Source organism: Roseateles sp. T103 (assembly GCF_057219915.1).
Map to the genome: position 1 here is coordinate 1 of NZ_JBXVVS010000001.1, position 227,831 is coordinate 227,831.

Annotated in this window: 189 protein-coding genes, 2 tRNA genes and 1 pseudogene (1 of these 192 running past the window's edge); 117 read left to right on the plus strand and 75 right to left on the minus strand. The window is 68.0% G+C overall.

What is annotated here, in order from left to right; translation table 11 throughout:
- The first annotated feature begins 192 nt into the window (after positions 1 to 192).
- The 8 genes from AC2EBS_RS00005 to AC2EBS_RS00040 all read left to right on the plus strand — a co-directional run bounded on the left by AC2EBS_RS00005 (position 193) and on the right by AC2EBS_RS00040 (position 8,963).
- A complete protein-coding gene (locus AC2EBS_RS00005; protein ID WP_484726333.1) occupies positions 193 to 453 on the plus strand; it encodes a hypothetical protein in 261 nt (86 codons plus the stop codon).
- A complete protein-coding gene (locus tag AC2EBS_RS00010; RefSeq protein WP_484726334.1) occupies positions 450 to 1,457 on the plus strand; it encodes a GIY-YIG nuclease family protein in 1,008 nt (335 codons plus the stop codon). The genes AC2EBS_RS00005 and AC2EBS_RS00010 overlap by 4 nt, the downstream gene beginning before the upstream one ends.
- A gap of 137 nt (positions 1,458 to 1,594) precedes the next feature.
- On the plus strand, positions 1,595 to 2,146 hold the full coding sequence (locus AC2EBS_RS00015; RefSeq protein WP_484726335.1) for a hypothetical protein: 552 nt from the start codon (positions 1,595 to 1,597) through the stop codon (positions 2,144 to 2,146).
- Entirely contained in the window at positions 2,133 to 2,816 is a 684-nt protein-coding gene (locus AC2EBS_RS00020) for a hypothetical protein (RefSeq protein ID WP_484726336.1), read from the plus strand. The genes AC2EBS_RS00015 and AC2EBS_RS00020 overlap by 14 nt, the downstream gene beginning before the upstream one ends.
- A gap of 53 nt (positions 2,817 to 2,869) precedes the next feature.
- Entirely contained in the window at positions 2,870 to 5,986 is a 3,117-nt protein-coding gene (locus AC2EBS_RS00025; protein WP_484726337.1) for a type I restriction endonuclease subunit R, read from the plus strand.
- A 210-nt stretch (positions 5,987 to 6,196) separates the two neighbouring features.
- On the plus strand, positions 6,197 to 6,364 hold the full coding sequence (locus AC2EBS_RS00030; RefSeq protein WP_484726338.1) for a hypothetical protein: 168 nt from the start codon (positions 6,197 to 6,199) through the stop codon (positions 6,362 to 6,364).
- A 194-nt stretch (positions 6,365 to 6,558) separates the two neighbouring features.
- Positions 6,559 to 7,656: a hypothetical protein gene (locus tag AC2EBS_RS00035; protein WP_484726339.1), complete on the plus strand. Its 1,098-nt coding sequence runs from the start codon at positions 6,559 to 6,561 to the stop codon at positions 7,654 to 7,656.
- Positions 7,657 to 8,270: 614 nt separating this feature from the next.
- The gene (locus tag AC2EBS_RS00040; protein WP_484726340.1) at positions 8,271 to 8,963 is read left to right on the plus strand and encodes a hypothetical protein; all 693 of its coding nucleotides are present in this window, start codon (positions 8,271 to 8,273) and stop codon (positions 8,961 to 8,963) included.
- Between the two features lie 792 nt (positions 8,964 to 9,755).
- Here AC2EBS_RS00040 and AC2EBS_RS00045 read toward each other — a convergent pair.
- Positions 9,756 to 11,258, minus strand: coding sequence for a tyrosine-type recombinase/integrase (locus AC2EBS_RS00045; RefSeq protein ID WP_484726341.1), 1,503 nt, complete (start codon positions 11,256 to 11,258; stop codon positions 9,756 to 9,758).
- Positions 11,259 to 11,799: 541 nt separating this feature from the next.
- Here AC2EBS_RS00045 and AC2EBS_RS00050 point away from each other — a divergent pair.
- The 6 genes from AC2EBS_RS00050 (at position 11,800) to AC2EBS_RS00075 (ending at position 18,579) form a co-directional block, all read left to right on the plus strand.
- On the plus strand, positions 11,800 to 12,675 hold the full coding sequence (locus AC2EBS_RS00050) for a branched-chain amino acid ABC transporter permease (RefSeq protein WP_484726342.1): 876 nt from the start codon (positions 11,800 to 11,802) through the stop codon (positions 12,673 to 12,675).
- A gap of 20 nt (positions 12,676 to 12,695) precedes the next feature.
- Positions 12,696 to 13,772, plus strand: coding sequence for a branched-chain amino acid ABC transporter permease (locus AC2EBS_RS00055; protein ID WP_484726343.1), 1,077 nt, complete (start codon positions 12,696 to 12,698; stop codon positions 13,770 to 13,772).
- A gap of 12 nt (positions 13,773 to 13,784) precedes the next feature.
- A complete protein-coding gene (locus AC2EBS_RS00060) occupies positions 13,785 to 14,615 on the plus strand; it encodes an ABC transporter ATP-binding protein (protein ID WP_484726344.1) in 831 nt (276 codons plus the stop codon).
- The gene (locus AC2EBS_RS00065; protein ID WP_484726345.1) at positions 14,612 to 15,421 is read left to right on the plus strand and encodes an ABC transporter ATP-binding protein; all 810 of its coding nucleotides are present in this window, start codon (positions 14,612 to 14,614) and stop codon (positions 15,419 to 15,421) included. The genes AC2EBS_RS00060 and AC2EBS_RS00065 overlap by 4 nt, the downstream gene beginning before the upstream one ends.
- Before the next feature lie 7 nt (positions 15,422 to 15,428).
- The gene (locus tag AC2EBS_RS00070) at positions 15,429 to 17,285 is read left to right on the plus strand and encodes an AMP-dependent synthetase/ligase (protein ID WP_484726346.1); all 1,857 of its coding nucleotides are present in this window, start codon (positions 15,429 to 15,431) and stop codon (positions 17,283 to 17,285) included.
- A 121-nt stretch (positions 17,286 to 17,406) separates the two neighbouring features.
- A complete protein-coding gene (locus AC2EBS_RS00075; protein WP_484726347.1) occupies positions 17,407 to 18,579 on the plus strand; it encodes an ABC transporter substrate-binding protein in 1,173 nt (390 codons plus the stop codon).
- A 106-nt stretch (positions 18,580 to 18,685) separates the two neighbouring features.
- On the opposite strand, the gene AC2EBS_RS00080 is transcribed toward AC2EBS_RS00075, so the two are convergent.
- The gene (locus tag AC2EBS_RS00080) at positions 18,686 to 18,919 is read right to left on the minus strand and encodes a DUF3820 family protein (RefSeq protein WP_484726348.1); all 234 of its coding nucleotides are present in this window, start codon (positions 18,917 to 18,919) and stop codon (positions 18,686 to 18,688) included.
- Positions 18,920 to 19,309: 390 nt separating this feature from the next.
- Here AC2EBS_RS00080 and AC2EBS_RS00085 point away from each other — a divergent pair, with 390 nt between their 5' ends.
- Positions 19,310 to 20,554, plus strand: a complete 1,245-nt coding sequence (locus AC2EBS_RS00085; RefSeq protein WP_484726349.1) for a DUF4062 domain-containing protein — start codon at positions 19,310 to 19,312, stop codon at positions 20,552 to 20,554.
- Positions 20,555 to 21,163: 609 nt separating this feature from the next.
- The gene (locus AC2EBS_RS00090) at positions 21,164 to 21,637 is read left to right on the plus strand and encodes an excalibur calcium-binding domain-containing protein (protein ID WP_484726350.1); all 474 of its coding nucleotides are present in this window, start codon (positions 21,164 to 21,166) and stop codon (positions 21,635 to 21,637) included.
- 20 nt (positions 21,638 to 21,657) lie between these two features.
- Here the strand turns inward: AC2EBS_RS00090 and AC2EBS_RS00095 are convergent, their stop codons facing one another.
- The 4 genes from AC2EBS_RS00095 to AC2EBS_RS00110 all read right to left on the minus strand — a co-directional run bounded on the left by AC2EBS_RS00095 (position 21,658) and on the right by AC2EBS_RS00110 (position 24,893).
- The gene (locus AC2EBS_RS00095; RefSeq protein ID WP_484726351.1) at positions 21,658 to 21,789 is read right to left on the minus strand and encodes a helix-turn-helix domain-containing protein; all 132 of its coding nucleotides are present in this window, start codon (positions 21,787 to 21,789) and stop codon (positions 21,658 to 21,660) included.
- A gap of 27 nt (positions 21,790 to 21,816) precedes the next feature.
- Positions 21,817 to 22,224 (minus strand): hypothetical protein, encoded by a 408-nt coding sequence (locus tag AC2EBS_RS00100; RefSeq protein ID WP_484726352.1) that lies wholly within the window; start codon positions 22,222 to 22,224, stop codon positions 21,817 to 21,819.
- Between the two features lie 191 nt (positions 22,225 to 22,415).
- Positions 22,416 to 23,603, minus strand: a complete 1,188-nt coding sequence (locus AC2EBS_RS00105) for a hypothetical protein (RefSeq protein ID WP_484726353.1) — start codon at positions 23,601 to 23,603, stop codon at positions 22,416 to 22,418.
- A gap of 255 nt (positions 23,604 to 23,858) precedes the next feature.
- Entirely contained in the window at positions 23,859 to 24,893 is a 1,035-nt protein-coding gene (locus AC2EBS_RS00110) for an AraC family transcriptional regulator (protein WP_484726354.1), read from the minus strand.
- Between the two features lie 144 nt (positions 24,894 to 25,037).
- Between AC2EBS_RS00110 and AC2EBS_RS00115 the strand changes: the two genes are divergently transcribed.
- The 4 genes from AC2EBS_RS00115 (at position 25,038) to AC2EBS_RS00130 (ending at position 30,028) form a co-directional block, all read left to right on the plus strand.
- Positions 25,038 to 26,675 (plus strand): FAD-binding protein, encoded by a 1,638-nt coding sequence (locus tag AC2EBS_RS00115; protein WP_484726355.1) that lies wholly within the window; start codon positions 25,038 to 25,040, stop codon positions 26,673 to 26,675.
- A 42-nt stretch (positions 26,676 to 26,717) separates the two neighbouring features.
- A complete protein-coding gene (locus AC2EBS_RS00120) occupies positions 26,718 to 27,590 on the plus strand; it encodes a bile acid:sodium symporter family protein (RefSeq protein ID WP_484726356.1) in 873 nt (290 codons plus the stop codon).
- Between the two features lie 34 nt (positions 27,591 to 27,624).
- Positions 27,625 to 29,283, plus strand: a complete 1,659-nt coding sequence (locus tag AC2EBS_RS00125; RefSeq protein WP_484726357.1) for an acetolactate synthase large subunit — start codon at positions 27,625 to 27,627, stop codon at positions 29,281 to 29,283.
- 124 nt (positions 29,284 to 29,407) lie between these two features.
- The gene (locus AC2EBS_RS00130) at positions 29,408 to 30,028 is read left to right on the plus strand and encodes an exopolysaccharide biosynthesis protein (protein ID WP_484726358.1); all 621 of its coding nucleotides are present in this window, start codon (positions 29,408 to 29,410) and stop codon (positions 30,026 to 30,028) included.
- Between the two features lie 31 nt (positions 30,029 to 30,059).
- On the opposite strand, the gene AC2EBS_RS00135 is transcribed toward AC2EBS_RS00130, so the two are convergent.
- The 8 genes from AC2EBS_RS00135 to AC2EBS_RS00170 all read right to left on the minus strand — a co-directional run bounded on the left by AC2EBS_RS00135 (position 30,060) and on the right by AC2EBS_RS00170 (position 38,953).
- On the minus strand, positions 30,060 to 31,454 hold the full coding sequence (locus AC2EBS_RS00135; protein WP_484726359.1) for a sigma-54-dependent transcriptional regulator: 1,395 nt from the start codon (positions 31,452 to 31,454) through the stop codon (positions 30,060 to 30,062).
- The gene (locus tag AC2EBS_RS00140; RefSeq protein WP_484726360.1) at positions 31,451 to 33,409 is read right to left on the minus strand and encodes an ATP-binding protein; all 1,959 of its coding nucleotides are present in this window, start codon (positions 33,407 to 33,409) and stop codon (positions 31,451 to 31,453) included. Before AC2EBS_RS00140 ends, AC2EBS_RS00135 begins: the two co-directional genes overlap by 4 nt.
- Before the next feature lie 4 nt (positions 33,410 to 33,413).
- Positions 33,414 to 34,148 carry an amino acid ABC transporter ATP-binding protein gene (locus AC2EBS_RS00145; protein WP_484726361.1) on the minus strand — a complete coding sequence of 245 codons (735 nt, stop codon included), beginning with the start codon at positions 34,146 to 34,148 and terminating at the stop codon, positions 33,414 to 33,416.
- 10 nt (positions 34,149 to 34,158) lie between these two features.
- Positions 34,159 to 34,830 carry an amino acid ABC transporter permease gene (locus tag AC2EBS_RS00150; protein ID WP_484726362.1) on the minus strand — a complete coding sequence of 224 codons (672 nt, stop codon included), beginning with the start codon at positions 34,828 to 34,830 and terminating at the stop codon, positions 34,159 to 34,161.
- 1 nt (position 34,831) lies between these two features.
- Positions 34,832 to 35,572 (minus strand): amino acid ABC transporter permease, encoded by a 741-nt coding sequence (locus tag AC2EBS_RS00155; protein ID WP_484726363.1) that lies wholly within the window; start codon positions 35,570 to 35,572, stop codon positions 34,832 to 34,834.
- 111 nt (positions 35,573 to 35,683) lie between these two features.
- Positions 35,684 to 36,613, minus strand: a complete 930-nt coding sequence (locus tag AC2EBS_RS00160; RefSeq protein WP_484726364.1) for a transporter substrate-binding domain-containing protein — start codon at positions 36,611 to 36,613, stop codon at positions 35,684 to 35,686.
- Between the two features lie 63 nt (positions 36,614 to 36,676).
- On the minus strand, positions 36,677 to 37,663 hold the full coding sequence (locus AC2EBS_RS00165) for a transporter substrate-binding domain-containing protein (protein ID WP_484726365.1): 987 nt from the start codon (positions 37,661 to 37,663) through the stop codon (positions 36,677 to 36,679).
- A 174-nt stretch (positions 37,664 to 37,837) separates the two neighbouring features.
- Positions 37,838 to 38,953 carry an Acg family FMN-binding oxidoreductase gene (locus AC2EBS_RS00170; protein ID WP_484726366.1) on the minus strand — a complete coding sequence of 372 codons (1,116 nt, stop codon included), beginning with the start codon at positions 38,951 to 38,953 and terminating at the stop codon, positions 37,838 to 37,840.
- A 217-nt stretch (positions 38,954 to 39,170) separates the two neighbouring features.
- Here AC2EBS_RS00170 and AC2EBS_RS00175 point away from each other — a divergent pair, with 217 nt between their 5' ends.
- The 5 genes from AC2EBS_RS00175 to AC2EBS_RS00195 all read left to right on the plus strand — a co-directional run bounded on the left by AC2EBS_RS00175 (position 39,171) and on the right by AC2EBS_RS00195 (position 45,043).
- A complete protein-coding gene (locus AC2EBS_RS00175) occupies positions 39,171 to 39,623 on the plus strand; it encodes a cache domain-containing protein (RefSeq protein ID WP_484726367.1) in 453 nt (150 codons plus the stop codon).
- A 148-nt stretch (positions 39,624 to 39,771) separates the two neighbouring features.
- On the plus strand, positions 39,772 to 41,331 hold the full coding sequence (locus AC2EBS_RS00180; protein WP_484726368.1) for a methyl-accepting chemotaxis protein: 1,560 nt from the start codon (positions 39,772 to 39,774) through the stop codon (positions 41,329 to 41,331).
- Between the two features lie 101 nt (positions 41,332 to 41,432).
- Positions 41,433 to 41,951, plus strand: a complete 519-nt coding sequence (locus AC2EBS_RS00185; protein WP_484726369.1) for a MarR family winged helix-turn-helix transcriptional regulator — start codon at positions 41,433 to 41,435, stop codon at positions 41,949 to 41,951.
- A 111-nt stretch (positions 41,952 to 42,062) separates the two neighbouring features.
- Positions 42,063 to 43,499: a chloride channel protein gene (locus tag AC2EBS_RS00190; RefSeq protein ID WP_484726370.1), complete on the plus strand. Its 1,437-nt coding sequence runs from the start codon at positions 42,063 to 42,065 to the stop codon at positions 43,497 to 43,499.
- Positions 43,496 to 45,043, plus strand: coding sequence for a glycosyltransferase (locus AC2EBS_RS00195; RefSeq protein WP_484726371.1), 1,548 nt, complete (start codon positions 43,496 to 43,498; stop codon positions 45,041 to 45,043). The genes AC2EBS_RS00190 and AC2EBS_RS00195 overlap by 4 nt, the downstream gene beginning before the upstream one ends.
- A gap of 37 nt (positions 45,044 to 45,080) precedes the next feature.
- Here AC2EBS_RS00195 and AC2EBS_RS00200 read toward each other — a convergent pair whose 3' ends face one another.
- The 7 genes from AC2EBS_RS00200 to AC2EBS_RS00230 all read right to left on the minus strand — a co-directional run bounded on the left by AC2EBS_RS00200 (position 45,081) and on the right by AC2EBS_RS00230 (position 53,141).
- Entirely contained in the window at positions 45,081 to 45,767 is a 687-nt protein-coding gene (locus AC2EBS_RS00200; RefSeq protein WP_484726372.1) for a response regulator, read from the minus strand.
- A gap of 10 nt (positions 45,768 to 45,777) precedes the next feature.
- A complete protein-coding gene (locus AC2EBS_RS00205) occupies positions 45,778 to 47,694 on the minus strand; it encodes a type IV pili methyl-accepting chemotaxis transducer N-terminal domain-containing protein (RefSeq protein ID WP_484726373.1) in 1,917 nt (638 codons plus the stop codon).
- A 62-nt stretch (positions 47,695 to 47,756) separates the two neighbouring features.
- Positions 47,757 to 48,257 carry a hypothetical protein gene (locus AC2EBS_RS00210; RefSeq protein ID WP_484726374.1) on the minus strand — a complete coding sequence of 167 codons (501 nt, stop codon included), beginning with the start codon at positions 48,255 to 48,257 and terminating at the stop codon, positions 47,757 to 47,759.
- A 10-nt stretch (positions 48,258 to 48,267) separates the two neighbouring features.
- Positions 48,268 to 49,527, minus strand: coding sequence for a hypothetical protein (locus tag AC2EBS_RS00215; protein WP_484726375.1), 1,260 nt, complete (start codon positions 49,525 to 49,527; stop codon positions 48,268 to 48,270).
- Between the two features lie 2 nt (positions 49,528 to 49,529).
- Positions 49,530 to 51,890, minus strand: coding sequence for a TonB-dependent receptor (locus AC2EBS_RS00220; RefSeq protein WP_484726376.1), 2,361 nt, complete (start codon positions 51,888 to 51,890; stop codon positions 49,530 to 49,532).
- 223 nt (positions 51,891 to 52,113) lie between these two features.
- Positions 52,114 to 52,620 (minus strand): copper chaperone PCu(A)C, encoded by a 507-nt coding sequence (locus tag AC2EBS_RS00225; protein ID WP_484726377.1) that lies wholly within the window; start codon positions 52,618 to 52,620, stop codon positions 52,114 to 52,116.
- A 140-nt stretch (positions 52,621 to 52,760) separates the two neighbouring features.
- Positions 52,761 to 53,141, minus strand: a complete 381-nt coding sequence (locus AC2EBS_RS00230; RefSeq protein ID WP_484726378.1) for a DUF2946 domain-containing protein — start codon at positions 53,139 to 53,141, stop codon at positions 52,761 to 52,763.
- Between the two features lie 262 nt (positions 53,142 to 53,403).
- Between AC2EBS_RS00230 and AC2EBS_RS00235 the strand changes: the two genes are divergently transcribed.
- Positions 53,404 to 55,062, plus strand: coding sequence for a methyl-accepting chemotaxis protein (locus AC2EBS_RS00235; RefSeq protein WP_484726379.1), 1,659 nt, complete (start codon positions 53,404 to 53,406; stop codon positions 55,060 to 55,062).
- Between the two features lie 50 nt (positions 55,063 to 55,112).
- On the opposite strand, the gene AC2EBS_RS00240 is transcribed toward AC2EBS_RS00235, so the two are convergent.
- From AC2EBS_RS00240 to AC2EBS_RS00265, 6 genes are all read right to left on the minus strand, one after another.
- Positions 55,113 to 55,910, minus strand: coding sequence for a formate/nitrite transporter family protein (locus tag AC2EBS_RS00240; RefSeq protein WP_484726380.1), 798 nt, complete (start codon positions 55,908 to 55,910; stop codon positions 55,113 to 55,115).
- A 12-nt stretch (positions 55,911 to 55,922) separates the two neighbouring features.
- Positions 55,923 to 57,662 (minus strand): ABC transporter ATP-binding protein/permease, encoded by a 1,740-nt coding sequence (locus tag AC2EBS_RS00245; protein ID WP_484726381.1) that lies wholly within the window; start codon positions 57,660 to 57,662, stop codon positions 55,923 to 55,925.
- Between the two features lie 30 nt (positions 57,663 to 57,692).
- Positions 57,693 to 59,819, minus strand: coding sequence for a dipeptidyl-peptidase 5 (locus AC2EBS_RS00250; RefSeq protein ID WP_484726382.1), 2,127 nt, complete (start codon positions 59,817 to 59,819; stop codon positions 57,693 to 57,695).
- A gap of 24 nt (positions 59,820 to 59,843) precedes the next feature.
- On the minus strand, positions 59,844 to 60,179 hold the full coding sequence (locus tag AC2EBS_RS00255; RefSeq protein ID WP_484726383.1) for a hypothetical protein: 336 nt from the start codon (positions 60,177 to 60,179) through the stop codon (positions 59,844 to 59,846).
- Positions 60,180 to 60,246: 67 nt separating this feature from the next.
- On the minus strand, positions 60,247 to 60,525 hold the full coding sequence (locus tag AC2EBS_RS00260; protein ID WP_484726384.1) for a hypothetical protein: 279 nt from the start codon (positions 60,523 to 60,525) through the stop codon (positions 60,247 to 60,249).
- 353 nt (positions 60,526 to 60,878) lie between these two features.
- Complete coding sequence (locus AC2EBS_RS00265; RefSeq protein ID WP_484726385.1) at positions 60,879 to 61,472, minus strand: YdeI/OmpD-associated family protein; 594 nt, start codon at positions 61,470 to 61,472, stop codon at positions 60,879 to 60,881.
- Positions 61,473 to 61,593: 121 nt separating this feature from the next.
- On the opposite strand from AC2EBS_RS00265, the gene AC2EBS_RS00270 reads away from it, so the two are divergent.
- Complete coding sequence (locus tag AC2EBS_RS00270) at positions 61,594 to 62,076, plus strand: rhodanese-like domain-containing protein (protein WP_484726386.1); 483 nt, start codon at positions 61,594 to 61,596, stop codon at positions 62,074 to 62,076.
- A 226-nt stretch (positions 62,077 to 62,302) separates the two neighbouring features.
- Here the strand turns inward: AC2EBS_RS00270 and AC2EBS_RS00275 are convergent, their stop codons facing one another.
- The 7 genes from AC2EBS_RS00275 to AC2EBS_RS00305 form a co-directional block, all read right to left on the minus strand.
- Positions 62,303 to 62,764 carry a hypothetical protein gene (locus tag AC2EBS_RS00275; protein ID WP_484726387.1) on the minus strand — a complete coding sequence of 154 codons (462 nt, stop codon included), beginning with the start codon at positions 62,762 to 62,764 and terminating at the stop codon, positions 62,303 to 62,305.
- A 241-nt stretch (positions 62,765 to 63,005) separates the two neighbouring features.
- Positions 63,006 to 66,356 carry an error-prone DNA polymerase gene (locus tag AC2EBS_RS00280; protein ID WP_484726388.1) on the minus strand — a complete coding sequence of 1,117 codons (3,351 nt, stop codon included), beginning with the start codon at positions 66,354 to 66,356 and terminating at the stop codon, positions 63,006 to 63,008.
- A 7-nt stretch (positions 66,357 to 66,363) separates the two neighbouring features.
- Positions 66,364 to 67,764, minus strand: a complete 1,401-nt coding sequence (locus AC2EBS_RS00285) for a Y-family DNA polymerase (protein WP_484726389.1) — start codon at positions 67,762 to 67,764, stop codon at positions 66,364 to 66,366.
- Positions 67,761 to 68,759, minus strand: coding sequence for a translesion DNA synthesis-associated protein ImuA (locus AC2EBS_RS00290; RefSeq protein WP_484726390.1), 999 nt, complete (start codon positions 68,757 to 68,759; stop codon positions 67,761 to 67,763). Before AC2EBS_RS00290 ends, AC2EBS_RS00285 begins: the two co-directional genes overlap by 4 nt.
- A 213-nt stretch (positions 68,760 to 68,972) precedes the next feature.
- Positions 68,973 to 69,419, minus strand: a complete 447-nt coding sequence (locus AC2EBS_RS00295; RefSeq protein ID WP_484726391.1) for an SRPBCC family protein — start codon at positions 69,417 to 69,419, stop codon at positions 68,973 to 68,975.
- A 112-nt stretch (positions 69,420 to 69,531) separates the two neighbouring features.
- Positions 69,532 to 70,680, minus strand: a complete 1,149-nt coding sequence (locus AC2EBS_RS00300; RefSeq protein WP_484726392.1) for a serine hydrolase domain-containing protein — start codon at positions 70,678 to 70,680, stop codon at positions 69,532 to 69,534.
- On the minus strand, positions 70,677 to 73,409 hold the full coding sequence (locus AC2EBS_RS00305) for a TonB-dependent receptor (RefSeq protein ID WP_484726393.1): 2,733 nt from the start codon (positions 73,407 to 73,409) through the stop codon (positions 70,677 to 70,679). The genes AC2EBS_RS00300 and AC2EBS_RS00305 overlap by 4 nt, the downstream gene beginning before the upstream one ends.
- A 378-nt stretch (positions 73,410 to 73,787) precedes the next feature.
- Here AC2EBS_RS00305 and AC2EBS_RS00310 point away from each other — a divergent pair, with 378 nt between their 5' ends.
- The 6 genes from AC2EBS_RS00310 to AC2EBS_RS00335 all read left to right on the plus strand — a co-directional run bounded on the left by AC2EBS_RS00310 (position 73,788) and on the right by AC2EBS_RS00335 (position 81,003).
- Complete coding sequence (locus AC2EBS_RS00310; RefSeq protein ID WP_484726394.1) at positions 73,788 to 75,281, plus strand: cyanophycinase; 1,494 nt, start codon at positions 73,788 to 73,790, stop codon at positions 75,279 to 75,281.
- A gap of 16 nt (positions 75,282 to 75,297) precedes the next feature.
- Positions 75,298 to 76,416, plus strand: coding sequence for a succinylglutamate desuccinylase/aspartoacylase family protein (locus AC2EBS_RS00315; RefSeq protein WP_484726395.1), 1,119 nt, complete (start codon positions 75,298 to 75,300; stop codon positions 76,414 to 76,416).
- An 86-nt stretch (positions 76,417 to 76,502) separates the two neighbouring features.
- Positions 76,503 to 77,534 (plus strand): GlxA family transcriptional regulator, encoded by a 1,032-nt coding sequence (locus tag AC2EBS_RS00320; RefSeq protein ID WP_484726396.1) that lies wholly within the window; start codon positions 76,503 to 76,505, stop codon positions 77,532 to 77,534.
- Positions 77,524 to 78,600 carry an arginine N-succinyltransferase gene (locus AC2EBS_RS00325; RefSeq protein ID WP_484726397.1) on the plus strand — a complete coding sequence of 359 codons (1,077 nt, stop codon included), beginning with the start codon at positions 77,524 to 77,526 and terminating at the stop codon, positions 78,598 to 78,600. Before AC2EBS_RS00320 ends, AC2EBS_RS00325 begins: the two co-directional genes overlap by 11 nt.
- Positions 78,597 to 79,355 (plus strand): arginine N-succinyltransferase, encoded by a 759-nt coding sequence (locus AC2EBS_RS00330; protein WP_484726398.1) that lies wholly within the window; start codon positions 78,597 to 78,599, stop codon positions 79,353 to 79,355. Before AC2EBS_RS00325 ends, AC2EBS_RS00330 begins: the two co-directional genes overlap by 4 nt.
- Before the next feature lie 133 nt (positions 79,356 to 79,488).
- Positions 79,489 to 81,003 (plus strand): S10 family peptidase, encoded by a 1,515-nt coding sequence (locus tag AC2EBS_RS00335; RefSeq protein ID WP_484726399.1) that lies wholly within the window; start codon positions 79,489 to 79,491, stop codon positions 81,001 to 81,003.
- A 19-nt stretch (positions 81,004 to 81,022) separates the two neighbouring features.
- On the opposite strand, the gene AC2EBS_RS00340 is transcribed toward AC2EBS_RS00335, so the two are convergent.
- On the minus strand, positions 81,023 to 81,760 hold the full coding sequence (locus tag AC2EBS_RS00340) for a Crp/Fnr family transcriptional regulator (RefSeq protein WP_484726400.1): 738 nt from the start codon (positions 81,758 to 81,760) through the stop codon (positions 81,023 to 81,025).
- Between the two features lie 223 nt (positions 81,761 to 81,983).
- Here AC2EBS_RS00340 and AC2EBS_RS00345 point away from each other — a divergent pair, with 223 nt between their 5' ends.
- The 8 genes from AC2EBS_RS00345 to AC2EBS_RS00380 all read left to right on the plus strand — a co-directional run bounded on the left by AC2EBS_RS00345 (position 81,984) and on the right by AC2EBS_RS00380 (position 90,980).
- Entirely contained in the window at positions 81,984 to 83,930 is a 1,947-nt protein-coding gene (locus AC2EBS_RS00345) for an AMP-dependent synthetase/ligase (protein ID WP_484726401.1), read from the plus strand.
- An 89-nt stretch (positions 83,931 to 84,019) separates the two neighbouring features.
- Positions 84,020 to 84,805, plus strand: coding sequence for an ABC transporter ATP-binding protein (locus AC2EBS_RS00350; RefSeq protein ID WP_484726402.1), 786 nt, complete (start codon positions 84,020 to 84,022; stop codon positions 84,803 to 84,805).
- A 10-nt stretch (positions 84,806 to 84,815) separates the two neighbouring features.
- Entirely contained in the window at positions 84,816 to 85,745 is a 930-nt protein-coding gene (locus AC2EBS_RS00355) for a branched-chain amino acid ABC transporter permease (protein WP_484726403.1), read from the plus strand.
- 94 nt (positions 85,746 to 85,839) lie between these two features.
- On the plus strand, positions 85,840 to 86,916 hold the full coding sequence (locus AC2EBS_RS00360) for a branched-chain amino acid ABC transporter permease (RefSeq protein WP_484726404.1): 1,077 nt from the start codon (positions 85,840 to 85,842) through the stop codon (positions 86,914 to 86,916).
- Between the two features lie 64 nt (positions 86,917 to 86,980).
- Complete coding sequence (locus AC2EBS_RS00365; protein ID WP_484726405.1) at positions 86,981 to 88,315, plus strand: ABC transporter substrate-binding protein; 1,335 nt, start codon at positions 86,981 to 86,983, stop codon at positions 88,313 to 88,315.
- 184 nt (positions 88,316 to 88,499) lie between these two features.
- Complete coding sequence (locus AC2EBS_RS00370) at positions 88,500 to 89,315, plus strand: ABC transporter ATP-binding protein (RefSeq protein WP_484726406.1); 816 nt, start codon at positions 88,500 to 88,502, stop codon at positions 89,313 to 89,315.
- Between the two features lie 110 nt (positions 89,316 to 89,425).
- On the plus strand, positions 89,426 to 89,731 hold the full coding sequence (locus tag AC2EBS_RS00375; RefSeq protein WP_484726407.1) for a hypothetical protein: 306 nt from the start codon (positions 89,426 to 89,428) through the stop codon (positions 89,729 to 89,731).
- Positions 89,732 to 89,735: 4 nt separating this feature from the next.
- Complete coding sequence (locus tag AC2EBS_RS00380) at positions 89,736 to 90,980, plus strand: phenylacetate--CoA ligase family protein (protein WP_484726408.1); 1,245 nt, start codon at positions 89,736 to 89,738, stop codon at positions 90,978 to 90,980.
- A gap of 153 nt (positions 90,981 to 91,133) precedes the next feature.
- Here the strand turns inward: AC2EBS_RS00380 and AC2EBS_RS00385 are convergent, their stop codons facing one another.
- Positions 91,134 to 92,711 carry a methyl-accepting chemotaxis protein gene (locus tag AC2EBS_RS00385; RefSeq protein ID WP_484726409.1) on the minus strand — a complete coding sequence of 526 codons (1,578 nt, stop codon included), beginning with the start codon at positions 92,709 to 92,711 and terminating at the stop codon, positions 91,134 to 91,136.
- A gap of 226 nt (positions 92,712 to 92,937) precedes the next feature.
- On the opposite strand from AC2EBS_RS00385, the gene AC2EBS_RS00390 reads away from it, so the two are divergent.
- Positions 92,938 to 93,903: a tripartite tricarboxylate transporter substrate-binding protein gene (locus tag AC2EBS_RS00390; RefSeq protein ID WP_484727530.1), complete on the plus strand. Its 966-nt coding sequence runs from the start codon at positions 92,938 to 92,940 to the stop codon at positions 93,901 to 93,903.
- A 91-nt stretch (positions 93,904 to 93,994) separates the two neighbouring features.
- Here the strand turns inward: AC2EBS_RS00390 and AC2EBS_RS00395 are convergent, their stop codons facing one another.
- The 4 genes from AC2EBS_RS00395 to AC2EBS_RS00410 form a co-directional block, all read right to left on the minus strand.
- A complete protein-coding gene (locus tag AC2EBS_RS00395; protein ID WP_484726410.1) occupies positions 93,995 to 94,366 on the minus strand; it encodes a cupin domain-containing protein in 372 nt (123 codons plus the stop codon).
- 3 nt (positions 94,367 to 94,369) lie between these two features.
- Positions 94,370 to 94,765, minus strand: a complete 396-nt coding sequence (locus AC2EBS_RS00400; RefSeq protein WP_484726411.1) for a VOC family protein — start codon at positions 94,763 to 94,765, stop codon at positions 94,370 to 94,372.
- Positions 94,766 to 94,782: 17 nt separating this feature from the next.
- Positions 94,783 to 95,223: a D-aminoacyl-tRNA deacylase gene (gene dtd / locus AC2EBS_RS00405; RefSeq protein ID WP_484726412.1), complete on the minus strand. Its 441-nt coding sequence runs from the start codon at positions 95,221 to 95,223 to the stop codon at positions 94,783 to 94,785.
- Positions 95,224 to 95,335: 112 nt separating this feature from the next.
- Positions 95,336 to 96,226 (minus strand): cation diffusion facilitator family transporter, encoded by an 891-nt coding sequence (locus AC2EBS_RS00410; RefSeq protein WP_484726413.1) that lies wholly within the window; start codon positions 96,224 to 96,226, stop codon positions 95,336 to 95,338.
- A 97-nt stretch (positions 96,227 to 96,323) separates the two neighbouring features.
- Here AC2EBS_RS00410 and argB point away from each other — a divergent pair, with 97 nt between their 5' ends.
- From argB to tatC, 13 genes are all read left to right on the plus strand, one after another.
- The gene (argB, locus tag AC2EBS_RS00415) at positions 96,324 to 97,250 is read left to right on the plus strand and encodes an acetylglutamate kinase (RefSeq protein ID WP_484726414.1); all 927 of its coding nucleotides are present in this window, start codon (positions 96,324 to 96,326) and stop codon (positions 97,248 to 97,250) included.
- An 11-nt stretch (positions 97,251 to 97,261) separates the two neighbouring features.
- Positions 97,262 to 97,963 carry an HAD-IA family hydrolase gene (locus AC2EBS_RS00420; protein ID WP_484726415.1) on the plus strand — a complete coding sequence of 234 codons (702 nt, stop codon included), beginning with the start codon at positions 97,262 to 97,264 and terminating at the stop codon, positions 97,961 to 97,963.
- A gap of 135 nt (positions 97,964 to 98,098) precedes the next feature.
- Entirely contained in the window at positions 98,099 to 98,776 is a 678-nt protein-coding gene (locus AC2EBS_RS00425) for a response regulator (RefSeq protein WP_484726416.1), read from the plus strand.
- 83 nt (positions 98,777 to 98,859) lie between these two features.
- Positions 98,860 to 99,531, plus strand: coding sequence for a nucleoid occlusion factor SlmA (gene slmA / locus AC2EBS_RS00430; protein ID WP_484726417.1), 672 nt, complete (start codon positions 98,860 to 98,862; stop codon positions 99,529 to 99,531).
- 28 nt (positions 99,532 to 99,559) lie between these two features.
- Positions 99,560 to 100,483: an ATP-binding protein gene (locus tag AC2EBS_RS00435; protein WP_484726418.1), complete on the plus strand. Its 924-nt coding sequence runs from the start codon at positions 99,560 to 99,562 to the stop codon at positions 100,481 to 100,483.
- Entirely contained in the window at positions 100,476 to 100,928 is a 453-nt protein-coding gene (locus tag AC2EBS_RS00440) for an NUDIX domain-containing protein (RefSeq protein WP_484726419.1), read from the plus strand. Before AC2EBS_RS00435 ends, AC2EBS_RS00440 begins: the two co-directional genes overlap by 8 nt.
- Before the next feature lie 22 nt (positions 100,929 to 100,950).
- On the plus strand, positions 100,951 to 101,340 hold the full coding sequence (gene hisI, locus AC2EBS_RS00445; protein ID WP_484726420.1) for a phosphoribosyl-AMP cyclohydrolase: 390 nt from the start codon (positions 100,951 to 100,953) through the stop codon (positions 101,338 to 101,340).
- Complete coding sequence (locus tag AC2EBS_RS00450; RefSeq protein ID WP_484726421.1) at positions 101,337 to 101,696, plus strand: phosphoribosyl-ATP diphosphatase; 360 nt, start codon at positions 101,337 to 101,339, stop codon at positions 101,694 to 101,696. Before hisI ends, AC2EBS_RS00450 begins: the two co-directional genes overlap by 4 nt.
- A 52-nt stretch (positions 101,697 to 101,748) precedes the next feature.
- Positions 101,749 to 102,114: a DUF4870 family protein gene (locus tag AC2EBS_RS00455; protein WP_484727531.1), complete on the plus strand. Its 366-nt coding sequence runs from the start codon at positions 101,749 to 101,751 to the stop codon at positions 102,112 to 102,114.
- A 25-nt stretch (positions 102,115 to 102,139) separates the two neighbouring features.
- On the plus strand, positions 102,140 to 102,487 hold the full coding sequence (locus tag AC2EBS_RS00460; protein WP_484726422.1) for a histidine triad nucleotide-binding protein: 348 nt from the start codon (positions 102,140 to 102,142) through the stop codon (positions 102,485 to 102,487).
- Positions 102,488 to 102,623: 136 nt separating this feature from the next.
- Complete coding sequence (gene tatA, locus AC2EBS_RS00465; RefSeq protein WP_484726423.1) at positions 102,624 to 102,857, plus strand: Sec-independent protein translocase subunit TatA; 234 nt, start codon at positions 102,624 to 102,626, stop codon at positions 102,855 to 102,857.
- Between the two features lie 70 nt (positions 102,858 to 102,927).
- The gene (tatB, locus tag AC2EBS_RS00470; RefSeq protein ID WP_484726424.1) at positions 102,928 to 103,422 is read left to right on the plus strand and encodes a Sec-independent protein translocase protein TatB; all 495 of its coding nucleotides are present in this window, start codon (positions 102,928 to 102,930) and stop codon (positions 103,420 to 103,422) included.
- Complete coding sequence (gene tatC / locus AC2EBS_RS00475) at positions 103,419 to 104,216, plus strand: twin-arginine translocase subunit TatC (RefSeq protein WP_484726425.1); 798 nt, start codon at positions 103,419 to 103,421, stop codon at positions 104,214 to 104,216. Before tatB ends, tatC begins: the two co-directional genes overlap by 4 nt.
- An 11-nt stretch (positions 104,217 to 104,227) precedes the next feature.
- On the opposite strand, the gene AC2EBS_RS00480 is transcribed toward tatC, so the two are convergent.
- Positions 104,228 to 105,418, minus strand: coding sequence for a S1C family serine protease (locus tag AC2EBS_RS00480; protein ID WP_484726426.1), 1,191 nt, complete (start codon positions 105,416 to 105,418; stop codon positions 104,228 to 104,230).
- Positions 105,419 to 105,436: 18 nt separating this feature from the next.
- On the opposite strand from AC2EBS_RS00480, the gene AC2EBS_RS00485 reads away from it, so the two are divergent.
- Together AC2EBS_RS00485 and pdxA are read left to right on the plus strand one after the other, a co-directional pair.
- Positions 105,437 to 106,186 carry a Nif3-like dinuclear metal center hexameric protein gene (locus AC2EBS_RS00485; RefSeq protein WP_484726427.1) on the plus strand — a complete coding sequence of 250 codons (750 nt, stop codon included), beginning with the start codon at positions 105,437 to 105,439 and terminating at the stop codon, positions 106,184 to 106,186.
- Positions 106,183 to 107,208, plus strand: a complete 1,026-nt coding sequence (gene pdxA / locus AC2EBS_RS00490; RefSeq protein WP_484726428.1) for a 4-hydroxythreonine-4-phosphate dehydrogenase PdxA — start codon at positions 106,183 to 106,185, stop codon at positions 107,206 to 107,208. Before AC2EBS_RS00485 ends, pdxA begins: the two co-directional genes overlap by 4 nt.
- 6 nt (positions 107,209 to 107,214) lie before the next feature.
- Here pdxA and AC2EBS_RS00495 read toward each other — a convergent pair whose 3' ends face one another.
- Positions 107,215 to 109,644, minus strand: coding sequence for a DUF1631 family protein (locus AC2EBS_RS00495; protein ID WP_484726429.1), 2,430 nt, complete (start codon positions 109,642 to 109,644; stop codon positions 107,215 to 107,217).
- A 163-nt stretch (positions 109,645 to 109,807) separates the two neighbouring features.
- A complete protein-coding gene (gene mscL / locus AC2EBS_RS00500; protein ID WP_484726430.1) occupies positions 109,808 to 110,263 on the minus strand; it encodes a large conductance mechanosensitive channel protein MscL in 456 nt (151 codons plus the stop codon).
- A gap of 192 nt (positions 110,264 to 110,455) precedes the next feature.
- On the opposite strand from mscL, the gene petA reads away from it, so the two are divergent.
- The 6 genes from petA (at position 110,456) to AC2EBS_RS00530 (ending at position 114,812) form a co-directional block, all read left to right on the plus strand.
- Positions 110,456 to 111,052 (plus strand): ubiquinol-cytochrome c reductase iron-sulfur subunit, encoded by a 597-nt coding sequence (gene petA / locus AC2EBS_RS00505; protein ID WP_484726431.1) that lies wholly within the window; start codon positions 110,456 to 110,458, stop codon positions 111,050 to 111,052.
- A 19-nt stretch (positions 111,053 to 111,071) separates the two neighbouring features.
- Positions 111,072 to 112,487: a cytochrome b gene (locus AC2EBS_RS00510; RefSeq protein WP_484726432.1), complete on the plus strand. Its 1,416-nt coding sequence runs from the start codon at positions 111,072 to 111,074 to the stop codon at positions 112,485 to 112,487.
- A 17-nt stretch (positions 112,488 to 112,504) separates the two neighbouring features.
- Positions 112,505 to 113,287 carry a cytochrome c1 gene (locus AC2EBS_RS00515; protein WP_484726433.1) on the plus strand — a complete coding sequence of 261 codons (783 nt, stop codon included), beginning with the start codon at positions 112,505 to 112,507 and terminating at the stop codon, positions 113,285 to 113,287.
- Positions 113,288 to 113,412: 125 nt separating this feature from the next.
- Positions 113,413 to 114,030, plus strand: coding sequence for a glutathione S-transferase N-terminal domain-containing protein (locus tag AC2EBS_RS00520; protein ID WP_484726434.1), 618 nt, complete (start codon positions 113,413 to 113,415; stop codon positions 114,028 to 114,030).
- A gap of 35 nt (positions 114,031 to 114,065) precedes the next feature.
- Positions 114,066 to 114,635, plus strand: coding sequence for a ClpXP protease specificity-enhancing factor (locus AC2EBS_RS00525; protein WP_484726435.1), 570 nt, complete (start codon positions 114,066 to 114,068; stop codon positions 114,633 to 114,635).
- 101 nt (positions 114,636 to 114,736) lie between these two features.
- Positions 114,737 to 114,812, plus strand: a tRNA-Thr gene (locus tag AC2EBS_RS00530).
- Between the two features lie 37 nt (positions 114,813 to 114,849).
- Here the strand turns inward: AC2EBS_RS00530 and AC2EBS_RS00535 are convergent.
- Positions 114,850 to 115,188 carry a hypothetical protein gene (locus AC2EBS_RS00535; RefSeq protein WP_484726436.1) on the minus strand — a complete coding sequence of 113 codons (339 nt, stop codon included), beginning with the start codon at positions 115,186 to 115,188 and terminating at the stop codon, positions 114,850 to 114,852.
- Between the two features lie 343 nt (positions 115,189 to 115,531).
- On the opposite strand from AC2EBS_RS00535, the gene secA reads away from it, so the two are divergent.
- From secA to argJ, 4 genes are all read left to right on the plus strand, one after another.
- Positions 115,532 to 118,288: a preprotein translocase subunit SecA gene (secA, locus tag AC2EBS_RS00540; RefSeq protein WP_484726437.1), complete on the plus strand. Its 2,757-nt coding sequence runs from the start codon at positions 115,532 to 115,534 to the stop codon at positions 118,286 to 118,288.
- A 222-nt stretch (positions 118,289 to 118,510) separates the two neighbouring features.
- Positions 118,511 to 119,044 (plus strand): FxDxF family PEP-CTERM protein, encoded by a 534-nt coding sequence (locus AC2EBS_RS00545; protein ID WP_484726438.1) that lies wholly within the window; start codon positions 118,511 to 118,513, stop codon positions 119,042 to 119,044.
- A 44-nt stretch (positions 119,045 to 119,088) separates the two neighbouring features.
- The gene (locus tag AC2EBS_RS00550) at positions 119,089 to 119,685 is read left to right on the plus strand and encodes an FxDxF family PEP-CTERM protein (protein ID WP_484726439.1); all 597 of its coding nucleotides are present in this window, start codon (positions 119,089 to 119,091) and stop codon (positions 119,683 to 119,685) included.
- A 166-nt stretch (positions 119,686 to 119,851) separates the two neighbouring features.
- Positions 119,852 to 121,081 carry a bifunctional glutamate N-acetyltransferase/amino-acid acetyltransferase ArgJ gene (gene argJ / locus AC2EBS_RS00555; protein WP_484726440.1) on the plus strand — a complete coding sequence of 410 codons (1,230 nt, stop codon included), beginning with the start codon at positions 119,852 to 119,854 and terminating at the stop codon, positions 121,079 to 121,081.
- Here the strand turns inward: argJ and AC2EBS_RS00560 are convergent, their stop codons facing one another.
- From AC2EBS_RS00560 to AC2EBS_RS00575, 4 genes are all read right to left on the minus strand, one after another.
- Complete coding sequence (locus AC2EBS_RS00560; RefSeq protein ID WP_484726441.1) at positions 121,082 to 122,599, minus strand: hypothetical protein; 1,518 nt, start codon at positions 122,597 to 122,599, stop codon at positions 121,082 to 121,084.
- Positions 122,600 to 122,731: 132 nt separating this feature from the next.
- Positions 122,732 to 124,030: a hypothetical protein gene (locus tag AC2EBS_RS00565; RefSeq protein WP_484726442.1), complete on the minus strand. Its 1,299-nt coding sequence runs from the start codon at positions 124,028 to 124,030 to the stop codon at positions 122,732 to 122,734.
- Positions 124,031 to 124,121: 91 nt separating this feature from the next.
- Positions 124,122 to 125,798, minus strand: a complete 1,677-nt coding sequence (locus AC2EBS_RS00570; RefSeq protein ID WP_484726443.1) for an NAD(P)/FAD-dependent oxidoreductase — start codon at positions 125,796 to 125,798, stop codon at positions 124,122 to 124,124.
- Between the two features lie 97 nt (positions 125,799 to 125,895).
- Entirely contained in the window at positions 125,896 to 126,051 is a 156-nt protein-coding gene (locus AC2EBS_RS00575; protein WP_484726444.1) for a hypothetical protein, read from the minus strand.
- A gap of 148 nt (positions 126,052 to 126,199) precedes the next feature.
- Between AC2EBS_RS00575 and AC2EBS_RS00580 the strand changes: the two genes are divergently transcribed.
- From AC2EBS_RS00580 to AC2EBS_RS00650, 15 genes are all read left to right on the plus strand, one after another.
- Positions 126,200 to 126,862: a histidine phosphatase family protein gene (locus tag AC2EBS_RS00580; protein ID WP_484726445.1), complete on the plus strand. Its 663-nt coding sequence runs from the start codon at positions 126,200 to 126,202 to the stop codon at positions 126,860 to 126,862.
- A 72-nt stretch (positions 126,863 to 126,934) separates the two neighbouring features.
- Positions 126,935 to 128,206 carry a class I SAM-dependent methyltransferase gene (locus AC2EBS_RS00585; protein WP_484726446.1) on the plus strand — a complete coding sequence of 424 codons (1,272 nt, stop codon included), beginning with the start codon at positions 126,935 to 126,937 and terminating at the stop codon, positions 128,204 to 128,206.
- 257 nt (positions 128,207 to 128,463) lie between these two features.
- The gene (locus tag AC2EBS_RS00590; RefSeq protein ID WP_484726447.1) at positions 128,464 to 129,444 is read left to right on the plus strand and encodes an EpsD family peptidyl-prolyl cis-trans isomerase; all 981 of its coding nucleotides are present in this window, start codon (positions 128,464 to 128,466) and stop codon (positions 129,442 to 129,444) included.
- Positions 129,441 to 130,325: a polysaccharide export protein EpsE gene (epsE, locus tag AC2EBS_RS00595; RefSeq protein ID WP_484726448.1), complete on the plus strand. Its 885-nt coding sequence runs from the start codon at positions 129,441 to 129,443 to the stop codon at positions 130,323 to 130,325. The genes AC2EBS_RS00590 and epsE overlap by 4 nt, the downstream gene beginning before the upstream one ends.
- Positions 130,326 to 130,346: 21 nt before the next feature.
- Positions 130,347 to 131,780: a chain length determinant protein EpsF gene (epsF, locus tag AC2EBS_RS00600; protein ID WP_484726449.1), complete on the plus strand. Its 1,434-nt coding sequence runs from the start codon at positions 130,347 to 130,349 to the stop codon at positions 131,778 to 131,780.
- Positions 131,781 to 131,789: 9 nt separating this feature from the next.
- Positions 131,790 to 132,695, plus strand: coding sequence for a polysaccharide biosynthesis tyrosine autokinase (locus AC2EBS_RS00605; protein WP_484726450.1), 906 nt, complete (start codon positions 131,790 to 131,792; stop codon positions 132,693 to 132,695).
- A 15-nt stretch (positions 132,696 to 132,710) separates the two neighbouring features.
- Positions 132,711 to 133,589: an exosortase B gene (gene xrtB / locus AC2EBS_RS00610; RefSeq protein WP_484726451.1), complete on the plus strand. Its 879-nt coding sequence runs from the start codon at positions 132,711 to 132,713 to the stop codon at positions 133,587 to 133,589.
- The gene (gene epsI, locus AC2EBS_RS00615) at positions 133,586 to 134,281 is read left to right on the plus strand and encodes an exosortase-associated protein EpsI, B-type (protein ID WP_484726452.1); all 696 of its coding nucleotides are present in this window, start codon (positions 133,586 to 133,588) and stop codon (positions 134,279 to 134,281) included. The genes xrtB and epsI overlap by 4 nt, the downstream gene beginning before the upstream one ends.
- A 53-nt stretch (positions 134,282 to 134,334) precedes the next feature.
- On the plus strand, positions 134,335 to 135,561 hold the full coding sequence (locus AC2EBS_RS00620; RefSeq protein ID WP_484726453.1) for a glycosyltransferase family 4 protein: 1,227 nt from the start codon (positions 134,335 to 134,337) through the stop codon (positions 135,559 to 135,561).
- Entirely contained in the window at positions 135,558 to 136,802 is a 1,245-nt protein-coding gene (locus tag AC2EBS_RS00625) for a hypothetical protein (protein WP_484726454.1), read from the plus strand. The genes AC2EBS_RS00620 and AC2EBS_RS00625 overlap by 4 nt, the downstream gene beginning before the upstream one ends.
- 5 nt (positions 136,803 to 136,807) lie before the next feature.
- Positions 136,808 to 138,034, plus strand: coding sequence for a glycosyltransferase (locus AC2EBS_RS00630; RefSeq protein WP_484726455.1), 1,227 nt, complete (start codon positions 136,808 to 136,810; stop codon positions 138,032 to 138,034).
- A 7-nt stretch (positions 138,035 to 138,041) separates the two neighbouring features.
- The gene (locus AC2EBS_RS00635; RefSeq protein ID WP_484726456.1) at positions 138,042 to 139,187 is read left to right on the plus strand and encodes a DUF1972 domain-containing protein; all 1,146 of its coding nucleotides are present in this window, start codon (positions 138,042 to 138,044) and stop codon (positions 139,185 to 139,187) included.
- 16 nt (positions 139,188 to 139,203) lie between these two features.
- Positions 139,204 to 140,481, plus strand: coding sequence for a lipopolysaccharide biosynthesis protein (locus tag AC2EBS_RS00640; RefSeq protein ID WP_484726457.1), 1,278 nt, complete (start codon positions 139,204 to 139,206; stop codon positions 140,479 to 140,481).
- 3 nt (positions 140,482 to 140,484) lie between these two features.
- Positions 140,485 to 141,759, plus strand: coding sequence for a polysaccharide pyruvyl transferase family protein (locus tag AC2EBS_RS00645; protein ID WP_484726458.1), 1,275 nt, complete (start codon positions 140,485 to 140,487; stop codon positions 141,757 to 141,759).
- Positions 141,756 to 142,601 (plus strand): hypothetical protein, encoded by an 846-nt coding sequence (locus AC2EBS_RS00650; RefSeq protein ID WP_484726459.1) that lies wholly within the window; start codon positions 141,756 to 141,758, stop codon positions 142,599 to 142,601. The genes AC2EBS_RS00645 and AC2EBS_RS00650 overlap by 4 nt, the downstream gene beginning before the upstream one ends.
- Here the strand turns inward: AC2EBS_RS00650 and AC2EBS_RS00655 are convergent.
- A complete protein-coding gene (locus AC2EBS_RS00655; RefSeq protein ID WP_484726460.1) occupies positions 142,583 to 143,401 on the minus strand; it encodes a hypothetical protein in 819 nt (272 codons plus the stop codon). The genes AC2EBS_RS00650 and AC2EBS_RS00655 overlap by 19 nt on opposite strands.
- Before the next feature lie 224 nt (positions 143,402 to 143,625).
- On the opposite strand from AC2EBS_RS00655, the gene AC2EBS_RS00660 reads away from it, so the two are divergent.
- The 3 genes from AC2EBS_RS00660 (at position 143,626) to AC2EBS_RS00670 (ending at position 147,789) form a co-directional block, all read left to right on the plus strand.
- Positions 143,626 to 144,633 carry an NAD-dependent epimerase gene (locus tag AC2EBS_RS00660; protein ID WP_484726461.1) on the plus strand — a complete coding sequence of 336 codons (1,008 nt, stop codon included), beginning with the start codon at positions 143,626 to 143,628 and terminating at the stop codon, positions 144,631 to 144,633.
- Positions 144,634 to 144,738: 105 nt separating this feature from the next.
- Complete coding sequence (locus AC2EBS_RS00665; RefSeq protein ID WP_484726462.1) at positions 144,739 to 146,970, plus strand: C1 family peptidase; 2,232 nt, start codon at positions 144,739 to 144,741, stop codon at positions 146,968 to 146,970.
- A 24-nt stretch (positions 146,971 to 146,994) separates the two neighbouring features.
- Positions 146,995 to 147,789, plus strand: a complete 795-nt coding sequence (locus tag AC2EBS_RS00670) for a CHAP domain-containing protein (protein WP_484726463.1) — start codon at positions 146,995 to 146,997, stop codon at positions 147,787 to 147,789.
- Positions 147,790 to 147,865: 76 nt separating this feature from the next.
- Here AC2EBS_RS00670 and rfbC read toward each other — a convergent pair whose 3' ends face one another.
- From rfbC to AC2EBS_RS00710, 8 genes are all read right to left on the minus strand, one after another.
- Positions 147,866 to 148,417, minus strand: coding sequence for a dTDP-4-dehydrorhamnose 3,5-epimerase (rfbC, locus tag AC2EBS_RS00675; RefSeq protein WP_484727532.1), 552 nt, complete (start codon positions 148,415 to 148,417; stop codon positions 147,866 to 147,868).
- 41 nt (positions 148,418 to 148,458) lie between these two features.
- Positions 148,459 to 149,355 carry a glucose-1-phosphate thymidylyltransferase RfbA gene (rfbA, locus tag AC2EBS_RS00680; protein ID WP_484726464.1) on the minus strand — a complete coding sequence of 299 codons (897 nt, stop codon included), beginning with the start codon at positions 149,353 to 149,355 and terminating at the stop codon, positions 148,459 to 148,461.
- A 19-nt stretch (positions 149,356 to 149,374) separates the two neighbouring features.
- Complete coding sequence (gene rfbD / locus AC2EBS_RS00685) at positions 149,375 to 150,262, minus strand: dTDP-4-dehydrorhamnose reductase (protein WP_484726465.1); 888 nt, start codon at positions 150,260 to 150,262, stop codon at positions 149,375 to 149,377.
- Positions 150,263 to 150,270: 8 nt separating this feature from the next.
- Positions 150,271 to 151,338, minus strand: a complete 1,068-nt coding sequence (gene rfbB, locus AC2EBS_RS00690; RefSeq protein WP_484726466.1) for a dTDP-glucose 4,6-dehydratase — start codon at positions 151,336 to 151,338, stop codon at positions 150,271 to 150,273.
- A gap of 1,206 nt (positions 151,339 to 152,544) precedes the next feature.
- Positions 152,545 to 154,008 carry a mannose-1-phosphate guanylyltransferase/mannose-6-phosphate isomerase gene (locus tag AC2EBS_RS00695; RefSeq protein ID WP_484726467.1) on the minus strand — a complete coding sequence of 488 codons (1,464 nt, stop codon included), beginning with the start codon at positions 154,006 to 154,008 and terminating at the stop codon, positions 152,545 to 152,547.
- A gap of 16 nt (positions 154,009 to 154,024) precedes the next feature.
- The gene (galE, locus tag AC2EBS_RS00700) at positions 154,025 to 155,056 is read right to left on the minus strand and encodes a UDP-glucose 4-epimerase GalE (RefSeq protein WP_484726468.1); all 1,032 of its coding nucleotides are present in this window, start codon (positions 155,054 to 155,056) and stop codon (positions 154,025 to 154,027) included.
- The gene (locus AC2EBS_RS00705) at positions 155,053 to 156,261 is read right to left on the minus strand and encodes a hypothetical protein (protein ID WP_484726469.1); all 1,209 of its coding nucleotides are present in this window, start codon (positions 156,259 to 156,261) and stop codon (positions 155,053 to 155,055) included. Before AC2EBS_RS00705 ends, galE begins: the two co-directional genes overlap by 4 nt.
- Positions 156,262 to 156,301: 40 nt before the next feature.
- A complete protein-coding gene (locus AC2EBS_RS00710) occupies positions 156,302 to 157,696 on the minus strand; it encodes an undecaprenyl-phosphate glucose phosphotransferase (protein WP_484726470.1) in 1,395 nt (464 codons plus the stop codon).
- A 169-nt stretch (positions 157,697 to 157,865) separates the two neighbouring features.
- On the opposite strand from AC2EBS_RS00710, the gene AC2EBS_RS00715 reads away from it, so the two are divergent.
- The 15 genes and pseudogenes from AC2EBS_RS00715 to AC2EBS_RS00785 form a co-directional block, all read left to right on the plus strand.
- The gene (locus tag AC2EBS_RS00715; protein WP_484726471.1) at positions 157,866 to 158,399 is read left to right on the plus strand and encodes a hypothetical protein; all 534 of its coding nucleotides are present in this window, start codon (positions 157,866 to 157,868) and stop codon (positions 158,397 to 158,399) included.
- Positions 158,396 to 159,958 carry a ubiquinone biosynthesis regulatory protein kinase UbiB gene (gene ubiB, locus AC2EBS_RS00720; protein ID WP_484726472.1) on the plus strand — a complete coding sequence of 521 codons (1,563 nt, stop codon included), beginning with the start codon at positions 158,396 to 158,398 and terminating at the stop codon, positions 159,956 to 159,958. The genes AC2EBS_RS00715 and ubiB overlap by 4 nt, the downstream gene beginning before the upstream one ends.
- A 123-nt stretch (positions 159,959 to 160,081) precedes the next feature.
- Positions 160,082 to 161,557 carry a high affinity choline transporter 1 gene (locus AC2EBS_RS00725; RefSeq protein WP_484726473.1) on the plus strand — a complete coding sequence of 492 codons (1,476 nt, stop codon included), beginning with the start codon at positions 160,082 to 160,084 and terminating at the stop codon, positions 161,555 to 161,557.
- A gap of 49 nt (positions 161,558 to 161,606) precedes the next feature.
- On the plus strand, positions 161,607 to 161,918 hold the full coding sequence (locus tag AC2EBS_RS00730) for an FmdB family zinc ribbon protein (RefSeq protein ID WP_484726474.1): 312 nt from the start codon (positions 161,607 to 161,609) through the stop codon (positions 161,916 to 161,918).
- A 33-nt stretch (positions 161,919 to 161,951) separates the two neighbouring features.
- Entirely contained in the window at positions 161,952 to 162,599 is a 648-nt protein-coding gene (locus AC2EBS_RS00735; RefSeq protein WP_484726475.1) for a DUF502 domain-containing protein, read from the plus strand.
- A 122-nt stretch (positions 162,600 to 162,721) separates the two neighbouring features.
- The gene (gene aspS, locus AC2EBS_RS00740) at positions 162,722 to 164,518 is read left to right on the plus strand and encodes an aspartate--tRNA ligase (protein ID WP_484726476.1); all 1,797 of its coding nucleotides are present in this window, start codon (positions 162,722 to 162,724) and stop codon (positions 164,516 to 164,518) included.
- A 123-nt stretch (positions 164,519 to 164,641) separates the two neighbouring features.
- Complete coding sequence (gene nudB, locus AC2EBS_RS00745; protein ID WP_484726477.1) at positions 164,642 to 165,163, plus strand: dihydroneopterin triphosphate diphosphatase; 522 nt, start codon at positions 164,642 to 164,644, stop codon at positions 165,161 to 165,163.
- A 14-nt stretch (positions 165,164 to 165,177) separates the two neighbouring features.
- Positions 165,178 to 165,984 carry an endonuclease/exonuclease/phosphatase family protein gene (locus AC2EBS_RS00750; protein ID WP_484727533.1) on the plus strand — a complete coding sequence of 269 codons (807 nt, stop codon included), beginning with the start codon at positions 165,178 to 165,180 and terminating at the stop codon, positions 165,982 to 165,984.
- A 70-nt stretch (positions 165,985 to 166,054) separates the two neighbouring features.
- Positions 166,055 to 167,356, plus strand: coding sequence for a cardiolipin synthase ClsB (clsB, locus tag AC2EBS_RS00755; RefSeq protein ID WP_484726478.1), 1,302 nt, complete (start codon positions 166,055 to 166,057; stop codon positions 167,354 to 167,356).
- Between the two features lie 68 nt (positions 167,357 to 167,424).
- Positions 167,425 to 168,150, plus strand: coding sequence for an ABC transporter ATP-binding protein (locus AC2EBS_RS00760; protein WP_484726479.1), 726 nt, complete (start codon positions 167,425 to 167,427; stop codon positions 168,148 to 168,150).
- Between the two features lie 58 nt (positions 168,151 to 168,208).
- Complete coding sequence (locus AC2EBS_RS00765; RefSeq protein WP_484726480.1) at positions 168,209 to 170,602, plus strand: ABC transporter permease; 2,394 nt, start codon at positions 168,209 to 168,211, stop codon at positions 170,600 to 170,602.
- 29 nt (positions 170,603 to 170,631) lie between these two features.
- Positions 170,632 to 171,834 (plus strand): efflux RND transporter periplasmic adaptor subunit, encoded by a 1,203-nt coding sequence (locus tag AC2EBS_RS00770; RefSeq protein ID WP_484726481.1) that lies wholly within the window; start codon positions 170,632 to 170,634, stop codon positions 171,832 to 171,834.
- Positions 171,835 to 172,102: 268 nt separating this feature from the next.
- Positions 172,103 to 173,683 carry a methyl-accepting chemotaxis protein gene (locus tag AC2EBS_RS00775; RefSeq protein WP_484726482.1) on the plus strand — a complete coding sequence of 527 codons (1,581 nt, stop codon included), beginning with the start codon at positions 172,103 to 172,105 and terminating at the stop codon, positions 173,681 to 173,683.
- 23 nt (positions 173,684 to 173,706) lie between these two features.
- Positions 173,707 to 174,408: an adenylyl-sulfate kinase gene (gene cysC / locus AC2EBS_RS00780; RefSeq protein WP_484726483.1), complete on the plus strand. Its 702-nt coding sequence runs from the start codon at positions 173,707 to 173,709 to the stop codon at positions 174,406 to 174,408.
- A gap of 87 nt (positions 174,409 to 174,495) precedes the next feature.
- Positions 174,496 to 175,530, plus strand: a pseudogene (locus AC2EBS_RS00785) (sulfotransferase); the annotation flags it as partial.
- Between the two features lie 18 nt (positions 175,531 to 175,548).
- On the opposite strand, the gene AC2EBS_RS00790 reads toward AC2EBS_RS00785, so the two are convergent.
- The 3 genes from AC2EBS_RS00790 to hutU all read right to left on the minus strand — a co-directional run bounded on the left by AC2EBS_RS00790 (position 175,549) and on the right by hutU (position 179,959).
- Positions 175,549 to 176,658 carry an ABC transporter substrate-binding protein gene (locus AC2EBS_RS00790; protein ID WP_484726484.1) on the minus strand — a complete coding sequence of 370 codons (1,110 nt, stop codon included), beginning with the start codon at positions 176,656 to 176,658 and terminating at the stop codon, positions 175,549 to 175,551.
- A gap of 66 nt (positions 176,659 to 176,724) precedes the next feature.
- On the minus strand, positions 176,725 to 178,272 hold the full coding sequence (gene hutH / locus AC2EBS_RS00795) for a histidine ammonia-lyase (RefSeq protein ID WP_484726485.1): 1,548 nt from the start codon (positions 178,270 to 178,272) through the stop codon (positions 176,725 to 176,727).
- Positions 178,273 to 178,276: 4 nt separating this feature from the next.
- The gene (gene hutU / locus AC2EBS_RS00800; RefSeq protein ID WP_484726486.1) at positions 178,277 to 179,959 is read right to left on the minus strand and encodes a urocanate hydratase; all 1,683 of its coding nucleotides are present in this window, start codon (positions 179,957 to 179,959) and stop codon (positions 178,277 to 178,279) included.
- A 77-nt stretch (positions 179,960 to 180,036) separates the two neighbouring features.
- Between hutU and hutC the strand changes: the two genes are divergently transcribed.
- The 7 genes from hutC (at position 180,037) to AC2EBS_RS00835 (ending at position 188,328) form a co-directional block, all read left to right on the plus strand.
- Positions 180,037 to 180,795 (plus strand): histidine utilization repressor, encoded by a 759-nt coding sequence (gene hutC / locus AC2EBS_RS00805; RefSeq protein ID WP_484726487.1) that lies wholly within the window; start codon positions 180,037 to 180,039, stop codon positions 180,793 to 180,795.
- Complete coding sequence (locus AC2EBS_RS00810; RefSeq protein ID WP_484726488.1) at positions 180,792 to 181,349, plus strand: HutD/Ves family protein; 558 nt, start codon at positions 180,792 to 180,794, stop codon at positions 181,347 to 181,349. Before hutC ends, AC2EBS_RS00810 begins: the two co-directional genes overlap by 4 nt.
- Before the next feature lie 5 nt (positions 181,350 to 181,354).
- Positions 181,355 to 182,605 (plus strand): imidazolonepropionase, encoded by a 1,251-nt coding sequence (hutI, locus tag AC2EBS_RS00815; protein WP_484727534.1) that lies wholly within the window; start codon positions 181,355 to 181,357, stop codon positions 182,603 to 182,605.
- Complete coding sequence (gene hutG / locus AC2EBS_RS00820) at positions 182,602 to 183,411, plus strand: N-formylglutamate deformylase (RefSeq protein WP_484726489.1); 810 nt, start codon at positions 182,602 to 182,604, stop codon at positions 183,409 to 183,411. The genes hutI and hutG overlap by 4 nt, the downstream gene beginning before the upstream one ends.
- The gene (locus AC2EBS_RS00825) at positions 183,408 to 184,787 is read left to right on the plus strand and encodes a formimidoylglutamate deiminase (protein WP_484726490.1); all 1,380 of its coding nucleotides are present in this window, start codon (positions 183,408 to 183,410) and stop codon (positions 184,785 to 184,787) included. The genes hutG and AC2EBS_RS00825 overlap by 4 nt, the downstream gene beginning before the upstream one ends.
- A gap of 105 nt (positions 184,788 to 184,892) precedes the next feature.
- Positions 184,893 to 186,449 carry a methyl-accepting chemotaxis protein gene (locus tag AC2EBS_RS00830; protein WP_484726491.1) on the plus strand — a complete coding sequence of 519 codons (1,557 nt, stop codon included), beginning with the start codon at positions 184,893 to 184,895 and terminating at the stop codon, positions 186,447 to 186,449.
- Positions 186,450 to 186,771: 322 nt separating this feature from the next.
- A complete protein-coding gene (locus AC2EBS_RS00835) occupies positions 186,772 to 188,328 on the plus strand; it encodes a methyl-accepting chemotaxis protein (protein WP_484726492.1) in 1,557 nt (518 codons plus the stop codon).
- Between the two features lie 15 nt (positions 188,329 to 188,343).
- Here AC2EBS_RS00835 and AC2EBS_RS00840 read toward each other — a convergent pair whose 3' ends face one another.
- Positions 188,344 to 190,035, minus strand: a complete 1,692-nt coding sequence (locus AC2EBS_RS00840; RefSeq protein WP_484726493.1) for a GGDEF domain-containing protein — start codon at positions 190,033 to 190,035, stop codon at positions 188,344 to 188,346.
- Between the two features lie 92 nt (positions 190,036 to 190,127).
- On the opposite strand from AC2EBS_RS00840, the gene AC2EBS_RS00845 reads away from it, so the two are divergent.
- Complete coding sequence (locus AC2EBS_RS00845) at positions 190,128 to 190,982, plus strand: DUF429 domain-containing protein (RefSeq protein WP_484726494.1); 855 nt, start codon at positions 190,128 to 190,130, stop codon at positions 190,980 to 190,982.
- Positions 190,983 to 191,055: 73 nt separating this feature from the next.
- Here the strand turns inward: AC2EBS_RS00845 and AC2EBS_RS00850 are convergent, their stop codons facing one another.
- The gene (locus AC2EBS_RS00850) at positions 191,056 to 193,698 is read right to left on the minus strand and encodes a S8 family serine peptidase (RefSeq protein WP_484726495.1); all 2,643 of its coding nucleotides are present in this window, start codon (positions 193,696 to 193,698) and stop codon (positions 191,056 to 191,058) included.
- A gap of 411 nt (positions 193,699 to 194,109) precedes the next feature.
- Here AC2EBS_RS00850 and AC2EBS_RS00855 point away from each other — a divergent pair, with 411 nt between their 5' ends.
- A complete protein-coding gene (locus tag AC2EBS_RS00855) occupies positions 194,110 to 194,685 on the plus strand; it encodes a PEP-CTERM sorting domain-containing protein (protein WP_484726496.1) in 576 nt (191 codons plus the stop codon).
- 146 nt (positions 194,686 to 194,831) lie between these two features.
- On the opposite strand, the gene rocF is transcribed toward AC2EBS_RS00855, so the two are convergent.
- From rocF to AC2EBS_RS00880, 5 genes are all read right to left on the minus strand, one after another.
- Positions 194,832 to 195,755, minus strand: a complete 924-nt coding sequence (rocF, locus tag AC2EBS_RS00860) for an arginase (protein ID WP_484726497.1) — start codon at positions 195,753 to 195,755, stop codon at positions 194,832 to 194,834.
- A 28-nt stretch (positions 195,756 to 195,783) separates the two neighbouring features.
- Positions 195,784 to 196,692 (minus strand): LOG family protein, encoded by a 909-nt coding sequence (locus AC2EBS_RS00865; RefSeq protein ID WP_484726498.1) that lies wholly within the window; start codon positions 196,690 to 196,692, stop codon positions 195,784 to 195,786.
- A gap of 78 nt (positions 196,693 to 196,770) precedes the next feature.
- On the minus strand, positions 196,771 to 197,559 hold the full coding sequence (locus tag AC2EBS_RS00870) for a HesA/MoeB/ThiF family protein (protein WP_484726499.1): 789 nt from the start codon (positions 197,557 to 197,559) through the stop codon (positions 196,771 to 196,773).
- 90 nt (positions 197,560 to 197,649) lie between these two features.
- Positions 197,650 to 199,083 (minus strand): S41 family peptidase, encoded by a 1,434-nt coding sequence (locus tag AC2EBS_RS00875; protein WP_484726500.1) that lies wholly within the window; start codon positions 199,081 to 199,083, stop codon positions 197,650 to 197,652.
- Between the two features lie 202 nt (positions 199,084 to 199,285).
- Positions 199,286 to 200,371 (minus strand): ABC transporter ATP-binding protein, encoded by a 1,086-nt coding sequence (locus tag AC2EBS_RS00880; RefSeq protein WP_484726501.1) that lies wholly within the window; start codon positions 200,369 to 200,371, stop codon positions 199,286 to 199,288.
- 78 nt (positions 200,372 to 200,449) lie between these two features.
- On the opposite strand from AC2EBS_RS00880, the gene AC2EBS_RS00885 reads away from it, so the two are divergent.
- Positions 200,450 to 202,075 carry an ABC transporter permease gene (locus tag AC2EBS_RS00885; RefSeq protein ID WP_484726502.1) on the plus strand — a complete coding sequence of 542 codons (1,626 nt, stop codon included), beginning with the start codon at positions 200,450 to 200,452 and terminating at the stop codon, positions 202,073 to 202,075.
- 78 nt (positions 202,076 to 202,153) lie between these two features.
- On the opposite strand, the gene AC2EBS_RS00890 is transcribed toward AC2EBS_RS00885, so the two are convergent.
- From AC2EBS_RS00890 to AC2EBS_RS00925, 8 genes are all read right to left on the minus strand, one after another.
- A tRNA-Arg gene (locus AC2EBS_RS00890) sits at positions 202,154 to 202,228 on the minus strand.
- Between the two features lie 90 nt (positions 202,229 to 202,318).
- Positions 202,319 to 206,458 carry a translocation/assembly module TamB domain-containing protein gene (locus AC2EBS_RS00895; protein ID WP_484726503.1) on the minus strand — a complete coding sequence of 1,380 codons (4,140 nt, stop codon included), beginning with the start codon at positions 206,456 to 206,458 and terminating at the stop codon, positions 202,319 to 202,321.
- Entirely contained in the window at positions 206,455 to 208,314 is a 1,860-nt protein-coding gene (locus AC2EBS_RS00900; protein WP_484726504.1) for an autotransporter assembly complex protein TamA, read from the minus strand. Before AC2EBS_RS00900 ends, AC2EBS_RS00895 begins: the two co-directional genes overlap by 4 nt.
- A complete protein-coding gene (locus tag AC2EBS_RS00905) occupies positions 208,311 to 209,495 on the minus strand; it encodes a vWA domain-containing protein (RefSeq protein ID WP_484726505.1) in 1,185 nt (394 codons plus the stop codon). Before AC2EBS_RS00905 ends, AC2EBS_RS00900 begins: the two co-directional genes overlap by 4 nt.
- A gap of 55 nt (positions 209,496 to 209,550) precedes the next feature.
- The gene (locus AC2EBS_RS00910; protein ID WP_484726506.1) at positions 209,551 to 211,614 is read right to left on the minus strand and encodes a S9 family peptidase; all 2,064 of its coding nucleotides are present in this window, start codon (positions 211,612 to 211,614) and stop codon (positions 209,551 to 209,553) included.
- A 77-nt stretch (positions 211,615 to 211,691) separates the two neighbouring features.
- Entirely contained in the window at positions 211,692 to 212,285 is a 594-nt protein-coding gene (locus AC2EBS_RS00915; RefSeq protein ID WP_484726507.1) for a GNAT family N-acetyltransferase, read from the minus strand.
- Positions 212,282 to 212,521 carry a hypothetical protein gene (locus AC2EBS_RS00920; RefSeq protein WP_484726508.1) on the minus strand — a complete coding sequence of 80 codons (240 nt, stop codon included), beginning with the start codon at positions 212,519 to 212,521 and terminating at the stop codon, positions 212,282 to 212,284. The genes AC2EBS_RS00915 and AC2EBS_RS00920 overlap by 4 nt, the downstream gene beginning before the upstream one ends.
- A gap of 13 nt (positions 212,522 to 212,534) precedes the next feature.
- The gene (locus tag AC2EBS_RS00925; protein WP_484726509.1) at positions 212,535 to 213,389 is read right to left on the minus strand and encodes an AAA family ATPase; all 855 of its coding nucleotides are present in this window, start codon (positions 213,387 to 213,389) and stop codon (positions 212,535 to 212,537) included.
- Between the two features lie 101 nt (positions 213,390 to 213,490).
- Between AC2EBS_RS00925 and AC2EBS_RS00930 the strand changes: the two genes are divergently transcribed.
- From AC2EBS_RS00930 to AC2EBS_RS00960, 7 genes are all read left to right on the plus strand, one after another.
- Positions 213,491 to 214,138, plus strand: coding sequence for a c-type cytochrome (locus AC2EBS_RS00930; protein WP_484726510.1), 648 nt, complete (start codon positions 213,491 to 213,493; stop codon positions 214,136 to 214,138).
- 159 nt (positions 214,139 to 214,297) lie between these two features.
- The gene (locus tag AC2EBS_RS00935; protein ID WP_484726511.1) at positions 214,298 to 215,596 is read left to right on the plus strand and encodes a cyclic di-GMP phosphodiesterase; all 1,299 of its coding nucleotides are present in this window, start codon (positions 214,298 to 214,300) and stop codon (positions 215,594 to 215,596) included.
- A 70-nt stretch (positions 215,597 to 215,666) separates the two neighbouring features.
- Positions 215,667 to 217,244 carry an ABC transporter substrate-binding protein gene (locus AC2EBS_RS00940; RefSeq protein ID WP_484726512.1) on the plus strand — a complete coding sequence of 526 codons (1,578 nt, stop codon included), beginning with the start codon at positions 215,667 to 215,669 and terminating at the stop codon, positions 217,242 to 217,244.
- A 137-nt stretch (positions 217,245 to 217,381) separates the two neighbouring features.
- Positions 217,382 to 219,331, plus strand: a complete 1,950-nt coding sequence (locus AC2EBS_RS00945) for a hypothetical protein (RefSeq protein WP_484726513.1) — start codon at positions 217,382 to 217,384, stop codon at positions 219,329 to 219,331.
- 176 nt (positions 219,332 to 219,507) lie between these two features.
- Positions 219,508 to 221,160 (plus strand): ShlB/FhaC/HecB family hemolysin secretion/activation protein, encoded by a 1,653-nt coding sequence (locus tag AC2EBS_RS00950; protein ID WP_484726514.1) that lies wholly within the window; start codon positions 219,508 to 219,510, stop codon positions 221,158 to 221,160.
- Between the two features lie 46 nt (positions 221,161 to 221,206).
- Positions 221,207 to 221,995 carry a SapC family protein gene (locus AC2EBS_RS00955; RefSeq protein ID WP_484726515.1) on the plus strand — a complete coding sequence of 263 codons (789 nt, stop codon included), beginning with the start codon at positions 221,207 to 221,209 and terminating at the stop codon, positions 221,993 to 221,995.
- A gap of 48 nt (positions 221,996 to 222,043) precedes the next feature.
- Positions 222,044 to 227,831, plus strand: the 5' end (the start) of a protein-coding gene (locus AC2EBS_RS00960; RefSeq protein WP_484726516.1) for a leukotoxin LktA family filamentous adhesin. The gene runs 13,733 nt beyond the window's last position; only the first 5,788 of its 19,521 coding nucleotides appear in the window; it begins with the start codon at positions 222,044 to 222,046; the stop codon falls past the right edge of the window.

A 227,831-nucleotide genomic window follows, 5' to 3' on the forward strand; every position in this document is an offset into this window, starting at 1 on the left:
TTGAATTCTTCTGGGTAGGGTTGCTTGCTCTGCATGGCACCTCCGATTGGGCCTCAGTTTGAGGCTCGAAGGTGTCTACTGAACCCGGGGCGATTCAAGTTGAGCGCGGAATGCAATCCACAGTTCCTAAGCTACGTGCTTAGGAGTGACTTCGGCCGATCGCAAATTGCGGCCGATGCAAGAGGGTCGAGCATGACGATGGCCAAGATCTCTCAAGGGCACATTGCTTCTTGGCTGTCCCCAGTACCGTTCCCGGACGAACAAGCTGAAATCGTCACATTCCTTGATGCGGAGAGCTCGAAAGTAGATGAGCTGAGTGCTGAGGCTGGCAAGGCAATTGCGTTGCTCAAGGAGCGACGCTCCGCCCTCATCGCCGCCTCCGTCACTGGCCAGATTGATGTGCGTGGCTTTGTAGCCCCACGCCCTCCAGCCTCAGAGGTTATGCCCGCATGAGCGCCACTCTTTCCAACGTCCCCGGCAAGTCCATTCGTCTGTTCCTGGTCGATGGAACACCTGGCGGCTTGCTCACGGCAGAGATCCCCAACTGGACGGGACATGTGCTTGCCGGTCCGCGCTCGCGCTTGGCCGATGTGCTCAAGCGCTCCGAGAGCCGTCGCCCAGGGCTCTACCTGCTGCTGGGCCAACATGCAGAGACTGGCGAGCCGCTCGCTTATATCGGTGAGAGCGAGTCATTGGACGAAAGGCTGGCCCAGCATGCTCGCCCCGAGGAGCAGCGCGGCAAGGACTTCTGGGATCGTGTGGTGCTGATCACGAGCAAGGACGCCAACCTGACCAAGGGGCACCTTCGCTTCGTGGAGAGTCGATTGATCACACTGGCGCTAACGGCCAAGCGCATGGCGCTGGACAACACCAAAGGCACGATCAACGAATACGGCCTGTTGCCCGAAGCGGACCAGGCCGACATGCTCTATTTCATCGAGCAATTGCGCCTGCTGTTGCCGATGCTGGGGGTGGATCTATTGCGAGAAACGGCGGGCGCCCTCGTGTCAGGCACATCAGGCGTGGCCAGCACGAAGCCTTTGACAAGTTTTGCTCCTCCCGGGCCGGTGCGATTTGAACTGTCTTCCCCAAAGGCTGGAGTACGAGCTGAAGCAGTCGAGTTGGATGGCGAGTTCGTGGTGCAGGCTGGCGCGGTGGCTCGGGCCGACTGGAGTGAATCCCAGCTAGGGTTCGGCTACCAAAAGCTGCATGCGCAGCTGATGTCGCAAGGCGTATTGAGTGCGGAAGGTGCACCTCCCGGCATGTTGCGGTTCACTGCGCCGTATGCATTCAACAGCCCGAGCGCGGCATCTGCCGTGTTGCTGGCTCGATCGGACAACGGCCGCAAATCCTGGCGAGTCGCAGGTAGCAACATGAGCTATGCGGAGTGGCAGAGTCAGCAGGTGGAGGCCTCGATGGTTCAGCAACTCGGTGAGTTGCCCATCGTCGGCGAGTAAGGCTGGCTCGCAAGTTAAAGGAAATCGGCTTTCTTTAACTTGAGCGGGATCCAAGGAAAACATGCCGGCAATCGGCTTGCCAAACTTTCTACCGTCAGCGATATTCGCAATTCGCGAACAGCGAATATGAGTGAGTGATGGAACTCAAACCCCAAGACCTGCTGGTACTGCTGAAGGTGGCGGCGCATCCGCCGCAGCGCTGGACCTATGCCGCGCTGGGTGAGGCGCTGACCATGAGCGCCTCGGAGGCGCACGCCTGCGTGAAGCGGGCTGTGGCGGCGGGTTTGGCGGTGGCGCCTGCGCGCGGCGAGTGGTCGCCGGTGCGGCCAAACCTGCTGGAGTTCGTTCTGCACGGCGTGCGCTATGTCTGGCCGGCCACGGCCGGACCGGTCAAGCGGGGCGTGCCCACGGCTTTTGGGGCCGAGCCGCTGGCCAGTCTGTTGGCAGCAGCGCCCGGTGAGGCACCGGTCTGGGCCCACCCCACCGGGGCAGCCAAGGGGCCGACGCTCTCGCCCCTGTACCGCACCGCGCCGCAGGCGGCGCTGGCCGATCCGGCGCTGCATCGACTGCTGGCCCTGCTCGATGCCTTGCGCACTGGGCGTGCGCGCGAGCGCAGCCTGGCTGCCAAGCTGATGACGGACGAGCTGATGCGTTTCTACGCGGGGGACAGCAGCCATGCGGGCCAATGACCCCAATCTGCCCGACCTGCGCCGCATTGCCGCGGCGCTGGGCGAGCTGCGCGAGCAGGTGGTGTTCGTCGGCGGCGCTGTGGCCGGCCTGCTGGTGACCGACCCCTTGGCCGACAGCGTGCGCGCCACGCGTGATGTGGACGCGGTGGTGAATGCCAGTCGGGCGATGTTCCACCGCATCGAGGAGCAGGTGGCCGAGCGCGGCTTCGTGCGCGATGCCAGCAGCGAGGTGATCTGCCGCTGGGTGCACAAGGCCTCGGGCGTGGTGTTTGACCTGATGCCGGTGCAGCCCGAGGTGTTGGGCTTTACCAACCGCTGGTATGCGTATGCGGTGCAGACGGCCGAGCCGGTCGATCTGGGAGAGGGCGTCACGATACGGCTGGTCAGTGCCGTGGCGTTTGTCGCGACCAAGCTGGAGGCCTTCGCTAGCCGCGGTGGCGGTGATTTCATGAGCAGCCACGATCTCGAAGACGTGCTGAACATCGTGGATGGCCGCGAAGAGCTGGTCCAGGAAATGGCCGCAGCACCGGCCGAATTGCGGCAGGCGGTGGGTGCCGCCTTTGCGCGACTGCTGGCGAACCCGGACTTCGCCAATGTGCTGCCCGGCCTGGTGGCTGAGCCGGAGCGCGCGGGCCTGGTGCTGGAGCGGTTGAGAGCCATGAGCCCATGAATCCATGAACCAGCGACGGGGCGCTTGCCGATAAACAAGAACAGGGAGTTCGCGTGCCATCTCTACACAAAGAGGTCCATTTCGAGACCGAGATCTGCACCCATCTGAGCCAGCACGGCTGGCTCTATGCCGAGGGTGACGCAGCGCAGTTCGACACCGCGCAGGGCCTGTACCTGCCCGACCTGCTGGCCTGGGTGGAGCACACGCAGCCCGATGCTCACCAGCGGCTGCTGAAGACCCACGGCGCCCAGCTCGGGGCGGTGCTGGCCGAGCGGGTGCGCAAGAACCTGGGCGAGCGCGGCACGCTGGACGTGCTGCGCCGTGGCGTGGAGATGCTGGGGCTGAAGGAGCCCTTGCAGCTGGCGCAGTTCAAGCCGGCCCTGAGCCTGAACCCGGCCATCCAGCAGCGCTACGAGGCCAATCGGCTGCGCGTGCTGCGCCAGGTGCACCACTCACCCAACAAGCCCAAGGACGCGATCGACCTGCTGCTGTGCCTGAACGGCGTGCCGGTGGCGACGGCCGAGCTGAAATCCGACTTCACGCAGAGCGTGCACGACGCGGTGGATCAGTACCGCTTCGACCGGCTGCCGCAGCCCAAGGGCGGCCTGCTGGAGCCGGTGCTGGGCTTTCCGGGTGGCGCGCTGGTTCACTTTGCGGTGAGCCAGTCCGAGGTGCGCATGAGCACCAAGCTGGCTGGGCCGGAAACGGTGTTCCTGCCCTTCAACCGGGGCAACAACGGTGCAGCGGGCAATGCGCCGAACCCCGAAGGCTTTGCCACGGCCTACCTGTGGGAAGAGGTCTGGGCCCGCGAGAGCTGGCTGGACATCCTGCATCGCTACCTGGTGGCAAAGCGCGACGACAAGAAGCGCATCAAGGCGGTGATATTCCCGCGCTACCACCAGCTCGACGCCACACGGCGCCTGGTGGCCGATGTCCTGGCCAATGGGCCTGGACAGCGATACCTGATCCAGCACTCGGCCGGGTCGGGCAAGACCAACTCGATCGCCTGGACGGCGCACTTCCTGGCTGACCTGCACGACGCCCAGCACCAAAAGCTGTTCGACAGCGTGCTGGTGGTCAGCGACCGCACGGTGCTGGACGCGCAGCTGCAAGAGGCGATCTTCGACTTCGAGCGCACCACCGGCGTGGTGGCCAGCATTACCAACGAGTCAGGCAGCAAGAGCGAACAGCTGTCGCAGGCGCTGAAGGACGGCAAGAAGATCATCGTCTGCACGATCCAGACCTTCCCTTTCGCCTTGCAGGCGGTGCAGGAGCTGGCGGCCACGCAGGGCAAGCGCTTTGCGGTGATCGCCGACGAGGCGCACAGCTCGCAGGCCGGCGAGGCGGCGGCCAAGCTCAAGCAGCTGCTGTCGGCCGAGGAGTGGGCGGCGCTGCAAGATGGCGGCGAGGTGGATACCGAGGCGCTGCTGGCGGCGCAGATGGAAGCCCGCGCGGCCCAGGGCAAGGGGCTGACCTATGTGGCCTTCACCGCCACGCCCAAGGCCAAGACGCTGGAGCTGTTCGGCCGGCCCGGGCCGGATGGACTGCCGCAGCCCTTCCACGTGTATTCGATGCGGCAGGCGATCGAGGAGGGCTTCATCCTCGACGTGCTGAAGAACTACACCAGCTATCACCTGGCCTTCAAGCTGGCGCACAACGGCCAGGAGTACGACGAGCAACAGGTGGAGCGCTCGGCGGCGATGAAGGGGATCATGCAGTGGGTGCGGCTGCACCCCTACAACATCGCCAGCAAGGTGCAGATCGTGGTGGAGCACTACCGAGAGAACGTGCAGCCGCTGCTGGAGGGCCGTGCCAAGGCCATGGTGGTGGTCGGCAGTCGCAAAGAGGCGGTGCGCTGGCAGAAGGCGATCCGCGAGTACATCGCGCGGCAGAACTATCCGCTGGGCGTGCTGGTGGCCTTCTCGGGCGAGGTGATGGACGCGGAGAGCTATCCCGATGCGGTGACTGAGGCGAGCCAGCTGCTGAACCCGGGCCTGAAGGGGCGGGACATCCGCGATGCTTTCGCAGAACCCGATTACCACCTGCTGCTGGTGGCCAACAAGTTCCAGACCGGCTTCGACCAGCCGCTGCTGTGCGGCATGTATGTGGACAAGATGCTGGGTGGCATCCAGGCGGTGCAGACGCTCTCGCGGCTGAACCGCGCCTACCCCCGAAAGGACACCACCTACATCCTCGACTTCGTGAACGAGCCGGCCGAGATCCTGAAGGCCTTCAAGACCTACTACGAAACCGCCGAACTCGAAGCCACGACCGATCCGCACCTGGTCTATGACCTGCGCGCCAAGCTGGATGCCAGCGGCCACTACGACGATTTCGAGGTCGATCGCGTGGCCAAGGTAGAGCTGGATCCTAACGGTACGCAGAAACAGCTGGATGCCGCCATTGCCCCGGTGGCAGACCGGCTGCTAAAGCGCTACAAGCAGGCCCAGCAGGAGCACGCCCAGGCAACAGCCGCGGAAGACGACAAGGGCGCCAAGGCGGCGAAGGACGTGCTGGACGCACTGGTGCTGTTCAAGGTGGACATGGGCGCCTTCGTGCGGCTCTATGCCTTCCTGGGCCAGATCTTCGACTACGGCAACACCGACATCGAGAAGCGTTTCCTGTTCTACAAGCGCCTGATTCCCTTGCTGGAGTTTGGCCGCGAGCGCGCCGAGGTGGATCTGTCCAAGGTGGTGCTGACCCACCACACGCTGAAGAGCCGCGGCAAGCCCGCCCTGGCGCTGGATGCCGAGGGCAAGTACAAGCTGCCGCCGATCGATGCGCTGGGCAGTGGCATGGTGCAGGAGAAGCAGCAGGCCTACCTGAACGAGATCATCGAGAAAGTGAACGGCCTGTTCGAGGGCGAGCTGAGCGACGGCGACCAGCTGGTCTATGTGAACGGCGTGCTCAAGGGCAAGCTGCTGGAAAACGAGACCCTGATGCAGCAGGCCGCCAGCAACAGCAAGGAGCAGTTCGCAGCATCACCTGACCTGGGCAGCGCCTTGATGGAGGCCATCATGGACGCGCTGGAAGCGCACCAGGCGATGAGTTCCCAGGCCCTGGCTTCCAAGCGGGTGCAGGAGGGGCTCAGGGACATCCTGCTGGGGCCGGCGCAGCTGTATGAGGCGCTGCGGGCGAGGGCGGGGATGCCAAGGGGGGCGCAACTGTGACGACAGACAAGACCTCCCAACCGGAGCCGACGGCAGCTGAGCTAAGGCCAGTGTCGTCGCTGCCCGCCAACGGCGCGGCGCTGGACGAGCCGACCCACTACTGCTTTGCCAGTCGGGACCGGCCTCCTGTTGAAGTGCAGGGGCCGCAGGGCCTTTCGGCCAGACTCCTCCGCTGGTTGATGCGGTCGACGGAGTGATTGGCGAATTGCCATGTTCAAGGAGATCCGGCAGGGGCTGATGAAGCAGTGGGGAATCCTGCTGGCCAGGACAGGGATGCAAAGGGGGGGCGATCATGACAGGGCACGACACTCGCCACGCTTGCTCGACGCAGCATTTGATCTGGCGAGCTCCGACACGCATCCGGTCAACTCGTCTTGAAAGTGCCGACGGCGGCAGCGCAGCAGGCCAAGTCTGAAAAACATGCAGTTTATGAAAACTCTTGAGGAGCGCAGGTGCAACGTAATCTGAAGGTCAGCATCGATGCGAGTACGTGGCCAAGCAGTGGCTCGCAGCCATCGTTTCCCGCCACCTTCACGAATGGGACTAGTACTTATGCACTAAACATTCCGGCAATGCTCTTGACGATTGGGTACCTGACGACACCAACGTCTTCGGCTGGTGTTTCATTGAGCGAGTTTTGGGCGTGGGTTCGCTACTTGGCCGCAATTGCGAAGCAGTCGGACCTCAGTCTCACGCGAAGCTTTTGGGATCTTGATGCACACCAAAAAACCATCCTCAGTGATGACTTCGGCATGGGCGTCCCCATCCTCTGGTTGCATGACAAGCTGTCTTTTGCGCAGGTCGTCGACGGACGCTACTTCATGCAGCGGATCGCTAGTTCTCTCGGTGCTACCCAAGCGCGTACGGCTAAGCGTGGACCGAATAAGACACCTGACTTCGTGGCGCAGGATGTGTCTGGGATGTGGCACGTCATCGAGTGCAAGGGAACGCAATCCGGTTCCGAATACAGCCTCAAGCAGCTTGGCGTGAAGGGGCCTCCGCCTGAGGGGGGGGTCGCGCAGAAGCTTTCAATCCAGTTTCCCCCAGGCCACACTGGGCAACGCTTGGTTTGCGGCTTGAGCATCGACATTGAAGGCGGCGCCGGAAGTGTGCTCAAGATCGTTGATCCAATGCCCAGGGAGCCGTTTGTCTTGGGTGAACAGCAAATGAATCTTGCTCAAGATGCTGCCAATCGTGGCGTGATGGCGCGAGCTCTGCGCATGGCCGGATTTGAGGTGACCGCAGAGTCTGTGGCCTCGCCCTTCGGACCGCGGCCCGAGGACAAGCGGGCTCGCACCTCAAAGGCTGAATACGCGCGCAAGAAGGTAACAGAGGAACGGGACCGGAGGTCTCGCGAAGAGATCCGCGGAGTCATCTCTAGGGGCCATTCTTTCAATGGCGACTTCCGCGGCCGAGAGACAGTTGTTGCGCTGCCTCGTGAAGTAGTCGTCGACGGTCAGTCGGTGAGGAGGGTTGTCATTCGGCAAGGCGTGAACCGGGAGGCACTGGAGGAAATAGAGCAAAAGCCATCGGTGGAGGTCCTCGCGGACCAAGGTAGCACGGTGAAGTGGACAAGTCGTATCGGCAAGAGTGTCGTGGAGGGGCAGGGTCGAACCGCGACGATGCGCATTGGCAGCGTCTTTCGCTTGGACGTTGGCCTGGAGGCGTAGCGAGGTGTCCGCGACAACTCGTCGTGGATGACAGCGGCTCTGTCCGAACTGTTCGTTCGCTGGGGAACGGCCTGACGGTTTCACATGACCGGAATTCGTTCGACAGCTTGGGTACAGCCGCAGCGCCCGATGGACACCATTCGCTGCGAGGCTGCCTCATGGATTCAGCGGTTTTAGGCTGAGTGCTGCCTTTCAGCCATGACGGGCGAATTGCCGTTTTTGCCAGGACTCGCCGCTGTGTGCGGCAGGAAGTGGCAAACGAACAAGCGAGAGGCGAGCCTCATCAAAAAGGAGGAGGAGCATCAAACGCTCCTGTGGAACACTTCAAATGAGGCAATCGTCTTGAAACGATCAGCCTGGACAAGCTCGCAATAGCACTTGCGGTCGCGTTGGTCTCAAGGTGTGCGATTTGGGCCGGACTCAGATTGGTCCTGTGAGATCAGATTGACGTCGAAGCTCGGAAACTCCGCTCCTGCTGAGCCAAAGAGAGTTTGAGAACGCCCCTGCCGAGCCGGGCATCCCAACCAGGTGCGTTGCCATCGGAGGACCCGGTCGTGAGAATAGTTAAAGCTATTGGGTTGCCATCGGCAGTCGCTGTTACTGTCTCAGTATTGATGTCAGGCTGCAGTGCCACTAAAGCGCCGACTGTCGATCCGCATCCATTCGACAAGACCTTGCGGCGCGACGGTGCCCACGGTGCAATCCTGGGCGCCATTGGTTGGAAGCAGTACGGTGGACTCGGCTTCGAAAGGCAGGCGACGCCTGCTTGGCAATTCGACGTTTTCAACGCGTCAAGCCTGGAAATCGACCAATCGGTCGAGGCGGGGCTCAAGGAGCTAAAGGTCTCGGTCAAAGACTTGGCTGACATTGCAGCGAAGGCCGGCTACACCTCAACTAAGCAGTACAGGCTCACCACCCTTCAGATTCGCGAGCCATTGAGGCTCGCTCGCGAAGTCGAGGGTGCAATCAAGAATGATGCGCAAGTGCGCGCTCTGCTTAGCGATCCCGCGACTCGGATCGTTACGTCAATCGTCACCATCGCGGACAGCAAGCTTGCAGATGCCGTGAGCGCCAACCTTGGCGCGAATGGTACCGGCAGAACGGGGAGCGGCCCCCTTGCCATTTCATTCGACTTCGGCGGTGGTTCCAAGTACGAACTGAAGATCGCCGATGGGGCGGTTGTCCTGTACGCGCTTTCGAGGTTTTGCTGGGATACCGCCGGTAACCTTGTCACGCTTAAGGTTGATGGTCCCAAGACGGACGATTGCCCCACCGGCTTGAAGTCAGCCAGGCCGGCGACGCAGTAGGGCTCTGGCTGGCAACGAATCAGTGCCGACGTATCGGCCGGCCACTTCGGCCGGCGCCACTGGCGCGAGTCGGGTCGCGTTGGTGATGGCCATTCCACCGATTCCCGGCAACTTGCAAGCTTGGGGCCTACTCTCCTGAGCCGCTCGCCAACGCCCCGAACGAATTAGCGCTAGCGTGTCCCGCGGTCACCAGAAGCAGCGACCGCTTAATGGTGGTCATCGTTCATTCGCCATGGTGGCGGCGACAGGCGGCAATCGCTGCTAAGCCGTCAGCCAGAGATGGCTATCGACATTGCCAAACTTGGTGCGCAAACTCGCAGGAGCCGTCGCAGTGCGACTGCATAGCCACCGCGTGGCGACAGCATAGCCACCACATGGCGACCGCATAGCCACCGCATGGCGACCGCATAGCCACCGCACAGCGATCGCATAGCGACCGCATAGCCACCGCACTGCAATCGCATTGCCACCTCACGGCGAGCATCGACTGAGCTGTGGCGTGATGGGTGGCGTGCCTCCCGTCACCGCGGTGCGCGCGAGCTCGTGGCGCACCACTTCCTCAATACCTGCAACGGCACCTACAACGGCCCTACAACGGCACCTACAACGGTCCCGCAACGGCACATGAGATCCATCTGAAACGGCTTCGCAAGGGTTGCGGGACAGTTGCCAAGCGGCCTTTAAACCTATGCGGAACGGCAGCAGACATGTTGCCTACCGTTCCGAAAGGCTCTTGGGTCAGGGCAGCGGTTGATCTGTTGCGAGGTCACCCTTAGGCCATGGCGATCGGAGTTAAGCGGCGCGCAGCGGGACAACGTTGCTGCCAGGCGCGACACCGCGACTCAGCTGAGCCAGGCGTTCCCCCAGAGCATGGAACGCGCGCAGGCGGTCCTCCATGCGGTCGTCCTTGATGTAGATGCGGCCGAGCTTGTCCTGGGGCTTGTGGTTCAGGCACAGGTGGATCACGTTGTCGCTGATGCCAGCCTTGCTCATCAGCGTGGCTGCGGTCCTTCGGAGGTCGTGCGGGGTCCACTTGCCGCCGGGGAGCAGCAGGGCACCGGTGCGCTTGGTTCGTCCGGACATGCGCTCGCCACTCGATCGCTGCCGGTCCTGAAGCTGCTTGTTGATCGACTTGGTGCAGACTGGGCCCTTGCCCAGGCTGTTTGGGAATACCCAAGGCGTCGGTTTGCCGTCCTCCTGCATCTCACGCAGGGCGGCGAGGCGCTCGAACTGCTCAACAGCGAAGTCGCTCAACTGCACCACATGGTCCTGCTGGTTCTTGGTGTCGTAGATCTTCCAGATTCTGGCTTGTAGATCGACGCGCCCCAGCTTGGCATTCACTAGGTCAGCGTTCGGCTGGAGCGTTTCGTCGGATTGCTCGGCGTCAGCCCAGACCGCGCCCATCAGCTCACCTATCCGGCAGGCCATGGAGAGGATCAACCAGATAGCGGTTTCTGTCCGGGGGCTCAGGCCTGCTCGTGGGGCTATCTGTACCAACTGGGTGATCTCGTCATCTTGCAAATAGCGATCACGCTCCACCTCTTTGCCCCCGCCGTCACGCTTTTTCGAAATGCCATGCGTGGGGTCGGCCGTGACCATCTCTCTGATGTAGGCGAACGTGAACATCTGCCGCAAGTTGGCGAGGACGACGTTGGTCGTGCGGCTCAGGCCAGCTGCCTTTACATGGTCCAACACCGCCATGATGTCGCCGCGGCGGATCTCGTCGGCCAGACGATCGCCGATCAACGGGAATACGTGCTTGTTGAACTGCTGCTCGATCGCGGCGCCGCCGTCTTTTCTGCCGTGGCGCTCACCGTTACTCAGCAGGGTTGGGCGAAGCTCAGTGTTCTTCCAGCGAGCAAACAACTGGCGCACGGTGAGTCTTCGCTCGCGCTCTAGCTGCGCAAGTCTCTCAGCTTCAGCCTGTGCTCGGCGCTCTCTCTCGGCCATCTCGCGGGCGGCTTCTGCCTCGCGAATCGCATCGGCTTTTGACTGTGCCAGATACGCGCGTACATCACGGATTCCGGAACGATAGAGCGCCTGATATTCGGCGGCCTTGTCTCGTGCCTGCTGCACGGTAAAGGTAGAGGCGCCATCGCCTCGCTGGGCATAGGGCCCAATTGGAAGCCGGACGCGCTCGCCATCCGTTCCGGTGTAGCGGAAGTAGAAGACACGGCTACCCGCTGGTGTGATCCTGCCTACTAACTGCCCTTGTCCGCGCGCAGCTCCATCCTTCAGCCAAACGTCTTTGTCGCCAGGCTTGGCCTGCATGCCCTTGTCTGTGATCGATCCCATCGAAAGGTCTTGGCAATCCTTGTTTCATCGGCGGGCTGAACCCTGGTGACCGTCTGGTGCCCGTTCGGTGCCCGTTTGTTGCTGGCTGGGACTGTACCGCCAAAGACGCGTCTGGACAGAAGTTTCGCGTAAAGCATTGATTTATAAGGAATTGTCCTGGCGGGGATGGATGGCTGTGTTTGGTCTTGGATGCCTCAAAACTTGCATGGGGTGCAAGGGGTAGCGAGTTCGAATCCCGCCACCCCGACCATAGACAGCGAGAAAGATCAACGGGTTAGTCCTACCAGGGGCTAACCCGTTTCTCCTTTCTGACGCCTGCGTTCTGGTGCCGCAGTGGCTTGATGCCGCCAACAGGTGCCACCTGATCCGGGGTCTCGCCCTTGGGAAAACCCTGTCGTGCAGCGGCGCCTGCGCGACACGCAGGGCTTGTGAAGGCCGATACCATCCGCGCGGGATGCGCTGCTGATGGTTCCGCCACTTGTGGTCCCAGCAGTGCCTTCACGACAACAGCATCGGCAACGACCGATGTGCGGAGACATGCATGCAAGTGCTGCAACTGCTCGTCAGTGGCGTTGCCCAGGGCTGTATCTATGGACTCATCGCCCTGGGTTTCGTGCTGATCTACAAGGCCACCGAGACGGTGAGCTTTGCCCAGGGCGACCTGATGATGGTCGGCGCCTTCGGTGGCCTGCTGACGATGACGCTGCTGGGCCTGCCATTCTGGGTGTCGATACTGGCTGCCGTCGCCGGCATGGGTCTGTTCGGCGTGCTCGTCGAGCGGCTGGTGATCCGGCCCATCCTGGGCCAGCCGGCATTTGCCATCGTGATGCTGACCATCGGTGTGGGCTATGTGCTGCGCGGTGTGATCACCATGATCCCGGGCATTGGCACCGACACGCATAGCCTGCCAGTGCCCTATGCGGGCCAGGTGCTGAATCTTGCCGGGCTGGTCGTGGCGGCCGAGCAGCTGGTGATCATCGGTGTGACTGCCGTGCTCTGCGCCGGCCTGTTCGCGATGTTCAAGTACAGCAAGCTGGGCATCGCGATGCAGGCTTCCTCGCAGAACCAGCTGGCGGCCTACTACATGGGCATCCCGGTGAAGCGGCTCAATGGTCTGGTGTGGGGCATGGCCGCGGGCGTGGCCTGCATCGCCGGACTGCTGCTCGCGCCGATCACCTTCGTGCACGCGAACATGGGTTTCATCGGGCTGAAGGCATTCCCGGCCGCGGTGGTCGGCGGCTTCAGCAGCTTGCCGGGGGCCATCGTCGGCGGGCTGGTGATCGGCGTTGTCGAGTCGCTGTCGGGCTTCTATCTGCCCGAAGGCTTCAAGGACATCGCGCCCTATCTGGTGGTGCTGCTGATGCTGGTGCTCAAGCCCAACGGGCTGTTCGGCGAAGCACTGCGCAAGAAGGTCTGAGAAGGGAAAGCACAGAACCCATGCGATTCATCTTCAAGACCGATTACGAGCAGGACATCCGCCTGGCCAAGCATGGCGGGCATGTGTTCTGGTACGGCCTGCTCTGTCTCTTCCTCGCCGTGGCGCCGTGGAGCCTGCCCGAGTACTGGCTCGCGCAGCTGACCTTCGTGCTGATCTACGCCATCGTCGGCCTGGGGCTGATGCTGCTGGCGGGCTTCACCGGCCTGTTCTCGCTTGGGCACGCGGCCTTCCTCGGCGTGGGCGCCTATACCGAGGCGGTGCTGGGCAATGCCGGCTGGCCGTTCCCGCTGTCCATCGCCTGCGCCGGCCTGCTGTCGGCGGCAGTGGGCATGGTGGTGGGCCTGCCGGCGCTGCGCGTCAAGGGCATCTACCTGGGCATGGCCACGCTGGCCTTCGGCTTCATCGTCGAGGAAGGCCTGGCCCGCTGGGAGCATGTCACCGGCGGCAATGCCGGTCTGATGGTGAACCCGCCGTCCATCGGCAGCTGGACCATAGACAGCACCGAGGGCTTCTACTTCCTGTGCCTGCTGCTGTGCGTCGGTGCGACGCTGGCCATCGTGAACCTGCTGCGTTCGCCGACCGGCCGTGCCTTCGTGGCCATCCGCGATTCGGAGATCTCGGCGCAGAGCATGGGCATACACCTGGCGCGTTACAAGACGCTCTCGTTCGGGCTCTCCGCGGCACTGGCCGGCATCGGCGGCGCGCTGTATGCGCACAAGATCCAGTTCCTCTCGCCGGACCAGTTCTCCATCGTGCAGTCCATCGACCTGCTGCTGATGGTGGTGATCGGCGGGCTGGGCTCCATCCACGGTGCCTTCCTGGGGGCGATCTTCCTGATCGTGATGCCGCAGCTGATCGCGCTGGCCAAGGATGTGCTGCCGGCGGCGATCGGCCAGTCCACCGGACTGCAGGGTACGGTCTACGGCCTGGTGCTGATCGGCTTCGTGCTCTTCGAGCCCATGGGCCTGTACGGGCGCTGGCTGAAGATCCGTACCTGGTTCCAGCTGTTCCCGTTCTACCGCAAGGGCATGTTCAAGCGGCAGAAGTCCTTCCAGAAGTCCGACCGCCTGAAGTGACGAGCAAGCACGATGACTGACGACATCCTTCTCTCGGCCCGGGATCTCAGCGTGCGCTTCGGCGGCGTGCTGGCGGTCAACAAGGTCAGCTTCGACGTGCGCCGCGGCGAGGTGTTCACGCTGATCGGCCCCAACGGCGCGGGCAAGACGACCGTCTTCAACCTGATCAGCCGCATCTACACGCCCACCAGCGGCACGATCAGCTATGCCGGCCCGCAGGGCATGTTGACGCTCACCGAGCAGCCGCCGCACCGCATCGCCGGGCTGGGCATCGCGCGCACCTTCCAGAACATCGAGCTCTTCGAGCACGCCACCGTGCTGCAGAACTTGCTGATCGGCCGCCACACCCACCGGCAGACCGGGCTGTGGAGCGAGATCTTCTTCACCGGCCGCACGCGCGCCGCCGAGATCGCCGCGCGCGAGAAGGTGGAGCAGGTGATCGACTTCCTCGACCTGCAGCACTACCGCGAATCGATGGTGGCGGGTCTGCCCTACGGCGTGCGCAAGGTGGTGGAGCTGGCGCGCGCGCTGTGCACCGAGCCGCGCCTGCTGCTGCTGGACGAACCCTCGTCGGGCCTGAACGTGGAAGAGACCGAGGACATGGCCTTCTGGATCAGCGACATCAAGAACGAGCTGGGCATCACCGTGCTGATGGTCGAGCACGACATGAGCCTGGTCTCCAAGGTCTCCGACCGCGTGCTGGCCATGAGCATGGGTGCCGAGCTGGCCACCGGCACGCCGGCCGAGGTGCAGAGCCACCCCGGCGTGATCGAGGCCTACCTGGGCACGGTGGACGATGTCTCCAGCCTTCGCCGCGAGAACTGGCAGGGGGCCCGCGCATGACCACCCTGACAACCAGCGCGCCGGCGGGCGGCGACGCGAGCGTGATGCTCAAGCTGCTCAATGTCGAGAGCGCCTACGGCCCGATCAAGGCCATCCGCGGCGTCAGCCTACAGGTGCGGCGCGGCGAGATCGCCACCGTGCTGGGCAGCAACGGCGCCGGCAAGACCACGATCCTGAAGACCATCAGCGGCATCATCGATCCGCGCAAGGGCAGCATCGAGTTCAAGGGCGAGGACATCACCGCGCAGGACCCGGCGCTGATCGTGCAGCGCGGCCTGATGCATGTTCCCGAAGGGCGCGAGGTCTTCCCGCTGCTCTCGGTGCGCGACAACCTCTTGATGGGCGCCTACACCCGCCACGACCGCGACGGCGTGGCGCGCGACATGGAGCTGGTGTTCGACTACTTCCCCATCCTGCGCGAACGTGCCGCGCAGGACGCTGGTCTGCTCTCCGGCGGCCAGCAGCAGATGCTGGCGATCAGCCGCGCGCTGATGGCCAACCCCGAGCTGATCCTGCTGGACGAGCCCAGCCTGGGTCTCTCACCCAGGCTGACCAAGGAGATCTTCGAGATCGTCGTGCGCATCAACCGCGAGCGCGGCACCACCATCCTGCTGGTCGAGCAGAACGCCAATATGGCGCTCAATGCCTCGGACTACGGCTATGTGCTGGAGAACGGCCGCATCGTGATGGAAGACAGCTGCGCCAAGCTGCGCGAGAAGGACGACATCAAGGAGTTCTACCTCGGCATGAAGGAAGCCGGCGTGCGCGCCGACCGCCGCTGGAAGAAAAAGAAGACCTGGAGATGATGACCACATGAGCTGCCTCTGGGACCTTTCCAAGATCCAGCCGCGCACCGAGATCGCGATGCCCGGCGACACCATTCCGGCCATGTTCTGGAATGCGGTCGAGCGCCGCGGCCCGAACATCTGGCTGCGCCAGAAGCACCTGGGCATCTGGCGCAGCTGGAGCTGGACGCAGGTGGGCGAAGCGGTGCGCGAGATCGCGCACGGGCTGATGGCGCTGGGCTTCGCGGGGCGCGAGACTGCGTCCATCCTTGCCAACACCAAGATCGAATGGGTGCTGTGCGACCTGGCGGTGCTCAGCGCCAACGGCGTCTCCAACGGCATCTACCCGACCGACGCGCCCGAGCAGGTGCACTACCTCTGCGAAGACTCGCGCTCCACCGTGGTCTTCGTCGAGGACGACGAGCAGCTCGACAAGGTGCTGGAGGTGCGCGATCGCCTGCCGCTGCTTCGCAAGATCGTCGTCTTCGACATGGAAGGCCTGCGCGACTTCGACGACCCCATGGTGATCAGCCTCGATGCGCTGCGCGAGCTGGGCCGCGAACACCAGCGTCAGCAGCCGCAGGCGCTGCAGCAGCGCCTGGCCGCGGTGCAGCCGCAGGACCTGGCCATCCTCGTCTACACCTCCGGCACCACCGGCAAGCCCAAGGGCGCGATGCATGCGCACCAGGGCCTGGTCTATGCGGCGCGCGGCTTCAACACGCTGATCGCGCGCAGCGACGAGGACGAATGCATGTGCTTCCTGCCGCTGTGCCATATCGCCGAGCGCATGGGCGGCGAGTACTTCTCGCTCTACACCGGCTCCAAGCTCAACTTCGTCGAGAACCCCGAGACCGTGCCCGAGAACGTGCGCGAGATCGCGCCCACCGTGTTCACCGCCGTGCCGCGCGTGTGGGAGAAGTTCTATTCCGGCGTGATGATCGCGCTGAAGGAAGCCACCCGCTCGCAGCAGGCCGCCTATGCCTGGGCCATAGGCGTGGGCCGCCGCGTGGCCGACCTGGTGCTGGAGGGCAAGCCGGTGCCCGGCGCGCTGAAGCTGCAGTTCCACGCCGCCCGCCTGCTGGTGCTGAACAATGTGCGCAAGCTGATCGGCATCCACCGCGCGCGCTTCCTCGTCACCGGCGCCGCGCCGATCTCGCCCGACCTGGTGCGCTGGTATCTGTCGCTGGGCGTGCCGATGCTGGAAGTCTGGGGCATGACCGAGACCTGCGGCGCCTCCACTGGCGTGCCGGCCACGCGCATCAAGCCCGGCAGCATCGGCCCGGCGGCGCACTTCAACGAGGTGCGCATCGACCCCGCCACCGGCGAGATCCAGGTGCGCGGCCCCAATGTCTTCATGGGCTATCTGAACCAGCCCGAGAAGACGGCCGAGACCATCAGCGCGGACGGCTGGCTGCACACCGGCGATGTGGGCGTGATGGATGAGGAGGGGTTTTTCCGCATCACCGACCGCATGAAGGACATCATCATCACTGCGGGCGGCAAGAACATCACGCCCAGCGAATTCGAGAACGAGCTGAAGTTCTCGCCCTACATCACCGATGCGGTGGTGATCGGCGACAAGCGGCCCTACCTCACCGTGATCATCATGATCGACCAGGAAAACGTCGAGAAGTTTGCGCAGGACCACGACGTGCCGTTCTCCAACTACGCCAGCCTGACGCGCTCTCCCGAGGTGCAGCAGCTGATCCAGGAGGTGATCGACGCGGTCAACAAGAAGTTCGCGCGCGTCGAGCAGGTGAAGAAGTTCTGGCTGCTGGACACCCAGCTCAGCGCCGAGGACGAAGAGCTCACGCCGACGATGAAGCTCAAGCGCAAGCTGGTGCAGCAGAAGTACGCCGCGCAGATCGAGGCCATGTACCGCTGAGAGGCAGCAAACGAACAGACAGACAAGCAGACACGGATCAGACAAGAAAGAAAGCCGCAGCGTCCCTTTCCCCCGAGGCTATCCATACCAACAAGCCGTTAGCAGCAAGGAGACAAGACCGATGAAAGCCAGACACCTTCCCTCTCTGATCGCCAGCGCCGCGCTGGCGCTCTCGGCCGGCACCGCGCTGGCGCAACAGCAGGGCGTGAGCAAGAACGAGATCGTTCTGGGCTCCATCCAGGACCTGTCCGGCCCGCTGGCCGGCTTCGGCAAGCAGATCCGCTTCGGCATGATGCTGCGCGTGGACGAGATCAACGAGCAGGGTGGCATCAACGGCCGCAAGCTCAAGCTGCTGGTCGAAGACAGCAAGTACGACCCCAAGAACGCCGTGCTCGCCGCGCAGAAGCTGGTCAACCAGGACAAGATCTTCGCGATGGTGGGCCACCTGGGCACCGCGCAGAACATGGCCGCGATGCCGGTGCAGTTCCAGAAGAACGTGCTGAACTTCCTGCCCGTGACTGCCGCGCGCGAAATGTACGAGCCCTTCCACAAGCTCAAGTACTCCTTCGCCGCCACCTACTACGACCAGATGCGCATCAGCCTGCCCAAGCTGGTCAAGGAGAAGGGCGCCAAGAAGGTCTGCACCGTCTACCAGGACGACGAGTTCGGCCTTGAAGTGGTGCGCGGCGCCAAGGAGGGCCTGAAGACCATAGGCATGGAGATGGCCGAGGAAGCCAGCTTCAAGCGCGGCGCCACCGAGTTCGGCTCGCAGATGCAGAAGCTCGCCGCCGCGCAGTGCGACTTCGTCGTGCTGGGCACCATCATCCGCGAGACCGTGGGCACCATCGCCACCGCGCGCAAGCTGGGCTTCAACCCCACCTTCATGGGCAGCAGCGCCGCCTACACCGACCTGATCCACAAACTGGGCGGCCCGGCGATGAACGGCCTGTACGCCACCATGACGGTGCAGAACCCCTATCTGGACGACGCCTCGCAGCCGATCCGCTTCTGGGCCGCCAAGTACAAGACTAAGTTCAATGAAGACCCGACCGTGTTCTCGGTCTACGGCTACAGCATCATCGACGTGTTCGCCACCGCCGCGGGCAAGGCCGGTGCCAACCTGACGACCGACAGTTTCATCAAGGTCATGGACAGCCTGAAGGTGCCGCCGGATATCTTCGGCAGCGCTGAATTCACCTTCGGCCCGCAAAAGCGCCTGGGCAGCAACGCCTCGCGCATGTCGCAGATCCAGGACGGCAAGTGGAAGGTGGTGTCGGGCTACGTGAACAACTGACCGTACCGCGCCTTCACGCACAAGCCGCCGAGCGCATCCGCGCCGGCGGCTTTTCTATTTCTTTTCGTTCCTGCGGTCTCTTGGCTTGCCCTGTTGCCTGCGCAGCTCAGCGCCGCGCCGTGCGGCTGGCCGGGTCACGCAGCGGCGCAAGCAGCTCGCGCAGCCCGTTGTGGTCGATCTCCTGCATCAAGGCCAGCAGCCGCCCGATCTCGCCCTTGGGGAACCCTTCGCGCGCAAACCAGTTCAGGTAATTGCCCGGCAGGTCGGCCAGCAGCACACCCTGATGCTTGCCGAAGGGCATGGGGGTGGTGACGAGCTTTTGGAGGTCGGCGGGGTGCATGGAGGAGAGGGTAACGCGCCGGCCGGCTTGATCTGGCGATCGGGCTGGCCTGCCTGCCGCAGGCTTCAGGGGTTCTTCGCTGGCGCTAACGCCGCGGCTGATGACATACTCGCCGCCAAGCAGGCTAGCACCTGCCAGCAACCCACCGAGCGATCCCCCTGTTGGATGTGTAACAAGCTGCCGCTTTTGCCCGAAAAAATAGTGTCGAGTTAAACGGCACTGACGAGGAGGAAATTCAATTGCGACAAGGAATTGGCGCCGCTAGAGCGGCCGATGTTAAGCAGCACGGTCCGAAGTTAGGGCGCAGTGCCTGTCTCCCTACAACACGTTAGGCAGCAAGGCAGTCATTGCGGAGTGATAGAAAGCACAAATTGATGGAGGGAAGTCGTTATGGCAAAACCAAGGGTGTTCGTTAGCTCAACCTACTATGACCTTAAGCACATTCGAGCTTCACTAGACCTATTCATCGACTCTCTCGGATTTGAGCCGGTACTATCCGAAAAAGGGGACATTGCCTATACGCACGATCGTCCCCTTGATGAATCCTGCTACAGGGAAGCGGAGAGCTCCGACATCTTTGTTTTGGTGGTAGGTGGTCGCTATGGCTCGGAGGTAAGTAGCGACAAAAAGCGGGTCTCAAAAGAGTTTTTCGAACGCTACGACAGCATCACTCGGAAGGAGTATGAGTCGGCGGCGGCCCGCGACATTCCTATTTACATTCTCCTGGAGAAGGGAGTTCACTCGGAATACCAGACCTATCTCCGAAATAAGGAAGTGAAGACCATCTCATACGCGCATGTAGATTCGGTCAATGTATTCATTCTGATCGAGGACATACTTTCACGGCCTCGCAACAACCCTGTTCAGACTTTCGAGCGTTTCGAGGAGATCGAAAATTGGTTGCGCGATCAATGGGCAGGACTATTTCGCGAATTGTTGCGCAGGCAATCTCAGCAACAGCAGCTTGCTGGGCTGTCCGCTCAAGTCGGTGAGCTGAAGGCGACCAACGAAACATTAAAGAAGTACCTTGAGGCCGTCATGCTCGGGGCTGATCGTACGGAGTCTTCTAAACTGATCGAGAGTGAAGAGCAACGACTGCTGTCATTGCGCAGAGACGAAGCAGCAAGTTCGAACGACTGGGTCAAGTACGTAGCTAAGCGCTTTGATCTTCCTGTGGCATCGATCGTGGAAGCCGTTCGTGAAGCCAAGAGCCGAGAAGAGTTTGTTAAGGCAGTCTATAAGTTGGCTCCCTCCGGAGCCGATGAGAAGCGAACTATTGCTGACACTTTGCGGCAGAGCAGACGAGCGAGACTAGATCTCAACGAAGCTCGGTTAATTCTCGGCCTTGCGCCCTTTGACGAGGAGGCTGGTGATTCCAGTCACGAGCACGAGAAGGGTGACGTACTACGACCTACGAATAGAGCTTTCTTGATGGGATTGGCAAAGAGTGGCTCTGAAGTAGTCAACCTTATGAGCGCGGCGACTGAAGCGAGTCAACAAGCCACGACTTTGGAGGCGGCAGCTCTGAAGAGGGCAGTACCTAAGAAGGCCCCACTCAAGAAGGCCTCGACCACGAAGGCCGCGGCAAAGAAGACGCCGGCGAAGAAGACATCGACGAAGAAGACTCAAGCGTGAATAGCAAGTTGCTGCCTAACTTGGCAGTCGACACGGACGACCTCAAGGCACGCCAACGCGTGCCTTGAGGTCGCCGGTCACTTCTACGTTGAACAGCAAATGCGCGCATCGCTTCTCGCCCTTGTCCTCGTTGCCACCGCCGTACCGGCTCCGGCAACGTCGATAAGGGAGTTCGAAGTCGTCTTGCTTCCTGCTGGATACGCGTCCCATCCCGACCGGACTTGGCAGGACCCACTGAAGGCTGCACTTGCAGAACTCCGCCAACGGTGCACGACCGTCGTCGACGACTTGGTCGCAGTTGTGGAGGTCGCCGTCTCTGAGGACGAGCCAAACAGCAGGGGCACATCGGCAATTGCCCGGTTCCTTGCGTCAGCGGGAGTCCGAAGGAGCGCGATATATGAAGGCGAGACTACGATCGCACAATTGAAAGCCAGATCAAACACCCATGTGGGTACTCCCGGCCTTCGAGTTGGCATGGTCCGAGTGGAACTGGCATGTACTTCTGCCAGGTGATTGTGGTGCGGTTCAACCCTTCGCTCCAGCGGACGGCTTCGCCTCCCGCTGAGCTTGCACGTTGGCCGGTCGGTAATTGGAGCGAATAGTCAATCAATGCGCGCAACCTTCTCATTCTGTTCTGCCGTTGCCGCCCTGCTATTCGCCATGCCCGGCATCGCGGCGCCCCAGGTTAGCAAGTGCATCGTGAACGGCACCGTCAGCTATCAGCAGGGCCCTTGCCCGTCGGACGAGGTGCGCAGGCAGCAGCCGACGCTTGCGGAGCTGAACGCCACAGAGAAGAAGCGGCGCGCTGCGGCGGCAGCTTCTGCTGCATCTGCTGGCGCTGCGGCTGGCAACGCCGCTGCGCCAGCCGCTCCTGCACAAATGCCTGCTCCCGCTCCTGCGATGGCTTCACCAACGGCGCCGCCGCCCGCCGTCACCAGCAGCTACCGCTGCGATGGCCGGCGCTACTGCTCGCAGATGAAGTCCTGCGCCGAAGCGAAATACTTCCTCGCCAACTGCCCTGGCGTGGAGATGGATGGCGACGGCGACGGCATCCCTTGTGAGCGCCAGTTGTGCGGGCGCTAAGTCGGGCCGGCACGCAGGCCTCAACGCCCCCGCCACTCCCCCGGCGTCCTCCCCGTCCACCGCCTGAACGCCCGCCAGAAGGTGCTGGGCTCGGCGAAGCCCAGGCTCTGGCCGATCTCGGCCGAAGGCGGTGGCGGGACAGCCGGTGTCACTTCATCGGGCAGCTTGCGGCTGTCCGATCAGTTCGCCGCCGTCCACGGCGGCACCCCAGGCGCGGCGATGGAGTAGTCGGTGTCGCCGTACATGCCGAACACGCGGCCGCGGTAGGCCGCGCCCAGCGTCGCGCGCAGGTTGTTGACATACACCGGTGCCGAGCCGCAGGCCGAGATGTAGATGCTGCCGCGGTAGTCCTGCGGCAGCACATACCTGGCCAGCACCGCCGCCAGCTGCTGCGGCGTGTAGGCCGGCTGGCCCTCCTCGTTGCCGATTTCGGCATCGTTGCCATGGGCCGAGACGAAGAGGTTCTCGTTCTGTTCGAGCAGGCCGACATAGTCGTGCTTGGGCAGATAGCAGTAGGGGATGCCGAAGACGTTCTGGTCGTAGTTGGCATAGGCCTCGTTGACGATGCCCATGTCGTCGGTGGTCATGCAAAGAATCATGATGGTGTTCTCCATTTGGGGGCGCTGACCGCGGCGGCGCAGGCAGGCTCAAGCCTCGGCCGCCATGCGGCGCGACGCCGCATGGCCTGCCTGGATGAGCCCATCACGGACTCACTGCCTGCCTTTGCTGCCGCCGGGGCCTGCGCAAGGGTCTTGCGACCGGCTGGTGGCAGTTCAGCTCAGAAGAGGTCGGTGACCGGGCTCACCAGCACGCCCAGGATCTGCGGGTTGCCTGCCGGGCTGTTGGAGGTCACGGTGATGTTGCCCTGGTCGTCGAAGCTGACATCGTGCGACCAGCCGCCGCTGCCCTCGGCCTCGAAGAAGGGGAAGAAGCCGCCCGCGGCAGCGGCCTTGAAACTGGCCTGGTCCGCCGTGGACAGGCCGGCCTTGGATGTCATCGTGATGCTGATGCCGTCCACGATGATCAGCGCATCGGCAAAGCGCTGCAGGTTGCCGCTGGGGCCGAACGTGCTCTGCCAGGTGATGGCATCGCCGGCCTTCCAGACAGTGTTGTCCTGTTTGGCATAGCCCTCGCTGAGCGCGCTCGAGTTGAACCAGGGCACGTACTGCGAGAGCAGGTTGTCATCGCTGGGCTGCTTGAGCGGCGCCGCCGCCAGCGTGCACAGCTTGGCGAACTTGGCCTGGATGTTGACGCCGGCCGTGGTGATCTTGGTGGTCAGCGAGTCGTAGGAGCTGTCGCCGCCCAGGCCGAAGATGTCGAAGATGCCCGATGCCTCGGCCAGCGCCCAGGTGTGACTGACGTCGCTGGAGTCGGTGCTGCTGTTGAGCTGCACCGTGGCAGGCACCGCGTTGTTCAGTGCCAGCTGGAGCTGCTCGATGGTGGTGGTGTAGGCGTAGTCGCCCGGATGCATGGCCGCAGGCGCGAACTGCACATTGAGCAGCTGGTTGGCCGCCACCGCGATCGGGTCCTGCAGCATGGTGTTGAAGTCGGTGATGCAACTCGTCACCTGGCTCTGCGGCAGATTGGCTTGCGCCCAGCTGGCGAAGGCCTTGGCCCAGCCCAGGTTGTCGGCAGGCAGCGGCGTGATGGTCTTCTTGTAGGTGTTCCAGCCGGCGTAGTAGTCGCCCATGTCGCGCTGGAACTGCAATTGACCCTGGGCGATCAGCGCGCTGATCACGCCAGCGTAGTTCTGGCTCAGGCTGCTGATCTGAGAGGGGTTGTAGAAGGTCGTGGCGGTCTTGGGCGGAACGCTGTCGAAGATGTTCCACAGGTTCTCGGTCGTGGCGCCCACAGGCATGGCGCCCTGCATCAGCTGGAACTCGTCAGGCGACAGCTTGCAGCCCTTGGTGACGGCGTTGTACCACTGGGCAGCCAGGGTGTTCATTGCGGTTTGTGCAGCACTCATTTCGGTACTCCTTCAGCTTCATCAACGTTTCTTCAGGCGAAGAGGGGCCGACGCGTCTCGACGGGAAAGTCGACGCGCGGGTTCGGCCGTGGATTGCGAGCTTGCTCGGAAGCCCCTAGGAGGACGCGTGTAGAGATGAGCAGCGCTCGCCCATGGACATTAGGCGGCGCAGCGCCGAATACCATCGTTGGCGCTGAGGAGGCGGAGATGTCGGGCGCGGGAGGTGCTTGTCGTTGACGGCTCCACGAGACTTCATCAGCGGCGGCGCCACTCCCCCGGCGTCCTCCCCGTCCAACGCCTGAACGCCCGCCAGAAGGTGCTGGGCTCGGCGAAGCCCAGGCTCTGGCCGATCTCGGCCAGCGCGCGATCGCTGTGGGCCACGGCCTCCAGCGCAGCATCGCGCCGCGCCTCGTCCAGCAAGGTGCTGAAGTCCAGCGGCGTAGGCTCGTTCGCGGCAGCTGCCGCCATGCGCCGCGCCAGCGTGCGCGGGCTGATGCCTAACGCCGATGCTGCCTGCTCTCGCGTGGGCAGCTGGCCCTGGCCCAGCTGTGTGGCGATCCAGCGGCGCAGCTCCTGCGCCAGTGCGGCGGGGGTGGACAGCTCGGCCAGGCGCGCACTGGCCAGCTGGCGGTGCGCGCGGGACTTGCGCGCATCGGCGTGGGGCAGGGGGGCGTCGAGCAGCGCGTTGTCGAGCAGCACGCCGCTGAAGGCCTGGTCGAATTCCACCGGGCAGCGGAACACCTTCTGGTAGCCGGCCAGCGGGCCCAGCGCCGGCTGGTTGAACTGCACCTGCAGCGGGCGCAGGCGCGCACCCTTGCGGCCGGTCACCGCGCGCGAGAAGCTCACCACCGCGGCCAGCACCGCCTCGATCTGATGCGGGCTGAAGGCCAGCGTGCCTTGGCGCGGGTGATAGACCACCCAGCTGGACTGCAGGCCGGCGATGGTCTGCAGCCGCGCGCCGTCGCTGATCAGGCGCTGGTATTTCTGCACCAGCGCGATGGCCTCGCGCAGCGTGGCCGCGGCGCGCAGCGCATCGCCCAGCACCGCAAAGCTGCCCGGCCCCACGCCGGCGCCGGCCTTGAGGCCGAAGCCGGGGTCTTGCGTGCACTGCACCGCGGCGCGCCACAGCCGGGTCACCTGGTCGATGTGCCAGCGCTGCGTGGTGTCGAGCAGCATGGTTTCGGGCAGGCCGGCGGCGGCCAGCACGGCCGCGCGCGGCGCCCCCAGGCGCTCGGCCGCAGCCAGCACGGTGTTCACCCAGTCCAGCGAGACGGTGGCCTGCAAAGTCAATGCGCGTGTCCTGCAAAGTCAATCGTGCCGCGATCATAGGCGGCTAATCTCCGACCCACGCAAGACAAGACAGACAGAAGCACAGACCGCGGGGCGAAGCGAGCAGGCACAGAGCTGCCCAGTCCCGGCAGAGGAGACATCGCGATGCTTGTTCCACAGCAGACGCCCACGCAGCCGTCCGACCTGATCGTGGCCGGCGGCGGCTTGGCCGGCATCGTCACCGCGCTGCAGGCGCTGCGCGCCGGCCAGCGCGTGACGCTGGTGGACCGCGACACGCCGGAGCGCTTCGGCGGCCTGGCGCTGTGGGCCTTCGGCGGCATGGCCCTGGTGGGCACGCCGCTGCAGGCGCGCATGAAGATCCCCGACAGCCCCGAGCGCGCCTACCGCGACTGGCTGCGCTTCGGCGAGCTGGAGGCCGAAGACCCGCAGAGCCCGCGCCTGCAGTGGGCGCGTTACTACGTGGAGCACTCGCGCGCCGAGGTCTACGACTGGCTGCTGGCCGAAGGGCTGAAGTTCATGCCGGCGGTGAACTGGGTGGAGCGCGGCATGCAGGGCGACGGCAACAGCGTGCCGCGCTATCACATCGTCTGGGGCACGGCGCGCGAGCTGACGCGCCAGATGATCGCGGCGCTGCGCGCGGCCGATGGCGGCAGCGGCCGGCTGACCGTGCTGCACGAGCACCGCATCACGGCGCTCGATCACGCGGGAGGTTCGATTGCCGGCGCTATCGCGGTGAATGAGCGCACGGGTGTCGAGCTGCGCCTGCGCGCGCCGGTGGTGGTGCTGGCCATGGGCGGCATCAACGGCAGTCATGAGCAGACGCGTGCCAACTGGCCCTGGCACCGCCCGATGCCGGCGACCATGCTCAACGGCGCGCACCCCTTTGCCGACGGCCAGCTGCACCACTGGGCCGACCGCCACCTGGGCGCGCAGATCACCCACGCCGGCGAGATGTGGAACTACGCGGCCGGCTTCCCGCATCCGTTTCCGCATTTCCCCGGCCACGGGCTCTCGACCATTCCCTGCAAGTCGGCGCTGTGGCTGGACCACAAGGGCCGGCGCATCGGCCCGGAGCCGCTGGTCACCGGCTTCGACACGCACTGGCTCTGCCAGCGCGTCGCCGCGCAGAAAAAGCCCTGGACCTGGCATCTGTTGAACTGGCGCATCGCGGCCAAGGAGTTCGCGATCTCCGGCGCTGAGCACAACCAGCGCATCCGCGACAAGCAGTTCCCGCTGTTCCTGAAGGAGACGCTGCTGGGCAACCACCGCCTGGTGCGCCAGATGGCCTCAGAGAGCCCGCACTTCCTGGTGGACGACACGCTGGCCGGCCTGGCCGCGAAGATGAATGCGCTGACCGCCTCGCACGATGTGGACCCGGCGGTGCTGCAGGCCACGGCCGATGCCTTCGACGCCAACTTCGCCCATGGCGCGGCGCTGCACAACGACGACCAGATCCGCCGCATCCTGCATGCGCGCCAGTGGGGGCCGGACAAGCTGCGCACCTGCAAGCCCGCGCCGCTGCAGATGCCGGGCGCCGGGCCCTTCATCGCGATCCAGATGCAGCTGATCACGCGCAAGAGCCTGGGCGGCCTGCAGACCGATCTGCAAAGCCGTGTGCTCGATGGCGTGGGGCGGCCGATCAGCGGACTCTATTGCGTGGGCGAGGCCGCCGGCTTCGGCGGCGGCGGGGCCAGCGGCAAGCGTTCGCTGGAAGGCACCTTCCTGCCCGGCTGCATCCTCACCGCGCGCGCGGCGGTGCGGTCCATCGTCGCGGGCCGCTGAGCCCCGCACCCAAAGACAAGAAGACAACTAGAGGAGAAGCTCGTGCAAGGTGACATCGTTTCCGGCGTGCTGCTGCCGCTGATCCTGGCCTTCATCATGTTCTCGCTGGGCCTGGGGCTGACGCCGGCGGACTTCCGGCGCATCTTTGCGCAGCCGCGTGCGCTGCTGGTGGGCGTGGTCTGCCACTTCGTGCTGCTGCCGCTGGCCTGCTATCTGATGCTGACGGCCTTCGGCATGGGCGGTGTGTTCGCGGTGGGATTCATGATCCTGGCGGCCTGCCCGACCGGCAGCACCTCCAATCTGCTCACCTATCTGGCGCGCGGCGACGTGGCGCTGGCGCTGAGCTTCACCGCGGTGGCCAGCGTGCTGACCATCTTCACGCTGCCCATCGTCGTCACCTGGGCGCTGGGCCACTACCTGGGCGCGGCGCGCGCGGTGGACGTGCCGGTGGGCCTGATGATGGGCCAGGTGGCGCTGGTGCTGGGCCTGCCGGTCAGCCTGGGCATGCTGGCGCGGGCTCGCTACAGCGCCTGGGCGCTGCGCTTCGAGCCGCGCGCCACGCGCGTGGCCACGCTGCTGTTCATCCTAATCGTGCTCCTGGCGGTGCTGAAGAACTGGGCGCTGCTGCGCGACAACTTCGCCACGCTGGCGCCGTTCGCCGTCTTGCTGAACGTGAGCATGCTCTGCGTGGGCTTCGCGGTGGCCTGGGCCGCGCGGCTGTCGCGCCGCCAGTCGGTGACGCTGGGCATCGAGACGGCGGTGCAGAACGCGGCGCTCTCGCTGGTGATCGCCAGCAGCGTGCTGAAGGACGATGCGATGGCCATTCCCGGCGCGCTCTATGGCGTGCTGATGTATGCGGGCGGCCTGCTGTTTGCCTTCACGATGCGGCGCTTCCTGCCCGCCCAGGCCGCCTGAATCGAGACCGGACAAGACATACGAGGAGACTCCCATGCCCAACGGCGCACAAGCCCTGATGAAGACCCTGGTCGATGCCGGCGTCGAGGTCTGTTTCACCAACCCCGGCACCAGCGAGATGCACTTCGTCGCCGCGCTGGACAGCGAGCCGCGCATGCGCGCGGTGCTGGCGCTGTTCGAGGGCGTGGCCACGGGCGCGGCCGACGGCTATGCGCGCATGGCCGACAAGCCCGCCGCCACGCTCTTGCACCTGGGCTGCGGCCTGGGCAATGGCCTGGCCAATCTGCACAACGCGCGCAAGGGCAAGGTGCCCATCGTCAACATCGTCGGCGACCACGCGACCTATCACACGCAGTACGACGCGCAGCTGCAATCCGACATCGAGACGGTGGCGCGCAATGTCTCGCCCGGCTTCGTGCGCACCTCGCAAAAGACCAGCGAACTCTGCCGTGACGCGGCCGATGCGGTCGCCGCCGCTCGCGGCCTGCCGGGCCAGGTGGCCACGCTGATCCTGCCGGCCGATGTGTCCTGGGGCGAGGGCGCGGTGCCGGTGCCGCCGCCGGCCCTGCCCAAGCCGGCAGCGGCCGATGACGCCACTGTCGCCGCCATCGCCGACGCGGTGCGCTCGGGCCAGACCTGCGCGCTGCTGCTGGGCGGCCTGGCCTTGCGCGAGTCGGCGCTGCTGGCCGCCGCGCGCATCGCGGCGCACAGTGGCGTGCGCGTGCTGGCCGAGGTTTTCCCGACCCGGCTGGAACGCGGCGCCGGCCTGCCGCCGGTGGAGCGCATCGCCTACCTGGCCGAGCTGGCGGGCGTGCAGCTGGCCGATGTGAAGCACCTGATCCTGGTCGATGCCAAGTCGCCGGTGTCCTTCTTCGCCTATCCCGGCAAGGCCAGCGACCTGGTGCCGGCCGGCTGCACGGTGCACACGCTGAGCACGCCCGAGCAGGACGCCGCCGCCAGCCTGGGCAAGCTGGTGCAGGCGCTGGGCGCGGCACAGGCGCAGCCCGCGCTGCAGCCGGCACAGCGGCCCGGCCGTCCCAAGGGCAAGCTCAACGCCGCCAAGGTCTGCAAGGCGCTGGGCCATCTGATGCCCGAGAACGCCATCGTGGTGGATGAGGCCATCACCTCGGGCCTGATGCTGGGCGCGATGACGGCCGGCGCGCCGCGCCACGACCTGATCACGCTGACCGGCGGCGCCATCGGGCAGGGCCTGCCCAGCGCGGTCGGCGCGGCGGTGGCCTGCCCGGAGCGGCCGGTGCTGGCGCTGATCGGCGACGGCTCCTCGATGTACACCATCCAGGCGCTGTGGACCATGGCGCGCGAGAAGCTCAACGTCACGTCCATCATCTTCAACAACGCGTCCTACTCGGTGCTCAAGGTGGAGCTGGAGCGCGTGGGCGCCGAGGAGTCCGGCGCCAAGGCCAAGGCGCAGTTCGAGCTGGATGGCCCGGTGCTGAATTTCGCGCAGCTGGCGCAAGGGATGGGCGTGCATGCGGTGCGGGTGAGCACGGCCGAGGAGTTCTGCAAGGCGCTGGAATACGCGCTGACGCACCCGGGCCCGCACCTGATCGAAGCCATGGTGCCGGAGTCGCTCAACGGCGCCAAGCGCAAGGTGCTGCCCTGGCTGCTGCGCTCGCTGCCCAATCTGCCGCAGGGCGTGGCCCGCGCGCTGAAGCGCAAGATCGCGCCGTGACGGCGCACCGGGTCCGCAATGACCCGGTGGCCGCAGGCGCCGTCGGCCTGAATAGGCTGCGACCTTCTGTGGCATTTCGGTGGGGCCTTCGCCTTGTCAGCTGCCGAGGCGATACTGCGCGCCGATGAAAAAGCCGCATGCTCCCCCTCTGCACCAACGCCTGCGCGATGCCGCGCATGGCTTGGGTGAATCGCCGGTCACGCTGGCCGATCTGGCCTCGTTGCAGGGCCGTGCGGCGATTGGCTCGTTGCTGGTGCTGCTGGCCGCGCCCTGCGTGACGCCGGTTCCCGGCGTGGGCAGTGTGCTGGGCCTGGCCCTGATGATGTTGGCGGTGCCGATGTGGCAGGGCCGGCGCGTGGGCGGGCTGCCCGCGGGCGTGGCGGGCTTTCGGATGCCGGCGCTGTGGGCGCGCCGGGTGCTGCTGCTGATGGCCTGGTTCTATGCGCATATGGGCCGCTGGTCGCGGCGGCGCATGGTCCGCCTGGTGCATTCGCGTGGCCGCCGTCCCTGGATGGCATCCCTGGTCGCGGTGATGGGCGTGCTGATCGCGCTGCCGCTGCCGCTGGGCAATGTGCTGCCGGCGCTGTCGCTGGCGCTGCTGGGCTTTGCGCTGGCCTTCCGCGACGGCCTGCTGGTGCTGCTGTCGCTGATCGTCGCGGTGCTGGCCTGCGCCTATGCGGTGGCGCTGGGCGCGGCGGCCTGGTCGCTGGCGCTGGCGCCGCTGTGGCGCTGGATCGGCGGTTGATCCCCCGAAGCGCTGCCGCCGGGCGCCGCTTTCAGCCGGCCCCCGGGGGCTCGGCCTCGGTGCCTGCGGCGTCGTTGAGCCTGTAGCGCCGGATCTTGTCGGCCAGCGTGGTCTTCGCGGTGCGCAGCGCCGCCGCGCTGCGCGCGATATTGCCGCCCTGGCGCTGCAGCTCCTCGCGGATCAGGCTTTTCTCGAAGTCCTCGACGATCTCGGCCAGCGACAGCGCATGCGGCTTGTCGGCGGCACCGTCGCCGCTGGGCATGGCGGGCGCGAGCACATCGCTGGCCACGCCCAGCACCAGGCAGTCGGCCACATTGCGCAGCTCGCGCACATTGCCCGGCCAGCTGTGCTTGGCCAGCAGCTGCAGCTGCGAGGGGCTCACCGTCGGCACCGGCAGGCCGTAGCGGCTGGCGGCCAGCAGCATGAAGTGCTCCAGCAGCAGCGGGATGTCCTCGCGGCGCTCGCGCAGCGGCGGCAGGTCGATGGTGACGACATTGAGCCGGTAGTAGAGGTCGCTGCGGAAGGAGCCCTGCTGCGCGCGCTGCAGCAGGTCGTCCTTGCTGGCGGCGATGACGCGGCAGTCCACCGGGATGCGCTGGTTGGAGCCTAATCGTTCGATGACGCGCTCCTGCAGCACGCGCAGCAGCTTGACCTGCACGCCCATGGGCATGCTCTCGACCTCGTCGAGGAACAAGGTGCCGCCGCTGGCATGCTCGATCTTGCCGATGCGGCGCTTGGCCGCGCCGGTGAAGGCGCCGGCCTCGTGGCCGAAGAGCTCGCTGTCGAGCAGGCTGTCGGGCAGGCCGCCGCAGTTCAGCGCCACCAGCGGCGCGGCCTTGCGGCCCGAGAGCTCGTGCAGCGCCTGCGCGACCAGCTCCTTGCCGGTGCCGGTTTCGCCGCGGATCAGCACGTCCACCGAGCTGTGCGCGATGCGCGTGATCAGCTGGCGCACCGCCTCGATCTGTGGCGAGCGGCCCACCAGCTTGGCGGCCACACCGCCCTCGTGCGCGGCGGCCAGCTGCTCGCGCAGCCGCGCCACTTCCAGCGTCAGGCGGCGCTTCTCCAGCGCGCGCTTGACCACCTCGACCAGCACCTCGGGTGAGAAGGGCTTGGGGATGAAGTCGTAGGCGCCGCTGCGCATGGCCTCCACCGCCAGGCTGACGTCGCCATGGCCGGTGATCATGATGACGGGCAGGTCGGCGTCGAGCTCGCGGCAGCGCCGCACCAGGCTCATGCCGTCGGCACCGGGCAGGCGCATGTCGGTGACGACCACGCCGGCAAAGCCGGGCTTGATCTTGTCGGCCAGCGCGGCCTCGGCGGAGTCCACCGCCTCGCAGCGCAGGCCGGCGAGCTGCAGGGCCTGCACGCAGCCCAGCTGCATGTGCAGATCGTCTTCGACGAGCAGGACGGAGAGTTCGAGGCTCATGGGTTCTCAGTGTCGGGTGCTGCGGGCAAGCGCAGGCGGAAGCAGGCGCCGCTGCCCTGGCCCGCGGGGCGATTGTCCGCCTCCAGCTCGCCGCCGGCCTCGCGCGCGATGTCGCGCGAGATCGCCAGGCCCAGGCCGAGGCCGACGCCGGCATCCTTGGTGGTGAAGAAGGGCTCGAACAGGTGCGCGCGCACGTCGTCGGCCAGGCCGGGGCCGCTGTCGCAGAGCTCGGCGACGATGTCGTCGGCCTCGCGCCTGACGGTCAGGCGCAGCTCGCGCGGCCGGCCTGCGGCCTCGTTGTCCTTCATCGCGTCCAGCGCATTGCCGACCAGATTGATCCAGATCTGCTCCAGCCGGTTGGCATCGACCCAGGCGAGCAGCGACGGCGCGTCGCTCGCCTCGGGGCGGACGATGCTGACGTTCTGCTTGCGCAGCCGCTGGTCGTAGAGGAACAGCGCGTTGGCGAAGGCGCGGCCCACGTCGCAGGGCTGGGGGCGCGCCTGGCTCTTGCGCGCGAAGCCCTTGAGCGGCTCGATGATGCTGCCCATCTGGTCGGCCAGGCGGGTGAGCAGCTGCAGATTGCTCTGCACGCTGTCGAGCTGGCCGCGCTTCATGAATTCCAGCGCATTGCCCGACAGCGTGCGCATCGCGCCGAGCGGCTGCGTCAGCTCGTGGGTGATGCCGGTGGACAGCTGGCCCAGGGCGGCCATCTTGCCGGCGTGGATCAGCTCGTCCTGCGCCTGGCGCAGTGTCTGCTCGGCGGCCAGGCGCTCGGCGACCTCGCGCTCCAGCCTGGCGTTGGCCTCGGACAGCGCGCTGGTGCGGCGCTGCACCTGCTGTTCCAGCTGCGTGTTGGCCTGTTGCAGCCAGCGTTGCGCATCGAGCTTCTGGCGCAGGATGCGGCGGCGCTGCAGCGCGATCAGCGCCAGCAGCAGCAGCACGCCCATCGCCAGCGCGGCCAGCAGTCCGTAGGTAACGGCCTCCTGCCGCACCGGCCGCAGGTCGGCGAACATCAGCAGCCGCCAGTCCATGCCGTTGAGCGTGCGGCCGACGACCAGCATGCCTCGCGTCTGCGTCAGCGGCCCGCCGCCTGCCTGGCTGCCCGGCCCGTCCAGACCATGCGGCAGCACGCCCTCGACCACCTGGGCATCCTCGTCCACGCGCAGGTCCACCTTGAGCGGGAAGCGTGGCAGGCGCTGCTCGGCATAGAGGCGGCCGAGCTGCAGGTCCACGCGCTGCTCGACGCTGAGCTCGCCCAGCGCGGTGTAGCGCCAGGACGGTTCGGACGACAGGATCACCACCTGGTTCGAGTCGGCCAGCAGCGCCGGCGCGGCCAGGCTGGCCCAGGCTTCGTTGATCGGCTCCAGGCTGATCTTGATCGCTGCCACGCCGGCCACGCGGGCGCCGTCATGGATGGGATGCGAGACGTAGTAGCCGCCCAGGCCGCTCTTGGCATCGATGGCGAAGTGGCGGCCGACGCGGCCCGACAGCGCTTCGAGGAAGAAGGGCCGGAACGCCAGGTCCTCGCCCACCAGGGCCGGCTCGCTGGCGGCCAGCACCACGCCGCGTTCGCCGATCACGAACACCGCCTGACTGCCCAGATGGGCATTGAGGCGGCGCAGGTAGTTGCTGGCTGCCGCGGCGCGCTCGCGCGAAGCGGGCTGGCGCAGCAGCTCCAGCACCTCGGGGTTGAGCTGCACCGTGGCCGGCACCGGCTCGAGCCGCTTGATCACGCCTTCGGCGGCGCTGCCGAAGAGCTCGAGCTGATGGTTGGCCTCGACGCGCAGCGCCTCGGTGCCGCGCTGCCGGCTGGCCGAGTAGCCGGCCCAGCCGGCGGCCAGCACCAGCGCCGCAGCGGCCAGCGCCAGCAGCAGCGTGCGCAGCCCGCCGCGCGGCCGCGCGGACCAGGAGATGCTGCGAAGGCCGGTTGAGGTGCTGGCGGCGGGAGCGCTCAAGAAATCAGTGCTGGAGAATCTTTGAGAGGAAGTCCTTGGCACGCGGCGAGCGTGCGTCGGGGTTGCCGAAGAACTCGTCCTTGCGGCAGTCCTCGACGATTTTGCCCGCGTCCATGAAGATCACACGGTCGCTGACCTTCTTGGCAAAGCCCATCTCGTGGGTCACGCACATCATCGTCATGCCCTCGTTGGCCAGGCCGACCATCACGTCCAGCACCTCGCCGACCATCTCGGGGTCCAGCGCCGAGGTGGGCTCGTCGAACAGCATCACGATAGGGTCCATCGACAGCGCGCGGGCGATCGCGACGCGCTGCTGCTGGCCGCCGGAGAGCTGGCCGGGGAACTTGTCCTTGTGCGCCGACAGGCCCACGCGCTCGAGCATCTTCAGTCCGCGCGCCTTGGCCTCGGTCGGGTTGCGGCCCAGCACCTTGATCTGCGCGATGGTCAGGTTCTCGGTCACCGACAGGTGCGGGAACAGCTCGAAGTGCTGGAACACCATGCCCACGCGCGAGCGCAGCTTGGGCAGGTTGGTGCCTGGCGCGGTGATGCTGATGCCGTCCACCGTGATGTCGCCCTGCTGGATGGGCTCCAGCGCGTTGACGGTTTTGATCAGCGTGCTCTTGCCCGAGCCCGAAGGGCCGCAGACCACGACGACCTCGCCCTTCTTGATGCTGGTGCTGCAGTCGGTCAGCACCTGGAACTGGCCGTACCACTTGGAAACGTTCTTTATCTCGATCATGGCTCAAGCCTCAACGAATAATCGCAATGCGTTTCTGCAGGCGGCGCACCATCATCGACAGGCCGAAGCAGATCACGAAGTAGACGAGGGCGGCGACCAGATAGGTCTCCACCGGGCGGTTGAAGTTCTTGCCGGCGACCTCGAAGCCCTTGAGCAGGTCATAGGCGCCGATGGCGTAGACCAGCGAGGTGTCCTGGAACAGGATGATGGTCTGCGTCAGCAGCACCGGCAGCATGTTGCGGAAGGCCTGCGGCAGCACCACCAGCTGCATGGTCTGGCGGTAGTTCATGCCCATCGCATAGCCGGCGTAGACCTGGCCTTTGGGCACGCTCTGGATGCCGGCACGCATGATCTCCGAGTAGTAGGCCGCCTCGAACACGGTGAAGGTGATCACCGCCGACAGCTCGGCGCCCATGGGTCTGCCGGTCATCAGCGGGATCAGCAGGAAGAACCACAGGATCACCATCACCAGCGGGATGGAGCGCAGCGTGTTCACGTAGAAGGCCGCGGGCACTTCCAGCCACTTCTTGCCGGACAGGCGCATCAGCGCGATCAGCGTGCCCAGCAGGATGCCGCCGATCATCGCCACCAGGGTCAGCTGGACGGAGAAGACCAGGCCCTTGAGCACGAAGCTGGAGACGACCTGCCAGCTCAGGAAGGAGAAGTCCAGGTTCATCAGCATCTCAGTGGCCTCCGATGAAGCCGGGCACGCGCACGCGCTGCTCGATGAACAGCGCGATGCGGTTGACGGCGAAGGCCGAGACGAAATACAGCGCGGTCACGCCCATGTAGATCTCGATGCCGCGCGCGGTCTCCTCCTGCGCCTGCATCGCGAACATGGTCAGCTCGGCCACCGACACTGCGAAGGCCACCGAGCTGTTCTTGATGATGTTCATGCTCTCGCTGGTCAGCGGCGGGATGACGATGCGAAAGGCCATCGGCAGCAGCACGTAGCGGTAGGTCTGCGGCAGCGTGAGGCCCAGCGCCAGGCCCGCGTAGCGCTGGCCCTTGGGTAGGCTCTGGATGCCGGCCTTGACCTGTTCGGACACGCGGGCCGAGGTGAAGAAGCCGAGAGCGAAGACCACGAGGATGAAGCTGGGCACGCTCTTGAGTGGCGGGATCAGCGCCGGCACCACGTGGTACCAGAGGAAGATCTGCACCAGCAGCGGGATGTTGCGGAACAGCTCGGTCCAGGCCTCGCCGAAGGCGACCAGCGCCTTGTTCGGCACGGTGCGCAGGATGCCCATCAGCGAGCCGGTCAGCAGCGCCAGCACTAGCGCGAGCAGCGCGACGCTGAGCGTCCAGCCCCAGGCGGAGATCATCCAGTCCAGGTAGGTGATGTCGCCGCCGCTGCCGAAGCAGCGCGGGATCACCTCGCCATCGATGGTGTTCTTGCAGAACACCTGCCATTCAAAGCTCGCCACGCGCTTCTCCGGATTCTGTGTACGGTACTTCTGGTCAAGAGGCCCGTGACCGCAGGCTGCGATGCACGGGCCCCAGTGAGCCGGTTGAAGCGTCCGGCTCGTCCTTGCCGATTACTTCTTGGCGTAGTCTTCGGCCGGCTTGTCGTTGGGGTTGGCCAGCGCGGCCTTGAGGTTGTCGCTCATCGGCAGGCCCACCTTGGCGTTGGTCGGCGGGATCGGCTGCAGCAGCCACTTGTCGTACAGCTTGGCCACCTCGCCGGACTTGATCATGGCCTTGATGCTGTCGTCGACGGCCTTCTTGAACGCCGGATCGTCCTTGCGGAACATGATCGCGATCGGCTCGACCGACAGCACTTCGCCGACGATCTTGAAGTCGTTCGGCGCCTTGGAGCGCGCGATCAGGCCGGCCAGCAGCGAGCCGTCCATCACGAAGGCGTCGGCGCGGCCGGATTCCAGCAGCAGGAAGCTGTCGGCGTGGTCCTTGCCGAACACTTCCTTGAAGTCCACGCCGGTGGCGCGCTCATGCTTGCGCAGCGTCTGCACCGAGGTCGTGCCGGTGGTGGTGGCAACGGTCTTGCCGGCCAGCTGATTGATCGAGCTGATGCCCGAGCTGGCCTTGACGGCGATGCGCACTTCCTCGACGAAGGTGGTCACCGCGAAAGCCACCTGCTTCTGGCGGGCGGCATTGTTGGTGGTGGAGCCGCACTCGATGTCCACGGTGCCGTTTTCCACCAGCGGGATGCGGTTCTGCGAGGTCACCGGCTGGTACTTCACCGCCAGGCTGCTCAGGCCCAGCTGCTTGCGGATGTCGCCGAGCACCTTCTCGCAGATCTCCACGTGGTAGCCGACGTACTTGCCATCGCCCAGCGTGTAGGACAGCGCGCCGGAGGACTCGCGCACGCCCATGGTGACGCTGCCGCTGTCCTTGATCTTCTTCAGCGTGTCGGCCTGGGCGGCACCGGTGGCCAGCAGGCCGGCCAGCACCAGGGCTGTGGCGGTGGCGGTGCGTTGAAAGGCAACTGCAGACTTCTTGAGGGACATGTGAGCTCCTTGCTGGGGTGAAAAGAGGTGGATGGAAACAGGTCGGGCGGGCTGGCGCGAGGCTCAGTTCAAGGCCTGGTCGCTGGGTTGCTGGTACAGGCGCAGCAGCGCCTCCGACGGGGGCCAGTTCAGGTTCAGTCCCTTGGGGGGGATGGGTTTCTGGAACCAGCGTGTGTAGATCTTCAACGCCTCGCCGGAAGTGAGCAAGCGGGTAAGCGTGCGGTCGACCAGGCTTTTGAACAGCGGATCGTCGCGGCGCATCATGCAGCCGTAGACCTCGTAGGACATCGGCGTGCCGGTGACCAGCCAGTTCTCCGGATGGGTGGCCTTGGCGCGCTCGCCGTAGAGCAGCGCGTCGTCCAGCATCAGCGCGTCGACCTTGCCGCTCTCCAGCGACTGGAAGGCATCGCCGTGGTCGCGCGCGGTGAGCAGCTGGATGCGGCTGCCGTGCGTCTCGCTCCAGGTGCGCAGCAGGCGCTCGGAGGTGGTGCCGGCGGTGACCACCGCCTTGCGCCCGGCCAGGTCGGCGAAGTCGCGTATGCCCGAGCTGCGGTGCACCAGCAGCCGCGTGCTCACGACGAAGATCGAGGTCGAGAAGGCCACCTGACGCGCGCGCGCCGCGGTGTGCGAGGTGGAGCCGCATTCGATGTCCACCGTGCCGTTGAGCACCAGCGGGATGCGGTTCTGCGAGGTCACCGGCACCAGGCGTTGCGTCAGCGCCGGCAGCTTGAGCTCGGCGCGGATCTCGTCGACCACCTTGAGCATCAGCTCATGCGAATAGCCCACCACCTGGCGGCGCTGGTCGTAGTAGGAGAACGGCACCGAGGACTCGCGGTGGCCGAGGTTGATGGTGCCGGTCTCGGCGATGCGACGCAGCGTGGGGCTCTGTGCGGCCAGCTGGGCGGGCGTCGCGCTCGACGCCGGACTGGAGGCGGCACCCGCGCTGGAGGCCCCGAGCGCAAGGCCGGACAGCAGCGCAGCGGCCAGCAGCACGCCGGCCCGAAGGGCGGCAGTCCGGGGGCGCTTGCGCTGAGTGAGGGCCAGGTGCATGGGCTGCCCTACGCAGATGCTGTGCCAGCGCGGGTTAATACGGAGCGGCCCGCCTAAATGCCTGATGCGCAAGGGCTGGATGCAGGATGGTGTCGGCGTGTCGGACGGAAAACCGGCCATCCCTCCCGCCGGCCGACGGGATTCCGGGCGCCGCGCGCCCGGCCGCGACGCGGCTCAGGCCAGCACCTGCTGCAGCGGCCGGCGCAGCGACGGCGGCAGCGCCGGCCCGCGCCCGAAGCGCACGACCAGATCCGGCCTCTGGCCGCCCAGGCCGAGCGCGCTGGCAAAGCCCGGGCGCAGCGCGGCCACCTCGATCGGCATGTTCAGGTGGGCATTGCGCACCCCCAGCGCGGTGGCCTGCAGTGCAAAGCGCTCGAAGGCGCGCCCGGTCGCTATCCAGTGCGCCTTGTCGGCCTGGGCAGCGACGAACACCGCCACGCCCGCCGAGCTGCGCAGCTGCTTGGCGTACTTGTCGTTCTCCGCCTCGGCGCGAAACACGAAGTCGAACAGCGGCCGGGCCAGCCAGCCCGGCACGGACGGGTTGCCCGAGGAGCGGCTGAACAGGCCGTCGCCCTGCTGCATGGCCTCGGTCTCGTTGAAGCGCAGCCAGTGCTTGAGCTCGGCGACGAAGGCCGGATCGGCCATCTGTGCGCTGTTGCCCTGCACGACGAAGTCCAGCACGGTCTCGACCGCCGGCCGGGCGGTCAGCAGCAGCAGGCGCACCTGCGGCGAACTGGCCGCCTGCTCGAGCCGCTTCAGCTCGTCGGCCGCCAGCGGCTGACCGTCGTAGAGCCCGCGGGTGGATTGGCGCGCCGGGATGGCGTCGAACAGCGGCGAGGCCCGCGCCTGGGTCGGCGCCAGCGCGATGCGCAGCGCATCGCGCGAGGCGTCGTACTGGGCTTCGCCCGCCAGGCCGAAGGCGCGCGCCGCCTGGATCAGGTTCTCCGCCGCGCAACCGAGCGAGACATAGAGGTGGTGATCGTCCGGATCCACTACCGGACAGCGCCGCGCGAAGTCGGGCCGCAGGGTGATCGCGTCCGGCTCCAGCGTGAACTTCCAGCACTGGGTGTTGTGGCTGCTGGGCGCCAGCGTGGCATAGCGCACCAGCTCGCGGCTCAAGTCGGCGCCGCTGAGCCCCTGCAAGGGGCCGCGCCGCCAGGTCTGGCGCACCAGCTCCTCATAGCGCTGCACGGCGGTGTTGCCGGCGCATCCGGACAGCGGCACTGCCGCAGCCGGCAGCAGGGCCGGCACGAGCAGGCGGCGGGTGAATTGGCGTCGGTTGAGCATCATGGGGCCTAGCCTGCACCAGCCGCGCTTCATTGTCGATGAGGGCATCGAGCGTCAAGACGGTGCAGTACGGCAGCAACAGCTTGGTGCCACTGCTGCATCAAGCCGGGGCGGCCTGCGGCGCAGTTCACGTTCGCGTCAGAGAAAGGGCTTCATCTTTGTGCGCTTCGAGCCGAAGATAGCAGAGGAATCACTTTTCCCACTCACAGGAGATGAAAGCATGAACTTCTTCAACGTTCGCGGTGTCATGGCCCTGGTCGCAGGTCTGCTGGTCAGCGTGTCCGGCTTCGCACAAACGCGCGCCGATGCGCAGCAGCAGGTGGGTGCGGCCGTGAACCTGGTCAAGAAGGTCGGTGTCGAACAGGCCAGCAAGGAAGTCAACACCGCGCCCGAATGGAAGACCAAGGGCATGAACGTCATCGTGAACCATGTGAATGGCACCGTGCTGGCGAGCTCGCTCAACGAGCGCCTGGTAGGCAAGAACACGCTGGAGTCCAAGGACCCGTCGGGCAAGGAGTTCGTCAAGGAATTCGTCGCGGTGGCCAAGAAGGGCGAGGGCTGGGTCGACTACCAGTTCATCAACCCGACGACCAAGAAGCTGGAAGAGCGCTCGATGTTCGTGCGCGGCGTGCCGGGTACCGAGGTCTTCGTCGGCGTCGCGATCACCAAGTAAGCGCGGGTCGAGCCGGCGGGCGCGGGCCTGCGGCGCTGGGGCAATGCGCCCCGGCTGGCCGGCCCGGTTTGCCCGTGCTGCGACCTTCTTGTTTCGTGTCTGAGTCCTGTCTGTCCCTTTTCACTGCACGTCCGGCTTCGAGGTCTCTATGAGTTTGCTTGCTCCTCTTCAGCGGCTTCGGCTTGGCGCACGTCTGGGCATCTGCTTCGGTGCCGTGATCGGCGGCTCGGTGCTGGCGGTGTTCGCTGCCGCCTGGTCCGGCCAGAAGGATCTCGAAGCCGTGCAGCTGGCCGAGGCGAATGCGCGCGAGCGCACGGCGGCGGTGCAGATGATCCGCGAATCGCAGCTGTCCGCCACCTCCAGCATCCGCAGCGCGGGCCTGCAGTCGGACAGCGGCGATCTGAACAAGGACGTCGCCGCCTATCGCGCCGCGCTGAAGATGGTGGTCACGCAGGAAGAGAAGCTGGTCGCTGCCGGCCTTAGCCCCAATGAGAAGGCGGTACTCGACAAGGCCGTGGCCCTGCGCAAGCAGGCCGAGCCCATGGTCGAGGAAGCACTGCAGTTCACCATGGCCATGGCCGGCGACGAGGCCGCCAAGGTGCTCACCAAGCGCTTCGCGCCGGTCGAGAAGGAATGGGCTGAGCAGCTGGTTCAGCTCACGCAGCTGATGCGCGAGCGTGCCGTGGCCGAGATGGCCGAGATCGATGCGGCGCGCCGCCAGCGCACGCTGCTGCTGAGTGTCTTCGTCGTGGCGGTCATCGCCGCGGGCGCGGCGCTGGCGCTGGTCATCACGCGCTCGGTGACGCGGCCGCTGCAGGATGCCGGACGCCTGGCCACACGCGTGGCCGAGGGCGACCTGACGGTGGCCTTCCACCACGAAGGCAACGACGAAGTGGCCGACCTGATGGGCAGCCTGCAGACCATGACCCGTCAGCTGGCGGCGATGGTCAGTGCCGTGCGCGATTCCGCCGAGTCCATCGACATGGCCTCGCGCGAGATCACCCAGGGCAATCTGGACCTGTCCACGCGGACCGAGCAGCAGGCCTCGTCGGTGCAGCAGACGGCCTCGTCGCTGCTGGACCTGACCGGCCTGGTGAACAAGAACAGCGAGACGGCTGCTTCAGTGCGCAAGCTGGCCGATCGCAGCGCCGTGGTGGCCGGCGAGGGCGGCAATGCGATGGAGCAGGTCGCCCAGACCATGTCCAACATCAGCCAGTCGTCCAAGCGGATTGCCGACATCATCGGCGTGATCGACAGCATCGCCTTCCAGACCAACATCCTCGCGTTGAACGCCGCGGTGGAGGCGGCGCGCGCCGGCGAGCAGGGGCGCGGCTTTGCTGTCGTCGCCAGCGAGGTGCGTGCGCTGGCGCATCGCGTCTCCGGCGCGGCCAGCGAGGTGCGCCAGCTGATCGGCGAATCGGTGGAGCGCGTCGATGCCGGCGCGGGGCAGATCGACAGCCTCGGCAACACCATGCGCAACCTGGTTTCCAGCGTCCGCGAGGTTCATGCCCTGGTGGGGCAGATCAGCGATGCATCGGTGCAGCAGAGCTCGGGGCTGAATGTGGTGAACACCTCGGTGCAGTCCATCGACACCTCGACGCAGCAGAATGCCGCGCTGGTCGAGGAGGTGGCCGCCGCCGCCCAGAGCCTGAGCGGCCAGACCCAGCAGCTCAATTCGCTGGTGGCGAAGTTCCGCATCAGCGGCTGAAACCTTTGCCAGGCTGCTGCCAGGGGCACGGCCAAGGACTGTCTGCCGCATGGCTGTCGCGAGCTGGGCAGATGCGTCGCATCGTCGCCTAAGATGATTCGATGACGACCGAACCGCAACGCGCGCGCCCACCAAGCCAGCCATCTGAACGCATGAGGAGCGAGCCTGCGGAAGTGCGCGTGCTGCGCCGCTTCCGCATTGTCTTCAATGCGGTGAAGACGCACTTCAAGCAGGTGGAGAAGCAGGCAGGGATCGGCGGTGCACAACTCTGGGCGCTGAGCATCATCGGTGCTCAGCCCGGCGTGGGCGTCGGGGCGCTGGCGGAGACGATGGATGTGCACCAGACCACGGCCAGCAATCTGGTCAGGAGCCTGGCCAAGGCCGGGCTCGTCGTCACTGAACGCAAGGGAACGGATCGTCGCGCGGTGCAAGTGCTCATCACGTCGGACGGCTCGCGCGTGCTCGCGCAGGCGCCGGGCCCGTTCTCGGGCGTGTTGCCCGCTGCGATCGCGCAACTCGATGAGCGCACCCTCAAACGTCTGGACCAGGATCTCGGTCGGCTGATCGAACTGCTCAAGGCGGACGAAGCTGCGGCTGCGATTCCCCTGGCGGAACTCTAGCCGGCGCATCGAGGCAGCGCCGGAGCCGAGCCGGCGACGCTGGGGCTGAGCATCGACCTTCAACTCAGCTCTGATGCGGGTAATGTATTTGTGCAAATACAATCTGCAGCCATGCTGCGACCTGCATTGCCCATCTCCGAGCGCGTACGGCGTCCTCTGGCCCTGCGCCTGCGACGGCTTCAGCAAGCGATACGCGAGGTCGAGCCCGAGTTCTGGCGCCAGCTCGGTGCCGAGCTGTCGTCGCTGGGCCCCTGGCTGGACCGCGCCATCGTGCTGGCCTATGCGGTGCTGACCGGACTGGTGGTCGTCGGCTTCACCTACCTGGCCGAGGCCGCCAGCCATGCCTTCGCCGGCCTGCAGCAGGCTGGCGACTACGGCCGCTACCTGCCACTGCTCTGGACCCCGGCGCTGACCGTGGCGCTGCTGTGGTGGACGCGGCGCTTCGCGGCCGGCGCGATGGGCTCGGGCATTCCGCAGGTGGTACGTGCGCTCGACGACGATCTGGATGCCGCTCAGCGCAGCTGGCTGGTCTCGCTGCGCCTGTCGCTGCACAAGATCGGCCTGGTCTCCGGTGGCCTGCTGGCCGGGCTGTCGATAGGTCGCGAGGGGCCGACGGTGCAGGTGGGTGCCGGCGTGATGGGCCATGCGCGCCGCTGGCTGTCGCCGCAGTCGGGCCTGGACGCGCATGACCTGATGGTGGCCGGTGCGGCGGCGGGCATCGCTGCCGCCTTCAACACGCCGCTGGGCGGCGTGATCTTCGCGCTGGAGCAGCTGTCGCGGCGCCGCGGCATCACGCACAGCTCGCTGGTGATCGCCTGCATCGTGCTGGCCGGCTTGGTGGCCGTCTCGGTGTTCGGCAACACCACCTACTTCGGCCGCCTGCGCGTGCAGGAGCAGTCCTGGGCGCTGCTCGGCCCGGGGGTGGCGGTGGCGCTGATCGCCGGCCTGGCCGGCGGTCTGTTCTCGCGCCTGATGATCGTCTGCACCCAGGGCCTGCCCGACCGCTTCAGCCGCTGGCGCCGCGACTTCCCGCTGCGCTTCGCCGCGGCTTGCGGCCTCGCGGTGGCACTGATCGGCCTCGTCACCCAGGGCGCCACCGCCGGCGCCGGCTATGCGCCGACCCGCGCGCTGCTGGAAGGCCAGGCCGAGCTGCCCGGCGTCTACACGCTGCTGAAGTTCTGCGCCACCTGGCTGTCGAGCTGGACCGGCGTGCCGGCCGGCGTGTTCGCGCCCTCGCTGGCGATAGGCGCCGGCATCGGCCACGACGTGGCGCTGCTGCTGGAGCTCGGCAAGGAAGCGGCCATCCCGCTGATCGCGCTGGGCATGGTGGGCTTTCTGTCGGCGACCACGCAGGGGCCGATCACCGCCTTCATCATCGTGATGGAGATGGTCGCCGGCCATGCCATGGTGCTGAGCCTGATGGCCTGCGCGCTGCTGGCCAGCGGTGTGGCGCGGCTGGTGACGCGGCCGATGTACACCGAGCTTGCCGCCCTGCTGCCCGTGCCGCCGCGGCGCGCTGCGGCGGCTGAACAAGGAAAAGACCTATGAGCCCCTGGATCGAACGCTTGCTGAAGCTGCTGGGGCTTTGGCGCCGACGGGCTGCCGAGCCGGTGACTCCGCCGCCGGCGCCGAGCGCGCGCCTCGCTGCCGAGCCCAAGGCCCTGGGCCTGGAGGCCTGCGTCAGCGTCGTCATCCCGGCACTGAACGAGGCCAGGCGCATCGCCGATGTGGTGCGCTATGCGCTGGCCGATCCGGCCACAGCCGAGGTGATCGTGGTGGACGACAGCTCCACCGACGAGACCGTCGAGCAGGCGCGCATGGCCGGCGCCCGCGTGATCACCAGCACCATGCTGGGCAAGGGCGCGTCGATGCACGACGGGCTGGCCGTGGCTCATCAGGAGTTGATCGTCTATCTCGACGGCGACCTCTCCGGCCTGCGGCCCAACATCATCAGCGATCTGTGCCGACCCTTGCTGGCGGGCGAGGCGGACTTCGTCAAGGCGCGCTTCGGCCGCGGCGGCGGGCGCGTCACCGAGCTGACGGCCAAGCCCATGCTCAAGGTCTTTTTCCCCGAACTGGCCGGCTTCGCCCAGCCGCTGGGCGGCATCGTCGCGGCGCGGCGCACGCTGCTGCGCACGCTGAGCTTCGAGAGCGCTTACGGCGTGGACATCGGCCTGCTGATCGACGCCAGCCGCGCGGGTGCCCGGCTGGCCGAGGTCGACATCGGCTCGCTGGAGCACGACAGCCAGCCGCTGCTGGACCTCACCTTCATGGCCAACGAGGTGGCGCGGGTGATCTACTCGCGTGCCCGCCTGGCCGGCCGGCTGCACGTGGACCAGATCATTTCGATGTACGAGACGCAGCGCCAGGCGACGGCGTCAATCGACTACGTGATCAGCCGCCGCCGCGGCCGCCGGCGCCTGCTGCTGCTCGACATGGACGGCACCATCACCCGCGGCCGCTACGCGCTGGAACTGGCCCGCGCCAGCGGCCACGAGGAGGCGCTGCGCGGCCTGCTGGATGGCGCCAACGTTGACGCCAGCACGCGCAGCGCCGCCATCGCCGCGCTGTTCCGCTTCCTGCCTCGCCAGCAGTTCGAGCGCGTCGCGCAGGGCATGGAGATTCGCCCCGGCGTGATCGAGTGGGTCAAGCAGATGCGCCGAGCCGGTTTCATGGTCGGCGTGGTCAGCGACAGCTACTTCGTCGCTGCCGAGCTGATGCGCCGGCGCATCTTCGCCGACTTCGCGCTGGCCCATGTGCTGCAGTTCAATGCCGAGGTCTGCACCGGCGAGCTGCGCATCAACCCCGCCTTCCTGCCGCACGACGCGGCCGGCACGGCCGAGCTGTGCAAGAGCCATGCACTGCAGCGCTTCCGCAGCGGCGAGGGCCAGCCGCCGTTCGAGGAGATCTGGGCGGTGGGCGACAACATCAACGACCTGCGCATGCTGGAGCTGGCCGACCGGGCCTTCGTCATCGAGCCCAAGGCCGGCGCGCTGCTGGCCGTGCCGGGGGTGCAGAGCATCGACTCCTTCGAGGAACTGCTGCCGCTGGTGCCTGCGCCTACCGCGTCGGCCGCAGCCGCGCCAGCCTGAGCCGGCTGCAGGCGCCGGGCTGGCCCTGCGTTCGACCTCAGCCCACGCCGCGCTCGCTCGCCCACACCGCCACCTGCACGCGCGAGCTGAGCTCGAGCTTGCGCAGGATGTGCTGCACATGGATCTTCACCGTGGTCTCGGCGATGCCGAGCTCGCGGGCGATCTCCTTGTTGCTGGCGCCGCGGGCAATGCAGCGCAGGATGTCCTGCTCGCGCGGGCTCAGCGCGGCCAGACTGGCGCCCGGCGCCACCGCCGGCGCGGCACTGGCCGGCGGTGCGGCCTTGGCCGCAGCACGGAAGGCGCTGACCAGCTTGTGCATCATCTCGGCGCTGACCACCGACTCGCCGTCCATCGCGCGACGCAGCGCGGCCGCCAGTTCGGCGCCGTCGATGGTCTTGAGCAGATAACCCTGCGCACCGCCGCGCAGCGCGTCGGCCAGGTCCTGCTCGTCCTCGCTGACGGTGAGCATCAGCACCTGGGCCTGCGGCGCCGCCTCGTGCAGCTGCGGCAGCAGATCCACGCCGCGAACGCCGGGCATGTGGTTGTCGAGCAGGATCACGTCGGGCTGCAGCGCCTGGGCGCGGCGCAGCGCCTCGCCGCCGTCGGCTGCCTCGCCCACCACCGTCAGGCCGGGCTCGTTCGACAGCAGCGCGGTGAGACCGCGGCGGAACAGGTTGTGGTCGTCGACGACGAGGATGCGGATCTCTTCTGCGGCTTCGCTCATGGACAGGATCTTAGGCGGCGGCGTTCTCGGCCGGTCTGGCCGGCGTCTGCGCCTCGCCGGCGCCAGGCGGCAGGGTCAGGCTCACGCAGGTGCCGTGTTCGATGCTGGCATCCACGCGCAGCTCGGCGCCGATGCGCGCGGCGCGTTCGCGCATGATGCGCAGGCCCACATGGGTCTCGTCGATGGCCTGGCTGCCGGGCTCGAAGCCCACGCCGTCGTCGCAGACCTCGAAGCGCCAGCGCGGCGCCTGCTGCACGCGCAGCTCGACGCGGCTGGCCTTGGCATGCTTGCGCACATTGGACAGCGCTTCCTGCACCACATGCAGCACCTGGATCTGCTGGTCGGGGGGCAGCGGCACGCCATGGCCCTGCATCGAGAGCTGCGCCTTCAGGCCGCTTTGCAGCTCGAACTTGGACAGCGTCGTGCGCAGCGCGTGCTCGATGTCCTCGTGGCCGGCGCGGGTGCGGAAGTGCAGCAGCAGCTCGCGCACGTCGGCATAGCTCTCGCGCACGCCGGCATCGATCTCGCCGATCACGCGCTCCAGCTCGTCGGCGCGTTGCCGCTGCACCGCGCCGCGCAGCAGCTGCACCTGGATCTTCAGGAAGGCCAGCGACTGCGCGATCGAGTCGTGCAGCTCCTGCGCCAGCAGGTTGCGCTCTTCGCTGACCGCCATCTCGCGGTCGCGCGCGGCCAGTCGCAGGTTCTCGACCTGCGTGGCCACATGGCCCACCAGCGCGTCGAGCAGCTGGCGCTCGTTGTCGGCCAGTGTGCGCGCGCCGTAGAAGAACAGTTCCACCTCGCCGACCGTGCGCTGCGGCGTGCGCATGGGCACGGCGATCACCGTCTGGTAGCCGGCGGCCTCGCAGTGGCCCAGCGTGCCTGGCTGCAGCGAGCGTATCGGGATCACGCGCGCGCCGGTGCTGGTCTGCAGATGCTCGCCGCAGGCGCAGTCGCCCAGGCGCACGCAGCGCTCGGATTCGGCCATCGCCGACGGCAGCCGCGCCTGGCCCAGCAGCAGCAGGCGTTCGCCATCCTCGGCGGCCAGCCGCACCGCGGCAGCGTCGGCACGGGCGATGCGCAGCAGCTTGCCGGCGAAGTTCTGCGCCAGCGCCTCCATCGAGTCGCCGCCCTCGGTGGCCAGCAGCGCCACGTCGTACAGCGCCGCCAGACGCTCGTTCTGCTCGGCCAGATCCGCGGTCTTCTGCGCCACCTTGAATTCCAGCTCGCCATAGGAGCGCTGCAGCTCGCCGGCCATCTGGTTGAAGCCCTGGGCCAGCACGGCGAACTCGGTCACCGAACCCTGCTCGTCGACCCGAGCGTTGAAGTCCCGCGCGCCCATCTGGGCCAGGCCCTCGCGCAGGCGCTGCAGCGGCTGCAGGATCCACACATAGGTGCCGGAGGCGAACACCACCGAGGCGCCGACCACCAGCACCACCAGGCCGAAGCACAGGCCGCCGAGCAGGGCGGTGCGGGTGGCGATGGTCAGCTCGATCGCGCTGACCAGGCCATCGACGGTGCGTACGAATTCATCGGCCTGGGCGCGCAGGGCCGGCGTGTCGTCGGGCTGCAGCGGTGCCGCCAGCGCCGCACGAAAACGCGGCCACAGTGCAGAGACCTCGGCCAGGCGCTGCTCGCAGGCCTCGGTGCTCGGCACGAACAGCGGCCGCGACGGATCGCCGTCCTGCAGCGCCTGCACCATCGCGTCGAAGCGCTGCAGATCGGCCTGCAGCGGCTCGCCGGCGGCATGGGCCAGCGTCATGCGGTAGCTCATCATGCGCATGCGCCCGGCTTCGTTGATCGCGCCGGCGCCGCCCTCGAGCTGCCAGGACACCCAGACGGTGAAGGCGATCGAGGCCAGCGCGACCACCATGAAGGAGGTCTGGATCAGGGCGAGCTTGCCGGTCAGGCTGCGGAAGAGCTTGGGCATGGCGAAGGCTAACCGGCCTGCCCGCCTGGCTTCCTTGACTCAAGTCAACTGCGACGGTGCGATCAGCGGCGCGCGCCTCCCCACCAGCGCGCCAGCGTCGCCGCATCCGGTGCGCCGCTGACGAATTCGGGTTCGCGGCCCGGCGCCAGCCAGACCACATACGGCACCACACCGCGCCAGCGCGGATCGACCGCATGGCGGATGCGCGCTTCCTCGCCGTCGAAGGCAAAGAGGCGGTCAGCCTGGGCATGCGCCTGCTGGTGGGCGCCATGGCCCGCGTGCGGGCCCAGCTCCTCGGGCGACAGATCGCTCATCACCAGCAGCAGCGGCGCCTCGGCCCGCTGGCGGCGCTTGTCGCCGGCCAGCTGTTTGACGACGCCGGGGCAGACCGCGCACCAGCTGGCGCTGAACACCAGCAGCGCCGGCTTGCGGCTGCGCTCGACCTGCTGGCGCAGTGCCCCCCAGGTCTGCACGTCGAAGGGCTCGACCGATCCGGGCGCCGCGCTGGCCGCAGCGATAGAGAGGGCGCAGAGCAGCGCTGCGCCCAGCCGGCGCATGCTCATTGCGATGAACTCAGAGTTCGACAAGGCGCACTCCCTGTTCATCGTCGCAGCGCCACAGCGCCACCATGCGCTGCAGGCCCTCGTCCTGCACCAGGCGCGCGAAGTCATTCGGGGCGCTGCTGCTGCCCAGTTCGCTCAAGCGCCAGCTGAGTCCTTCGTCCGCCGACAGCCAGGCGCGCCAGCGCGTCAGCTGACCATCGAAGCTGCGCCAGACGATGGCCAGGCGCTGGTCCACCCGGCCGATCGCCGCATGCTCGGCCTTGTCGTCGGGCAGTGGCAAGACCTGACCCCGCGGCCGGCCGTCGGCGTCGAGCCGGCCGTAACGCAGCGCCGCGACGCCGTCGCGCACGCCGAACCAGACGCTGTGCCAGCCGCCGTCACGGGCCGACACGAGACTGCCGCCATGGTGAGGGCAGCCGCTGACCTTCCAGCGGTCCTCACCGGCGCGCACTGCTTGCGCACCGTCGACCAGGCGCGCGAAGCCGGGGTCGCGCTGTTCACCGGGCCAGACATGGCGCCACAGCGCGCCGATCTGGCCGGACGCGTCGCGGGCCAGCGCGATGCGGCAGCACTCGCAGCTGTGGTCGGCCACCTTGATATCGCCGCCGAAGCTGGCGCCTCCATCGCTGGAGACGGCGCGGTAGATCGCCGCGCCGGCGTAGTCGCGCCCGGCCTTCTTCGCGGCCTCGAGGTCGCGCTTGTCTATCCACACCACATGCAGCCGGCCCGCGTCGTCGAAGGCGATGGACTCGAAGCGGTGGGTGATCTCCTGGCGGTCCTGGTGCACCGTCGCGGGGGCCGAGAAGTGCGCGCCGCCGTCGCTGGAGTGCAGCAGGCGGATCTCGCCAGTGAAGGGTTTACTCAGCGGCCGTGTGTAGGCGACGACCACCTGGCCGCTTGGGCCGAAGGCGATCTTGGGATGGTTCTCGCCGTCGGCGCTGGGCAGCTCGCCGCCGATGTCCAGCGGCCGCGGCGCGCTCCAGCTGCGGCCCAGGTCGGCGCTGCGCTGCGTGACCAGCCGGCCCTGGGCATCGAGCATCGCCAACCAGATCGAGCCGTCCGGCGCGATCGCCGCGCCGCTGGCCAGCTGCGGGCGGCGTTGTTTCTTCATTGGCCTATCGCCGCCGCTGCGTGTCGGCGTCTCGGCTGCTGGCGGCTCATGCCCGCCATGCTGGGCCATGGCGACGCGCCATGACGGTGCTAGCGACAAGGCCAGACCGGCGCCGAGCAGGTGGCGGCGCGCCTTGGCGTTTTTTTTGGTCATCTGCATGCTCAGCTTCCCTTCAGTTGCCAGCGCAAGGCGGTGTGGAACACCCGTTGCGGCATCGTGTGCGCCTGCCAGGCATGGTTGTTGTTCAGGTTGTCGATGCCCAGCGTCCATTCCCATTCGGGCGCGAAGCGCCAGCCGACTTTGACGTCGAGCTGATTGACGCGCGAGGTGCCGCCGAAGGTATCGGGGTTCACATCCACATTGGTGTCGGTGTTGTACTGGCGGCCGCTGTAGCGCCAGGCGGCCGAGGCCATCCAGCGCGGCGCCGGGCGCCAGTTGGCCTGCAGCGTGTAGCGCTGCGGCGGGATGCGCAGCCAGCGCTTGCCGACGGTGGCCGGGTTGGCGGCATTGGCCTCGATGCGCGCATCGGTGAAGGTGGCGCTGCCGGCCAGGGACAGCGCCGTCCATGCCGGCAGGTCCCAGTCGCCGGCCAGCTCCAGCCCCTGGCTGAGTACCCGATCGATGTTGTTGACGCGCGTGATGCTGGGCGTGACGGTGCTGTCGGTCTGGCGGACGATGGTGTCCTTCACGTCGTCGCGGAACAGGCTGATGCGCAGCCGGCCCTGCGCCCACTGGCCTTCGGCGCTGAGCTCGACGGCGTCGCCGCGCTCGGGGCGCAGCTTCGGGTCGCTGGTGGTGATGCTGCTGCCGGTCTTGGTGCCGTTGTAGAGCTCGTCCACGTTCGGGAAGCGCCAGCCGCGCCCGGCGCTGGCCTTGAGCAGCCAGGTGTCGGTGGCCGACCAGGCCAGCGCCAGCTTGGGCGAGCTGCCGCTGAGCTCGCGCGTCGGGTAGGCAGTCTGAGCCAGCGGCGGGCCGGCGAAATACTGGCTGCCGTCCCAGGTCTTGAAGCGCTCCTCGCGCAGGCCGGCGGTGAGTAGCCAGTCCTCGGCCAGGCGCACGGCGTCCTGCGCGTAGAGCGCCTCGATGCGCGTGCGGCCCAGATAGTTCTGGTTCAGAGTCTCGGCACCAGCGCGCCAGTCGGCCGCGCTGTGCACGGTGTTGACCAGGCGGTACTCGTTGCGGTGCGCGCCGAAGGTGAGCGTGTGGCGGCCGTCGCCCCAGTCGCCAGCACTCGGCTTGTAGACGGCCTGCGCCTCCAGCGTGGTCCAGCCGGTGCCGTCGCGTCGCGTCACGGTGCCGGCGCCGCCGGCCTCGGCCTGCGGGTCGGCGAGGTTGGCCTGGCGGTTGATGTCGTCGACGATGCGGTACTGCGTGGCCACCAGCGAGGCATTCCAGCCGCGCGCATGCGTGGTCTTCCAGGTCGCGCCGAGCTGGCGGTGCAGCTCGTCGCGCGTGCTCGGCGCGAAGCCGCTGGCCGGCACGCTGAAGGCATAAGTGCCGTCGCTGACGGTGCCGCTCCAGACGCGATTGCCGTTGGCATCGCGCAGCCAGGTCTCGTTGCGCACCGTGCTGTCGCTGCGCCACATCGAGACGCGCGCCTCGATCTGCTGGCTGGCGCCCAGTGCGCTGCCGACGCGCAGGTTCAGCGTGTCCTGGATGCTGTGGTCTATGGTGTTGGCGCCGAACAGCGCACGTTGCCGACCCTGCGGGTCGAGGTCGTAGACGATGCCGGTGACCCGCTTGGCGCTCGCGGTCGGCGTCGCGAAGGCGCCGCTGGTGCTGCCGCGCACCGCGTTCGTGTAGCCCATCGGATGGCCTTCGCTGTCCTGGTGCTGCAGGCCCAGCACCCACCACAGGCCGCTGCTCTCGCTGCGGCCGGCCAGGCGCGCCGAGGCCTGCGTGGCGCCGAAGCGCTCCTTCGTCGCGTACTCGGCGAAGTCCTGCTGCGCATAGCGCAGGCTGGCAGAGGCCTCGAAGCCTTGCGGCTTGCGCTCGGTGAGCATCAGCGTGCTGCCGATGGAGTTGCCGGGCAGCAGCGCGGAGAAGGGGCCGTAGAAGGCGTCGATGCGCTCGATCGCCTCCAGGTTCACCATATTCCAGCGCGGCGCATCGAAGCGGCCGAGGAAGTTGCTGATCAGGTAGCCGTCCAGATAGACCAGCGCGCGGCCGGGCTGCAGCACGCCGTGACTGCGGCCGCCGACATTGGCATTGCGGTCGCCGAGATAGCGCTTGCGGATCGCGGTGGAGGGCAGGGCCGCGGCGGCATCCTCGGCATTGAAGAGGTTCTGTCGCTCGAGCGCCTGCGCGTCGACGCTGGCGCTGCTGCCGGGCTGGCGGGCGTCGATGCCGCTGCTGCGTCCGGCGACGAGCACCTGCTCGAGCTGGTTTTCGGTGGCGACGCCCTGGGATTGCGCGATCAGCGGCAACAGGGTGGCGGACGAGGAGGCGAGCAGCAGGGCCGCAGCACGGGCGAGCGCGTGCGGGCCGCCCGGCGGGAGCGGATTCTTGGTCTTGAAAGACATGTCTATGGAGTGGGTCGAGAGCGTGCGCACCCGTCCCGCAGGCAGGCATGCCTGCGCAGACGCCCGGCCCGGCGCTTCGTGCATGCAGCCATGAATGCATGCATGCGCGTGCGACGCCGTGCCGAGGGCGATGCGAGAGCGGGACGAGATCGGGCCGAGCCGAAGCGCCGCGTCAGGCGCGGCGCCGCTGGCTCAGGCGGTCAAGGGCCGGCTGCCTACGGCCTCAGTGCTTGCCGTGGCCGTGGTTCATCGGCTTGCCGGCCATGCCGGCATCGCTGCTGCCCAGCGCACGTGCAGGCGCGCTGATCTCCATGGTCTGGCGCTTCTTGTCCGCGCCTTCGAAGACCAGGGTCAGCGGCACGTTCGTGCCGGCGGCGACCGGAGCCTTCAGGTCCATCAGCATCACGTGATAGCCGCCCGGCTTGAGCTCGACGCTGCGGCCGGCCGGCAGGTCAAGACCCGGCACCGCGCGCATGCGCATGGTCGAGCCTTCCATGGCCATCTCGTGGATCTCCACCACGCCGGCCACCGGCGAGCGGGCTTCCACCAGGCGCGTGGCCTGGGCCGATTGCAGCTGCATGAAGGCGCCGGTGGCCTTCTGCTGCGGCACGGTGGCGCGCACCCAGGGGTCTTTCACCGTCACCTGAGCCAGGGCGGGCATCGTAATGGCCAAGCCCAGCAGCAGGCTGGTGGCGGTGTGGCGCAGGGTGGGGCGGAACGTGGTGTTCATGGCAAGCGGTCCTTGTGTTCGTTCGTATCTCTGGCGGCGCTGGCTGCGGCGCTGGGCGCGGCGGAGCAGGGCCACATCGTTGGCTGGGGGGGCGAGCGTCGACGCGAAGCGGGCGCGACCTCAGGCCCGATCAGGCCCGATCAGGCTTGATGGCCCGCGGGCGGGCCGCGCGGGCGCGCAGCGTCCCAGTTGTGCTGACCACGCGGGCCAGAGAGATAGAGCCAGGGCAGGGCCTCGGCCGTGGCGAGCGGCAGCTGCAGCGCCGTCGGTGCCGGCGGCAGGCCCAGCGCGGGCTGGTGCAGGCTGCAGTAGGGGCAGTGCTCGAACAGATGCGCAGCGTTGTCGACCGGGGCCTGCCCGGTCCTGCTACTGCCGCTGGTGGTGCTGCAGACCTCGGCCCAGGCGACCGGGTCTGCGGCGCGGACGGCCTGCGACACGGTCGGCACGAGCGCAGCCATCAGCATGGCGGCGATGGCCAGCCAGACCGAGAAGCGACGACGCAGACGCAGGCTTTGCAGCATGCGAACATTCTATGCGGCAAGCCCGGCGCGGTGTCGCCTGTCACCTGCATGACAGGCTGCGGGCGCAAGGCGCACAAAGCGCGGGACATGGGCAGGGACAAAGCCTTTACTGGGCGGTCAGGCCGGCGCTTCTCTATCGCCACCGATTGATACGCATGTGCACAATCCGCTGCAAGGCGGCGTTCGCCGGGATCGCCGCTGCGCGTTCAATCGACAGGCGCATCGACCCCGCAACCCCTCAATCGCACGACGGAGACAGACGATGGCGGCAGTGCCACAGGCAGGCGGTTTTCAACAAGGCGAGAGCTTCGAGCAGGCGCGGCAGGCGCCGGGCTTCTTTGCCTTCCACGGCATCTGGGCACCGGGCGTGCGGCTGTTCCGCCGACTGGGCTTCAATGCCAAGGCCTCGATCATCTCCATCGTCTTCGTGCTGCCGATGCTGGGCCTGCTGCTGTGGCAGCTCTCGCTGCAGTCCAGCGCCGCCGAGAGCGACCGCATGGACGCGACGCGCCAGCATGTGGAGGTGGCCTATGGCGTGCTCGTCTGGGCGCAGGGCGAGGAAGCGGCTGGTCGCCTGAGCCGCGAGCAGGCGCAGGCGCTGGCCCGGCAAGCCATCGCCAAGATGCGCTACGACGAGCGCGAGTATTTCTGGATCAACGACATGCAGCCGCGCATGGTCATGCATCCGATCAAGCCCGAGCTCGACGGCAAGGACGTGGGCGACATGAAGGACCCGAACGGCCTGGCGCTGTTCCGCGCCTTCGTCGACAAGGTGCGCAAGAGCGGCCAGGGCTTCGTCGCCTACCAGTGGCCCAAGCCGGGCAGCGACAAGCCGGTGGACAAGCTGTCCTATGTGAAGGGCTTCGAGCCCTGGGGCTGGGTGATCGGCTCGGGCATCTATGTGGACGATCTGCGCGCGGCCAAGCTTCAGCGCGCCGGCGTCAGCGCGGCCGTCGTCATCGCAGCGCTGCTGATCTCGGCCTACCTGTTCTACTGCTTCTACCGCGTGATCAACGGCGGCCTCGAGGAGACGCGCCGTCATCTGCGCGCGATGACCTCGGGCGACCTGACCACCTCGCCCTCGCCCTGGGGCAGCGACGAGGCGGCCGAGCTGATGATCGACCTGCGCGCGATGCAGGACTCGCTGCGCGGCATGGTGCGCCGGGTGCGCGTCTCCAGCGAGCAGATCCTCGGCTCCAGCACCGAGATCGCCGGCGGCGCGATGGACCTGTCCACGCGCACCGAGCAGGCCGCGGCCAATCTGGAGGAATCCGCGGCGGCGATGACGCAGATCGCCGCCACCGTGCACAAGACCCATGAGCACACCGGCAGCGCCGCCGGCGTGGCCGAGCGCAACGCCTCGGTGGCGATGGACGGTGGCCGCGTGATGCGCGAGATGGTGGACACCATGCAGGCGATCTCGGCCTCGTCGAACCGCATCGCCGACATCATCGGCACCATCGACGGCATCGCGTTCCAGACCAATATCCTCGCGCTGAACGCCGCGGTGGAGGCAGCACGCGCCGGCGAGCAGGGCCGCGGCTTCGCGGTGGTGGCTTCCGAGGTGCGCATGCTGGCGCAGCGCAGTGCCGAGGCAGCCAAGGAGATCAAGACCCTGATCGGCAGCAGCGTCGAGCAGGTGGAAAGCGGCACCGCCATCGTGCAGCGCGCCGGCACGACCATCGAGGAAATCGTTGGCTCCTCGCAGCAGGTCAAGGATCTGCTCGGCGAGATTGCCCGCGGTTCGCGCGAGCAGAGCGAAGGCATTGGCCAGATCGGCCAGTCGGTGCAGGAGCTGGACCAGATGACGCAGCAGAACGCCGCGCTGGTCGAGCAGACCGCTGCCGCGGCGGGCGCGCTGAAGGACCAGGCTCAGGGACTGGCGGCGGAGGTGGCGCGGTTCAAGCTGCCGGCTGCATAGCTGCCCGCACAGCCTCGCGCCTAGCAGCGCGAGGCTGCAGCCGGACCTTGCTACTCGGCCTGCGCCGGCCGCAGGTAGATCACCCAGTACACCAGCGCCACCAGCACGCTGCCGCCGACGATATTGCCGGCGATCACCACGGCGAGATTGCCGGCCATCGCGCCCAGCGTCAGCGGCGCACCCAGCAGCCAGGCGAGCGGGAAGAAGAACATATTGGCGATCGAGTGCTCGAAGCCGGCGGCAACAAAGGCGGTGATCGGGAACACGATGGCCAGCACCTTGTCGACCACGCTGCGGCCGGCCAGCGTCATCCACACCGCCATGCAGACCAGCACATTGCACAGAACGCCGCGGAAGAAGGCCTCGCCCGCGCCGAGCTCGGCCTTGGCCAGCGCGATGCGCTGAATCGTCTCGCCGACCTTGCCGCCGTTCATGCCGGCGGTGCCGGCCAGCCAGACCAGCAGGGCCAGGCCGATCGCGCCGAGCAGATTGGCCGCGCAGACGATCACCCAGTTGCGCAGCAGTTCGGTGGTGCTCACCTTGCCGCTGGCCCAGGCCATCGCGATCAGGTTGTTGCCGGTGAACAGTTCGGCGCCGGCAACGACGACCAGCACCAGCCCGAGCGAGAACACCAGACCGCCGAGCAAGCGCGAGGCGGCGAAGGACAGGCTCGCATCGCTGGCCACCAGGCTGAACATCAGCGCGCCCAGGCCGATGAAGGCGCCGGCCAGCACGCCCAGCAGCGCGACGGTCAGCAGCGGCAGCCGCGCCTTGCGCACGCCCACCTCGCTGACACGCGCGGCGATCTCCTTCGGGGCATAGGCGTCGGATCCGAACAGTTCAGCCATGCGCAGAATCCCTCAAGTCCAGCGGTAGTGTTGTGCCTCGTGCAGGCTCCAGCTGCCGTCGCCCGGCAGGTCCAGTACCTGCTTGTGATACTGCAGCAGGCTCGCGTGGTGGGTCACGCTGATCGGCGTGATCGAGAACTCGGCCAGCTGGCTGTACAGGCGCGCTTCGTTGGCCGCGTCCAGCGCGCTGCTCGCCTCGTCCAGCAGCAGGTAGCGCGGCTTGGCCAGCAGCGCGCGCGCAAAAGCCAGGCGCTGCTGCTCGCCCACCGAGAGCAGCTTGGCCCAGTCCAGCTCCTTGTTCAGGCCGCCGTAGCGCTTGGCCAGGTCAGGCAGGTTGACGCGTTCCAGCCATTCCTGCAGCTCGGCGTCGGAAATATGCCGGTCGCAATGCGGATAGAGCAGCTGCGAGCGCAGGTCGCCCAGCGGCAGATACGGGTGCTGCGGCAGGAAGAGCATGTCCGGCCCCGCGGGGCGCAAGACCTGACCCTGGCCGCTGGTCCACAGCCCGGCCACTGCGCGCAGCAGCGAGCTCTTGCCCGCGCCGCTCGGTCCGGCGATCAACAGGCCATGGCCTGGCTCGACCGCAAGCGAGAGCTCGCGCACCAGCAGGTGCTCGTACTGCGGCGTGTAGACGGTGAGCTTGCGCAGCGCCAGCACCATGTCCGGCCGCACCTCGATCTGCGGGCGCTGCGGATCGTGGCTGGCCAGCACCTGGCCCTGTGCATCCAGCGTGCCGGCGAAGGCATGCAGCCGGTTCACGCCGGCCGAGAAGCGGCTCAGGCTCTCGAAGTGCTCGACGATCACCGTCAGCGCGCTGAGGATGGCGGCGAAGGCGCCGGCCGCCTGCACCGCGCGGCCCACTTCCAGCTCGCCCGACAGCACGTCGTTCGCGATGATGATGCTGGGCAGCACGATGGTCAGGAAGCTGTGCGCGTACTGGAACAGGTTGAGCTTGAACTGCCAGCGCAGCACCTGCTGGTAGTTGGCGTACAGCGCGCCGAAGATGCGCTTGAGCGTGCTGATCTCGCGCTGCTCGCCATCGTGCAGCGCGATCGGCTCGGCATGCTCGCGCACGCGCACGAGGTTGAAGCGGAAGTCCGCTTCGCGCTGCAGCTGCTTGAAGTTCAGCGCGATCAGCTTCTTGCCGAAGGCCCAGCCAGTGAACAGCGTGGCCACGACCGCATAACCGAGCAGGAAGTAGACCAGCGTCTTCGAGATCGCCCACAGCACGCCGGCGAAGGCCACCAGCTGCAGCAGCGCGCCCAGCACCACCATCGAGAAATACAGCGACTGGCTGGTGAAGCTGTTGATGTCCTCGGCGATACGCTGGTCGGGGTTGTCGATCGCATCCGGCGTGTTGAGCCGGTAGTAGGCGCGCTGAGCGAAGTAGCGCTGCAGGAAGTGGTCGGTGAGCCAGCGCCGCCAGCGCAGGCCCAGCGTGTCGCGCACGAAGTAGTACAAGGCGAAGATCGGCACGCCGGCCGCGAGGATCATCGTGTAGCGCTGGATCGACGCCCAGAAGCGATCGGCATCGCGCGCCGCCAGCGCCGAGGTGAATTCGCCGTTCTCGTGGTTGAAGAGCAGGTTGAAGCCGGTCTGGCCCAGCAGCAGCACGATCAGCAGCAGCAGCAGACCCAGCGCGCGCCAGCGTTCGTCGGAAGAGCGCCAGTAGGGCGCGGCGATGGCGAGGAAGCGGCGCCAGAGCTTGGTGTTGAAGCCCAGCGCGACGCCGTTGTGTTCGGGGGCGGTCATGCCGCCATTGTTGCAGGGCGCCTGATCTGGTCAGCGCTGGACGCCGCGCGGCTCGGGCGCTCTGAGCGTGGCCCGCCGCGCCGCAGGGCCATCGTGCGCGCACACCCAATCCAGGAACTCGCGGTACCAGAGCTTGCTGTTGCGCGGCTTGAGCACCCAGTGGTTCTCGTCGGGGAACCACAGCAGGCGCGCCTCGATGCCGCGGGCCTTCAGCGTGTTGTAGTAGGCCAGGCCGTTGCAGTCGGGCACGCGGTAGTCCAGCGCACCGTGGATCACCAGCGTAGGCGTCTGGAATTTCGCTGCCGAGGCGTGCGGGCTCTGCGCCAGCACGCGGTCCGGGTCTTCCCAGTAGCGCGCATGCAGGTCGCGCGGTCGCTCCATGTACGAGTCCGCCGCGAAGGTGGCGAAGCGGTCGAACACGCCGGCATGGCAGACGTAGCTGCGGTAGCGGCCGGGCTGCTTGACGTGGCCGTTCATCCACGCGACCAGGAAGCCGCCGTAGCTGCCGCCGGTGGCGCTGATGCGCTCGCGGTCAGCCCAGGGCTGGCGGCGCAGCCAGTCGGTGGCGGCCTCGATGTCCTGCAGCTCCAGCTCGCCCTGGCGGCCCATGATGCTGTCGCGGAAGGCGAAGCCGAAGCCGCTGGAGCCGTGGTAATTGACCTGCACCACCACATGGCCGCGCGAGGCCAGCACATGCGGGTTCCAGCGGTAGCCGAAGCTATCGCCCGCGGCGGTGTAGGGGCCGCCATGGATGACGTGCATCACCGGGTGCTTGCGCTTGGCGTCGAAGCCCGCGGGGAAGGTCAGCCACAGCTGCACCGGCTCGCCCTGCGCGCCGGTGATGGTGACTTCCTTGACCTCGCCCAGCGCGCGGCGCGCGAGCAGGGCGTCGTTGAACTTGTCCAGCCGCCGCACCGCGCCGTCTTTCGAGCTGCCGCCGGCTGCAGCGAGGCTGCGCGCGAACAGGCGCACCGGATGCGTGGCCGCGTCGGCGGCCAGCACCAGCGTGTCGCCGGCGATGGCGAAGCCCTGCACCCAGCCGCCTTGGTGCAGCGCTGTCGTCGTCGCGCTGGCCAGCTCGTGGCGCCAGAGGTGGCGGCGGCCGCGTTCCTCGGCGGCGAACAGCAGCGCGCGGCCGCCATCGGCCCAGCGCAGCGGCGCATCGACATCGTGATCCCAGCCGCGATCGGTCAGCACACGCCAGCGCGGCTTGCCGGCGCGATCGACGCCTTCGACCACGGCCAGCTCGTACAGCGCCTTGTGGCTGCGGCCGGTCTCGGCGGCGCACAGCGCCAGCGTGCGGCCATCGGGGCTGTAGCAGGGCGCGGCGAATTCCCAGCGCGCGTCGTCGGCCAGCGCGCGCACGCGGCGGGTCTTGAGATCCAGCTCGGCGATGGTCAGGCGGTTGCCCGGCACCTTCACCGGTGCCGGGTCGTGCTGGAAGGCGATGCGCGTGCCGTCGGGGCTGATGTCCCAGCAGCTCGCGGCGCCATCGCTGGCGCGCGGCAGTTCCAGCGCCTTGCCCTCGAAGAGGTCGGTCACACGGCCGCTGGCGAGGTCCAGCATCAGCAGGTGCAGCACGCGGCCTTCGGGCAGATTGCTGTCCCAGTGGCGATAGAAGGCCTCGCTGGTGGCGTAGCCGCTCTCCTTGCGCTCGCTGAAGGCCTTGTAACGCTTGGCCTGTGCGGCCGCGCCCTTCAGTTCCGGCCAGACCCAGGCCGAGAAGACGATGCGCTTGCCATCGGGCATCCACTTGAAGGCCGCGATGCCGGGCGCGAAGCGGCTCGCGCGTTGGGCTTCGCCGCCGTCCGGCGCCATCACATACAGCTGCGCGCTGGCGTCCTTCTCGCCCTGCTGCTCGCGGCGCGCGACGAAGGCGATGCGGTCGCCCTGCGGCGACCAGGCCGGCTGGCCGTCCTTGTCGCCGCAGGCGGTCAGGCGCCTCGGCGCGCCGCTGCGCCCGGCGGTCGGGAACAGCCACAGACTGCTGGCGGACTTGTTGTGCTCCATCGAATAGCTCGTCAGCGCACAGACGGCCTGCCTGCCGTCGGGCGAGAGGCTGGGGTTGCCCAGACGCTCCAGCGACCAGAGGTCGTCGGCGGACAGCGACGGGTGGGTGGTCTTGCTTTTTCTAGGGGTGTTGGGGGCGGCGCTCATGCCCCCAAGTGTCGGTCCGCTGGCTCAGCGGCGTGAATCGGGCAAGCCCGCTGTTGTGCGCTCAGCGTCCGTCGATGCAGCAGGCGAGATCGGCGCATCGCTGCAACTGCCGCCGCTGTCCTCGCAAGCCGATGGCGAGCAGTGCTGCGGCGTGCCGATGAAGAGCCAGCCCAGCGCAATGGCCGCAGGCAGGGCCAGGAACCAGGCCTGGTCTCCGGACCAGGCCTGCCCCAGCAGGCCCACGCCCAGGCCGCCTAGCGTGCAGCCGAGCAGCCAGAGCAGCCGGCGCCTGAAGCCTGCGGGCGGCGCGGCTGGTGCAGCGCAAGGCGGTGTGGTGTGCGAAGGCTCTGGCGTTGACATCTGCAGAAGAGCGGACAGCGGGCTGCTTGGGACGGAAGGCAGGCTCACTATGCCTGAGCCGCGCAGTTCAGCACACCATGCCCGCGACCAGCCGCTGCCGGTGAAGAGCGATGCCCAGCCAGCATTCGTGCGCGCCTCTCGGACTGCGTATGCAGCGCATCCCGCCTTGGGTCTTGCCGAGGCTGCCGTCGTCCAGGCATTCGTCGCGCGCGGCCTTGCCCGGCAGCGCGCGATAGAGGTCGGCCGCGGTGCGGCCGGTGAAGTGCAGGCGCAGCAGCGCATCGCGCGGCTCGCCCGGCGGTGCATCGACCAGCGTGGTCGGGCCGAGCTGGTAATCGCCGCTCAAGGGCTGGGGCGCGGGCGTTGGCGACGACGCCGCAGACACGGGCGCTGCCGGTGCGGCTACGGCCGGTTCGATCGCGCCCCCGAGGCTGGCGAGCAGTGCAAACAGCATCGCCAGCAGCAGCCAGGCCTCCGGGCCTGGCAGCCGTCGCGGGCTTGGGGGTGGCGGGTGCTGCATGATCGTGAGCGAGTTGCCCTTGGCGATGGAAGCAAAGCGCGTCAGTGTGGCGCAGGCAGGTATCGCTGCTGTTTCAGCGGAGGGGGCGGCTGTGTTTCAAGCGTTTCAGCGCCCGATGCCCGACCGTGTGGATGCTGCAGCATGCAGTGCCGGGGATGGCGATGACGCCGGCGTTGCACTCAGCGCAGCCGTTCGCCCGCCGCGCAGGCGGCGATCAGCTTGGCGAGCCGCGTGGCGCGGGTCTCGGCCTTCTTGGCCGAGCAGACCCAGTGCAGCAGGGTCTTGCGCGCGCTGGGTGGATGCGCGTCGTTGAAGAAGGCCCAGGCGCTCTTGTCGCGCTTGAACAGGCGCAGCTCGGTGGCGCTCAGCGCGGCAGGCGGCGGTGGTGATGCCTGCGTCTGTTGCTGCTGCTCGTAGGAGTAGATCGCGGACTTGTGCGCCAGCCGCTGTGCATACGCCGCCTCGCCGGCTGGCGTCATGCGGCCCGCGGCGCGCAGCGCCTCGACCTTGGCGATGTTCACCGCGCTCCAGGTCGAGCCGGGGCGGCGCGGCGTGAAGCGGATGCAGTAGCTCTGCTCATCGATGCTGCGCCGCACGCCGTCGATCCAGCCGAAGCACAGCGCCTCGTCCACCGACTCCGACCACGTCATCGACGGCCGGCCGGTAGCGACCTTGTAGTAGCCGACCAGCAGCTCGGCGGCGGTGGCGGCGTGGCAGTCGAGCCAGGCGCGGAAGGCGGCGGGCGAGGCGAAGAAGGTGGCTGCGGTGGGCATCGTGACGCCGGCCCTAGTTGGACACGGTTGCTGCGGGGTCATTCAAAATATAAGAAGATGCAAATATATTGCCGGGCATCCACCGGATCGCCGGCCTGCCGAGCTTGTGAGCTGAAAGACCATGACGAACATCGTAGCGACGACAGAGACCGCGACCGTACAGCCCGCCCAGACCGAGGCACGACCGCTGGGCCGGCGCGTGCTGGGCCTGCGCGGCCTGGCGCTGTGCCTGGGGCTGGCGCTGGGCGCCACCGCCTGCGGCCAAGCGGGGCCGAATCCCGATGCGGTGAACCTGGAGACGGCGCGTGCCGAGCACGAGGCTGGGCGCGTGCTGCTGATCGATATCCGCGAGCCGCACGAGCACGCCACCGGCGTGGCCGCCGGTGCCAAGCTGCTGCCGATGCGGCAGCTGGGACAGCGCCTGGCCGAGATCCCGAAGGACGGCGCACAGCCGGTGCTGCTGATCTGCAATACGCAGAACCGCTCCAAGGCGACTTTGAAGGCGCTACGCGAGCAGGGCGGCTACAGCCATGTGCGCTATGTCGATGGCGGCATGTCCGAGTGGGCACGGCGCGGTTGGCCGATGGTGGCGCCGGGGCGGTGAGACCATCCTCGACGGCCGGCCGCTGCTGACCTTGTAGTAGCCGACCAGCAGCTCGGGGGCGGTGGCGGCGTGGGTGGCAAAGAACTGCGGAGATGCTGTAGCCGGGCGTCTGTCCGTCTCCTGTCCTGTCACGCTCTTGGGGTGTGACGGCGTCGCTTCTTCTTCGGGAAATCGCGTTCTGGTCGAGTACCTGGGTATGCTTTTGTGAGCGCTTTCGGTGTGGCTGTCATTGCTCATACGCAAGGATCTCTGACAGCGGCGCGAGCTGCAGCAGCTTGCGCTTCGGGTCCCAGTTCAGTGGCCGCCAGCAGAACTGCAAATCGGAATTTGCGGTTTGTGGCGCGATCTTTTGGCCACACTGTGCACCGCGCAGGGCCAGCAGCAGTCGAGCTCGCGCTTTGTGCTCAGCGTCGACCTTGATGCCGAAGTGTCCGCCATCAAAGACCTTCGTCACGAGCGCGCCAGGCCCGTTGCTAGCCCAGACGACAAGTTGGCTGCCTCCCGATCCGCTGAATAGCGATGCTGCGCCGTCGCAGAAATAGGCGCCCTGGTCCAGCGCATAGTCAGGCACGCCGTCGCCATTCAGGTCCATCGACCGAAGAAGCTCAGGCCCACTGGCGGGCTGGCCGCCAACGTCGCGGCAGAGCCGGTCCATCTCGGCGATGGCCTGGGCCACGGTGGCGGGCAAGGCAGGGCGGGGCTGGGCTTTGGAAGGCAGAGACGTCAGCGAGAAGCTTGCAAAAAGGAAACCCAGCGCAAGTGCCCAGGGTCGGCGGGTGAGCGAGGGAAGGCATGACGATGAGTCGTGTGAGCGGTTGTGCGACATGTCTTGGCGGGTGGGTTTGGCGATGGCCTCGCGTCCCGGCGTCCTGGGGCTCGCCGTATGCACGACGCTGTGATGCTATCTGAGCCGATACGCGCCTTTCTTGTCATCTGAAATCCCTGCTCCCCTCCATCGCCCCTCTCAGCCGGCCCAGCATCTCCGACCAGTCCTCGCAGCGCTTGGCGATCAGGTTGCGCACGCCGTCGCTGCTGCATTGCCATTGGCCGTGTACGGCCAGCAAGCGGGCGTGCAGCAGCACCGAGCGGTATTCGGCATAGACGTCGGGCCAGACGATGACCTGCACGCTGCCGCTCTCGTCTTCCAGGCTGACGAAGAGCGTGCCCTTGGCGGTCTGCGGACGCTGGCGCACGGTGACGATGCCGCAGGCGCTGGCGTGGCGGCCGTTGCGCCAGGACTGCAGTTGCTGCGCGTTGTGCCGCATGCCGCGGCGCGCCAGCTGGGGGCGAAGGATCTGCAGCGGATGGCGGCGTAGCGTCAGGCCCAGCGAGGCGTAGTCCCACAGCACTTCCTCGCCCTCGGGTGCGGCGTCCAGCGGCAGCGTGTCTTCCTCGGGCAGGCTGCCGCGCAAGAGCGGCGGTAGCGGCTGCTCGGCGCTGGCCTGCCAGACCTGCTGGCGGCGGTGGCCCGACAGGCTCAGCAGCGCATCGGCCGCGGCGAGCAGCTGCATCTCGCGCTGGTTCAGCGCGGCGCGCAGGGCCAGGTCTTGCGTGCCGCCAAAAGGCCGCTGCGCGCGCGCGGCGACGATGCGCTCGGCGGCCGCATCCGCGAGACCGCTGACCATGCGCAGCCCCAGGCGCACCGCGGGTTGGCGTGCCTCGTCCGACCCTAGGCCTTGCGCTGGTTCCAGCGTGCAGTCCACCGCGCTGACGCTCACGTCGGCCGGCTGCACGCGCACGCCGTGGCGGCGCTGTGCGTCCTGCACCAACTGGCTGGGCGTGTAGAAGCCCAGCGGCTGCGAGTTCAAGAGCGCGCACAGAAAGATCGCCGGCTCGTGCCGCTTGATCCAGCAGCTGGCGTAGGTGAGCAGCGCGAAGCTGGCCGCATGCGATTCGGGGAAGCCGTAGGAGGCAAAACCCTTGATCTGCTTGAAGATGGATTCGGCGAACTCGTCGGCATAGCCGCGCGCGCGCATGCCGCTGACGATCTTCTCGTAGAACTTCTGCAGGTCGCCGGGGCGCTTCCAGGCGGCCATGGCGCGGCGCAGCTGGTCGGCCTCGCCGGGGGTGAAGCCGGCGGCGATCATCGCCACCTGCATCACCTGCTCCTGGAAGATCGGTACGCCGCAGGTGCGCGCCAGCGCGGCCTTCAGCGCCTCGCTGGGGTAGGGCACGTCCTCGGGCTTCTTGCGCCGGTTCTCCAGATAGGGGTGGACCATGCCGCCTTCGATGGGGCCGGGGCGAACGATGGCGACCTCGATCACCAGGTCGTAGAAGTTGCGCGGCTTCAGGCGCGGCAGCATGGACATCTGCGCGCGGCTCTCGATCTGGAAGGTGCCCACGGTGTCGGCCGCGCAGATCATGTCGTAGGTGGCGGCGTCGCCCTCGGGGATGGATGCCAGGTCGATCTCGCGGCCGCGCAGCGCGCGGTAGAGGTGGAAGCAGCGGCGCAGCGCCGACAGCATGCCCAGCGCCAGCACGTCCACCTTGAGCAGGTTCAGCGCGTCGAGGTCGTCCTTGTCCCATTCGATGACGCTGCGGTTCTCCATCGTCGCGTTCTCGATCGGCACCAGGCGCGACAGCGGCCCCTCGGTCAGCACGAAGCCGCCCACATGCTGGCTGAGGTGGCGCGGCATGCCCATCAGCTGGCGCGAGAGCTCGATCAGCTGGCGCAGCTTCAGGTCCGTCGGGTCCAGCCCCAGCTCACGCTGCAGCTCGGCATAGCGCTCGGGCGGCAGGATCTCGCTGCTCCAGCCGCTGTGGTCCTGCGCCAGGCGTTCCAGCAGCTCCGGGTCGAAGGCCAGCGCGCGGCCCACGTCGCGCATGGCGCTGCGCGCGCGGTAGCGCGTCACCACTGCGGTGAGCGCGGCGCGATGGCGGCCGTAGCGGGTGTAGAGGTACTGGATGACTTCCTCGCGGCGCTCGTGCTCGAAGTCCACGTCGATGTCGGGCGGCTCGTTGCGTTCGCGGCTGATGAAGCGCTCGAACAGCAGCGTGGAGCGCGCCGGGTCCACCGCGGTGATGAACAGGCAGAAGCACACCACGCTGTTGGCCGCCGAGCCGCGGCCCTGGCAGAGGATGCCCTGCTCGCGGGCGAAGCGCACGATGTCGGCCACGGTGAGGAAGTAGTGCTCGTAGCGCAGCTCCTCGATCAGCGCCAGCTCGTGCTCCACCTGCGCCACCCAGCGCGGGTCGGGTCCCGCGGGCCAGCGCTTGTGCAGGCCTTCGTAGGTGAGGCGGCGCAGCCAGCTCGTGGGTGTCTCGCCGGCGGGGACGACCTCGCTGGGGTATTGGTAGCGCAGCTCGTCCAGCGAGAACTGGCAGCGCGCCGCCACCGCCAATGTCTCGGCCAGCAGCTCGGGTGGATAGAGCTGGGCCAGGCGCAGCCGGCTGCGCAGATGGCGCTCGGCATTGGGCTGCAGTGCCAGGCCGCAGGCATGCAGCGGCTGGCGCTGGCGGGTGGCGGTCATCACGTCCTGCAGCGCCTTGCGCGAGCGCACGTGGAAGTGCACATCGCCCGCGGCCAGCAGCGGCAGCCCGATTGCGACGGACAGCGCGCGCAGGCGCTGCAGCCAGCGTTCGTCGGAGAGCTCGCGCAGCAGCTCCACCGCGATCCAGGCGCGGCCGGCGAAATTGGCAGCAAACCACTGTGCCTGCGCGAGCAGCGCGGCGTCGTCCAGCTCGCGCTGCGGCACCCACAGCAGCAGGCAGCCGGCCAGCGCCTCGGGCCGCAGCTGGCCCCAGTGAAGCCGGTACTCGCCCTTGGTGGGCGAGGCGCGGCGCAGCATGGTGATGAACTCGCTGAGGTTGCCATAACCTTCGCGGTGCTCGGCCAGTGCGACGAGCTTGAACAGCGGCGCGGCGTCGGCATCGGCATCGCCGAAATCGTCGCGCACCAGGAACTCGCTGCCGATGATCAGGTGCAGCAGGTCGCGCTCGGCGTCGAAGGCGGGGTCGGCTTCCTGCAGCGCGCTGCACAGCTTCTTCAGCGCCACATGGGCGCGCACCACGCCGGCCAGCGAGCATTCGTCGGTGATCGCCAGCGCCGCATAGCCCAGCGCCTGCGCGCGGGCGACCAGCTCCTCGGGGTCGGAAGCGCCGCGCAGGAAGCTGAAGTTGGACAGCGCATGCAGCTCGGCATAGGCCGGCGCCGGCCCGCGCGGGCGCGGCAGCGGCGACGCGAAATCGCCGGGGCGGGGCGCGCCGGCGTCCTCGCGAGCGCGCCCCGGGCGGCGGCCGCCGGGCGGGATCATCGCGTCGAAGCCGTTGAGCAGACTCATGCGGACCTCATGCGAAAACCCCATGCAGGAACCAGCTCGCCGGCGCGGCCGCAGCCTGGCCGGCCAGGCGCTCGTGATAGATCCACAGCAGGCCGGCCTGCGCCTCGTGGGCGAGGTAGTAGTCGCGCTGCACATGGTCGGGCGCGGCGGGCGGGCTGTCGGGCTCGTCGGGGCGGCCCCACCAGCCGCCTTCCAGGCGCTGCGGGCCGGCCAGCAGCTGCAGCGGCGTATGGCGCGGCGGCAGCAGCGGCCGGTCCTGCCGCGTGGCCAGGCGCAGCGGCGGCTCCAGCAGCCAGCTGGGCTGCGGCGGCGGAAAGCCCAGGCCTTCGCCTGGCAGCAGCACGACCTGGCCCCAGGGCAGCCAGCGCTGCATCTGCTCGGGCCGGTGGTCGGGGCGCAGCCGCACGCGGCGCACGCGCTCAGGCCCGAGACGCGCGGCGATGCGCTCCAGCAACTGCTGCAGCGATTCGCGGCCGGGCTGGCCGGCGTCGAGCGCATCGGGCAAGAGCGAGGCGCTGCGCTCGGCCAGCGGCTGCACCTCGTCGGCGGCGAGGCTGAGCTCGGCCACCGGCGCGGCCAGCTGCTGGCGCGCCAGATGCTCGGCGAGCAGGCGGCGCAGATGATTGATGTCGCGCGTGGGCTCGGCCGTGCCCAGCGCCAGGGCACCGCCGGGGCCCACATCGCGCGCGCGCATCGCGTCGTGCTGCCAGCTCAAGCTGAAGCGCAGCACGCCGGCATGGCGCGCGGCCAGCCAGGCCGAGAGCTGCAGCAGCAGCGGCTCGGCCTGCTGCAGCAGCGCCGGCGCATGCTCGATGCGCCAGGCCAGCTCGCGCCGCGCGGCAAAGCGCTCGGGCAGCGTCACCCAGCTGTGCGCCTCGGGTGCGAGGCCATAGGCCTGGTCCAGCGCCAGCAGCAGCGCATCGCCGAAGCGCCGCGCCAGCGGGCCGCGCGGCAGCGCGCGCAGCTGGCCCAGCGTGCGGCAGCCCAGGCGCTGCAGCATCGGCGCCTGGGCCTGCGCGGCGCTCAGTGTGTGCAGCGGCAGGCCGTCCAGCAGCGGAGTTAGCGGTGGGCGCAACCCGTCGACGAGCCCGGCGCGCGCCAGCGCCAGCGCGGCCAGGCTGCTGGGCGCCCAGGCCAGCGCGCCCAGGCCCAGCGCGCGGCCTTCGTCGCGCAGGCGGCGGTGCAGCGCGCGCAGCCCGCCGAACAGGCGCAGGCTGCCCTGCACCTCCAGCACCACGGACTCTTCCAGCAGGGCCACGCGCGGCGTGAACTGCAGGCTCCACCAGGCCAGCGGCAGCTGCAGCTGCAGCAAGGCCTCGTCCTTGACCGCGAGCTCAGCGGCGGCCGGGGACGATGAAGGTAGCAGCGCGATCCAGTGAGCGCGGCGGGGTGGGGCGGTGGCGCTCATGGGACGACAACAGCGAGCTCCGCAGGCAGGACGGGCGATGACGTAGAGGGCGGGATAGCGGGCGGCACGGAAGCCGGCAGCACCGACGCAGCGGCGAACAGCCGCGGCGGCAGCAGCCGGTCCAGCCCGGCGGGCAGCGTGGCAGCCAGCTCCAGCCACTGCTCGTGCGCGGGGCCGCGGCGCTTGAGCAGGCGCAGGCGCAGCGCATCGGCGCGCGCGCCGGGTTCGAGCAGCAGGCGCAGCGGCGCCGCCGAGGACTGGCTCTGCGCCTGCGCCGCCGGCCGCAGCACGAAGACCGGCGCGCGCGCGCCCAGCGCCGCAGCCTGCAGGCGGCGCATCTGCTCGGGCCGCGCCTCGGGCAGCCAGGCCAGCACCGCGGCGGCCACATCGGCCTTGATCGCCTGCTCGGCCGCCCACAGCGCCTGCGCATGGCTGGCCGGCGCGATCCACACCAGCTGCTGCGGCGCGATGCCGTGCTCGGCCAGGCCGGGCAGGTGCGGTGTCCAGGGCGGGTTGATCAGCAGCAGCTGCGGCAGCTGCGCCGCTTTCACGTTAGCGGCAGCGCTGGCGCCGCGGGAGCGGCGGGATCGGCCGGGTGGCGTGGTCGCCTGCGCCGGCGGGGCCAGCAGCCGGCGCAGCGCCGGGCCGAGCAGCCGCCATTCGCAGGCGCCGGGCTGCGGCAGCAGCAGCTCGCTCAGCGCGCGCGTGGGCCAGCCGCCGCCGGGCAGCTCGGCATCCAGCGCAGTGAAGCCGCTGGGCACGCAGGCCTCATGCCCCGCCCGGGCCAGCTCGCTGCCGCGCCACACTGCGCCCAGCCCTGCCGGCAGGGCCAGCGGGTCCAGGCTGCCGGGGCTGCGCGCACCGGCGCCCGGCTGTGGCGGCGCTGGCCGGACGGCAGCGTCGGCCAGCAGCGCGCAAGCAGGCGCTGGGGCGGCGAGGCGGGCAGCAGCTCCGGCGACGGAAGACGCGGGAGCCTGCCTGACGGGGGCATGCATGGCGGCGTGAGAGCGAAGCAAGCAGGGATGAGGGACAACAAGGGCTGCCGCGGCTGGCGGGCCGGCAGGAGTTGGGTGCATCGATACTGTATGAATGTACAGTATTCGAGCCGACCACAAATGGCAAGCCTCGGCCCCGCGAATCCGAGCGGGGCGTGCAGGATTGGGCAGCAGGTATTGACGCCAGGCCGCTTTGGCGTCAGGGGCGCGGGGTCAGCCGGGGATGTCCGGCTCGACCAGCCGGGCCAGCTGGGTCAGCGACTCCTGCCAGCCGAGGCAGCACATCTCCACCGGGATGGCGGCAGGGATGCCTTCCTGCACGATGTCCAGCACGGTGCCGGCCAGGCAGGGCTGCAGCGTGACGGTGGTCTGCATCAGGCCAGGCAATTGGGCCTCGTCGAAGCGGGCGGTGTAGCGGATCCGCTCGTGGGGCAGCAACTCGAGGTACTCGCCGCCGAAGGCATTGCCCTGCGTGCTGGCGAAGTTGCGGAAGGCCATGCGGTAGCTGCCGCCGACCCGTGCGTCCATGTGATGGACCTGGCAGGTGAAGCCATGGGGCGGTAGCCACTTGGCCATCGCATCGGGCTCAAGAAAGGCGCGGTAGATGAGCTCGGGCGCGCAGCGCAGCACGCGGTGGAGTCGAACAGTGCCGGTCGTCATGGGAGCTGCCTTTCGCAAGAGCTGCGCCCACGCTACGCCGATTCGGTGGACTGGGCATAGGTGGAAATCTGCAGCGCCGACGCGCTCTGCGGTCTGGCCGACCGCGCTTCGCTCAGAGATCCCCCATCACCGCCACCAGCTGCCGCCACAGCTGGCCGCCCCTCAGGCTGTTGCTCATCAGCACCAGGCCGCTGCCGCGTGCCGGGCAGAACTGGCTGTAGCAGCGAAAGCCGCTGCGGTTGGTGCCGCTGTGATAGGCGATGTCGCCCTGCGCGCTGGTGTCCATGCCCCAGCCCAGGCCCCAGAACACCGACTGCCCCTTGGCAGTGCCAGGGCGGGCGATCGGCTCGCGCGTGGTAGCGGCCACCTGGTGGGCGAGCAGCTCGGCGCGCAGCGCAGGATCGCGCAGCAGCGGGGCCGGGCCGGTGCCGTCCGCCGCGGTGGCGCGCAGCATCTCGGCGACGAAGCGCGCGTAGTCGCCGGCGCTGGTGAACAGCGTATAGGCCGCGTTGGCGTGGCGGTACTCGCTGGGCGGCAGCGGCTGATTGGCCTCGTCGTGGCCGCGCGCGCGCCGTGCGCGTATCGCTGGCGTCAGCACGAAGCTGCTGGCGCTCATGCCCAGCGGCTTGAAAAGCAGTTGCTCGGCCAGGGTCTGCAGCGGCTGGCCGCTCAGGTGCTCGAGCAGGCGCTGCAGATAGAAGTAGCCTTCGCCGGAATATTCGTAGCGCAGCCCGGGGCGGAACAGCAGCTGCAGCGGGCCGTCCATCTCGCTGGGGCCGCTGTCGCCGGGCCGCCAGTTCGGCAGGCCCGAGGTATGGGCCAGCAGCATGCGCGGCGTGATCAGGCGCTGCCAGTCCTGCGGCGGGCTGAACACCTCGCCCGGCATCAGCTCCATCACCGGCTGGTCCAGGGCCAGGCGACCGGCCTGCACCTGCAGCAGCGCCAGATAGGCGAACAGCGGCTTGCTCATCGAAGCCGCCTCGAACACGGTATCGGCCCGCACCGGCATGTCCTTGTCGGCCGGGCCGCGCCGGCCCAGCGCGACCGACCAGGCCGGCCGGCCCTCGCGCAGCAGCACCGCCTGCGCGCCGGGCACGCCCAGCTGCGCCATGCGTTCGGGCAGCAGCTGGGCGAAGAGTTCGCGGCGCTGTGTCCACAGCGAAGCGTCGTCCGCTGCGGCCAGGTCCGGCAGGCCTGCCGCGGCGCCCAGTCCTGCAGCCGCGGCCCGGCGCAGCAGCGCGCGCCGGCTCAGCACGCTCACCGGAAGCGGTACTGCGCGCTCACATAGGCATAGCGGCCGCGCGGGTCGGTGTAGCTGGGGTCGTAGCCGGACAGGAAGAACCAGGCCTGCTGCGAGAAGGGCGGCGAGGTGTCGAAGACGTTCTTCACGCCGGCACGCAGTGTCAGCGCGGGCGTCACCGCCCAGGCGCCGGTCAGGTCCCACAGCGAGTAGGCGCCGACCTTGCGGTCGGGCTTGCCGATGATGCTCTGGTCGGTGTAGCCGGCCAGGTAGCTGTTGCTCAGCGTGGCGCTGAAGGCGCCCAGCTCCCAGTCGGCGGCCAGGGTATGGCGCCAGCGCTGCACCACGCCGTCGTTGATGAAGTGGCCCAGGTTGCTGACGAAGGGGTCGTCGTTGCCGGTCTGCTGCTTGGAGGCCAGCGTCAGCGTGCCGTTCAGGCGCAGGCCCCAGGTGCCGATGCCGCTCTTCAGGCCCGACAGCGCCACGCCCAGATCCACGCCGGAGATCTTCTGGCGGCCGCGGTTTTCCTTCACCAGGTCGATATGGTCGATCCAGTCGTCCTCGTCGCGAGTCACCAGGTTGCCGTACTTGGCCAGGTTGCCGAGGATCACGTCCACGCCGAGAGTGCTGATCAGGTCGCGCTTCTCGATGTTCCAGTAGTCCAGCGTCAGGTTCACGCCGCGCTGCGGCTCGAACACCGCGCCCAGGCTGAACTGACGCGACTTCTCGGGCTTGAGCTTGGCGTTGCTGTAGTTGTAGGTGGTCCAGATGTCCGAGCAGTCGGTCACCGTGGCCTCGGGGTCGGCGGCCAGACAGACCGGATCGACCAGCGTGGCCGACGAGCCCTGCGTGACCGGGCGGTAGAGGTCCGACAGGCTGGGCGCGCGGAAGCCGGCGCCCACCGAGGCGCGCAGCAGCAGTTCCTTCGCTGGCGTGTAGCGCAGGCCCAGCTTGGGGCTGAAGGCGCCGCCGGTGACCTGGTAATTCTCGTAGCGCATCGCCGCCTGCAGTTCGATCTGCTTGCTCACCGGGGCGCTGAGCTCGGCGAACACGCCGCCGACGCGGCGCGACTTGCCGAACTCGGCATCGGGGCCTTGCGAGGTTTCGCCGAGGATCAGGTCTTGGGCCAGCGCCTCGGACTGGCGGTAGGTCTGGCGCTCGCGGCGCAGCTCGCCGCCCAGCGCCAGCGCGAGATCGCCGCCGGGCAGCTTGGCCAGGTTGCGCGAGGCCTTGAAGTCCACGCTGTCCATCGTGCCCTCGGCGCGGCGTACCTCGCCGCGGATCTGCGCGGCCTCGTACAGCGCCAGGCCGGCCGCGCTGGACGGGCCGAAGGGGTTCAGCGTGCCGGCGGCGAAGCCGTCGAGGACCATGGCCTCGTTCAGATAGCCCTGGTGGTCGCGGTCGGAGACGAGGTTGCGGCTGTGGTTGAGGGCCAGCTCATAGTCCCAGCCGCTGAAGGCACCAGCGACGCCGGCCACATAGCGCTGGCCGGTGGAGACCAGCTCGCTGGTGCGCAGACCGGCTTCGAGCAGCCGGGTGCGCACGGTGATGATGCGGTCCTCGTCGTCGGCGGGCAGTGCGGCCAGGCTGGTGCCGGCGAGCGCCTTGACCAGCGAGACGTCCATGTCGGCGTCCACGCGGTTGGGCGTGCCGGTGTAGAGCGTGCGCGTGCGGCTCAGCGCCGCCTCGGCGAAGAACTGGTGGCCGCGGCCCAGGTCGACGACGCCGCGGCCGAACAGGCTGCTCTTGTCCGACTTCGGATAGAGCTCGATGTCGCGCATGTAGTCGTAGGTGCAGCCGTCGGCGCCGCCGATGCCGTCGGGCAGGTACAGCGTGGCCGGCGGGTTGCAGCCGGTGGCCGCGGCCGGGTTGATGGTGCGCGAGTCGATGACCGTCTTGCCGTTGGTCGAGAAGCCGTCGTCGACCAGCTGGTTGAACTGGCTGCGGCTCAGGCGGATATTGCCGGGGAAGCCAGCGCTGGACAGCAGGTCGGGCAGGCGGCCGGGAATGTCCAGCTCGGTGATGAACTTGCGCTGCTTGGCGTTGAGCGAGCTGGTCTTCTGCAGATCCAGCACGCCGAAGAGGTTGAAACCGTCGCGGCCGAGGTCGCCGATGCCGCCGGCCAGCGAGGCATTGCGCTTGGCCCCGCCGCCTTCATGCGTGGCGCCGATGCCGGCATTGATCTCGATGCCGCGGTAGTCCTTGCGGGTGATGAAGTTGATCACGCCGCCGATCGCGTCGCTGCCGTAGATGGCCGAAGCGCCGTCGAGCAGCACCTCCACGCGCTCGATCGCCGCGGCGGGGATGTTGTTCAGGTCCACGCCCGAGCTGTCGCCGGGCGAGGCGAAGTTGGCCATGCGCCGGCCATTGAGCAGCACCAGCGTGGACGAGACGCCGATGCCGCGCAGATTGGCGCCGTTGAAGCCCATCTGGTCGCGGAAGCCGCCGTAGCCGATGCTGCCGCCGTCGGTCAGGTTGTTGGTGCTGGCGCTGATGCGCGCGACGATCTCGGCCGCGGTGGTCAGGCCCTGCTTGGTGATGTCCTCGCGGCTGATCACTTGCACCGGCAATGCGGTCTCGGCCTCGATGCGCTTGATCGCCGAGCCGGTGATCTCCACGCGCTCGAGCTTGGCGCCGCTGTTGTCCTGCGCCAGCGCGGGCAGGGCGAACAGCGCCAGGGCGGCCGCGGTGGCGGTGGCTCGCAGGCGCAGGTGCTGCGGCTGCGGAAGGCGGGGCGAGGGGTGGCTCATGGGAGGGGCTCCTGGACTGGGCGGGAAAATGCGCTGCGGTGTGCCGTAGGGCAAGACGGTGTTCGTGGGGCAGGCCTGTCGCGGGGCCGCGAACAGGTCTGGTCGAGTCTAGGAAGCTGTGCCCCTGCCGGCCACTGGGTATTTGCACGCGGCGTCGCAAGGGCGCAACTCCCTGTCGCTTCAAGGACAGCGCCGCGGCGCGGGCGTGCAACGGCCAACCGCCCACAACGCGCTGCCGGCGGCTGCGGCTTTTCTGGAAGCGACATTTACTGCCGCAAATGCGCGGTGGGCGGGCTGGCATGTGCCCGGGCGTCGTGTGCGGGTGCCATCATGAATGCACGCTGCCGCCACTGGTGCGCGGCATTTCCAGTGATGCCTATGACCGATCCGACTTCTTCCCGCCTTCTGCCCCGCACCCGCCACGCGCTGCTGCAACTGCTCGCCGCCGGCCTGCTGTGCGCGCCGCTGCCCGGCCTCACCCAGACCGGCGCTGCCGGTGCCCGCACCCAGCCTGTGGTCGCGCCCGCCGCGGTACGCGCCGCGCCTGCCGCTGCCGGCAAGACCGCGGTGCCGCCGGCACCGGCTCTGGCGCCCGCTCCTGTGGCATCGCCTGCATCGGCGCCAGCCCCGGCCCCGGCCCCGCCCGCCGAGCCGCTGATCAAGGGCCATGCCGTGCCGATCGGCGGTGCGCTGAAGGCCGACAACGAGGAAGTCTGGGCGCGCCTGGTGGCGCTGGCCGGTGGCAAGGGCTCGCGCTTCGTCGTCTTCGGCACCGCCGCCGAAGACCCCGAGACCAGCGCGCGCCAAGTGGTCGAGCAACTGCAGCGCCGCGGCGCGGTGGCCGAAGCGCTGCCGGTGGCGCCGCGCTTTTCCTGGGTGGATCTGAACAAGATCGTGCGCGACCCGGCGATGATCGCCAAGGTGCGCAATGCCAAGGGCGTGTTCTTCACCGGCGGCTCGCAGGAGCGCATCGTCGACGTGCTCTTCCCTCGCGGCCAGGCCACGCCGATGCTGGAGGCGATCTGGGACGTCTACCGTCGCGGCGGCGTGGTGGCCGGCACCTCGGCCGGCGCGGCCGTGATGAGCACGGTGATGTTCCGCGACGCGCCCAGCGTGATCAGCATCATGAAGGGCAAGTGGGTCGAGGGCAAACAGGTGGACCGCGGCCTGGGCTTCGTCGGCCCCGACCTGTTCGTGGACCAGCACTTCCTCAAGCGCGGCCGCATCGGCCGCATGATCCCGCTGATGATGGCCAAGGGCTACAAGCTGGGCCTGGGCGTGGAGGAGAACTCGGCCGCGGTGATCCGCGGTGACGAGGTCGAGGTGATAGGCGGCAAGGGCGCGATGCTGGTGGACCTGCACGAGGTGAAGACCGACATGACGCTGGGTGCCTTCAACCTGACCAACGCCAAGCTGACCTATCTGGACCGCGGCGACCGCTACAACCTGAAGACGCGCGTGACCACGCCGTCGGCGGTCAAGCTGCGCAGCCAGAAGCTCGACCCCAGCGCGCCGGACTTCAAGCCCTACTACCTGGAGCCGCTGTTCCATCTGGACATGCTGGGCGACAACACCATCGCCAACGCGATGAACTACCTGATCGACAGCAACCAGGCCGAGGTGCGCGGCCTGAGCTTCGAGGTGCAGCCCAAGCAGCGCGACGGGCTGGTCGAGCTGGGCTTCCTGTTCCGCCTCTACAAGGGACCGGGCTCGGTGGGCTGGAGCACCGACGAGTGGGGGCCGGAGGACTACACGGTGATCAACCTCTATCTGGACATCACGCCGGTGCGCGTGCCGCATCCGGTCTACAGCGCCTGGCCCAGCCCGACGCAGGCGCCGGCGGCGACCGACCGCGGCGACGGCGGCCAGTGAGCCTGGGCGGAAAGCAATGAGAACCCAAGTCCATGCGCTGCTGCCCAATATGCCTGGCACGCAGCAGCAGCTGCTGAGCCTGCACTACGGCGAGCCGGGCCGCGGCCCGAAGGCGATGATCCAGGCCTCGCTGCATGCCGACGAGGTGCCGGCCATGCTGGTGGCCCAGCACCTGCGGGACCAGTTGCAGGCGCTGGAGGAGGCCGGGCGCATCCGCGGCGAGATCGTGCTGGTGCCGGCGGCCAACCCGATCGGCCTGCAGCAGTGGCAGCTGCGCGGCATGCAGGGGCGCTTCGAGCAGCTCAGCGGCGAGAACTTCAACCGCCACTATGCCGACCTGGCCGCCACGGTGGCAGCGCGCGTCGAGGGCCGGCTGCGCACCGATGCGGCGCATAACGTGAAACTGGTGCGCGCGGCGCTGCGCGAGGCGGTGGCCGAGCTGCCCGTGGCGAACAGCCTGGCGCATCTGCGCAAGACGCTGCTGGGCCTGGCCGTCGACGCCGACATCGTGCTGGACCTGCACTGCGACGGCGAGGCGATGCTGCATCTCTACACCGCCGAGTCGCTATGGCCCGAGGCCGCGCTGCTGGCGCGCTGCCTGGGCTGCGAGCTGGCGCTGCTGGCCGATGCCTCGGGCGACCACCCCTTCGACGAGGCCTGCTCGATGGTCTGGGCGCAGCTGGCGGCGCGCTTCGGCGAGCGCTTCCCGCTGCCGCTGGCCTGTCTGGCGGCCACGGTGGAGCTGCGCGGCGAGGCCGATGTGCGCCATGAACTGGCCGAGCGCGATGCGGCGGGCATCGTGCACTACCTGGCCGAGCGCGGCGTGATCGACGGGCCGGTGCTGCAGCTGCCGGCGCTGGACTGCCTGGCGCTGCCGCTGGGCGGATCGATGCCGCTGGAGGCGCCGCACGGCGGCGTGCTCGTCTTCCTGCGCGAGCCTGGCACGCGGGTGCGCGCCGGCGACCGCCTGGCCGAGGTGATCGACCCCTTCAGCGGCCAGCGCAGCGCCATCCTCGCGCCGGTGGACGGGCTGTTCTTCGCGCGCGAGAGCAAGCGCCTGGTCTTCGCGGGCATGCGGCTGGGCAAGGTCGCAGGCGAGCAGGCGCTGCGCAGCGGCAAGCTGCTGTCGGCCTGAGTGCCGGGCCGCTGGCATAACATGGTGCGGCCCCATCCCTGCGCGGCCGCTGTGCCGCCTGCAATCCTTCGCGACCCGCCGCCACGATGAGCATCACGCTGCAGCACTACGGCTTCCTGCTGCTGCCAGGCTTCGGGCTGCAATCGCTCAGCGGCGCGCTGGAGGCGCTGAGCGCGGCAAATTCGCTGCTGGACGGCGAGTGCTTCTACAGCAGCCTGCTGCTGGGCCTGGACGGCAGCGTGGCCAGTGGCGCCGGTGCGAGCCTGCTGTGCACGCCGCTGATGCGGCTGGACCCGGCGCAGCCGCTGGATGCGCTCTTCGTCGTCAGCGATGACGATGCCTATCTCGATGCCGAGGAACACGCGCCGGGGCTGCTGCCCTTTCTGCGCAGCTGTGCCGCCAGGCAGATGGTGCTGGGCGGCATCGGCACCGGCGCGGCCTGGCTGGCCGAGGCCGGCCTGCTGCACGGGCACCGCGCCACGCTGGACTGGCCGCAGCTGGCGGTGCTGCAGGAGCGCGGCCGTGGCAGTGCGCATGGCGCGCTGCTGACCCAGCACCTCTACGAGATCGATCGCCGGCGCCTGAGCTGCGCTGGACAGCAGGCCAGCACCGATCTGTTCGTCGCCTGGCTGGCGCAGCGCCATGGCGAGCGGCTCGCGCCGGAACTGCAGGCCCTGCTCGGGCTGGAGCGGCTGCGCGGCGCCGACGAGCGCCAGCGCCAGCCGCTGGCGCAGCGCGTGCAGGGCAGTTCGGCCAAGCTGGCCGAGGCGGTGGCGCTGATGGAGGCGAACCTGGCCGAGCCCTTGTCCAGCGAGGACATCGCCTCGCTGGTGGGCGTGTCCAGGCGCCAGCTCGAGCGCCTGTTCAAGCAGCATCTGGATGCGCTGCCGGCGCGCTGGTACCTGGCACTGCGCCTGGACCATGCGCGGCGCTTGCTGAGGCAGACCAACCAGTCGGTGCTGCAGATCGGCCTGAGCTGCGGCTTCGCCTCGGCCTCGCATTTCTCGAATGCCTACAAGATCCGCTACGGGCTGACCCCCAGAGAGGAACGCAGCCGCCATGCCGCCGCCAGGCGTGCAGGCGCGCTGCGCACGGAGACAACAGACCATGAACCCTGAACGTTTCCTGCTGCGGCCCGCCGAGCCGGGCGACCTCGCGGCGCTGGAGCGCCTGGCGCGCGCCAGCGCGATCGGCATCTCCTCGCTGCCGCCGGACCGCGCGCAGCTGCAGGCGCGCATCGAACGCTCGCAGCGCAGCTTCGCCAGCGAGGACGAGCCCAGCGGCGAGGAGCTCTATCTCTTCGTGCTGCAAGACCTGGCGCGCGACGGCGCCCTCGTCGGCACCAGCGGCATCGAGGCCAATCCGGGCCTGCAGGACCGCTTCTACGCCTACCGCAACGAATACATCGTGCAGCTCAGCGCGCCGCTGGCCACGCGCAACCGCATCCACACGCTGCATCTGTGCCACGACCTCACCGGCGTGAGCCTGCTGACCGGCTTCTACATCGAGCCGGCCTATGCCGACGGGCTGGCGCCGCAGCTGCTGTCGCGCGCGCGGCTGCTGTTCATCGCGCAGCATGCCGAGCGCTTCTCCGGGCGCATCGCCTCCGAGCATCCCGGCGTGGCCGACGAGCAGGGCCACTGCCCCTTCTGGGAGGCGGTGGGCCGGCGCTTCTTCGGCATGGACTACCCCAGCGCCGAAGCCGCGGCCAGCGGGCGCAACAAGCGTTTCATCGCCGACCTGATGCCGCAGGCGCCGATCTATGTGCCGCTGCTCGACGAGGCGGCGCAGTGGGCGCTGGGCCAGCTGCATCCGGACGGCGAGCTGCCGTTCTCCATCCTGCTGGACGAGGGTTTCGAGGCCGATACCTATGTGAACATCTTCGACGGCGGCCCGACCGTGGTGGCCGAGCTGGCCAGCCTGCACAGCGTGCGGCGGCGGCGGCCGTTCCTGCTCGCGGCCGGCGCGGCGGCCGATGCGGCGACCCAGCTCTGGCATGTGGTCGCCAACGCCGGGCGGGCGGACTTCCGCGCCGGCCTGGCGATGCTGCCGCGCGCCGCCGAGCGGGGTGCGCTCGATGCCGGGCTGGCCGCGGGTCTCGGCGTGGCGGTCGGCGAGCAGCTGATGGTGGCGCCGCTCGGTGCCGACCCGGCCGCGGCTGCAGCCAGGGGAGAGCAGCCATGAACACCATGCCCGATGCGCTGACGACGCAGCTGCGCGCCCAGGTGGCCGCCGATGCCGCGCTGCTGGCCGGCTGGATCAACCCGCTGGGCCTGCCGGTGGCGGCCGAGCCCGCGCCCGGCGACCTGGCGCTGGTGCTGGCCAACGCTGCCGACGACCGGCCGCTGGCCTGCCTGCGTCTGCGCTGGCAGCTGGGCCTGCAGCTGCCGCGCTACAGCTTCCACCTGGGCTGCATCGTCCATGCCGCCGCCGAGCTGCAGCTCTTCAGTGCGCAGCAGACCCTGCTGCTGGGCAACGACCACACCGGGCAGAGCGAGCTGCTGGACATCGCCTGCGCGCCCGAGCTCGATGCCGACGCGCAGCGCCGCGCACTGGGGCTGCTGGTGCAGCATGCCGTGGCGCTTTGGACGGCCGACCGGCCGGCGACGGCCGACCGGCTGGTCGTCGAGCTGTCCGGCGTGCGCGACGAGCAAGGGCGCTCGCCCTTCTGGAGCGCACTGGGTCGGCACTTCTACGCCGGAGACCCGGCGCAGGCGCGCTCGCGCTTCGGCGAAGCCTGGTGCACGCACCTGGCGGCGCTGCTGCCGCGCCAGCCGCTGTATCTGTCCTTTCTGAGCGAATCGGCGCGCGCCGCGCTGGGACGGGCCGGCCCCGCAGCCGAGCGGGTCGAAGGCGTGCTGCGCCAGTGCGGGCTGCGCTTCTCGCGCCATGTGCGTATCGACGACGGCGGGCCGGTGATGGTGATCTCGGCCGCCTGAACGGGCGTGCCGGCGGCGTGCTGCGTCACGCTGCACAATGGCCCCGCGGCGCGCGGCTGTCGTCCCGTCATGAGCGGGCGTCGGCTGGCGCCGCACATCCCCGACCAGGCATGCGAATGAGGAGACAACAGGCATGAGCGAGCACCGCAGCAGCGACACAGCAGGCAAGAGCGAAGAGGCCAAGACCGACGACAAGGACAGCAAGCCCGCGCTGGTGGAGCGCATCGTCGTCACCGAGCACGAGCTGACGCTCGCCGACGGCAGGCGCCTGGCCTATACCGCGACCTGCGGCACGCTGCTGCTGCGCGAGCCGCACAGCAAGGACGGCGAACACCGCGGCGACAAGGACCGCGCCTGCATGTTCTTCGTGGCCTACACGCTGAAGAACGGCCCGGGCGTGGGCGAACGCCCGCTGACCTTCGCCTTCAACGGCGGACCGGGTTCGTCCAGCGTCTGGCTGCATCTGGGCCTGCTGGGCCCGCAGCGCATTCCCTGCGACGAGATGGGCAACTGCGGCGCGCCGCCCTATGCGCTGGTGGACAACGCGCACACGCTGCTGAGCGAGTCCGACCTGGTGTTCATCGATCCGGTGGGCACCGGCCACTCGCGCATGGCCCACGGCGAGAAGATCGCCGAGTTCCACGACTACCAGCGCGATCTGGACGCGGTGGGCGAGTTCATCCGTCTGTACCTGACGCGCTGGAACCGCTGGGCCAGCCCCAAGTACCTGATCGGCGAGAGCTACGGCACCACGCGCAGCGCCGGCCTGTCGCGCCATCTGCAGGAGCGCCACAACATCCAGCTCAACGGCCTGATGCTGGTGTCGATGGCGGTGGACTTCCAGACGCTGTCCTTCGACCACGGCAACGAGCTGCCCTATCCGCTCTTCCTGCCCACCTATGCCGCCACCGCCTGGTACCACCGGGCACTGTCGCCCGCGCAGCAGGCCAAGCCGCTGGCCCAGGTGGTGCGCGAGGCCGAGGACTTCGCCAGCCGCGACTACTGGGTCGCGCTGATGCAGGGCTCGCGCCTGAGCGAAGCCGAGCGGCAGCGCATCGCCGAAGGCGTGGCGCTGCACAGCGGCCTGTCGGTGGACTATGTGCTGCGCTGCGACCTGCGGCCCAGCGAATTCCGCTTCTTCAAGGAGCTGCTGCGCCAGCGCGGCCAGACGGTGGGGCGGCTGGACAGCCGCTTCGTCGGCCAGGACCGCGACGACGCCGGCGAGCAGCCCGAGGAAGACGCCAGCATGAACAACCTCGCCGGCGCCTATGCGGTGGGCATCAACCGGCTGCTGCGCGAGAAGCTGGGCTACGAGAGCGATCAGGCCTATTTGGTGATGGCGCCGCTATGGAAGACCTGGGCCTGGAAGGATTTCGAGAACCGCTACGTCAACGTCGGCGACAGCCTGCGCAAGGCCATGCAGGCCAACCCTGCGATGCGCGTCTACGTGGCCAGCGGCTACTACGACCTGGCCACGCCGCATGCCGCGGGCGACTACACGCTGGCACACCTGGGCCTGCGCCCGGCGCAATACGCGCGCATCCAGGTCAGCTACTTCGAGGCCGGGCACATGATGTACATCCACCAGCCTTCGCTGCTGCGCATGGCGAAGGAGCTGCGGGAGTTCGTGCGGGGGCGGGTGGGTTGAGGGCGCGCAGCGCTCTGTTTCAGCCCAGCGCCGGAAACCGCCTCAGCCCCTGCAGATCCAGCACCCTCAGCCCGCCGTATTCGATCGCGATCAGCTGCAGGTCCTGCAGGCGGTGCAGGGCCTGGTTGACGCGCTGGCGTGACAGGCCGACCAGATAGGCCAGCTCCTGCTGGGTGATGCGCAGCAGCGTGCCCACGCCGGGGTAGAGCTGCGGATGGAAGAGGGCGGCCAGGTTGCGCGCCACCTTGAGGTCGGGGTCGGAGATGCGGTCGGTCTCGCGCGCGGCGATGAACTGGCCGAGACGCTCATTCAGCTGGTTAAGCACGAAGCGGTTGAAGCCGATGCTGGTCTCCAGCAGCTCGTGGAAGGTCTCCAGCGGCAACCCGGCGACGACGCTCTTGCGCAGCGCCTGGATGTTGTAGCGGTAGACCTCGCGCTTGAGCAGCGTGCCTTCGCCGAACCAGCCGCCGGGCGGCACGCCGGTGAAGGTGATCTGCGGGCCTGAGGAATCGTCGTTGCTCATCTTCAGCAGGCCGTCGATCACGCCGAACCAGAAGTTGGCCGGCTTGCCGATGCGGCAGACCCGCTCGCCCACCTCGGCATCGGCCACCTGAAGCTCGCTCTCGGCGTGGCGGCGCTGAATCGGGTCCAGCATCTTCAGCCAGGGGATGGCGTCGAGCTCGGCGCGCGTCGGCGCGCGTGCGCGCTGCCGTAGCGGTGGGTGGGCCGTCTGTGCCGACGGCTCGGTCTCTTGCATGCTTGTCTCGTCCATACGCCAGTCTCCGGGCGCCTTGATGACGGCAGGCTTACACGAGGGGTGCAATCTTCTACGGGAAATCCTGCCCCCGTGGAGACCCTAGGAATGTCGTTGCAATGACAACATGGCGTCAAAGTCAGGCCTAGGATTGCATCGCCAACTAGCAAAGACGAGCGGTGTACCGGCCTGCGCAGCAGGGCCGGCCAAGCTACAGGAGACAACGGTGGGCAAGACATTTCCCAGGCTCTTGATCGAGCATGCGGCGCAGCGCCCTGACGCGCCGGCGCTGCGCGAGAAGGAGTACGGCATCTGGCAGACGCTGAGCTGGTCCCAGCTCGCGGCGCTGGTGCGTGACTTGGCGCATGGCCTGGCGGCAGCCGGCCTGCAACGCGGCCAGCACATCGTGGTGGTGGGCGAGAACCGTCCGCGGCTGAACGCCTGCATGCTGGCGGCGCAGTCGCTGGGTGCCATTCCCATCCCGCTGTACCAGGACGCGGTGGCAGCCGAGTTCGTCTTCCCGATCAACAACGCCGAGGTGGCGTTCGCGGTGGTGGAGGACCAGGAGCAGGTCGACAAGATGCTGGAGATCCGCGAGCAGTGCCCGCAGCTGTCCTGCATCTGGTACGACGACTCGCGCGGCCTGCGCAACTACAGCGAGCCGGGTCTGGCCTCGCTGGACGCGCTTCGCGAGGCGGGGCAGCAGCATGCGCGCCAGCATCCGAGCTTCTACGACGCGCAGATTGCCGCCGGTGAGGCTGACGATGTCGCGGCGATGTTCTTCACCTCGGGCACGACAGGCAATCCGAAGGGCGTGGTGCACACGCATGCGACGCTGATCGACCGCGCCGCCGCAGGCGCGCGCTTCGACAAGCTGAGCAGCGCCGAGGAGGTGCTGGCCTACCTGCCGCCGGCCTGGATCGGGCAGAACATCTTCAGCTACGCGCAGTGGCTGGTCTGCGGCTATGTGGTGAACTGCCCTGAGTCGGCCAGCACGGTCTCCATCGACCTGAAGGAGATCGGCCCGACCTATTACTTCGCGCCGCCGCGGGTGTTCGAGGGGCTGCTCACCAGTGTGACCATCCGTATGGAGGACGCCGGTGCGATCAAGCGCTGGCTGTTCGGGCAATGCATGGCGCTGGCGCGTCGCGTCGGTCCGGACCTGATGGATGGCAAGCCTGTGGGTGCGCTGGACAAGCTGAAGTACGCGCTCGGCAACTTCTTCATCTACGGCCCGCTGCGCAACACGCTGGGCCTGTCGCGGGTGCGCGTGGCCTACACGGCAGGCGAGGCGATCGGGCCGGACCTGTTCACCTTCTACCGCTCGATCGGCATCAACCTGAAGCAGCTCTACGGCTCCACCGAGACGGCGGTGTTCGTCTGCCTGCAGCCCGACCATGAAGCGCGCGCCGATACGGTGGGCGTGCCCATCGAGGGCGTGGAGATCAAGCTGGCCGACAGCGGCGAGATCCTGGTCAAGTCGCCCGGGCTGCTCAAGGGCTACTACAAGAACGAGGCGGCCACCGCCGAGGTGCTGACGCCCGAGGGCTGGTACCACACCGGCGACGCGGGCTTCATCGACGCGCATGGCCACCTGAAGATCATCGATCGCGCCAAGGATGTCGGCCGCCTGATGGGCGGGCCCAACGACGGCGCGATGTTCGCGCCCAAGTATGTGGAGAACAAGCTCAAGTTCTTCCCGCACATCAAGGAGGCGGTGGCCTTCGGCGACAAGCGCGAGAAGGTCTGCGCCTTCATCAACATCGACTTCGAGGCGGTGGGTAACTGGGCCGAGCGCCGCAACCTGCCCTATGCCGGCTACACCGACCTGGCGCAGAAGCCCGAGGTCTACGAGCTGATCCGCGATTGCGTGGAGAAGGTCAACGCCGACCTCGCGCAGGACGAGCTGCTGGCTGGCAGCCAGATCACCCGCTTCCTGGTGCTGCACAAGGAACTGGACGCCGACGATGGTGAGCTCACGCGCACCCGCAAGGTCAGGCGCGGCGCCATCGCCGAGAAGTACGCGGTGCTGATCGACGCGCTGTACGGCGGCAAGAGCTCGCAGTTCATCGAGACGGCCGTGAAGTTCGAAGACGGCCGCACCGGCAAGGTGTCGGCGGATCTGAAGATCGTCGACGTGAAGACCTTCCCTGCAGTGAAGAGGGCAGCCTAGATGTTCACCCCCACAGTCGCGGCTTTGCCGCTTCCCTGCCCCCCGAGGGGGCGCTCAACGCCCTTGGGGCGGCCCTGCGAGCGTTGATCATGGCCGAGAAGAAGATTGGCGACGTCATCCTCGACGTCCAGAACATCAGCCTGCGTTTCGGCGGCGTGAAGGCGCTGACCGACATCAGCTTCAACGTCCGTGAGCACGAGATCCGCGCCATCATCGGACCGAACGGCGCCGGCAAGAGCTCGATGCTGAACTGCATCAACGGCGTCTACACGCCGCAGGAAGGCAAGATCACCTTCCGCGGCCAGACCTTCAGCCACATGAACTCGCGCCAGGTCGCCGAGATGGGTGTCGCGCGCACCTTCCAGAACCTGGCGCTGTTCAAGGGCATGAGCGTGATCGACAACATCATGACCGGCCGCAACCTGAAGATGAAGACCAACATCTTCCAGCAGGCCATCCGCTGGGGCGCGGCCGAGCGCGAGGAGTGCGAGAACCGCGCCTTCGTCGAGCGCATCATCGACTTCCTCGAGATCCAGGCCTGGCGCAAGACGCCGGTGGGGCGCCTGCCTTACGGCCTGCAAAAGCGCGTGGACCTGGGCCGCGCGCTGGCGATGGAGCCGCAGGTGCTGCTGCTGGACGAGCCGATGGCCGGCATGAACGTCGAGGAAAAGCAGGACATGTGCCGCTTCATCCTGGACGTCAACGACGAGTTCGGCACCACCATCGTGCTGATCGAGCACGACATGGGCGTGGTGATGGACATCTCCGACCGCGTCGTCGTGCTCGACTACGGCAAGAAGATCGGTGACGGCGCGCCCGACGAGGTGCGCAGCAACCCCGACGTGATCAACGCCTATCTGGGCACATCTCACTGAGGTCAGCGCGATGGGATTCTTTCTTGAGACACTGATCGGCGGCCTGATGACGGGCATGCTGTATTCGCTGGTCGCGCTGGGCTTCGTGCTGATCTTCAAGGCCTCGGGCGTGTTCAATTTCGCGCAGGGCGCAATGGTGCTGTTCGCGGCGCTGGCGATGGCGCGCTTTGCCGAATGGTTCCCGGCGCTGTTGGGCTTCGATAGCAAGCTGCTGGCCAATCTGCTGGCCTTCGTCGCCGCCATGGCGGTGATGGTGGCGGTGGCCTGGGCCATCGAACGCTTGGTGCTCGGTAAGCTGGTGAACCAGGAAGGCATCACGCTGCTGATGGCCACGCTGGGCATCACCTACTTCCTCGACGGCTTCGGCCAGACCCTGTTCGGCAGCGAGATCTACAAGATCGACGTGGGCCTGCCCAAGGACCCGCTGTTCCTGCTGGACACGGTGTTCCAGGGCGGGCTGCTGGTCAACAAGGAAGACCTCTACGCTGCCGGCATCGCTGCGGCACTGGTGGCGGGTCTGTCGGCCTTCTTCCAGTACACCGCCACCGGGCGTGCGCTGCGTGCGGTGGCCGACGATCACCAGGCCGCGCAGTCGATCGGCATTCCGCTGAACCGCATCTGGGTGATCGTCTGGTCGGTGGCCGGCTTCGTCGCGCTGGTGGCCGGCGTGATCTGGGGCTCCAAGCTGGGCGTGCAGTTCTCGCTGTCGCTGGTGGCGCTGAAGGCGCTGCCGGTGGTGATCCTGGGCGGTCTGACCTCGGTGCCCGGCGCCATCATCGGCGGCCTGGTGATCGGTGTCGGCGAAAAGCTCTCCGAGGTCTATATCGGTCCGATGCTGGGTGGCGGCATCGAGATCTGGTTCGGCTATGTGCTGGTGCTGTTCGTGCTGCTGGTCCGCCCGCAGGGCCTGTTCGGCGAGAAGATCATTGACCGCGTATGACGCGGGCAATGGTCTTCCGGTGAAGACTGACTTCGCGCAGCGAAGTTAAGCGAAGCGGGTCGAAACCAAAAGATCAGTCGAAAAGAGACAAGTCATGCTTTACAGAGAAAACGGTCAGTTCAAGACCTCTTACTCCGCTGACCAGCAGATCTTCCCCATCGTGCAGGACCGCCTCGGCATTGCGCTGCTGCTGGTCTTCGCGGTGGTCGGCGTGCCGCTGCTGGCCGACGAGTACGCCTTCCGCGCCATCCTGATCCCCTTCTTGATCCTGTCGCTGGCCGCGCTGGGCCTGAACATCCTGGTCGGCTATTGCGGCCAGATCTCGCTGGGCACCGGCGCCTTCATGGCGGTGGGCGCCTATGCGGCCTACAACTTCCTGATCCGCGTGGAAGGCATGCCGGTGATCGCCGCCATCCTGCTGGGCGGCCTGTGCGCGACGGTGGTGGGCATCTTCTTCGGCATCCCCTCGCTGCGCATCAAGGGCCTGTATCTGGCGGTGGCCACGCTGGCGGCGCAGTTCTTCGTCGACTGGGCCTTCCTGCGCGTGCAGTGGTTCACCAACTACTCGACCTCGGGCACGGTCAGCGTCGCGGACCTGCAGATTGCCGGCTACCCGATCGAGAGCCCGGTGGCCAAGTACCTGTTCTGCCTGGGCTTCGTCGTGGTGTTCGCCTGGCTGGCCAAGAACCTGGTGCGCAGCCACATCGGCCGCGAGTGGATGGCGATGCGCGACATGGACGTGGCCGCTGCCGTGATCGGCATCCGCCCGGTCTACGCCAAGCTGACCGCGTTCGCGGTGAGCAGCTTCATCGTCGGCGTGGCCGGCGCGCTGTGGGGCTTCGTGCACCTGGGCTCGTGGGAGCCGGCCGCCTTCTCGATCGACCGCAGCTTCCAGCTGCTGTTCATGGTCATCATCGGCGGCCTGGGCTCCATCATGGGCAGCTTCTTCGGCGCGGCTTTCATCGTCGTGCTGCCCATCATCCTGAACCGGCTGCTGCCTATGCTGGGCGACATGATCGGCGTGAGCATCGGCACCGCGCTGATCGCGCACACCGAGCTGATGATCTTCGGCGGCCTGATCGTGTTCTTCCTGATCGTCGAGCCGCATGGCCTGGCACGACTGTGGTCCATCGGCAAGGAAAAGCTGCGCCTGTGGCCCTTCCCGCACTGAAGCCGTTCCCCTCGCAACCCACTTCAACCCCGCACCGCAGAGTGCACATTCCTAGGAGACAAGCATGAAACTCAAGCAGCTCGCGATGGCGGCCTCGGTGGCCGCAGCCGGACTGGCCTCGCTGGTGGCCATGCCGGCAGCCGCACAGGACAAGGTGCAGTTCTTCCCGGTGCTGTCCGGCCGCACCGGCCCGGTGGCGCCGAACGCCACGCCCTGGGCCAACGGCCACAACGACTACATGAAGCTGGTCAATGCGCGCGGCGGCATCAACGGCGTCAAGACGCTGGTCGAAGAGTGCGAAACCGCCTATGCGACCGACCGCGGCGTGGAGTGCTACGAGCGCCTGAAGGGCAAGCACGGCGGCGCCACGGTGTTCCAGCCCTTGTCCACCGGCATCACCTTCGCGCTGACCGACAAGGTGCCGGCCGACAAGATCCCGCTGATCACCTCGGGCTATGGTCGCAGCGACACCGCTGATGGCGGCATCTTCAAGTGGAACTTCCCGCTGATCGGTCACTACTGGGTGGCCGGCGACGTGGTGCTGCAGCACATCGCGAAGAAGGAAGGCGGCTGGGACAAGCTCAAGGGCAAGAAGATCGCCGTCGTCTATCACGACAGCGCCTTCGGCAAGGAACTGCTGCCCATCGTGCAGGAGCGCTCCAAGATGCACGGCTTCGAGCTGCTGCTGCTGCCGGTGCCGGCGCCCGGCGTCGAGCAGAAGGCCATCTGGCTGCAGGTGCGCCAGCAGCGCCCCGACTTCGTCGTGATGCAGACCTGGGGCGTGATGACGCCGACGGCCATCAAGGAAGCCGTGGCCACCGGCTATCCGCGCGAGAAGATGTTCGGCACCTGGTGGTCGGGCGCCGAGCCTGACCTGAAGGACATCGGTGCGGCGGCCAAGGGCTACAGCGCGGTGATGATGCAGCACGGCGCGGAGCCGGGCTCTCAGGTGGTCAAGGACATCCTCGACAAGGTCTATGCCAAGGGCGAGGGCGCTGGTCCCAAGGAAGACGTCGGCAGCGTGCTGTACATGCGCGGCGTCGTCGGCGCGATGCTGGCCACCGAAGGCGTGCGCGCAGCGCAGGAGCGCTTCGGCAAGGGCAAGGTCATGACCGGCGAGCAGGCGCGCTGGGGCTATGAGAACCTGAACCTGACGCAGGCCAAGCTCGATGCGCTGGGCTTCAAGGGCGTGATGCGTCCGGTCTCCACCAGCTGCGCCGACCACCTCGGCGCCAACTGGGCCCGCGTGCACACCTGGGACGGCAGCAAGTTCGTCTGGGCCTCCGACTGGCTGCAGGCCGACGAGCAGATCATCAAGCCGATGGTCAAGGCCTCTGCCGAGAAGTACGCCGCCGAGAAGAAGATCAGCCGTCGCGCGCCGGCTGACTGCCAGTCCTGACCGGCTGGAGCCGATCAGGACGGGCTGCGCCTGGTTCCGACGGCTCCCCACCCCATCCCCGCCCTCCGAGAGGGCGGGGTGGTCGCAACCTCTCCCCTGTCCCCTCCCGCGAGGGGAGGGGGACTTCCTGCAGGCCCTTCTTCAAAGCACCGCGCGCGGTGCTTTGAAGAGCCAAGAGGTAACTATGAGCAATGCCAACAACATCCTGCTGAACGTCAACGGCATCGAGGTCATCTACAACCATGTGATCCTGGTGCTCAAGGGTGTGTCGCTGCAGGTCAAGGAGGGCGGCATCGTCGCGCTGCTGGGCGGCAATGGCGCCGGCAAGACCACGACGCTGCGCGCGGTGTCCAACCTGCTCGCGGGCGAGCGCGGCGAGGTCACCAAGGGCTCGATCGAGCTGCGAGGCGAGCGCATCGAGAACCTGTCGCCGGCGCAGATGGTGGACCGCGGAGTGATCCAGGTGATGGAGGGCAGGCACTGCTTCGCCCACCTGAGCATCGAGGACAACCTGATGACCGGCGCCTACACCCGCAAGGACGGCAAGGCCGCAGTGGCCGAGACGCTGGAGAAGGTCTATGCGTACTTCCCGCGGCTGAAGACTCGCCGCACGTCGCAGGCGGCCTACACCTCGGGCGGCGAACAGCAGATGTGCGCGATCGGCCGCGCGCTGATGGCCAATCCGAAGATGGTGCTGCTGGACGAGCCTTCGATGGGCCTGGCGCCGCAGATCGTCGAAGAGGTGTTCGAGATCGTCAAGGACCTGAATGCCAAGGAAGGCACGACCTTCCTGCTGGCCGAGCAGAACACCAATATGGCACTGCGCTATGCCGACTATGGCTACATCCTCGAGAACGGTCGCGTGGTGATGGACGGCGAGGCCAAGGCCCTGCGCGAGAACGAGGACGTCAAGGAGTTCTACCTCGGCATGGGCGGCGGCGACCGCAAGAGCTTCAAGGACGTGAAGAGCTACAAGCGGCGCAAGCGCTGGTTGGCTTGACCCACCCCCTACGCGCTGCGCGCGCCCCCTCAAGGGGGCGACACCGGCAGCCCGGCAGAGCCGGATCTGCGGTGCCTGCTCGGTAAGACAGGATATGCGAATGCCCAGCGATGAGTAACGACAACGACTTCTTTGCCTTGCCGGCCTTCAAGCCGGACGAGGCGCTGCTCAGGCTCAAGCGCGATCTGCGGGACTTGCGGCAGCTGGCCGAGCGTGATGGCGGCCGCAGCTTCATGCTGAAAGGGCTGGATGTGCTGGAGCTGGCGGTGGACGGCGGGCAGCTGAACGCCAGGCTCGCCAAGCGCCCGGCACAGCGGCCTGAATGGGACAGCTGGACCTGCAAGAGCAGCGCCGATGTGCGCCGCCTGCAGGACGAGATCAAGAAGCGCCTGGTGCGCTGGACGACGGAAGACTGATGACATGAGCGCTGCTTTCTACGACGCCCTGGAGACCCGGGACCCGGCCGAGCGCGAGCGTGCGCTGATGCAGGCCCTGCCGGGGCAGATTGCCCACGCGCAGCGCCATGCGCCAGCATTCGCCGAGCTGCTGGCCGGCGTCGATGCCCAGGGCATCAACTCGCGCGCAGCGCTGGCGCAGCTGCCGGTGACGCGCAAGAGCGAGCTGCTCGAGCGCCAGCAGGCACTGCGCGCCAGCAGTCCCTTCGGCGGCTTCTCGGCGATCGGCTGGGGTGCGGCGCGCCGGGTCTTCCAGTCGCCGGGCACGATCTACGAACCCGAGGGCCGTGCGCCGGACTACTGGCGCATCGCTCGCGCGATGCATGCCGCCGGCTTCCGTACCGGCGAGCTGATCCACAACAGCTTCTCCTACCACCTGACACCGGCCGGCTCGATGATGGAGACCGGCGCGCATGCGATCGGTTGCACCGTCTTCCCCGGCGGCGTGGGCAATACCGAGCTGCAGCTGCAGGCCATCGCCGAGCTGCGTCCCGGCGGCTACGCCGGCACGCCCAGCTTCCTGAAGATCCTGGTCGACAAGGCCGGCGAAGCGGGGCAGGCGCTGTCGATCAAGAAGGCGCTGGTCAGCGGCGAGGCTTTCCCGCCGGCGCTGCGTGACTGGCTGATCGAACGCGGCATTACCGGCTACCAGGCCTACGCCACCGCCGATGTCGGCCTGATCGCCTACGAGACCCCGGCCCGCGAGGGTCTGGTGATCGATGAGAGCGTGATCGTGGAGATCGTGCGCCCCGGCAGCGGCGAGCCGGTTGCGGCAGGCGAGGTCGGCGAGCTGGTCGTCACCACGCTGAACCCCGACTATCCGCTGATCCGCTTCGGCACCGGCGACCTCTCGGCCTTCATGCCCGGCACCTGCCCGAGCGGCCGCACGAATGGCCGCATCAAGGGCTGGATGGGCCGTGCCGACCAGAGTGCCAAGGTGCGCGGCATGTTCGTCCACGCCAAGCAGGTCGCCGAGATCGCCAAGCGCTTCCCCGAGATCCAGCGTGCCCGCCTGGTGGTCGAGGGCGAGATGGCCAACGATCGCATGACGCTCAAGCTGGAAGTCAGCGCACCGCCCGAGGGCCTGGTCGACCGGGTGGCCGGTGCGATCCGCGACGTGACCAAGCTGCGCGGCGAGGTCGTACTGCTGGCGCCGGGCAGCTTGCCCAATGATGGGCGCGTTGTCGAAGACCTGCGCAAATTCGACTGAGATGGCTTCCCTGCTGCGCCGCCGCCATGCGTCGTTGGCTGGATGCTCGGGATCCTCACGTACAGGAAGTACGTTCCGGTCCCTGTGCTCCAGCCGCCTAGCCTGACGACGGCTCGCTAAGGAAGTCCTCGGCCTTCGGCCTGCGGTTCGGGTTCAACGCTGGCTGCGATCCAGCGTGAAGGCGGCGACCAGTCCGCTTAGGCGCAGCGCCTGCTCGCGCAGCTGCTCGGCGGCGGCGGTGGATTCTTCCACCAGCGCGGCGTTCTGCTGCGTCATCTGGTCGAGCTGATTCACCGCCTGGTTGATCTGCGCAATGCCCGAGCCTTGCTCGCGGGCGCCGGCCGAGACCTCGGCAATGATGTCGGCCACGCGCTTCACGCTGGCGACGATCTCCTGCATCGTGCTGCCGGCTTCGTCGACCAGGTGCGATCCGCTCTCCACGGTGGCGACGCTGCGGCCCACCAGCTGCTTGATCTCCTTGGCGGCCTCGGCGCTGCGCCCGGCCAGCGAGCGCACCTCGGAGGCGACGACCGCGAAGCCGCGTCCCTGCTCGCCGGCGCGCGCGGCCTCGACGGCCGCGTTCAGCGCGAGGATATTGGTCTGGAAGGCGATGCCGTCGATCACGCCGATGATGTCGCCGATGCGCGCCGAGCTGCTCTTGATCTCGCTCATCGTGGCGACCACCTGGCCCACCACCTCGCCGCCGCGCGCCGCCACGGATGCGGCAGAACTGGCCAGCTGATTGGCCTGCGCTGCCGCATCGGCGGAGGCATTGACGCCACTGGTGAGCTGCTCCATCGACGAGGCGGTCTGCTGCAGATTGCTGGCCGCCTGCTCGGTGCGCATCGACAGGTCCTGGTTGCCGGAGGCAACCTCGGTACTGGCGGTCTGTATCGAGTCGGCGGAGCTGCGGATCTCGCCGACCAGGCCGCGCAGCTTGTCCTGCATCGCCGCCAGGCTGGAAAGCAGTCGGCCCAGCTCGTCCTCGCTCTCGGGCACGAAGGACGAACTCAGATCGCCGGCGGCGATGCGCTCGGCCACGACGATGGCGCGGTCGACCGGGCGGGTGATGCCGATGCGGATGCGCCGCGCCAGCAGCGTGCCGATGAGCACGGCGGCGGCGCTGATCAGACCGATCAGCCACAGTGCGCGCTGACTCGAGGCCTTGATGCCCTCGGCTGCGGCCAGGCTGGCCTGGTCCTGCGCGCTGACGAAGGCCTGCACCTTGCCGCGCCAGACGGACTCGGCAGGCTTGACCGCGCCGTTGAGTGTCATCGTGGCGTCGATGTTCTGGCCCTCGGCACCCTCCTTGGCGGCCTTCTGCACCAGGGGCAGGGCTTGTTGGGCGGCAGCCTGGATCTCGGCCAGCAGCTTGCGTTCGTCCGCCGGTGCTGCATCGCCCACCGCTGCCGCCAGCGCTTGCTGCTCGCGCTGGTAATCGCTGACGGCAGCCTGCAGTTGCTTGAGCTCTGACTCGATCTCCTTGGGCTCAGTCAGCAGCGTCAGGCTGCGCGCGTGCAGGCCCATGGCGTTGATGCGATGCAGCAAAGCATTGCCCAGCGCGGTCTTGGCATTGTTCACCTCGACCACCGCCTGCATGCGCGTGCTCAGCTTGGCGAGCTGCAGGCCGCCAAGCAGGGCCATCAACAGCATCAGCCCCAGCAGCAGACCAAAGCCCAGGCTCAGGCGGCGCCCCACCGAGCCGGTCATCATCTTCAGCAATCCCAACATCTTGCCTGTCTCCTCGTGTTGTGGTGTTTGATCCGTCCGCGCGAATCTTGGCCGGGGCCGGCGGCGGCCACTGTTACTTCGGTGACAGAGGACCCCCAGGAAAGCCCCGCCTTACGTAATTCCCGATACGCTGCGGGCATAGTGCACACCTAGCATCGCACTGCAGCGTTGTTGCTGACACCAAACCGACAAAACACAAAGGAGCACGTCGATGAGCCCGAAGACCATGAAGACCTTGCTGGCCGGACTGGCCGCGCTGATCGCCGGACCGGCACTGGCCGAGTACCCGGAAAAGCCGGTCACCATCGTCGTGCCGTTCGCCGCCGGCGGGCCGACCGACAAGGTGGCGCGCGATCTGGCCGAAGCGCTGCGCAAGCCGCTGGGCGGCACGCTGGTGATCGAAAACGTTGGCGGCGCCGGCGGCACGCTGGGCGCCACCAAGGTGGCCAAGGCCGCACCGGACGGCTACACGCTGTTGCTGCACCACATCGGCATGGCGACTTCGCCGGGTCTGTATCGCAACCTGCAGTACAAGACCCTGGACGACTTCGAGTACCTGGGCATGATCAACGAGGTGCCGATGACGCTGATCGGTCGCCCCAGCCTGCCGGCGAACAACTATGCCGAGCTGCTGAAGTGGATCGACGCCAACAAGGGCAAGATCAACCTCGCCAATGCGGGCCTGGGCGCGGCTTCGCACCTGTGCGGCCTGCTGTTCCAGTCCTCGCTGAAGGTGGACATGACGACCGTGCCGTACAAGGGCACGGCGCCGGCGATGAACGATCTGCTCGGCGGTCAGGTGGACCTGATGTGCGACCAGACCACCAACACCACCGGCCAGATCGAGTCCGGCAAGGTCAAGGCCTATGCGGTGACCACGTCCAAGCGCCTTTCGACACCGGCGCTCGCCAAGCTGCCGACGCTGGACGAATCGGGCCTGAAGGGCTTCAACGTCAGCATCTGGCACGGCATGTACGCGCCCAAGGGCACGCCCAAGGCAGTGCTGGACAAGGTCAATGCCGCGCTGAAGACCGCGCTGAAGGACCCCGAGTTCATCAAGCGCCAGGAGGCACTGGGTGCCGTGGTGGTGACGGACGCGCGCGTCAACCCGGCCGAGCACAAGAAGTGGGTCGATGCCGAGATCAACAAGTGGGGCCCCGTCATCAAAGCGGCGGGGCAGTATGCGGATTGATCGCGTGACTGTCTGAACGAAGCGGGCTGCTCTGACGATGCAGCCCGCCGATGGATGAGACCTGCTTCGGCGGGTCTTGTCGCTTTTGTGCTCAGGTCTCCACCACCACGAAGTGCTTGCGCACCGGCTCGACGACCTCGAACTCACCCTCGAAGCCGGGTGGAATCACGCAGCCCTGGCCGGGGCCGATATCGGTCACTGCACCATCGGCGCCATGCAGCCGCGCCAAGCCGGAGATCACGAAGAAGTACTCCTGCTCGTTGGCCGGAAAGACGATGCGCCAGCGGCCCACCTCGCATTCCCACACACCGGCGCTCATCGGTGCCGCGTCGTGCAGCAGCCAGGTCTTGCGCCAGGGCGCGCCCTGCACGCGGCGCTCCGCGCGAGGCTGATCGAGCGCCGGTGCCAGACCCTCGGTGCTGTCGATCCTCGTGATCTGCGGATTCAGGGCTTGTTCACGCATGACTCACTCCGGTGTCGTGCAGACCAGGGCCAGCTTGTTGCCATCGAGGTCGCGGAAGTAGGCGGCGTAGAAATTGGGCGCATAGTCGCGCAGACCCGGCGCGCCTTCGTCCTGGCCGCCGGCGGCCAAAGCCGCAGTATGCGCAGCGACCACCGCAGCCCGCGTGGGCGCATTCAGCGCCAGCATCGTGCCGTTGCCGGCGCTGGCCGGCTCGCCATTGAAGGGTTTGCAGAGGTAGAGCTGGGACGGGCCGTCGCCGCTGGCCGGCCCATAGCCCACAAAGCTGTCATCGACATGCTGGGCCTTGAGCCCCAGCGGCGCCAGCACCTGGTCATAGAAGGCCTTGGCGCGCAGTCGGTCCTTGCTGCCCAGCGTGGCGTAGCGGATCATCGTGCTCATCGGGGGCTCCTTTCGCTTCACTCGATGCGGATGGGAATGGTCACTGGGCCGTCGTTGATCAGGTGGACCTGCATGTCGGCACCAAACTCACCGCAAGCCACTTGCGCGTGCAGGCTGCGGGCGCGCGTCAGCAGGTAGTCATAGAGCCTGCGGCCTTGCTCGGCCGGCGCAGCGCCGCTGAAGCTGGGCCGATTGCCGCCCGAGGTGTCGGCCGCCAGCGTGAACTGCGAGACGATCAAGAGGCCGCCGCCGGTGTCCTGCACGCTGCGGTTCATCTTGCCGGCCTCGTCGCTGAAGATGCGCAGCTTGAGCAGCTTGGTCAGCAGCTTGTCGGCCTGTGCCTCGCCGTCGCCCGGCTCGGCGCAGACCAGCAGCAGCAGCCCCGGTCCGATCTGCCCGGTGATGCGCCCCGCCACCTCGACGCGCGCCTCGCGCACCCGCTGAAGCAGCGCAATCATTCGCCGCCCCCTGCACACCTCGGGGCCGATCGAGCAGGAGCCGCTGATCCGGCTCTGCCGGGCAGTCGGCTTCGCCCCCTCGAGGGGGCGCGCGCAGCGCGTAGGGGGGGAGTCATAGCAGATCTTTCGGGTCGTCGAAGTGGGCCTCGACGTCCATCGGCAGCAGCTGGATGCTTGCCCGCAGGCCCGGCACCGCGCTCATCAGCGCCTGCTCCACCGAGGTTCTCAACGCGGCCGCGCGGCCCAGCGTCCAGCCGGGCGGCATGTGCATGTGCAGGTCCACATAGCGGCGCTGGCCGGCCAGGCGTGTGGCCACATGGTCGAAGCGGATGGTCTGGTGCGTGAAGTCGTCCAGCACCTTCTTGATCGCCGCCTGCGATTCCTCGTCCAGCGCCTGGTCCATCAGGCCCTGCGTGGAGGCGTGCATGAGGTGGTAGCCCTCGCGCAGGATGTTCAGCGCCACCAGGATGGCCAGCAGTGGGTCCAGCCACAGCCAGCCGGTGAGCATCACGCCGATCAGGCCGCCGACCACGCCCACCGAGGTCCAGACATCGGTGAACAGGTGGCGCGCATCGGCCTCCAGCGCCAGCGAGCGATGCTGGCGCGCCTTCTTCAGCATCGCCCAGGCCAAGCCGCCGTTGAGCGCCGAGCTGACGATGGACAGCGCCATGCCTATGCCCAGGTCCTCTACCGGCTGCGGCTCGAAGAAGCGCTGCACCGCGGCCCAGATGATGGCCACCGCGGCGATGAAGATCAGCAGCCCTTCGAAACCGCTGGAGAAGTATTCGGCCTTGTGGTGCCCGTAAGGGTGGTCCTCGTCAGGCGGCCGGGCCGCCACGGTGACCATGGCCAGCGCGAACATCGCGCCGGCCAGGTTGACCAGCGACTCCATCGCGTCCGACAGCAGGCTGACTGAACCGGTCCACCACCAGGCGGCGGTCTTCAGCGCAATGGTGACCAGCGCCACGCCGATCGAGACCTTGAGATAGGAATTCAGTTGCATGGATTCATTGTCGCGCCGGGCGCGGCTGGGTACTGGCAGCAGCGACACCTACAATTGATTTCGATCCGATCAACCCCAGACGCCAACGCATCAGACCATGAGCAAAGAGCCGCCTTCCGGACAGTCTGCCCACCATACCGACGTCTCGCACATCGCCCCGCGCGAGAAGGCGGAGATCCTGTCGCAGGCCTTGCCCTATATCCGCAAGTTCCATGGCAAGACCATCGTCATCAAGTACGGTGGCAATGCGATGACCGACCCGGAGCTGCAGAAGGACTTCGCCGAGGACGTGGTGCTGCTCAAGCTGGTGGGCCTGAACCCGGTGGTGGTGCATGGCGGCGGTCCGCAGATCGAGGAGGCGCTCAACAAGCTGGGCAAGAAGGGCCACTTCGTCCAGGGCATGCGCGTCACCGACGAAGAGACCATGAGCGTGGTCGAGTGGGTGCTGGCCGGCGAGGTGCAGCAGGACGTGGTCGGCCTGATCAATGCCGCTGGCGGCAAGGCCGTGGGCCTGACCGGCCGCGACGGCGGCATGATCCGTGCCAAGAAGCTCAAGATGGTCGACAAGGACGATCCCGCCAAGGAGCACGATGTCGGCCAGGTGGGCGACATCGTGTCGATCGACCCGAGCGTGGTGAAGGCGCTGCAGGACGACCAGTTCATCCCGGTGGTCAGCCCGATCGGCTTTGGCGAGCACAACGAGAGCTACAACATCAACGCCGACGTGGTGGCGGCCAAGCTGGCCACCGTGCTGCAGGCCGAGAAGCTGCTGATGCTGACCAATATCCGCGGCGTGCTGGACAAGGCCGGCGAACTGCTGACCGAGCTGACGCCGCGCAAGATCGACGAGCTGGTGGCCGACGGCACGATCAGCGGCGGCATGATCCCCAAGATCGCCGGGGCGATCGACGCGGCCAAGAGCGGTGTCAACGCGGTGCACATCATCGACGGCCGCGTGCCGCATGCGATGCTGCTGGAGATCCTCTCGGATCAGGCCTACGGGACGATGATCAGGTCGCACTGATCGGGCCAGCGATGAAGCCTTCGAGCCGGACGGTCTGGCTGTTCGACCTCGACAACACGCTGCACAACGCGTCGCATCACGCCTTCAAGGCGCTCAACGTCTCGATGAGCGACTACATCGTCGCGCATCTGGGCCTGGAGCGGGCCGCAGCCGACGCGCTGCGCGTGCACTACTGGCACCGCTATGGCGCCACCCTGCTGGGTCTGGCGCGGCACCACGGGGTGGACGTGCGCCACTTTCTTGCCGAGACCCATCGCCTGCCCGGCCTGGAGGCGCAGGTGCACGGCCATGCGCACGATCTCGCGGCCCTGCGGCGCCTGCCCGGGCGCAAGCTGCTGCTGACCAACGCACCGCTGGCCTATGCGCAGCGCGTGCTCGGCGTACTGGGTCTGACGCGTGAGTTCGATGCCTTGATCGGCTTCGAAGACATGTGCATGTTCGGCCAGCACCGGCCCAAGCCCGACGCGCGCATGCTGCGCTGGCTGGCTGCCAGGCTGAAGGTGGCGCCCTCGCGCTGTGTGTTGGTCGAGGACACGCTGATGCACCAGAAAGCGGCGCGCAGCGTGGGCATGCGCACGGTCTGGCTGCAGCGCTGGCTGCGGCAGGCAGCGCGGTCGCACAAGCCTGTCTCGCCGGTGGTGCCGGCGCGGGTCTGCCGGCGACCGTCCTATGTGGACAGGCGCGTCTACGGGCTCGCTGCACTGCTGCGCTGAGTTTGCGCAAACAGATGCCCTGGTAATCCCCAGGCCTCCATCCCCCACCGCTAGGTGTGGCGCCTGGGCGAATGCGGCTTGTTGGGGCGCGTACGCACCGCGAGAATGCGGCGCAGTGCTGTATCCAGGCTCACCATGTCCGAGTTCTCCGTACTGATTGTCGAAGACCAGATCCGTTTCCGCGATGCTTTTGCCCTGGCGTTGAATGCCGTTCCCGACATCAAGCTGCTCGGCATCGCGCCGGACTTGATGCAGGGCCGCAAGATGTTCGATCAGACGCGGCCTGATGTCCTGCTGGTGGACCTCGACCTTCCCGGCGGCAGCGGCATCGAGTTGATTCGCCACGCGGCAGCAACGCATCCACAGTGCGACGTGATGGTGATCTCGGTGTTTGGCGACGAGCAGCATGTGCTGTCCAGCATCGAGGCCGGCGCCACCGGCTATCTGCTCAAGGACTCGCTGGCGCTGGACCTGCCGGGCCAGTTGCGCGCCTTGCGCAATGGCGGCAGCCCGATCAGCCCGGTGATCGCCCGCCGCCTGCTGATGCGCCTGGCGCCGGGGGCGGGGCAGGGCAGCAATGGCAACGGCATGCCGACAGTCGATGACGAGACCGCGGTGGCCCTGTCCGAGCAGGAGTCGCGTGTGCTGCATCTGGCGGCTAAGGGCTTCACTTTCGACGAGATCGCGCAGTTCCTGCAAGTCTCTCCGCACACGGTGATGACCTATGTGAAGCGCATCTACCGCAAGCTGCAGGTGCGCTCCAAGGTCGAGGCGATCTACGAGGCGCGGCGCCTGGGCTGGTTGCGCGATTGATCGAGTGAGCCGGCCGCGGCCGGAAGACGGGTCATGCGCCTGTGCCAGAATGGTTTCGGACCATCTAGCGCCGCTCACCCTGCATGCATGCATCCTCCTCTGACCTGACGGACAGACCCGCGCCACCACCCGAGGGCGCGGCGGAGAGCCATGTCGACGCCCAGACGCCGCGGCGTAAGCGACCGCGCCCGGGCGAGCGTCGCGTGCAGATCCTGCAGACCCTGGCCGGCATGCTGGAGCAGCCGGGCGGCGAGCGCGTCACCACCGCGGCGCTGGCGGCCAAGCTGGAGGTCAGCGAAGCGGCGCTGTACCGCCACTTCGCCAGCAAGGCGCAGATGTTCGAGGGCCTGATCGAGTTCATCGAGAACAGCGTCTTCACACTGCTCAACCAGATCGCCGAGCGCGAAGGATCAGGCCTGGCGCAGGCGCAGCGCATCGTCTCGGTGGTGCTGCAGTTCGGCGAGCGCAATCCCGGCATGACGCGGGTGATGGTCGGCGACGCACTGGTCTACGAGAACGAGCGCCTGATAGTGCGCATGAACCAGTTCTTCGACCGCGTGGAGTCGGCGCTGCGCCAGGCGCTGCGCAGCGCCGCCGAGGCGCGCGGCTCGGCCACGCCCACGGTGGAAGCCAATGCCCAGGCCTCGGTGCTGGCCTGCTTCATCCTCGGGCGCCTGCAGCGCTATGCCCGCTCCGGCTTCAAGCGGCTGCCTACCGAACAGCTGGAAGCTGCTTTGCGCATGCTGGCGGTCTGACGGGCTTGCGGTCTTTTAGACTGCCGCCATGTCTGCCCTTGAACATCTGATCGAGCGCGCCGAAGCGCTGCTCTCCCGCCTCGAAGCCGTGCTGCCGCAGCCGCTGACGGCGCCTGACTGGTCGGCCTCGGTGGCCTTTCGCGCGCGCCGCCGCGCCGGTCGCCTGGTCCTGGAGCCGGTGCGCCATGTGGCGGCGATCCGCCTGGCCGATCTCAAGGAGGTCGAGCCACAGAAGGAGAAACTGCTGCGCAACACCGCGCAGTTCGTCGCCGGCAAGCCGGCCAACAACGTTCTGCTGACCGGCGCACGCGGCACAGGCAAGAGCTCGCTGATCAAGGCCTGCCTGAACGAGTTCGCGCCGCAGGGCCTGCGCCTGATCGAGGTGGACAAGAGCGATCTGGTCGATCTGCCCGACCTGGTGGAGCTGGTCGATGGCCGGCCCGAGCGTTTCGTGATCTTCTGCGACGACCTGTCCTTCGACGAGGGCGAGCTGGGCTACAAGGCGCTGAAGTCCATGCTCGACGGCTCGGTGGCCGCCGCCAGCGACAACGTGCTGATCTACGCCACCAGCAACCGCCGCCACCTGCTGCCCGAGCAGATGAAGGACAACCTTGCCGCCAAGATGGACGAGAACGGCGAACTGCATCCGGGCGAGGCGATCGAGGAGAAGGTGTCCCTCTCGGAGCGCTTCGGCCTGTGGGTGAGCTTCTATCCCTTCAGTCAGCAGGAATACCTGGAAATCTGCGCGCAGTGGCTGCGATACTACGGTCTGGACGAGGCGCAGATCGCCGCGGCGCGCCAGCCGGCGCTGGTATGGGCGCTGGAGCGCGGCTCGCGCTCGGGGCGCGTGGCCTTCCAGTTCGCACGCGATCTGGCCGGGCGCGGCCAGGCCGAGGCGCTGCCGGTGAACACCATAAGCGGCGACGCGCCCGAGGGGCTGGACCATGTCTGAGGCTGTGCAGGAACGCGTACCGGTCGACGTGGCCGTGGGTGTGCTGGTCGAGCGCGATGCGCAGGGGCATGAAGGGCGCTTCCTGCTGACCTCGCGCCCCGAGGGCAAGGTCTATGCCGGCTACTGGGAGTTTCCGGGCGGCAAGCTCGAGGCCGGCGAGACGGTGGAGCAGGCGCTGCGCCGCGAGCTGCACGAGGAGCTGGGCATCACCATAGGCGCCGCGCATCCCTGGAAGGTCGAGCTGATGGACTATCCGCATGCCCGCGTGCGCCTGCACTTCTGCAAGGTCTACGAATGGCAGGGCGAGTTCGAGATGCGCGAGCGCCAGCAGATGGCCTGGGAGACGCTGCCGGTGCAGCAGCAGCCGGTGTTGCCGGGCACGATCCCGGTGCTGCAGTGGTTCGCTGCTGAGCGCGGCTTCACTGGCGCCACCCATGTCGGCTGATCCCAGCCACTACACTGGCGCCATGGACTGGCTGGATCAAGTGAAATGGGACCGCGACGGTCTCGTGCCGGTGATCGCGCAGGAGCGCGACACGGGCGATGTGCTGATGTTCGCGTGGATGAACCGCGAGGCGCTGGCGCGCACCGCGGCGCTGGGCGAGGCGGTGTACTGGAGCCGCTCGCGCGCCAAGCTCTGGCACAAGGGCGAGGAGTCCGGCCACATCCAGAAAGTGCACGAGCTGCGCCTGGACTGCGACAACGATGTGGTGCTGCTGAAGATCACCCAGCAGGGGCATGAGCCCGGTATCGCCTGTCATACCGGCCGCCACAGCTGCTTCCATCAGCGTTTAGAAAACGGCGCCTGGCAGACCGTGGAGCCGGTGCTGAAGGATCCGGAGAGCATTTACAAATGAGCAGCAGCGAGATCGACAGCAAGGATGTGCTGGTCCGCGTGGCCGCGGTGATCGAGTCGCGCAAGCCCGCCAATGGCGGCGACCCGGCCGGCAGCTATGTGGCCAAGCTCTTCGGCAAGGGCACCGACGCGATCCTGAAGAAGGTCGGCGAGGAGGCCACCGAGCTGGTGATGGCCGCCAAGGACGGCGACGCGCAGAAGATCGTCTACGAGACCGCCGACCTGTGGTTCCATTCGATGATCGCGCTGGCCCAGTTCGGCCTGAGGCCCGAGGATGTGCTGGCCGAGCTGGCGCGGCGCGAGGGGCTGTCCGGCCTGGTGGAGTTCGCGCAGCGTTCGACCGACAACAGGGGCTGAGCCGCGCCACGCGAGGGGAGGGGCGATGAATACCGATCCGTCACTGCAAGTGATGCCTGACGCGCAGCGCGAGCAGCAGCTGCGCAGCGTTGGCATCGTCAGCTATGTGCTGCACACGATCGTGGCCGTCGGTGCGGTGCTGCCGGGCGTGCAGGCCAGTGTGCTGCTGCTGGTGGTCGCCGTGATCGTCGACCTGGTCAAGCGGGGCGATGCTGCGGGCAGCTGGCAGGCCACGCACTTCAGCTGGCGCCTGCGCAGCGTGGTGTGGGCGGGCCTGGCCTATCTGCTGACCGCGCCGCTGTTCGTGCTCTTCTTTGTCCCGGGCTGGATCGCCTGGGGCCTGGTCTCGATCTGGTTCCTTTATCGCATCGTGCGCGGCTGGACCGCGATGAATGCCAACCAAGCCATGCCGGTCTGAGGCCGGCAAGCCATCAAGCCACACCATGTCTCACGACCCCAACTGCATCTTCTGCAAGATCGTCGCCGGCCAGATTCCGTCCAAGAAGGTCTACGAGGACGAGCACATCCTTGCCTTCCACGACATCAATCCCTGGGCGCCGGTGCACATCCTGCTGATTCCCAAGCTGCACATCCCCTCGATGGTCGAACTGCAGCCCGAGCATGGCGAGCTCATGGGGCGCATGGCCGTGCTGGTGCCCCGGCTGATGAAGGAGCTGGGGGTGACGAATGGCTTTCGCACCGTGACCAATACCGGCCATGACGGCGGGCAGGAGGTCTACCACCTGCACATGCACGCGATGGGCGGCCCGCGGCCCTGGCTCAAGGGCTGACGAACGCGCCGGCCTGTCTTCTGCACGCGGGCGCTGCTCGCCCGCTTGAAATCCGCGCTTGCGGAACTATTTCCGACTGTGGGATGGCTGTCACATCGGCCATCTAGAATGCCGCATCCGTTCTCTGGAGAAAGTTATGGGTTCCTTCAGCATCTGGCACTGGCTCATCGTGCTCCTGGTTGTCGTGCTGATCTTCGGCACCAAGAAGCTCAAGAACATCGGCTCCGACCTGGGCGGCGCCGTCAAGGGTTTCAAGGATGGCATGAAGGATGGTTCGGCCGATGCGCCGGCCACGCCGCCGCAGCAGGTCACCAGCAACAAGACCGCCGACGCCAACACCGTGGACGTCGAAGCCAAGACCAAGTCTTAATCGACCGGCTCGGCCCCGGCGCATGCGCCGGCTTCCGCGCCGAGCCTGACTCGCTGCCCCTTCACTGTCCATGATCGACTTCGGCTTCGACAAGCTGGCGCTGATCGGTGCCGTCGCCCTGGTGGTGATCGGGCCCGAGAAGCTGCCGCGCGTTGCGCGCACCGTGGGCCACCTGCTCGGCAAGGCGCAGCGCTATGTCGCTGACGTCAAGGCCGAGGTGAACCGCTCCATCGAGCTCGAAGAGCTCAAGAAGATGAAGACCCAGGTCGAGGAAGCGGCGCGCGACGTGGAGCAGAAGGTCAGCAGCGAGATCCGCGAGGCCAGTGACAGCTTCGAGCAGAGCTGGCAGGACGCCACCAGCGGGTTGAGCACCAACGGCTACGAAACCGGCAGCAGCTATGCGACGTCCCTGGCCGAGCCGCCGCTGTCCAGGCCGAAGAAGAACTGGCGCCTCAAGCGCAGCGCCGTGCCGCAGTGGTACAAGCAGCGTCAGGGCGTACGCCGCCATGCGCAGTCCGGCGCCGCGCGCGTCGCGCGTTTCCGCCCGCCCCGCCGAACCCCATGAGCGATTCCCGCAAGCCCGACGAGACCGATGAGCTCGCCGGCACCGAGCAGCCCTTCGTCTCGCACCTGATCGAGCTGCGCGACCGGCTGATCCGCGCCTTCCTGGCGATCGCCGTCGCCTTTGGTGTGCTGGCGCTCTACCCAGGCCCAGGCCCGCTCTACGACCTGCTGGCTGCGCCCATGGTCTCGCACCTGCCCGCGGGCGCCACGATGATCGCCACCAATGTGATCTCGCCTTTTCTGGTGCCGCTGAAGATCACGCTGCTGGCTGGCTTCATGCTGGCGCTGCCGGTGGTGCTCTACCAGGTCTGGGCCTTCGTGGCGCCGGGGCTGTACACGCACGAGAAGCGTCTGGTGCTGCCGCTGGTGATCTCCAGCACCCTGCTGTTTCTGCTCGGCGTCGCCTTTTGCTACTTCTTTGTCTTCGGCCAGGTCTTCAAGTTCATCCAGAGCTTCGCGCCCAAGAGCATCACTGCGGCGCCGGACATCGAGGCCTATCTGGGCTTCGTGATGAATATGTTCATCGCCTTCGGCGTCGCTTTCGAAGTGCCGGTGGTGGTGGTGGTGCTGGCACGCATGGGCATCGTCACGGTGGAGAAGCTCAAGGAGTTCCGCGGCTACTTCATCGTGCTGGCCTTCGTGATCGCCGCGATCATCACGCCTCCGGACGTAGTCTCGCAGCTGGCGCTGGCCATTCCGATGTGCCTGCTCTACGAAGTGGGGCTGTGGGCCTCGAAGCTGTTCATCCGCTATTCCAAAGCGCCGGATAGCGAAGCGGGCAAGGAAACGGCTTGAGCGGTTGACGCTCAGTCTTCGGGTCGGGGCTGAGGCCGCGGACGCTGGGCGACGTTGAGCCGCAACTGCAGCGCCTGCGCACCGCGCTGCACCGATATGCTGGCCTGGGTCTTGGGCCTGAGCGCCGCCACCGTGGCGAGCAGCTCGGCCGGACTGCGCACCGGCTTGCCGGCCACTTGCGTGATCACGTCCCCGGGTTGAATGCCGGCCTTGGCGGCGGGCGAATCGGCAAGAACTCTGCTGACCAGCACGCCTTCCTTGACCTGAAGCTTGAAGGCCTCGACGAACTCGGGCGTGAGCTCGCGGGGCTGCACGCCGATCCAGCCGCGCGACACGACGCCGTCCTGGAGCAACGCTTGCATCACTTGGCGTGCTGTGTCGACCGGGATGGCAAAGCCGATGCCCAGGCTGCCGCCAGTGCGCGAGTAGATCGCGGTATTGATGCCGACCAGTCGGCCTTGGGCATCCACCAGCGCGCCGCCGGAGTTGCCGGGGTTGATGGCCGCATCGGTCTGGATGAAGTTCTCGAAGATATTGATGCCCAGCTGGTTGCGGCCCAGCGCGCTGACGATGCCCGAGGTGACGGTCTGTCCGACGTTGAAGGGATTGCCGATTGCCAGCACGCTGTCGCCCACCTGCAGCTCGGCGCTGCTGCCCATGGCGATCACCGGCAGTTGCGGCAGCGAGATCTTCAGCAGGGCCACATCGGTTTCTGGATCGGTGCCGATCAGCGTCGCGCGGGCCTGGCGGCCATCGCTGAGGCGCACCTCGATCTCCGCCGCACCGGCGACCACATGGCTGTTGGTCAGCGTGTGTCCTTGTGCCGAGACGATCACGCCCGAGCCCAGGCCGGTCTGCGCCGGCAGGCCGTCGTCGTCGCCGTCCTCACTGTCGCTGCCGTCTTCGCCGTCGTCCTTGCGGCCGAAGCGATGCGAGCGCAGCCAGGCCTCTTTGTCCTCGGGGCGCAGCGGCCGGCTGGCGCTGATGCTCACCACCGCGGGTGCCGCGAGTTGGGCCGCCAGCCGGTAGCCGCCGCCCAGCTGGGGGCTGGACGCCGAAGGCATGGCGGGCACCGTCACCGGCGCCGACCATGGCGTGCTGCCACCGATGGCGAGCCAGGCCGGCTTCAGCGTGACGACGACGAAGAGCATGGCGAGGACGATCGTCACCGCCTGCGAGAAAATCAGCCACAGTCTGCGCAATCTCGATCGCTCCACGTCATGGCACACCGCAACACACTCGAAGCCCATCTGAACCAGTTGCTGGAGGCGGCACGCTTCAAGGATTATGGGCCGAACGGCCTGCAGGTCGAGGGACGCGAGGAGGTGCACCGCATCGCCTGCGGCGTCACCGCCAGCCGTGCGCTGATCGACGCTGCCATTGCGGCGAAGGCCGATGCCATCCTGGTGCACCACGGCCTGTTCTGGCGCGGCCAGGACGGGCGCGTGGTCGGCTGGATGAAGCAGCGCCTGCAGAAGCTGCTCGCGCATGACATCAATCTCTACGCCTACCACCTGCCGCTCGACGCCCATGCCGAGCTGGGCAACAACGCGCAGCTCGGTCGCGTGATGGGCTGGCAGGCCGATCGCCGTTGCGGCGAGCAGGAGCTGGTGTTCAGCGCGCCGCTGGCCGATGCGACCAGCCTATCCGCACTGGGCGAACAGCTTGCCGACACGCTGGGCCGCGCGCCGGTGTTGGCCGAAGGCGATGGCCGGCCGCTGCGCCGCGTGGCCTGGTGCACCGGTGGCGCGCAGGGCTATTTCGAAGCGGCCATCGCTGCGGGCGCGGACGTGTTCGTCACCGGCGAGATCTCTGAGCCGCAGGCCCATCTGGCCGCCGAGACCGGCGTGGCCTTCATCGCCGCCGGCCACCATGCGACCGAGCGCTACGGCGTGCAGGCGTTGGGCGCGGCGCTGGCGGCCGAGTTCGGCCTGCACTGCGAGTTCATCGAGATCGGCAACCCCGCATGAGCGCGCCCATCAAGCCCTTGCTGCTGACCATGGGCGATGCCTGTGGCATCGGCCCGGAGATCGCGGTGGCGGCCTTTGTCGCCGAGGCAGCGAACGAGGATCTCTGCTTGGTCGGCGATGTCGGCGTGCTGCGCCGGGCCTTGCGCTTCAAGGGGCTGAGCCTGCCGGTGGCGCAGATCGACTCGCCGGCCGAGCGCGCCGCCGTGCCGCCGCACTGCCTGCCGGTCTGGCAGCCGCCGGGGCTGCCGGCGGATCTGCTCGCGGCACCGCTGGGCCGGATCGATGCGCGCGCCGGCCGCGCCGCGGCGGCCTGCATCGAGGCCGCGGTGGCAGCGGTGCGCCGTGGCGAGGCGGCCGGTCTGGTCACCGCGCCCATCCACAAGGAAGCGCTGCACGCTGCCGGTGTGGACTACCCCGGCCATACCGAGATGCTGCAGGCGCTGGCCGCCGAGGGGGGCGCCGTGCCGCCGGTGCGCATGATGCTGGCCAACGAGGAGCTGCGCACGGTGCTGGTGACGATCCATGTGTCGCTGCGCCGCGCGATCGAGCAGCTCAGTGTCGAGGGCGTGCTGCAGACCCTGCGCATCGCCGATGCGGCGCTGCGCCGCTTCGGGATCGAGGCGCCGCGCATCGCGGTGGCGGGCCTGAACCCGCATGCGGGCGAAGGCGGGCTGTTCGGCGACGAGGAGCTGCACATCATCGCGCCGGCCATCGCGCAGGCGCAGGCCGAAGGCATTGACGCGCGCGGCCCCTATGCGCCGGACACGGTGTTCATGCGCGCGCGTCACGCGCCGCCAGCGCACCCCGGCGAGTTCGACGTGGTCGTCTCGATGATCCACGACCACGGCCTGATCGCGGTGAAGTACCTGGGTGTGGAGCAGGGCGTCAACGTCACGCTGGGCCTGCCCTTCGTGCGCACCAGCCCCGACCACGGCACTGCTTTCGACATCGCCGGCACGGGGCGTGCCGATGCGTCGAGCATGGCGGCGGCGATCCGTATGGCGCGCTCGCTGCGCGCCTGAGTCAGCTCAAGCGCCAGCCTTGGCCGTCAGCTCGGCGAGCTGCTTGCGCGCACGTGCGGTGGCTCGCTCCAGCAAATAGGCGTTCTCGAAGGCCTTGAGCCGGCCGGCCTCGCACATCTTGCGCAGCATGCGCGCGGTCATCGTCACCGTCTCCTGATGCTTGGCGCCGTAGGTGAAGATGAAGAAGCTGCGTCCGGCGCTGATATGGGCTAGGCGCACCTTGCGCCAGCTGTCGCCGGTATTCATTTGGTAGGCGAAACCGAGCTGCAGATGGTCGATCAGCAGCTCGCCCTGGCTGGGTTCGGGGGCCTCGGCCGCGGGCAGGCCTTCGATGCTGATGTCGGCGGCCTGCAGCGGCTTGTCCTCGCCGCCGAGCTCGATGTCTACCTTGCCGTTCCAGTCGACGCGGGCTTCGCTGACCAGGCCCAGGCTCTTGGCCTCGGCCTCGCTGAGGCGCTCGCCGATGTCCAGATCGCCCGGCACGGAAATGGGGCCGGCGGGCAGGTCGCGTTCGCTGGGCGGTGCACAGCCGAAGATGCCCTCGAGCTGCTTGGCCAGCAGGTTGTAGTCCAGCGGGCTCAGGCCCTGGCCTTTGAGCGACTCGGCATGCGCCGGCAGCAGGCTGCCGAAGAAGTTCTTGCGCGCCGACTCGGGCCAGTGGATCAGGTCCAGGCCTTCATTGAGCGTGCGCATCAGCCCGGGCAGCGCAGCGAGGAAGGCCTGACGCTGCGCAGTGCCGCCCTTGGGCTGCACGCTCATCACCAGATCGCGCGCACTCTGGCGCAGGCGGGTCTCGCGCTGCGCATCGCCCTTGGGGTCACGCGCTGCGGCGATGATGGCCTGACTCCAGATCTGGGCGAGGAACTCGCGCAGGAACTCGGGCATGTTCACGCCCGCCAGCGCCGCCTGCAACTGCTGCATATAGCGCTGCTGCAGGCGCAGGTCGATCTCCTTGCGCTCCACCATCGCGGCGGCGTCGCCCTGGGCCTTCAGCGCCTGGGCGGTCTGCTCGGCGATGAAGCGCTCCAGCGTGTCGAGCTTGCTCTCGTACACGTCCATGCGGTCGAAGTCGCCCTGGGCGACCTCCTGCACCAGCTCGCGTACCTGCTGCAGGAAGCCGCGCCCCGGGTCTTCGTTGAAGTCTTCGAAGGCGCAGGCCAGCGAGGCGATACGGTTGACGAAGCGCCGCACCGGATGGCGGCGCGACGCGAAGAAGCTGCGGTCGCCCAGCGCGGCCCGCAGCACCGGCAGCTGCAGCCTGGCGATCAGGCGCGCCATCTGCGGCGGCACCTTGGGGTCAGAGAGGATCTGGTCGAACAGACTGCCGACCACGTCGATGACCATGTGGTCGAGCTGGCCGGTGGCGGCCTGACGCAGCTCCTCACGGTGCTGGTGGATCAGGTTGGGCGGCAGCGGCATCTGCCCGACGCTCCAGCCGCCCGCTTCGCCCGGGCCGGGCATGAAGCCTGAGTCCATGCCGAAGCCGGTGTCGACGCCGAATCCGCCTGCACCGCCCGCCATCGGCACCTGCGCCAAGCGGCGCAGCAGGTCCATCATTTGCGCATCGACCACGCCCATGCCGCCGGCCGGCGCGCGACCGAAGGATGCCGGCGCCGCAGAGCCGGGACCGGCATGACCGGCGCCATATCCGCCGGCGTAGCCGCCGCCGGTGCTGCCGCCGTAGCCTCCTGCGGCCATGCTGCCGGCTGCCGCCCCCTGTGACAGCGCGCCAGCCTGAGAGGGCAAGGCACCGTGCTGGGAAGCGCCGCGCCCGCTGTGCGCGGAGTGGGCGCCGGAGTCGATACCGGTGCGCACGCGCAGGTCCTGCGGCCGCAGGCCGCGGCTGCGGAACAGCTCGACAATGTCCGCGTAGCAGCTGCGCATCTCCTGCGCCAGCGCACGAGTCATCTCGTCGATGAGGATCTGACGTGCGGCCTCGTCTTCGGTGATGGCATGGATCGCGTCGATCAAGGCCTGCGCGACCAGCTCGGGGCGAAGCGGGTTGCGCTCATCGCCATGACCGAGGTCGGGCAGGTAGGACTGCACCTCGCGCAGCTCCCACTCGCTCTGGTGGCCAATGGCCAAGCCGATGCGGTCGGCGGCGACCATGGCGTCCACCTGATCGTCGTCCATCAGCGACAGCTCGGTCCAGTCCTTCTCCTTCTTGCGCCCCGCATCGCTGCTGCTGACGCCGCGCTGCTCGCCGCCCATCAGTTGGCGCAGGCTCTGATAGAAGCGCTGGCCGAACAGCGACTGCTGCTTGCGGAACAGGAACTGCGCGGAAAGCAGTGCGTCGCGCCGCTTGATCTGCCCAGCCGACAAGGCTGCCATGCCCATGCCCTCGGCGCCGCGCTCGGCGGCCTGCTCGGCGGCAGTGCGCACGCGCTGAAGCGCGGCTTCGAGGTGGGGGTTCAGGCGCGGTTCGGTCGAATTCATGGCTTGCGGCTCGGGCGGGTCCTGTCATCGAGCCCGGGCTTGCGAAAAGTATCGCCTCAAAGTGCGGCAGGCGTGAGACATGACCCCGCATGCCAGCACAGTCGGCGCGAACAAACTCGCAGCTGTGCCGACTGTTACCCCCGGTTACGGCGCCGAGCGGCCTTCAGCCTTTGCGTGCCTTCAGCGCGTCACGGATCTCGCGCAGCAACTGGATGTCCTCGGGTGTCGGCGGAGGTTCTGCCGGAGCAGGGGCCGGCGCCGGGGCATTCTCGCGCTTGAGTCGGTTGATCTGCTTGACCATCATGAAGATGATGAAGGCCAGGATGACGAAGTTCAGCAGCACGGTGAGGAAGCTGCCGTAGGCGAACATCGGCACGCCGGCCTTGGACAGTGCCTCGAAGGTCATCGGGCCTTTGAAATCGGCTGGTGGATCGGCGAGCAGCACGAAATAGTTGCTGAAGTCCAAGCCACCAACGATGCGGCCGACCACAGGCATGATCAGATGATTGACGACCGAGTCCACGATCTTGCCGAAAGCGCCGCCGATGATGACGCCGACCGCGAGGTCGACAACATTGCCTTTGACGGCGAACTCCTTGAACTCGGTCATGAAACCCATGGTGTGACTCCGTGTTGATGTGCGCGGCCGATTTTCCATGGACGTGCCGGGGTCGAATCGGGTGAAACGAGGGACAGGTCTTGCCAGCGTTGCGCAAAAGTGGGTCGGCTTGCACGAGTAAGCTTCAGACCCGGGTGGCGTCCGCTAGAATCTCCGGTTGCCCCCGAACAGAAGTCTCATTTGAGGACCCTCATGAGTGACCAGCAAGTGGATCACGGCAAGCGTACCTGGCTCATCGCCACCGGTTGCGCTGGCGCCGTTGGCGGCGTTGCCACCGCCGTGCCGTTCGTCAGTACCTTCACCCCGTCCGAGCGCGCCAAGGCCGCCGGTGCGGCTGTGGAGGTCGACATCTCGACTCTGAAACCGGGCGAGAAGCTGACCGTGGAATGGCGAGGCAAGCCGGTGTGGATCGTTCGCCGCACGCCCGAGCAGCTTGAGTCGCTGAAGGCCACCGAGTCGCATCTGGCCGATCCGAACTCGGATCGCAAGGCGTATCCGACCCCCGAGTACGCCAAGAACCAGCATCGCTCGATCAAGCCCGAGGTCTTCGTCGGCGTGGGCATCTGCTCGCATCTGGGTTGCTCGCCCAGCGACAAGTTCCAGCCCGGCGCGCAGCCTTCGCTGCCGGACGACTGGGCGGGCGGCTTCCTGTGCCCCTGCCACGGCTCGACCTTCGATATGGCCGGTCGCGTCTTCAAGAACAAGCCGGCGCCCGACAATCTCGAGGTGCCTCCCCACATGTACTTGTCGGACACCAAGCTGCTGATTGGTGAAGACAAGAAGGCCTGACGGCACGGACGAGGCAACAATGGCTACATTCAAAGAACTCCCCGCCGACGCCCCGATGGGTGCCAAGGTCACCAACTGGCTGGAGAACCGGTTCCCGACCGCGTTCGACGCCTACAAGGTGCACATGTCGGAGTACTACGCTCCGAAGAACTTCAACTTCTGGTATTTCTTCGGCTCACTGGCCCTGCTGGTGCTGGTGATTCAGATCGTCACCGGCATCTTCCTGGTCATGCACTACAAGCCGGATGCGGCCCTGGCCTTCGCCTCGGTCGAGTACATCATGCGCGACGTGCCTTGGGGCTGGTTGATCCGCTACATGCACTCGACCGGCGCCTCCGCGTTCTTCGTGGTCGTGTATCTGCACATGTTCCGCGGCCTGATCTATGGCTCCTACCGCAAGCCGCGCGAGCTGGTCTGGATCTTCGGTTGTGCGATCTTCCTGGCACTGATGGCCGAGGCCTTCATGGGCTACCTGCTGCCCTGGGGCCAGATGTCGTACTGGGGCGCTCAGGTGATCGTGAACCTGTTTGCTGCCGTGCCCTTCGTCGGCCCTGATCTGGCGCTGCTGATCCGCGGCGACTACGTGGTGAGCGATGCGACACTGAACCGCTTCTTCGCCTTCCACGTCATTGCCGTTCCCCTGCTGCTGCTGGGCCTGGTGGTGGCCCACCTGCTGGCGCTGCACGACGTCGGTTCCAACAACCCCGATGGCATCGAGATCAAGGCCGGCCCCAAGGGCAACCGCTGGTCGCCGACGGCCCCGGCCGACGGCATTCCCTTCCACCCCTACTACTCGGTGCACGATCTGCTGGGCGTGGCAGGCTTCCTGATGGTTTTCACCGCGATCGTGTTCTTCGCGCCTGAGCTGGGTGGTTACTTCCTCGAGTACAACAACTTCATCCCCGCCGATCCGCTGAAGACGCCTGCGCACATCGCGCCGGTCTGGTATTTCACGCCTTTCTATTCGATGCTGCGCGCCACGACCGACGTGATGGTCAACGTGCTGTGCGTGATCATCGGCATCGGCGCGGTGCTGGCGGTGCTCAAGGGCAGCTTCTCGGGCAAGGGCAAGCTGGCGACGCTGGTGATTGCTGCCGTGGCCATCGCCCTGCTGAAGATCTTCGACGCGAAGTTCTGGGGCGTGGTGGTGATGGGCGGTGCCGTGGTGATCCTGTTCTTCCTGCCCTGGCTGGACCACAGCCCGGTCAAGTCGATCCGCTATCGCCCTGACTGGCACAAGTACGTCTATGGCCTGTTCGTGGTCTTCTTCTTGGTGCTGGGCTACCTGGGTATCAAGCCGCCGTCAGATGCCGGTACGCTGGTGTCCCAGGTCGGTACGCTGTTCTATTTCGGCTTCTTCCTGCTGATGCCCTGGTGGAGCAAGCTGGGCACGCCCAAGCCTGTGCCTGACCGCGTCAACTTCAGCGCCCACTGAGCACCGGAGAGACAAGAATGAATAAGCTGATTGCGAAGCTGCTGACTGCCGTGGTGCTCGGCGCCGGCATGGTGTCCGGTGCCTCGGCCGCCGGCGGCGGCATCGAGTGGGACAAGTTTCCCAAGGAGAAGATGACGGACATGGCCGCGCTGCAAAACGGCGCCAAGCTGTTCGTCAACTACTGCCTGAACTGCCACAGCGCGGCGTTCATGCGCTACAACCGTCTGCGCGACCTGGGTCTGAGCGAGGAACAGATCAAGGGCAACCTGATGTTCGCCAGCGACAAGGTCGGCGAAACGATGAAGGTGTCGCTCGATGCCAAGCAGGCCAAGGAGTGGTTCGGCGCTGCGCCGCCCGACCTCACCGTGATCGCCCGCTCGAGCGCCAACGCCACCAAGGGTTCGGGTGCGGACTATCTGTACACCTACATGCGCACCTTCTATCGCGACGAGACGAAGGCCACCGGTTGGAACAACCTGGCCTTCCCGAGCGTGGCGATGCCGCATGTGTTCTGGGAACTCCAGGGCGTGCGCACGGCCAAGTACGTCGACGAGAAGGATCCGCACGACCCGAGCAAGACGGTCCATGTCTTCAAGGGCTTCGAACAGGTCACGCCGGGCAAGCTGACGCCGGCCCAGTACGACGACGCGGTCGGCGATCTGGTGGCCTATCTCCAATGGATGGGCGAGCCTGCGCAGGCGCAGCGCTTCCGTTTGGGCGTGTGGGTGCTGCTCTTCCTGGGCATCTTTACCGTGTTCGCCTGGCGCCTGAACGCCGCGTTCTGGAAAGACGTGAAGTAAGCCCACCGGCCTGGCCAGGTGCCGGGCCGTGCGCGCAGTGGGATGGCCTGGCCGCCCACTGCGTTTGCCTTTTCTAAGGGCCCTTTCTGGGGCCCGTTGTCTCAACCCCTCGGGAGTCCGCCGCCATGATGGTGCTTTACTCTGGAACCACCTGCCCCTACTCGCACCGCTGCCGATTCGTGCTGTTCGAGAAGGGCATGGACTTCGAAATCCGTGACGTCGATCTGTTCGCCAAGCCGGAAGACATCGCGCTGATGAATCCGTACAACGAGGTGCCCATCCTCGTCGAACGCGATCTCATCCTGTACGAGTCCAACATCATCAACGAATACATTGACGAGCGTTTCCCGCACCCGCAGCTGATGCCGGGCGATCCGGTGGCGCGCGCCCGCGTGCGTCTGTTCCTGCTCAATTTCGAGAAGGAACTGTTCGCACACGTCAACGTGCTGGAGGGCCGTGGCCAGACCACCAAGCCGACCGACAAGCAACTCGAGAAGGCCCGTTCGCAGATCCGCGATCGTCTCACCCAGCTCGCGCCGATCTTCCTGAAGAACAAGTACATGCTTGGCGATGACTTCTCGATGCTCGACGTGGCCATCGCGCCGCTGCTGTGGCGTCTGGACTATTACGGCATCGACATGTCCAAGAATGCCGCGCCGCTGCTGAAGTATGCCGAGCGCATCTTCTCGCGCCCTGCCTACATCGAGGCGCTGACGCCCTCCGAGAAGGTGATGCGCAAGTAAGTCCGCGCACGACCGAAGCACTACACTGAGCCGCCATGGATCAAAGCGCAGACGGTGGCATGCCCACGGCCAGCATCTCGACCCGGCCCTATCTCATCCGGGCCTTGCACGACTGGTGCACCGACAACGGCTTCACGCCCTACATCGCGGTGCATGTGGACCGTTTCGTGCAGGTGCCCAGCGAGTACGTGAGCAACAACGAGATCGTGCTCAATGTCGGCTTCGATGCGACCAGCGGCCTTGAACTCGGCAACGAGTTCATCCAGTTCAAGGCCCGCTTCGGCGGTGTGGCGCGCGAGATCGTGGTGCCGGTCGATCATGTCGTGGCGATCTATGCACGGGAAAATGGCCAGGGCATGGCATTTCCGCCGCCAGCAGCAGAAGTCAAGGCGCCTGTTGCGGTGGCGCCGGCAAGCGCCACGGAGAAGCCGGCCTCTGCAGTTGGCCGCCCGGCGGCGCCGCTACGCGGCCTGCGTTTGGCCGGCGGCGCTTCAGACGGCCATCAGGCCGAGCAACCTGCTGACGTGCATCCGGGGCCGGACGGTGATGACCCGCAAGGGCCGGCACCGGGTGGCAGCCGTCCGTCGCTCAAGCGTGTGAAGTAGCGCAGTCCAAATCGAGAGGATCGCAGCTTACTTCATCTTTGAAGGCCGAGATTGCCCCTACAATTCGGCCTCGCCTCGATGTGAATCGAGGCTCAAGCCTAGCCGGCTTAGCTCAGTTGGTAGAGCAACCGCCTTGTAAGCGGTAGGTCGTCAGTTCGAATCCGACAGCCGGCACCACACCCCTCCCGATTTTTTCGTCTTGGCTGGCGCGGCTTCAGCGCTGCTGCTGCACCTTGATGCGAAGCTTGGCCGGTGGCAGTCCTTGCTCGGCCAGTAGTTCCAGTAAGCGCGGCTGCATTTGCCTGAGTTTTGCTGCGACGGCGGCGTTCGCGGCCAGCAGTGTCCAGCCTTCTTCATCGATCGGACCGGGCTTGACGAAGCGCCGCAGCGCGCCGGGCAGTGCCACCGCAACGATCTCCATGCGCCGGTTCGACTCCTGCAGCAGGTAACCCAGGCGCGCCAACGCATCGTGCTGCTGCAGCGCCCGCGAGATGGGCAAGGGCTCGGGGACCTGGGCGGTTCTCGGTGGCGGCAGGTAGCGGGCTTGACGCATTGTTCAAGTGTAGTGGTCGAGGCCCTCAGAGCGTCTACCGGCCGACGGGGCTTGCAACCCCGGTGCTAAACTCGTCCGGTTTTTTCGCGCGTGTTTCCTGCCGTGGTGCTCCGCATCGGGGTTTGCCTGGGGAGCGCTTGTGAAAGCGGTTCGTCCGCCCCATATGGATGTGGCTTTCCCGCAAGAAGCCATGCCCCTGAGGGTGTGGCGGCCAGCGTAGAACACCCGAACAGCAAGCAAGACATCGATCCATAGGGCTGCACGCCGGGCCACCCGTCCGGCTTATCTGCTCGGCCGGCGTCGACCGGCGCCAGTCCATCAAGTCCAAGAAACCCAACGCTGCATGTTGCCCAAGCTTCTCACCCAGATTTTCGGTAGCCGCAATGAACGCCTTCTCAAGGGCTATCGGCGCATCGTCCAGCAGATCAACGCGCTGGAGCCGCAGTTCGAGGCGCTCGACGACGCGGCACTGAAGGCCAAGACCGAGGAGTTCAAGCAGCGCCTCGCCGCGGGCGCGACGGTGGATGACATCCTGCCCGAGGCCTTCGCAGTGTGCCGCGAGGCCAGCAAGCGGGTGCTCAAGATGCGCCACTTCGACGTGCAGTTGATTGGCGGCATGGTGCTCAACGCGGGCAAGATTGCCGAAATGGGCACCGGTGAGGGCAAGACGCTGACCGCGACCTTGCCGGTCTACCTGAACGCGCTGACCGGCAAGGGCGTTCACGTGGTGACGGTCAATGACTATCTAGCTCGCCGTGACGCCGAGTGGATGAGCAAGCTCTACAACTTCCTCGGCATGAGCGTGGGCATCAATGTCCCTGGCCTGGATCGAGCCGAGAAGCAGGCTGCGTACAACGCCGACATCACTCATGGCACGAACAACGAATTCGGCTTCGACTACCTGCGCGACAACATGGTCTACGAGACCCGGGACCGCGTGCAGCGTGGCCTGGCCTTCGCCATCGTCGACGAGGTGGACTCCATACTGATCGACGAGGCGCGCACGCCGCTGATCATCTCTGGCCAGGCGGACGACCAGACCGATGTGTATCTCGCGATCAACAAGGTGGCGCCGAAGCTGAAGAAGCAGATCGGCGAGCTGGACCCGCGCACCGGCGAGGGCGTGATCGAGCCAGGCGACTTCACCGTTGACGAGAAGTCGCACCAGATCTACCTCACCGAGGACGGTCACGAGCATGCCGAGGCGCTGCTGAGTCAGGCCGGCCTGCTGCCTGAAGGCGCCAGCCTCTACGACGCTGCCAACATCTCGCTGATGCATCACCTGTACGCGGCTTTGCGCGCGCACCATGTGTATCACCGTGACCAGCATTACGTGGTGCAGAACGGCGAGGTCATCATCGTCGACGAGTTCACCGGCCGTCTGATGACTGGTCGGCGCTGGAGCGACGGCCTGCACCAAGCCGTCGAGGCCAAGGAGGGTGTGGCGATCCAGAGCGAGAACCAGACCCTGGCCTCGATCACTTTCCAGAACTACTTCCGCATGTACGGCAAGCTCTCGGGCATGACCGGCACGGCCGACACCGAGGCCTATGAGTTCCAGGAAATCTACGGTCTGGAGACCGTGGTCATCCCGCCGAACCGCCCGCGTGTGCGCCGCGACGAGCTGGACCTGGTCTACAAGACCAACAAGGAAAAGTACGACGCCGTCATCGCCGACATCCGCGAGTGCTACGAGCGCGGCCAGCCTGTGCTGGTCGGTACCACCTCGATCGAGAACTCGGAGCTCGTCTCCAAGCTGCTGGATCAGGCCAAGCTGCCGCACAACGTGCTCAATGCCAAGCAACACGCCCGCGAGGCCGAGATCATCGCCCAGGCCGGCCGCCCGGGCATGATCACCATCGCCACCAATATGGCCGGCCGCGGTACCGACATCGTGCTTGGCGGCAATGTCGAGAAGCAGGTGCAGCTGATCGAGGCCGACGACAGCATCCCGGCCGACGAAAAGGCTCGGCGCATCCAGCAGCTGCATGACGAGTGGCAGGGCCTGCACGACAAGGTGCGAGCCGAAGGCGGTCTGCGGGTGATCGCCACCGAGCGCCACGAGAGCCGCCGCATCGACAACCAGCTGCGCGGCCGCTCGGGCCGCCAGGGTGATCCGGGCTCTTCTCGCTTCTATCTGTCGCTGGACGACCCGTTGATGCGCATCTTCGCGGGCGACCGCGTGCGCGCCATCATGGATCGCCTGAAGATGCCCGAGGGCGAGGCCATCGAGGCCGGCATCGTCAGCCGCTCCATCGAGAGCGCACAGCGCAAGGTCGAAGGCCGCAACTTCGACATCCGCAAGCAGCTGCTCGAGTACGACGACGTTTCCAACGACCAGCGCAAGGTCATCTATCAGCAGCGCAATGACATCCTCGAGGCCCAGAGCCTGGTGGAGCAGATTGCCGCACTGCGCGCGAGTGCCCTTACCGATGTGGTGCGCACCTTCGTACCTGCCGAGAGCCTGGAGGAACAATGGGACCTTGCCGCGCTGGAGCGCGTGCTGAAGGATGAGTGGCAGCTTGAGGTCGCGCTCAAGGCCATGGTCGAGAAGAGCGACTCGGTCACCGACGAGGAGATCGTCGAGGCGGTGCTGCAGGCCGGCGACGAGCTGTTCAAGAGCAAGATCGACCGTGTCGGCCCCGAGCAGTTCACGCCCTTCATGCGCATGGTGCTGCTGCAGAGCGTCGACCAGCACTGGCGCGAGCACCTGGCCGCGCTGGACTATCTGCGTCAGGGCATCCATCTGCGCGGCTATGCGCAGAAGAATCCCAAGCAGGAGTACAAGCGCGAGGCCTTCGAGCTGTTCTCTCAGTTGCTCGACATGGTGAAGATGGAGGTCACGCGCGTACTGCTGACCGTGCGTATCCAGAGCCAGGAAGAGGCCAGTGCAGCGGCCGAGGCGATCGAGCAGCGCGCGGAGCATGTCGCCAACGTCACCTACACCCATCCCAACGAGGATGGCTCGGTGTCACAGGAGCCTGCCACGCCGGCAGGCGCCGCTGCCGGCGCCCAGGCCTACGCCCACGTCGGTCGCAACGAGCCCTGCCCCTGCGGCAGTGGCAAGAAGTTCAAGCACTGCCACGGCAAGCTGGCCTGACAGTCTGCTGCGCCGGAGAGCCGCGTCGGTGTCAACGCGGCACTGTAGTTGTCGGTGTGATGGGGCCTGGCTGCCCTTGGGGTGTGCGATTGTTGGCAATCTGCGCCCCACCAGCCACGTGCTTGGGGGGATGTTCCGGATTTGTCAGTCCCATAAAGTAGGGGTCATGAAATCTGGGCAAGATACTGCTTGATCCCAGTCATCAAAGGGCCACTGAACACTATGAAACTCGTCAGGCTGTTGGTCGCGACACTCGCCGCAGGGCTGCTGGGCGCGTCGGCTCATGCCGACAGCTTTGAGGTGCCTCTGATCGGCGCTGGCGATAACAAGTCGGCTTCGATCTCTCGTGTCCTGACGACGCCTGGCGCGTTCACCGACACCTATACCTTCACAGGTCTGAGCGAGTTCTACAGTGTCAACAGCGTGCTGAGCACCATCATTGGCGCGGCAAGGCATGACATCGACTTCACTAGCGTCACGCTGAACGGCGTGAGCTACAGCCTGACCCAGAGCTTCTTTGCGAGCAATCCAGACGGCCGCGAGACAGCCAGTTTTGCCTCGATGTCGTTCAGTGGCCCGTTGACGCTGACGGTCAACGGCGTGTTCACGACCGCGCCAGGCGGTGGCAGCCCGGTCGGCACCTACAGTGGCACCCTCAATGTCACGGCAGTCCCCGAGCCGCAGAGCTATGCGCTATTCGGTGCGGGGCTGCTGCTCTTGGGCTGGTTGTCCTGGCGGCGCTCGGCGCAGGCCTGACTTGAACCTTGTGCTGCGATCCCAACACGGAAGTACCCCCCGCCATGATCAAACGACTAATCACCGCAGTGCTGGCTTCGATCGCCCTGGCCCTTCCTGCTGTGGCATCGCCCGTTGTCTGGAACGTCACTCTCGTCGGGAATGGCGTCGGGCAGGACCTGACTGCTGGTCTGAGCAGCCCGGGAGGATCGAACAAGGTTACCTTCACGACCCCAGGCAGCTTCCACCATCGCTTCAAGTTCAGCTATGCGGGTAGTGGCTGGCTCAACGGTCTGCTGACGCATGTGGCAGACACGGAAATGTGGGAGAAGTTCGGCATTACTTTTGACCGTGCGGTGTTCCTGGACTCGGAGCTTCAGGAGATTGCGGGTTCAGACTTCCTGTTTGACATTTCAATGGAACAGGATGGTTTCACTCAGACCACGGTCGGCTATTCGGATTTCATTCGGGTCTCTGGCGATTTCTACCTCGACGTCTTGGGCAAGGCCGGTACTACCAGTGATGTTCGCAATCCCAGCTACAGCTACAGCGGCCTGGTGCAGATCACGCCGACCTCGGATGTGCCTGAGCCGGATGCGCTGCTGCTGACCCTATCGGCCTTGGCGGCTGCCGCCTGGATCGGCCGCAGGCGCCTGCGCTGAACCGTCTAGCTTCGGCAAGAACCTTTGAACTGAAGAGGCCCCTAGCGGGCCTCTCTGCATTGCGCCCGCCAGTCCTGCAACGTGCACGGCGCGATCAGGCAGGCGGGCTTCGATCCCTACAATTCAAGCGATCGATCCATCCATTGCCTGAAAGCCAGTACCCGCCATGCCCGTCAACCTCACCGCTCCCGACCCCGCTTCGCTTCATGCTGTCCCCGGCGTGCGCCTGGGCATCACCATGGCCGGCGTGCGAAAGGCCAACCGCAAGGACCTGAGCGTGATCGCGCTCGACGAGGGCAGCGCGGTGGCCGGCGTGTTCACGAAGAACCGTTTCTGCGCCGCACCGGTGCAGATCTGTCGCGAGCACCTTGCCGCTGGCGCGGGCATCCGCGCCATCCTGATCAATACCGGCAATGCCAATGCCGGCACCGGCGAGGACGGCCTGGCCCGTGCGCGCCAGAGCTGCGATGCGCTGGCGCAGGCCATGGGCATACAGGCCAGCCAGGTGCTGCCGTTCTCCACCGGCGTGATCATGGAAACGCTGCCGGTGGAGCGCATCATCGCCGGCCTGCCGGCCGCGCTCGCCGCGTTGCGCGCCGATGCCTGGGGCGAGGCGGCCGAGGGCATCATGACCACCGATACGCTGCCCAAGGCCGCGTCCACGCAGGTGCAGATCGGCGGCCAGACGGTCACCATCACCGGCATCTCCAAGGGCGCCGGCATGATCCGTCCGAACATGGCCACGATGCTGGGCTTCGTCGCCACCGACGCCAACATTGCGCCCGAGCTGCTGCAGGGTCTGGTGCGCGACGCGGCCGATGCCTCGTTCAACCGCATCACCATCGACGGCGACACCTCGACCAACGACTCCTTCGTGCTGATCGCCACGCGCAAGGCCGCGAATGCGGAGATCACCTCGCTGGCCAGCGCTGAGGGTCAGGTCTTGCGTGATGCGGTGATCAAGGTCTCGCAGCAGCTGGCCCAGGCCATCGTGCGCGACGGCGAAGGCGCCACCAAGTTCATCAGCATCACCGTCGAGGGCGGCCGCGACGAGCACGAATGCCAGCTTGCCGCCTATGCGATCGCGCACTCGCCGCTGGTCAAGACGGCCTTTTTCGCCAGCGACCCCAACCTGGGCCGTATCCTCGCCGCGGTGGGCTATGCCGGCATCGCCGACCTCGACCAGACGCTGATCGAGATGCACCTCGACGATGTGCACGTGGTCACCAAGGGCGGGCGTCATCCGCAGTACCGCGAGGAAGACGGCCAGCGCGTGATGAAGCAAAGCGAGATCGGCGTGCGCGTGCACCTGCACCGCGGCGTGGCCCGCACCACCGTGTGGACCTGCGACCTCAGCCACGACTACGTCAGCATCAACGCCGACTACCGCTCCTGATCAGAAATCCACCGCGCGGGTACGCAGCCCGCTGGCGATCAGCGTCGCATTGACGAGTTGCGCCTGCTCGCGGCTGGCAAAGGGCCAGATGGCCGGTCGCCAGCCATCCTTGGTCTGGAAGACCTGGGCTTGCAGCGACGAAGGATCGCGCACCGTCTGGCTGAGCTGCGCGCTCATGCGCGCCAGCGTTGCTTCGGCGTCTGCCTTGTTGCGCGAGGCGGGGCCGACCAGGGCCACCTGGCGTCCCGCTGGCGCGGCGGCCGGAGGCTGACGCGCGCCGGCGTCCTGGCTTGCCCGGGGCGCTTCAGTCGCGCGGTTGGCCGGCCGGTCGACGCGACTCTCCACCGCGCCCAGAGCCTTGCCGGGATGGCTGGCTGTCTCGCTCCTGGCGGGCTCGACGCGGGCAGCCGCGGGCGGCTCTGGCTCGGACTTCGGCGCCGACTTGGCCGGCGCTTCGGCAGGGCGTGCTGCGCCATCGGCCTTGGCCGCGGGTGCGGGGGCGGGTGCGTTCATCGCCGGTCCCGACGGGCGCGGGCCGGGTGGCTTGAATTGCGGGCGGATATCCGGAATGCCCTGAGGGGACGGAATGAACGGCACCTCCGCAGCAGCAGGCGCGGAGGAGTTGGCAGCCACCGCGCTGGCTGCCGACGACACGGCGGATGCGGGCCGCTCGCTGCCTGGCAGCGGCGATGCGGCCTGCGAAGCCGGCGCCTCGACCGGCAAGGGTGCGGAGGCCGCCGCAGAGGCGGGCTGCACGGCCGCAATCGGCGCCGCGCTAGGCGCCATGGCCGGCGCCGAAGCCACCAGCCCCTGCGCATCCGGTCCGGGCTCCTGGCTCGGCGGCCTTTGCTGCCACCACAGCGCCGCCGCGCCCACGGCGAGCAGCAGCGCGGGCAAACCGAAGGCCAGCATCAGCCGCTGCGGATCCAGGCAGCGCCGGCCCAGCACATGCAAGGTGTTGCCACTGCCCAGGCTGAGCAGCACGCGCGTGCGCGCCGGCCCCGCGTCGATGCCCGCCGTGACCAGATAGAGCTCGATCGGCCAAGCCCCGGAAGCCTTGCCTGACAGGCGCACCATCAGGTCTTCATCGATTTCGATGGTGCGCTGCGGCCAGTCCGCCTCGCCCGGCGGCGTGGTGTAACCATGCGCCAGCGCGAACTTTGCGATGCGTCGCGGCGACAGCCGGCTGATGAAGCGCTCGCTGAACAGCGGCCAGCCCTTGTCTCCGCTGACCCCGCTGGCTGCTGGACTGGGCAGCAGCCGCTTGATCTTCGCGCCCAGGCCGGCCGCGGGCGGCGTCGCGTTGGCAGCGGCTGCCTGCTCCTCGGGCGCCAGCGTGGTGTGCTCATGCACCGGCTCGGGCGCCAGTGCGGGCTCGACCTGCACGGCCGCGGCCCGACCGCTGCGCAGGAACGGCAGCCCGACGACGCCGATCGTGTGCACGTCGAAGATGCTGATGCGTCGTGCCAATGGGTGGCGGTTGTGCCACTCCACCAGCTGTTCCGCCAGTCTGTCCATGCGCTCCTAGCCCTGCACGCGGAACCGTTCCGCGCCTTCCCGGGCACGAAGCTTACCCCGGCAGTTCGCGCGTCCAGCCGGGCATCAGCGCGGCGATTCCGGCCCAATCTAAGCGGCCGGCCGTGGTGGATGTCACGGACGCTGCAGTTCCATCACGATGGGGCAATGGTCCGACAGGCCCAGTACCGGCTCGCTCTCGCCGGTCGAGGCGGCACGGCTGGCGCCTTCGGTGCCCAGCGCCACCTTGCGTGCCTGACCCGCCTTTCCGGCCAGCGAGGCCGAGACGACGAAGTGGTCCAGCCCCACCGGATTGCGGCAGCCCAGCGTGGCCGCCAGCGGCACGAGCTCGCGGCGCGGCACGGCCTCGCTCTTGCTGCGCTCGCACAGCGCGTTGTTGGCGGCGCCGCCGCAGTCCAGCGGCAGCAGCGCGGCGGCCAGAGGCTTGCCATCGAAGACCTCGCGGAAGAGGTTCTGCGTCTTCACGCCCGCAGGCAGCGGCGTCGTCAGATCCGTGCTGCCGTCGCTGCGCACGGGCCTGGCACCGTCGGCGCCGCGCAGCTCATGCCAGAGATTGCGGTTGAAGTCGCCCAGCACGACGAAGCCCGCGGCGCCGTCGCCCAGTCGCTCCACCATAGCCTCCAGCGGCGCGACCTGCTGCTGCAGGACGGGGCAGGGGTCCTTGATGCCACGTTCCGTCCCCTGGTCTTGGTCCAGCCGGCCGCGCCCGTCCAGCGGCGTGACGCAGCCGGACTTCAGGTGCAGGGTCATGAAGCGCAAGACCTGACCCTGCAGGTTCAGGCTCAGCGTCAGCGCCGGGCGCAGTTGCTCGGCCGCCGGCAGATGGTCCAGCACCAGGCCGGCATCGAGCTCGCAGCGGCCCTCGCCCAGGCTCTTGCGCCAGGCGAAGGCCAGGCGCTGCACCTTGTAGCGCCCATCGAAGGAGCAGACGTGAAAGTCCTGGGCCCGCGCGCCCAGCGCCTCGCGCACGGCCGCCGTGCCCGAGACTTCCTGGAAGGCCATCACATCGGGCCGGATCTCGTCGGCAATCAGCCGCGCCAGCCGTTCGTTGCGGGCGGCCAGCGCGCCGCGCGTGACCACCAGGCCCTCGCGGTTCACGCCCTGGTAGGCGCCGCAGGGCGGCATCACCGACAGGTCCACGCCCTGCAGCTGCGCGCGCGACTCGCGTACATCCCAGCCGGGCAGGGCGCCTGGCGTGCCCGCCGCCACCGGCTTCCAGATGCCGTCGGCCTCGTCGCGAGCGTAGTGCTTGCTGCACTGTGCGGCCCAGTTCGGTTGCTCGGCCAGCGAGACATGCCAGCCCAGGTTCCAGCTGGCGATGCGCAGCGGCGCGGTGTCGGTGGCGCTGGCCAGCGGCGGCAGCAAGAGCAGGCTCGCGGCGGCGGCAAGCGCGAGGCGGTGGCGAAGGTTCATCGGGCGGGCTGTGGCGGCCTTGTGGGCCGCTGCATGGGTCGCGAAGCCGGCAATGCTAATGCAGTGCCCGCGCTGGCCCGCTGCCCTGGGCTCAGCCCGGCAGGCCCAGACCGAGCAGGCTGCGCGCCACGGCCTCGGCCACCTCGATGCCATCGACGCCCGCGGACATGATGCCGCCCGCATAGCCCGCGCCTTCGCCAGCCGGGTAGAGGCCGCGGGTGTTCAGGCTTTCGTAGCTGTGGCGGTCGCGGTTGATGCGCAGCGGCGAGGAGGTGCGCGTCTCCACGCCGGTGAGCACCGCGTCGTTCATGCTGAAGCCCTTGATCTGCCGCTCGAAGGCGGGCAGGGCTTCGCGGATCGCGTCCAGCGCGTACTCGGGCAGGCTAGGCAGGTCCTTGCGCTGCAGGTCGGTCAGCGTGACGCCGGGCTTGTAGGAGGGTTCGACGCGGCCGAGCACGCGGCTTCTCTGGCGCTTGATGAAGTCGCCCACCAGCGCGCCGGGCGCACGGTAGTCGCCTTCGCCCAGCTCATAGGCACGGCTTTCCCAGATGCGCTGGAAGGCCATGCCGTCCAGCGGGTTCACCGGGCTACCGTCGGTCTTGCCGTCCTGACGGTAATCCTCGGGGCTGATGCCTACGACGATGCCGGCATTGGCATTGCGCTCGTTGCGCGAGTACTGGCTCATGCCATTGGTGACCACGCGCAGCGGCTCGGAGGTGGCCGCCACCACGGTGCCACCGGGGCACATGCAGAAGCTGTAGACCGAGCGCCCGTTCTTCGCGTGATGCACCAGCTTGTAGTCGGCCGCGCCAAGGATGGGATGGCCGGCATTCGGGCCGAAGCGCGCCGCGTCGATGATGCTCTGCGGATGCTCGATGCGGTAGCCGATCGAGAAGGGCTTGGCTTCCATCTGCACGCCGCGCTGCTGCAGCATCGCAAAGGTGTCGCGCGCGCTGTGGCCCAAGGCGAGGATCACATGGTCGGAGCGGATCTGTTCGCCCGACTCCAGCACCACGCCGCGCACCTGGCGCCGGCCCTGCGCATCGGTCTCGATGTGCAGGTCGCTCACCTTCTGCTGGAAGCGGATCTCGCCGCCCAGGCGCTCGATCTCGGCGCGGATCTTGATGACCATCGAGACCAGGCGGAAGGTGCCGATGTGGGGCTTGCTGACGTAGAGGATCTCCTCCGGCGCGCCGGCCTTGACGAACTCGTCCAGCACCTTGCGCGTCAGGTGGCGCGGGTCGGAGATCTGCGAGTAGAGCTTGCCGTCGGAGAAGGTGCCGGCGCCGCCCTCGCCGAACTGCACGTTCGACTCCGGATTGAGCTCGCTCTTGCGCCACAGGCCCCAGGTGTCCTTGGTGCGCTCGCGCACCTGCTTGCCGCGCTCCAGCACGATGGGCCGCAGCCCCATCTGCGCCAGGATCAGCGCCGCGAGGATGCCGCAGGGGCCGAAGCCGATCACCAGCGGGCGCTTGTCCACGGGGAAATCGGCCGGGGCATGGCCGACGAACTTGTACGTGGTGTCGGGGCTGGGCTTGATGTGCTTGTCGTCGGCCAGGCGGGCCAGCACGGCGGCTTCGTCGGCGACCTCGCAGTCCAGCGTGTAGCTCAGCACGATGGCCGTCTTCTTGCGCGCGTCGTAGCCGCGGCGGAAGACATGCACGGCCTTCAGCGCCGCGTCGGGAATGCCCAGCTTGGCGAGTACGGCGGGACGCAGCTCGTCCTCGCGGTGGTTCAGCGGCAGGCGTAGTTCGGTGATGCGGATCATGGTTAGCGATCAATGCATGGCGTCGAAAAAGAAACAGGCCCTGCCGATGGGCATGGGCCTGTGACTGGGATGCAGGCGGGACGGGCCCGCCTCGGCATCAACCCGAGTGCGGACGCTTGCCCGGGTTCTTCTTGCTGCGGGTGTGCGAACCGCGCTCCAGGCTGCGGCGCTGGCCGGCGCCCATGCGCGACGGCGTGCCGGGCTGGCGCGGAGTGGCGCGGCGATCGGCTTCGGTTTTGATCTTGTTGCCCATGAATGGCTCCGTTGGATAGGAAAAATGACAGCAGGCCGACGGCCAGGCCGCGGATTTTAGCCGCTGTCGCGCCGGGTGGGCTGGCCGCGGCCCGACAGGGGTCGCTGCCGCGACAGCGGCGCCGGAACGGCTCGGCGATGATGGCGCCATGGGAATGCTTCACTTGGTGCGCCATGGCCAGGCCAGTTTCGGCGCCGACGACTACGACCAGCTCAGCGAGCTCGGCACGCGCCAGTGCCGCATGCTGGGCGAATACTGGCAGGCCAGGGGCCAGCGCTTCGATGCGGTGCTCACCGGCACGCTCAAGCGCCACCGCCAGAGCTTCGCCGCGATCGCCGAGGGCCTGGGCGTGCGCCCGGATCCGCTGGAACTGCCCGGGCTGAACGAGTACGACAGCGACGCGCTGCTGCACGCGATCCATCCCGAACCGCTGGCCAAGCCGCGCAATGCCGAGGAGGTGCGCGGGCACTTCCGCTTGCTGCGCCAGGCGCTCGCAGCCTGGATGCGCGCCGAGATCGAGCCTGCGGGCATGCCGAGCTTCGCCGATTTCTCGGCCGGCATCGCCGATGCCCTGGACCATGTTCGTGAGCGCTGCGAGGGTCAGGTCTTGATCGTCTCCAGCGGCGGGCCGATCTCCACCGCGGTGGCTCAGGTGCTGGGCGCGCCGGTCGAGACCGGCATCGATCTGAACATGCGCATCCGCAACAGCGCGGTCACCGAGTTCGTCTTCAACCCCAAGCGCCATTCGCTGCACAGCTTCAACGTGCTGCCGCACCTGGATGCGCATCCGCAGCTGGTCAGCGCGACCTGATTTCCGCAGTGCCGCGTCCGAGCGGCGGGGGAGGGCAGAATCTCGCCTTGCCCTGCCGTTCGCCGCCTGCCCATGCTTTTCACACCGCTGCTCCAAGACGAGCCCGCCACCAGTCCCGATGCGGTGCAGCGTTTCCTGCGCCTGCTGCAGACGGCGCTGGCCGATCGCAGCTTCGCCCGGCTCCTGCTGGCCAAGCCGGTCGGCGAGGACAAGAGCATCGAGCGGCTGACCGTGCGCGAGGTGCAGCTCAAGGGCGAGCGGCAACTGAGCTTTCTCTGGCGCCATCAGACCAAGGACATCACCAAGAACCACCCGCTGGATCAGGGGCTGATGCAGATCGCCGCCTTGCTGGGCCGCGACTTCCTCAATGCCCACCTGCACACCCGCAGCGCCGGCGGCGAGCAGGAGGTGCAGCTGGCCTTCAGCCGCAAGGGCAAGCCCAGCCTGCGCGTGGCCAAGGCGCAGAGCGGCGACACGGCGCCGGCAGCGCCTGAGCATGACAAGAGCAAGCACCGCGAACTCGCGCTCGCCAGCCCCTTCTGGCTGGACCTGGGCCTGACCCACAGGGGCAAGGGCGGCAACGCGGGCGACACCGCCCCCGAGCTGGTGCCGGCGATGGCGCGCAAGTGGAAGCAGATCAACCGCTTCATCGAGATCTTCGGCGCCGCCTTCAAGGCCTCAGCGCTGGCGGCCAGCCCGGACGTTCATGTGGCCGACTTCGGCTCGGGCAAGGGTTACCTGACTTTCGCGATGTACGACTGGCTGACTCGCCAGGGCAAGGATGCGCAGGTGGTGGGCGTGGAGCTGCGCGACGACATGGTGGCGCTGTGCCGCGGCGCGGCGGCGATGCATGGCCTTGCCGGCCTGCGCTTCGACCAGGGCGACGTGCGCAGCTACACGCCGGCGCGGCTGGACGTGATGATCGCGCTGCACGCCTGCGACATCGCCACCGACTACGCCATCCACCTGGGCCTGCGCGGAGGTGCGCAGATCATCATGTGCTCGCCGTGCTGCCACAAGCAGCTGCGTCCGCAGATGAAGATGCCGCCGCTGCTGCGACCCATGCTGCAGCATGGCATCCACTTGGGCCAGGAGGCCGAGATGGTGACCGACTCGCTGCGCGCGCTGCTGCTGGAGGCCGAGGGCTACGACACCCAGGTCTTCGAATTCGTCTCGCTGGAGCACACAGGCAAGAACAAGATGATCCTCGCGGTGAAGAAGCAGGGGGTCGCCGCGGCGGCGGCGGCGGCGCGACGCGACGAGGTGCTGGCCCAGATCGCCGAGATCAAGCGTTTCTACGGCATCCGCGAGCAGGCGCTGGAGACGCTGCTGGCTGCCGCCTGATCGGGCTGGCGGGCAGCGCGCCCGGCCGCGGCGAGCTGCAGGCGTGGCTCCGGTAAGACCAAGGTGAGAACAAGGTGTGAAGGGCTCCACGCTCTGTCGCCCTCGTCCCGCCTCTTCACGGGGGCGGACGCGTCACCCGGCACAGATACACTCGCTCGCGTGCCTGGGGGGAGCCGGCTTGGCAGGGCACGCATGACGGGCGGTCCGGCCTGCCCAACCGGTGCCAAGCCGGGAGAATGGAAGCCATGTACGCGAACATGTCCGATAAGGCAGCGGCTCCGCTGCGCCACAAGGGTTGGGCCGCGCTGGCCCTCGCCACGGCAGCGCTGCTGGCTGCCTGCGGTGGTGGTGGCAGCGGCGAGAAGGTCTCGCAGACCGCCGCCAAGGTGAATCGCGAAGAGATCACCGTCCACCAGATCAACTTCATGCTGCAGCGCATGCCGGCGCCCAAGCCCGAGCAGGCCGAGGCGGCCAGCCGTCAGGTGCTCGAGCGCCTGATCGAGCAAACGCTGGCGGTGCAGAAAGCCGAGGACATGAAGCTCGATCGCGATCCGCGCGTCATGCAGCAGATCGAGGCCGCCAAGCGGGAGATCCTCGCGCGCGCCTATCTCGAGCGCCTGGGTGAGAGCGTGAGCAAGCCCAGCCCCGAGGAAGTCGCCCGCTACTACGCCGAGAACCCCGCGCTCTTCAAGGAGCGCCGCGTCTACAACCTGCAGGAGGTGAGCATCGAGCTGCCGGCCGCGCAGGTGGCCGAGGTGCGCGCCAAGCTGGCTGCGGCCAAATCGCTGCCCGACTTCGTCGAGCAGCTCAAGGCCAGCGGCCTGCGCTTCCAGCTCAACCAGGCGGTGCGCAGCGCCGAGCAGCTGCCGCTGGCCAATCTGGAGGCGATCGCACGCATGAAGGATGGCGAGACCCTGTTCAGCCAGGTCGGCAGCGGCGTGCAGGTGCTCTATCTGGCCGGCTCGCGCCTGCAGCCGGTGGACGAGGCGGCGGCGCGGCCGGTGATCGAGCAGTTCCTGCTCAACCGCGCCCGTGCCGAGCGCGCCACCAAGGAGATCAAGGCGCTGCGCGAAGCGGCCAAGATCGAGTACGTCGGCCAGTTCGCCACGCCGGCGGCACCGGCAGCCTCTGCGCCAGTGGCCAATGCCGCAACGCAGCCTTCCTCGGCGCCGGCCGCGCCAGCCGCCAGCGCGCTGGATGCCGGCACCATCTCCAAGGGATTGGGACTGGGCAAATGAGCCATTCGACGCAACACCCGGGCCGCGAAGGCCTCGCCATGCTGGTGTGTCGCCTGTGCGCCCGGCTGCTGGGCGCGATCCTGCTGGCGTTGAGCCCGGTTCATGCCGTGCTGGCGGCGGATCCCGCTGCCCCTGCCGTGGGCGCGGCCGTGGCTTCGGAATACCGGCTCGGTGCCGGCGACGTGATCCGCATCTCGGTCTACCAGAATCCCGACCTGCTGCTGGAAACGCGTGTGGCCGAGTCCGGCGCGGTCTCCTACCCGCTGCTGGGCGGCCTGCGCCTGGGCGGCCTGACGGTGGGGCAGGCCGAACAGCTGATCGCCGACGGGCTGAAGAGCGGCAACTTCGTGAAGAGCCCGCAGGTCACCATCGCCGTGCTGCAGGTCAAGGGCAACCAGGCCAATGTGCTGGGCTATGTGAACCGCCCGGGGCGCTATCCGCTGGAAGTGGCCGAAACGCGGCTGACCGACCTGCTTGCCCAGGCTGGCGGCGTTGCGACCGGCGGCGCCGAGCAGCTGGTGCTCACCGGCACGCGCAACGGCCAGCCCTATCGGGTGGAGATCGACCTGCCGGGCATCTTCGCCCCGGGCGGCCGCGGCGCGGATGTCGTCGTGCTCAACGGCGATGTGCTCTGGGTGGATCGTGCGCCCACCGTCTACATCTACGGCGAGGTGCAGCGCCCCGGTTCGATGCGCCTGGAGCGCGGCATGACGCTGATGCAGACCCTGGCCGCGGCCGGAGGCCTGAACCTGCGCGGCACCGAGCGCGGCATCCGCGTGCATCGCAAGGGCGCCGATGGCAAGGTGCAGGTGCTGCAGCCGGCGATGGACGAGGCGCTGAAGGACGGCGACGTGGTGTTCGTGCGCGAGAGCCTGTTCTGAGCGAGGAGCACGAGCGCCGCCATGACCTTCCGCCAATTCATCCAGCTGCTGCTGGCGCGCAAGAAGCTCTTCGGCGCCGTGCTGCTGGCGGTCGTGCTGCCCGCCATCGCGGCGAGCCTGTTGCTGCCCAAGCAATACACCGCAGTGGCCAGCGTCGTCGTCGATGCCCGTCCGGACCCGCTGTCAGCCATCGCCTTCCAGTCGCTCAGCAGCCCGGGGATGATGGCCACACAGGTGGACATCATCCTCAGCGACCGCGTCGCCCGTCGCGTGGTGCGTTCGCTGAAGCTGGTCGAGAACCCGCAGATCCGCGCCCAGTGGCAGGACAGCACCAAGGGCGCTGGCGACATCGAGACCTGGCTGGTCGAGCGGCTGCAGAAGGAACTGGACGTCAGGCCTTCGCGCGAGTCCAGCGTGATCAACGTGTCCTACCGCGCGCCCGACCCGCGCTTCGCCGCCGGCCTGGCCAATGCCTTCGTGCAGGCCTATCTGGAGACGGCGGTGGAGCTGCGCGTCGACCCGGCCAAGCAGTTCAGCAGCTTCTTCGACAGTCGTGCCAAGGAAGCGCGCGAGGCGCTGGAGAAGGCGCAGGCCAAGCTCTCGGCCTTCCAGCGCGAGAACGGCGTCGTGATGACCGACGAGCGCATGGACGTCGAGACGCAGCGGCTCAACGAACTCAGCAGCCAGCTGGTGGCGCTGCAGTCGCTGGCCGCCGAGGCCACCAGCCGGCAGGCGCAGGCCACCGCCGGCTCGGGCGACAAGCTGCAGGAGGTTTCCAGCAACCCGGTGGTGGCCACGCTGCGCGCCGACCTGTCGCGCCAGGAGGCACGCCTCAAGGAGATCAGCGCCCGGCTGGGCGATGCGAACCCGCAGGTGGTCGAGCTCAAGGCCAATATCGCCGAGCTGCGCCAGCGCATCGACAGCGAGGTCAGCCGCCTCACCGCCGGCGTGGGCGTCAGCAGCAGCATCAGCCGGCAACGCGAGGCGCAGACCCGCGCCGAACTCGAGGCCCAGCGCGCCAAAGTGCTGCGCATGAAGCAGGTGCGCGACGAGGGCCTGGTGATCCAGCGCGATGTGGAGATCGCCCAGCGCAACTACGACGCCATCGTGCAGCGCTTCACGCAGACCAGCATCGAAAGCCAGGCCACCTCCAGCGGTGCCAGCCTGCTCACGCCGGCTACGCCGCCGCTGGAGCACTCCTCGCCCAAGCTGCTGCTGAACACCTTGCTGGCCCTCTTCGTCGGCCTGCTGCTGGGCACGGGCGCGGTGCTGGGCGCCGAGCTGCGCGACCGCCGCGTGCGCGAGGCCGAAGACATCCCGGGCCTGATCGGCGTGCCGGTGCTCGGCGCCTTGCCCGGCCCCGACCGGCCGGCTGGCAAGCGCGGCCTGGCCACACGTTCCGTGCTGCAGCAGCGCCTGATGGATGGCGCGTCTCCGACCTCCAAAGCCAGCTGAGAGCCCGCCATGCAGACCGCCGCCGACAGCAGCCCCAGCACGCAGCCGGGCAGTGCGCCCGCCGAAGACTCGCAGTCCGGGGTGCGCGACCGCGCCATCGGCAGCATCATCGCCGAGGCCAACAAGCTCAGCGCCGACGAAGTCGAGCGCATCCTTGCCCACCAGCGCAGCCATGGCGTGAAGTTCGGCGAGGCTGCCGTGGCCCTGGGCCTGGCCAAGGGCGAAGACGTGCTGTGGGCCTTGAGCCAGCAGTTCCACTACCCCTACGCGCCCGGCGCCGAGAGGACCAGCGAGGAACTGGTGCTGGCCACCCAGCCCTTCAGCCGTCAGGCCGAGGCGATCCGCCGGCTGCGCAGCCAGCTCAATATGCTGCTGCAGGGTGCCGATCAGCCCCGGTGCGCACTGGCGGTGATCAGCCCGGACAGTGGCGACGGCAAGACCTTCTTCGCCGCGAACCTGGCCGTGGCCTTCAGTCAGCTGGGCGGGCGCACGCTGCTGGTCGATGCCGACATGCGCAGCCCGCGCCAACACGAGGTCTTTGGCGTGGACAACGCCAGCGGTCTCTCCGGCATCCTTTCCGGTCGCGCCGAGAAGAACGTGATCCGCGCGGTGGCCAACCTGCCCAGCCTCTTCGTGCTGCCGGTGGGCACGCTGCCGCCCAATCCCACCGAGCTGGTCGAGCGCCCTGCCTTCGGCTTGCTGATGAAGGAACTGATTGCCAAGTTCGATCATGTCATCGTCGACACGCCGGCCGCCGCGCATGGTGCCGACTACGCGGTGATCGCTGCGCGCTGCGGCGCCGCGCTGGCCCTGGCGCGCCAGGACATCACCCGCGTGGCCGCGCTGCAGGAGCTGGTGCGCACGCTGCAGCCCACCCCGGTCAAGCTGGCCGGCGTGGTGATGAACGAGCACTGAAGCGTCCTGACGACGATGCGCGCGCTGAGCGGCGGCCTGCCACCTGTCTCGCTGAACTCTCCCTGGTTGCCGATTGCGGCGGCCTTCGCGCTGCTCTACCTGCCGACGCTGTACGACCTGTTTACCACCATCTGGGTGTCGGACGAGCAGGCGCACGGGCCCATCGTGCTGGGGGTGACCTGCTGGCTGCTTTACCGGCAGCGCGCCATCTTCGGCGGTGCCGAGCAGCATTCGACCCGGCCTCGGCTGGGCTGGACCCTCATCGTGGCGAGCTGCGCACTCTATGCGCTGGCCCGCTCGCAGGGCATCAAGTCCGTCGAGATGGCCACCGCGATGGGCATGCTCAGCGGAGCGATGCTGCTGATGCAGGGCACCACCGGGCTGCGGCGCATCGGCTTTGCGCTGTTCTTCATGTTCTTCATGATCCCGCTGCCCTCGGTGGTGGTGGACACGCTGACCCAGCCGATGAAGCTGGCGGTGTCCTATGTCGCCGAGGAATTGCTCTACCTCGCCGGCTATCCGGTCAGCCGCTCGGGCGTGGTGCTGCAGATCGGCCCCTACCAGCTGCTGGTGGCGGATGCCTGCGCCGGCCTGCATACGCTGTTCACGCTGGAGGCGCTGGGGCTGCTGTACCTGAACCTGGTGCGGCATGCCTCGCTGCTGCGCAACATCGGGTTGGCGCTGCTGATCGTGCCGATCAGCTTCGCAGCGAACGTGATCCGTGTGATCTCGCTCACGCTGATTACCTTCTACTTCGGCGACGAGGCGGGGCAGGGCTTTCTGCACGACTTTGCCGGCATGGTGCTGTTCCTGAGCGCGCTGATGCTGATCGTGGGCGTGGACTCGCTGCTGCGCCTGCTCGTCCGCGCCGCGCGGCCGGGAGCGGCCGCATGAGCCGGCTGAGCTGGCGACACGGGCTGCTCGTGCTGGCGCTGGCCGCCTTGGCGCTGCTGGCGGCCGAGGCGATGAAGCCGGTGCACCGTCTGGCGGAGCTGCGCCCGCAGCGCATCGAGCTGGAGCGCATGCTTCCGGTGCAGTTCGGCGGCTGGCGGATGCAGCCGGGCCTGAACGGCGGCATCGTCAATCCTGTGCAGGAGGCCAATCTGCGCCGCCTCTACAGCCAGACGCTGAACCGGCTCTACATCGGCCCGGCGGGCGAGCAGGTGATGGTGTCCATCGCCTACGGCGAGGACCAGCGCAAGTACCTGGCGCTGCACTATCCCGAGGTCTGCTATCCGGCCCAGGGTTTCAGCGTGAAGTCCAACCACACGGTGCTGCTGGACCTGCCCGGACAGAGCCTGCCGCTGCGCCGGCTGGAGACCTTCATGGCGCCGAACCGGCCCGAGCCGGTCAGCTACTGGACGACGATGGGCGACTACAGCAGCTTCGGCGGCCTGCCGCGGCGCATGATCGAGCTGCGCTACGGGCTGCAGCGCCAGATTCCGGACGGACTGCTGTTCCGCGTCTCCACGATAGGTGCCGACTCGGCGCGCGAGTTCGCGGTGCAGGAGCGCTTCCTGCGCGAGCTTCTCGGCAGCCTGTCGGCCGAGACGCGCCTGCTGCTGACGGGCCGCTACGCGCCCTGACCGACTCGCCGGTCCATGAGCACTCCTGCGATCTGCGCCGACGAGGGCCTGGCATGACGCCGGCGGTCTGGTTCGTCACCGACCAGCTGCCCCATCCGCCGCGCAATGGCGTGACCCTGCCTGCCTGCAGGCATGCGCAGGCGCTGGCCGCGCGGCAGCCGCTGCGCCTGGTGTTGATCGTCGATGAACAGGCGCCGCCGGAGACGGCGGCCCTGCAGGCCAACGAGGCTCTGTTCGGACCGATCACGCAGCTGCGCGTGCGGCGCCGTCCGCGGCTGCGGAGGGTGCTGGACGAACTGGCCGGCCGCGAGATGTTCCAGCATGGCTACGCGCCGGTGGACGGGCCCTGCGGGCCTCTGCCACTGGAAGCGCAGGACGCGCTGGTGGTCACGCCGATCAGCGCGGTGGCCAAGCTGCGCGCGCTGGGTGTGACGGTGCCGGCGCGCTCGGTGGCGCTGGTCAACGATTGCACCGCCGGCGAGTACCACTACCGGCGGCAGGAGCGTGCCGTCGATCTGCGGGCTTGGCTCAAAGGCACGCTCGACCGTTGCCGCAGTGCCGGCATCGGGCGCATCGAAGGCGCACTGCTGTCGCCCTACGGCCATGTGCTGCTGCAGACGCCGCGCGACCGGCAGATCTTTGCCGCCCTGGTCGGCGGGGCGGCGGCAGATCGGGTCGAGCTGCTGCCCAACGGCGTGGACGAGACGCTGTTCGCGCTGCCGCTGCGGCCGGCCGGCCGGGACGTGGTGTTCATGGCCGAGCTCAGCGGCGAGTACGGCCCGATCGCGCACTGGCTGGCCTGTGAGGTCTGGCCTCGCGTGCAGCGGCGCGGCCACCGCCTGCGCATCGTCGGACGCGGTGCCAGCGCGGCGCTACGCCAGACCCTGCGCGACGCGCCCGATCTGGTCCATCAGGAGTACCTGCCCGAACTGGCGGACCTGTACCGCGATGCCTGCGTCGCGCTCTCGCCGGTGTTCAAGGGCTTCGGGCTGATCAACAAGACGCTGGATGCGATGGCCTCCGGCACCGCGGTGCTGGGCGGCGCCGCCGCCTTCAATGGCATCGAGGGCTTCGTGCCGGGGGTCCATGGCCAGGTCTGCGGCCGACCCGATGCTGGGGAGTTCGTTGCTGCGCTGGACCAGCTGCTCGCCGATCCCGACGCCTGTCAGCGACTGGCTGCCGCGGGGCGAGAATTGATCGCACAGGCCCGCCGCTGGCCGGGCGCGTCCGCGCGGCTGGCGCAGTTGCTCGGCCTCGGCGTCGCCCCAACAAGCTCATGAGCACACTGGCTCCGATCCCGTCCGCGCCGCGCCGGCCAGCGAACGCGCTGTTCCTGCAGCTGGTGTTCGTCTATGTGGCGCTGCTGTGCCTGGCCCATGGCTTCGAGTCCGGCCTGGTCAAGCTGCTGTCCGGCGTGTTCGCCTTCTGGGTGTTCGGCGTGATGGCGGTCAATGCCGCCTTCCTGGCGAGCTCGGCGCCGCGCGACCGGCAGGCGCTGGGCTTGGGCCTGCTGCTGCCGCTGCTGCTCTACCTGCTGGCCATGGGCGCCAACTTGGTGATCAACCGCGGCAGGATGGACATGCAGGAGTGGGCCAAGTTCGTGCTGGCGCCGCTGTTCCTCGTCTTTGGCCATGTCTTCGCGGCGCGGGACACGATGCCGGCCTGGCAATCGGGCTTCAATCGCAGCCTGTTCCGGCTGCTGGTGCTGCTGCCGGTGGCTGTCTGGCTGGTGCAGCTGGCGCTGGAGCGCACCGTCATCGGCGGCAACCAGGCGGTCGGACCCTTCGTCAACCGCAACAACGCGGCGTTGTACTACCTGTGCCTGATCGCGCTCTACACCAGTCTCAGCGGCCGCCAGGTCAGCCAGGTCTGGGTCTACCTGGTGGTCGGCCTGGCGTTCGGCACGCTGGGCGTGCTGCTGGCCGTGGTGGTGTCGCTGCTCTACGCCGTGGGCCAGCGCCGCAACCTGGGCCAACTGGCCCTGCTGTTGGTGCTGGGAACGGCGCTGGTGATCCTGCTGCCCGACAGCTTCCTGTCGGCGCGCATCGGCCCAGTCATCGACAGCTACCGGCTGCTGGCCGAGCAGCGCATCGATCTGCGCAGCATCAGCTACGGCGAGCTGGTGGCGCGCCTGGGCACCACCGACCTGTCCTTCATCTTCCGGCTCAAGCACTGGACCGACCTGATGGACCTCTATGTCCAGGGCAGCGTGTTCCAGCAGCTGTTCGGCTTCGGCATCGGCGCATCGCAGCAGCTCAGCCAGATGCGGCTGGTGCCGCACAACGACTATGTGCGCGTGCTCTTCGAAGCCGGCGCCTTCGCCTTCCTGGGCTTTGCGACGCTGCTGCTCGTCGCACTGCGCCGGCTCGGCCGGCGTTGGGAGGCGGTGCCCTTCGTTGCCGTCTGCGTGTATTTCTTCAGCGAGAACCTGCTCAACAACCATGTGGCGATGATCGTGTTCTTCTTCTCGCTCGGGGCGCTGCTGCAGCGTAGGCCTGCGTGCGAGGCCGCCGGAGCCTAGCCGAGATGCCGCGCCTGCTCAGCCTGAACAGCTACCACTACCGCCGCGGCGGCTCCGACGCGGTGTACTTCGACCATGCCGAGCTGCTGGTGCAGCAGGGCTGGGAGACAGGCTTCTTCTCGATGCAGCATCCGAAGAACCTCGCCACGCCCTGGTCGCGCTTCTTCGTCGACGAGATCGAGTTCGGTCACGAGTACAGCCTGGTGCGCAAGCTCGCGATGGCCGGCAAGGTGGTCTGGTCCTTCGAAGCGCGGCGCAAGCTGCGCGCGCTGCTGGCCGAGTTTCGGCCCGACGTGGCGCATGTGCACTGCATCTACCACCACCTCTCGCCGGCCGTGCTGCCGCTGCTGCGTGACGAGGGCATCCCGGTGGTGCTGACCGCGCATGACCTGAAGATTGCCTGCCCGGCCTACAAGATGCTCAACCGCGACGGCGTGTGCGAGCGCTGCAAGACCGGCTCGGTGCTCAATGTGGTCAGGCACCGCTGCGTGCGCGATTCGCTGGCGGCCAGCAGCATCGTCGCCGCCGAGAGCCTGCTGCACGGCTGGCTGCAGACCTACCGGCGCCAGCTCAGCGCGGTGGTGACGCCGAGCCGCTTCTTCACCGACAAGCTGGTCGAGTGGGGCTGGCCGCGCGAGCAGCTTCACCACATCCCGAACTATGTGGACGCCACGCAGTTCGAGCCGGGCTATGCGCCGGGCGACTATCTGCTCTATTTCGGCCGTCTGGCCCCGGAGAAGGGCGTGCACACCTTGCTGCGCGCGGCCGCGGCCAGCGGCGTGCCTGTCAAGCTGGCCGGCACCGGGCCGGAAGAGTCCGCGCTGCGCGCGCTTGCCGGACAGCTGAAGGCGCCAGCGGAGTTCCTGGGCTTCCGCTCTGGGGCCGAGCTGCAGGCGCTGGTGCGCGGCGCGCGTGCCGTGGTGCTGCCCTCGGAGTGGTACGAGAACGCGCCGATGAGCGTGCTGGAGAGCTTTGCACTGGGCAAGCCGGTGATCGGCGCGCGCATCGGCGGCATCCCGGAGATGATCGCCGAGGGCGACAACGGCTGGTGCTTCGCCAGCGGGGATGCGGCGGCGCTGGCCGCGCGTCTGGCTGAGGTGGCCGCACTGCCCGATCAGCGCATCGCCGCGATGGGCCGGGCCGCTCGCGCCGATGTCGAGGTCCGCTTCAACCGCCAGGCCTACCTCCGATCGATGCTCGGTCTGTACCGAAGCCTGGGCGTGAAGGTCTGAGATGGGCGTGCTGCATCCCCCCGTGCTTCGCATCCTCGGCACTCGCGGCCTGCCGGCTGCACATGGCGGTTTCGAGACCTTTGCCGAACGCCTGGCACTGCACCTGGTGGCGCGCGGCTGGCGCGTGATCGTCTATGGCCAGGAAGAGGGCGCGGGCCCGCTGATCGAGGACATCTGGCAGGGTGTGGAGCGGGTGCGCATCCCGGTGCGCGGCAGCGGCGCGAAGAGCACCATCGTCTTCGACTGGCTGGCCACGCGCCATGCGGCGCGCCATGGCGATCTGTGCCTGACCCTGGGCTACAACACCGCGGTGTTCTGTGCGCTGCTGCGTCTGCGTGGGGTGCCGAACCTGATCAATATGGACGGCATCGAGTGGTCGCGTGCCAAGTGGGGCCCGCTGGCCAAGACCTGGTTCTGGCTCAACGATTGTGCGGGTTGCTGGCTGGGCGATCATCTGGTGGCCGACCATCCGGAGATCAAGGCCCACCTGGCAACCCGGGTGCGCGCCGACAAGATCAGCACCATCGCCTACGGGGCCGAGCGCATCGACAGCGCGCCCGAGGCGCCGGTGCGCGCGCTGGGGCTGGAGCCGGGGCGCTATCTGACGCTGATCGCGCGGCCTGAACCCGAGAATTCCATCCTCGAGGTGGTGCAGGGCTTCTCTCGCAAGCCGCGCGGCGTCAAGTTGGCCGTGCTGGGCCACTACACGAACGACAGCGCCTACCATCGCGCAGTGAGGGCTGCGGCCAGCGACGAGGTGCTGTTCCCCGGCGCGATCTACGACCAGGCCGTGGTCCGGCCGCTGCGCTTTCACAGCCTGGCCTATGTCCACGGCCATCGCGTCGGCGGCACCAATCCCTCACTGGTCGAGGCGCTGGGCGCCGGCAATGCGGTGCTGGCGCACGACAACCGCTTCAACCGCTGGGTGGCGGGCGACGGCGCCCGCTACTTCGACGGCGCGGATGCCTTTGATGCGGTGCTCGCCGGGATGCTGGCCGATCCGGCCGCGCTGCCGGCGATGAGGGTGGCCGCACGGGCGCGCTTCCAGCAGGCTTTCACCTGGCCGCAGGTGCTCGCCGACTACGAGCGGCTGCTGACGGAGTTCCTGCCTGCGCTGCAGCGACCGTCGGGCCCGACCGGCACTAGCCGCTGAGTGGTCGAGGTCGCCCATGAAGACACTCAAACACCTTGCGCTGATGGCTGCCGGCACGGGCCTGAAGATGGCCGCGGGCCTGCTGGCGCTCGCGGTGCTGGCGCGCAGCCTGGGCGTGGACGGCTTCGGCACGCTGATGATCTTCCTCTCCGCCGCGGGCGTGCTGTGCGTGCTGGCCAACCTGGGGCTCAACACCTACGTGCTGCGCGAGATCGCGCGCGTGCCGGAGCGCGCGCAGGCGGTGGCGGCCGACGCGCTGAGCGCGAGGCTGATCCTCGCGGCCGCCACCGGCCTGCTGGCCCTGGCGCTGGCGCTGGCCAGCCCGCGCTTTCTCGACCCGGTCTTCCTGCTGCTGCTGCTGACCCTGCTGGCCGAGGGCTTCACCGAGTCCTTCAACACCGGGCTGCGGGCGACGGGTCATTTCGCACTCGAGACGCGGCAATCCCTGCTGGCCGCGGTGCTGAACAGCTCGCTCGTCATCGCGGCGGCCTGGGTGGGCGGCACCTTGCTGATCGTGGCCTGCGCCTATCTGCTGTCGCGGGCGCTGATCACTGCCGTCGCCTGGCACTCGCTGCTGCGGGTGGTCGGCGCGGTGCGGCCGGCGTCCTTGCGCGATGGCCTGCGCTGTCTGCGCGACACCCTCAGCTACTCGGTCGATGCCAGCCTGAGCGCGCTGTTCGGGCAGGTGGACGGCGTGGTACTCGGCGCCTTCCTGCCGGTCTCGGCCGTGGGCGTCTACCAGGGCGGCCTGCGCATCTTCATGTCGGCGTTGACCGGCACCGGCATCCTCACGCAGGTGTACCTGCCCAAGGCTTCGGCAGAATTCGCTGCAGGCAACGGGCGGCCGGCCGCCGTCAGCCGCCAGGTGGTCTATGCCTATGCGGCAGTGGGCCTGGCGGTGGGCCTGCTGCTGGCGCTGGCGCTGCCGCCGCTGGTCGAGCGTTTCTACGGCGCCGATTTCGCGCCGCTGAAGGCGCTGCTGCCCTGGTTCGGCCTGCTCTTCGCGCTGCGCATGGTGGCGGGCGGCTGGGGCGTGCTGCTCACGGCGCAGGGCGCGCAGCGCTATCGCAGCATCGGCATGGCTGCGCACTGGCTGCTGATCGCCGTTGTCGCGATGCTGGCCGTGCCGCGCTGGGGTGCCACGGGCTGGATCCTTGCGCTAGCGATCGGCACGCTGGGGCTGGGGCTGGCCTACGCGGCCCGTGCCTGGGCGCTGGTCGATGGCCGGCCGCGGGTGCTGGCGGCGAGCCTGTCGCCGTTGCTGCTGCTGCTGCCGCTGTGGCAGCAGCCCTGAGCGATGGTGACCGCCCTGTCTTCGCCGACCATGTCGCCGCCGCATCCAGGCCGCCGCGCCTCGGTCGCGGTGGTCGGGCCTTTCGACAGGCACAACTATGGCGACCTGCTGTTTCCGCTCATCATCGAGCGCATGGTCGAGAGGCTGGGGCTGGATCTGCGGCTGGAGTTCTACGCGACGGTACCTGCCGCCATGTCAGTGCACGGCAGCAAGGACGCGCAGTCAATGCGTCAGCTCTTCGCCGCTGCTGCCGATGGCCCCGAGCTGGTGCTGGTCGCAGGCGGCGAGGTACTGGCGGCGCGCTGGGCTGAGATCGTCAGCTATCTGTGCCGGCCGAGGGCCGCCCGCCTGATCCACCGCCTGAGCCGGCTGCTCGGCGAGCATGTCTCGAGTCTTGTGATCAGCCGCTGCATGGGCAGCCGCGCCTTGCTGCCATTTGTGCTGGCACCGTTCGACTTCGATCGGCCGGTACGGGTGCGCTACAACGCCGTGGGCGGCTCGCATGCCAGGTCCGGCAGCGCCTTTGTGATCGACAGCCTGCGGGCTAGTCTGCGCGAGGCGGACTATCTCGCGGTACGGGATCAGCCGACGCTCGACCTGTTGCGGGCCAACGGCGTTCACCACGCAAGCCTGGTACCCGATAGCGCCATCCTGGTGTCGCGGCTCTATCCGTCGGCGTGGCTGCAGCAGCAACTCGGCGATGTGGCCCGAACCCTGCTGAAGCGGCTGGCAGGTGGCTATGTCTGCGTACAGGCCGCTGCCGCGCACCTGGCGGGTCAGGAGGCGATGTTCCTTCGCAGCATCGAGCGCATCAAGCGCGAGTCCGGCCTGCCGGTGCTGGTGCTGGCCCTCGGACGCGCGACCGGGCACGCCGACCAGTCCAGCCAGGCGCTGTTGGGCGAGGGCAGCGGCGCGGACGGTGGCATGCCGCCGACGCTGATCGCCGACTGCGACAGCGTTTTCGATCTGATGGGCCTGATCGCCGGCGCGCGTCTGTATGTCGGCACCAGCCTACACGGCGCCATCACTGCCGTCTCGTATGGCGTGCCTGTGCTCGGCCTGTGCCCGTCGCGCGTGCGCAAGCTGGCCGCCTTTCTTAGCACCTGGCTGGACGAGCAGGCCTACGGTCTGGCCGAGATCGGACAGATCGACACGGCCTTCGACCGCGTCTGGTCCCGTCGACCCACCCTGGCGGCCGGGCAGATTGCGGCATTGCAGGACCACGCGCAGGCGCACTTCGAGCGCCTGCTCTCGTTCCCGGAAGGAGACCTGGCATGAAGCTGGTGTGCTATCTGCACTACCCGGGTTCGGTGGCCCATGTACGCCGGCTGACCGAGCGCTTGTGCCAGATGCTGGAGCCGGACGAGCAGGTCTGGGTGTACGACGCACGCCGGCTGAGCCCCGCCGATCTGGCTGGCTTGGATGCCTCGATCCGCCTGCTGCCTTACGGGGGAGAGGACTGGGAGTTCGGCGCCTACCAGCTGGGCCTGGATGCGCTGACGGGACCGGCAGCTTCCGCCGTGGTGTTCATGAATGACACCGCCGGCAGGAACTACCCCCTGCCGGCCGGCGATCTGCGCCGTTTTGCGCTGCACAGCCGCCAGGCCGAGGCCTGCAGCCAGTCCCGCATCGTCGGCAAGATCGAGCGGCGCGGGCAGGGCGACGAACTGGCTGGGCGCCGCATCGACCGTTGGATCCGCTCCAACCTGTTCTGCCTGAACGCGCCGGCGCTCGGCGTGCTGTCGCAGCGGCTGTTCGATCCGGCCATCTTCCGGGCGCCGCATCTGCGCGATGGGCAACTCGTGGTGGGCCTGCCCGTGTCGCCCGCGTTCGAGCAGTACCTGCTGAGCTGGCTGAGTCCGGCCGCCGGCGCGTCCGGCTGGCTGGCGCATGCCGGACAGGCGGTGGCGGATCCGGCCGTGCTGCGGGACAAGCTGGGCTCCATCCTGCTGGAAAAGCAGCTCTCGGCCCGGCTGCAGGAGGTACAGGCGGAGTTCTTGTCCTACGAGCCGGCCGGCCCTTCACTTTGGCATGCCTGGGCCGTTTGGCTGTTCTTCAAGCGCCGGGGCTTGCAGCGCCGCTGGCGTGCGCTGCGCGGTGCTCAGCGGGCATCGTCATAGCCCTCGCTGGCCAGGCGCCGCAGGTCGCTGTCGCTGGCGGTGCTCAGGCCGTACCAGGCCCATTGGGTTTTCAGCAGCCGCAGCCGGCCTATGGCCACGTCCCGGTTGCTGCGGTAGTTGTCCCAGGGCGCGGTCTTGTTGAGCCAGTAGTCGGCGCCAAGACCGAGCAGCAGATGAGGCTCGCGGTAGCCGTTTGGTGCGATGGGTTCGGCGCGTGCCTCGACCAGCACCAACATGCCGCAGAGTTCGCCGGCGGGCAGGCTGCTGCGGCCCGAGCGGGGCCAGAAGTGGTAAGCACTGTCGGTGCCGAAGGCGATTGCATCGGCACCGGCCTCGATCACGCCGGGCGATCCCGCCGGCTTGGCGATATTGCCCGCGTAATCAGGACGGAAGGCGGCCCCCTCGGTCGCAGAGCCCTGCACCAGCGACCAGCGACGCGCGCTGCCATGGCAGACCAGCGTCAGCTGCCTGCGCAGCATCAGGTAGGCACCGGGCTGGCGGGTGCCCTGGGTCCAGAAGGCCTGGCCCCAACCGGTCAGCGCGCCAAAGCCTGCAGGCGCGGTGTTCCAGCTGCCCTTGCGCGGCCGGGCGTACCAGTCGTACGCGGCGGGCACGCCTTGGGGGGCGGCCTCATGGCTGTGGCGGAAGTCGCTGTTGAGCTGCAGCAACGCTTCCAGGCTCAGCGGCAGGTGCTGCCGGGCGATTGCGGCACCGGTGCCCGACGCGGCAGAGAAGCCCGCAGGCTGCGCCGATCCAGCCGCCACAGCAGCACAAGGCCCCGGCATGGCGAGAGCGTTCAACAGGCACAGCAGTTCCAGCATAGGGCGCCGAGGGTAACTGCTGGCGCAGCCTCGCGCCAGCGGGCCGCCAGTCGGCGATGAGCTCGCCGGCACGCCATCCCCCGAACACGGGCCCGGCGTCTGGGCCAGCCGCGCCCGTGGGCGAGAATACGTGCAGCCTTGCGGCCCCTGGCGGCATGGGCCTGAGCTGAACCATTCTCACGAATCACTGACTGGAGCCCCTTTTGAAGGTACTCGTCACCGGCGCCGCCGGCTTCATCGGCATGCATGTCAGCCAGCTGCTGCTGGCGCGCGGCGACCAAGTCGTGGGCCTGGACAACCTGAACGACTATTACGACCCCCAGCTCAAGTACGACCGCCTGGCGCGGCTGCAGGGCAAGCCGGGCTTCGAGTTCGTCAAGCTGGACGTGGCCGACCGCGACGGCATGGCCAGGCTCTTCGCCGAGGGCGGCTTCGACCGCGTGGTGCACCTGGCCGCGCAAGCCGGGGTGCGCTATTCGCTGCAGAACCCGCATGCCTATATCGAGAGCAACGTCAGCGGCTTCACCAACATTCTCGAAGGCTGCCGCCACGCCAAGGTGCAGCACCTGGTCTATGCGTCCAGCTCCAGCGTCTACGGCGGCAACAAGCTGATGCCCTTCTCCGAGCATCACAGCGTGGACCATCCGGTCAGCCTGTATGCCGCGACCAAGAAGGCCAACGAGCTGATGGCGCATACCTACAGCCATCTGTTCAACGTGCCGACCACCGGGCTGCGCTTCTTCACCGTCTACGGCCCCTGGGGCCGGCCGGACATGGCGCTGTTCCTGTTCACCAAGGCGATCCTGGAAGGCAAGCCCATCGACGTGTTCAACCACGGCAAGATGGTGCGCGACTTCACCTATGTGGACGACATCGCCGAAGGCGTGATCCGGGTGCTGGACCGGGTGGCAACGCCTGACCCCGATTACGACCCGGTGAAGGGCGACCCGGCGCGCTCCAACGTGCCGTACCGCGTCTTCAACATCGGCAACCACAACCCGATCGAGCTGATGGACTTCATCACTGCGATCGAGCAGGCGGTGGGCCGCGAGGCGCAGAAGAACTTCCTGCCGCTGCAGGACGGCGACGTGCCGGCCACGCACGCCGACGTCGAGGAGCTGGCCGCCTGGACCGGTTTCCGTCCCGCGATGCCGGTGCCCGAGGGGGTGAAACGCTTCGTCGCCTGGTACCGCGACTACTACAAGCTGTGATGTGCCGGGGACACCATCCCCAACCATAGCGATGTGATCGCTGCGGGCTGACTCCTAGGATCGATCGCGCCAAGTTCGGCGTCGATGCCAGGGAAGGAGCCCGTCATGCCCACCAAGAACGTCGCCATCGGTGCCCGCAAGGTCGCGCTGGATGCGCGTCCTGACCGTCTGGATCTGCGCGACCGCATCTACCTGCCGCCGCTACAGAACCTGCCGCCGCAGTACCCCAGCGACAAGCAGGTGCAGCAGTGGCTGCCCGCCTATGCGAAGGCGGACCTGGTGCTGAACCAGGGCCAGGACGGCGCCTGCACCGGCTTCGGCCTGGCTGCGGTGATCAACTACCAGCGCTTCGCCAGCGAGCTGCTGCAGGGCATCAAGCCGACGATGCGGCGTGCCAGCCCGGCGATGCTCTACGAGTTGGCGCGACTCTACGACGAATGGCCCGGCGAGGACTACGAAGGCTCCAGCTGCCGCGGCGCGCTCAAGGGCTGGCACCGCCACGGCGTCTGCCGCGATACGCTGTGGCCCTTCGTGATCGACAAGAACGGCAAGCGCCAGTTCAAGCCGCCCAAGGAAGACCCCAAGCTGCCTGATGACCCGGATCGCAACTGGGACGTCGATGCGCTGGCATGCACGCTGGGCGTGTACTACCGCGTGGACACGCGCTCGGTGGTGGACATGCAGGCGGCGATCTACAACAACGGCGCGCTCTATGTCTCGGCCACCGTGCACGAGGGCTGGGATGTGCCGGGCGGCAAGCCGCTGCGCGGCCATGCGGATCTGGCGCGCATCACCTCGGTGGCCGAGCCCAAGGACGCCGGCGGCCACGCCTTCGCGCTGGTGGGCTACAACGAGTTCGGCTTCGTGGTGCAGAACTCCTGGGGGCCGGACTGGGGCTCGCACGGCTTCGCGCTGCTGCCCTACGAGGACTGGGTGCTGCACGGCAACGATGCCTGGGTGCTGACGCTGGGCGTGCCGCGCCAGCGCGCGGTGCTGGCCGGCGCGCCTGTTGCGGGCAAGGGCAAGCGCAAGTCCGCGCCGGCCGAGGCTGCGCAGCGGACGCTGCGCACGCCGCGCTTCTACCTGCCTTCGGGATCCGGCGCCGCGGCTGCGGCGATGGAACGGCCCGCCGGCATGATCGGCGCCGACGATGCGCTGACACGGCGCGCGCGCGGTGCGGCCGACAGCGCACCAGCGCCGCTGGACACCGAGGGCGCCTATCGCCACACGGTGATCCTCGATCGTGGCTTCCCGGTACGCAACGACATCACCGCCGAGGACGCCGCTGCCGCGCTGCAGGCTGCGGTGCTCAAGCGCCCGCTGGACTGGCTCAAGGCCCAAGGCGCCGACAAGCTGATGATCTATGTGCATGGCGGGCTCAACAGCGAGGAGGCCTCGATCACGCGCATCCGCGCGATGGCGCCCTATGCGCTGGCCCATGGCATCTATCCGCTGTTCATCAGCTGGCGCTCCGGGCCGATGGAGACGGTGGGCGATCTGGTCGAGGAGGCCCGGGCCAAGTCGGGCCTGGGGGCGCCGGGTGCGGCGCCGGCACGCGGCTTTCTCGACCGCATCACCGACACCACCGACCGCATGCTGGAGCCGGTGCTGCGTGGCCCCGGCGGCGCGATGTGGAGCCAGATGAAGATCAACGCGGTACGTGCCAGCGATCACGAGCAGGGCGGCGTGCGCCAGATGGTGGCGCAGCTCGCAGCGTTGAAGGCCAAGCGGCCGGGGCTGGAGATTCATCTCGTCGGCCACTCGGCCGGTTCCATCGTGCTGGGCCCGATGCTGGGCCTGCTGGGCCAGGCTGGGCTGAAGGCAGCCAGCACGCGGCTCTTCGCGCCAGCCTGCACCGCGCGCTTCGCGGTGCAGCACTATGTGCCGGCGGTGCAGGGCGGCGTACTGGCGGCCCAGCATCTGCATGTGCACCTGCTGTCCGACAAGAACGAGCAGGACGATGCGGTGGGGCCCTATCGCAAGTCGCTGCTCTATCTGGTGAGCCGCGCCTTCGAGGACAGCCACAAGACCCCGCTGCTGGGCATGGCCCACTGCTTCGACCCGGCCAAGGTCAGCGACAAGGCGGCCGACGATGTCTGGGCCCAGAGCTGCATCGCCGATGCGCGCCAATGGCAGTCGTTCTGGCGCAGTGCGGGCGGGCCCGGCGATGCGAATCTGCATGTGCTGGCCGAGCGCAGCGTCTCCACCGGCGTGCGCAGCATCCAGGCCACGCACGGCTGCTTCGACAACGATGTGCAGACGATGGGTCAGGCGCTGGGCTACATCCTCGATGCCAGCGGCAGCACCACCGTGCCGGTGGCGAGGCTGGACTACTGAATCGACGCCGACGGAGGCCCAGCGATGAAATACCCCGGCCGCACGATCAAGCTCGGCGAGGGCGATGCGCGCATCGTCAAGGCGCTGAAGACTGCGCTGAACAAAGCGCTGGTGCTGCGCGGCAACGAAGCGCTGCGCCTGGATCCGGAGAACCCCAGCTTCGGCCCGCGCATGAAACAGGCAGTGCAGCTGTTCCAGGCGCGGCATCTCGATTCGCGCGGCCAGCCGCTGAAGATCGACGGCGAGGTCGGTGCGCTGACCTGGGCGGCGCTGTTCGGCGAGACCCGCGTGCCGCAGGCCGATGGGGTCGTCGATCCCTTCCTCGGCGCCGTGCTGGCCAAGGCCGGCGCGGCCGCGGACGCAGAGGTGCGTGAAGTGCCGAGGAACAGCAACCGCGGCCCCGAGGTGGACGAGTACCTGAAGCGCGCCGGCGTGCCGGTGGGGCTGGCCTGGTGCTGCGCCTTCACCTACTGGTGCTTCGACGAGGCGGCGCAGGATGACGGCCGCGAGAACCCGATGTTTCGCACCGCCGGCTGCCTGATGCACTGGAACAAGGCCGCGAGCCGCGGCGCCGCGCGCATCCTCGCGCGCGACGCGACGGCCAACCCCTCGCTGGTGAAGCCGGGCATGGTCTTCATCATGGACTTCGGCGGCGGCCTGGGCCATACCGGCTTTGTCGAGCGGGTGGAGGGGGGCTTCATCCATACCATCGAAGGCAATACCGACGCCAGCCAGGGCCGCGAAGGCGGCGGCGTCTACCGGCTGACGCGCAAGCTGGCGAGCATCAACAAGGGCTTCATCGATTACGCGGGGCTTTGAGCAGCCTTCTGCAGCGCCGCGTGCGGCCGGCGGGGCCTCGCAGCGGGCCAGGGCCAGAGCTCATCGCTTGCGCGGCTCAGTCGAAGTGCAGGGCGTCGGCCAGCAGCGGTGCCTTCGCGTCCTTGTCGGCCAGCGTCGGTGCGCCGCCGAAGTCGGGCCACTGGATGCCTATCGTCGGGTCGTCCCAGCGCACGCAGGCTTCGGCCTGAGGCGCGTAGTAGTCGGTGGTCTTGTAGAGGAAGTCCGCCGTCTCGCTGAGCACGACGAAGCCATGCGCGAAGCCTGGCGGGATCCACATCTGGCGCTGGTTCTCGGCGCTGAGCTCCACGCCGACCCAGCGGCCGAAGTTGGGGCTGCTCTTGCGCATGTCCACCGCGACGTCGAAGACTGCACCGTTGACGCAGCGCACCAGCTTGCCCTGCGCATGCGGCGGCAGCTGGAAGTGCAGGCCGCGCAGCACGCCACGTGCCGAGCGCGAATGGTTGTCCTGCACGAAGCGCACCGGGGTGCCGACGGCCGCGTTGAAGCGCTGCTCGTTCCAGCTCTCGGTGAAGAAGCCGCGCGCGTCGCCGAACACGCGCGGCTCGACGATCAGCACTTCGGGCAGCGCGGTGGGGGTGATCTTCAGCAGGGGAGGCGCGGACATCGTGTGCTTCGTCTATTCGATCTTCAGAAAGCCTTGTCGACCAGCAGGCGCTGCAGGTACTGGCCGTAGCCGTTCTTGGCCAGCGGCTGGGCCAGCTTCTGCAACTGCTCGGCGCTGATCCAGCCGGAGCGGAAGGCGATCTCCTCCGGGCAGGCGACCTTCAGGCCCTGGCGCTTTTCCAGCGTGGCGATGAACTGGCCGGCCTCGAGCAGGCTGTCGTGCGTGCCGGTGTCCAGCCAGGCATAGCCGCGGCCCATGATCTCGACCTGCAACTGGTTCTGGCGCAGGTAGTGGGCGTTGACGTCGGTGATCTCCAGCTCGCCGCGCGCGCTGGGCTTGATGCCGGCAGCGATGTCGCAGACCTGGCTGTCGTAGAAGTACAGGCCGGTCACCGCGTAGTTGCTCTTCGGTGCCTTGGGCTTCTCTTCGATGGAGACGGCGCGCTGCTGCGCGTCGAACTCCACCACGCCATAACGCTCCGGGTCGGTGACGTGATAGGCGAAGACCGTCGCGCCGGTGGGCGTGTCGGCCGCGTGGCCGAGCAAGCCCTGGAAGTCGTGGCCGTAGAAGATGTTGTCGCCGAGCACCAGCGCGCTGGGTGCGCCGTTGATGAACTGCTTGCCGAGGATGAAGGCCTGGGCCAGGCCGTCGGGGCTGGGCTGCACGCAGTAGCTGATGTTCAGGCCCCAGCGCGCGCCGTCGCCCAGCAGGGCCTCGAAGCGCGGCGTGTCCTGCGGCGTGCTGATCAAGAGGATGTCGCGGATGCCCGCCAGCATCAGCGTGCTCAGCGGGTAATAGACCATGGGCTTGTCGTAGACCGGCAGCAGCTGCTTGCTCATCGCCAGCGTGGCCGGATGCAGCCGGGTGCCGGAGCCGCCGGCCAGGATGATGCCCTTGCGTGCAGAGGTCGTCGTGGCCATGGGGGAAGGTCTTTCCTGGTCAGAGGATTTCGTCAAGCATGCGCTCCACGCCCTGTTGCCAGGGCGGCAGCACCAGGCCGAAGGCGGCCTGCAGCTTGGCGGTGGACAGGCGCGAATTCAGCGGGCGTTGCGCCGGCGTCGGGTATTCGCTGGTCGGGATGGCGAGGATCTGCTCCGGCGCCACCTTGATCGCCGTTGTGCCGCGTGCGCGGGCGTACTCGATCACATGCTGCGCATAGGCATGCCAGCTGGTCTCGCCGGCGGCCACTGCGTGGTAGGTGCCGGACAGCTCGGGCCGCGCCAGCGTGGTGCGGATCATGTGCGCGGTGAGGTCGGCCAGCAGCTCGGCGCCGGTGGGCGCACCGATCTGGTCGGCGATCACCTTCAGCTGCTCGCGCTCGGCGGCCAGGCGCAGCATGGTCTTGGCGAAGTTGCCGCCGCGTGCCGCATAGACCCAGCTGGTGCGCAGGTTCAGGTGCCGGCAGCCGCTGGCGCGGATCGCCTCTTCTCCGGCCAGCTTGCTGGCGCCGTAGACGCTCAAGGGGCCGGTGCTGGCGCCTTCGCTGCGCGGCTTGTCGCCGCTGCCGTTGAAGACATAGTCGCTGCTGTAATGCACCAGCAGCGCGCCGCGTGCGGCGGCCTCCTGGGCGAGCAGATTGGGCGCGACGGCGTTGATGGCCTGGGCCTGCTCGGGCTCGCTCTCGGCCTTGTCCACGGCGGTATAGGCGGCGGCATTGACGATCACCTGCGGCGCCTCCTGGCGCACGCGCGCGATCAGCGCATCGGTATCGGCGAGGTCGCCGCCGGCATCGCGCCGGTCCAGCGCGACCAGCTGGCCCAGCGGCGCCAAGGCGCGCTGCAGTTCCCAGCCGACCTGGCCGTTCTTGCCGAGCAGCAATATCTTCATTTGAACCATCAGCTACCGTACTGCTGGCTGACCCAGTCGCGGTAGCTGCCGCTCTGCACATGGGCCACCCACTCGGGGTTGTCCAGGTACCACTGCACGGTCTTGCGGATGCCGGTGGCAAAGGTCTCGGCCGGGCGCCAGCCCAGCTCGCGCTCGATCTTGCGCGCGTCGATCGCGTAGCGGCGGTCGTGGCCGGGGCGGTCCTTCACATAGGTGATCAAGCGCGCATAGGGGCCGTCGGCCGACGGGCGCAGCTCGTCGAGCAGCGCGCACACCGTCTTGACGATGTCGATATTGGCCATCTCGTTCCAGCCGCCGACGTTGTAGGTCTCGCCCAGGCGGCCTCCGGCCAGCACCGCGCGGATCGCCGACGCGTGGTCCTTCACATAGAGCCAGTCGCGGATCTGCTGGCCGTCGCCGTAGACGGGCAGGGGCTTGCCGGCCAGCGCGTTGACGATCATCAGCGGGATCAGCTTCTCGGGGAAGTGAAACGGGCCGTAGTTGTTCGAGCAGTTGGTGGTGACCACCGGCAGGCCGTAGGTGTGGTGCCAGGCGCGCACGAGGTGGTCGCTGGCGGCCTTGCTGGCCGAGTAGGGGCTGTTGGGCTCGTAGGGATTGGTCTCGGCAAACGGCGGGTCGTCGGCCTTCAGCGAACCGTAGACCTCGTCGGTGGAGACATGGTGGAAGCGGAACGCCGACTTGTCCGCTTCACCCAACGTGGACCAATAGGCGCGGGCGGCCTCCAGCAGCGTGAAGGTGCCTTCGACATTGGTCTTCATGAAGGCGCCCGGGCCGCTGATCGAGCGGTCCACATGGCTTTCGGCCGCGAAGTGGACGATCGCGCGCGGCTTGTGCTCGGCCAGCAGGCGGTCGATCAGCGCGCGGTCGCAGATGTCGCCCTTGACGAAGACATGCCGAGCATCGCCCTGCAGGCTCTTGAGGTTCTCCAGATTGCCCGCGTAGGTGAGGGCGTCCAGATTGACCACCGGCTCGTCCCGGCGCTCGGCTGAGGCGAGCCAGTCCAGCACGAAATTGCTGCCGATGAAGCCGGCGCCGCCGGTGACGAGGATGGTCATAGCAGGAAGTCTCTGTCCGGGTGTTTGGGGCGCATCGTATCGCGGGCCGGTGAGTAGCTATGGCCGCATCAGGGCGGCTGGTAGCCCCTAAATCGGCCGCTGGCTCGTGCGTTGTGCGCGCGAAGGATGGCGTCGCACTGGGCGCATGCGGAGGGCGGCGCGACGGGCCGGCGGTGGCGAGCAGCTGCTTTCGGCTCACGCTCGCGGGCCAGCACCGCGCGGATCGGCGTTCGCCTCGTCAAGACGAGCCTGCCCTTGCCATGAGCCAGGACACCGCGAATGGCGCCTGCGCAGCCGCTCACCACCACCGGCCCGCGAGGCAGCGAGGCGCGCCATGGACGCATCAAGCCGGTCTAGAGCTCATTTCGGGGCTGGGCTGGATTCAGCTGCCTGCGGCTTGGTCGATGCGGGTTCGGCCGGACTCACGGTGCCGCGAGGACGCGCACAATGCGCGCTATGAAATCAACTCGCCCAGATCAACTCACATCAGCTGTACGCACTCAGCCTGCGACTGTGTGGGGGGGGTGGACAGCTTCGTTAGGCATAAAAGCATCAAAGTTCTTGCCACTCAACCATTGAAAACAGAACCCCTATGAGAGGCCTTATCTTTCTCCTTGCGACTTCTTCGATCCTTACGAGCTGCGGCGGGGGATCCGGCTGTCAACGAACGCAGGACTACGCTTACTCGCGTTACTCACCTTCTCCAAATAGTCCGGCTGGAGGAACCATCACGCTTCAATATCACCTCGGTCAGACCAACGCATGGAAGTTTGAACTTGTAGGAGTGAACGAAGCCTGCATGGTGGGCCTTAAGGCTTCTGTAGCAGCGGGCCGCCGTCCGTTGCCGAATGAAATCCATCTGGATCCAAATACAGCGGATCTCAGCACGGCCATCCTTACTAAACACATCGAAGGTCGATGCGTCAGCAAAGAGCCGGGGATAGCTGACACCCCGTCTTTGAATCGAACTTGCCCGGCAGGCACTGAGTTGAATAGCGTTCGCTATGACTTGGAAATAACGACCAATTCGGTTACGAACCTCGCTACCCAAGTGATCTTCGAGCCCGCAGACAAGTAGCAATTGCAGGGAATGCTCCTGACCTGCGTATGGAAGTTGTACCAACCCAGGCCGCGAGTCCCGGCCTCATGGAAAGGCAGCGCGGGTAGGCGCTGAACCAAGCAGGTCGCCGCGCCTCACGCCTGCCCTCACTTGCGCCCGTACGTATCCTCGAACCTCACGATATCGTCCTCGCCCAGGTAGGAGCCCGACTGCACCTCGATGATCTCCAGCGGCAGCTTGCCCGGATTGGCCAGGCGGTGGGTCTGGCCCAGCGGGATGTAGGTGCTCTGGTTCTCGCTGAGCAGCAGCACCTTGTCGCCGTTGGTGATCTCGGCGGTGCCGGAGACGACGATCCAGTGCTCGGCGCGGTGGTGGTGCATCTGCAGGCTCAGCGAAGCGCCCGGCTTGACCATGATGCGCTTGACCTGGAAGCGCTCGCCGGCGTCGATGCTGTCGTACCAGCCCCAGGGGCGGTGCACCTTGCGGTGCAACGTGGTCTCGCCACGCCGGCGCGACTCGAGCTGCTGCACGATCTTCTTCACGTCCTGGCTCTTGCTGCGGTCCGCCACCAGCACGGCATCGGGTGTCTCGACGATGACCACGTTGTCCAGCCCGACGGCGCCGACCAGGCGGCTGGTGGCCTGCACCAGCGTGTTGCGGCTGTCGGCCACGATGGCGTCGCCGCGCAGCACATTGCCGGCCTCGTCCTTGGCGCCCACCTGCCAGACGGCTTCCCAGGCGCCGAGGTCGTTCCAGCCGGCGTCGAGCTCGACCATCAGCAGCGGGAACTCGCTGCCGGGGCAGCGCTCCATCACCGCGTAGTCCACCGACTCGCTGGGCACGGCGGCGAACTCGGCCTTGCCCGGGCGGACGAACTTCGCGTCCACCGCGCGTGCGGCAAACGCCGTACGCGTGGCGTCGAGGATATCGGGGCGGAACTTCTGCAGCGCGGCGATCCAGGCGCTGGCGCGCAGCACGAACATGCCGCTGTTCCAGAAGTAGCCGCCTTCGGCCAGATAGCGCTCGGCGGTGGCCAGGTCGGGCTTCTCGACGAATTGCGCCACCTTCAGCGCGGCGCCGGACTTCTCGGCGCGGATATAGCCATAGCCGGTCTCGGGGCGGTCCGGTGTGATGCCGAGGATGACGATGGCGCCGTTGGCCGCCTCGCGCACCGCGCGGCGCAGCGCCGTGGTGAAGGCTTCGGGACTGGTGACGGTCTGGTCGGCCGGCGTGACCACCAGCACCGGATCGGCACCGTTCTCGATGGCTTGCAGCGCGGCCAGCGTCAGCGCCGGCGCGGTGTTGCGGCCCATCGGCTCCAGCAGCACGGCGCCGGGGTCGAGCTTCATCTCGCGCAACTGGTCCAGCACCATGAAGCGGTGCTCCTCGTTGCCGACGATCAGCGCCGGGGCCAGGGTCAGGTCTTGCGCCTGCGGGCCGGCGATGGCGGCGATGCGCTGCGCGGCCTGCTGGAACAGGCTGCTATTGCCTTCCAACACGAGGAACTGCTTGGGATAGCCGGCGCGCGACAGCGGCCACAGCCGCGTGCCGCTGCCGCCGGCCATGATCACGCCTTGCACCTGGATCGCTTCGCTGGATGCGTTCGTCATATTTTTTGCTCCCTGTTCAAGCCTGGAAACCGTTGGGGTTCATCTGCTGCCAGCGCCAGCTGTCTTCGCACATGCGGCGCAGGTCGTGCTGGGCCTGCCAGCCGAGCACGCGCTGCGCCAGCGCCGGGTCGGCATAGCAGGCGGCCACGTCGCCGGGGCGGCGCGGCGCGATGCGGTAGGGCACAGTGCGGCCGCTGGCGGCCTCGTAGGCGCGCACCACCTCCAGCACGCTGTAGCCGCGGCCGGTGCCGAGGTTCACGGTGATGCCTTCGCGGCCGTTCAGCAGGAAGCGCAGTGCCGCCACATGGCCTTCGGCCAGGTCGCTGACATGGATGTAGTCGCGCACGCCGGTGCCGTCCACGGTGTCGTAGTCGTCGCCGAACACCGCGAGCTCGGCACGGCGGCCCACCGCGACCTGGGCGACGTAGGGCATCAGGTTGTTGGGAATGCCGCGCGGGTCTTCGCCGATCAGGCCGCTTTCGTGCGCACCCACCGGGTTGAAGTAGCGCAGGCAGGCGGTCTGCCATTCGGGGTCGGCGGCGCCGAGGTCGCGCAGGATGGTCTCGCCCATCAGCTTGGTCTGACCGTAGGGATTGGTGGCCGAGACCGGCGCGTCCTCGCGCAGCGGCAGCGATTCGGGCGCACCGTAGACGGTGGCGCTGGAGCTGAAGACGATGCGGCTGCAGCCGTGGCGGCGCATCGTTTCGCAGACGTTGATCAGGCCGCCGATATTGTTGCGGTAGTAGGCCAGCGGCATCGTCGTCGACTCGCCCACCGCCTTGAACGCGGCGAAGTGCACCACCGCGGCGATGGGCCCGTGGCGCTGGAATACCGCGTCCATCGCGGCGGCGTCGCAGACGTTGGCGCGCTCGAACTCGGGCGCCTGGCCGCTGAGCTTGGCCAGCCGGTTCAGCACCTCGGGCGAGCTGTTGGAGAAATCGTCGACGCCCAGCACCGCATAGCCGGCGGCCTGCAGCGCCAGCCAGGTGTGCGAGGCGATGTAGCCGGTGGCGCCGGTCAGCAGGATCTTGGGTCGAGTGGGGCTCATTTCAGCAGGATCTGGGCATAGCAGCCGTAGCTGCTGGCACTGTAGTTGAGCAGACTGATGTCGCTCGTGCGCTTGTCACGAGTGGCCTGGCAACCGATCTGGCTGTTGCGTGTGGGCAACCAGCGCAGGCCCAGCGAATAGCTCTGCTCGCGGTCGTCGCCCAGCGTCAGGCCGCTGCGGCCCAGGCGGGCGGCCCGCGCGCTGGCGTCGATGAAGAGTTTGCTGCTCAGCGTGTAGCTGCCGTTCAGCTGCAGCGTGTCGGTGACGCGGTTGGCCTCGCTGCTGCCGCTCAGGCCGCTGTAGAGATAGTTCTCCTGCACCGTGTCGCGCGCCAGCGAGGTGGTGAGCTGCAGCTTGGCCGTGGGCTTCCACAGCCAGCTCAGCCGGCCGGTCAGCCCGGAGTAGCCGTCCAGGTCGGCGTTGTCGTTGTCGATGCGGCTGAGCGAGACACGCGCGTCCAGCGTGCTCGCGTCGCTGGGCCGCCAGTTGGCGCTGAGCTCCAGGTCCTGGCGCTGGTAGTCGTAGGGCACGATGAAGATCAGCAGCCGCGCATAGCCACTGCCGCGCGTCTCGCGGCCGGTGAGGTTCAGGCGCAGCGCGCCGCTGGCGCGCCAGCCCAGGCCGGCGAACAGGCTGTGCTGGTCGAAGTTCAGCAGCCGGTAGGCCTCGGCGCTGTAGTCGCGGCGCTGGTAGCCGGCGCCGCCGTCCAGCGACAGCGCGCCGGCCAGGCCGTAGCGGGCGAGGAACTGGGCCTGGTCGCTCTGCTCGATGTTCTTCTCGGTGATCTGCGCGACCTCGGTGCTGGGGTTGTACTGCGCCAGGTTGCGGCTGGAGCGCAGCGTCAGGCTGCCGCTCCATTTGTCGAGCAGGGCCCAGTCCAGGCCGCCGGCCATGGCGTAGCCGATGTTGTCCAGCCGGCTGTCGCGACGGTAGCGGTTCTGTCGCACCGCCATGTCGCCGAACAGGCGCTGGCGTCCCAGCGGCTTGTCCAGGCCGGCCAGCAGCGACAGGGTGACGACATCGTCGCTATTGGGCAGATCGGTCGGCTGCGCCGTGCCTGGCAGCCGATAGATGTTGGACACATGGGTCAGCGCGGCCGAGGCGCCCAGGTACCAGGGGCTGCTGCCGTCCTGCTGGGCTCGGGCCAGGCCGGGGGTCAGCGCAGCGGCGAGCAGCGCCGCGAGCATGGGCAGGGCGGTTCGCATGGAGTGGGCACGCTGCGCGCAGCGACGATCGGTAGGCAGATCAGTAGGCATTGCGGTCGAAGAACATCAGCTTGACGGTGCGCGCGATGATCTGCAGATCCAGGCCGAGCGACCAGTTGCGCAGGTATTCGAGATCGTATTCGACGCGGGCTTTCATCTTCTCCAGCGTATCGGTCTCGCCGCGCAGGCCGTTGACCTGGGCCCAGCCGGTGATGCCGGGCTTGACCTTGTGGCGCACCATATAGGCCTTGATCAGCTGGCGGTACTGCTCGTTGTGCGCGACGGCATGCGGGCGCGGCCCGACGATGCTCATGCGCCCCTGCAGCACGTTGATGAACTGCGGCAGCTCGTCCAGCGAGGTGCGGCGGATGAAGGCGCCGAAGCGCGTGGTGCGCGGATCTTCGCGGGTGGCCTGCGGCACCACGGCGCCATCCTCCTGTGCGCGCATCGAGCGGAACTTGTAGACGATGATCTCCTCGCCATCCAGGCCGTTGCGGCGCTGCTTGAAGATGACGGGCCCCGGCGAACTGAGCTTCACGCCGATCGCGATGGCCAGCAGCAGCGGCGAGACCAGCAGCAGGATCAGGCTGGCGAGCAGCAGGTCGCTGAGCCGCTTGACCAGCTCGTTGGTGCCGGTGAAGGGCGTCTCGCAGATGCCCACCACTGGCACGCCGTTGAGGTCGCGCAGCCGGCCCTGGATGATGGAGATGCCGAACACGTCGGGCACGAAGTACAGCGAGGCGGTGGTGCCTTGCAGCTTCTCCTGCAGCGCCAGGATGCGCGGTTGCGTGCCCAGCGGCAGCGTGATGTAGACCTCGCGCACGCCGTGCTGGCGCACATAGTCGCTGACCTCGGCCAGCGTGCCGAGCATGCGGCCGGCGGTCTCGGCGTGCACGCGCTCGTCGCTGCGGTCGTCGAAGAAGCCCAGCAGCTCGGCCCCGCTGTCGGCGCTGTCGTCCAGCGCGCGTGCCACCTTGGCGCCCAGGGCGCCGGCGCCGACGATCACCGCGGGGCGGCGCGACTCGGGCCTGGCGTTGTGCCAGCGGCGCACGCGCCGGCCGATCTCGACCGCGGCGATCTGCGCCAGCGGCGTGATGCCCACCCACCACAGCAGCACCTCGCGGTCGAAGTAGCCGAAGCTGCTCGTCGCATAGCCGCACAGCGCGAGGATGAGCAGCAGCACGATCCAGGAGCCCAGCACGTCGATGACGGCGCTGGCCGGATGATCGGCAAAGCGGTTGCGGCCCGGGAAGGTCAGCGCGAACACCAGCAGGCACAGGGTCAGAGTGGAGCGCAGCACCGGCTCGCCGAACCAGGCGTTGACCGCCAGATAGACCCCGACGATCAGGCCGGGCTCCAGCAGTGCGGCGACGAGAGACTCGACCGACTGCGGCGCGCTGTAGAAGGCTCTCTTGTAGTTCCTGTCTTCGAACATCGATCGTCAACCGGCTCCAGGCCCTGGCGTGCGCCCCTCGTTCGCGCCCGGGGTGGGCGCAGACCGCAGCGGCGGGTGGCGCGGATTCTCCCGTAAAAACCCTGCACCGCCGGGCCACTGCCCCCTGGGTCGAGGGCGGCCGCCTGGGGCCCTGCCTACAATCGCCGCCATGTTGCAAGACTGGTCGAAACTGATGGCGCCCGCAGTGCTGGATCGCATCTGCCTGCTGCTCAACCATGTGGTCTCGCGCGAGAGCGTGGCCACCGAAAGGCTCAGGCCCTTCGCCGGGCGCCATGTTCGCGTGCATCTGGCCGGCTGGCCCAAGCTGCTGCCGCCGGCGCCGGATCTGGTGCTGGCGATCACGCCGGCCGGCTTGTTCGAACGGCTGGACGAGGCCGGCCCGGACGCGCTGGCCATCGAGATCGACGCCTCCAACCCGGCGCTGATGGCGCTGTCCACGCTCAGCGGTCTGCGTCCGCAGGTCAGCGTGGCCGGCGACGCGGCGCTGGCTGGCGCCTTCAACTGGCTGATCGAGAACCTGCGCTGGGACATCGAGGACGACCTCGCCGCGCTGGTGGGGCCGGGCATCGCGCATCAGCTGGCGCGCTGGGGCCGGGCCGCGGCAGACGGCATCGCCCAGCTGGCCAAGCTGGCGCAGGGCGCGGCGGCGCTGCGTCCGGGCGGGCGTGCAGGCGGCGCATGAGGTACTTCGCGCGACTGCTGGTCATCGTCTGGACGGTCTTTCGCTTCGGCCTGGACGAGTTGGCGCTGTCCGGGCTGCGGCAGCGGCGCTTCCGACTGCTGCGTCGGCTGATCAGCGTCGGACGCAGCTGGGACCAGCCGCGCGGCGTGCGCCTGCGCCTCGCGCTGGAGCGGCTGGGGCCGATCTTCGTCAAGTTCGGTCAGGTGCTGTCGACGCGGCGCGACCTGGTGCCGCCAGACATGATCGACGAGCTGGCCAAGCTGCAGGACCGCGTGCCGCCGTTTCCTGCGGCGCAATCGCGCGCGCTGGTCGAGCGCGCCTTCGGCAAGTCCGTCACGGAGCTGTTCGAGACCTTCGATGCCGAGCCGGTGGCCAGCGCCTCGATCGCGCAGGTGCACTTCGCCACGCTCAAGGGCAGCGGTCGCGAAGTGGCGGTGAAGGTGCTGCGCCCGGGCATGCTGGACATCATCGAGGACGACCTGGCGCTGCTGCGCACGCTGGCCGGCTGGGTGGACCGGCTTTCGGCCGACGGGCGGCGCCTGAAGCCGCGCGAGGTGGTGGCCGAGTTCGACAAGTACCTGCACGACGAACTGGACCTGGTGCGCGAGGCGGCCAATGCCGCCCAGCTGCGCCGCAATATGGACGGGCTGGGCCTGGTGCAGGTGCCGGAGATGTTCTGGGACCTGTGCACGCCCGAGGTCATCGTGATGGAGCGCATGCACGGCGTGCCCATCAGCCAGACCGAGCGCCTGCGCGAGGCCGGCGTTGACTTCAAGAAGCTGGCCCGCGACGGCGTGACGGTGTTCTTCACCCAGGTCTTCCGTGACGGCTTCTTCCACGCCGACATGCACCCGGGCAATATCCAGGTGAGCCTGGACCCGGCGAGCTTCGGCCGCTACATCGCGCTGGACTTCGGCATCATCGGCACGCTCACCGAGGTGGACAAGGACTACCTGGCGCAGAACTTCATCGCCTTCTTCCAGCGCGACTACAAGCGCGTGGCCGAGCTGCACATCGCTTCCGGCTGGGTGCCTGCCAACACGCGGGTGGACGAGCTGGAGAGCGCGGTGCGTGCCGTCTGCGAGCCGCATTTCGATCGGCCGCTGAAGGACATCTCGCTGGGCCAGGTGCTGATGCGCCTGTTCCAGACCTCGCGCCGCTTCAATGTTGAGATTCAGCCGCAGCTGGTGCTGCTGCAGAAGACGCTGCTGAATATCGAAGGCCTGGGCCGTCAGCTCGACCCCGAGCTGGACCTCTGGGCCACGGCCAAGCCCTTCCTGGAGCGCTGGATGGCCGAGCAGGTCGGCTGGCCGGCTTTCATGCGCCAGATGAAGAAGGAGGCGCCACGCTTCGCGCAGTACATGCCCGAGCTGCCGCGCCTGCTGCACGATGCGCTCAAGCGCCAGGCCGAAGCCGGCGAGACGCGGGCGCTGCGCGCGCTGCTGCACGAGCAGCGCCGCACCAACCGGCTGCTGCAGACGCTGCTCTATGGCGCCATGGGCTTCATCCTGGGTCTGCTGGTGGCGCAGATCCTGGTGCGTTCCGCCCCGCTGTTCTGATCCGGGCGTTTTTGCCGGCTCGCGCGTCGCGGCGCGCGCATTTGGGGATAATCCGGCGCGCCCGAAATCCGTCCCGGCGGATCCCCTCCAACTCTTGCATCGCCTGCGAGCCAGGCCCCGGTCATGAACGTCACCCTGATCGTCTTCGTCGTGCTGTACCTGTTGGGAACCCTGGCCCTGGGGGTCTGGGCCGGCAGCCGGATCAAGAACACCGCCGACTTCGCCATCGCTGGCCGTAGCCTGCCGCTGATCATGGTGGTGACCACCACCTTCGCCACCTGGTTCGGTGCCGAAACGGTGATGGGCATCCCGGCCAAGTTCGTGCAGGGCGGCCTGAACGCCATCGTCGAGGACCCGTTCGGCGCCGGCATGTGCCTGATCCTGGTCGGCCTGTTCTTCGCTGCCAAGCTGTACCAGCGCAATCTGCTGACCATCGGCGACTTTTACCGCGAGCGCTACGGCCGCGGCGTGGAAATCTTCTGCTCGCTGGCCATCATCCTCAGCTACCTGGGCTGGGTGGCGGCGCAGATCACCGCGTTGGGCCTGGTGTTCAGCGTGATCACCAACGGCGCGATGAGCCCGGCGGCGGGCATGATCATCGGCACGCTGGCGGTGCTGATCTATGTGGTGATCGGCGGTTTCATGGCGGTGGCCTGGACCGACTTCATCCAGATGGTGGTGCTGGTCATCGGCCTGCTGGCCATCGCCTTCTTCGCCGCCGACCTGGCCGGCGGCGCCGGCGTGGTGCTGGATCTGGCTGCCCAGAAGGAGCTGTGGAACTTCCTGCCGGCGCCCAGCTTCCACGACATCGTCTTCTTCTTCGCCGCCGCGATCACGATGATGCTCGGCTCGATCCCGCAGCAGGACGTGTTCCAGCGCGTGATGTCGGCCAAGGACGCCAAGACGGCCCAGCGCGGCGCGGTGATCGGCGGGGCCAGCTACATCCTGTTCGCCTTCGTGCCCATGTTCATCGTGCTGGCGGCCGTGGTGGTGATGGGCAACTCGGCGATGGAGCTGGCGCAGAACGACTACCAGCGCGTGCTGCCGGCCTTCATCATGGGCCACATGCCGCTGGTGATGCAGATCCTCTTCTTCGGCGCGCTGCTCTCGGCCATCAAGAGCACCAGCTCGGCCACGCTGCTGGCGCCGTCGACCAGCTTCGTGGAGAACATCCTCAAGCAGATCCGTCCGGGCATGAGCGACAAGCAGCAACTGCAGGCCATGCGCGTCACCATCGTCGTCTTCTCGGCCTGCGTGCTGATCTACGCGATCGCGATGCAGGGCACGCCGATCTACGAGCTGGTCAGTGCCGCCTATCAGGTGACTCTGGTCGGCGCCTTCGTGCCGCTGGTGCTGGGCCTGTACTGGAAGAAGGCCACCACCCAGGGTGCGATCTTCTCGATCTTCGGCGGCGTCTTCACCTGGGTGCTGTTCTTCCCGCAGGTGACGACCTGGGGCGAGGTGTTCCCTGGCCAACTGGCCGGCCTGCTGGCTGCATTCGCCGGCATGTTCGTCGGTTCGCTGGCGCCGCAGTGGCTGAAGAACCGCCATGTGCACAAGCGCCATGTCGAGGGGCTGCCCGACGAGGCGAGCAGCTGAGGCCGGCGGTCTATAATTTCACCTTTTTAATCAACGGGTTAGACAAGCCATGCCGATCTACGCCTACCGCTGCAGTTCCTGCGGTCACGCCAAGGACGTGCTGCAGAAGCTTTCCGATGCCCCTTTGACCACCTGCCCGGCCTGCGGTGCCGAGACCTTCGGCAAGCAGGTCACCGCCGCCGGCTTCCAGCTCAAGGGCTCGGGCTGGTATGCCACCGACTTCAAGGGCGGCGCCGGCGCCGCCTCCGCTGCTGCTGCCGGCAGCACTGCCGCTGCCGAGAGCAGCGGCGGCGCGTCCGGCGACAGCGCCGCCAGCGCCGCGGCGCCGGCCGCCTGTGGCGGTTCTTGCGCCTGCCACTGACGCGTTCGACCGCGTCCATCTCAAGAGGAGCATGTGAGAAAGTACCTCATCACCGGACTGCTGGTCTGGCTGCCGCTGGCCATCACCGTCTGGGTGCTCCTCTGGGCGCTGGGCGTCGTCAACGGCGTGTTTGCCGGCCTGCTGATCGGGCTGGAGACGGTGCTGCCGGTCTCTCTGCATCCGAGCATCGACAGCCTGCGTCATGTGCCGGGCCTGGGCCTGGTGCTGATGACGCTGGCCATGCTGGTGACCGGTGTGGCGGTCACCAATGTGGCCGGCCAGTGGTGGCTGGCGCAGTGGAACCGTCTGCTTTCGAACACGCCCATCGTCAAGAGCATCTACAACTCGGTCAAGCAAGTCTCTGACACGCTGTTCTCCAGCAGCGGCAATGCCTTTCGCGAGGCGGTGCTAGTGCCTTATCCGCATGCGGGCTCGTGGACGATCGCCTTCGTGACCGGCAAGCCCAGCAACGACGCGGCGCGGCATTTCGGCGAAGAGCATGTCAGCGTCTATGTGCCGACGACCCCCAACCCGACCTCGGGCTTCTTCCTGATGATGCCTCGCTCCAGCATCCGTCCGCTGAACATGAGCGTGGACGCAGCGCTCAAGCACATCATCTCGATGGGCGTGGTCGCGCCACCCGAGCCGGCCAACGCGAATGGACGAAATCTGCCGGGTTGAGCGCAACGGCATGCGCTCAGCCCTGAGGGCCTGACACGGCCCCGCAACAGCCCCCACAAGACCTGATTCCGGCCGCCACCACGAAGGAGCAGGCGGCCCCACCGAATTCCGGAGAAAAGAAGATGCGTACCTGCTATGCCGGCCAAGTCAGCGAAAAGCTGCTCGACCAGACCGTGACCCTGATGGGCTGGGCCCATCGCCGCCGCGACCACGGCGGTGTGATCTTCATCGACCTGCGCGACCGCGAAGGCCTGGTGCAGATCGTCTGCGACCCCGACCGCCCCGAGATGTTCAAGGTGGCCGAGGACGTGCGCAACGAGTTCTGCCTGAAGGTCGTCGGCAAGGTGCGTGCGCGCCCCAGCGGCACCGAGAACGCCAACCTGGTCAGCGGCAAGGTGGAGGTGCTGGCCTATGAGCTCGAGGTGCTGAACCCCAGCGTCACGCCGCCGTTCCAGCTCGACGACGAGAACCTGTCGGAGACCACGCGCCTCACGCACCGCGTGCTGGACCTGCGCCGTCCCTACATGCAGAACAACCTGATGCTGCGCTACCGCGTGGCGATGGAGTGCCGCAAGTACCTGGACGAGCATGGCTTCGTCGACATCGAGACGCCGATGCTGACCAAGAGCACGCCCGAAGGCGCGCGCGACTACCTGGTGCCCAGCCGCGTGCACGACGGCATGTTCTTCGCGCTGCCGCAGTCGCCCCAGCTGTTCAAGCAGCTGCTGATGGTGGCCGGCTTCGACCGCTACTACCAGATCACCAAGTGCTTCCGCGACGAGGACCTGCGCGCCGACCGCCAGCCCGAGTTCACGCAGATCGATATCGAGACCTCCTTCCTGACCGAGGAAGAGATCCGCGCGATGTTCGAAGGCATGATCCGCCATGTGTTCCGCAAGGCGATGAACGTCGAGCTGGGCGACTACCCGGTGATGAAATATGCGGATGCCATGCACCTGTACGGCTCGGACAAGCCCGACCTGCGCGTCAAGCTGCAGTTCACCGAGCTGACCGACGTGATGGCCGATGTGGACTTCAAGGTCTTCTCGACGCCGGCCACGACCAAGGGCGGCCGCGTGGTCGCGCTGCGCGTGCCGGGCGGTGCGGCGATGAGCCGCGGCGAGATCGACGCCTACACCGAGTTCGTCAAGATCTACGGTGCCAAGGGCCTGGCCTGGATCAAGGTCAACGAGGTGGCCAAGGGCCGCGAGGGCCTGCAGTCGCCGATCGTGAAGAACCTGCACGATGCGGCCATCGCCGAGATCCTCAAGCGCACCGGCGCAGCCGACGGCGACCTGCTGTTCTTCGGTGCCGACAAGGCCAAGGTCGTCAACGATTCGATCGGCGCGCTGCGCCTGAAGATCGGCCACAGCGAGTTCGCCAAGGCCAACGGCCTGTTCGAGGACCGCTGGGCGCCGCTGTGGGTGGTCGACTTCCCGATGTTCGAGGAAGACGAGGAGAACCACCGCTGGGCCGCCGTGCACCACCCGTTCACGGCACCCAAGGACGGTCACGAGGACCTGATGAGCAGCGACCCGGGCAAGTGCGTGGCCAAGGCCTACGACATGGTGCTCAACGGCTGGGAGCTGGGCGGCGGCTCGGTGCGTATCCACCGTGCCGACGTACAGGCCAAGGTCTTCGAGGCGCTGAACATCACGCCGGAAGAGCAGCGCATCAAGTTCGGCTTCCTGCTCGACGCGCTGCAGTACGGCGCGCCGCCGCACGGCGGCCTGGCCTTCGGCCTGGACCGCCTGGTCACGCTGATGACCAAGGCCGAGTCGATCCGCGACGTGATCGCCTTCCCCAAGACCCAGCGCGCGCAGTGCCTGCTGACCGGCGCACCGTCGAACGTGGACGAGAAGCAGCTGCGCGAGCTGCACATCCGCCTGCGCAACCCGGTGGCGACGCCGGCAGCTTGATGCGCTGAGCGCTTGTCTCGTGACAGTGGAAGAGGGCGCCGCGGCGCCCTCTTTGCATTTCCGCTTGCAGGCGCTCAACCCGGCGGCGGCCAGGGCCGCAGTGGCTTCGCTATGCTTGAGGCCATGCAAGAAGCGCTCGCCCAAGACGCTGCAGCTGCGCAGCCCCACTACAAGATCCCGGAGTCGGTGCTGGTGGTCATCCACACGCCCGCCTTGCAGGTCTTGATGCTCGAACGCGCAGACCGGCCGGGCTACTGGCAGTGCGTGACCGGTTCCAAGGACGCGCTCGACGAACCGCTCGAGCAGACTGCGGTGCGCGAGGTCTTCGAGGAAACCGGCATCAGCATCGGCAGCACCGACGTGCCGCGCGAGGCGCTGCGCGACTGGGGCCTGGCCAATGTCTACGACATCTACCCGGTCTGGCGCCACCGCTACGCACCGGGTGTGACGCGCAATACCGAGCATGTCTTCGGCCTCACCGTGCCGGAGGGCACGGCGGTGCTGCTCTCGCCGCGCGAGCACTTGCAGTACCGCTGGCTGCCCTGGCGAGAGGCTGCCGACCTGTGCTTCTCGCCGTCCAATGCCGAAGCGGTGCTGCAGCTGCCGAGCTTCGTGCCGGCTGCGACCGGGGAGGGCCGCCCGTGAGAGTGAAGACAGCCGTGCGTCACGGCACGCATTCGGGCTTCGGCGCGCAGACCAGCATCCTCAGCCCCTATCTGCGCGTGGCCACCTACAACATCCACAAGGGGGTGCGCGGCATCGGTCCGCGCAAGCGCCTGGAGATCCACAACCTTGGCCTGGGCGTGGAGGCGCTGGACGCCGACCTGGTGTTTCTGCAGGAGGTGCGGCAGTTCCACCACCGCGAGGCCAAGCATTTCGAGCGCACCTGGTTCGGCTGGCCCGACCAGGGGCAGGCCGAGTTCCTCGCGCCCGAGGGCTATGAGGTGGCCTACCGCACCAACGCCTATACCAAGTACGGCGAGCACGGCAATGCGCTGCTCTCGCGCTGGCCCATGTTCGACGACCTGATCGGCCACCACGACGTCTCCGACCACCGCTTCGAGCAGCGCGGCCTGCTGCATGTGCCGGTGCGCTGGCATGAGCTGACCGTGCATGCCATCGTCGCGCACCTGGGCCTGATCCATGGCAGCCGTGTGCGCCAGGTGCAGCGCCTGGCCGAGTACATCGAGGCCCATGTGCCCAGGGACGAACTGCTGGTGATCGCCGGCGACTTCAACGACTGGGGCGAGCGGCTCGATGCGCCGATGCGCGAGCACGGCCTGGCGCGCGCCGAGGTGCCGGGCGCCCGGCGCGTGGCGACCTTCCCGTCGCGCGTGCCCTTCTTCTCGCTGGACCGCATCTACACGCGCGGCCTGCGCTGCGTGAAGACCGAGGTGCCGCGCGGCCCGGCCTGGGCGCGCATGTCCGACCACCTGCCGCTCGTGGCCGAGCTCGAACTAGAGTGAGCGCCGCCCGGCCGCCCGTAGGCGCTCGCCCCCGCTCGGCGGGGCAGCGCGCAGCGCGTGGGGTGCGGAAATGACCACAGCGGCAGAGATCGATCCGCTGTTGTCCTGGCACACCGTGCCGCTGCCGGAGTTCAGCGGCGGCAACGAGGTGCGGCTGCTGCGCGGCGGCGACGAACTCTTTCCGGCGCAGATCGAGGCGATGCGCCACGCGCGCCACGAGATCTGGCTGGCGACCTACATCTTTCACAACGACGCCGCCGGCGCCGCGACCGTGGCCGCGCTGCGCGTGGCAGCCGCGCGTGGCGTGCGCGTGCGCGTGGTCGTCGACGGCTTCGGCTCGCGCGCCAGCCTGGGCTGGCTGCAGCAGCAGCTCGAAGGCTCGCGCGTCGCGCTGGCGGTGTTCCGCCCGATCGACCGCTGGTGGCGCTGGCTGCAGCCCGGGCAGCTGCGCCGCCTGCACCAGAAGCTCTGCGTGGTCGATGCCGAGCAGGCCTTTGTCGGCGGCATCAACATCATCGACGACCGCATGGATCTCAACATCGGCGTCATCGACAGCCCGCGGCTGGACTACGCGGTGGGCCTGCGCGGACCGGTGGTGGAGCCGATCGCGCAGGCAGCGCGCGCGGTGTGGACGCGCGCCTGGCTGGGCCGCGACTTCGGCGAGGAACTGCTCGCCCTGGTGCGCAGCCCCGAGCCCTTCGCCCGCCTGCGCCGTCTGGTGCGCCGGCTGCGCATGCCCGGTGGCAGCCGCTGGCGCGACCGCGGCGGCGCTGCCGGCATCGAAGCGCAAGACCTGACCCCGGTCTACGCCGCCTTCGTGCTGCGCGACAACCTGCGCCAGCGCCGCACCATCGAGCGCGCCTACATCGAGGCGATCCGTGCGGCCCAGCGCCGGGTGGACCTGATCACGCCCTACTTCTATCCGGGCCAGGCCTTCCGCCGCGCGCTGCGCGACGCGGCACGGCGCGGCGTGCGCGTGCGCCTGCTGCTGCAGGGCAAGGTGGACTACCGCATCGCCGGGCTGGCGGCGCAGGCGCTGTACGCCGAACTGGCCGGGCATGGCGTGCGCATCTACGAGTACACGCCGGCCTATCTGCACGCCAAGGTGGCGGTGGTGGACGAGCAGTGGGCCACGGTGGGCAGCTCCAACATCGACCCGATCTCGCTGCTGCTGAACCTCGAAGCCAATGTCGTGGTGCAGGACGAGGCCTTCGCTCGTGCCGTCACCGCCGAGTGCGAGGCGGCGATCCGCGTCTCGACCGAGGTGGACCGTCGGCGCGTCGGCGGCTTCAAGGGCATCGTCGCCCGCGCGCTGGTGGCCTGGGTGGCCTATGTCTATCTGCGCGTGGCCGGGGCGGCCGGCCGCTACTGACCGGTGATGCACTGCATCAATTGACGTCTGTCAATGTCCAGCCCGCCTAGAGCGGCGAAGCTGTCGCCATGGACGAGAAGAACGCAGCCGAGCTGCCGGTGTTCCTGGCACGGCAGCTCAGCAAGGTCTATGGCGAGGGGGAAACGGCGGTGCACGCCTTGCGCGGCATCGACCTGGAGGTCATGCGCGGCGAGTTCATCGTGCTGCTCGGCGCCTCGGGCAGCGGCAAGTCCACGCTGCTGAACATCCTCGGCGGGCTGGACGTGCCCAGCAGCGGCGAGCTGCGCTTCCACGACCACCAGCTCACCGGCGCCAGCGAGGCCGAATTGACGCGCTACCGGCGCGAGCATGTGGGCTTTGTGTTCCAGTTCTACAACCTCATCCCCAGCCTGACCGTGCGCGAGAACGTCGCGCTGGTCACCGACATCACCAGCAATCCGATGCCGGTGGACGAGGCCATCGGCATGGTGGGCCTGCTGCCGCGGGCGGACCATTTCCCGGCCCAGCTCTCGGGCGGCGAGCAGCAGCGCGTGGCCATCGCGCGCGCCATCGTCAAGCGGCCGGATCTGCTGCTGTGCGACGAGCCGACCGGCGCGCTGGACTATGTGACCGGCAAGCTGGTGCTGGAGGTGATCGCGCGCATCAACAAGGAGCTGGGCACCACCGCGGTGGTGATCACCCACAACGCGGCGATCGCCGGCATGGCCGATCGCGTCATCCACCTCAGCGACGGCCGCATCCAGAGCGTGGAGCGCAACACGCGCAAGCTCTCGCCGTCCGAGCTGAGCTGGTAGCGATGTTGGCCCCCACGCTTGCTTCGCTCTGTGCCCGGCGCCCGTCGAGGAGCCGTCAGTGAAGGCCCTGGACCGCAAGCTGCTGCGCGACCTGCGCCTGATGTGGAGCCAGGCGCTGACCATCGCCTTGGTGGTGGCCTGCGGCATGGGCGGTTTCCTGACCACGCTGTCGGCGGTGGACTCGCTGGCGCTGGCCCGCGACGCCTTCTATGCGCAAGGTCGCTTTGCCGACGTGTTCGCCAGCGTCAAGCGTGCGCCGCTGGCACTGGAGGAGCGGCTGCGCGAAGTGCCCGGCGTCGCCGACGTGCAGACGCGGCTGGAGCAGATCGTGCGGCTCGAGCTCGAGGGCGTCGACGACCCGGTGCTGGGCCAGCTGATCGGGCTGGATCTGCGTCACGAGTCGCGCATGAACCGTGTCTTCGTCTCGCGCGGCCGGGCCCTGCGCAATGGTGGGGCAGGCGGCGCCGATGGCGGAGCCGCCGCCGGCAATGCGCCGATCGAGGTGCTGCTCTCGTCCGCCTTCGCCGAAGCGCGCGGCCTCGTGCCCGGTTCGCGGCTGAAGGCCTTGATCAATGGCCGGCAGCGCGAACTGGAGGTGGTCGGCTGGGCCTTGTCGCCGGAGTTCATCTTCGCCGGCCTGATGGGCATGCCGGACATGCGCGGCTTCGGCGTGCTGTGGCTGGACCGCGAGCAACTGGCCGGCGCCTACGACATGCGCGGCGCCTTCAACCAGGTCGCCATCAAGCTGGCGCCCGGCGCCTCGGAGGCGGCGACGATCGTGCGGCTGGGCGAGGTGCTCAAGCCTTACGGCGGCCGCGAGGCCTACGGCCGCGAGGACCAGACCTCGCATGCGATGCTGGACAACGAGATCAAGGAGCAGCGCGTGCTCGGCACGCTGCTGCCGGTGATCTTCCTCGGTGTCGCGGCTTTCCTGCTCAACGTCGTCGTCTCGCGCCTGGTCTCCACGCAGCGCGAGCAGATCGCGGCCTTGAAGGCGCTGGGCTATCCGAACCGCAGCATCGCCGTGCACTACCTGAAGCTGGTGCTGGTGATCGTCGCCTTGGGCATCGTGATGGGCATTGCGCTGGGCAAGAGCCTGGGCATCCTGCTGACCGGGCTGTATGCCGAGTTCTTCCGCTTCCTGTCCTTCGTGCATGTGCTGGAGCCGGGCCTGATCCTCGGCAGCGCTGCGGTGACAGCGGTGATGGCGGTGGCCGGCACCCTCAACGCGATCGGTGCGACGGTGCGGCTGGCGCCGGCCGAGGCCATGCGCCCTGCGGCGCCGGGGCGCTACCGCGCGTCGGCGGCGGAGAAACTGCCGCTGGTGCGCTCCAGCGTGCCGCTGCGCATGATCCTGCGCCAGATGGAGCGCCGACCCTGGCGCACTGCGCTGGCAGTGGCGGGCGTGGCGATGGCGGTGGCCATCGTCGTGATGGGCAATTTCTTTCGCGACGCGATCGACTACATCGTCGACACGCAGTTCAACGTCAGCATGCGCTCGGACGTGATCGTCTGGCGTGCCGAAGCCGGCACCGAGAGCGCGCGGCTGGAGCTGGCGCGTCTGTCCGGCGTGCTGCAGGTCGAATCCGGGCGCGACGTGCGGGTCAGGTTCATCAACGGCTCGCGCAGCGAGCGCGGCGCGCTGCAGGGCTTTGCCGCCGTGCCGCAGGCGCGGCGCATCATCGATGTCGACGGGCATCCCAGCCTGCCCAGCGAGACCGGCCTGGTGATGACCGACCGCCTGGCCGACAAGCTGGGCCTGCGCGTGGGCGATCTGGTGCAGGTGGAGCTGCTCGAGGGCCGCGTGCGCACGCTGAACCTGCCGCTGGAGGCGACGGTGCGCGAGATGATGGGCCTGAACGCCTACATCGAGCGCCGCGCGCTGAACCGCCTGCTCGGCGAGGGTGATGTGGCCTCGCAGTTCTCGCTGATCGTCGAGCGCGGACGAGAGACCGAGCTGCTGCGCGAGCTGAAGGAAAGGCCGCAGGTGGTGGGCAGCTTCAGCAAGGCCACGCTGCTGCGCAATATGCAGGAGATCAGCGCGCGCAATGTGCGCATCATGAGCACCATCCTGACCATGTTCGCCAGCGTCATCGCGGTCGGGGTGGTCTACAACAACGCGCGCATCGCGTTGGCCGAGCGCAGCTGGGAGCTGGCCTCGCTGCGCGTGCTGGGCTTTACCCGGGCCGAGGTCTCGGCGCTGCTGCTGGGCGAGATGGCCATCGTCATCGCTGTGGCGCTGCCGCTGGGCATGCTCTTGGGCTGGGGACTGACGCACACACTGGTCGGCATGCTCAAGACCGACCAGTTCCTGTTCCCGGTGGTGATACTGCCGCGCACCTATGCCTGGGCGGCGCTGGCGGTGCTGGCCGCCGGCGTGGCCAGCGCGCTGGTGGTGCGCCGGCGCATCGACAAGCTCGATATGGTGGCCGCGCTGAAGACGCGCGAATGACAAGGAACGAAGAGGGAAGGCAGGACGCAATGCAAGCGAAGACGAAATGGATGGCTGCCGGCGGCGTCGTGGTGCTGGCGGTGCTGCTGGCTTGGGCCTTTGCACCGCGGCCCACGCTGGTGGAGCTGGGCGAGGCCCGGACGGGCCACTTCGAGTCCGGCATCGAGGAAGACGGCAAGACCCGTGTGATCGCGCGCTATCAGGTGTCTGCACCGCTGGCGGGCCGCTGGCTGCGGCCCACGCTGGAGGAGGGCGACGCGGTGAAGGCCGGTGACGTGATCGGTCGCATCGAGCCGACGTTGTCGCCGCTGCTCGATGCGCGCAGCCAGGCCGAGCTCAGCGCACGTGAGCAGGCGGCCCAGGCTGCGCAAGCTCGCGCCGCGGCGCGCTTGGCCGCGGCCGAGATCGCGGTGGCGCAGGCGCAGAAGAATCTCGAACGCGCCGAGGCGCTGGCCAAGCAGGGCTTCGTCGCCGCCTCCAGCCGCGACGATGCGCGGCTGGCGCTGCAGGCCGCCCAGCAGGAGCAGCGCAGCGCGCAGGCCGAGGCCCAGATCGTCCGGTATGAGCTGCAGCAGGCCCGTGCTGCGTTGGGCGCTTTCGGCGCAGCGGGGCAGGGTACTGTGCGCCCCTTCGAGCTGCGTGCCCCCGTGGCTGGCCAGGTGCTGCGCGTGCAGCAGCCCAGCGAAGCGATGGTGGGCCTGGGCGCCCCGCTGCTGGAGCTGGGCGACGTGGGCCGGCTTGAAGTGGTGGCCGAGCTGCTCAGTACCGACGCGCTGCAGCTGAAGCCCGGCCAGCCGGTGCGCATCGAGCGCTGGGGCGGACCCGGCGTGCTGCAAGGCCAGGTGGAGCGCGTCGAGCCGGGCGCGTTCACCAAGGTTTCGGCACTGGGCGTCGAGGAGCAGCGCGTCAAGGTGCAGATCGCGCTCGCCAGCCCGCCGGAGCAGCGCCGCGGACTGGGCGATGGCTACCGCGTCGTGGTGCGCGTGCTGACGCGTCAGCAGGATGGCGCGCTGTTGGTGCCGGTCAGCGCGGTCTTCCCCATGCCTGGGGGCGAGCCGGGACGGCATGCGGTCTTCCGCGTCGATGCAGGTCGTGCGCGCCTGAGCGAGGTGCAGGTCGAGGCGCGCAACAGCAGCGACGCGTGGATCGCCAAGGGCCTGGATGCCGGTGCCAAGGTCGTCATCTACCCGCCTCAAGGGCTGGTCGACGGTGCGCGCATCAAGGCGCGCTGAATGGTCTAGTAATCGCTAACGAGTTGGCGGCGTGCGCTGCGCCGCTGCGACGGATCTCGCCCCAATGGGGGTGCCCTAACCCTTCGGGTTCGTGACTCGTATCGCTTGTCCGCATCGCGTACGAGTGCACAAACGTTGGCCGCTCAATGATCGGGTAAGCGATCACGAATTGCGTTCGACTTGAGCGACATGACCATTTATTTCCGCGCCTTCTTGCTTCATGATCGCTGCAAAAGAGGATGACCTCGCAACGCTCAGGGAGTGAGAGATGAAAGCACTGTCGAATGTGAAGATCGGCACCCGGCTTGGCATGGCTTTCGCCGTGCTCGTGGGGCTGCTGCTGCTGATGGCGGCCACCGCGCTGGGCCAGGCGGGCCGGCTGCAAGGCAACACCGAGTACTACTCGGGCAACGTGCTGCCGTCGATGAAGACCATCGCCGAGTTCTACGAAGGCGCGTCGGACGCCCGCCGCACGACCTTTCTGCTGATCACGCTCGCCGATGCGGAAGAGATCAAGAAGGTGGAGGCGCGCTACGCCAAGGAAGTTGAGGCGGCGCAGAAGGCGATCGATGCCTACGAACAGCAACGCATGTTCTATGACGACAAGGATCGCGAGCTCTGGGCGGCGGCCAAGGAGAAGCTGCAGGCCTGGCGCCTGTCCCACCAGAAGGTGCTTGAACTCAACCGCTTGCGGCTGGCCGATCCGAGTCAGGCCGACGCGGCGCGCAATCTGGTGCTTGGCGATGCGCGGGTCATCAACCTGGCGCTGATCAAGGCCAAGAACGAATGGCAGAGCCACAACGACGCTGTCGCCGCTGCAGTGACAGCGCGCGGCCGCCAGACCTACCGGGCGGTGCTCTGGACCTTGGGCGGCATCACGGCGGTGGCCTTGCTGATCGGTGTGCTGGCGGCGGTGGCGATCACCCGCTCGATCACCCGACCCTTGGCCGAGGCCCTGCGGGTCACGCAGGCCGTGGCAGCCGGCGATCTGACCCAGCAGCTGCACAGCGAGGCCCGCGACGAACTCGGCGATCTGCTCAACTCGCTGGACAAGATGTCCGGCAATCTCTCGCAGATGGTGCAGTCGGTGCGCGTGGGCACCGATGCCATTGCCACGGCCTCGGCCCAGATCGCCCAGGGCAATAGCGATCTGTCCTCGCGCACCGAGCAGCAGGCGGCCAGCCTCCAGCAGACGGCTGCATCGATGCACGAGATGACCGGCGCGGTGCGTTCGAACTCCGACAATGCGCGTGCCGCCAGCGATCTGTCGACCAAGGCCTCCGAGGTGGCTGCGCGTGGCGGCGAGGCTGTCTCGCAGGTGGTGCAGACGATGAGCCGCATCCAGGACGCCAGCCGCAAGATCGCCGACATCACCTCGGTGATCGACGGCATCGCCTTCCAGACCAACATCCTGGCGCTGAATGCCGCCGTCGAGGCGGCCCGTGCGGGCGAGCAGGGCCGCGGCTTTGCGGTCGTGGCCGGCGAAGTGCGCTCCCTGGCGCAGCGCGCGGCACAGGCGGCCAAGGAGATCAGCAGCCTGATCAATGACAGCGTGGAAAAGGTCGAAACCGGCACGCATCAGGTCAACAGCGCGGGCCACACGATCCAGGAGGTGGTCGATCAGGTACGCAAGGTCAGCGAGCTGATCACCGACATTACCCGCTCCAGTTCCGAGCAAAGCAGTGGCGTTGACCAGATCAATACCGCGGTGAACCAACTGGATCAGGCGACCCAGCAGAACGCCGCACTGGTCGAGGAGACGGCTGCAGCGGCCGAGAGCCTGCGCCTGCAGGCCGAACGGCTCAGCGCGGCGGTGGCGGTGTTTCGCATTCCCGTCGTGCAGCACTGAGCAGCCGGGCGGCACCGCCGGCCGTGCAGCGCCCTCGTGATGGGCGCACGATCAGGGAGAAGACCGTGAGCAACTCCGCCAAGCTGGCCTCGGAGGCCAGCCCGTCCGCCCAGCTGCAGGGTTCGGTGGTGGCCGGGCAGATATGCCGTCATGTCGGCCATGTGCCGGTCGAGAGGCGTGAGTGCGCTTTCCGGCAACGGGCGCTGACGCTGTGGATGACCGGTCTCAGCGGTGCCGGCAAGTCTTCGATCGCCTATGCGCTGGAGCAGCGGCTGTTCGAGCTCGACCATCCCTGCTATGTGCTGGATGGCGACAATCTGCGCCACCATCTCAACCGCGATCTGGGCTTCAGCGACGCGGAGCGCAGCGAGAACATCCGGCGCACTGCCGAGGTGGCAAGGCTGATGAACGATGCCGGCCTGATCGTCGTTGGCGCGCTGATCTCGCCCTTGCGGCATGACCGCGAGATGGCGCGCGCGATCGTCGGCGCCGAGCGCTTCGTCGAGATCCACGTCAGCACCGGTCTGGCCGTCTGCGAGACGCGCGACCCCAAGGGGCTCTATGCCCGGGCCCGGTCTGGCAGCCTGCCGCGCTTTACCGGCATCTCCGCACCCTACGAGGTACCGCCGGCGCCCGATCTGCAGATCGACACCCAGTGCCTGGGCATCGATGAGTCGGTACAGGCCCTGCTCGAACTGCTGCAGCAGCGCGGCGGCCTCGGCTGAGCCGCAACCCGGCCGGATACGCCGCCGGGCCTGGGACCGGCGGTGCCATGCCAGCTGCGCCCAGGCGCCACAGGGAGAAGCAACAAGATGATGAACGCCAACCAGCAGTCCCGGCCACGCCCGGTGCTGATGATTCCGCTGCGCCGCTGCGGCAGCCACGCGCTGCGCCTGCGGCTGAACTTCAACCCGGCCTTCTATTCGCCCTATCCGCTGCACATCGTCGACTTCATGCCGCTGCTGCCGCTGTACGGCGACCTCAGCGACGACAAGCGCTATTTCCAGCTCGTCGTCGACGTCATCGGCCTGCAGACGGCGAGCATGGTGAAGTGGCCCGACATCGTGTTCGATCCGGTCGAGGTGTTCAACGCCATTGCGGAGCAGCCGCGCAGCGTGCACCGCGTGGTCTGGGAACTGCTGCTGCGCGCGGGCGAGCGCCAGGGCGCGTCCATCGTGATGGACAAGTCGCTGGACTCGGTGGCCTGGGGCGAGGAGCTGCTGCAGCTCTTCCCCGACATGCTCTTCTTCAACGTGGTGCGCGACCCGCGCGCGCAGGTCTCGTCGATGAACCGCGCCATCATCCACGACTTCGACAGCCGGCTGAACGCGCTGACCTGGGTGAAGGCTCACGAGCGCGCGCAGGCGCTGATGCAGCGCCATCCGGAGCGCGTGCTGACGATACGCTACGAGGACTTCGTCTCCGAGCAGGAAGCCACGCTGCGCAAGATCTGCGCCTTCTTCGGCATCGCCTTCCTGCCCGAGATGCTCGATGTCTCGCGCTCCAGCGAGGCGCAGCAGATCGCCAAGATGTCGGCGCTGTGGGAATCGAACGCCTTCCCGCCGATTCCGGCGAACAAGGACAAGTTCAAGACCCAGCTCGCGATCGAGGACATCGAGGCGATAGAGACGCTGACGCAGGACTGGATGCGCCGCTATGGCTACGAGCTGATGACGCCGGCGAAGGCGCCGGCGCTTGACGAGGCCTTGCTGGCGCAGTGCCGCGAGCGCTCTGAGCAGAGCCGGCGCGAAGCCTGGGCGGCGCTGCAGCAGCGCAACTACCAGGACTACGTGCTGCGCCGCTACCGTGCCGACTACCTGGCCGACCTCAAGGCACGCTTGCAGCGCAGCTGATCAGTGCCGCCCTCAGCGCAACAGCGCGCCCAAGCTGAAGTCGTAGCGCCGCAGCTGCGGGTTCAGCCGCTTGCTGAACGGGCGGAAGTCCAGCCGCGGCATCGCCGTGCCGAAGCGCGCCAGGTAGCGCCGAGCCTCGGCCTTGCCGAAGAGCAGGAACATTGGGCGCGACTGCTCCAGCCCCTCGGCGGCGAAATCGTGGCCATGGTGGTAGTCGTACAGCATCACCATGGCCCAGGCTCCGGCCATGAAGTGGCCGCCGGCCAGCGCGGCGAGCCGTCCGTCGATGACCGCCTGCATCGCCTCGGGCGAGGTGTTGATGGCCGAGAACAGCAGATCGCGGCCGGGCTTGCGGCCCTGCTGCTCGGCAGCCTGCATCGCGCCGAAGGCCATCTGGTCGCTGCCGGCCCAGACCAGCTGGCTTTGCGGATGCCGCTGCAACAGCTGCTGCGCCTGCTCAGCGGCAAGATCGCGGCGCCAGTCGGCGAACACGGTCTCCATCAGCTCGACGTCACGCTGTTCGGCGATGGCGCTGCGCATGCCTTCGTTGCGCTGGATGGAGGTGGGCGTGGAGCGGTCGCCGGCGAATACCAGCAGCTGCAGCGGCTGGCCCGCCGGGCGCATGCGGCGCCCCTGGGCGATCAAGGTGCGCGCCGTCAGGTAGCCGGCCTGGTGGGCATCGGGCTCGAGGCTGCCGAGCAGCAGCGGCAGGCCCTCGCGCGGCGCGCGGCTGCGGCGCTCCTGTGGCAGCAGGGCGCTGAAGGCGGCGAAGGTCTTGATGCCGGCGGCCCCCAGCGTCTGCGCATTGGCCACCAGCGTCAGCTTCTCATTGACCAGCACCACGTAGTCGGGGCGCTGCGCTGCCGGACGCGCGGCGATCTCGCGCGCCAGCTGCAGCGCGCGCTCGGGGTCACGTTCGGCGTACAGCACCTCCAGCTGCATCTGCAGGCTCGTCGCCGCGGCCTGCATGGCCTGGCTGGCGGTCAGCCAGAAGGTCTCGTCCGAGCGGCCAGGGTTGATGAAGGCCACGCGTTGCGCCAGCGCCCAGCTGCTGCAGCACAGCAGCAGCGCGGCAACGGTGGCGTGGCGAAGCAGGTTTGAAATCAGCGCAGGCCCAGTCATTGGCCGCCATTGTGGCGTGAGCCCGTGTCCCGCGCTGATGCGAGGGCTTGGTTGGTGATCTGGCGTTCAGGCCAGCACCACCAGGCTGGCCTCGCGCTGCAGCAGGCGGGCGAGCGCGCCGCTGTCCACCAGCGCGGTGGCGCGCTCGATGCTGGGCGCGAGGTAATGGTCCTCGGGCATTGCCGGGCAGTCCTGGCGCAGCAGCGCATGCACCTCTTCCAGCGCTGCGGAACTCTTCAGCGGGCGCAGGAACTCGATGCCTTGCGCTGCGGCGAGCAGCTCGATGCCGATGATGTGCGCGGTGTTGTCCAGCATCGCACCCAGGCGCCGCGCGGCGAAGGTGGCCATCGAGACATGGTCCTCCTGGTTCGCGCTGGTCGGCAGGCTGTCCACGCTGGCCGGATGCGCCAGGCTCTTGTTCTCGCTGGCCAGCGCCGCGGCGGTGACATGGGCGATCATGAAGCCCGAGTTCAGGCCGGCGTTCTGGGTCAGGAAGGGCGGCAGGCGCGATACGCCGGTATCGATCAGCATCGCGATGCGCCGCTCGGCGATTGCACCGACTTCGGCGATCGCGCAGGCCAGCGCATCGGCTGCCAGCGCCACCGGCTCGGCGTGGAAGTTGCCGCCGCTGACCATCGTTCCGCTGCCATCTGGGTCTGCAAAGACCAGCGGGTTGTCAGTCACCGCATTGGCCTCGCGCAGCAGCACCGTGGCGCAGTGGCGCGCGTGGTCCAGGCAGGCGCCCATCACCTGCGGCTGGCAGCGCAGGCAGTAGGGGTCCTGCACGCGCTCGTCGCCCTCGCGGTGCGAGGCGCGGATCGCGCTGCCGGCCAGCAGCTCGCGGTAGGCTCGCGCGGTCTCGATCTGGCCCGGCTGGCCGCGCACCTCGTGGATGCGCGGGTCGAAGGGCCCGTCGCTGCCACGAGCCGCGTCAAGCGACAGCGCGCCGGAGACGACGGCCGACGCGAACACCTGCTCGAAGCGCAGCAGCGCATCCAGCGCCAGTGCGGTGGAGGTCTGCGTGCCGTTGATCAGCGCCAGGCCTTCCTTGGCCTGCAGCACCAGTGGCGCGATGCCGGCGCGCTGCAGTTCGGGCAGGGCAGGGCGGCGCTGGCCGTCAACCAGCATCTCGCCTTCACCGGTCAGCGCCAGCGTCATGTGCGAAAGCGGTGCCAGATCACCCGACGCGCCCACCGAGCCCTGGCTGGGCACATAGGGCACGAGGCCGGCGTTGAAGACATCGAGCAGGCTCTGCACCACCGCCTCGCGCACGCCCGAATAGCCGCGCGCCAGCGAGGCTGCCTTGGTGGCGAGCATCAGCCGCACCACCGCGGGCGACAGCGGCGCGCCCACGCCCACGCAGTGCGAGCGGATCAGGTTGCGCTGCAGCGTGGCCAGGTCTTCCTTGCCGATGCGCGTGGAGGCAAGCTTGCCGAAGCCGGTGTTGACGCCATAGACCGGCGCGTCGCCGGCGGCGGCGGCCTGCACCAGTGCGGCGCTGCGGCGGATCTGTTCCGCGCTGCCGTCGGCCAGCACGAGGCGCACGCCACCGGTGCGAATCGCGCGCAGCTGCTCCAGCGACAGCTGGCCGGGGGTGATTTCCAGACGGGTCATGGGGTCAGTCCTTGAGCATGGGCAGGTTCAAGCCGCGGTCTTGGGCACACTGTTGCGCAATCTCATAGCCGGCATCGGCATGGCGCATCACACCGGTGGCGGGATCGTTCCAAAGCACGCGGGCTATCCGCTTGGCTGCCGCATCCGTGCCGTCGCAGACGATCACCACGCCGCTGTGCTGGCTGAAGCCCATGCCCACACCGCCGCCATGATGCAGGCTCACCCAGGTGGCGCCGCCGGCGGTGTTCAAGAGCGCATTGAGCAGCGGCCAGTCGGAGACGGCGTCCGAGCCATCCTTCATCGCCTCGGTCTCGCGATTCGGGCTGGCCACCGAGCCGCTGTCCAGGTGGTCGCGGCCGATCACGATCGGTGCCTTCAGTTCGCCCTTGCGGACCATCTCGTTGAAGGCCAGGCCGGCCAGATGGCGCTGGCCCAGGCCCAGCCAGCAGATGCGCGCCGGCAGGCCCTGGAAGGCAATGCGCTCGGCCGCCATGTCCAGCCAGCGGTGCACGCGGGCCTCGTCGGGGAAGAGCTCCTTGATCTTGGCGTCGGTCTTGTAGATGTCCTCCGGGTCGCCGGACAGCGCCACCCAGCGGAAGGGGCCGCGGCCCTCGCAGAACTGCGGGCGCACATAGGCGGGCACGAAGCCGGGGAAGTCGAAGGCGTTCTTGACGCCTTGCTCGAAGGCAACCTGGCGGATGTTGTTGCCGTAGTCCACCGTCGGCACGCCCATGGCCTGGAACAGCAGCATCGCCTTCACATGCTCGGCCGCGCTCTTGGCGGCGGCGGCTTTCAGCTCGGCATGCTGGGCCGGGTCGGCGGCAGCGGCCTTCCACCGCTCGACGCTCCAGCCAACCGGCAGATAGCCGTTGATCAGGTCGTGAGCCGAAGTCTGGTCGGTGACCAGGTCGGGCTTGATCGCGCTGCCCTGCTTGCAGCGCTCGGCCAGCGCCGGCAGGATGCGCGCCGCATTGCCCAGCAGCGCGATCGAGCGCGCCTTGCCCTCGGCCGTGTAGCGGGCGATGCGCGCCAGCGCGTCGTCCAGGTCGGCGGCCTGCTCGTCCACATAGCGGGTCTTCAGGCGGAAATCGATGCGCGACTGCTGGCATTCGATGGTGAGGGAGGTCGCGCCGGCGAAGGTCGCCGCCAGCGGCTGCGCGCCGCCCATGCCGCCGAGGCCGGCGGTGAGGATCCATTTGCCCTTGAGCGAGCCGCCGTAGTGTTGACGTGCAGCCTCGGCGAAGGTCTCGTAAGTGCCCTGCACGATGCCCTGGCTGCCGATGTAGATCCAGCTGCCGGCGGTCATCTGGCCGTACATCATCAGGCCCTTGCGATCGAGCTCGTTGAAGTGATCCCAGGTCGCCCAGTGCGGCACCAGATTGCTATTGGCCAGCAGCACGCGCGGCGCGTCGGCATGGGTGCGGAACACGCCGACCGGCTTGCCGCTCTGGATCAGCAGCGTCTCGTCCTCGTTCAGGTCCTTCAGCGTCGCGAGGATGGTCTCGAAGCAGTCCCAGTCGCGCGCCGCCTTGCCGATGCCGCCATAGACGACCAGCGCGTCCGGGTTCTCGGCCACCGCCGGGTCGAGGTTGTTCTGCAGCATGCGGTAGGCGGCCTCGGTGAGCCAGTTCTTGCAGTACAGCTGCGTGCCGGTGGGCGCGCGCACGGTGCGGGCTTGGGCAGTCATGGTGGAGTGCTCCGGTCGGTGTTCGATGGCGCGGACTCTAGTTGTCTATACAAGTAAAGTCAACTACGATCGCCGCCATGGCCACGAGCAAGACATTGGCAAAGCCGGCGGGCAACAGCAGCGGCACGGTCGGTGCGCCCGAGCCGCAGTACCTGAAGGTGAAGAACCACCTGCGCGAGGGCATCGCCGCCGGCCGCTGGGTGCCGGGCGACCTGCTTCCGTCGGAGGCCGAGCTGACGCAGCAGTTCGCCGTCAGCCGCATGACGGTGAACCGCGCGCTGCGCGAGCTGCTGCAGGAAGGGCTGATCGAGCGGCTGCAGGGCGTGGGCACCTTCGTCGCGCAGTTGCACAAGATTTCGTCCACGCTGACGGTGCGCGACGTGCACGAGGAGATCCTCGCCCGCGGGCATGCGCATGAGGCGCGGGTGCATGTGCTGGAGAAGATCCGTGCCAGCGCCGCGCAGGCGTCCGATTTCGGCCTGAAGGCCGGCGCGACGCTGTTCCACAGCCTGATCGTGCATCTGGAGAACGGCCAGCCCATTCAATGCGAAGACCGCCTGGTCAATCCGGCCTGCGCGGCGGACTATCTGCAGCTGGATTTCGCCGCCAGTACGCCGACGCAGCATCTGCTCGAGGTGGCGCCGCTGTCCGAGGCGCGCTACACGATCGAGGCCTTGCTGCCCGATGAGATCGAGGCCAAGCTCCTGGGCATAGGCCGTCGCGAGCCCTGCCTGGTGGTCAAGCGCATCACCTTTAGCCGCGGCGTCGCGGTAACCTCGGTGCGCCTGACCCATCCGGGCTCTCGCTACCTGCTTCAGGGGAGTTTCCAAGCATGAGCTGGACTTCGATTGCCGCGGCGGACGTCGTGCCGCAGCGCTGGAAGAACGATGGCGGCTGGACGCGCGAGCTGCTGGCCTGGCCGCATGCCAGCGACTGGGTGCTGCGCTTCTCGGTGGCCGACATCGAGCGCGACGGGCCGTTCTCGGCCTTTCCCGGCGTGCAGCGTTGGATCGCGGTGCTGGAAGGCGGCGGCATCTCGCTGGCCGGACAGCCGCTGCATCCCGGCGACGCACCCTGGCCCTTCGACGGCGCGCTGGCACCGCATTGCCGGCTGCTTGGCGGCGCGACGCGCGACTTCAACTTGATGCACAGGCGCGGCCAGGGCCGTGCTGACCTGCGCAGCGCACAGCGCTCGGTGCAGCCGGAGGGCGCGGACTTTGTCGCGCTGTTCAGCGTCGGCGGCGGCGAGCTGCTGCACGGCGGCCGCGCGATGGCGCTTCCATCGCTCGGTCTGGCCTGGTGCGAGCAGCCTGCCGAGCAGGCGCTGCAGTTCACCGGCCACGGTCCGGCCTGGTGGCTGCGCTGGTGGAAACCGCAGCAGGGCGCTTGACCAACATGGCGATCAACGTGACATCGCCGCGGCGCGTGCTGTGGCACAACGCCCGCATCGCCACGCTGGACGGCGCCCAGCCCTGGGGCCTGATCGAGCATGGCGCGCTGCTCAGCGAGGGTGAGACCATCCTCTGGGTGGGCGAGGCCGCCGAGCTCTCGCCGGAGCTGCTTGCCGGCACGCCGCATCGGCACGATTTGCGCGGTGCGCTGGTGACGCCGGGCCTGATCGACTGCCACACCCATCTGGTCTACGGGGGCGACCGCGCGCAGGAGTTCGAGCTGCGCCTGCAAGGCGCCAGCTACGAGCAGATCGCCCGCGCCGGCGGCGGCATCCGCTCCACCGTGGCGGCGACGCGCGAGGCCGACGAGGACGCGCTGCTGCGCGCCGCGCTGCGCCGCGCGCGTGCGCTGATGGCCGAGGGTGTCTGCACGCTGGAAGTGAAGTCCGGCTACGGCCTGACGCTGATCGACGAGGCCAAGCAGCTGCGCGTGGCGCGCCGGCTGGCTGAAGTGAGCGGGCTGACGGTGAAGACCAGCTACCTCGGCGCCCATGCGCTGCCGCCCGAGTACGAAGGCCGTGCCGACGACTACATCGCCGCGGTCTGCGACTGGATGGCCGAGCTGCAGGGCATGGGCCTGGTCGACGCGGTCGACGCCTTCTGCGAACGCATCGCCTTCACACCGGCACAGACGCGGCGCGTCTTCGACGCAGCGCGGCGCCAGGCCCTGCCGGTCAAGCTGCATGCCGAGCAGCTCAGCGACCAGGGCGGCACGCAGCTGGCCTGCGAGTTCGGCGCGCTGTCCTGCGATCACCTTGAATACCTGAGTGACGCAGGCGTTGCCGCGCTGGCGCGCGCCGGCACCGTGGCGGTGCTGCTGCCCGGCGCCTTCTACTGCCTGCGCGAGACCCAATTGCCGCCGCTGCAGGCGTTGCGCGATGCCGGCGTGGCCATCGCGCTGTCCACCGACCACAACCCGGGCAGCTCGCCGCTGCTGTCGCCGCTGCTGGTGCTGAACCTGGCCTGCACGCTGTTCCGCCTGACGCCCGAGGAGGCGCTGCGCGGCATGACCGTCAACGCGGCGCGTGCGCTGGGCCTGGCCGATCGCGGCCGGCTCGCCGCGGGGCTGCGTGCCGACTTCTGCGTCTGGGACGTGGGGCATCCGCGCGAGCTGGCCTATCTGATCGGCGCGCGGCCCTTGCGCCAGCGCGTGGTCGGCGGCGTCGTGCATCAAACAGCTTTGGATTGCTCATGACTACTGCATCCGTCTTCACGCTGCGCCAGGGGCGCACGCCGCTCTTGATCAGCATGCCCCATGTGGGCACGCTGATCCCCGAGGATCAGCGCGAGCGCTATCAACCGCGCGCGCTGCAGGTGGAGGACACCGACTGGCATCTGGAGCCGCTGTATGCGCCGATTGCCGAGGCGCTGGGCGCCAGCCTGATCGTTCCGCGCTACTCGCGCTACCTGATCGACCTGAACCGCCCGCCCGAGGACACGCCCATGTATCCCGGCGCGTCCAATACCGAGCTGTGCCCGACACGCTTCTTCAGCGGCGAGCCGCTCTATCGCGACGGCCAGGCGCCCGACGCGGGCGAGCAGCAGCGCCGCCTGCAGCGGTACTGGCTGCCGTATCACCGCGCGCTCACCGCCGAGTTGAACCGGCTCAAGGGCCTGCACGGCCATGCGCTGCTCTTCGATGCGCACAGCATCCGCTCCGAGCTGCCCTGGCTGTTCGAAGGCCGCCTGCCCGACCTGAACCTGGGCACGGTGGAGGGCCGCAGCTGCGACGCGGCGATCACCGCGCGGCTGGGCGAGATCCTGGCCGCGCAAGGCGACTACACGCAGGTGGTCAACGGGCGCTTCAAGGGCGGCTTCATCACCCGCCATTACGGCCAGCCGGCGCAGGGCTGGCACGCGGTGCAGCTGGAGATGTGCTGGCGCTGCTATCTGCAGCAGGAGGGTGCGCCCTGGGCCTTCGACGAGACGCGGGCGGCGGCGATCCGGCCGCTGCTGACGCGGCTGCTGCAGGCCATGCTCGACTGGAAGCCGGTGGCATGAGCGGCGCTGCGCAGGTCTTCTTTGCCGATCTGGCCTGGGTGGACGGCCGCTGGCAGCGCGACGTGCTGCTGGAGGTTGACGCGGCAGGCCATTGGGCTCGGGTCTCGCCCGGCAGCGTATGCCCGCCGGCTGCGGAGCGTCTGGCGGGGCCGGTGCTGCCCAGCCTGGTCAACGCGCACAGCCACGCCTTCCAGCGTGCTTTCGCCGGCCTGGCCGAGCGGCGCGACAGCGAGGCGGACGATTTCTGGTCCTGGCGCGAGCGCATGTACGGCGTGGCGTTGCGCATCACGCCGGAGCAGCTCAAGACCATCGCGCGCCAGCTCTACCTGGAGCTGCTGCAGGGCGGCTACACCCAGGTCTGCGAGTTCCACTACCTGCATCACGACGTCGACGGCCGACCCTACGAGGACGAGCTGGCGATGGCCTGGGCGCTGGCCGACGCGGCGACCGAGGTGGGCATGGGGCTGACCCTGCTGCCGGTGCTCTACGCGCATGCTGGCTTTGCGCAGCGCGGCCTGCGTGCCGAGCAGCGCCGCTTCGCCACGGATGCGCGCTGGGTCTGGCAGGCGGCGCAGCGCATCAATGCGGCGCGTCTGCCCGGCATCAACGCCGGCGTGGCGCTGCATTCGCTGCGTGCTGCGCACGAGGACGACATCCGCGCGCTGCAGGCCCTGGTTGGCGATGCCGATGTGCCGATCCACATCCACATCGCAGAGCAGCAGCGCGAAGTCGACGACTGCCTGGCCGCCACCGGCCGCCGGCCGATCGAGCAGCTCTGCACCTCTTTTGTGCCCGACGCGCGCTGGCAGCTGGTTCATGCCACGCATGCCACGCCGGCCGAGATCGATGCGGTGGCAGCGTCCGGTGCCGGCATCGTGATCTGCCCGGGCACCGAGGCCAATCTGGGCGATGGTCTGTGCGATCTGCCGCGCTGGCTGGCCGCCGGCGTGCCGATGACCGTGGGCTCGGACAGCCAGGTGACGCGCAGCTGGCCCGAGGAGCTGCGCTGGCTGGAGTACGGGCAGCGCCTGCGACTGCATCAGCGCAATGTGGCCGCTGCGCCGGCGTCGCAGCCCTCCAGCGCCGCGAGGCTGCTCGAGGCCTGCCGCGCCGGATCTGCTGCGCCGGCAGGACTGTCCTGCTGGGGGTTGCAGGTCGGCGCGCGTGCGGACTTCCTGGTGCTGGACCAGGACGTGCCCGGCTTGCTGGGCCTGCGGGAAGCGGCGCTGCTGGATGGTCTGGTGTTCGCCACGCAGGCCAGTGCCGTCGCCAGAGTGTTCGTGTCCGGGCTGTGCCGGCTTGGCGGCGATGCCGACCTCGAGCGTGGCCGCGCCGCCTTCGCCGCCACGATGCAACAGTTGCACGGCAAGGACTGACCCCAGTTGGCGTGACGCGCGGCGCCGCGCGCCCGCTTTGCAGTCACGTCATTTCCAGCTAGCCTGACTCCAAGTCCAACAGCTTGCTGATGTTTGGGGAGGCTTATGCTGGATTTGCGTCGCTTCACGATTCGTGCGCGTCTGTTCGCGCTGGCTGGCATGGCAGTGCTGATGCTGCTGCTGATCGGGGGCTATGGCCTGTGGAGCCTGGCGCAGGCGCGCGAGCAGTTTGCGCACTACTCGGACCACGATGTCCAGGCGCTTGCGAAACTGGGCGACGTCCGGGCAGGGGTGGGCAATCTGCGCCGCTTCGAGAAGGACCTGCTGATCAACCTGGACGATGCCAAGCTGGTCGAACGCTATATGCGGGACTGGGAGTCGACCTACGAGAAGGTGGTCCAGGGACTGGGCGTCATCGCGAAGCTGGACATTGCGCCGGCCGTCCAGAAGATGCCCGCAGAGATGGTGCTCGCCTTGCAGGCCTACCGCAGCGGCATCCAGGGCATCCATGCGCGCGTGCTTAAGGCCGAGTTCGCCGACACCGCCACCGCCAACAAGGCCACCGAGCCGATCAAGGGGCCGGTGCGCGAGCTGGACAAGCAGCTCGGCGAGATGACCAAGCTGATCGACGAGCACTCGGACAAGGAGATCGCGCGCCTGGCCGCCGAGGAGCGGGCCATCCGCTGGTCGCTGGGCTCGGTGATGCTCTTGAGCATCGTATTCATCCTGGCGTTCACGGCGTTCAATCTCCGCTCCATCCTCAGGCCGCTGGGCGAAGCGGTGGAGAGCGCCCGGCAGATCGCCCAGCGCGACCTGAGCCGGCGCATCCCGACCGAGGGCGCCGACGAGACGGCCGCGATGATGCGCAGCGTTGACGAGATGCAGGCTGCGCTGCGCGACGTGGTCTCCGGCGTGCGTGGTGCGACCGACGGCATCGCCACCGCTTCCAAGGAGGTGGCGACTGGCAGCCAGGACCTGAGCCTGCGCACCGAGCAGGCTGCGTCCAATCTCGAGGAGACCGCGTCTGCGATGGAGCAGCTGACGGCCAGCGTCGGCCATAACGCCGACGCGGCACGGCAGGCCAGCCAGCTGGCCCGGGAGGCTGCCGAGGTGGCGCGCCGCGGCGGCTCCGAAGTCGGCGAGGTGGTGCAGACCATGGGTCGCATCAGCCAGTCATCGAGCAAGATCGCGGACATCATCGGCGTGATCGACGGCATCGCCTTCCAGACCAACATCCTTGCCCTCAATGCTGCGGTCGAGGCGGCGCGCGCCGGCGAGCAGGGGCGCGGCTTTGCGGTGGTGGCGTCCGAGGTGCGTGCGCTGGCCCAGCGCAGCGCCGATGCAGCCAGAGAGATCAAGTCCCTGATCGCCGGCAGCACGCAGAACGTGGACAACGGCGCCGCGCTGGTGGAGCGTGCCGGGCACACGATGCAGTCCATCGTCGCGGCGATCGAGCGCGTCAACGGCATCGTCAGCGAGATCAGCAGCGCCAGCGCCGAACAGCGCAGCGGCATCGGGCAGATCAGCCAGGCGATCGCGTCGCTGGATTCGATGACGCAGCAGAACGCTGCGCTGGTCGAGCAGAGCGCCGCCGCGGCACAGAGCCTGCAACTGCAGGCCGAGCAGCTCGCGCAGACGGTGGCCGTGTTCCGCCTCAGCTGAGTTCGACGCGGATGCGCTCTGCCCGGCCTGCCGGGCAGTGGCGTTGCTCGCCCCGGCCTTTAGCTTCGGTGCTTTTCAGCCGATAAACCAGGCACTCGGCGCCGGCAAGCGCTGCCGCAGTCTGGGTGGCTTGGGCTCGAGGTCGGCGTTCGTGCGCAGTTTGTCGCGGCCCCAGTCAACTCGTGTGACTGGCGCGCGCCGACCCTGCTAGGCTTCGCCGCAACAAGAAGACAGATCGACTGGCCTGCAGGGAGGCTGGCGCCTGGGCTGCGGCCCGGGCAATGTGCTTCGTGCACGGTGATGCACAAGGAGTTTCCCTCGCATGATGAACCTGCGCAGTCTTTCGATCCGGACGCGGCTGTACCTGCTGGCGGCTGCATCGGCTTTGGCATTGGTGCTGGTCGGCGGTGCCGGGCTCTTGGGCCTGGCCAGTGCGCGCGCCCAGTTCGAGCACTACGCCGCGAACGAGGTCGCCTCCCTCGCCAGGCTGGCCGAGATCCGCGGCGGCGTCGGCAATATGCGTCGCTACGAGAAGGACATGTTCCTCAATCTGATCGCTACCGATGCGGTGGCTCGCTACAAGAAGCAGTGGGACGCCAGCTACGAGGAGGTGCTCGCCGGGCTGAAGTCGTTGGAGCAGCTAGAGATCGCCGACGAGATCAAGCAGGCGGTGCCGAGCATGCTGCAATCGCTGCAGAGCTATCGCAGCGGTCTGCAGAACATCCATGCCGAGTTGGTGAAGGGCTCGTACTCGGACGCCAGCGCGGCCAACTACGCGACCGAGCCGATCAAGCAGCCGGTGCGCGAGATCGACCGGAAACTGGCCGAGATGAACAAGCTGATCGAGCAGCAGGGTGCGGCACGCAGTGCCGAGCTGGCGCAGGAGGAGCAGCGCCTACGCTGGGCGCTGGGTCTAGGGATGCTGGCGGTGTTGGCGGTGATAGGCGCCTACACCATGGCGGTGATCCGCACCGTGCTCGCACCCTTGGGCGAGGCCTTGGCGCAGTCGGCGCGCATCGCCCAGCATGACCTCAGCCAGACGGTGCATGTGGTCGGTCAGGACGAGACGGCCGCAGTGATGCGCGGCATCGCCGGTCTGCAGGATGAGTTGCATGCGGTCGTGAGCCGGGTGCGCCAATCCACGGACAGCATCACCACGGCCTCGCGCGAGGTGGCCGCCGGCAGTCAGGACCTGAGCCAGCGCACCGAGCACACCGCGTCCAGCCTGGAGGAGACCGCTTCGGCGATGGAAGAGCTCACCGCCAGCGTCACCCACAAAGCCGACGCTGCGCAGCAGGCCAGTCAACTGGCCCGGGAGGCCGCAGAGGTGGCGCGCCGCGGCGGCAGCGAGGTCGGCGAGGTGGTGCAGACCATGGGCCGCATCAGTCATTCCTCGCACAAGATCTCCGAGATCATCGGCGTGATCGACGGTATCGCCTTCCAGACCAACATCCTGGCGCTGAACGCGGCGGTGGAGGCGGCGCGTGCCGGCGAGCAGGGGCGCGGCTTCGCCGTGGTGGCATCCGAGGTGCGTGCGCTGGCCCAGCGCAGCGCCGATGCCGCCAAGGAGATCAAGGGCCTGATCGTCAGCAGCACCGAGAGCGTGGACAGCGGCGCCGCCCTGGTGGAGCGTGCCGGACACACGATGCAATCCATCGTCGCGGCGATCGAGCGCGTCAACGGCATCGTCGGCGAGATCAGCAGCGCCAGCGCCGAACAGCGCAGCGGCATCGGCCAGATCAGCCAGGCGATCGCATCGCTGGACACGATGACGCAGCAGAACGCCGCGTTGGTCGAAGAGTCCGCTGCGGCTGCGCAAAGCCTGCAGCAGCAGGCCGAGCAGCTGGCCGAGGCGGTGGCGGTATTCCGGCTGCGCTGAGCGGCGTCGCGTGGCTCAGCCCGGCTCGACCCGGTTGCGCCCGCCGCGCTTGGCGCGGTAGAGCGCGCGATCGGCGCGCTCCTGCAGCTGGCGGGCATCGAAGGTCTGCTTGTCGCCCGGCTCGGCCGCGGCGATGCCCAGGCTCACGCTGACCTGTAGGCCCGCAGCGAGGCTGCTCCAGCGCCAGCCCTGCACCTGACGGCGCAGGCGCTCGCATACGGCCTGAGCCTGCACGGCGCTGAGGCCGAGCATGGCGATCTGGAACTCCTCGCCGCCCACGCGGGCCAGCAGGTCGGCGCCGCGCAGGCTGTCGCGCAGGATGCGCGCCAGCTGCTGCAGCACCTGATCACCCAGCGCATGGCCGAACTCGTCGTTGATGGCCTTGAAGTGGTCCACGTCGAGCAGGGCCACGATCAGGCTGCGGCCGCTCTGGCGCGCCGTCTCGACCAGCAGCACCAGGGCTGACTCGGCGTGGCGGCGGTTGTGCAGGCCGGTGAGCACATCCTCATGTGCGGCGCGGCCCCAGGCGGCAGCCTCGTCGCGCAGACGCTGCTGCTCGCGTTCCAGCTCGCTGGCCCGCTCGCGCTCGCGCTGGGCGTCGGCCAGCGCATGCTCGGCGCGCCGGTGAGCGTTCTCGACCTCGCGGCGGATCATCAGCACCTCGGTCTGCAGCGCCAGCATGTCCTGGCTGAGCTGGCGCTCCATCGCGACAAGAGCCTCCAGCGCGTGCAGCGCCTCGCGGTACTGGCCGCAGTCCTTGTGCGTCTCGTAGAGTGCACGCATCACCCGGCGCCGCTGCGGCGGCGCGAGCTGGTCGGCGCGTCCGTCCAGCAGAGTCTGCAGGGCCTGCAGCGCGGCGTCCCGCTCGCCATGCTGACGCTGCAGATGCGCGCGCTGGCACAGCGCCTGCAGCTCCAGGCTCAGATAGCCGTTGCGCACGGCCAGGGTCTGGTACTCGTCGATCAGCGCCAGCGTGTCGTCGTGCTCGCCATCGGCGAGGCGGGCCTCGCAGAGATTGGAGATCGCGATCGCAGTGCGGAACTGGTTGTTCTGGCGGCGCGCGATCGCTGTGGCGCGCTCGGCCAGCTGCAGCGAGGCGCTGCGCGCCTGCGCGGCGGTGGCCAGGTCGCCCTGGCGCGTGGCTTCCTCGAGCAGCTGGAGCTGGAAGTAGGCCAGGTTGTTCAGGCAGGTCAGGTCCAGTTCCTCGTCATGCAGGGCTGCGGCGATTTCCAGCGCCTGCTGCGTCGTCTCGCAGGCCTGGCGCGGGTTCTCCAGGCTGGCGTAGGCGTTGGCGATGCGTGCCAGCGCCCATGCCTCGCGCAGCGGGTCGCGGCAGCGTCTGGCTGCGGCCAGCGCGCGCAGGCCGCAGGCCATGGCCTCGCGCCCCATCAGCAATTGCGAGTAGACGAAGGTCAGGGCCGTCAGCGCCTCGGCCAGCGCACCGTCGTCGCTCAGTTCCTCGGCCAGCGCGACGGCTTCGCTGGCGCTGCGCACGCTGTCCTGCAGCCGGCCGAGGCGGCCGTGCAGGCGGGCCTGGCTGGCCAGCAAGCGCGATTGCATGCCGCGGTGCTGAGGCGGGCAGTGCGCCAGAGCCAGCTCGAGTGCTTGCAGGGCTTGCTGGTAGCGGCCGGCGGCGGAGTCCGTAGCGGCTTGCGCGACCAGACGGTCGAAATCCTGCGGGCTGATGGCGGTGCTGCTGCTCATCATCTTCGGTGAGGCTGCGTGGACAAGAGGCTGTGCGCAGCATCGGTCCCGCCGGCAGCGCCGTCAAGCCGAGTCCCGGCGCTACAGTGGCGGCGATGATCAACAGCAACAACAAGGCCGAGGCTTGCGGCAGCGGTGCGCTACGCCTGCTGGGCGTGGATTTCAGCAGTTCGCCCTCGCCGCGCAAGCCCATCGTGGTGGCCAGCGGCCAGCGCCGGGCTCAGCTGGTGCTGCTCGATGGGCTGGAGACCTTGGCCTCACTGGAGGAGTTTGCGGCATTGCTGCAGCGGCCTGGCCCCTGGCTGGGCGGCTTCGACTTTCCTTTCGGCCTGCCGCGCGAGCTGGTGCTGACGCTGGGCTGGCCGCAGCAGTGGGCGGCGCTGATCGGTCACTATGCGGCGCTGAGCCGGGCGCAGATCCGCGAGCAGTTCGCAGCTTTCTGTGCGGCACGGCCGGCGGGCGCCAAATTTGCGCATCGCGCCACGGACATCCCGGCAGGCGCCTCGCCGTCGATGAAGTGGGTGAACCCGCCGGTGGCCTACATGCTTCATGCGGGCGTGCCGCGGCTGCTGGCGGCTGGCGTGCACCTGCCGGGTCTGCATGACGGCGACCGTGGCCGGGTCGCGCTGGAGGCCTACCCGGGCCTGCTGGCGCGCGAGGTGCTCGGCCGCCGCTCCTACAAGAGCGACGATCGCGCCAAGCAGAACGGTGAGCGGCTGATCGCGCGCAAGGACCTGATCGACGCGCTGGAGCAGGGCCGCACGCGGCTGGGCCTGCGCCTCAAGCTCAGCCATGCGCAGCGCGAGGCGCTGGCCGACGACGCCAGTGGTGACCGTCTCGACGCCGTGCTGTGCCTGCTGCAGGCGGCGTGGGCGCTCGGGCAACCCGACTGCGGGCGGCCCGCCGATACCGATCCACTGGAGGGCTGGATCGTCAGCGCGCCGGCTTGATCACGCAATGGAAAGAGGAATAAAAAAGAGCGGGCCGAAGCCCGCTCTGTGCTTGGCGCCTGTGCCTCAGGCGTCAGGGCCGCGCGATGGTCAGCACTGGAGAAACCCACGTTTCCCAGTGTGCGGCATTGGCCGGGTCGCCCAGTGGCTTCAGTGCCGAGACGCGAATCTTGTAGCTGCCGTTGGGCGTGACACCGTTCGTCGTCGTGCCGTTCCAGTTGAAGGTGAAGGCCGCGTTGGGGCTGGGGGTGGAGGCCCGACCCAGGTAATGGTCCTCACTGATCACGCCGACGACTGCATCGGTGCTCGCATCCAGAGCTTCCAGACGCAGCGTACGTGCCTGATGCTGCAACTGCAGCACCACCCAGGGCGAGCTGGTGGCGCCAGCCATGGTGTAGCTGCAGTCCGGTAGGCCGACGCTGCCGCAACGCGAGTAAGTGGCACCGTTGAAGGTCGTCAGCCAGGGGTAGCCGGCCGTCGAGGCGCGCAGCAGCTGCGTGGTCTGGTAGTCACCCTTCAGGCCAGCATAGGGCACCACCAGCGGGGTGGCGGTGCTGCTCAGCGGGGTCAGCGTGATGTAGCCACCGTAGAGACCCAGATTCGTCAGATCGGCGTTGGCGGTGATGTTCACGCTGACCGTCGTGAAGCCGCGGGCCGGCACGGTCACCGTGCCGCTGCTGAAGCCCACCGTCGCCGGCGCGCTGAACGTGCCGCTCAACACCCAGGAGGTCGTGCCGTTGGCCGCGTTCGGGCCAGCGGCTACCGAGGCGGTGTGACCCAGGGTGTAGGTCACGGGCTGCGACGAGTCGTTGCGGATGGTCAGGGTGCGCGTTGCCGGGCCGGCCTCGCTCTCGCCGAGGGCGAGTTGCGAAGGCACGACGAACTGCTGGCTCTGGATGGCTGCTACCGCGTCCACCATGCCCGCGCCCTGGCGGAAGCTGTAGTCCAGGAAGCCCAGTGCTGGGTTGCCTGACCAGGCCTTGGGCTTGGCGGTGTTCATCAAGCGCGTGGTCATGTCGATCAGCGGCGCATTGCGGTTGACCACCACGCTGCGGCCGGTGGCAGCCGTCGGGATGGCCTGCAGCACCAGGGCTGCAACGCCGGCCACATGCGGGGCGGCCATCGAGGTACCCGACAGTGTGGCCGCTGCGCCTTGCTCCAGCGGATAGGCCGAGAAGATGCCTCCGCCCGGGGCGCCGAGCTGGGGCTTGAAGGTCAGGTCCGGCGCCAGGCCGAAGGAGCTGAAGCCGGAGATCAGACCACCGGTGCCGAAGGGGTAGCCCACATAGGTGCTGGTCCAACTCATCGTGGTATCGCCCGCGGCGATCAGTGCATCCAGAGTCGCGCCTTGTGCCGCGGTGATACCGACCACCGGGATGGTCAGTGCCGGGGAGCCCGAGGCATTGGCGTTCAACGCACCGGCTGCATTGTTGTAGAGCACCACACCCACCGCACCTGCGGCCTGGGCGTTGAAGGCCTTCTGGTAGAAGCCGCAGGTGCCACGGCGGATCAGCGCGACCCGGCCGGTCAGGCTGCCGGCGGGCAGCGCGTTGCAGGCATCGTTAGCCGTGCTCGTGGTGCCGGTGCGGGCCATCAGGAAGCTGCCGCTGGTCGGAGTCGCCGCGGCGCCGGAAGCCGGGGTGTAGCCATAGGGTGTGCTGCCGACCGAGAAGGAGCGCTGTCCGTTGTCGAACGAGGCGACGCCGATCACGCCTTCGGCCACGCCGGGCGCGCCGCCGGCGAAGAGCGCATCCGGCTGCGAGCCGCCTGGTCCGTTGTTGCCGGCCGAGACCACCACCACGATGCCCTTCTTGGCCAGACGCGTGGCGGCCTGGGCCGTCGGGTACTGGGGCCACTGGCGTGCCGCGCCGATGCTCATGTTGATGACCTGCATGCCATCCTTGAGCGCGCGTTCCATCGCATCGATCATCACGTCAGCCGTGGTCGTGCCATTGCAGCCGAAGACGCGGTAGGCGCCGAAGGTGACGCCGGGCGCCACGCCGACGATGCCGCCGCCATTGCCGCCGACGATGCCGGCCACATGGGTGCCGTGCCCGCCGCAGTCATCGGGATTGTTGTCAGGCGCCGGCGTCAGCTCGGCGGCCGTGGTCCCGTTGGCGTTGAAGGCATCGCCGACGAAGTCGTAGCCGGCGATGATGCGAGCGGTCGGGAAGGACGTGGCGCCGTTCGTCCCGCTGCCGCCGAAGGCCGGGTGGTCGATATCGATGCCGGAGTCGATCACACCCACCTTCACACCCGTGCCGGTCAGGCCCAGTGTGTCTTGCGCCTGCTTGGCGCCGGTCAGGCCGATGGCGGCGATCAGATTGGGGACGTTGTCGGCGTCCTTGACCGGATCTGGTGCCTGGATGCGCTCGACCGGGTAGATGGCTTTGACGCCGCTGAGATTGGACAGGCGAATGCGGTCCAACGCCGACGCTTCCATCGCGAAACCGTTGAACAGCGTGTCGTAGCTGCGGCGCTCGACGAAGTTGGCGCCGGCCGCACGTGCACGGCTGCGGAAGTCGGACTTCTCGGCCTGCAGTGCCGTCAGCGTTCCACCATCGGCAAGCGGCTTGCCGGTCAGCTCGACAAACCACAGCTTGGCGTTCTCGGGCGTGACGCTGACGGTCTGCGCGGACACGGCACCGCAGGCGAGGGCGGCGCTGATGAACAGCGCGAGAGCGCTGGGCCTGGGCATCGACGGCTTCATGGGCATGTTGAGCTCCAACGGGTGAATTCGAAGGCGCCATGCTCGGGCGCAGTCTCGTTGCGCTGATCGGTGCTTTCCCGAGGCTGAGTCATGGGATACCCCCGTGAATGGGTGGAGGGTTAAACCCTTTGTGTGCACGTTTGCGGCTGCATTGGACGCCGCAGAACGGCGCAGTGCGGCCAGTGCTGCCGGGGTGCACGCCCCTTGTTATCGGGGTGCGCTTCGATGAGGCGTCTGGGCGTGCAAAGCGACCCGCTTTGCATCGGGGTTCACCCTGTCGGGACTGTCCCTCCCACATGAGCGCGGGGGAGCGCGTTGTGGCGGGCAGCCGCGGCTGGCACATTCGCCCCATCGTGGCGCCCGGTTGGGGGCGTCAGGAGCGATTTCCAACTTCCTCCCTTTCCCAGGAGTACATGCATGAACCTAATGCGCATCAGGCAGTGGCTGCTGGCGGTGGTCGCCGTCGTCGCCACTTCGGCCTTCCTGCCGGCTCAGGCCAGCACGATGATCTTGTCCCGCACGCTGGACCTGTCGGAGACGCCTAGCGTCGGTACGCTGGGCGATCCCGCCAATGCCCGCTATGAGTGGAACATTGGTGCCGATTCACGAGTGCTGGGCGTTGGCTGGAACGTGAATCTGTTCGCGAGCGATCCGAGCTTCCTGTCCGATTTGGGCGTGGACATCAGCGCCACCGGTGGGGCCGGTATCCAGCTGTGGCCAGGTCTTGGTGACGACGTTCCTGGCACCAGCGAGTACTCGGGCTTCTACGACCTGGTTGCGGCAGGCCTGGACTTCTTCACTGCTGCCGACGGCCTGTTGGCCTTCGAGTTCTTCGAGTGGTACGACGATTTTGTCGGGGAGTGGGACGGTGTGTGGACCGGCTCGCTGACGGTTCGCTACGAGGTGATTCCCGAGCCGAGCTCGACCGCGCTGGCAGCGCTGGCGCTGGTCGGCATGCTGGCGGCATCGCGTCGCCGTCGCCAATCGCGCTGAGCGCGGATGCCTGACCCGGCTTGCCGGGTCTGCGCAAGAACGGGCACCTTGGGTGCCCGTTTGCACTTCTCCGTTCAGGTTTGAGGGCAGGGGCGACTGACTTCCTCGTCAGGGTGCCTTTCCCGTCCGCCGCCGGCAGGGCAAGCTCACTTCCTCATCAAGGTCGACTTGCCAAACAGCGACTCGATCAGGTCCACCGCCAGCTGCGCGGTCTTGTTGCGCACGTCCAGCGCCGGGTTCAGCTCCATCACATCCAGCGAGCCCAGGCGGCCGGTGTCGGCGATCATCTCCATGCACAGCTGGGCTTCGCGGTAGGTGGGGCCGCCGGGCACGGTGGTGCCCACGCCGGGGGCGATCTCCGGGTCGAGGAAGTCGACGTCGAAGCTGACATGCAGATGCGTGTTGGCATCCAGCGTGGCCAGGGCCAGTTCCATCGCGTGGCGCATGCCCATCTCGTCGATGTAGCGCATGTCGAAGACTTCGAGCTCCTGCTCATGCACGAAGCGCTTCTCGCCGGGGTCCACGCTGCGGATGCCGATCTGGCGCACCCACTTCGGGCTGATCGCGGGCACCTTGCCGCCGATCTCGATCAGCGCCTGCGGGCCGAAGCCGCACAGGCAGGCCACCGGCATGCCATGGATGTTGCCGCTGGGCGTGAGGGCGCTGGTGTTGAAGTCGGCATGCGCGTCCAGCCAGAGCACGCGCAGCTTCTTGCCGGTCTCGCGGCAGTGGCGCGCCACTGCGCTGATCGAGCCCAGGCCCAGGCAATGGTCGCCGCCCAGCAGCATGGGCATGCGGCCGAGCTGCAGCTCGGCATGCACCGCCTCGTGCACCGCGCGGTTCCAAGCCACCACCTCGTCCAGATGTCGGTAGCCGTTGACCGGCGGCAGCCAGGGGTTGGCCGGGCCGCTGAGGTTGCCGCGGTCGACCACGTCCACGCCGTGCGCCTGCAAGGCCTGTGCGATGCCGGCGACGCGCATGGCCTCGGGGCCCATGCTGGCGCCCCGCGCGCCGGCACCGATATCGGTGGGTGCGCCGATCAGCGAGACTGCTGCGGGCTTGTTGCTCATCGGAATCCTTTCGTCTGCTTCAGCTAGCTCATTCGGTGCCGGCCTGCGGCTGGGCCGGACTGATGTCGTATTCGCGCTCCAGCAGCGCCCAGCCTTCCTCGGCGGTCTCGACGAAGTGGAACAAGCGTTCGTCGCCGCGGCTGATCATGCCGGTCTCGACCAGGTATTCGAAGTCGATCAGGCGTTGCCAGAACTCCTTGCCGAAGAGCAGCACCGGGCGGTGGCGGCTCTTGCCGGTCTGCACCAGGGTGAGCGTCTCGAACAGCTCGTCCAGCGTGCCGAAGCCGCCCGGGAAGCAGGCCAGCGCGACCGAGCGCATCAGGAAGTGCATCTTGCGCAGGCCGAAGTAGTGGAACTGGAAGCACAGCTCCGGCGTGATGTAGGGGTTAGGCGACTGCTCGTGCGGCAGCACGATGTTCAGGCCGATGGAGCGCATGCCTGCCTCGTAGGCGCCGCGGTTGCCGGCTTCCATGATGCCCGGGCCGCCGCCGGTGACCACGTAGATCGGGTTGCCGCGCTCGGCCGAGACCTTGGAGACGATGCCGGCGAAGCGTCGCGCCTCCTCGTAGTGCCGGCTCATCTTCAGCTGCGTCTCGGCATTCTTGATGGCCTGCGCATCGCCGCCGGCCTTGGCATGCGCCAGCGCCTCGCGTGCGTCCTGCTCGGACTTGATGCGTGCGCTGCCGAAGATGACGAGGGTCGACTTGATCTCCTGTTCCTGCTGAACCAGCTCTGGCTTGAGCAGCTCCAATTGCATGCGTATCGGGCGCAGCTCTTCGCGCAGCAGGAAGTCGTTGTCGGTGAACGCCAGGCGGTAGGCACTGTTCGGGCCGGCGTAGTCGGCCGGCGGCACGGCCACGCGCGCCTCGTCCTTGGCGCTGGGGAAGTTGCGAGCGGTCAGCGTCTTGCGCTTGTCGGTGCTGGTCTTGGTGCTCATGGCAGTCTGGCGGCGCGGCGGGCGCAGCATAGGTGTGACAGCACGGAATTTAATTCCGTCCTCACGGGATGTGGCCGATTATTCTGCGGTGCGGCTGGCGCAGACCGGGCAGGCCGGGTCGCGGCCTATGCCGATCTCGCTCCATTCCATGCGGCGCGCATCGAGCATCTGCAGGCGGCCGCTCAGCGTGCCGGGCATACCCAGCAGCAGCTTCAGCGCCTCGGCGGCCTGCATGGCGCCGATGATGCCCACCAGCGGCGCGAACACGCCCATGGTGGCGCAGCGCGCTTCGGTCACCGCAGCGTCCGGCGGGAACAGGCAGGCATAGCAGGGTGCCGTCTGCCGGCGCGTGTCGTAGACGCTGATCTGGCCGTCGAAGCCGATGGCCGCGCCGGCCACCAGCGGCACGCCGTGCGTGACGCAGGCGCGGTTGACGGCCTGACGGGTGGCGAAGTTGTCGCTGCAGTCCAGCACCACGTCGGCCTCGCGCACCAGTTCGTCGAGCCGCGCGGCGTCGGCGCGCTCCTGCAGGGCGAGCACGCGCGGCTCGGGATTGATGGCGGCAATGCCCTGTGCGGCTGACTCCACCTTGGGCCAGCCCACACGTGCCAGGCTGTGCGCCAGCTGGCGCTGCAGATTGGTCAGATCCACGGTGTCATGGTCCACCAGCGTGATGCGGCCGACACCGGCGCTGCCCAGATACAGCGCCACCGGCGAGCCCAGGCCCCCGGCCCCGATGACGAGTGCACGGCTGTGGAGCAGGCGCTGCTGGCCCTCGATGCCGATGTCCTCGAGCAGGATGTGGCGCGAGTAGCGCAGCAGCTGCTCGTCGCTGAGGTCGGGTGCGGAGATCTCGTCGTGGCTCATGCCGGCAGCATAGGCGAGAAAACAGCACGGCCCGCCGTTCCCGGAGGATCGGCGGGCCGTGTCGGGCCGTCGTGATCGGCGAGCGCGGTCTTACTCGTCGACCTTGGCCTCGGCCTTGCGCTCAGTGGCGGTCTTGGAGGCTTGCACCGGCTTGCCCTTGAGCTGGTTCAGCGCCTGGGCGAGCGGGAAGTCCTCGGCGCTGCCGAACTCGGGCAGGGGCTTGATCTCGCCAGCCTTGGCACGCTCTTCCTCGAGCTTCTTGCGCGCCTCGTCGCGCGCCTTCTGGCGGGCCTCGTCCTTGGTCTCTTCGCCGTTCTCAAGGTGCTTGATCAGATCGGCTTCGCGCACGCGCAGCGCGGCGAAGACATTGCCGTCGGCGGTCTCGTCCAGCAGCACGTCGGGCACGATGCCCTTGGCCTGGATCGAGCGGCCGCTGGGCGTGTAGTAGCGCGCGGTGGTGATCTTCAGCGCGGTGTCGGGGCCGAGCTGGCGCACCGTCTGCACCGAACCCTTGCCGAAGGTCTGCGCGCCCATCACGACGGCGCGCTTGTGGTCCTGCAGCGCGCCGGCGACGATTTCCGCAGCAGAGGCGGAACCCTCGTTGACCAGCACGACGATCGGCACGCTCTTCACCGCGGCCGGCAGGCGCTTGAGCGGATCGTTGCCGCCGCGGCGCAGGTAGAAATCGGGGTTGGCCTTGAAACTGGCCTTGGAGTCGGCCACCTGACCGTTGGTCGAGACCACCTCGACATCGCGCGGCAGGAAGGCTGCCGAGACGGCCACCGCACCCTCGAGCAGGCCGCCCGGGTCGTTGCGGAGATCCAGCACCAGACCCTTGAGGTTGGGGTCCTGCTTGTAGAGCTCCTCGAGCTTCTTGGCGAAGTCCTCGACCGTGCGATCCTGGAACTGGCTGACGCGCAGCCAGGCATAGCCGGGCTCGACCATCTTGGCCCGCACGCTCTGCACGCGGATCTCCTCGCGGGTGATGGTCACCGGGAAGCTGCGGTTCTCGTTCTTGCGGAAGATGGTCAGCTGCACCTTGGTGTTGGGCTCGCCGCGCATGCGCTTGACTGCCTGGTCGATGGACAGGCCGCGCACCGGGGTGTCATCGATGCGGCTGATCAGGTCGCCGCTCTTGAGCCCGGCGCGGAAGGCGGGGCTGCCCTCGATCGGCGAGACGATCTTCACCAGCCCGTCTTCCATGCCGATTTCGATGCCCACGCCGACAAACTTGCCCGAGGTACCTTCGCGGAATTCCTTGAAGCTCTTCTTGTCGAAGAACTGCGAATGCGGGTCGAGACCGGCCACCATGCCGGCGATGGCGTCGTTGATCAGCTTCTTCTCGTCGACCGGCTCGACATAGTCGCTCTTCACGATGCTGAACACCGAGGCGAGCTGCTGCAGCTCCTCCAGCGGCAGCGGCGTCATCGTGCTGCGTGCATTGGCCTGCAACTGCATGGTGGTCAGCGCGCCTGCCATGGCGCCCAGCGCCACCCAACCTGCAACTTTCAATTTGGCACCCATGATGCGAGCGCTCCCTCTCGGTCGATGTACTGCTGCAATATCCATCCAGCGGGATTCCGCTGCGCGCCCAGTATAGGGCGCGCCCCTTAAGCTTGCCTGAGGCGGGATGGCCGCCAGGCACGGAGATGCGCGGCCTATTGCGCGCTTTACTTCGTGCCTTGCGGCGCTTTTTCAATCGGCCTGCTGCGGGCTTTGCCGATCTTTACCTGTTCGGCGCCGGTGCGAAGGTGACCACATGGTCCACGTGGGCGCGGATGCCAATCCACTCGCCCACGGCATGGTCATGGTGCGAGGGCACATGGGCCAGCAGCTGTTCGCCGCTGGCCAGGCGCAGCGTGTAGAGGAACTCGGCGCCGCGGAAGATCTTGCGCTCGATCTGCGCCTTCACCGGCGCCGCGTCGTCGTGGACGATGTCGTCGGCGCGCAGCAGCAGCTCGCAGCGGCCTTCCGGGAATGCTTCGGGCAGCGGGCACTCGCCGGCGTCGGCCAGATCGCCCAGCGGCGTGCGCACCAACGGCCCGGCCGGGCCCTGGACGATGCGCGCCGGGGTGAAGACGCCGTGACCGATGAAATCGGCCACGAAGCGTGTGGCCGGCCGGTGATAGACGGTGTAGGCCTCGTCCCATTGTTCCAGCCGGCCCTGCTGCATCACGCCGACCACGTCGCCGATGGCGAAGGCCTCGGCCTGGTCGTGGGTGACGAAGAGCGCGGTGGTTCCGGCAGCCTGCAGGATGGCGCGCAGTTCCTGCGAGAGGTGTTCGCGCAAGTCCACGTCCAGGCTGGAGAAGGGCTCGTCCAGCAGCAGCAGCCGAGGCGAGGGCGCCAGCGCCCGAGCCAGCGCCACGCGCTGCTGCTGGCCGCCGGAGAGCTGGTGCGGCGCGCGCCGGGCCGCATGAGCCAGGCCGACCAGGTCCAGCACCTCGGCGATGCGCTGCTCGCGTGCGCTGCGGCTCAGATGGCGCAGGCCGAAGGCGACGTTCTCGGCGATGGAGAGGTGCGGAAACAGCGCATAGTCCTGGAACACCATGCCGATGCGCCGCGCCTCCGGCGCCACGTGCAGGCCGGTCGCCGCGTCGGCCAGCGATTCGCCCTCGATGGTGATGCGTCCGGCCTGCAGCCGTTCCAGGCCGGCGATGGCGCGCAGCAGCGAGGTCTTGCCGCAGCCGGAGGGGCCGATCAGCACGCCGATCTGGCCGCGCCCCAGCGTGAGCGTGACGCCGTCGACGGCGCGTCTTGTGGAGCCTGCGCCGGGGTAGCGCAGACCGACCTGATCCAGGGCGAGAAACATGATGGGCCTATGATACCGGGCTCAAATGCGGATCGTTCTCATCTGTGCGACTTTCCGCCCATCCAGCCCCACTTGTTCATGCTGCGTTTCGTCACCCTGTTGTGTCTGCTGCTCGCCGTTCCTGTGCTGGGCGTGCTGGGTTCCTGGTTGGCGATGGACGCTCAGGCACTGGAGATCCTGCGCCACCAGCTCGACACCGTGCTGCCCGAGTACGCCTGGGCTTCGCTGCTGCTCAGCGTGGCGGTGGCGCTGGGTGTGGCGGCGCTGGGCGGTGCGACTGCCGCTGCGGTGAGCTTGTTCGACTTCCCGGGGCGGCGCGTGTTCGAGTGGGCGCTGTTGCTGCCCATGGCCATGCCGGCCTATGTGGCCGCCTATGCCTATACCGACTTCCTGCAGTTCAGCGGCCCGCTGCAGACCGGCCTGCGCGAGCTGCTCGGCGCCAGCCGGCCGCTGTGGCCCGATGTGCGCAGCCTGCCCGGCGCGGTGCTGCTCTTTGTGCTGTGCCTCTACCCCTATGTCTACCTGCTGGTACGCACTGCCCTGGCTGAGCGCGGCGTGGCGCTGATGGAAGCGGCGCGCATGCTGGGCGCCGGCCCCTGGCGCCGCGTGCGCGAGGTGGCCTTGCCGCTGGCCCGGCCAGCGCTGGCGGCGGGCGTGGCGCTGGCGCTGATGGAAACGCTGGCCGACTACGGCGTTGGCGCCTATTTCGGCCTGGCCACGCTGACCACCGGCATCTACAAGGCCTGGCTGGTGATGAACGACCGCATCGCCGCGGCGCAGCTGGCCTCGGTGTTGCTGGTCGCCGTGGCGCTGCTGCTCTGGCTGGAGCGCCGTGCGCAGGCGCGGCTGCGCTTTGCCAGCAGCCGTGCGGGTGCACTGCATGCCGCCGAGGCTAGGCCGCTGCCCTTGCACGGGCCGGCTGCATTGGGCGCCTGGCTGCTGTGTGCGCTGCCCATCGTGCTGGGCTTCCTGGTCCCGGTGCTGGTGCTGGCGCGGCTGATGTGGCAGGAGGCGATCTACGGCGAGTTCGGCCTGCCGATCGAGCGCTTCATCCAGTGGAGCCTCAACAGCGTGAAGCTCGCCGGCTTGGCCGCCGTGCTTGCCGTGGCACTGGCGCTGGTGCTGGCCTATCTGGCGCGTGCTCGCCAGGGACAGGGCCAGACGCAGGGCCTGCTGTTGCGCGCCTCCACCCGCGTGGTGGCGCTGGGCTATGCGGTGCCCGGCGCCGTGATCGCGGTGGGCATCCTGCTGCCGCTGGGCTGGCTGCAGGAAAAGGCGCCTCAGCTGGGCCTGCCTGCGCTGATGACCGGCACCATCCTCGGCCTGCTCTACGCCTATCTGGTGCGCTTCTCCGGCGTGGCGCTGCAGTCCATCGAGGCCGGCTATGCGCGCATCTCGCCGACCTTGGACGAGACCGCGCGCATGCTCGGCGCCTCGAAGGCGCGGCTGTTCCTCGCCGTGCACGCGCCGCTGCTGCTGCGCTCGGGGCTGGCGGCGGCGCTGCTCGTCTTCGTCGACGTGATGAAGGAGCTGCCAGCTACGCTGGTGCTGCGGCCCTTCAACAGCGACACGCTGGCTGTCGTGGCTTATCAGTTGGCGCGCGACGAGCGCCTGAGCGAGGCGGCCCTGCCCTCGCTGGCCATCGTGGCGGTGGGGCTGATTCCGGTGATCCTGCTGTCGCGGGCGATGCGGCGGAGTGGCTGAAGCCGGGAGGGCCGGCCGGGCCACGCAGCTGAACTTCCATCGCAGATCGGAAAGCCCCCCGGGCTTTCCGATCTGCGATGGTCCCTCCGACAGGAATCGAACCTGTATCTGCCGCTTAGGAGGCGGCCGTTCTATCCATTGAACTACGGAGAGCGCCGGACACAAGAAGCGTCGCGCCCGGCAGGGTGCCGGGCGGCGCGCATTGTCTCATGAGCAAGTGGCGTTTCCGGCGAGCCGGGCGCCTCAGCGCCACTGCCACTGCCAGATCAGGTCCATCGCGTTCTGCTCGCCGCTTTGCGCGCGCAGCGTGAAGCGCTGCGCGATGCGGTAGATCAGCTGCCAGCTGCCGGTGGTGGCGTTGAGGCTGCGTTCGTAGCCGAGATAGACGCGCTTGGAAATCTGCTTGCCCACGCGGACCACGGTGCCGCGGGTTTCGTCGACGTCCTGGCCGACCGAGACTTCGTCCAGGCCCAGGTTCCTCATCAGCTTGCCCGTGGTGCTCTGGCCTTCTCCGGCCAGCAGCGCCAGCGCAGCGCGCTGCACCAGCAGCGTGTCGGAGCGGCCCAGCGTGTCGGGCCCGCGGCCCAGCACCAGCCAGGCGATCTTCTCGGCCTCGCTGAGCTCGGGCTCCGAATAGAGCTTCACGCGCGGGATCAGCGCGGTGCCGGTCAGCGTCACGCCGACCTTGACCTCGTCGGTATTGGGCCGCACCGCCAGCACGTCCAGGCGCGGGTTGTCCAGCGCGCCGATGAAGACCAGCTCGCCCTTCTCGATCTCCAGGCGCTGGCCGTAGGCCTCGTAGCTGCCGCCGACCGCGCGCAGCGTGCCATGGAGCTGCGGGCGTCCTTGCGCATGGCTGAGCAGCAGCTCGCCGCGCAGATGCGTGTCCAGACCGCGGCCGAAGACATGCAGCTTGTCGCCGAAGTCCAGCGCCAGCTTCATGCTGATGCGCCGCTCGCTGGCGCGGCGTGCGGCCGGCGCGGCCTGGGCCGGGGCGTGCGGACGTTGCACGCGCACATCGTCGTCCAGCGCCGGCGCGTCGGCGCGCGAGAAGTCGAACAGGCCTTCGTCGAAGGCAAAGCGACCGTCCAGTGCCAGCGACTGGCGGCCCATCTCCAGCCTGCCCTTGCCGCTGGCCACCAGGCGGCGGTCTACGCGGTTCAGCAGGCGGAAGCGCTGTGCCTGCACGCTCAGGCGTGCCAGCGGTGTCTCGCCGAGCTCGACCGCACCCTCGGCGCTGAGCGTGCCGTCGCCGCCGCGGGCGCTGAGTTCCTTCAGCGTCGCTGTCGCCCCCTCCAGCGCCAGGGTGAAGCGCCCCTGGTCCACGTCGACGCCCAGCAGCGGGTTGCGCACGGCGATCTGCTCGCCACTGGCCTGGCCCTGAATCTGCGGCGCGCCCAGCTTGCCGGCCAGGCTGATGCCGGCGTCCAGCCGCCCGCCCAGGCGCCAGCCCGGCGGCACCCAGGCACCCCAGTTGCCCAGATTGGCCACATGCGCGGTGAGTACGCCTTCCAGCGTCGCGTCGGCGCCGGGCCAGGCCGCCTGCGGCGAGGTCAGCGCGGTGAAGGCACCGCCGATCGCACCGAGGTGTTCGCCGGCGATCGCCTGGGTCAGATGCCAGCGGCCATCCTGCGCCAGCAGCGCCAGACGCAGCTCGCTCAGGCCCAGCGCATGTACGCCACCATCGTCGGTGACGCTCAGGTCCCCCTCGGTGCGCTGCAGCACGATGTCCACCTCCATCGTCGGACTGCTGCGCAGGCGGACCTGGCCCCCCATCACCAGGTCGCCGCCCCAGCCGAAGTCGGGCTGCCAGCGTGACAGCAGCGGTGCGACCGCCAGCGGCTCCAGCTCGAGCTCGGCGCTCAGCTCGGGCAATGTGCCGCCGCTGACGGGGGGCTGCCACAGCAGCTCGCGCCAGCGAATGCGTGCGCCGGCCAGTTCGGCGTGGCCGGGCGCGAGTGCCAGGCGCTGCAGCGCTGGGGCTTTGAACCGAGGGTCGACACTGAGGGCCAAGGCCAGGCCCTCGGCGTCGAACCAGGCGGGCAGCCCCGGCCTGTCGGGGCGCAGCTGCACGGTGCCGGCACGGCCCTGCCATTGCAGTGGCGCTGGCGCCGGGGTGGCCTTGCGGCTGCTACTGCTGTCGCGCAGCGTGACCCATGGCGATCCGCTGAACTGGCCGTCGAACTGCGCGGCCGCGCTCAGCGGCGCGTGGCTGCTGTCGCTGCCGGCCAGCGTGGCCAGCCAGGTGGGCAGCGCGATGGCGCCTTTGCCATCGAGCTTCAGCTGATGGCGCGCCCAGCTGCCGCTGAGGCCCAGCGTGGCCTGGCTCAGCCGCGCGCCGCTGACCAGCAGCTGGCGGGCCTCGGCCGTGAGCTGCAGCGGCGCATCCAGCTGCGTGCCGGTGCGTGCATCGATGCGGACTGCGCCCAGGCTCAGCGTGCCCAATGTCAGCTGCTCGGCGCTGCCTTTGAGTGCCAGCTGCCAGTCGCCGGCAAGTGCGGGCTTCTGCCCGTCCGCCGGCTTCAGCTCCGCCTGCAATCGTGCCGCGCCGGCAATACGCGCCTGCGGCTGCCACAGCGCCAGCAGCGGCTGCAAGCCGGCCAGCGCGTCGGCGCGCAGCTCCAGCGTGGCCAGGCCATCGATGCCGGCGCGCCACTGCAACTGGTTGCCGGCCGCCGTGAACCCGCCTTGCAGCTGCGGTGCTGTGGTCGCGGCATCGGCACGGTAGCTGAGCTCGCCGGCCAGCGGCATGCCGTTGATCTGGCTGGGCAGCAATTGCAGCCGGGCCTCGCCGCTGGGCCAGGGGGCGGTGCCCGCCGGCTGCGTCAGGTTGGCCTGCAGGCTGGCGTTGATCTCGTGACGGCCGCGCTGCCAGGCGCCGCCGTCGCGGCCGCCCCAGAGCAGGCGCGGGTCGAGGCGCTGGGCCTGTGCGCCGAGCTCGGCCTGCCAGCGGCCGTCGTCACTGCGGGCGAGTTGGGCCTCGGCCTGCAGCGAGGCTTCGCCCGAGGCCAGCTGCAGGCGCTGCAGCGTCAGCGTGCGGGCGAGGTCGCTCTGCGCCTGCAGCGTCAGGCGCACCGGCTGCGCGCCGCGCGGCGTCTGCCATTGGCCGCTGAGCGTGCCGTCGAGCTGCAGCGTGCCCGCGTTCTGCTGGTCGCCAGTGGGCGGCTGGCCCTGCAGCGCCAGGCTGCCGCCGAGCTGCAGGCGCGGCAGCCGGCTGTCCAGCGCGGTCGGGCGCAGCTCGGCGAACTGGGCGCGCAGGCTTTGCAGCGTGCCCTGGGCGCTGATGCGTCCGCCGGGATCCGCTGCACTGCCCAGCAGCAGTTCCAGCGTGTCGACGCGCGTCTGCTCGCGCCAGTGGCTGATCTGGTCGGGGCGTGCGCTCAGGTCCAGCGTCAGGCGGCGCAGCGGCAGCCGGCCCTGGTCCCAGCGGCCGGCGCGGGCGTTGTCCAGCTGGGCCTTGAGATGGGCCGGCTGCTGCCAGCCGGCGAAGTCCAGCTGCGCCTGGCCCTGCAAGGCCGTGGCCGGCAAGCGCGGCGTCAGAGCGGCCAGGTCGAAGGCCTGGGCGCTGGCGGCGGCCTTGCGCATCGGCCAAGCGGCGAGCGGTGCGAGCTCGGCCTGCAGGTCCAGGTGCTGCCCCAAGCCCTCGATGCGCGCCTGCAGCTGCGGCGCGGGCAGCGGGCCATCGAGCGTGGCACTGGCGCGCCAGTCCTTACCGGTGGCGGCGTCGCTGCGTTGCGCCTGCAGGCTGGCCTGGGTGCGCAGCTCGCCGCTGGCGTCCTGATTCAAGACACCCTGCAGCCGCCAGTGTTCCCAGTCGAGTTGCCTGAGCTGCAGCCGGTGCGTCCGGCCCTGCGTGTCGCCCAGCGCCAGGCGGGCATCGAGTGCGCGCAGCGGCGCGGCATCACGGCCCAGCGCGGGCAGCGCCAGCTCGGCGATGCGCACCGAGCCGATCGTCAGCCCGACTGGCAGGGTCAGGTCTTGCGGCGTCGGCAGGTCGGTGGCGCTGCTCGGAAAGGCGATCTCCACGCGGTCGGCCTGCAGGCCCTGCACATCGATCTGCGCCCAGGCGCTGGCCGCGGCACTGCGCGAAAGGCTCAGGCCTTGCCAGCGCAGCTGCTGCACATCGATGCGCCAGTCGCCGCTTTGCCAGAGCAAGCGTCGCGCCGAGAAGTCACCGAGCAGCGCGCCGCTGGGCGCGTCGAGTTGCTGCATCCCGGGCAGCTGGCGCAGCAGCCAGGCGCTGCCCGATGCGGTGGCCAGGCTCCACCACAGGCTGCCGGCCAGTCCGCCGACGAGCAGCGCCGCGGTGCCGGCCAGCGTGGCGGCCAGGCGCAGGCCGCGGCGCGACGCTGGCTTGGCGATGGGCGGCGCGGCCTCGCTCACAGCGCGATCCCCACACTAAAGTGCAGGCGCCAGCGCTGCAGCTCGTCGCCGCGCGCGAGGTCCAGGCGCAGGCTGCCCACCGGGCTGCGCACGCGCAGGCCCAGGCCGTAGCCCAGCACCGGCTTGTAGTCGCTCCAGCGCTGCGCGGCATGGCCGGCGTCGACGAAGACGGCGCCCCACAGCGCCGGATAGCGCGCGCTGAGCGGCCGGGCCAGTTCGGCGCTGCCGGTCAGCAGCACGCGGCCGCCGACATCACTGCCGTCGAGCGCGGTCGGTCCCAGGCTCTGGTAGGCATAGCCGCGCACCGAGTTGTCGCCGCCGGCGCGGAAGAGCAGGCGGTCGGGCATGCCGACCTCGTCCTTGGCCAGCACCTGGCCGGCCTCGCCGCGCAGCTCGGCATGCCAGCCGCTACTGCCCAGTGGCCGGTACCAGCCGAGCTTGGCATGCGCGCGACCGAAGAAGCCATTGCTGCCGGCAGAATTGTCCGCTCGGCCCAGGCCCAGCTGCAGCCAGGCAGTGTGGCCGCGCGTGGGCAGCAGCTTGTCGTCGACGCGCCGCAGCGTCCACTGCACATTGGCCGAGCTGGCGCCGGAGTTGAGCGTCTGGCCGGTGGTGCCGCTGGTCTCGCGGGCGCGTATCGCCTCGATGAAGACCAGCCGCTCGTCCGAGCCGCGTTCGCGCAGCCGGCCGACGCGGGCGACGAGGCTGGTGTTGACGTCGCCGGTGGAGCGGTCTTCCTCCACGACCAGCGAGCCCAGATTGCGCTGCATGTCCTCGCGAGGGTAGCTGCTCAGCTCCAGCTCGGCGCTGCGCAGGTCGCGGCCCAGCTCCAGCTTGCTGCGGCTGCGCAGTGCCAGGCCGAAGGGCCGCCGGTGCAGATGCTCCAGCGTGATGCGCTGGCCAGTGTTGGCGTTGTAGCCGATGCCAGTGGTGGCCTGCTGGCGTGGCGACTCGCGCAGCCGCACCAGCACCGGCGTGGCCGCGGCGTTGTCGGCGTCCGGCGCGATGCTCACGGTGATGGCATCGAACAGCCTGGTGGCCTGAACGCGTTCCTGGAAGTCCAGCAGCAGCTTCTCGCTGTAGGGCGTGCCGGGCGTGAACTGGGCCAGGCGGCTGACTGTCTCGGACGGCTGGTGCTCCAGTCCTTCGATGCGCAGCTCGCCCAGGCGTACCAGTGGGCCGGAGCTGACCGTCAGCCGCAGCGTGGCCGAGCTGGCCTCGGTGTCCACCTCGGCGTCGGTGGCCTCCAGGTGGGCCAGCGCATAGCCGCTGGCGCGCGTGCGGGTCAGCAGCGCGGTCTTGGCCTCGGACCAGGCGGCCTGCCGGAAGGGCTGGCCCACGGGCAGGGCCCAGTTCTGCGTCAGTGTCTCGCGCAGTGCCGCGTTGCCGGGCTCGTCCTGCAGCGGGCCCTCGAAGGCGATCTCCACCGCCTTGACCTGCACGCGCGGACCGGGTTCGACTTCGAGGACGAGAGTCTCGACGCCGCTTTCGCTGCGCCGGCTCAGACGCAGCTGCGGGTCGAAATAGCCCTCGGTCTCGAGCAGCGCGCGCGCCTGCGGCGGCGCGGCATTGGCCAGCCGGGCCAGCTCGCCTGGGCTCAGCGCCTGGCCCTCGGTCAGGCGGCGGTAGCGCGAGAGGTCCAGATGCTCTTCGAGCAGTGCACGTAGCGCGCCGGGGGCGCGCAGCTCCAGCTGGTAGGCGACACGGGTCGGCGCCTGCGGACCGGCCACCGCCTTGCCGACCACCGGCACTTCGCCGAGCAGTTCGCCGAAGCGGGGGCTGAGTTGGGCGCAGCCGCCCAGGAGCCCGCTGGCACCCAGCAGCAGGGCGCTCGCAGCCAGGCGCGCCAGGGTCATTTGCTCAGCAGGCGCATCGCGCTTTCCAGCCCCTGCAAGGTGAGCGGGAACATGCGCTGGTGCATCAGCTGCTGGATCAGCGAGATGCTCTGGCGGTACTGCCAGACGCCTTGCGGCTCGGGGTTGATCCAGGCGTACTTGGGGAAGGCGTTGACGAGGCGCTGCAGCCATTCGGCGCCGGGCTCCTCGTTGTTGTACTCGACGCTGCCGCCGGCCTGCAGGATCTCGTAGGGGCTCATCGTCGCGTCGCCGACGAAGATCAGCTTGTAGTCGCGGTTGTACTTGCGAATGATGTCCCAGGTCGGCGTCTTCTCGGCGAAGCGGCGGCGGTTGTTCTTCCAGACGAAGTCGTAGACGCAGTTGTGGAAGTAATAGAACTCGAGGTGCTTGAACTCGCTCTTTACCGCGGAGAAGAGCTCCTCGACGCGATGGATGTGCTCGTCCATCGTGCCGCCCACGTCCATCAGCAGCAGCACCTTGACCTTGTTGTGCCGCTCCGGATGCATGCGGATGTCCAGCAGGCCGGCATTGGCGGCGGTGCCGTGGATGGTGCCGTCCAGATCCAGCTCTAGCTCGGAGCCTTCGCGCGCGAAGCGGCGCAGTCGGCGCAGCGCCACCTTGATGTTGCGCGTGCCGAGTTCCTTGGTGTCGTCGTAGTCCTGGTAGGCACGCTGGTCCCAGACCTTGACGGCGCTCTTGTTACCGCCCTTGCCGCCGATGCGCACGCCCTGCGGGTTGTAGCCGCCGTTGCCGAAGGGGCTGGTGCCGCCGGTGCCTATCCACTTGCTGCCGCCTTCGTGGCGTTCCTTCTGCTCCTCGAGACGCTTCTTCAGTGTCTCCATCAGCTCGTTCCAGCCCATCTTCTCGATGGCGGCCTTCTGCTCGGGCGTGAGCTCGAGCTGCAGGTGCTGCTTCAGCCACTCCATCGGCAGATCCTTGTACAGATCCGCGGTGAGCATCTCCACGCCCTTGAAGTAAGCGCCGAAGGCGCGGTCGAACTTGTCGAAGTTGGCCTCGTCCTTGACCAGCGCGGTGCGGGCGAGAAAGTAGAACTTGTCGACCGTCGGGCCGCCGTCGTCGTCGATCACGCCTTGCTTGAGCGCTTCGAGCAGGGTGAGGAATTCCTTCACCGAGACCGGCAGCTTGGCGGCGCGCAGCGTGTAGAAGAAGGGGATGAGCATGTCAGGCGGCGCCCCGCACCTGCGGGGCTCTCCGGCGATCGATTATGCAGGCGACTCAGCCACGTCGCGGTCGCGACGCGGCCGGGTCGTGGCGCTTGAGCCAGTCGAAGAACTCGGCGTACCAGAGCTTGCTGTTGCGCGGTTTCAGGATCCAATGGTTCTCGTCGGGGAACCACAGCAGCTTGGCCGGCACGCCGCGGGCCTTCAGCGTGTTGTAGTAGGCCAGGCCTTGCGCATCGGGCACGCGGTAGTCCAGCTGGCCGTGGATCACCAGCGTCGGCGTTTTCATGGCCTTGGCGAAGGCATGCGGGCTCTGCGAGGCGACCTTGGCCGGATCGTCCCAGTACCAGGCGCCCAGTTCCTTGGCATGCCAGGTGTAGGCATCGTCGGCGAACATGGCCTGCCAGTCGTAGCAGCCGGCATGGCAGACATAGGCCTGGTAGCGGCCGGGTTTCACATGGCCGTTCATCCACGCGACCATATAGCCGCCATAGCTGCCGCCGGTGGCGAAGACGCGCTGGCGGTCGATCCAGGGCTTCTTCAGCAGCAGGTCGGTGGCGGCCTCGACGTCCTGCAGCTCCAGCTCGCCCCAGCGGTGCGTGATCGAGTCGAGGAACTGGTAGCCGAAGCTCGACGAGCCGTGGTAGTTGACGCAGGCCACCACATAGCCTTGCGCCGCCATCACCTGGTGGTTCCAGCGGAAGTGCCAGCTGTCGCCAAAGGCGGTGTGCGGGCCGCCGTGGATCACGTGCAGCAGCGGGTACTTCTTCTTGGCGTCGAAGCCGGGCGGGTAGACCAGCCACATCTGCACCTGGTCGCCCTGCGCGCCCTTGTAGAAGACCTCTTCATGGCGCGAGAAACGGTACTGCGCCAGCAGCTTGTCGTTGAAGGACTCGATGCGGCGGGCGACGCAGTCGCTGCCTTCGCCCTCGCTGTCCAGCACCGAGATGCGCGGCGGATGCTGCACGCTGTCGTGCTGCACGACCAGCGTGCCGGCCTGCAGCGCGAAGCCGGTGGCGTTGCCGCCCTCGAAGAGCTTGAAGGCCTCGCAGGTCTTCACGTCGAAGCGCCACAGGTGACGGCGCCCCGCTTGCTCGGCACCGAAGATCACGCCCAGATCGTCCTCGTCCCAGCGCAGCGGCGCGGTGACCTCATGGTCCCAGTGCTCGGACAGCACCGCCCAGTGGCCCTGGGTGTCCAACACCGCGAGCTGGTCGGGCATGGTGTGCTTCTTGCCCTGATTCGAGGCCAGGAAGGCCAGGTGCTGGCCGGCATGGCTGTAGCGCGGCGCGGTGAAGTGCCAGTCCTTGTCCTGCAGCAGCGTGCGGATGCTGCCGCTCCTGAGCTCGATCTCGGCCAGCGCATAGCGGCTGTCGATGCGCTTCTCGGCGTTGGGGTCGTAGCTGAAGACGATGCGCTTGCCGTCGGGCGAGATGTCGAAGCAGTTGGCGTCCGGATCGGCGCGCGTGAGCTCGAAGTCGGTGCCTTCGAACAGGTCGCGCACCTTGCCGCTGTCCACGTCGATCACATGCAGATGGGCGACGCGGCCCATCGGGATGTGGTGGTCCCAGTAGCGGTAGACGGCTTCCTCGGTGAGGTAGCCGCTCTCCTTGCGTTCCTTGAACTCCTTCAGCGCCTTGGCCTGCGCGGCCGCGCCCTTGAGCTTGGGCCAGACCCAGGAGAGGAAGGCGATGCGCTTGCCGTCGGGGAACCACTTGAAGGACTCGACCCCGGTGGCCACGGTGCCGACACGGCGTGCCTCGCCGCCGTCCGGTGCGATCAGATAGAGCTGCGCCTCCTCGTCCTTGGCGCCCTCCTGCTCGCGTCGGGCGACGAAGGCGATGTGGTCGCCCTTGGGGCTCCACTGCGGCGCGCCGTCCTTGCTGTCAGGACTGCCGGCGCTGGTCAGCATGCGCGGCGCGCCACCCAGCGTGGAGAGCAGCCACAGGCTGGAACTGCTCTTGTTCTTGTCCATCGAATAGCGCGTGACCGCCACCACCGCCTGCGCGCCGTCCGGCGACAGGCTGGGTGCGCCGACGCGTTCGATCTGCCACAGCGCATCGACATCGAAGGACTTGCTGCCTGATCGTTTGCGGCTGTTGGTGGTCTTGCTTGCCATGGGGTCTCCTGGTTGTGTAGGGACTTGAGGGGAGTCCTTCCGCACAGATCGTGAGCGGATGACAAAGAAACAAGGGGTCAGCGCGGCCGCTCGAGCTGCCAGCGCAGATGGGTGCGAATGGTCGGCCATTCGGCTGCGGTGATGCTGTACACCGCGGTGTCGCGCAGCGTGCCGTCCGCCATGCGTTGATGCGCACGCAGCACGCCGTCGAGCTGCGCGCCCAGGCGCTCGATGGCGCGGCGGCTCTGCGTGTTCAGCCGGTGAGTACGGAACTCCACGGCAATGCAGTCCAGCGTGTCGAAGGCATGCGCCAGCAGCATCAGCTTGCATTCGGTATTCAGACCGCTGCGCTGCACGCGTCGCGCGTACCAGGTGGAGCCGATCTCGACGCGGTGGTGCCTGGCGTCGATGTTCATGTAGGTCGTCATGCCGCAGGGCTGCCCCTGGGCATCGAGCACCGTGAAGGGCAGCATGCTGCCGCTGGCATGCAGCGCCAGGCGCCGCTCGATCTCGGCGGCCATGCCGTCAGCTGTGGGCACGCTGGTGTACCAGAGCCCGTGCAGCTCGCCATCGGCGCTGGCCTGCTGCAGGCCTGCCAGGTGATCCGCAGACAGGGGCGTCAGCGTGGCATGGCGACCGCTCAGCGTGACGGGGGCGAGCAGGCGGCTCATGAGCCGGTGCGGCCGCCCCGGCCCAGCAGCAGGGTGCGCATCAGCCAGCGGCCCAGGCCGGAGCCGGCCAGGATCAACAGCAGGCCGCCGAACTGCGCCGGCCCCCAGCCGCTATCGGCGATGAAGTCGATGCCGAAGAAGCGCCGGCCTATCCACCAGCCGACCAGGGCGCCGAGCACGAAGCCCAGCGCGTCGGCCACGCCTTCAAGCAGCGCCTTGCGGGTGTCGTTCTGCATCAGGGCCACCCGTTCAGCGGTTGCGGCTCTGCATGAAGACCAGCTTCTCGAACAGGGTCAGGTCCTGCTCGTTCTTCAGCAGCGCGCCGACCAGCGGCGGGATCAGCACCTTGTCGTCCTCGCTCTTCAGCGCGTCGACGGGGATGTCCTCGGCCACCAGCAGCTTCAGCCAGTCCAGCAGCTCGCTGGTCGAAGGCTTCTTCTTCAGGCCCGGCAGGTTGCGCACGTCGAAGAAGGTCTTCAGCGCCGCGGCGAGCAGTTCCTTCTTCAGTCCGGGGAAGTGCACGTCGACGATGCTCTGCATCGTGGCCGCGTCGGGGAACTTGATGTAGTGGAAGAAGCAGCGGCGCAGGAAGGCGTCGGGCAGCTCCTTCTCGTTGTTCGAGGTGATGAAGACCAGCGGACGGTGCTTGGCGCGCACCATCTGGCGGGTCTCGTACACATAGAACTCCATGCGGTCGAGTTCGCGCAGCAGGTCGTTGGGGAACTCGATGTCGGCCTTGTCGATCTCGTCGATCAAGAGCGCCACCGGCTGGTCGGCCTCGAAGGCCTGCCAGAGCACGCCCTTGACGATGTAGTTGGCGATGTCGCGGACCTTCTCGCTGCCTTCGATGCCGGCCAGCTGGCTGTCGCGCAGGCGGCTCACCGCGTCATATTCGTACAGGCCCTGCTGGGCCTTGGTCGTGCTCTTGATGTGCCACTGCAGCAGCGGCATGCCCAGCGAGCGCGCCACTTCCTCGGCGAGCATGGTCTTGCCGGTGCCCGGCTCACCCTTGACCAGCAGCGGGCGCTGCAGAGCCATGGCGGCGTTGACCGCCAGTTTCAGGTCATCGGTGGCGACGTACTGCTCGGAACCCTGGAATTTCATGGTGTAGATCAACGACAGATGGGTAGCGGGCCAGTATAAGAGGCCGCCTATAATCGCCGCCGGTGATAGATCAAGGACTCAGTTCCAGAACAACCGGCTCTATGAACACTCTGCTGAAGATCTCGCTGGCCGCGGCCGCAACCCTGGGTGCTTTCGCTCATGCGCAGGCGCAAGATGTGGCCGCCGGCCAGAAGAAGGTGGCAATGTGTATCGGATGCCACGGCATTCCCGGCTACCAGGCCAGCTTCCCCGAGGTGCACAAGGTGCCGATGATTGCTGGCCAGAGCGCCAAGTACATCGCGGCCGCGCTGAATGCCTATGCCAAGGGCGAGCGCAAGCACCCGACCATGCGCGGCATCGCGCTGTCGCTGTCCGAGCAGGACATTGCCGACATCTCGGCCTACTACGAGCAGCAGAGCAAGAAGCCCGCTGCGCCTGAGAAGGTTGCCGAGCCCAGCGCGCAGGTCAAGGAATTGCTGACCAAGGGTGCCTGCATCTCCTGCCACGGCGCGAACTTCAGCAAGGGCATCGATCCCAGCTATCCGAAGCTCGCTGGCCAGTACGCCGACTATCTCTATGTGGCGCTGAAGTCCTACCAGACCGAGGGCAATGCGGTCATCGGTCGCAGCAACGCGATCATGGCAGCCCAGGTCAAGCAGTTCAGCCACGCCGAGCTGAAGGCCCTGTCCAAGTACCTGGCCTCGCTGCCGGGTGAAATGGACGTGGTGCCGCAGGGCCGCTTCCGCTGATTGGGGTGCCGGGTCGTCCGGCCCAGTTGCTGCAGTGCCGTGCTCTATGCGGCTGCTGTGAAAAGCCGCCACCCGGGCGGCTTTCTCTTTTCGCTTGCTGCACCCCGTCTCGGGTAAATTGCTAGCAGACGCAGTGCCACAGGGTGCTGCGCAGCATTGATGTCCGTGTCAGCCAAGTCTCCTCCATCCAACTCGCTGAAAAAGATTCCTGTCCACGAGGTTCGCCTGGGCATGTATCTGCACGGGCTCGAGGGATCATGGCTGGCGCATCCCTTCTGGAAGACCAAGTTCGTCATCGACGATCCGGCTGACCTTGCCGCCTTGCGTGGCAGCAAGGTGGCTGGCGTCTGGATCGATGTGTCGCGCGGGCTGGATGTGGTGCCGCCGAGCGTGCGGGCGGATCCGCCCGCACCGCCTGCAGCCGCGCCGGAGCCTGTGGCGATAGCGTCCCCCGCCCCTGTCGCGGCGGTGCCGGTGGCGCCTGCCGATCCGGTGCGCTCGCTCAAGCGCGTGCCTGCCGGTGAGGAGATGGCTCATGCCGTCAAGCTGGTGGCGCGCTCCAAGGAGGCGGTGGTCGCGATGTTCGGCGAGGCGCGACTCGGCAAGGCCGTCAGCGCCGAGGACTGCGTCCCGCTGGTGGCCGACATCGCCGATTCGGTGGCGCGCAACCCCTCGGCCCTGGTCAGCCTGGCACGGCTGAAGACCAAGGACGACTACACCTATATGCACTCGGTGGCGGTGTGCGCGCTGATGGTGGCGCTGGCACGGCAGATGGGCATGGACGAGGCGCAGACGCGCGAGGCCGGACTGGCCGGCCTGCTGCATGACATCGGCAAGATGGCCATGCCCATGGATGTGCTCAACAAGCCCGGCGCGCTGACCGATGCCGAGTTTGCGGTGATGCGCTCGCACCCGGTGCGCGGCTACGAAATGCTCAAGGAGGGCGGCGCGGTGCCGGAATCGGCACTGGATGTCTGCCTGCATCACCACGAGAAGATCGACGGTTCAGGCTATCCCAAGAAACTGGTCGGCGAGCAGATCTCGCTGCTCGCCCGCATGGGCGCCGTCTGCGACGTGTACGACGCCATCACCTCGAACCGCCCCTACAAGAATGCCTGGGATGCAGCCGGTTCCATTCAGCGCATGGCGCAGTGGCAGGGGCATTTCGATCCGGCCGTGTTCAAGGCCTTCGTGATGAGCGTCGGCATCTATCCGGTGGGCACGCTGGTGCGCATGCACTCCGGCCGGCTCGGCGTGGTGATCGACCAGAACCCGGGCAGCCTGGTCGCGCCCAAGGTGCGGCTGTTCTTCTCGACCAAGTCCAAGATGCCGATTCCGGTGCAGGTGCTGGACCTGGCTGATCCTGCGGTGGACGACAAGATCGTCGGCCGCGAGGCGGCGCAGGACTGGGGCTTCAGCCACATCGACGAGCTCTGGTCCAAGCCCGACGTGCGCTAGGGCTATCCCGCTGCGAGGCGCTGCGAGCGCTGTCTACACTCCGGCCCATTCCTACCCCTGGAGTGAGCTGATGAAGCGATTCTTTGCCTTGAGCCTGATCGGCCTGTCTGCATGCTTGGCCGTGCAGGCGCAGACCTTGCGCTGGGCAAGTCAAGGCGATCCGCAGACCATGGATCCGCACTCGCAGAACGAGAGCATGACCAATATGGTCAACGGTCAGGTCTACGAGCGTCTGACCAAGCGCGACCGTCATCTGAACATCGGGCCGGGGCTGGCGACCGAGTGGAGCCAGGTCTCGCCGCTGGTTTGGCGCTTCAAGCTGCGCCAGGGCGTCAAGTTCCACGATGGCTCGCCCTTCACCGCCGACGACGTGGTCTTCTCGATCAATCGCGCCAAGGAACCCACCTCGCAGGTCAGTGTCTATGCCAATGCGCTGGGCACGCCGCGCAAGATCGACGATTTCACCGTCGAGTTCCAGCTCAGCCAGCCCAACCCGATCTTTCTCCACCATCTGGACGCGATGTGGATGATGAGCAAGGCTTGGAGCGAGAAGCACAAGGTCGGCCGGCCGCTGGACTTCAAGAACAAGGAAGAGACCTTCTCGGCACGCAATGCCAACGGCACCGGGCCCTACATGCTGGTCACGCGCGAGCCGGGTATCCGTACCGTCTTCAAACGCAACCCCAACTGGTGGGGCAAGTTCGACGGCAATGTGCAGGACATCGTGTTCACGCCGATCGGCAATGACGCCACCCGCCTGGCTGCCTTGGTCTCGGGCGAGATCGACTTCGTGCTCGATCCCGCGCCGCGCGACGTGCCACGCCTGCGCAACACCCAGGGCGTCAAGGTGATCGACGGCCCGGAAAACCGTCTGGTGATCATCGGCATGGACCAGGCGCGCGACACCCTGCTGTACGGCAAGGTGCCGGGGGACCGCAACCCCTTCAAGGACCTGCGCGTGCGCAAGGCGCTGTACCAGGCCATCGACGTGGAGACCATGCGCACCAAGTTGATGAATGGCCTTTCCATCCCCACCGGGGGTCTGACGCCATCGCCGCTGGGCGCCTACAACGATCCGGCGATCGAGGCGCGCTACCCCTTCGATCTGGCAGCTGCGCGCAAGCTGATGGCCGACGCCGGCTTCGCCGACGGCTTCGAGGTGACGCTGGACTGCCCCAACAACCGCTACATCAACGACGAGGAGATCTGCCTCGCGCTCGCCTCGATGTGGGCGCAGCTCAAGGTGAAGGTCAAGGTCAACGCAATGCCGCGTGTGACCTTCTTCCCCAAGGTCGAAAAGCTCGATACCAGCATGTATCTGTACGGCTGGGGCGGCGCCATCACCGATGCCGAGACCATGATGACCCCGGTGCTGCGCAACCGCGGCGAGAAGGGCGTGGGCTACTACAACTACGGCAATTTCCGCAACGACAAGTTCGACGCCCTGGCTGGGCAAAGCAGCGTCGAGGCCGACCCGAAGAAGCGCGAGCAGCTGGTCAAGTCCGCGCTGATGGAGGTCAAGGAGCAGGTCAACATCATCCCGCTGCACCGGCAGATGATCCCCTGGGCCGCACGGACCAACGTCAATGTGGTGCACCGCGCCGACAACTGGTTCGAGGTCGCCTGGGCCAGCGTCGGCCCGAAGTGACGCGGCGCCGCAACCTGCGGCGGCTCGCGTCTAAGCGCCGGGCGAATGCGGGGCTTTCGCCCCGCTGATGAAGGCATAGCTGGGCGGCGCGCACGGCCATACTGGTGGGGACTTCGTCATCCCGACCAGCCCCGACCATGCGCGCCCAAGCCCCAGCCTCGCCTGTCAAGCACCTGTTCCTGTCCCTGCTGGCCGCCCTGGCTCTGAGCGCCTGCGGCGGAGGTGGGGGCGATTCCGGCGCGTCTTCCGGAGGCTCGGCGGGCGGCTCGTCCGGCCTGGCCAGCGAGCCGGTGCTTAGCGGCGTGGCCGCGGTCGGCGCACCGCTGGGCGGCGCCACCATCACCGTGATCGACAGCAAGGGCACGGCGCTGGGCACGACCACCGCGCATGCCGCGGACGGCAGCTACAGCCTCAAGCTGAGCTCGAAGAACATCTCCGGTGCGGTGTTGGTGCAGGCCAGGGGCCTGGATGCCACCGGCGCGCCGGTGCTGCTGCATTCGGCGGTGGCCACGCCGGCAGTGACGATGACCGCCAACATCACGCCGCTCAGCGACGCGGTGCTGGCGCTGGCGCTGGGCACCGAGCCCGGCCCGGTGTTCGCAAAGGCGGCCGATCAGCAGAGCGTGCTGGCCGGCCTGGCTCAGCTGACTGCGGCAGCGGACTTCCTCAAGGTGCTGATCAAGACGCCGCTATCGGATGTGAAGATCAGCGACGCGAAGACGCTGGATCTGCTCAATGCCAGCGGCTTCGCAGCCAACAAGGGCAGCCAGGACCTGCTGCTGGACCTGCTGCGCGTGAACCTCACGCGCAACGCGCAGGACCAGGCCCTGCTGCAACTGTCCAACAAGTTCCTGGTCTCCGGCGCCGCCGAAGTCGTGGTGGACCTGGCCACCGCGCGCACCGAGCTGGCCAAGACCACCGGCAGCACGCCCACCAATGCGATCAGCTCGACGCTGAAGGCCACCACCGCCGCGGCAGCCACGGCGGCCAATCTGGCCACCATCGACGATGTCGCCGTGGCCTTGAATCAGCTGATCGCGCAGGGACCTGGCGCCATCGCCGCCTCGAACGCGCTGTTCAGCGCCTACGACAAGCACAACGGTAGCGACGCTACAGCGCTGGCCACGCGTCTGGCCGGCTTCGCCACGACCAACTGGCAGCTCAGTCGCTTCCAGCTGCTGGGTTGCGCCGACGACGTGCTGACCTCGGGCAACTGCTCGCGCGTGCTGGTGGGCTCCTTCGTGACCGACAGCAGCGGCAAGCGCATGGACTATTTCGCCGATGCGTTGAGCTACGACACCAAGACCAAGAAGTGGTCGCTCAAGGGCAACGGCCGCAAGCTGGACTTCCGCATCCGTCCGCTGGCCTGGCTGGCGCTGGATGCCGCCGGCGCCGTCGACAGCGCCGCCAGCAGCCCGAACCCGGCACTGGGCGTGCAGGTGCTGCTGCAGGCACAGGACAGCGGCGACGCGCAGCTGCTGGACAAGGCCACGGTGCAGACGCCCAGCGGCTTCAGCCTGCCGTTTGCCTATTGCGCCCAGGACTGGATGTGCGTCAGCGACACCGCAGGCGCCACCAGCGTTGACGCCACCGGCAAGGTCAGCGATACCTTGCTGGCCTCGGCCAGTGTGGGCTGGCTGGGCGGCGCGGATACGCTGCGCGGCGCCCGGTACATCGCCAGTTTCACGCTGGCCGGTGCCAACGAAACTCGCGTGGCCCATCTGCCGGCCCACCTGCAGACCAGCGCGCCGGCCTTGGCGCGCTACCCGGTCTTCGATGGTGTGAGCAGCAGCGCGCCGCTGACGGCTGCCGCGCTCCGGGCGGGCCTGGATCCGTCGTGGAGCGGCTGGGCCACGGCCAACCCCGATCTGCGCCTGCTCAGCGTGAAGGCGGTGATCCGCTACGCGGACGGCCGCCTGCAGCAGCGCGAGTTTGTGGTCGCCCCGTCGGAGACGACGCGCTTTGCCAGCCCCATGGCTGGCGTCGGCCCGCTGGCGATCGGCACACCGGTGGCCTTCGAGCTCTGGCTCACGGCACAGGATGGGGCCGGCCGCCGACTGGTGAGCCGTTACCGCATTCCGCTCTAGCGCTCTGGTCCGTATTCCTTGATCTAGCTCAGACTTCCCCCCGCGAAGCAGGGGGGGAGTGTGGTCACTCGCGCAATTAGGTGTCGCTTTGACACCGGTGCCGGCGTCTACTCGTTCACAGACCCTGCCTCGTCACCGCGGCGGGCAGTTCGATCCTGAACGGGAAGCCGCCACCGATGACACGCCTGCGTCACCTCGCTGCGAGCCTGCTGCCTGCCGTTGCGGCAGCGGCCGTGCTGGCCCAACAGCAGACCCCGCCGCTGCCGCCCACCGCCGATCCGGCGCAGCTGCAGCGCCAGCGCGAGGAACTGGAGCGCCAGCGCCAGCAGCGCAAGCCTGAGGCCACCGCGCCCAAGTTGAGTGCACCGGCGTCCGGCGAGCCCGGCGCCGTCCCGGCCGGCCCGAGCTTCATGCTCAAGCGCGTGGATTTCGACGAAAGCCAGCTGCTCAGCCGTGCGCAGCTCGATGCGGCGGTCGCGCCGCAGCTGGGCAAGCCGACCACCTTCGCCGATGTGCGCGCGCTGGCGCAGCGTATCAATGCGCTCTATTACGCCGCCGGGCACATCACCGCGCGTGCCTTCGTGCCTTCGCAGAAGATCGTCGACGGGGTGCTCAAGGTGCGCTTGGTCGAAGGGCGCCTGGCGCGCATCGAGCTGCCGGCCCAGACGCGGCTGGACAAGGACTTCATCGTCGGCCTGATCGACACACCCGAAGGCGCGCTGCTCGACGTGCCGAGCATAGGCCGGCGCCTGGAGCGGCTGCATCGCGGCACCGACACCCGCATCGGCCTGGGCTTTGTTGCCGCCGAGACCAAGGAGCCGGGTCTGAGCGTCGCGCAGGTGCAGATCGAGGAGCCGCCTGCCTGGACGCTGCGCGCCTCGCTCAGCAACGAAGGCGCCGAGTCGGTGGGACGCGAACAGCTCAGCATCACGGGAACATGGAACAACCTGCTCGGCCGCGCCGACAAGCTCAGCCTGCTGCTGATCGGCTCAAAGGGCTCGGCCTCGGCCAATGCGCAGTACAGCTTGGCGCTGCCGGGGCCCTTTCTGGCCTGGGGCACACGGCTGGGCGCGGGCCTTTCGCATGGCCTGACCCGCGCGGTGTCGCCGGGCTTCGAGACGGTACGGCTGGACGGCAAGTCCGATGGCGCCAACCTCTCGCTGACCCAGCCGCTGTGGATCAGCGGTGCCTGGGCGCTGGATGGCGGCGCCACCTTGTCGCACACGCGCTCGGCGACCGACATCGCTGACGAGCGCTTCTCCGACGTGCGTACCGACAGCCTCGCGCTGTCGCTGACCTTGTCGCGCCTGGGCGAGCGCTCGAACTGGATTGCCTCGCTGGTGGCGACGCCGGCGCGCACGCGCGCCGAAGGCGTGGAGTCGCGCAGCACCGCACACTACCAGCTGCTCGCCAGCGGCCAGCAGCTGATCGGCGAGAACTGGTCGCTGCAGGGCCGCGCCGGTCTGCAGTACAGCGGCGACGTCAGCCTGCCGTCGACGCTGCAGTACCAGATCGGCGGCTCGTCCAGCGTGCGGGGCTACCGCTCGCCGACCGCGTCGGGCGACAAGGGCGAGACGCTGAGCCTGGAGGTGCACCGCCGCTTCCTGGAGCGCTACGACGCCTTCGTCTTCGTCGACCACGGCGCCACGCGCACCGAGGGCGGCGCGACGACGCGCCTGCTCAGCGCCGGCTTCGGACTGGTCTGGACCCATCCGGTGTGGACCGTGTCGGCCACGCTGGCTGCGCCGCAGCGGCGCATCGAGGGCCAGGACAAGAAGCCGGAGCTGCTAGTGCGCCTGTCGGCCGATCTGGACAAGCTCTGGCGCTGAGCGGCGCCGCACGAATACGACCCATAGCGAGAGGAGGACGCGAACCATGAAGACCCTGCTGATCTACGACAAGCTCGTCACGCTGCACCGCGATGCGCACCGCCATCTGCGCCTGGACCTTGCTGCGCAGCAGCCGTTCTCGTTCGCACGCGAGACCAACTCGGTACTGCTGGCGGCCGCCGAGCTGCCGCAGGCAGCGCTGGATTTCCCCTGCGTCTTCATCGAGACGGCCGGGCATCACACGCTGGCTGCGCTGGTGGGCCTGCGCGACCGCGAGAACCTGTTCGTCGATGGCGAGGCGCGCTGGGCGCGTGGCAGCTATGTGCCAGCCTTCATCCGGCGCTATCCCTTCGTGCTGGCCGAGGACGAGAGCCAGCCGCAGGAATTCACCGTCTGCGTGGACCAGGCTTATGCCGGGCTGAATGCCGAGAGCGGCCAGCCGCTGTTCGACGAGAGCGGCCGCGAGAGTCCCTGGCTGCAGCAGGTGATGCAGTTCCTCGTCGGCTTCCGCCAGGAGATGACGGCCACACGCGAATTCGCCGATGCGCTGGCCCAGGCGCAGCTGCTGCAGCCGCGCAGCATCGAGTACACGCTGGCCGGCGACGCGCAGAAGCAGACGCTCGGCGGTTTCCAGGTGGTGGACGAAGAGCGCCTGCGCGCCTTGCCGGCCGAGACGCTGCAGCAGTGGCTGCAGCGCGGCTGGCTGGGCCTGATCTATGCGCACCTGCTGTCGCTGAACCAGGTGCAGCGACTTGCGCTGCGCCTGGACCAGCGCGTGGCCGATGCGGCCGCGGCAGTGCCGCCGGAGGTCGCCGCCATGGGTCCGCTGCACTGAACGAGCGCAGCGCCAGACACAACAGCAAGAAGTCCAGGGAGTCCCACCATGCAGTCCACCGCCCGTCAGCGCAGCGCCAAGGCCCGCCGCAATCCCCCGCATGGCGCAGGCGCCAGCGTGCCCCGTGTCGCTGCGCATCCCTGGCGGCGCAGCCTGCGGCGTGGCGAACGCGTCTGCCGCAGCCCGCGCGCGGTCTGGCGGCTGCTGGCGCTGACCCCGATGGGCGCGGCGGTGGCCGCGATTGCCGGCCTGCCCAGCATCACCGCCTGGGCGCAGAGCACCGGCAACGTGATCAAGCCCGATGGCCGCACTGCCACCCAGCTGCAGGTGCAGGGCGCGCGCACCGACATCACCACCGGCACCGTCAAGGGCGACAACGCCTTCAACAGCTTCCGCCGCTTCGAGGTCGGCCAGGGCCAGACTGTCAACGTGCATGTGCCCACGCAGGCGCAGCGGGTGATCAACATCGTCACCGACGCGCCGATCAAGGTCGATGGCGTGCTCAACGGCCTGAAGAACGGCAGCCTCAGCGGTAACCTGGTCTTCGCCGACCCGATGGGCATGGTGGTCGGCCGCGAGGGGGTCATCAATGTGAACTCGCTGCAGGTCGTCGCGCCGACGCGCGCGCACCTGGACGCGATGATGGACGCGCAGGGCCGCATCGGCGACGCTGCAGTCAAGCAGCTGCTCGGCGGCCAGGCGCCGCAGAGCGAGGACGGCCGCGTGCAGATCAGCGGCCGCATCAATGCGCTGGAGCGCGTGCGCATCGAGGCGCGTCGCATCGATATCGAGGGCCGCATCAAGGCCGGTGCCGACGCGGCGCACGATGCCGCCTTCCGCGCCGCGGTGAGCAGCAACGAGCTGCAATCCGCCACCGGCATGGTGGAGCGCGGCGGCGTGATCGAATTGGTGGCCGACGACGCGCTCCAGGTGTCCGGCACGCTCGATGCGTCGCAGCGCATCGCCCCTGCGGTCGCGGCTGCCACGGGGAGCGCAGAGGTAGCTGCCGGTCGCGGCGGCGAGGTGCAGCTGCGTGCGCCCGCCCTCACGCTGGATGCCGGCGCGCTGGTCGACGTCTCCGGTCTGCTCGGCGGCGGCGTGGCTCAGATCGGCAGCATGGCGCCGGCCGAGGTCGCGACCGTGGCCGGCGAGGGCCCTGGTGCAGCGGCGCCGGCGGCACCGCTGACGCAACAGCTGCACGTCGCGCGCGGTGCCGAGGTGCAGGCCGACGCGATTGAGCGCGGCGAAGGCGGCCGTGTGCAGTTTCTCAGCGATGGCCATACCGACTACGGCGGCCTGGCCCGTGCGCGCGGCGGCGCGATGCTGGGCAATGGCGGCTTCGTCGAAGTCTCCGGCCGCCGGCGCCTGCAGTTCTACGGCCTCGTCGACACCCGGGCGCCCAAGGGCGCCAAGGGCCTGCTGCTGATCGATCCCGATGCGCTGACGATCAGCGATGGCGCTTCGGGCGACAGCAGCTGTCTTGGCACCAGTGGCGACTGCAGCATCACCACCGGCACGGTGTTGACGCTCGCGGTGAGCAACAGCCTGGTCCTGCAGGCGGCCGAGTCGATCACGCTGGGCAGCAGCGGCGGCGGCGCCGCGACGCTGGACCTGAGCAGCGTCTACACCAGCAGCAGCGACAGCATCACGCTGCTGAGCAAGGACATCACCTTCAATGCCGGATCCAAGCTGATCACAGGCGGCGGCGCGGTCAAGTTGATCGGGCTGGGCGATGTGGACGCCAGCAAGTACTTCGACGCCGGCACCTTCAGCTACACGAGCAATATCGGCTGGGGTCCCTTGTCCATCGGCGAGAAGGTGGACGGCGGCACGATCACGCTCAATAGCGGCTCGGCCATCATCACCCGCGGCGTCAGCAGCGGCGACGCGGCAACGGGCAATCTTGCCCGCGATGCCGGCGACGTGACGCTGCGTGCCAAGAACCTGGATCTCAAAGCGGGTTCGCAGATCCTCGCGCAGGCACAGACCGGCAGCAGCCACAAGGGCGGCGCGGTGGAGTTGACCTCCTATGCGCTGGAGCAATGGAACCTCGGCAAGGCCACCGCCATCAGCAGCGCCAGGCTGGGCGGCACGGTCAAGGCCGACAGCATCACCGTCAACGCGGTCGCGCGTGCCGAGGCCTCGCCAGACGGCACCTGGGGTTTTGCTGTCTCGACCATCCAGAAATCGCTGGGAGCCCTGACCGGATTCAGTGCGGCCTATCACGAGACCCAGGCCGACGCGACGCTGGAGGTGCTGGGCACGGCCACGCTGGAGGCCAAGACCGATCTCTCGCTCAATTCCGCCTCGATCAACAAGGCGGCCGGCTCGATCAGTCTCTTCACGATGGACGAACTGGGCAGCAAGCTGGCCGCGGCCGCGGCGGCCTATGTGAAGACGGCCGGCGACGCCGAGTTGCTGGTACGCAGCGGCGCCACGCTCAATGCCGGCGGCAAGCTCAGCGCCTTGGCGCACAACGATGCCACCGCGAAGAGCAGCGTCAAGGTGCTGTCCAACAGCGCGATTGCCGGCGTGGCGGTCAGCTATCTGGAGACGGACGTCAAGGCCAATGCGCAGATCGACAGCGGCGCGAACCTCAATGTCGGCTCGCTGGAACTGCTGGCACTGCAGACCGGCAACTTCCGCAACATCGCCAAGTCCACGATCGCGCAAGAAAAGGCCACGCAGGACAATCCCAACCCGGCCCAGGCGGCGATGGGCGCTTCGGTGGCGATCAGCGACATCAGTGCATCGAGCAGCGCCACGCTGGGGGCCTCGGTGGGCAAGCCAGATGGCAAGGTCGGCGACGTCACCGTGGTGGCCGACACCTCGCTGTGGCAGAACTACATTGCCGCGCGCAACGACGCGGGCGGCGACCCGGCCAAGGCCGACAAGCTCAAGGCCGGTGTGGCGGCCGATCTCCAGGGCTTCGCCGCCAACGCGCTGAAGCTGGACAACTGGCTGAGCGAGAAGACCGAGGCGATGGGCAATCTCGCCAAGGGCGCGCCGCCGATCAAGGGCGCAGCGGTGGTGACGGTCAACGATACCGATCTGACGAGCACCGCCAGCATAGGCGCTGGCGCCGTGATCCAGTCCGGCGGCAAGGTCGGCGTCGTCGCGCAGACCGAAGGCCGCTCGGTGCACAACATCGCCGAGAGCAAGAGCAGCACCAAGGACGCGGCCAAGAACGGTCCGGCGCTGGCTGCCGCCGTGGCCGTCGGCCTGTATGACCAGGGCGCCGAGGCGACGGTGGGCGAGGGCGCGCAGATCAACGCGGCGCAGTTCGGCCTGCAGTCGCATGTCTACCAGCCGCTGGACGTGACCTGGCTGGCCAGCCTGGACGTGACGAATCCGGACGCCCTGCGCGCGCCGAGCGAGCTGTTCTCGCATTTCGCGCCGCCCAAGCTTGGCATGCCGCAGTTCGTCTTCACCTCCTGGGCCACGGCGATGTCCAAGGAGGAGATCGACCCGAAGAACAGCGATCCCGACAAGGCCGTGGCGGCGGCCGGCTCCTTCAACTGGACCTCGTTCACCAACCGCTCCAGGGCCTGGGTGGGCGCCAGGGCGACGATCACCACCACCGGGCCCGATCTGGACTGGAGCATCAGCTGGACGACGCCCACGGCGCCCTTGCTCGACGGTGATGTGGACTTCGCTGGCGAGAGCGCGGATGCGGCGGGCTCGAACATCCTGCGCGAGGATCAGGGTGCGGTCGATTCGGTGCTGTCGCTGGCGAAGAATGCCATCGGCGAGATCACCGGTCTGCTGGACAGCAAGGAGGTGCTCCTGGGGGTCACGCTGCTCAATTCGGCGAGTTTCAAGAAGGCGGTCGACATCAAGGCGCTGAACGAGTCGGCCTTCCTGACGCTGGCCGGGCAGCCGGCGAACTTCGGCTTCGAGGGCGTCAAGCCGAATGTGCAGGGCGGCCCTTTCTCGGCCGGCGCAGCCTTCAACTACGCGGGTGCCGAGCACACGACGATCGCCGGCATCGACGATGGCGCGACGCTCACGCTCAGCGCCGGCACGCTGGGGCTGGAGGCGCGCAGCGCGGATCGCATCATCGCCGTGGCGCCCACGGCCGGGCGCGGCGACGGCGCGGTGATCAATCTGATCGCGGCCTATTCCGAGTTGGACAACCGAACGATCGCGGTGCTGAGCAACAAGGCCACGGTCAGCGCGCCGAACGTGGACGTGCTGGCCGTCGAGGACGTCTCGGTGTGGAGCGCAGCCGGCGCCGCGGCCTTTGGCGGCAATGCCGCCGGGGTGGGTATCGCGATTGCAGTGAACGAGCTCGATGGCCGCACACTGGCCGCGGTGGCCGATCCTGACGACCTGATCGCCAGCTATGGCGCGCTGCGGCCGACTGGCTTCAACGGCACCACAGTGCAGGGTACGCCGCAGATCAGCGCCGACGCGGTGCGGGTGATCGGCAGCACCCAGGGCAGCAGCGGAGCGCTCAGCGCTTCCGTCGGGGCGGTGGAGAGCGAGGATCCGAACGCGAAGAAGCCGGACGAGAACGTCAAGAAGGACGAGAAGGGCTGGTTCTCCAAGAAGTGGGAGTGGCTCACGACCAAGACCGGTGCCTTGCGCAGCAAGGCGGTGGACAAGCTGCACACCGATGACGGCGCCCTGGCGAATTCGCGCAACGCGATCGCCGACCTGATTGCGAAGAAGCAGGAGGCTGCCAAGCCCACCAAGCCCACTGCTCCCAAGCTCGCGCTGGCCGGTGCCGGCAGCGCCAGCGTCAACCTGGGCAATCTGGACACCGAGGCGCTGGTCGACCGCGCCAAGATCGTCGCCGGCACAGGCACGCGCAACAGCCTGATCGTGCGTGCGTCCAACGAGACGCACCAGTACTCGATCTCCGGCTCGGGCGCGCTGCTCAAGCTCAAGGCGCCGGAGTCGCAGAATGGCGTCGGCGTCTCGGGCGCGATCGCGATCGACATCGAGGAGAACGACACCACCGCACGTCTGGTCGACTCGACGGCCAACCAGTTCGACACCGTGTCGGTGGAGTCGCTGAGCGCCGGCCAACGCATCTCCGCGGGTCTGGGCATCGCCGGCGGCACGGGCAACAAGCCGACCTATCTGGCCAGCGTGTCCTACTCGATGACCGAGTCGGACAACAGCACGACCGCGGCCATCGACGGCGGCAGCATCGACGGGCTCAGTACCGGCAAGACTGGCGTCGAGGTGCTGGCTTACGACAAGACCGAGACTGGCGTCGGCGCCGGTGCGCTGACGGTGCAGAAGAGCAAGGGCGGCGCCGCCGGAGCCGCGATCGGTGTGGCCCTGGTGCACAACACGGTGGAGTCGCGCATCGCCGGCGCCACGGTGAAGAACGCCGGCGCGGTCGACGTGCGTGCCTACGACCCGGTGCTGATCGGCATCGGCGCGGCCTCGCTGGGCATCAGCACCGAGAAGAACAGCTACACGCTGGAGGCCAGCGTCGCCTATGCGGAGCTGGAGAACACGACGCGCGCCTATGTCGGTGAGCGCAGCGTCGGCCAGACGGTGACGCGCAGCGAGATCGACAGCAATGCGCGGCTGACCGTGCAGGCCAGCGATCTGGTCGGCGGCAGCTACAAGACCCGTTTCGACAACGTGCTCGCCGCCGACGGCACGCCGCCGGCCGACAGCGAGTACGACTTCGGCGCTTCGCTGCGCCAGGGCGAGCAGGAGGACTTCGGCGGCCAGCGCATCGGCAGCAGAGAGCCCGGCGACGGCGCGCTGGTGATCGGCGTGGCCGGCGGCATTGCCGCGGGCAGCAGCCAGGCCGTGGGTGCCGCCGCCTCGGCCAGCCGCGTGGCCAATGTGCACGAGGCCATCGTCGAAG

Bases quoted from the DNA above. Each gene is read 5' to 3' on its own strand.
- AC2EBS_RS00005 (WP_484726333.1), top strand. From the start codon at position 193: ATGACGATGGCCAAGATCTCTCAAGGGCACATTGCTTCTTGGCTGTCC.
- AC2EBS_RS00010 (WP_484726334.1), top strand. From the start codon at position 450: ATGAGCGCCACTCTTTCCAACGTCCCCGGCAAGTCCATTCGTCTGTTC.
- AC2EBS_RS00015 (WP_484726335.1), top strand. From the start codon at position 1,595: ATGGAACTCAAACCCCAAGACCTGCTGGTACTGCTGAAGGTGGCGGCG.
- AC2EBS_RS00020 (WP_484726336.1), top strand. From the start codon at position 2,133: ATGCGGGCCAATGACCCCAATCTGCCCGACCTGCGCCGCATTGCCGCG.
- AC2EBS_RS00030 (WP_484726338.1), top strand. From the start codon at position 6,197: ATGTTCAAGGAGATCCGGCAGGGGCTGATGAAGCAGTGGGGAATCCTG.
- AC2EBS_RS00035 (WP_484726339.1), top strand. From the start codon at position 6,559: ATGCTCTTGACGATTGGGTACCTGACGACACCAACGTCTTCGGCTGGT.
- AC2EBS_RS00040 (WP_484726340.1), top strand. From the start codon at position 8,271: ATGTCAGGCTGCAGTGCCACTAAAGCGCCGACTGTCGATCCGCATCCA.
- AC2EBS_RS00045 (WP_484726341.1), bottom strand. From the start codon at position 11,258: ATGGGATCGATCACAGACAAGGGCATGCAGGCCAAGCCTGGCGACAAA.
- AC2EBS_RS00050 (WP_484726342.1), top strand. From the start codon at position 11,800: ATGCAAGTGCTGCAACTGCTCGTCAGTGGCGTTGCCCAGGGCTGTATC.
- AC2EBS_RS00055 (WP_484726343.1), top strand. From the start codon at position 12,696: ATGCGATTCATCTTCAAGACCGATTACGAGCAGGACATCCGCCTGGCC.
- AC2EBS_RS00060 (WP_484726344.1), top strand. From the start codon at position 13,785: ATGACTGACGACATCCTTCTCTCGGCCCGGGATCTCAGCGTGCGCTTC.
- AC2EBS_RS00065 (WP_484726345.1), top strand. From the start codon at position 14,612: ATGACCACCCTGACAACCAGCGCGCCGGCGGGCGGCGACGCGAGCGTG.
- AC2EBS_RS00070 (WP_484726346.1), top strand. From the start codon at position 15,429: ATGAGCTGCCTCTGGGACCTTTCCAAGATCCAGCCGCGCACCGAGATC.
- AC2EBS_RS00075 (WP_484726347.1), top strand. From the start codon at position 17,407: ATGAAAGCCAGACACCTTCCCTCTCTGATCGCCAGCGCCGCGCTGGCG.
- AC2EBS_RS00080 (WP_484726348.1), bottom strand. From the start codon at position 18,919: ATGCACCCCGCCGACCTCCAAAAGCTCGTCACCACCCCCATGCCCTTC.
- AC2EBS_RS00085 (WP_484726349.1), top strand. From the start codon at position 19,310: ATGGCAAAACCAAGGGTGTTCGTTAGCTCAACCTACTATGACCTTAAG.
- AC2EBS_RS00090 (WP_484726350.1), top strand. From the start codon at position 21,164: ATGCGCGCAACCTTCTCATTCTGTTCTGCCGTTGCCGCCCTGCTATTC.
- AC2EBS_RS00100 (WP_484726352.1), bottom strand. From the start codon at position 22,224: ATGACCACCGACGACATGGGCATCGTCAACGAGGCCTATGCCAACTAC.
- AC2EBS_RS00105 (WP_484726353.1), bottom strand. From the start codon at position 23,603: ATGAGTGCTGCACAAACCGCAATGAACACCCTGGCTGCCCAGTGGTAC.
- AC2EBS_RS00115 (WP_484726355.1), top strand. From the start codon at position 25,038: ATGCTTGTTCCACAGCAGACGCCCACGCAGCCGTCCGACCTGATCGTG.
- AC2EBS_RS00125 (WP_484726357.1), top strand. From the start codon at position 27,625: ATGCCCAACGGCGCACAAGCCCTGATGAAGACCCTGGTCGATGCCGGC.
- AC2EBS_RS00130 (WP_484726358.1), top strand. From the start codon at position 29,408: ATGAAAAAGCCGCATGCTCCCCCTCTGCACCAACGCCTGCGCGATGCC.
- AC2EBS_RS00135 (WP_484726359.1), bottom strand. From the start codon at position 31,454: ATGAGCCTCGAACTCTCCGTCCTGCTCGTCGAAGACGATCTGCACATG.
- AC2EBS_RS00145 (WP_484726361.1), bottom strand. From the start codon at position 34,148: ATGATCGAGATAAAGAACGTTTCCAAGTGGTACGGCCAGTTCCAGGTG.
- AC2EBS_RS00150 (WP_484726362.1), bottom strand. From the start codon at position 34,830: ATGCTGATGAACCTGGACTTCTCCTTCCTGAGCTGGCAGGTCGTCTCC.
- AC2EBS_RS00160 (WP_484726364.1), bottom strand. From the start codon at position 36,613: ATGTCCCTCAAGAAGTCTGCAGTTGCCTTTCAACGCACCGCCACCGCC.
- AC2EBS_RS00165 (WP_484726365.1), bottom strand. From the start codon at position 37,663: ATGCACCTGGCCCTCACTCAGCGCAAGCGCCCCCGGACTGCCGCCCTT.
- AC2EBS_RS00170 (WP_484726366.1), bottom strand. From the start codon at position 38,953: ATGATGCTCAACCGACGCCAATTCACCCGCCGCCTGCTCGTGCCGGCC.
- AC2EBS_RS00175 (WP_484726367.1), top strand. From the start codon at position 39,171: ATGAACTTCTTCAACGTTCGCGGTGTCATGGCCCTGGTCGCAGGTCTG.
- AC2EBS_RS00180 (WP_484726368.1), top strand. From the start codon at position 39,772: ATGAGTTTGCTTGCTCCTCTTCAGCGGCTTCGGCTTGGCGCACGTCTG.
- AC2EBS_RS00185 (WP_484726369.1), top strand. From the start codon at position 41,433: ATGACGACCGAACCGCAACGCGCGCGCCCACCAAGCCAGCCATCTGAA.
- AC2EBS_RS00190 (WP_484726370.1), top strand. From the start codon at position 42,063: ATGCTGCGACCTGCATTGCCCATCTCCGAGCGCGTACGGCGTCCTCTG.
- AC2EBS_RS00195 (WP_484726371.1), top strand. From the start codon at position 43,496: ATGAGCCCCTGGATCGAACGCTTGCTGAAGCTGCTGGGGCTTTGGCGC.
- AC2EBS_RS00200 (WP_484726372.1), bottom strand. From the start codon at position 45,767: ATGAGCGAAGCCGCAGAAGAGATCCGCATCCTCGTCGTCGACGACCAC.
- AC2EBS_RS00205 (WP_484726373.1), bottom strand. From the start codon at position 47,694: ATGCCCAAGCTCTTCCGCAGCCTGACCGGCAAGCTCGCCCTGATCCAG.
- AC2EBS_RS00210 (WP_484726374.1), bottom strand. From the start codon at position 48,257: ATGAGCATGCGCCGGCTGGGCGCAGCGCTGCTCTGCGCCCTCTCTATC.
- AC2EBS_RS00215 (WP_484726375.1), bottom strand. From the start codon at position 49,527: ATGCAGATGACCAAAAAAAACGCCAAGGCGCGCCGCCACCTGCTCGGC.
- AC2EBS_RS00220 (WP_484726376.1), bottom strand. From the start codon at position 51,890: ATGTCTTTCAAGACCAAGAATCCGCTCCCGCCGGGCGGCCCGCACGCG.
- AC2EBS_RS00225 (WP_484726377.1), bottom strand. From the start codon at position 52,620: ATGAACACCACGTTCCGCCCCACCCTGCGCCACACCGCCACCAGCCTG.
- AC2EBS_RS00230 (WP_484726378.1), bottom strand. From the start codon at position 53,141: ATGCTGCAAAGCCTGCGTCTGCGTCGTCGCTTCTCGGTCTGGCTGGCC.
- AC2EBS_RS00235 (WP_484726379.1), top strand. From the start codon at position 53,404: ATGGCGGCAGTGCCACAGGCAGGCGGTTTTCAACAAGGCGAGAGCTTC.
- AC2EBS_RS00240 (WP_484726380.1), bottom strand. From the start codon at position 55,910: ATGGCTGAACTGTTCGGATCCGACGCCTATGCCCCGAAGGAGATCGCC.
- AC2EBS_RS00245 (WP_484726381.1), bottom strand. From the start codon at position 57,662: ATGACCGCCCCCGAACACAACGGCGTCGCGCTGGGCTTCAACACCAAG.
- AC2EBS_RS00250 (WP_484726382.1), bottom strand. From the start codon at position 59,819: ATGAGCGCCGCCCCCAACACCCCTAGAAAAAGCAAGACCACCCACCCG.
- AC2EBS_RS00255 (WP_484726383.1), bottom strand. From the start codon at position 60,179: ATGTCAACGCCAGAGCCTTCGCACACCACACCGCCTTGCGCTGCACCA.
- AC2EBS_RS00265 (WP_484726385.1), bottom strand. From the start codon at position 61,472: ATGCCCACCGCAGCCACCTTCTTCGCCTCGCCCGCCGCCTTCCGCGCC.
- AC2EBS_RS00270 (WP_484726386.1), top strand. From the start codon at position 61,594: ATGACGAACATCGTAGCGACGACAGAGACCGCGACCGTACAGCCCGCC.
- AC2EBS_RS00280 (WP_484726388.1), bottom strand. From the start codon at position 66,356: ATGAGTCTGCTCAACGGCTTCGACGCGATGATCCCGCCCGGCGGCCGC.
- AC2EBS_RS00285 (WP_484726389.1), bottom strand. From the start codon at position 67,764: ATGAGCGCCACCGCCCCACCCCGCCGCGCTCACTGGATCGCGCTGCTA.
- AC2EBS_RS00290 (WP_484726390.1), bottom strand. From the start codon at position 68,759: ATGCATGCCCCCGTCAGGCAGGCTCCCGCGTCTTCCGTCGCCGGAGCT.
- AC2EBS_RS00295 (WP_484726391.1), bottom strand. From the start codon at position 69,419: ATGACGACCGGCACTGTTCGACTCCACCGCGTGCTGCGCTGCGCGCCC.
- AC2EBS_RS00305 (WP_484726393.1), bottom strand. From the start codon at position 73,409: ATGAGCCACCCCTCGCCCCGCCTTCCGCAGCCGCAGCACCTGCGCCTG.
- AC2EBS_RS00310 (WP_484726394.1), top strand. From the start codon at position 73,788: ATGACCGATCCGACTTCTTCCCGCCTTCTGCCCCGCACCCGCCACGCG.
- AC2EBS_RS00315 (WP_484726395.1), top strand. From the start codon at position 75,298: ATGAGAACCCAAGTCCATGCGCTGCTGCCCAATATGCCTGGCACGCAG.
- AC2EBS_RS00320 (WP_484726396.1), top strand. From the start codon at position 76,503: ATGAGCATCACGCTGCAGCACTACGGCTTCCTGCTGCTGCCAGGCTTC.
- AC2EBS_RS00325 (WP_484726397.1), top strand. From the start codon at position 77,524: ATGAACCCTGAACGTTTCCTGCTGCGGCCCGCCGAGCCGGGCGACCTC.
- AC2EBS_RS00330 (WP_484726398.1), top strand. From the start codon at position 78,597: ATGAACACCATGCCCGATGCGCTGACGACGCAGCTGCGCGCCCAGGTG.
- AC2EBS_RS00335 (WP_484726399.1), top strand. From the start codon at position 79,489: ATGAGCGAGCACCGCAGCAGCGACACAGCAGGCAAGAGCGAAGAGGCC.
- AC2EBS_RS00340 (WP_484726400.1), bottom strand. From the start codon at position 81,760: ATGCAAGAGACCGAGCCGTCGGCACAGACGGCCCACCCACCGCTACGG.
- AC2EBS_RS00350 (WP_484726402.1), top strand. From the start codon at position 84,020: ATGGCCGAGAAGAAGATTGGCGACGTCATCCTCGACGTCCAGAACATC.
- AC2EBS_RS00355 (WP_484726403.1), top strand. From the start codon at position 84,816: ATGGGATTCTTTCTTGAGACACTGATCGGCGGCCTGATGACGGGCATG.
- AC2EBS_RS00360 (WP_484726404.1), top strand. From the start codon at position 85,840: ATGCTTTACAGAGAAAACGGTCAGTTCAAGACCTCTTACTCCGCTGAC.
- AC2EBS_RS00365 (WP_484726405.1), top strand. From the start codon at position 86,981: ATGAAACTCAAGCAGCTCGCGATGGCGGCCTCGGTGGCCGCAGCCGGA.
- AC2EBS_RS00370 (WP_484726406.1), top strand. From the start codon at position 88,500: ATGAGCAATGCCAACAACATCCTGCTGAACGTCAACGGCATCGAGGTC.
- AC2EBS_RS00375 (WP_484726407.1), top strand. From the start codon at position 89,426: ATGAGTAACGACAACGACTTCTTTGCCTTGCCGGCCTTCAAGCCGGAC.
- AC2EBS_RS00380 (WP_484726408.1), top strand. From the start codon at position 89,736: ATGAGCGCTGCTTTCTACGACGCCCTGGAGACCCGGGACCCGGCCGAG.
- AC2EBS_RS00385 (WP_484726409.1), bottom strand. From the start codon at position 92,711: ATGTTGGGATTGCTGAAGATGATGACCGGCTCGGTGGGGCGCCGCCTG.
- AC2EBS_RS00390 (WP_484727530.1), top strand. From the start codon at position 92,938: ATGAAGACCTTGCTGGCCGGACTGGCCGCGCTGATCGCCGGACCGGCA.
- AC2EBS_RS00395 (WP_484726410.1), bottom strand. From the start codon at position 94,366: ATGCGTGAACAAGCCCTGAATCCGCAGATCACGAGGATCGACAGCACC.
- AC2EBS_RS00400 (WP_484726411.1), bottom strand. From the start codon at position 94,765: ATGAGCACGATGATCCGCTACGCCACGCTGGGCAGCAAGGACCGACTG.
- dtd (WP_484726412.1), bottom strand. From the start codon at position 95,223: ATGATTGCGCTGCTTCAGCGGGTGCGCGAGGCGCGCGTCGAGGTGGCG.
- AC2EBS_RS00410 (WP_484726413.1), bottom strand. From the start codon at position 96,226: ATGCAACTGAATTCCTATCTCAAGGTCTCGATCGGCGTGGCGCTGGTC.
- argB (WP_484726414.1), top strand. From the start codon at position 96,324: ATGAGCAAAGAGCCGCCTTCCGGACAGTCTGCCCACCATACCGACGTC.
- AC2EBS_RS00420 (WP_484726415.1), top strand. From the start codon at position 97,262: ATGAAGCCTTCGAGCCGGACGGTCTGGCTGTTCGACCTCGACAACACG.
- AC2EBS_RS00425 (WP_484726416.1), top strand. From the start codon at position 98,099: ATGTCCGAGTTCTCCGTACTGATTGTCGAAGACCAGATCCGTTTCCGC.
- slmA (WP_484726417.1), top strand. From the start codon at position 98,860: ATGCATGCATCCTCCTCTGACCTGACGGACAGACCCGCGCCACCACCC.
- AC2EBS_RS00435 (WP_484726418.1), top strand. From the start codon at position 99,560: ATGTCTGCCCTTGAACATCTGATCGAGCGCGCCGAAGCGCTGCTCTCC.
- AC2EBS_RS00440 (WP_484726419.1), top strand. From the start codon at position 100,476: ATGTCTGAGGCTGTGCAGGAACGCGTACCGGTCGACGTGGCCGTGGGT.
- hisI (WP_484726420.1), top strand. From the start codon at position 100,951: ATGGACTGGCTGGATCAAGTGAAATGGGACCGCGACGGTCTCGTGCCG.
- AC2EBS_RS00450 (WP_484726421.1), top strand. From the start codon at position 101,337: ATGAGCAGCAGCGAGATCGACAGCAAGGATGTGCTGGTCCGCGTGGCC.
- AC2EBS_RS00455 (WP_484727531.1), top strand. From the start codon at position 101,749: ATGCCTGACGCGCAGCGCGAGCAGCAGCTGCGCAGCGTTGGCATCGTC.
- AC2EBS_RS00460 (WP_484726422.1), top strand. From the start codon at position 102,140: ATGTCTCACGACCCCAACTGCATCTTCTGCAAGATCGTCGCCGGCCAG.
- tatA (WP_484726423.1), top strand. From the start codon at position 102,624: ATGGGTTCCTTCAGCATCTGGCACTGGCTCATCGTGCTCCTGGTTGTC.
- tatB (WP_484726424.1), top strand. From the start codon at position 102,928: ATGATCGACTTCGGCTTCGACAAGCTGGCGCTGATCGGTGCCGTCGCC.
- tatC (WP_484726425.1), top strand. From the start codon at position 103,419: ATGAGCGATTCCCGCAAGCCCGACGAGACCGATGAGCTCGCCGGCACC.
- AC2EBS_RS00485 (WP_484726427.1), top strand. From the start codon at position 105,437: ATGGCACACCGCAACACACTCGAAGCCCATCTGAACCAGTTGCTGGAG.
- pdxA (WP_484726428.1), top strand. From the start codon at position 106,183: ATGAGCGCGCCCATCAAGCCCTTGCTGCTGACCATGGGCGATGCCTGT.
- AC2EBS_RS00495 (WP_484726429.1), bottom strand. From the start codon at position 109,644: ATGAATTCGACCGAACCGCGCCTGAACCCCCACCTCGAAGCCGCGCTT.
- mscL (WP_484726430.1), bottom strand. From the start codon at position 110,263: ATGGGTTTCATGACCGAGTTCAAGGAGTTCGCCGTCAAAGGCAATGTT.
- petA (WP_484726431.1), top strand. From the start codon at position 110,456: ATGAGTGACCAGCAAGTGGATCACGGCAAGCGTACCTGGCTCATCGCC.
- AC2EBS_RS00510 (WP_484726432.1), top strand. From the start codon at position 111,072: ATGGCTACATTCAAAGAACTCCCCGCCGACGCCCCGATGGGTGCCAAG.
- AC2EBS_RS00515 (WP_484726433.1), top strand. From the start codon at position 112,505: ATGAATAAGCTGATTGCGAAGCTGCTGACTGCCGTGGTGCTCGGCGCC.
- AC2EBS_RS00520 (WP_484726434.1), top strand. From the start codon at position 113,413: ATGATGGTGCTTTACTCTGGAACCACCTGCCCCTACTCGCACCGCTGC.
- AC2EBS_RS00525 (WP_484726435.1), top strand. From the start codon at position 114,066: ATGGATCAAAGCGCAGACGGTGGCATGCCCACGGCCAGCATCTCGACC.
- AC2EBS_RS00535 (WP_484726436.1), bottom strand. From the start codon at position 115,188: ATGCGTCAAGCCCGCTACCTGCCGCCACCGAGAACCGCCCAGGTCCCC.
- secA (WP_484726437.1), top strand. From the start codon at position 115,532: ATGTTGCCCAAGCTTCTCACCCAGATTTTCGGTAGCCGCAATGAACGC.
- AC2EBS_RS00545 (WP_484726438.1), top strand. From the start codon at position 118,511: ATGAAACTCGTCAGGCTGTTGGTCGCGACACTCGCCGCAGGGCTGCTG.
- AC2EBS_RS00550 (WP_484726439.1), top strand. From the start codon at position 119,089: ATGATCAAACGACTAATCACCGCAGTGCTGGCTTCGATCGCCCTGGCC.
- argJ (WP_484726440.1), top strand. From the start codon at position 119,852: ATGCCCGTCAACCTCACCGCTCCCGACCCCGCTTCGCTTCATGCTGTC.
- AC2EBS_RS00560 (WP_484726441.1), bottom strand. From the start codon at position 122,599: ATGGACAGACTGGCGGAACAGCTGGTGGAGTGGCACAACCGCCACCCA.
- AC2EBS_RS00565 (WP_484726442.1), bottom strand. From the start codon at position 124,030: ATGAACCTTCGCCACCGCCTCGCGCTTGCCGCCGCCGCGAGCCTGCTC.
- AC2EBS_RS00570 (WP_484726443.1), bottom strand. From the start codon at position 125,798: ATGATCCGCATCACCGAACTACGCCTGCCGCTGAACCACCGCGAGGAC.
- AC2EBS_RS00575 (WP_484726444.1), bottom strand. From the start codon at position 126,051: ATGGGCAACAAGATCAAAACCGAAGCCGATCGCCGCGCCACTCCGCGC.
- AC2EBS_RS00580 (WP_484726445.1), top strand. From the start codon at position 126,200: ATGGGAATGCTTCACTTGGTGCGCCATGGCCAGGCCAGTTTCGGCGCC.
- AC2EBS_RS00585 (WP_484726446.1), top strand. From the start codon at position 126,935: ATGCTTTTCACACCGCTGCTCCAAGACGAGCCCGCCACCAGTCCCGAT.
- AC2EBS_RS00590 (WP_484726447.1), top strand. From the start codon at position 128,464: ATGTCCGATAAGGCAGCGGCTCCGCTGCGCCACAAGGGTTGGGCCGCG.
- epsE (WP_484726448.1), top strand. From the start codon at position 129,441: ATGAGCCATTCGACGCAACACCCGGGCCGCGAAGGCCTCGCCATGCTG.
- epsF (WP_484726449.1), top strand. From the start codon at position 130,347: ATGACCTTCCGCCAATTCATCCAGCTGCTGCTGGCGCGCAAGAAGCTC.
- AC2EBS_RS00605 (WP_484726450.1), top strand. From the start codon at position 131,790: ATGCAGACCGCCGCCGACAGCAGCCCCAGCACGCAGCCGGGCAGTGCG.
- xrtB (WP_484726451.1), top strand. From the start codon at position 132,711: ATGCGCGCGCTGAGCGGCGGCCTGCCACCTGTCTCGCTGAACTCTCCC.
- epsI (WP_484726452.1), top strand. From the start codon at position 133,586: ATGAGCCGGCTGAGCTGGCGACACGGGCTGCTCGTGCTGGCGCTGGCC.
- AC2EBS_RS00620 (WP_484726453.1), top strand. From the start codon at position 134,335: ATGACGCCGGCGGTCTGGTTCGTCACCGACCAGCTGCCCCATCCGCCG.
- AC2EBS_RS00625 (WP_484726454.1), top strand. From the start codon at position 135,558: ATGAGCACACTGGCTCCGATCCCGTCCGCGCCGCGCCGGCCAGCGAAC.
- AC2EBS_RS00630 (WP_484726455.1), top strand. From the start codon at position 136,808: ATGCCGCGCCTGCTCAGCCTGAACAGCTACCACTACCGCCGCGGCGGC.
- AC2EBS_RS00640 (WP_484726457.1), top strand. From the start codon at position 139,204: ATGAAGACACTCAAACACCTTGCGCTGATGGCTGCCGGCACGGGCCTG.
- AC2EBS_RS00645 (WP_484726458.1), top strand. From the start codon at position 140,485: ATGGTGACCGCCCTGTCTTCGCCGACCATGTCGCCGCCGCATCCAGGC.
- AC2EBS_RS00650 (WP_484726459.1), top strand. From the start codon at position 141,756: ATGAAGCTGGTGTGCTATCTGCACTACCCGGGTTCGGTGGCCCATGTA.
- AC2EBS_RS00665 (WP_484726462.1), top strand. From the start codon at position 144,739: ATGCCCACCAAGAACGTCGCCATCGGTGCCCGCAAGGTCGCGCTGGAT.
- AC2EBS_RS00670 (WP_484726463.1), top strand. From the start codon at position 146,995: ATGAAATACCCCGGCCGCACGATCAAGCTCGGCGAGGGCGATGCGCGC.
- rfbA (WP_484726464.1), bottom strand. From the start codon at position 149,355: ATGGCCACGACGACCTCTGCACGCAAGGGCATCATCCTGGCCGGCGGC.
- rfbD (WP_484726465.1), bottom strand. From the start codon at position 150,262: ATGAAGATATTGCTGCTCGGCAAGAACGGCCAGGTCGGCTGGGAACTG.
- rfbB (WP_484726466.1), bottom strand. From the start codon at position 151,338: ATGACCATCCTCGTCACCGGCGGCGCCGGCTTCATCGGCAGCAATTTC.
- AC2EBS_RS00695 (WP_484726467.1), bottom strand. From the start codon at position 154,008: ATGACGAACGCATCCAGCGAAGCGATCCAGGTGCAAGGCGTGATCATG.
- galE (WP_484726468.1), bottom strand. From the start codon at position 155,056: ATGAGCCCCACTCGACCCAAGATCCTGCTGACCGGCGCCACCGGCTAC.
- AC2EBS_RS00705 (WP_484726469.1), bottom strand. From the start codon at position 156,261: ATGCGAACCGCCCTGCCCATGCTCGCGGCGCTGCTCGCCGCTGCGCTG.
- AC2EBS_RS00710 (WP_484726470.1), bottom strand. From the start codon at position 157,696: ATGTTCGAAGACAGGAACTACAAGAGAGCCTTCTACAGCGCGCCGCAG.
- AC2EBS_RS00715 (WP_484726471.1), top strand. From the start codon at position 157,866: ATGTTGCAAGACTGGTCGAAACTGATGGCGCCCGCAGTGCTGGATCGC.
- ubiB (WP_484726472.1), top strand. From the start codon at position 158,396: ATGAGGTACTTCGCGCGACTGCTGGTCATCGTCTGGACGGTCTTTCGC.
- AC2EBS_RS00725 (WP_484726473.1), top strand. From the start codon at position 160,082: ATGAACGTCACCCTGATCGTCTTCGTCGTGCTGTACCTGTTGGGAACC.
- AC2EBS_RS00730 (WP_484726474.1), top strand. From the start codon at position 161,607: ATGCCGATCTACGCCTACCGCTGCAGTTCCTGCGGTCACGCCAAGGAC.
- aspS (WP_484726476.1), top strand. From the start codon at position 162,722: ATGCGTACCTGCTATGCCGGCCAAGTCAGCGAAAAGCTGCTCGACCAG.
- nudB (WP_484726477.1), top strand. From the start codon at position 164,642: ATGCAAGAAGCGCTCGCCCAAGACGCTGCAGCTGCGCAGCCCCACTAC.
- clsB (WP_484726478.1), top strand. From the start codon at position 166,055: ATGACCACAGCGGCAGAGATCGATCCGCTGTTGTCCTGGCACACCGTG.
- AC2EBS_RS00760 (WP_484726479.1), top strand. From the start codon at position 167,425: ATGGACGAGAAGAACGCAGCCGAGCTGCCGGTGTTCCTGGCACGGCAG.
- AC2EBS_RS00770 (WP_484726481.1), top strand. From the start codon at position 170,632: ATGCAAGCGAAGACGAAATGGATGGCTGCCGGCGGCGTCGTGGTGCTG.
- AC2EBS_RS00775 (WP_484726482.1), top strand. From the start codon at position 172,103: ATGAAAGCACTGTCGAATGTGAAGATCGGCACCCGGCTTGGCATGGCT.
- AC2EBS_RS00790 (WP_484726484.1), bottom strand. From the start codon at position 176,658: ATGACTGGGCCTGCGCTGATTTCAAACCTGCTTCGCCACGCCACCGTT.
- hutH (WP_484726485.1), bottom strand. From the start codon at position 178,272: ATGACCCGTCTGGAAATCACCCCCGGCCAGCTGTCGCTGGAGCAGCTG.
- hutU (WP_484726486.1), bottom strand. From the start codon at position 179,959: ATGACTGCCCAAGCCCGCACCGTGCGCGCGCCCACCGGCACGCAGCTG.
- hutC (WP_484726487.1), top strand. From the start codon at position 180,037: ATGGCCACGAGCAAGACATTGGCAAAGCCGGCGGGCAACAGCAGCGGC.
- AC2EBS_RS00810 (WP_484726488.1), top strand. From the start codon at position 180,792: ATGAGCTGGACTTCGATTGCCGCGGCGGACGTCGTGCCGCAGCGCTGG.
- hutI (WP_484727534.1), top strand. From the start codon at position 181,355: ATGGCGATCAACGTGACATCGCCGCGGCGCGTGCTGTGGCACAACGCC.
- hutG (WP_484726489.1), top strand. From the start codon at position 182,602: ATGACTACTGCATCCGTCTTCACGCTGCGCCAGGGGCGCACGCCGCTC.
- AC2EBS_RS00825 (WP_484726490.1), top strand. From the start codon at position 183,408: ATGAGCGGCGCTGCGCAGGTCTTCTTTGCCGATCTGGCCTGGGTGGAC.
- AC2EBS_RS00830 (WP_484726491.1), top strand. From the start codon at position 184,893: ATGCTGGATTTGCGTCGCTTCACGATTCGTGCGCGTCTGTTCGCGCTG.
- AC2EBS_RS00835 (WP_484726492.1), top strand. From the start codon at position 186,772: ATGATGAACCTGCGCAGTCTTTCGATCCGGACGCGGCTGTACCTGCTG.
- AC2EBS_RS00840 (WP_484726493.1), bottom strand. From the start codon at position 190,035: ATGATGAGCAGCAGCACCGCCATCAGCCCGCAGGATTTCGACCGTCTG.
- AC2EBS_RS00845 (WP_484726494.1), top strand. From the start codon at position 190,128: ATGATCAACAGCAACAACAAGGCCGAGGCTTGCGGCAGCGGTGCGCTA.
- AC2EBS_RS00850 (WP_484726495.1), bottom strand. From the start codon at position 193,698: ATGCCCATGAAGCCGTCGATGCCCAGGCCCAGCGCTCTCGCGCTGTTC.
- AC2EBS_RS00855 (WP_484726496.1), top strand. From the start codon at position 194,110: ATGAACCTAATGCGCATCAGGCAGTGGCTGCTGGCGGTGGTCGCCGTC.
- rocF (WP_484726497.1), bottom strand. From the start codon at position 195,755: ATGAGCAACAAGCCCGCAGCAGTCTCGCTGATCGGCGCACCCACCGAT.
- AC2EBS_RS00865 (WP_484726498.1), bottom strand. From the start codon at position 196,692: ATGAGCACCAAGACCAGCACCGACAAGCGCAAGACGCTGACCGCTCGC.
- AC2EBS_RS00870 (WP_484726499.1), bottom strand. From the start codon at position 197,559: ATGAGCCACGACGAGATCTCCGCACCCGACCTCAGCGACGAGCAGCTG.
- AC2EBS_RS00875 (WP_484726500.1), bottom strand. From the start codon at position 199,083: ATGGGTGCCAAATTGAAAGTTGCAGGTTGGGTGGCGCTGGGCGCCATG.
- AC2EBS_RS00880 (WP_484726501.1), bottom strand. From the start codon at position 200,371: ATGTTTCTCGCCCTGGATCAGGTCGGTCTGCGCTACCCCGGCGCAGGC.
- AC2EBS_RS00885 (WP_484726502.1), top strand. From the start codon at position 200,450: ATGCTGCGTTTCGTCACCCTGTTGTGTCTGCTGCTCGCCGTTCCTGTG.
- AC2EBS_RS00900 (WP_484726504.1), bottom strand. From the start codon at position 208,314: ATGACCCTGGCGCGCCTGGCTGCGAGCGCCCTGCTGCTGGGTGCCAGC.
- AC2EBS_RS00905 (WP_484726505.1), bottom strand. From the start codon at position 209,495: ATGCTCATCCCCTTCTTCTACACGCTGCGCGCCGCCAAGCTGCCGGTC.
- AC2EBS_RS00910 (WP_484726506.1), bottom strand. From the start codon at position 211,614: ATGGCAAGCAAGACCACCAACAGCCGCAAACGATCAGGCAGCAAGTCC.
- AC2EBS_RS00915 (WP_484726507.1), bottom strand. From the start codon at position 212,285: ATGAGCCGCCTGCTCGCCCCCGTCACGCTGAGCGGTCGCCATGCCACG.
- AC2EBS_RS00920 (WP_484726508.1), bottom strand. From the start codon at position 212,521: ATGCAGAACGACACCCGCAAGGCGCTGCTTGAAGGCGTGGCCGACGCG.
- AC2EBS_RS00925 (WP_484726509.1), bottom strand. From the start codon at position 213,389: ATGAAATTCCAGGGTTCCGAGCAGTACGTCGCCACCGATGACCTGAAA.
- AC2EBS_RS00930 (WP_484726510.1), top strand. From the start codon at position 213,491: ATGAACACTCTGCTGAAGATCTCGCTGGCCGCGGCCGCAACCCTGGGT.
- AC2EBS_RS00935 (WP_484726511.1), top strand. From the start codon at position 214,298: ATGTCCGTGTCAGCCAAGTCTCCTCCATCCAACTCGCTGAAAAAGATT.
- AC2EBS_RS00940 (WP_484726512.1), top strand. From the start codon at position 215,667: ATGAAGCGATTCTTTGCCTTGAGCCTGATCGGCCTGTCTGCATGCTTG.
- AC2EBS_RS00945 (WP_484726513.1), top strand. From the start codon at position 217,382: ATGCGCGCCCAAGCCCCAGCCTCGCCTGTCAAGCACCTGTTCCTGTCC.
- AC2EBS_RS00950 (WP_484726514.1), top strand. From the start codon at position 219,508: ATGACACGCCTGCGTCACCTCGCTGCGAGCCTGCTGCCTGCCGTTGCG.
- AC2EBS_RS00955 (WP_484726515.1), top strand. From the start codon at position 221,207: ATGAAGACCCTGCTGATCTACGACAAGCTCGTCACGCTGCACCGCGAT.